The 190,287-nt window shown below is 46.5% G+C and carries 156 protein-coding genes, 1 tRNA gene and 1 rRNA gene (1 of these 158 running past the window's edge); 72 read left to right on the top strand and 86 right to left on the bottom strand.

All coding sequences use genetic code 11. From position 1 onward, the window contains the following. On the top strand, positions 1 to 2,396 hold the 3' portion of the coding sequence (gene polA, locus L1N97_RS05325) for a DNA polymerase I (protein WP_236129053.1). The gene continues 403 nt to the left of window position 1, outside the view; 2,396 of the gene's 2,799 nt are visible here — the last part of the coding sequence; the start codon falls outside the window, past its left edge; its stop codon occupies positions 2,394 to 2,396. Positions 2,397 to 2,867: 471 nt separating this feature from the next. Here polA and yihA read toward each other — a convergent pair whose 3' ends face one another. After that, positions 2,868 to 3,485 carry a ribosome biogenesis GTP-binding protein YihA/YsxC gene (yihA, locus tag L1N97_RS05330; protein WP_420778857.1) on the bottom strand — a complete coding sequence of 206 codons (618 nt, stop codon included), beginning with the start codon at positions 3,483 to 3,485 and terminating at the stop codon, positions 2,868 to 2,870. 193 nt (positions 3,486 to 3,678) lie between these two features. On the opposite strand from yihA, the gene L1N97_RS05335 reads away from it, so the two are divergent. From L1N97_RS05335 to L1N97_RS05350, 4 genes are all read left to right on the top strand, one after another. Beyond that, positions 3,679 to 4,305, top strand: a complete 627-nt coding sequence (locus tag L1N97_RS05335) for a c-type cytochrome (protein WP_236129054.1) — start codon at positions 3,679 to 3,681, stop codon at positions 4,303 to 4,305. Between the two features lie 549 nt (positions 4,306 to 4,854). Then, positions 4,855 to 5,502 (top strand): class I SAM-dependent methyltransferase, encoded by a 648-nt coding sequence (locus L1N97_RS05340; RefSeq protein WP_229586252.1) that lies wholly within the window; start codon positions 4,855 to 4,857, stop codon positions 5,500 to 5,502. Between the two features lie 33 nt (positions 5,503 to 5,535). After that, positions 5,536 to 6,120 (top strand): Der GTPase-activating protein YihI, encoded by a 585-nt coding sequence (gene yihI, locus L1N97_RS05345; protein WP_229586251.1) that lies wholly within the window; start codon positions 5,536 to 5,538, stop codon positions 6,118 to 6,120. Between the two features lie 2 nt (positions 6,121 to 6,122). Continuing rightward, complete coding sequence (locus tag L1N97_RS05350; protein WP_236129055.1) at positions 6,123 to 6,599, top strand: DUF2489 domain-containing protein; 477 nt, start codon at positions 6,123 to 6,125, stop codon at positions 6,597 to 6,599. Positions 6,600 to 6,618: 19 nt separating this feature from the next. On the opposite strand, the gene L1N97_RS05355 is transcribed toward L1N97_RS05350, so the two are convergent. From L1N97_RS05355 to L1N97_RS05365, 3 genes are all read right to left on the bottom strand, one after another. Further along, entirely contained in the window at positions 6,619 to 7,905 is a 1,287-nt protein-coding gene (locus tag L1N97_RS05355; RefSeq protein WP_236129056.1) for a metal-dependent hydrolase family protein, read from the bottom strand. A 106-nt stretch (positions 7,906 to 8,011) separates the two neighbouring features. Then, positions 8,012 to 8,572 (bottom strand): DUF1285 domain-containing protein, encoded by a 561-nt coding sequence (locus tag L1N97_RS05360; RefSeq protein ID WP_236129057.1) that lies wholly within the window; start codon positions 8,570 to 8,572, stop codon positions 8,012 to 8,014. 90 nt (positions 8,573 to 8,662) lie between these two features. After that, positions 8,663 to 8,738 (bottom strand) — tRNA-His (locus tag L1N97_RS05365). Between the two features lie 191 nt (positions 8,739 to 8,929). On the opposite strand from L1N97_RS05365, the gene L1N97_RS05370 reads away from it, so the two are divergent. The 5 genes from L1N97_RS05370 (at position 8,930) to L1N97_RS05390 (ending at position 17,932) form a co-directional block, all read left to right on the top strand. Beyond that, positions 8,930 to 9,754: a mechanosensitive ion channel domain-containing protein gene (locus tag L1N97_RS05370; RefSeq protein WP_229586247.1), complete on the top strand. Its 825-nt coding sequence runs from the start codon at positions 8,930 to 8,932 to the stop codon at positions 9,752 to 9,754. Positions 9,755 to 9,756: 2 nt separating this feature from the next. Next, positions 9,757 to 10,506, top strand: coding sequence for a DUF481 domain-containing protein (locus L1N97_RS05375; protein WP_236129058.1), 750 nt, complete (start codon positions 9,757 to 9,759; stop codon positions 10,504 to 10,506). 175 nt (positions 10,507 to 10,681) lie between these two features. Further along, positions 10,682 to 12,991 (top strand): bifunctional diguanylate cyclase/phosphodiesterase, encoded by a 2,310-nt coding sequence (locus L1N97_RS05380; RefSeq protein WP_236129059.1) that lies wholly within the window; start codon positions 10,682 to 10,684, stop codon positions 12,989 to 12,991. Positions 12,992 to 13,040: 49 nt separating this feature from the next. After that, the gene (sbcD, locus tag L1N97_RS05385) at positions 13,041 to 14,264 is read left to right on the top strand and encodes an exonuclease subunit SbcD (RefSeq protein WP_236129060.1); all 1,224 of its coding nucleotides are present in this window, start codon (positions 13,041 to 13,043) and stop codon (positions 14,262 to 14,264) included. Then, the gene (locus L1N97_RS05390) at positions 14,261 to 17,932 is read left to right on the top strand and encodes an SbcC/MukB-like Walker B domain-containing protein (RefSeq protein ID WP_236129061.1); all 3,672 of its coding nucleotides are present in this window, start codon (positions 14,261 to 14,263) and stop codon (positions 17,930 to 17,932) included. The genes sbcD and L1N97_RS05390 overlap by 4 nt, the downstream gene beginning before the upstream one ends. A 79-nt stretch (positions 17,933 to 18,011) precedes the next feature. Here L1N97_RS05390 and L1N97_RS05395 read toward each other — a convergent pair whose 3' ends face one another. From L1N97_RS05395 to L1N97_RS05405, 3 genes are read right to left on the bottom strand one after another with little or no spacing between them, the layout of a single operon-like run. Continuing rightward, complete coding sequence (locus L1N97_RS05395; RefSeq protein WP_236129062.1) at positions 18,012 to 21,089, bottom strand: efflux RND transporter permease subunit; 3,078 nt, start codon at positions 21,087 to 21,089, stop codon at positions 18,012 to 18,014. Continuing rightward, a complete protein-coding gene (locus tag L1N97_RS05400; protein WP_236129063.1) occupies positions 21,086 to 24,163 on the bottom strand; it encodes a multidrug efflux RND transporter permease subunit in 3,078 nt (1,025 codons plus the stop codon). The genes L1N97_RS05395 and L1N97_RS05400 overlap by 4 nt, the downstream gene beginning before the upstream one ends. Beyond that, positions 24,163 to 25,371: an efflux RND transporter periplasmic adaptor subunit gene (locus L1N97_RS05405; RefSeq protein ID WP_229586240.1), complete on the bottom strand. Its 1,209-nt coding sequence runs from the start codon at positions 25,369 to 25,371 to the stop codon at positions 24,163 to 24,165. Before L1N97_RS05405 ends, L1N97_RS05400 begins: the two co-directional genes overlap by 1 nt. Positions 25,372 to 25,668: 297 nt before the next feature. Between L1N97_RS05405 and L1N97_RS05410 the strand changes: the two genes are divergently transcribed. Next, positions 25,669 to 26,304 carry an NAD(P)H-dependent oxidoreductase gene (locus L1N97_RS05410; RefSeq protein ID WP_236129064.1) on the top strand — a complete coding sequence of 212 codons (636 nt, stop codon included), beginning with the start codon at positions 25,669 to 25,671 and terminating at the stop codon, positions 26,302 to 26,304. A gap of 282 nt (positions 26,305 to 26,586) precedes the next feature. Further along, on the top strand, positions 26,587 to 28,665 hold the full coding sequence (locus L1N97_RS05415) for an EAL domain-containing protein (protein WP_236129065.1): 2,079 nt from the start codon (positions 26,587 to 26,589) through the stop codon (positions 28,663 to 28,665). Between the two features lie 62 nt (positions 28,666 to 28,727). Here the strand turns inward: L1N97_RS05415 and L1N97_RS05420 are convergent, their stop codons facing one another. Both L1N97_RS05420 and L1N97_RS05425 read right to left on the bottom strand, forming a co-directional pair. Further along, positions 28,728 to 29,168 carry a hypothetical protein gene (locus tag L1N97_RS05420; RefSeq protein WP_236129066.1) on the bottom strand — a complete coding sequence of 147 codons (441 nt, stop codon included), beginning with the start codon at positions 29,166 to 29,168 and terminating at the stop codon, positions 28,728 to 28,730. Then, positions 29,168 to 30,343 (bottom strand): porin, encoded by a 1,176-nt coding sequence (locus L1N97_RS05425; RefSeq protein ID WP_236129067.1) that lies wholly within the window; start codon positions 30,341 to 30,343, stop codon positions 29,168 to 29,170. Before L1N97_RS05425 ends, L1N97_RS05420 begins: the two co-directional genes overlap by 1 nt. 307 nt (positions 30,344 to 30,650) lie before the next feature. On the opposite strand from L1N97_RS05425, the gene L1N97_RS05430 reads away from it, so the two are divergent. Then, positions 30,651 to 35,006: a PAS domain-containing hybrid sensor histidine kinase/response regulator gene (locus tag L1N97_RS05430; RefSeq protein ID WP_236129068.1), complete on the top strand. Its 4,356-nt coding sequence runs from the start codon at positions 30,651 to 30,653 to the stop codon at positions 35,004 to 35,006. Here the strand turns inward: L1N97_RS05430 and L1N97_RS05435 are convergent. Then, a complete protein-coding gene (locus tag L1N97_RS05435) occupies positions 34,988 to 35,890 on the bottom strand; it encodes a LysR family transcriptional regulator (protein ID WP_236129069.1) in 903 nt (300 codons plus the stop codon). The genes L1N97_RS05430 and L1N97_RS05435 overlap by 19 nt on opposite strands. A 56-nt stretch (positions 35,891 to 35,946) precedes the next feature. Between L1N97_RS05435 and L1N97_RS05440 the strand changes: the two genes are divergently transcribed. The 4 genes from L1N97_RS05440 to L1N97_RS05455 are packed head-to-tail and all read left to right on the top strand — an operon-like array spanning position 35,947 to position 41,541. Continuing rightward, positions 35,947 to 37,356 (top strand): NADH-quinone oxidoreductase subunit L, encoded by a 1,410-nt coding sequence (locus L1N97_RS05440; RefSeq protein ID WP_329605541.1) that lies wholly within the window; start codon positions 35,947 to 35,949, stop codon positions 37,354 to 37,356. After that, positions 37,353 to 39,776 (top strand): DUF2309 domain-containing protein, encoded by a 2,424-nt coding sequence (locus L1N97_RS05445; RefSeq protein ID WP_236129071.1) that lies wholly within the window; start codon positions 37,353 to 37,355, stop codon positions 39,774 to 39,776. The genes L1N97_RS05440 and L1N97_RS05445 overlap by 4 nt, the downstream gene beginning before the upstream one ends. Then, entirely contained in the window at positions 39,773 to 40,567 is a 795-nt protein-coding gene (locus L1N97_RS05450; RefSeq protein WP_236129072.1) for a DUF6671 family protein, read from the top strand. The genes L1N97_RS05445 and L1N97_RS05450 overlap by 4 nt, the downstream gene beginning before the upstream one ends. Beyond that, positions 40,564 to 41,541, top strand: coding sequence for an L-threonylcarbamoyladenylate synthase (locus L1N97_RS05455; RefSeq protein WP_236129073.1), 978 nt, complete (start codon positions 40,564 to 40,566; stop codon positions 41,539 to 41,541). The genes L1N97_RS05450 and L1N97_RS05455 overlap by 4 nt, the downstream gene beginning before the upstream one ends. A 4-nt stretch (positions 41,542 to 41,545) precedes the next feature. On the opposite strand, the gene L1N97_RS05460 is transcribed toward L1N97_RS05455, so the two are convergent. From L1N97_RS05460 to L1N97_RS05475, 4 genes are all read right to left on the bottom strand, one after another. After that, complete coding sequence (locus L1N97_RS05460) at positions 41,546 to 42,349, bottom strand: DNA-3-methyladenine glycosylase family protein (protein WP_236129074.1); 804 nt, start codon at positions 42,347 to 42,349, stop codon at positions 41,546 to 41,548. A gap of 207 nt (positions 42,350 to 42,556) precedes the next feature. After that, positions 42,557 to 43,285 carry an alpha/beta fold hydrolase gene (locus tag L1N97_RS05465; protein ID WP_236129075.1) on the bottom strand — a complete coding sequence of 243 codons (729 nt, stop codon included), beginning with the start codon at positions 43,283 to 43,285 and terminating at the stop codon, positions 42,557 to 42,559. Between the two features lie 3 nt (positions 43,286 to 43,288). Next, the gene (locus L1N97_RS05470) at positions 43,289 to 43,957 is read right to left on the bottom strand and encodes a fibrobacter succinogenes major paralogous domain-containing protein (RefSeq protein ID WP_236129076.1); all 669 of its coding nucleotides are present in this window, start codon (positions 43,955 to 43,957) and stop codon (positions 43,289 to 43,291) included. A 71-nt stretch (positions 43,958 to 44,028) separates the two neighbouring features. Further along, positions 44,029 to 44,979 (bottom strand): SDR family oxidoreductase, encoded by a 951-nt coding sequence (locus L1N97_RS05475; RefSeq protein ID WP_236129077.1) that lies wholly within the window; start codon positions 44,977 to 44,979, stop codon positions 44,029 to 44,031. A gap of 170 nt (positions 44,980 to 45,149) precedes the next feature. On the opposite strand from L1N97_RS05475, the gene L1N97_RS05480 reads away from it, so the two are divergent. Continuing rightward, entirely contained in the window at positions 45,150 to 46,031 is an 882-nt protein-coding gene (locus L1N97_RS05480; RefSeq protein WP_236129078.1) for an AraC family transcriptional regulator, read from the top strand. Between the two features lie 169 nt (positions 46,032 to 46,200). On the opposite strand, the gene ssb is transcribed toward L1N97_RS05480, so the two are convergent. Both ssb and L1N97_RS05490 read right to left on the bottom strand, forming a co-directional pair. After that, a complete protein-coding gene (gene ssb / locus L1N97_RS05485) occupies positions 46,201 to 46,809 on the bottom strand; it encodes a single-stranded DNA-binding protein (RefSeq protein WP_236129079.1) in 609 nt (202 codons plus the stop codon). Positions 46,810 to 46,831: 22 nt separating this feature from the next. Further along, positions 46,832 to 48,196 (bottom strand): MFS transporter, encoded by a 1,365-nt coding sequence (locus L1N97_RS05490; RefSeq protein ID WP_229586219.1) that lies wholly within the window; start codon positions 48,194 to 48,196, stop codon positions 46,832 to 46,834. 365 nt (positions 48,197 to 48,561) lie between these two features. Between L1N97_RS05490 and uvrA the strand changes: the two genes are divergently transcribed. Then, the gene (gene uvrA / locus L1N97_RS05495) at positions 48,562 to 51,387 is read left to right on the top strand and encodes an excinuclease ABC subunit UvrA (protein ID WP_236129080.1); all 2,826 of its coding nucleotides are present in this window, start codon (positions 48,562 to 48,564) and stop codon (positions 51,385 to 51,387) included. Positions 51,388 to 51,405: 18 nt separating this feature from the next. Here uvrA and L1N97_RS05500 read toward each other — a convergent pair whose 3' ends face one another. The 4 genes from L1N97_RS05500 to L1N97_RS05515 all read right to left on the bottom strand — a co-directional run bounded on the left by L1N97_RS05500 (position 51,406) and on the right by L1N97_RS05515 (position 55,801). Then, the gene (locus tag L1N97_RS05500) at positions 51,406 to 51,867 is read right to left on the bottom strand and encodes a methyltransferase family protein (protein WP_236129081.1); all 462 of its coding nucleotides are present in this window, start codon (positions 51,865 to 51,867) and stop codon (positions 51,406 to 51,408) included. Between the two features lie 13 nt (positions 51,868 to 51,880). After that, positions 51,881 to 53,209, bottom strand: coding sequence for an ATP-binding protein (locus L1N97_RS05505; protein WP_236129082.1), 1,329 nt, complete (start codon positions 53,207 to 53,209; stop codon positions 51,881 to 51,883). Positions 53,210 to 53,582: 373 nt separating this feature from the next. Further along, on the bottom strand, positions 53,583 to 55,565 hold the full coding sequence (locus tag L1N97_RS05510) for a DUF2075 domain-containing protein (RefSeq protein WP_236129083.1): 1,983 nt from the start codon (positions 55,563 to 55,565) through the stop codon (positions 53,583 to 53,585). Beyond that, entirely contained in the window at positions 55,562 to 55,801 is a 240-nt protein-coding gene (locus L1N97_RS05515; protein WP_236129084.1) for a helix-turn-helix domain-containing protein, read from the bottom strand. The genes L1N97_RS05510 and L1N97_RS05515 overlap by 4 nt, the downstream gene beginning before the upstream one ends. Before the next feature lie 74 nt (positions 55,802 to 55,875). Between L1N97_RS05515 and L1N97_RS05520 the strand changes: the two genes are divergently transcribed. Then, entirely contained in the window at positions 55,876 to 56,085 is a 210-nt protein-coding gene (locus L1N97_RS05520; RefSeq protein ID WP_236129085.1) for a hypothetical protein, read from the top strand. Positions 56,086 to 56,363: 278 nt separating this feature from the next. Beyond that, complete coding sequence (locus L1N97_RS05525; RefSeq protein ID WP_236129086.1) at positions 56,364 to 56,582, top strand: hypothetical protein; 219 nt, start codon at positions 56,364 to 56,366, stop codon at positions 56,580 to 56,582. Here the strand turns inward: L1N97_RS05525 and L1N97_RS05530 are convergent. Continuing rightward, on the bottom strand, positions 56,579 to 57,055 hold the full coding sequence (locus L1N97_RS05530) for a hypothetical protein (RefSeq protein ID WP_236129087.1): 477 nt from the start codon (positions 57,053 to 57,055) through the stop codon (positions 56,579 to 56,581). The genes L1N97_RS05525 and L1N97_RS05530 overlap by 4 nt on opposite strands. After that, on the bottom strand, positions 57,042 to 57,617 hold the full coding sequence (locus L1N97_RS05535; RefSeq protein ID WP_236129088.1) for a DUF6942 family protein: 576 nt from the start codon (positions 57,615 to 57,617) through the stop codon (positions 57,042 to 57,044). Before L1N97_RS05535 ends, L1N97_RS05530 begins: the two co-directional genes overlap by 14 nt. A gap of 249 nt (positions 57,618 to 57,866) precedes the next feature. Between L1N97_RS05535 and L1N97_RS05540 the strand changes: the two genes are divergently transcribed. The 3 genes from L1N97_RS05540 to L1N97_RS05550 all read left to right on the top strand — a co-directional run bounded on the left by L1N97_RS05540 (position 57,867) and on the right by L1N97_RS05550 (position 62,286). Then, the gene (locus tag L1N97_RS05540) at positions 57,867 to 59,891 is read left to right on the top strand and encodes a S9 family peptidase (protein ID WP_236129089.1); all 2,025 of its coding nucleotides are present in this window, start codon (positions 57,867 to 57,869) and stop codon (positions 59,889 to 59,891) included. 169 nt (positions 59,892 to 60,060) lie between these two features. Beyond that, positions 60,061 to 61,893, top strand: a complete 1,833-nt coding sequence (locus L1N97_RS05545; RefSeq protein ID WP_236129090.1) for an SLC13 family permease — start codon at positions 60,061 to 60,063, stop codon at positions 61,891 to 61,893. Between the two features lie 9 nt (positions 61,894 to 61,902). Further along, positions 61,903 to 62,286 carry a DUF4920 domain-containing protein gene (locus L1N97_RS05550; RefSeq protein WP_236129091.1) on the top strand — a complete coding sequence of 128 codons (384 nt, stop codon included), beginning with the start codon at positions 61,903 to 61,905 and terminating at the stop codon, positions 62,284 to 62,286. A 50-nt stretch (positions 62,287 to 62,336) separates the two neighbouring features. On the opposite strand, the gene L1N97_RS05555 is transcribed toward L1N97_RS05550, so the two are convergent. From L1N97_RS05555 to ccoG, 3 genes are read right to left on the bottom strand one after another with little or no spacing between them, the layout of a single operon-like run. Beyond that, a complete protein-coding gene (locus L1N97_RS05555; RefSeq protein ID WP_229586206.1) occupies positions 62,337 to 62,972 on the bottom strand; it encodes a thiol:disulfide interchange protein DsbA/DsbL in 636 nt (211 codons plus the stop codon). A 58-nt stretch (positions 62,973 to 63,030) separates the two neighbouring features. Continuing rightward, positions 63,031 to 64,029 (bottom strand): serine/threonine protein kinase, encoded by a 999-nt coding sequence (locus tag L1N97_RS05560; protein ID WP_229586205.1) that lies wholly within the window; start codon positions 64,027 to 64,029, stop codon positions 63,031 to 63,033. A 1-nt stretch (position 64,030) separates the two neighbouring features. After that, on the bottom strand, positions 64,031 to 65,458 hold the full coding sequence (gene ccoG, locus L1N97_RS05565) for a cytochrome c oxidase accessory protein CcoG (RefSeq protein WP_229586204.1): 1,428 nt from the start codon (positions 65,456 to 65,458) through the stop codon (positions 64,031 to 64,033). Positions 65,459 to 65,637: 179 nt separating this feature from the next. Here ccoG and L1N97_RS05570 point away from each other — a divergent pair, with 179 nt between their 5' ends. Beyond that, positions 65,638 to 66,000 (top strand): hypothetical protein, encoded by a 363-nt coding sequence (locus L1N97_RS05570; RefSeq protein ID WP_229586203.1) that lies wholly within the window; start codon positions 65,638 to 65,640, stop codon positions 65,998 to 66,000. Between the two features lie 12 nt (positions 66,001 to 66,012). Next, positions 66,013 to 66,435 carry a DUF3010 family protein gene (locus tag L1N97_RS05575; RefSeq protein WP_236129092.1) on the top strand — a complete coding sequence of 141 codons (423 nt, stop codon included), beginning with the start codon at positions 66,013 to 66,015 and terminating at the stop codon, positions 66,433 to 66,435. A gap of 33 nt (positions 66,436 to 66,468) precedes the next feature. Here L1N97_RS05575 and L1N97_RS05580 read toward each other — a convergent pair whose 3' ends face one another. From L1N97_RS05580 to L1N97_RS05590, 3 genes are all read right to left on the bottom strand, one after another. Further along, positions 66,469 to 66,774: a ribbon-helix-helix protein, CopG family gene (locus L1N97_RS05580; protein WP_226750609.1), complete on the bottom strand. Its 306-nt coding sequence runs from the start codon at positions 66,772 to 66,774 to the stop codon at positions 66,469 to 66,471. Beyond that, entirely contained in the window at positions 66,761 to 67,459 is a 699-nt protein-coding gene (locus tag L1N97_RS05585; RefSeq protein WP_226750610.1) for an AAA family ATPase, read from the bottom strand. Before L1N97_RS05585 ends, L1N97_RS05580 begins: the two co-directional genes overlap by 14 nt. Before the next feature lie 269 nt (positions 67,460 to 67,728). Beyond that, a complete protein-coding gene (locus L1N97_RS05590; protein WP_236129093.1) occupies positions 67,729 to 69,738 on the bottom strand; it encodes a DNA topoisomerase III in 2,010 nt (669 codons plus the stop codon). A 311-nt stretch (positions 69,739 to 70,049) separates the two neighbouring features. Here L1N97_RS05590 and L1N97_RS05595 point away from each other — a divergent pair, with 311 nt between their 5' ends. Beyond that, entirely contained in the window at positions 70,050 to 71,855 is a 1,806-nt protein-coding gene (locus L1N97_RS05595; protein WP_236129094.1) for a hypothetical protein, read from the top strand. A gap of 23 nt (positions 71,856 to 71,878) precedes the next feature. Here the strand turns inward: L1N97_RS05595 and L1N97_RS05600 are convergent, their stop codons facing one another. The 3 genes from L1N97_RS05600 to L1N97_RS05610 form a co-directional block, all read right to left on the bottom strand. Beyond that, a complete protein-coding gene (locus L1N97_RS05600) occupies positions 71,879 to 72,385 on the bottom strand; it encodes a GNAT family N-acetyltransferase (protein WP_229586199.1) in 507 nt (168 codons plus the stop codon). Beyond that, positions 72,382 to 73,212: an ATP-binding cassette domain-containing protein gene (locus tag L1N97_RS05605; protein ID WP_236129095.1), complete on the bottom strand. Its 831-nt coding sequence runs from the start codon at positions 73,210 to 73,212 to the stop codon at positions 72,382 to 72,384. The genes L1N97_RS05600 and L1N97_RS05605 overlap by 4 nt, the downstream gene beginning before the upstream one ends. A 96-nt stretch (positions 73,213 to 73,308) precedes the next feature. Next, on the bottom strand, positions 73,309 to 74,088 hold the full coding sequence (locus L1N97_RS05610) for a peptidylprolyl isomerase (protein ID WP_236129096.1): 780 nt from the start codon (positions 74,086 to 74,088) through the stop codon (positions 73,309 to 73,311). A gap of 187 nt (positions 74,089 to 74,275) precedes the next feature. Here L1N97_RS05610 and L1N97_RS05615 point away from each other — a divergent pair, with 187 nt between their 5' ends. Beyond that, the gene (locus L1N97_RS05615) at positions 74,276 to 75,583 is read left to right on the top strand and encodes a short-chain fatty acid transporter (protein ID WP_236129097.1); all 1,308 of its coding nucleotides are present in this window, start codon (positions 74,276 to 74,278) and stop codon (positions 75,581 to 75,583) included. Positions 75,584 to 75,587: 4 nt separating this feature from the next. Here the strand turns inward: L1N97_RS05615 and L1N97_RS17000 are convergent, their stop codons facing one another. From L1N97_RS17000 to L1N97_RS05630, 3 genes are read right to left on the bottom strand one after another with little or no spacing between them, the layout of a single operon-like run. Then, positions 75,588 to 76,364 (bottom strand): LytR/AlgR family response regulator transcription factor, encoded by a 777-nt coding sequence (locus L1N97_RS17000; protein WP_236129098.1) that lies wholly within the window; start codon positions 76,362 to 76,364, stop codon positions 75,588 to 75,590. Then, positions 76,357 to 77,409 carry a sensor histidine kinase gene (locus L1N97_RS05625; RefSeq protein ID WP_236129099.1) on the bottom strand — a complete coding sequence of 351 codons (1,053 nt, stop codon included), beginning with the start codon at positions 77,407 to 77,409 and terminating at the stop codon, positions 76,357 to 76,359. The genes L1N97_RS17000 and L1N97_RS05625 overlap by 8 nt, the downstream gene beginning before the upstream one ends. 57 nt (positions 77,410 to 77,466) lie before the next feature. Next, positions 77,467 to 78,213: a hypothetical protein gene (locus L1N97_RS05630; protein WP_229586194.1), complete on the bottom strand. Its 747-nt coding sequence runs from the start codon at positions 78,211 to 78,213 to the stop codon at positions 77,467 to 77,469. 219 nt (positions 78,214 to 78,432) lie between these two features. Here L1N97_RS05630 and msrA point away from each other — a divergent pair, with 219 nt between their 5' ends. Further along, the gene (gene msrA, locus L1N97_RS05635) at positions 78,433 to 79,704 is read left to right on the top strand and encodes a peptide-methionine (S)-S-oxide reductase MsrA (protein WP_236129100.1); all 1,272 of its coding nucleotides are present in this window, start codon (positions 78,433 to 78,435) and stop codon (positions 79,702 to 79,704) included. A gap of 177 nt (positions 79,705 to 79,881) precedes the next feature. After that, the gene (locus tag L1N97_RS05640) at positions 79,882 to 80,055 is read left to right on the top strand and encodes a DUF3012 domain-containing protein (protein WP_226750620.1); all 174 of its coding nucleotides are present in this window, start codon (positions 79,882 to 79,884) and stop codon (positions 80,053 to 80,055) included. Here the strand turns inward: L1N97_RS05640 and L1N97_RS05645 are convergent. From L1N97_RS05645 to L1N97_RS05660, 3 genes are all read right to left on the bottom strand, one after another. Further along, positions 80,052 to 80,519: a methylated-DNA--[protein]-cysteine S-methyltransferase gene (locus L1N97_RS05645; protein WP_268964573.1), complete on the bottom strand. Its 468-nt coding sequence runs from the start codon at positions 80,517 to 80,519 to the stop codon at positions 80,052 to 80,054. The two genes, L1N97_RS05640 and L1N97_RS05645, sit on opposite strands and share 4 nt — an antisense overlap. 379 nt (positions 80,520 to 80,898) lie before the next feature. Continuing rightward, a complete protein-coding gene (locus tag L1N97_RS05655) occupies positions 80,899 to 82,272 on the bottom strand; it encodes an amidohydrolase family protein (RefSeq protein WP_236129101.1) in 1,374 nt (457 codons plus the stop codon). A gap of 271 nt (positions 82,273 to 82,543) precedes the next feature. Beyond that, on the bottom strand, positions 82,544 to 84,115 hold the full coding sequence (locus L1N97_RS05660) for an FGGY-family carbohydrate kinase (protein ID WP_236129102.1): 1,572 nt from the start codon (positions 84,113 to 84,115) through the stop codon (positions 82,544 to 82,546). Positions 84,116 to 84,355: 240 nt separating this feature from the next. On the opposite strand from L1N97_RS05660, the gene L1N97_RS05665 reads away from it, so the two are divergent. Together L1N97_RS05665 and L1N97_RS05670 are read left to right on the top strand one after the other, a co-directional pair. Beyond that, the gene (locus tag L1N97_RS05665) at positions 84,356 to 85,630 is read left to right on the top strand and encodes a sugar MFS transporter (RefSeq protein ID WP_229586191.1); all 1,275 of its coding nucleotides are present in this window, start codon (positions 84,356 to 84,358) and stop codon (positions 85,628 to 85,630) included. Between the two features lie 2 nt (positions 85,631 to 85,632). After that, on the top strand, positions 85,633 to 88,167 hold the full coding sequence (locus tag L1N97_RS05670) for a glycoside hydrolase family 3 protein (protein WP_236129103.1): 2,535 nt from the start codon (positions 85,633 to 85,635) through the stop codon (positions 88,165 to 88,167). A 550-nt stretch (positions 88,168 to 88,717) separates the two neighbouring features. Here L1N97_RS05670 and L1N97_RS05675 read toward each other — a convergent pair. The 6 genes from L1N97_RS05675 to L1N97_RS05700 all read right to left on the bottom strand — a co-directional run bounded on the left by L1N97_RS05675 (position 88,718) and on the right by L1N97_RS05700 (position 99,687). Then, the gene (locus tag L1N97_RS05675; RefSeq protein ID WP_236129104.1) at positions 88,718 to 91,663 is read right to left on the bottom strand and encodes a TonB-dependent receptor; all 2,946 of its coding nucleotides are present in this window, start codon (positions 91,661 to 91,663) and stop codon (positions 88,718 to 88,720) included. A 25-nt stretch (positions 91,664 to 91,688) separates the two neighbouring features. Beyond that, positions 91,689 to 94,340, bottom strand: coding sequence for a glycoside hydrolase family 16 protein (locus L1N97_RS05680; protein WP_236129105.1), 2,652 nt, complete (start codon positions 94,338 to 94,340; stop codon positions 91,689 to 91,691). Between the two features lie 239 nt (positions 94,341 to 94,579). Next, entirely contained in the window at positions 94,580 to 95,875 is a 1,296-nt protein-coding gene (locus tag L1N97_RS05685; RefSeq protein WP_236129106.1) for an MFS transporter, read from the bottom strand. An 81-nt stretch (positions 95,876 to 95,956) separates the two neighbouring features. Beyond that, a complete protein-coding gene (locus tag L1N97_RS05690) occupies positions 95,957 to 96,958 on the bottom strand; it encodes a LacI family DNA-binding transcriptional regulator (protein WP_236129107.1) in 1,002 nt (333 codons plus the stop codon). A gap of 45 nt (positions 96,959 to 97,003) precedes the next feature. Continuing rightward, complete coding sequence (locus L1N97_RS05695; protein WP_229586185.1) at positions 97,004 to 98,329, bottom strand: glycoside-pentoside-hexuronide (GPH):cation symporter; 1,326 nt, start codon at positions 98,327 to 98,329, stop codon at positions 97,004 to 97,006. A gap of 26 nt (positions 98,330 to 98,355) precedes the next feature. Next, positions 98,356 to 99,687 (bottom strand): GH1 family beta-glucosidase, encoded by a 1,332-nt coding sequence (locus L1N97_RS05700; protein WP_236129108.1) that lies wholly within the window; start codon positions 99,685 to 99,687, stop codon positions 98,356 to 98,358. A gap of 264 nt (positions 99,688 to 99,951) precedes the next feature. Here L1N97_RS05700 and L1N97_RS05705 point away from each other — a divergent pair, with 264 nt between their 5' ends. Then, the gene (locus tag L1N97_RS05705; RefSeq protein WP_236129109.1) at positions 99,952 to 100,917 is read left to right on the top strand and encodes a glycoside hydrolase family 16 protein; all 966 of its coding nucleotides are present in this window, start codon (positions 99,952 to 99,954) and stop codon (positions 100,915 to 100,917) included. A gap of 56 nt (positions 100,918 to 100,973) precedes the next feature. Here L1N97_RS05705 and L1N97_RS05710 read toward each other — a convergent pair whose 3' ends face one another. The 5 genes from L1N97_RS05710 to L1N97_RS05730 all read right to left on the bottom strand — a co-directional run bounded on the left by L1N97_RS05710 (position 100,974) and on the right by L1N97_RS05730 (position 108,822). After that, positions 100,974 to 102,464, bottom strand: a complete 1,491-nt coding sequence (locus L1N97_RS05710; RefSeq protein ID WP_236129110.1) for a tryptophan halogenase family protein — start codon at positions 102,462 to 102,464, stop codon at positions 100,974 to 100,976. A 13-nt stretch (positions 102,465 to 102,477) separates the two neighbouring features. Then, entirely contained in the window at positions 102,478 to 103,476 is a 999-nt protein-coding gene (locus L1N97_RS05715; RefSeq protein WP_229586181.1) for a cupin-like domain-containing protein, read from the bottom strand. A gap of 1 nt (position 103,477) precedes the next feature. Then, positions 103,478 to 104,185: a SapC family protein gene (locus tag L1N97_RS05720; RefSeq protein WP_229586180.1), complete on the bottom strand. Its 708-nt coding sequence runs from the start codon at positions 104,183 to 104,185 to the stop codon at positions 103,478 to 103,480. A gap of 10 nt (positions 104,186 to 104,195) precedes the next feature. Continuing rightward, positions 104,196 to 105,803 carry a tryptophan halogenase family protein gene (locus L1N97_RS05725; RefSeq protein WP_236129111.1) on the bottom strand — a complete coding sequence of 536 codons (1,608 nt, stop codon included), beginning with the start codon at positions 105,801 to 105,803 and terminating at the stop codon, positions 104,196 to 104,198. A gap of 61 nt (positions 105,804 to 105,864) precedes the next feature. After that, positions 105,865 to 108,822 carry a TonB-dependent receptor gene (locus L1N97_RS05730; protein WP_236129112.1) on the bottom strand — a complete coding sequence of 986 codons (2,958 nt, stop codon included), beginning with the start codon at positions 108,820 to 108,822 and terminating at the stop codon, positions 105,865 to 105,867. 577 nt (positions 108,823 to 109,399) lie between these two features. On the opposite strand from L1N97_RS05730, the gene L1N97_RS05735 reads away from it, so the two are divergent. Genes L1N97_RS05735 through L1N97_RS05745 form a run of 3 tightly spaced genes read left to right on the top strand, consistent with a single transcriptional unit; the run spans position 109,400 to position 111,920 of the window. Next, entirely contained in the window at positions 109,400 to 110,212 is an 813-nt protein-coding gene (locus L1N97_RS05735) for a hypothetical protein (RefSeq protein WP_236129113.1), read from the top strand. Further along, positions 110,209 to 110,910, top strand: coding sequence for a phage tail protein (locus L1N97_RS05740; RefSeq protein WP_229586176.1), 702 nt, complete (start codon positions 110,209 to 110,211; stop codon positions 110,908 to 110,910). Before L1N97_RS05735 ends, L1N97_RS05740 begins: the two co-directional genes overlap by 4 nt. 5 nt (positions 110,911 to 110,915) lie before the next feature. Continuing rightward, positions 110,916 to 111,920, top strand: a complete 1,005-nt coding sequence (locus L1N97_RS05745) for a tetratricopeptide repeat protein (RefSeq protein WP_236129114.1) — start codon at positions 110,916 to 110,918, stop codon at positions 111,918 to 111,920. 492 nt (positions 111,921 to 112,412) lie between these two features. Here L1N97_RS05745 and glmS read toward each other — a convergent pair whose 3' ends face one another. The 3 genes from glmS to L1N97_RS05760 all read right to left on the bottom strand — a co-directional run bounded on the left by glmS (position 112,413) and on the right by L1N97_RS05760 (position 115,898). Then, positions 112,413 to 114,242 (bottom strand): glutamine--fructose-6-phosphate transaminase (isomerizing), encoded by a 1,830-nt coding sequence (gene glmS, locus L1N97_RS05750; RefSeq protein ID WP_226750639.1) that lies wholly within the window; start codon positions 114,240 to 114,242, stop codon positions 112,413 to 112,415. Between the two features lie 46 nt (positions 114,243 to 114,288). Next, entirely contained in the window at positions 114,289 to 115,056 is a 768-nt protein-coding gene (locus tag L1N97_RS05755; RefSeq protein ID WP_229586173.1) for a DeoR/GlpR family DNA-binding transcription regulator, read from the bottom strand. 275 nt (positions 115,057 to 115,331) lie between these two features. Then, positions 115,332 to 115,898: a DUF1439 domain-containing protein gene (locus L1N97_RS05760; RefSeq protein ID WP_226750641.1), complete on the bottom strand. Its 567-nt coding sequence runs from the start codon at positions 115,896 to 115,898 to the stop codon at positions 115,332 to 115,334. Positions 115,899 to 116,155: 257 nt separating this feature from the next. Here L1N97_RS05760 and L1N97_RS05765 point away from each other — a divergent pair, with 257 nt between their 5' ends. The 4 genes from L1N97_RS05765 to L1N97_RS05780 all read left to right on the top strand — a co-directional run bounded on the left by L1N97_RS05765 (position 116,156) and on the right by L1N97_RS05780 (position 122,063). Beyond that, positions 116,156 to 119,008 (top strand): bifunctional diguanylate cyclase/phosphodiesterase, encoded by a 2,853-nt coding sequence (locus L1N97_RS05765; protein WP_236129115.1) that lies wholly within the window; start codon positions 116,156 to 116,158, stop codon positions 119,006 to 119,008. 87 nt (positions 119,009 to 119,095) lie between these two features. Further along, entirely contained in the window at positions 119,096 to 120,235 is a 1,140-nt protein-coding gene (locus tag L1N97_RS05770) for a dicarboxylate/amino acid:cation symporter (RefSeq protein WP_236129116.1), read from the top strand. A 75-nt stretch (positions 120,236 to 120,310) separates the two neighbouring features. Beyond that, positions 120,311 to 120,553, top strand: a complete 243-nt coding sequence (locus L1N97_RS05775) for a DUF1289 domain-containing protein (RefSeq protein WP_236129117.1) — start codon at positions 120,311 to 120,313, stop codon at positions 120,551 to 120,553. Between the two features lie 142 nt (positions 120,554 to 120,695). Beyond that, entirely contained in the window at positions 120,696 to 122,063 is a 1,368-nt protein-coding gene (locus tag L1N97_RS05780; protein ID WP_236129118.1) for a M28 family metallopeptidase, read from the top strand. Positions 122,064 to 122,180: 117 nt separating this feature from the next. On the opposite strand, the gene glmU is transcribed toward L1N97_RS05780, so the two are convergent. The 16 genes from glmU to mioC all read right to left on the bottom strand — a co-directional run bounded on the left by glmU (position 122,181) and on the right by mioC (position 138,207). Then, on the bottom strand, positions 122,181 to 123,545 hold the full coding sequence (glmU, locus tag L1N97_RS05785; RefSeq protein WP_236129119.1) for a bifunctional UDP-N-acetylglucosamine diphosphorylase/glucosamine-1-phosphate N-acetyltransferase GlmU: 1,365 nt from the start codon (positions 123,543 to 123,545) through the stop codon (positions 122,181 to 122,183). Positions 123,546 to 123,844: 299 nt separating this feature from the next. Beyond that, positions 123,845 to 125,794 carry an alpha/beta hydrolase family protein gene (locus L1N97_RS05790; RefSeq protein WP_236129120.1) on the bottom strand — a complete coding sequence of 650 codons (1,950 nt, stop codon included), beginning with the start codon at positions 125,792 to 125,794 and terminating at the stop codon, positions 123,845 to 123,847. Positions 125,795 to 125,993: 199 nt separating this feature from the next. After that, positions 125,994 to 126,410 (bottom strand): F0F1 ATP synthase subunit epsilon, encoded by a 417-nt coding sequence (locus L1N97_RS05795; protein ID WP_226750649.1) that lies wholly within the window; start codon positions 126,408 to 126,410, stop codon positions 125,994 to 125,996. A gap of 22 nt (positions 126,411 to 126,432) precedes the next feature. Next, entirely contained in the window at positions 126,433 to 127,818 is a 1,386-nt protein-coding gene (gene atpD, locus L1N97_RS05800; RefSeq protein WP_226750650.1) for a F0F1 ATP synthase subunit beta, read from the bottom strand. Between the two features lie 32 nt (positions 127,819 to 127,850). Beyond that, on the bottom strand, positions 127,851 to 128,714 hold the full coding sequence (gene atpG / locus L1N97_RS05805) for a F0F1 ATP synthase subunit gamma (RefSeq protein ID WP_236129121.1): 864 nt from the start codon (positions 128,712 to 128,714) through the stop codon (positions 127,851 to 127,853). Between the two features lie 52 nt (positions 128,715 to 128,766). Next, positions 128,767 to 130,308 (bottom strand): F0F1 ATP synthase subunit alpha, encoded by a 1,542-nt coding sequence (gene atpA / locus L1N97_RS05810; RefSeq protein ID WP_229586164.1) that lies wholly within the window; start codon positions 130,306 to 130,308, stop codon positions 128,767 to 128,769. 13 nt (positions 130,309 to 130,321) lie between these two features. Then, a complete protein-coding gene (gene atpH, locus L1N97_RS05815) occupies positions 130,322 to 130,855 on the bottom strand; it encodes a F0F1 ATP synthase subunit delta (RefSeq protein WP_226750653.1) in 534 nt (177 codons plus the stop codon). 11 nt (positions 130,856 to 130,866) lie between these two features. After that, a complete protein-coding gene (atpF, locus tag L1N97_RS05820) occupies positions 130,867 to 131,337 on the bottom strand; it encodes a F0F1 ATP synthase subunit B (RefSeq protein ID WP_226750654.1) in 471 nt (156 codons plus the stop codon). Positions 131,338 to 131,381: 44 nt separating this feature from the next. Next, positions 131,382 to 131,615 carry a F0F1 ATP synthase subunit C gene (gene atpE / locus L1N97_RS05825; protein WP_062483651.1) on the bottom strand — a complete coding sequence of 78 codons (234 nt, stop codon included), beginning with the start codon at positions 131,613 to 131,615 and terminating at the stop codon, positions 131,382 to 131,384. A 44-nt stretch (positions 131,616 to 131,659) separates the two neighbouring features. Then, a complete protein-coding gene (gene atpB / locus L1N97_RS05830; protein ID WP_236129122.1) occupies positions 131,660 to 132,520 on the bottom strand; it encodes a F0F1 ATP synthase subunit A in 861 nt (286 codons plus the stop codon). Between the two features lie 14 nt (positions 132,521 to 132,534). After that, positions 132,535 to 132,915, bottom strand: a complete 381-nt coding sequence (locus L1N97_RS05835; protein WP_229586161.1) for an ATP synthase subunit I — start codon at positions 132,913 to 132,915, stop codon at positions 132,535 to 132,537. Between the two features lie 129 nt (positions 132,916 to 133,044). Further along, on the bottom strand, positions 133,045 to 133,923 hold the full coding sequence (locus L1N97_RS05840; RefSeq protein WP_229586160.1) for a ParB/RepB/Spo0J family partition protein: 879 nt from the start codon (positions 133,921 to 133,923) through the stop codon (positions 133,045 to 133,047). A gap of 26 nt (positions 133,924 to 133,949) precedes the next feature. After that, on the bottom strand, positions 133,950 to 134,747 hold the full coding sequence (locus L1N97_RS05845) for a ParA family protein (protein ID WP_236129123.1): 798 nt from the start codon (positions 134,745 to 134,747) through the stop codon (positions 133,950 to 133,952). 19 nt (positions 134,748 to 134,766) lie between these two features. Further along, complete coding sequence (gene rsmG, locus L1N97_RS05850) at positions 134,767 to 135,393, bottom strand: 16S rRNA (guanine(527)-N(7))-methyltransferase RsmG (protein WP_236129124.1); 627 nt, start codon at positions 135,391 to 135,393, stop codon at positions 134,767 to 134,769. A gap of 9 nt (positions 135,394 to 135,402) precedes the next feature. Beyond that, positions 135,403 to 137,292 (bottom strand): tRNA uridine-5-carboxymethylaminomethyl(34) synthesis enzyme MnmG, encoded by a 1,890-nt coding sequence (mnmG, locus tag L1N97_RS05855; RefSeq protein WP_236129125.1) that lies wholly within the window; start codon positions 137,290 to 137,292, stop codon positions 135,403 to 135,405. Positions 137,293 to 137,754: 462 nt separating this feature from the next. Then, positions 137,755 to 138,207: an FMN-binding protein MioC gene (mioC, locus tag L1N97_RS05860; RefSeq protein WP_236129126.1), complete on the bottom strand. Its 453-nt coding sequence runs from the start codon at positions 138,205 to 138,207 to the stop codon at positions 137,755 to 137,757. Between the two features lie 161 nt (positions 138,208 to 138,368). On the opposite strand from mioC, the gene L1N97_RS05865 reads away from it, so the two are divergent. The 12 genes from L1N97_RS05865 (at position 138,369) to L1N97_RS05920 (ending at position 150,577) form a co-directional block, all read left to right on the top strand. Beyond that, positions 138,369 to 140,144, top strand: a complete 1,776-nt coding sequence (locus L1N97_RS05865) for a DEAD/DEAH box helicase (protein WP_236129127.1) — start codon at positions 138,369 to 138,371, stop codon at positions 140,142 to 140,144. Between the two features lie 154 nt (positions 140,145 to 140,298). Beyond that, entirely contained in the window at positions 140,299 to 142,779 is a 2,481-nt protein-coding gene (locus L1N97_RS05870) for a M1 family metallopeptidase (protein ID WP_229586156.1), read from the top strand. Continuing rightward, complete coding sequence (locus tag L1N97_RS05875; RefSeq protein ID WP_236129128.1) at positions 142,779 to 143,267, top strand: DUF6702 family protein; 489 nt, start codon at positions 142,779 to 142,781, stop codon at positions 143,265 to 143,267. Before L1N97_RS05870 ends, L1N97_RS05875 begins: the two co-directional genes overlap by 1 nt. Before the next feature lie 39 nt (positions 143,268 to 143,306). After that, positions 143,307 to 143,729 (top strand): thioredoxin TrxC, encoded by a 423-nt coding sequence (gene trxC / locus L1N97_RS05880; RefSeq protein WP_236129129.1) that lies wholly within the window; start codon positions 143,307 to 143,309, stop codon positions 143,727 to 143,729. Positions 143,730 to 143,770: 41 nt separating this feature from the next. After that, a complete protein-coding gene (locus tag L1N97_RS05885) occupies positions 143,771 to 144,265 on the top strand; it encodes a YbhB/YbcL family Raf kinase inhibitor-like protein (RefSeq protein ID WP_236129130.1) in 495 nt (164 codons plus the stop codon). A 68-nt stretch (positions 144,266 to 144,333) separates the two neighbouring features. Beyond that, a complete protein-coding gene (locus L1N97_RS05890; RefSeq protein ID WP_229586152.1) occupies positions 144,334 to 145,518 on the top strand; it encodes a YbfB/YjiJ family MFS transporter in 1,185 nt (394 codons plus the stop codon). 143 nt (positions 145,519 to 145,661) lie between these two features. Further along, positions 145,662 to 146,201 carry a sigma-70 family RNA polymerase sigma factor gene (locus L1N97_RS05895; protein ID WP_229586151.1) on the top strand — a complete coding sequence of 180 codons (540 nt, stop codon included), beginning with the start codon at positions 145,662 to 145,664 and terminating at the stop codon, positions 146,199 to 146,201. After that, positions 146,198 to 146,875, top strand: a complete 678-nt coding sequence (locus L1N97_RS05900) for an anti-sigma factor (RefSeq protein ID WP_236129131.1) — start codon at positions 146,198 to 146,200, stop codon at positions 146,873 to 146,875. The genes L1N97_RS05895 and L1N97_RS05900 overlap by 4 nt, the downstream gene beginning before the upstream one ends. A gap of 99 nt (positions 146,876 to 146,974) precedes the next feature. Next, positions 146,975 to 148,552, top strand: coding sequence for a DUF4331 domain-containing protein (locus tag L1N97_RS05905; protein WP_236129132.1), 1,578 nt, complete (start codon positions 146,975 to 146,977; stop codon positions 148,550 to 148,552). A gap of 12 nt (positions 148,553 to 148,564) precedes the next feature. Beyond that, on the top strand, positions 148,565 to 149,089 hold the full coding sequence (locus L1N97_RS05910) for an Ig-like domain-containing protein (protein WP_229586148.1): 525 nt from the start codon (positions 148,565 to 148,567) through the stop codon (positions 149,087 to 149,089). Further along, positions 149,082 to 150,071, top strand: a complete 990-nt coding sequence (locus L1N97_RS05915; protein ID WP_236129133.1) for a hypothetical protein — start codon at positions 149,082 to 149,084, stop codon at positions 150,069 to 150,071. The genes L1N97_RS05910 and L1N97_RS05915 overlap by 8 nt, the downstream gene beginning before the upstream one ends. Further along, entirely contained in the window at positions 150,068 to 150,577 is a 510-nt protein-coding gene (locus L1N97_RS05920; protein WP_236129134.1) for a hypothetical protein, read from the top strand. Before L1N97_RS05915 ends, L1N97_RS05920 begins: the two co-directional genes overlap by 4 nt. A gap of 2 nt (positions 150,578 to 150,579) precedes the next feature. On the opposite strand, the gene mnmE is transcribed toward L1N97_RS05920, so the two are convergent. The 5 genes from mnmE to rpmH form a co-directional block, all read right to left on the bottom strand. Further along, on the bottom strand, positions 150,580 to 151,944 hold the full coding sequence (mnmE, locus tag L1N97_RS05925; protein ID WP_236129135.1) for a tRNA uridine-5-carboxymethylaminomethyl(34) synthesis GTPase MnmE: 1,365 nt from the start codon (positions 151,942 to 151,944) through the stop codon (positions 150,580 to 150,582). Positions 151,945 to 152,033: 89 nt separating this feature from the next. Continuing rightward, positions 152,034 to 153,686, bottom strand: coding sequence for a membrane protein insertase YidC (yidC, locus tag L1N97_RS05930; protein ID WP_229586144.1), 1,653 nt, complete (start codon positions 153,684 to 153,686; stop codon positions 152,034 to 152,036). A 3-nt stretch (positions 153,687 to 153,689) separates the two neighbouring features. Next, complete coding sequence (gene yidD, locus L1N97_RS05935) at positions 153,690 to 153,953, bottom strand: membrane protein insertion efficiency factor YidD (protein WP_226750675.1); 264 nt, start codon at positions 153,951 to 153,953, stop codon at positions 153,690 to 153,692. Continuing rightward, positions 153,908 to 154,276, bottom strand: a complete 369-nt coding sequence (gene rnpA, locus L1N97_RS05940; protein ID WP_226750676.1) for a ribonuclease P protein component — start codon at positions 154,274 to 154,276, stop codon at positions 153,908 to 153,910. The genes yidD and rnpA overlap by 46 nt, the downstream gene beginning before the upstream one ends. 19 nt (positions 154,277 to 154,295) lie before the next feature. Continuing rightward, entirely contained in the window at positions 154,296 to 154,433 is a 138-nt protein-coding gene (gene rpmH / locus L1N97_RS05945; protein WP_226750677.1) for a 50S ribosomal protein L34, read from the bottom strand. Between the two features lie 440 nt (positions 154,434 to 154,873). On the opposite strand from rpmH, the gene dnaA reads away from it, so the two are divergent. From dnaA to glyS, 6 genes are read left to right on the top strand one after another with little or no spacing between them, the layout of a single operon-like run. Beyond that, positions 154,874 to 156,241: a chromosomal replication initiator protein DnaA gene (gene dnaA, locus L1N97_RS05950; protein WP_229586143.1), complete on the top strand. Its 1,368-nt coding sequence runs from the start codon at positions 154,874 to 154,876 to the stop codon at positions 156,239 to 156,241. Positions 156,242 to 156,253: 12 nt separating this feature from the next. Further along, a complete protein-coding gene (gene dnaN / locus L1N97_RS05955) occupies positions 156,254 to 157,357 on the top strand; it encodes a DNA polymerase III subunit beta (protein WP_226750679.1) in 1,104 nt (367 codons plus the stop codon). Between the two features lie 19 nt (positions 157,358 to 157,376). Then, the gene (gene recF / locus L1N97_RS05960) at positions 157,377 to 158,477 is read left to right on the top strand and encodes a DNA replication/repair protein RecF (protein ID WP_226750680.1); all 1,101 of its coding nucleotides are present in this window, start codon (positions 157,377 to 157,379) and stop codon (positions 158,475 to 158,477) included. A gap of 2 nt (positions 158,478 to 158,479) precedes the next feature. Continuing rightward, entirely contained in the window at positions 158,480 to 160,897 is a 2,418-nt protein-coding gene (gene gyrB, locus L1N97_RS05965; RefSeq protein WP_229586141.1) for a DNA topoisomerase (ATP-hydrolyzing) subunit B, read from the top strand. A 60-nt stretch (positions 160,898 to 160,957) separates the two neighbouring features. Further along, positions 160,958 to 161,884 (top strand): glycine--tRNA ligase subunit alpha, encoded by a 927-nt coding sequence (gene glyQ / locus L1N97_RS05970; protein WP_226750682.1) that lies wholly within the window; start codon positions 160,958 to 160,960, stop codon positions 161,882 to 161,884. Further along, positions 161,884 to 163,941, top strand: coding sequence for a glycine--tRNA ligase subunit beta (glyS, locus tag L1N97_RS05975; protein WP_236129136.1), 2,058 nt, complete (start codon positions 161,884 to 161,886; stop codon positions 163,939 to 163,941). The genes glyQ and glyS overlap by 1 nt, the downstream gene beginning before the upstream one ends. Positions 163,942 to 164,025: 84 nt before the next feature. Here the strand turns inward: glyS and rlmF are convergent, their stop codons facing one another. After that, entirely contained in the window at positions 164,026 to 164,931 is a 906-nt protein-coding gene (rlmF, locus tag L1N97_RS05980) for a 23S rRNA (adenine(1618)-N(6))-methyltransferase RlmF (RefSeq protein ID WP_236129137.1), read from the bottom strand. Between the two features lie 129 nt (positions 164,932 to 165,060). Here rlmF and L1N97_RS05985 point away from each other — a divergent pair, with 129 nt between their 5' ends. Further along, positions 165,061 to 165,459, top strand: coding sequence for a VOC family protein (locus L1N97_RS05985; protein WP_236129138.1), 399 nt, complete (start codon positions 165,061 to 165,063; stop codon positions 165,457 to 165,459). 8 nt (positions 165,460 to 165,467) lie between these two features. Here L1N97_RS05985 and L1N97_RS05990 read toward each other — a convergent pair whose 3' ends face one another. After that, positions 165,468 to 165,893 (bottom strand): hypothetical protein, encoded by a 426-nt coding sequence (locus L1N97_RS05990; protein ID WP_236129139.1) that lies wholly within the window; start codon positions 165,891 to 165,893, stop codon positions 165,468 to 165,470. A gap of 85 nt (positions 165,894 to 165,978) precedes the next feature. Further along, on the bottom strand, positions 165,979 to 167,574 hold the full coding sequence (locus L1N97_RS05995; RefSeq protein WP_236129140.1) for an amidohydrolase family protein: 1,596 nt from the start codon (positions 167,572 to 167,574) through the stop codon (positions 165,979 to 165,981). 341 nt (positions 167,575 to 167,915) lie between these two features. Between L1N97_RS05995 and L1N97_RS17005 the strand changes: the two genes are divergently transcribed. Continuing rightward, on the top strand, positions 167,916 to 168,113 hold the full coding sequence (locus tag L1N97_RS17005) for an excalibur calcium-binding domain-containing protein (protein ID WP_329605542.1): 198 nt from the start codon (positions 167,916 to 167,918) through the stop codon (positions 168,111 to 168,113). A 17-nt stretch (positions 168,114 to 168,130) separates the two neighbouring features. Here the strand turns inward: L1N97_RS17005 and tusA are convergent, their stop codons facing one another. The 3 genes from tusA to fadB form a co-directional block, all read right to left on the bottom strand. Then, positions 168,131 to 168,379: a sulfurtransferase TusA gene (gene tusA / locus L1N97_RS06005; RefSeq protein ID WP_236129142.1), complete on the bottom strand. Its 249-nt coding sequence runs from the start codon at positions 168,377 to 168,379 to the stop codon at positions 168,131 to 168,133. 99 nt (positions 168,380 to 168,478) lie between these two features. Then, positions 168,479 to 169,642 carry an acetyl-CoA C-acyltransferase FadA gene (fadA, locus tag L1N97_RS06010; protein WP_226750690.1) on the bottom strand — a complete coding sequence of 388 codons (1,164 nt, stop codon included), beginning with the start codon at positions 169,640 to 169,642 and terminating at the stop codon, positions 168,479 to 168,481. A gap of 18 nt (positions 169,643 to 169,660) precedes the next feature. Next, complete coding sequence (gene fadB / locus L1N97_RS06015) at positions 169,661 to 171,814, bottom strand: fatty acid oxidation complex subunit alpha FadB (RefSeq protein WP_236129143.1); 2,154 nt, start codon at positions 171,812 to 171,814, stop codon at positions 169,661 to 169,663. Positions 171,815 to 172,007: 193 nt separating this feature from the next. Here fadB and L1N97_RS06020 point away from each other — a divergent pair, with 193 nt between their 5' ends. Genes L1N97_RS06020 through L1N97_RS06030 form a run of 3 tightly spaced genes read left to right on the top strand, consistent with a single transcriptional unit; the run spans position 172,008 to position 176,762 of the window. Then, positions 172,008 to 173,921 carry a transglycosylase SLT domain-containing protein gene (locus L1N97_RS06020; RefSeq protein ID WP_236129144.1) on the top strand — a complete coding sequence of 638 codons (1,914 nt, stop codon included), beginning with the start codon at positions 172,008 to 172,010 and terminating at the stop codon, positions 173,919 to 173,921. Positions 173,922 to 173,963: 42 nt separating this feature from the next. Then, positions 173,964 to 175,289, top strand: coding sequence for a Xaa-Pro dipeptidase (gene pepQ / locus L1N97_RS06025; RefSeq protein ID WP_236129145.1), 1,326 nt, complete (start codon positions 173,964 to 173,966; stop codon positions 175,287 to 175,289). An 18-nt stretch (positions 175,290 to 175,307) separates the two neighbouring features. Beyond that, positions 175,308 to 176,762 (top strand): TrkH family potassium uptake protein, encoded by a 1,455-nt coding sequence (locus L1N97_RS06030; protein WP_442967218.1) that lies wholly within the window; start codon positions 175,308 to 175,310, stop codon positions 176,760 to 176,762. A 10-nt stretch (positions 176,763 to 176,772) separates the two neighbouring features. On the opposite strand, the gene trkA is transcribed toward L1N97_RS06030, so the two are convergent. Genes trkA through def form a run of 4 tightly spaced genes read right to left on the bottom strand, consistent with a single transcriptional unit; the run spans position 176,773 to position 180,925 of the window. Then, positions 176,773 to 178,149, bottom strand: coding sequence for a Trk system potassium transporter TrkA (trkA, locus tag L1N97_RS06035; protein WP_226750695.1), 1,377 nt, complete (start codon positions 178,147 to 178,149; stop codon positions 176,773 to 176,775). An 8-nt stretch (positions 178,150 to 178,157) separates the two neighbouring features. Continuing rightward, positions 178,158 to 179,459 (bottom strand): 16S rRNA (cytosine(967)-C(5))-methyltransferase RsmB, encoded by a 1,302-nt coding sequence (gene rsmB / locus L1N97_RS06040; protein ID WP_236129147.1) that lies wholly within the window; start codon positions 179,457 to 179,459, stop codon positions 178,158 to 178,160. Then, positions 179,456 to 180,397 carry a methionyl-tRNA formyltransferase gene (fmt, locus tag L1N97_RS06045; RefSeq protein ID WP_236129148.1) on the bottom strand — a complete coding sequence of 314 codons (942 nt, stop codon included), beginning with the start codon at positions 180,395 to 180,397 and terminating at the stop codon, positions 179,456 to 179,458. Before fmt ends, rsmB begins: the two co-directional genes overlap by 4 nt. A gap of 12 nt (positions 180,398 to 180,409) precedes the next feature. Then, positions 180,410 to 180,925, bottom strand: coding sequence for a peptide deformylase (gene def, locus L1N97_RS06050; RefSeq protein ID WP_236129149.1), 516 nt, complete (start codon positions 180,923 to 180,925; stop codon positions 180,410 to 180,412). A 125-nt stretch (positions 180,926 to 181,050) separates the two neighbouring features. Between def and L1N97_RS06055 the strand changes: the two genes are divergently transcribed. The 4 genes from L1N97_RS06055 to L1N97_RS06070 all read left to right on the top strand — a co-directional run bounded on the left by L1N97_RS06055 (position 181,051) and on the right by L1N97_RS06070 (position 184,361). Then, positions 181,051 to 182,157, top strand: coding sequence for a LysM peptidoglycan-binding domain-containing protein (locus tag L1N97_RS06055; RefSeq protein WP_236129150.1), 1,107 nt, complete (start codon positions 181,051 to 181,053; stop codon positions 182,155 to 182,157). A 26-nt stretch (positions 182,158 to 182,183) separates the two neighbouring features. Continuing rightward, positions 182,184 to 183,269, top strand: a complete 1,086-nt coding sequence (dprA, locus tag L1N97_RS06060) for a DNA-processing protein DprA (protein ID WP_236129151.1) — start codon at positions 182,184 to 182,186, stop codon at positions 183,267 to 183,269. A 2-nt stretch (positions 183,270 to 183,271) separates the two neighbouring features. After that, the gene (locus L1N97_RS06065) at positions 183,272 to 183,745 is read left to right on the top strand and encodes a DUF494 family protein (RefSeq protein WP_229588406.1); all 474 of its coding nucleotides are present in this window, start codon (positions 183,272 to 183,274) and stop codon (positions 183,743 to 183,745) included. Between the two features lie 61 nt (positions 183,746 to 183,806). Continuing rightward, on the top strand, positions 183,807 to 184,361 hold the full coding sequence (locus tag L1N97_RS06070) for a DNA topoisomerase family protein (protein WP_236129152.1): 555 nt from the start codon (positions 183,807 to 183,809) through the stop codon (positions 184,359 to 184,361). Here the strand turns inward: L1N97_RS06070 and L1N97_RS06075 are convergent. Both L1N97_RS06075 and purE read right to left on the bottom strand, forming a co-directional pair. Continuing rightward, on the bottom strand, positions 184,358 to 185,488 hold the full coding sequence (locus L1N97_RS06075; RefSeq protein WP_236129153.1) for a 5-(carboxyamino)imidazole ribonucleotide synthase: 1,131 nt from the start codon (positions 185,486 to 185,488) through the stop codon (positions 184,358 to 184,360). The genes L1N97_RS06070 and L1N97_RS06075 overlap by 4 nt on opposite strands. Next, complete coding sequence (gene purE, locus L1N97_RS06080; RefSeq protein ID WP_226750704.1) at positions 185,485 to 185,976, bottom strand: 5-(carboxyamino)imidazole ribonucleotide mutase; 492 nt, start codon at positions 185,974 to 185,976, stop codon at positions 185,485 to 185,487. The genes L1N97_RS06075 and purE overlap by 4 nt, the downstream gene beginning before the upstream one ends. A gap of 121 nt (positions 185,977 to 186,097) precedes the next feature. Between purE and L1N97_RS06085 the strand changes: the two genes are divergently transcribed. After that, complete coding sequence (locus L1N97_RS06085; protein WP_236129154.1) at positions 186,098 to 186,652, top strand: Sua5/YciO/YrdC/YwlC family protein; 555 nt, start codon at positions 186,098 to 186,100, stop codon at positions 186,650 to 186,652. Position 186,653: 1 nt separating this feature from the next. Beyond that, on the top strand, positions 186,654 to 187,586 hold the full coding sequence (gene hemF, locus L1N97_RS06090; protein ID WP_236129155.1) for an oxygen-dependent coproporphyrinogen oxidase: 933 nt from the start codon (positions 186,654 to 186,656) through the stop codon (positions 187,584 to 187,586). On the opposite strand, the gene L1N97_RS06095 is transcribed toward hemF, so the two are convergent. Further along, complete coding sequence (locus L1N97_RS06095; RefSeq protein ID WP_236129156.1) at positions 187,583 to 188,005, bottom strand: group II truncated hemoglobin; 423 nt, start codon at positions 188,003 to 188,005, stop codon at positions 187,583 to 187,585. The genes hemF and L1N97_RS06095 overlap by 4 nt on opposite strands. Before the next feature lie 28 nt (positions 188,006 to 188,033). On the opposite strand from L1N97_RS06095, the gene aroE reads away from it, so the two are divergent. Together aroE and L1N97_RS06105 are read left to right on the top strand one after the other, a co-directional pair. Beyond that, positions 188,034 to 188,849 (top strand): shikimate dehydrogenase, encoded by an 816-nt coding sequence (aroE, locus tag L1N97_RS06100; RefSeq protein ID WP_236129157.1) that lies wholly within the window; start codon positions 188,034 to 188,036, stop codon positions 188,847 to 188,849. Further along, positions 188,846 to 189,082, top strand: coding sequence for a DUF1488 family protein (locus L1N97_RS06105; protein ID WP_236129158.1), 237 nt, complete (start codon positions 188,846 to 188,848; stop codon positions 189,080 to 189,082). Before aroE ends, L1N97_RS06105 begins: the two co-directional genes overlap by 4 nt. On the opposite strand, the gene L1N97_RS06110 is transcribed toward L1N97_RS06105, so the two are convergent. Beyond that, complete coding sequence (locus L1N97_RS06110; protein ID WP_226750710.1) at positions 189,079 to 189,612, bottom strand: gamma carbonic anhydrase family protein; 534 nt, start codon at positions 189,610 to 189,612, stop codon at positions 189,079 to 189,081. The genes L1N97_RS06105 and L1N97_RS06110 overlap by 4 nt on opposite strands. Positions 189,613 to 190,163: 551 nt before the next feature. Here L1N97_RS06110 and L1N97_RS06115 point away from each other — a divergent pair. Then, positions 190,164 to 190,287 (top strand): 16S ribosomal RNA (locus L1N97_RS06115); the annotation flags it as partial.

Consider the following 190,287-nt stretch of genomic DNA (forward strand, 5'->3'; position numbering starts at 1 on the left):
CAACCGGTGACAAAGATATGGCGCAGCTGGTAGACGAACATGTCACCCTAATTAACACGATGAACAATACGTTGCTCGACCCTATCTCGGTTAAAGAGAAATTTGGCGTCGGTCCGGAGTTGATTATCGATTATCTCGCGCTGATGGGCGACAAAGTTGATAACATTCCTGGCCTGCCTGGCGTAGGTGAAAAAACAGCCGCAGCCTTATTGCAAGGGCTGGGCTCAATTGAACACATTTATCAACAGCTTGATCAAGTTGCCACACTGACCTTTCGTGGTGCCAAAAATATGGCTGCCAAGTTGGCTGAACATAAAGCACAACTGGCGTTGTCTTACCAACTGGCCACGATTAAATGTGATGTCGAATTACCCTATCAACTCACCGATTTACAGATCCGTCCCACAGACAAGCAACAGCTAAGCGAGCTGTACCGACAATGCGAATTTAAACGCTGGTTAGCCGAGATCCTCAGTGACAGTGACACGAACACCGCGGGCACGTCGCAGCAACTCGAAAATGCCACAACTACTCACACAGCGACAGAACACACAACCGATGAACCCGTCAGGCAAGTGATTGATCGCAGTCAGTATCAAACGGTGCTGACCGAACAACAATTTACTGCATTGCTTCAAGAAATAAACCAAGCAGAATTAACCGCTTTTGATACGGAAACCACCAGCTTAGATTATATGCAGGCGGAATTGGTTGGTTTATCTTTTGCCACGGCAGCAGGAAAAGCATGGTATCTGCCTTTAGCGCATGATTATTTAGGCGCGCCAGCGCAACTCGATCGCCAGTGGGTTTTAGCACAACTGCAGCCTTGGCTGGAAGATGACAACAAAGCCAAGGTTGGCCAAAACTTAAAATACGATCAAAGCGTGTTAGCGCGTTATCAATTAACCTTACGGGGTATCCGCTTTGATACCATGTTGGAATCTTATGTGCTTAACTCGGTAGCGGGCCGTCACGATATGGATTCGCTTGCGCTGAAGTATTTAGGTCATAACACTATTAGCTTTACTGATTTAGCCGGTAAAGGGGCTAAGCAGCTGACGTTTAATCAAATTGAACTTGCCCAAGCCGCAGAATATGCCGCTGAAGATGCCGATGTGACACTGCAACTGCATCAAACGCTATGGCCACAATTGCAACAAAGTCGTGAACTGGTCAAAGTGTTTACTGAGATCGAGCTGCCTTTAGTGAACATTTTGTCGACAATAGAGCGCCACGGCGTGCTGATTGATAGCAACTTGTTGGCCAAGCAAAGTGAACAGTTAACTGCCCGTATTAAAGAGCTAGAACACTTGGCTTACGATGCAGCAGGCAAAGAATTTAATCTGGCCTCGCCAAAACAACTGCAAGAGATCCTGTTCGAGCAGATGAAGTTACCGGTATTGAAAAAGACACCGAGTGGCACCCCGTCGACTGCCGAAGAAGTGCTCGCTGAGCTTGCTTTAGAATATGACTTTCCAAAACTGATCACTGAGCATCGTGGTTTAAGTAAGTTACGCTCTACTTATACCGATAAACTGCCGAAGATGGTGAATCCCGCTACGGGGCGCGTGCACACCTCCTATCATCAGGCGGTAGCCGCCACCGGTCGCTTGAGCTCTACAGAACCGAATTTACAAAATATTCCGATCCGTACCGAAGAAGGCCGACGCATCCGCCAAGCCTTTATTGCCCCTGCTGGTAAATGCATCCTGGCCATCGATTACTCGCAAATCGAATTACGTATTATGGCGCACCTATCGCAAGATAAGGCCTTACTGGATGCCTTTGCTAATGGTCTTGATGTGCATAAAGCTACCGCTGCTGAAGTGTTTGCCATTAGCTTAGATGAAGTGACTAGCGAGCAGCGCCGCCGCGCCAAGGCCGTCAACTTTGGGCTCATTTATGGCATGTCTGCTTTTGGTTTAGCCAAACAACTGGGTATTGCTCGCCATGAAGCACAGCATTATGTTGACCGCTATTTTGAGCGTTTCCCTGGTGTACTGGATTATATGGAGCGCACACGAAAGCAAGCGCATGATCAAGGCTATGTTGAAACACTGTTTGGTCGCCGCTTATATTTGCCTGACATTAATGCCCGCAATATGGGTCGCCAAAAAGGCGCCGAACGTGCGGCCATTAATGCCCCTATGCAAGGCACCGCAGCCGACATTATCAAATTAGCCATGATCAAGGTGGCGGCGTGGTTGGAACAACACGATAACAACGCTGTGCAAATGATTATGCAGGTGCACGATGAATTGGTGTTTGAAGTGGCAGAGCAGGAGGTTGAGCGCGTTGCTGCCGAGTTAAAAACCTTGCTAGCCAGTGCCGCATCATTAGATGTGCCACTTTTAGCAGAAGCCGGTTATGGTAAAAACTGGGATGAAGCACATTAAATTTCGTTGTTAATAAAGGTAATTTAATTACATAAACCCGAAAGCAAGCGCTTACATTTATAGTTTTGTAGTTTAATTACAGTTTTTGCTTGCAATAGTGCAAAAATTAGCTAAAATTTGCGCTGTAGGGTACAGAGGTAAGATATTCTATCTTTCGCTTCAGTATGTTTTTACTATTGAAGATCAGAAAGTAGGCTTTATTAGCCGCCCCGCTGCTTGCAGCGGGGCGTTTTTTTTGCTGCAAAAGTCAGAATGATGATTACGAAAGGCTTATTCACTTGGCGTGTAGCGGTAAGATAACGCGTATCTTTGCTATCAGGCGAGTCAGGCGTTAAAATTTTAGAGTGAATACTTCAAACTGCATCAGTTGGGTGTTATGATCAACACGTCTTAACAGTAAGACATCCTGTTGATTGAATTTATATAGCTTCTCCCCTGCTTGCTATAACCGACCCCCTTGGGTCGGTTTTTTTATGCCGCGTTATCGTCGTTAAACCACTGATCTAGCGTTTGTTCTAATTCGGGTAAACCAAACTTATTTAACGAGCTAAAAGCCTGTACCTTAACATCACCCATAAAGGCCATGGCCGCATCACGTACTTCCAGCACAATTTTATTCCGAGCACCAGGCCCCAGTTTATCGGCCTTAGTCAGTAAAATCAGCACCGGCAATTGGCTTTGCACCGCCCAATGAATGAGTTGCTGATCCAAATCTTTTAACGGATGACGAATATCCATTAATACCACTAAGCCTTTAAGACTTTGCCGTTTTTCTAGATACTCAGACAGTGACTTCTGCCATTTTTCTTTTACAGCTAAAGGCACTTTGGCAAAACCATAACCGGGTAAGTCGATTAATCTTTTATGCTCGGCCAACGTAAAGGTATTAATCAGCTGAGTACGACCTGGCGTTTTACTGGTTCTGGCCAAAGCATTTTGGCGTGTTAAAGTATTTAATGCGCTGGATTTACCGGCATTCGAACGTCCGGCAAAGGCAACTTCGATGCCGTTGTCTGCGGGTAATGCCTTAATATCCGGGGCGCTGGTAAGAAAACGTGTTTGTTGATAATTTAATTTAATAGACGACACAGCCTGCTCCGGCGGTTAATTTGTGGCTATTGTAGCGGATCAAGGGAGCAGTAAGAAGCATTTGCCGTGCTTTTGACCATAGTATGGGATTTTACTTTGGGCAGTTTCGTGTAAAATAGCTAAAAATTCACCTTAATGTTATTCATTGCTGCCAGCAAGCTGGCTTTTGAATGCGGACTGAGACGGATCAAACATGAAAAAAATCATACTTCCTCTGGCGCTGTTATTCGGTTTAGTCGGTACAGCTCATGCTTTTGACGGTAACGCCGAAGCAGGCAAAGCAAAATCTGCCACTTGTGCGGCTTGCCATGGTCCTGACGGTAACAGCGTTGTGACCATTTATCCTAAATTAGCAGGTCAACACGCTGAATATTTATATAAACAGTTAACCGATTATAAGTTAGGTATGACCACTGGCGGGAAAGAAGGTCGTGCTAATGCCATCATGTACGGAATGGTTGCTGCATTATCTGATCAAGATATGCAAGATTTAGCCGCTTACTTCTCTTCTCAGCGCATTACATCTGGCACCACCCCAGAAGAAGTGATCGAAGTAGGTCAAAAGCTGTATCGTGGCGGTGATGCCGATCGCGGTATTCCAGCTTGTATCGCCTGTCATGGTCCACGTGGCGCAGGTACTAGCTTAGCGGGTTTCCCAAGAATCGGCTTCCAGAACGCAGACTATGTTAAAGCCACTTTAGAAGAATTTCGTGCTGGCACTCGTGCTAACGACATGAACGGCATGATGCGTGATGTGGCCAAAAAGCTGACTGACGATGATATTAAAATTCTGTCGCAATACTTAGGCGGCTTACACTAATACTTAGTAATTAGAAAAAACCGGCGAAAAAGCCGGTTTTTTTTATGCCGTTTTGTGAGAAATATCTTACAAAGCATGTAAGACATCACCTATAGTTGAATTTTAATTGAACTATTCCAACTTTCTACACTTAACTTAAACCACTGAAAAATAATACGATATAGACTAAAGTCTAATTTTTTTCAGGTTTTTTATACTCAAGCGCTTGTTATCTGATTAGATCGGAGTAAATTAACTCTATCGCCGTTAGCGGTAAAACAACAGGGAATTTAGGTTAAGGAAGCCGCATGCACATTATGTGCGCTGTGTTTAAAGATGCTCAGATGGTGTTACGCGTGAACCACGCGCAAGGAAGATTACGAAAGCATTAGGAAGATCATAAATAAGAAAACTTTTGCACGGACAGCAAACAATAATATAGGGATAATTCGCAACACGGTGTTGACTGCGCATCAGGATGAATTGCATCATTCCAAAGGTGTGTCCACCTCTAGGCACGAATAAACAGGGCGATAAGTTAATCTTATCGCCCTTTGTTTTGGATGTAATATGCAACAATCAATCTGCCCATTATGCGGCCATGCTGATACTCATCGCTATAACGCCCAACTGCACCCCCCATACTGGCAATGTCAGCGTTGTGCCTTGGTGTTTTTAGATCGGCAGCACCTACTCACTGCCGAACAAGAAAAACAACACTATTTGCTACACAACAATGATCTGAACGATGCGGGTTATCGGCTATTTCTGAATAAATTGGCAGCGCCCTTACTGCAAACCTTGGGCAATACCACGAAAAGTGGCTTAGACTTTGGATGCGGTCCCGGCCCGTTGCTAGCCAATATGTTACAGGAAGCCGGTCATCAGATGCAGGTTTGGGATCCCTTCTTTGCCAATGACCCCGCCCCGTTAGAGCAGCAATACGATTTTATCAGCTGCACCGAAGCGATTGAGCACTTTGTCGATCCGCTTAACGAGTGGCAATTATGGCTACAACTGTTAAAGCCGGCAGGGGTGCTCGCGATTATGACCAAATGTTATCCAACCGCAGAGGCGTTCAGCAATTGGTATTATCGACGAGATCCGACACATATTAGTTTCTTTAGTCAGGCAACATTTCGTTGGTTAGCAGCACAATATCAGCTTAAGGTGGCATTTCCAGCGAATGATGTGGTGATCTTCAGCAAAGCTGGGTAAAATGATCGGTCTTTTTACAGGTAGCAAAATACTATGACGCGTCAAAAAAAATCCCGCAATGCTGGCAACAATGGCCAACGCCATTTACCTGCCAGTGAGATCCGCAAAACCCGAGAAACCAAAGAAGAGACCAAGAAGAAAGGCTCTGGCCTGAAATCGGGTACTCGTAACAGTATGCAACAAAGTAAAGATGCACAAGCTGAAGCGAACAAAGCCAAAAAAGATCCGCGAATTGGTAGCAAAAAACCTATCGCGTTAATCGCTGAGCCTACTTTGGTTGAGCAGATGCCCAACGTGGTCAGTGCCATACCCAAAGCACAGTTAAAAGCGGTTAAAGCTGAAACACTGACACCAGAGCAAGAGTTGGCCAGTATCGAAGCCGATGAGCGTCTACAAGCCCTATTAGAGCGCGTTGAGCAAGACGAAGTATTAACCGGCAAAGATGCAAAATACTTTAATAGCAAAACGGCACGCTTAAGTGAGCTGTTACAGTTATTAGGCTTAGATGACGCCGATGACGAAGCAACGCGCAACGATAGCGCAGACGAAGAAGAAGATCCATTAGCGCGTTTTGAGCGTACCGACTGGCGTAAAACTTTGCTAGGCGATGAGGATTAAGCGTGACGTTATTATGGGCAAGTATGTTGGTGTTAGGCGTGGTCATTATTGCCGTACTGGCTTTTTATGCCGGTAAGTTATTGTGGCAGGTCAAGTTACAAACCCAGCGCCAACAACTCGAGCAACAGCAACTCGAGCTGAAGCAGCAAGAGAAAAAACGCTACCTGCATGAAAGTATCGTGTTGATTAGCCGAGCAATGCTGGAGCAACAATGCGAGTTTTCCGAGGGCGCATTACGCCTTTGGGTGCTACTCGATCATTGGCCCGAAGAAGATAAGCCGGATCCCGTTGTGCACTATCCGGCTTTGCATAAGATGTATTTGGTGGTTCGTGATATGCCGACACATCAAGCCCGAAAAGAGCAAGATAAAAAGCTTACGAAACAACAAGATAAAATTCGCCAACAAGCAGAAATCGACCTTAAAAGCGAGATTGAAGCTGACGTTAGCAAATTATTAGCAAGATTTCAGCAGGCCTAAGCCTGCTGCAATTTACTGATTACTGCTTATATACTTGCCCTGCTTTCATCACAAAACTGACGTTTTGCATCAGCTTGATATCCTGCAGCGGATCGCCTGCAACAGCAATGATATCGGCAATCTTACCAGCTTTAATCGAGCCAAGCTCTTGCTCAACGCCAAGTAATTTCGCGCCTTCAATCGTTGCACTATGTATCGCCGTTAACGCCGGCATACCGGCTTCGGTCATATAAACAAACTCCAGCCAATTATCGCCATGCGCGCCGACACCCGCATCAGTACCAAAGGCAATATTCACCCCAGCTTTATAGGCCCGAGCAAAAGTTTGCTGAATGAGTGGCCCGATGGTGGCGGCTTTAGGCCGAACAATTTCAGGGAAGAAACCGTCGATTTGCGCTTTATTTTGCACCCATTTACCGGCACTGATCGTCGGCACATAATAGGTACCGTGTTTTTTCATCAGGGCAATGGTGTCTTTATCCATGTAAGTACCATGCTCAATCGAATCCACCCCAGCAATAATCGCTCGCTCCATCCCTTCTTTACCATGAGCATGCACAGCGACTTTCATGCCGTAATCTTTCGCGGTTTGCACCACAGCAGCTAACTCTTCAACGGTAAATTGAGGGTTCATGCCACTTTTTGCCACACTTAATACCCCGCCGGTTGCGGTGATTTTAATCAGATCTGAGCCTTCTTTATAACGCTGACGAACCGCTTGCTGGGCTTGAACCGGGCCATTTAGCACCCCATCAGTAGGGCCTGGGTTGCCCAATAACGCATTGGCTAAACCGTTGGTAGGATCAGCGTGTCCACCGGTGGTGGCTAATGATTTACCTGCAGCAAAAATACGCGGCCCTTTAACGTAACCTTGAGCAATTGCTTTGCGTAGCGCGATACTCACCTGATGGCTATCGCCCAACTCACGTACTGTTGTAAACCCGGCCATTAAGGTTTTTTCAGCAAACGCCGCGCCGCGAAGGGCAAAATCGGCTTCATTTAAACGGCTCCAGTCACTGTACGAGGTGGCGCTCATCTGCGTGGAAAAATGCGTATGCATATCCATCAAACCCGGCATAACCGTGTGATTGCGTAAATCCACCACAGCCGCCTCCGCACCAGGCTGTTGGTAACCGGCAACGATGGCACTAATTTTATCGTCAACGACAATGATGGTTTGTGTTGTTAAAGGCTGTTTATCTTCGGCAGTAATCAATTTACCGGCGTGAATATAGGTTGTTGCAGCCTGTAAGGCCGATGGCATAGCACAAAGTGTCGCCAGTGCCAGTAGAGAGAGTCTTATCATGGTTATTATCCTCTTAACATTATTAGCTTGTTGCCCTGTCATTGAAACTATGGGCTGCTGGGCCAAACCAAGCAATGCGCTTGCGGTATCTAGCCAGAATATGCGATTAACCGCTCGACTCGTCGCTATTCGCCAGTTCAGCTAACACAAAATCAACACCGCCACTGTTAATCAGCCAACGGGTGTGCTTACCCTCAGTGACCATCTTGGCTTCTTGCAATAATTGATAATATAAGTTGCGATGTAATCTGGCGGATAACCCCCGCCACAACTGCAAGTAAGGTAATTGCTGCCCGGCATAATGTTGGATCTGTAAAGGATAAGCCGCACTGAGTGGCACAGCATCTTCAATATTAGTGGTTAGCCATAACTCCGGGCCTGAGACAGCTTGCTGCCAATGACTTTGCGTTACTAAAAAAGGCACGTCTGCCACTTGAATGCGGACTTTTTCAGCCGGTGTTTGTAAAAAATAGTCGTTATCCTGCTTGAGTAAAACCGACGCGAATAAACGTACTAAGGCCGGTCTTTGAATAGGGCTATCTTGATATAACCACTGGCCATCGGCAGTAATTAACAACGGCAAATCACCACAAAATGGCGGATCCCAGCTTTCAACTGGCGCTAAGTTAGGTTGGCTGAGTTGCTGTTGTAACTGAGATAAATCCATACCAAAAGGATCCATTGGCGTGCTAATTAAACTGCAGTATAGCTGGGCAACACTGAGAAAGTAAGGCAATGACAAAGGCAGGAAAAGAAGTGGGGTGACTGATGGGGCTCGAACCCACGACAACCGGAATCACAATCCGGGGCTCTACCAACTGAGCTACAATCACCGCCGAGGTGGCTATTTTAACCAAAAACCTCGCATGGCTCCAAGCTCTTTTTTGTAATTTGTCATCTAAGGGTATAAGGCTTTATGGTATGATCGTCAGCGTTTGCTGAGGTTTCCGGATTTACCGTCAGCAACACGCATAGTTTAGAAACCTCATCACACACCCTGCTAAAAAATTCAAAGGAGTGTTACATGGAACAAATCAACGAGTTATTCCAACAAAACCATGAGGTTTTACTCGGTTATTTATTACAGCTTGTCGCTGCTATCGTCATCTTTTATGTAGGCCGCATCATTGCTCGCGGTATCAAACGATTAATTGAAAAAGGCTTGTTATCACGCAGTATTGATAAGGCCGTTGTTTCTTTCTTAAGCAGCATTGTGTATGCCATTTTAATTATTGCCACAACCTTGATGGCACTGTCGCAAGTTGGCGTGCAAACGACTTCGTTTATCGCTATTTTAGGTGCTGCCGGTTTAGCGATTGGTTTAGCATTACAAGGTTCTCTGGCTAACTTTGCCTCTGGTGTGTTGATTATTCTTTTCCGCCCATTCAAATCAGGTGACTTTATTGATGCCGGTGGTATTTCCGGTACTGTAGATAAAATTGAAATCTTCCAAACCACCATGAAAACGCCCGATAACAAACGCGTTATTGTGCCCAATGCTAAAATCACCGGTAGTCATATCACTAACTTTTCTGCTGAGGCCACGCGCCGTGTCGACTTAGTGATCGGTATCAGCTATGACGCTGATTTATTAAAAGCGAAAAACCTACTGCAAGACATCATCAAAAATGATGAGCGAGTTTTGGCTGAGCCTGCGCCCAATATCCGTGTCTCTGAATTAGCCGACTCTTCAGTCAACATTATTGTGCGCCCTTGGGTGAATAGTGCTGATTACTGGGGGGTGTATTGGGATACGCTTGAAAAAGTAAAATTGACCTTTGATGAACACGGTATTGGTATTCCCTTCCCGCAAATGGACGTTCATCTTAAACAAGAAACAAAGGAGTAAGCATGAAATTATTCACTGTAGCCGCAACGTTAAGTGTCTTATTTGCGGGTGCCGCGCAAGCTCAAGCGCCAGAGAAAGAGCAAAAGATGTGGAAAACCTCAGCAGAGCTTGGCGCCATTACCACTACAGGTAATACAGCAGGTACGTCTATTACCGGTAAAATTGATGCCAGACAAGAGCTAGAAGAATGGAGCAATCAGTATATTTTCAGTGCTTTCTTTAAAGAAGATGAAAAAATCGATGCTGATGGTAACAGAGAGAAAGAGCGGTCAGCGCAGCGCTATCTGGTATCCGCGAAAGGGGCTTACAAAATCGGTGATGAACACGATAATTTGTTTGTGTTAGGTTCGTATACCGATGATAAATTTGGTGCTTACACTAAATATACCACCATCGCCGCCGGTTACGGTACCCGTTTAATGGATCTGGAAAACCAGACGCTGGATGTGGAAATCGGTCCGGGTTATTACAACGCTCGTCGCTCTACTGACGAAACAGAAAATGGCTTGCTGGCCCGTGGTGCTGCCGAATTTAAATGGACCATCAGTGAATCTGCCGCTTTCTCGCAAACACTCAGCCTCGAAATCAGTAACGACAATACGCGGACTATTGCCGAAACCGCACTCAGTGCCAGAGTGAATGGTGCTATGCAGATGAAAGCCGCCTTTTTGGTACAAAATGACTCTGATGTCACTGCCGATAAAAAGAGTACCGACACGCAAACCTCATTAACCTTGGTTTACGCGTTCTAAGTACACCTATTACACAGCGGCCTCGTGCCGCTGTGTGCTTTATTTACCTTAATTCGCAACAAAAAGCGTCTATTTGCCTCTCTCCCCGTTTCGAATACCAGCAAGTTAAACTATGCTTAGTACTTATCTTCGTCATAACACAGACGCTGTTTATCGCTGAAAATATGGAATTAACATGAATCCAACGGCATCCAAACTGAGCAAAATGCCTTACTACCCTATCTTGGGTGCCGCGATCTATCTGCTATTGGGCTTGCTTTGGATCGAGTTTAGCGATGTGTTTTTAGCGTCCATCGTTAGCGATCCGGTTTTACTCACCCGTTATCAAACTTATAAAGGGTTTGTCTATGTGCTGCTTACCGCCATCCTCGCCTGGGTATTGTTAAAGCAGCGACTGCAGTTTGAAATGGCGCTGACCGAATCACAACGCCTGAGTCATATGGCGTTTGACTATGCTGCAACCGGTATTGCCTATGTCGACGTTAATGGGCAATTCATTAAGGTTAATAAAGAGCTGTGCCGTATGCTGGAATACAGCGCTGACGAATTAAGAAGCATGACGTTTCAACACATCACGCACCCTGATGACTTATTACTTGACCAAGGTTTGCGAGAAAAGATTTTAGCCAATGACATCAAGCAATTTTCCATTGAAAAACGCTACATCACTAAAAATAACCACACTTTATGGGTACGTTTATCTGTCGCTTTATTACCGCCACAACAGCATCTATCGGCTTATTTTATCTCGGTCGTGCAGGATATTTCTGCGATAAAACACGCACAACATCAACTGCAAGAAAGCGAACAACGCTTTCGCACCTTACTCGACAGCATGCCCAATATCTCGGTACAGGGATATGACGAACATGGCGTAACGCTTTACTGGAATAAAGGCAGCGAGTTAGTGTATGGCTATAGCAAGCAAGAAGCGCTTGGCCGTAACTTACTGGATTTAATTATTCCCCAGCCAATGCATAACGATGTAAAAGCCGCTATTCAAGCAATGACACATTCTGGCCACCCCCTGCCAGCAGAGGAGTTACAGCTACAACGCAAAGATGGCAGTCTGGTCAGCGTATACTCGTCACACGCGGTGATCTTCGACCCGGATAATAAACCGCGCATTTACTGCATTGATATCGATTTAACTGAACGCAAACAACAAGAAGCGCAATTAGCCTTTTTAGCAGCATACGATCCCCTTACGCACTTACCCAATCGCCAATTTTTTACGGGGCGTTTAGAACAAGCGATTAAGGTTGCCCGGCGCGAAAAGCTGCAATTAGCCGTATTGATAATCGACTTAGACAATTTTAAAACCATCAACGATTCGTATGGCCACAATGTCGGCAATTTACTGTTAAAAAACGTCAGTGAAAAGCTTAAAATTTTCTGTCGAGACACCGATAGCTTGGCGCGTCTGGGTGGCGACGAGTTTGCGATTCTGATCGAGCACTTACCCCACACAGAAGATGCCGCCCGCTTTGCTTTAGAACTACTGCAAGCCTTACAACAACCGGCAACTTTAACTGAACGAATTGACGTGACTATTACCGCGTCTATTGGCATTAGTTTGTACCCTGAGCATCACAACAACGCTGAATCATTATTGCAAGGTGCTGACGCGGCACTGTACAAAGCCAAAGCGGAAGGTCGCAGCACATACAGCTTTTTCAGTAGCCAACTGACTTCGACAGCACGGCAACGCTTGCAGCTGGAAACTAAGTTGCGCCTAGCGATTAGTCAGCAACAATTACAATGTTACTTTCAGCCGCAAATAGCTATTCAAAGCGGTCAAATCATCGGCGCAGAATTACTGATCCGCTGGCAAGATGCCGAGCAAGGCTTTATTTCACCAGAGCTTTTTATTCCCGTGGCGGAAAACTGCGGGTTAATTCATACCATTGGCCATTTTGTGTTAGAGCAAGCCTGCCTCTTAGGCAAACAATGGTTAGAGGAAGGCTTACCTCAAGTGAGGTTAGCGGTGAATGTCTCGGCGCATCAATTTAGTAAAGGTGACTTCGAGCAACAAGTGATCTCCACCCTGCTCGCTACCGGCTTCCCTGCCCATTTACTTGAGTTAGAAGTCACAGAAACCGCGTTAATGCACAACAAAGATGCCGCTATTCGCACGATGCAACAATTACGTGCTGCTGGTATTCGCCTTGCCATTGACGACTTTGGCACAGGCTATTCGTCCTTAGCCTATTTACAACGCTTGCCGCTGGATATTCTTAAAGTCGATCGCAGCTTTATTGATAACATCACCGACAATGACGATGACCGACAAATCAGTAAAGCGATCATTGAGTTAGCGCATACGCTACATTTTGATGTATTGGCTGAAGGCGTTGAAACAGCCGAGCAGTTGGCCTTGCTAAAAGAGATGGCCTGTGATTACTATCAAGGCTATTATTTTAGTCAAGCCGTACCCGCTGAGCAATTTCGCCAGCTGCTACTGAATCAGTCGCCGCACGCTTAAACACATGCTAGCAACTCGGCGACACGTTTAACTTGCAAAGGACGCCTGGTTGAAAATCCTGCACACCTCCGATTGGCATTTAGGCCAAAACTTTTTTACTAAAACCCGTAAAGATGAGCACCACGCTTTTATTCAATGGCTACTGGCCCTAATCAGTCGCGAACAGATTGACGCGGTGATTATCGCCGGTGATGTATTTGATACCGCCACTCCGGCCAGCTATGCGCGAGAACTTTACAACGAGTTTGTTGTACAACTGCAACAACGTCAATGTACGCTGGTGGTGTTAGGCGGGAATCATGACTCCGTTGCGGTACTTAATGAATCGCGACAATTACTCGCCTGTTTAAATACCTATGTGGTGGCCAGTACCGAATTGCCTGTTGAACAACAAGTGATTCTACTTAACGATAAACAAGGTCAACCGGGCGCTTTGCTGTGTGCGGTGCCATTTATTCGAGCTAAAGATGTGCTGCAAAGCCAAGCCGGCGACACCGGCCAGCAAAAGCGCCAAGCACTAGCCAATGCCATTGCCGAGCATTACCAACACCTATTTCAACTCGCCGAACAACAACGGCAAGAGCAGCAACTAAACATTCCCATTGTTGCCACGGGCCATTTAACGGCGCTTGGCGTCAGTAAAAGCGAGAGCGTACGCGAGATTTATATCGGCACCTTAGAGGGTTTTGCCGCAGAGGGTTTCCCACCGGCCGATTACATTGCGCTGGGGCATATTCACAGGCCGCAGCGCGTGGCGAAAACCGAACATATTCGCTATAGCGGCTCGCCATTACCCTTGAGCTTTGACGAGCTGGGTACAACCAAACAAGTGGTGCTAGTGGAGTTTAACGGCCGCGAGCGCCAACACATTCGCTGTATTGATGTACCGCTGTTTCAACCCATGCAGGTGATCAAGGGGGATCTTGACACTCTGGCCGTGCAACTGGCCGCCATTGCACAACAACAGCACAGTAAGCCCGTTTGGCTCTGTTTGGAAATTGCCACCCAAGATTATTTGTCTGATTTACAGCAGCGCGTACAACAACTGTGCGAAGGCTTGCCTGTCGAGGTATTGTTGGTACGCCGACAACGCGCTGCGCCTAGCCAAGCGTTAATACAGCAGCAAAAAGAAACCTTGGCCGAGCTGACACCTGAGCAAGTATTCGCTAAGCGATTAGCAATTGAATCTATTGAAGATACTGAGCGACAAGAGCAACTGCAGCAACGCTTTTTAGCGGTACTGTCCGCAGTGCAGCAGGAGCAGAGCCGATGAAAATTCTGACTTTACGGCTGAAAAACCTCAACTCATTAAAAGGTGAATGGAAGCTCGATTTTACCCAATCGCCTTTTGCCGAAAATGGGCTATTTGCGATCACCGGGCCAACCGGCGCCGGAAAAACAACCTTATTAGATGCGATTTGTTTAGCCCTTTACCATCAAACACCCCGTTTAGGCCCGATTAGCCAAACTTCCAATGAAATTATGACGCGCGGCAGTGCCGAGTCGATTGCTGAAGTGGAATTTGAAGTAAAAGGCATTGCTTATCGCGCCTTTTGGAGTATGCGCCGTGCTCGTGGCCAAGCCGACGGCAATTTACAGCCAGCCGATGTCGAGCTGGCTGAAGTGCAAAGCGGCAAAGTGTTAGCCAATCAGGTGCGACCTAAAAACGAAGAAATTGAACGCATCACAGGTTTAGATTTTGCGCGTTTCACCAAATCTATGCTGTTATCACAAGGCGATTTTGCCGCTTTTCTGAATGCCAATGAAAGTGAGCGCGCCGAGTTGTTAGAAGAGCTTACCGGCACAGAAATCTACGGTTTAATCTCGAAGCGTGTGCATGAAGACTACACCCAAGCCAAACAAGATTTACGAGAATTACAGGCCAAATTAGCGGGATTTCAGCTGTTAAGCGCTGATGAGCTAACGGCCATTGAGCAAGAGCAGCAACAGGTCAGCACCCAGCAAGCCTTACTGAGCGAGCAACTGAGCGCTTGGCAGCAACATCAACAATGGTGGGAGCAGCAGCAGCAGGCGACACAGCAGCAGCAGCTCGAAGCCAACCGCGCCCAACAGGCGCAGCAAGCGCTGCACGATGCAGCAGCGGATCTGGCTAAGCTTAGCCAAAGTGAACCGGCTGAGCGCTTACGCACCCCCTTTAGCTTATTACAAAAAAGTCGTGATGATTTACAGGCATTAAGCAGTGAACTGGTTAAAACAGAGCAGCAGCAACAGCTTACCATCGCAGATTTAGCTCAGCAACGCAGTCAGCTTGAACACGCCGAGCAGGCTTTAGAGCACACTAAACAGCAAAATCAGCAGCAAGAAACCTTGCTCAATGAGCAGGTGGTGCCGTTAGATCATCAAATCGACGGCCTAGCGCAACAACAAAGCGCCCAGCAACAGCGTTTAGATAGCCTGCAGCAAAAATTACAACAAGCGCAAGCGGATGACAGTCAGCTTCAGCAACAGCTGCAACAGCTGCAAAAACAACTCACCACTACCGCACGTTACCTGACAGAGCATCAGACCGATGCCGAGATCAATCGCTATCTCGGCAGTTGGCAACAGGCGCTTGGCCAGCTTGAAAAAAGCCAAGTGCAGCTGAATCAATTAGCCACTGAGCAGCAGCAAATCGAGCAAGAAAGCACGGCACTGCAAAGCAGCTTACAAGCACAACAACACACCTTGCAGCAACATGATAAGGCCCTACAAGCCCAGCAACAGCAACACTTGCAACGGCAAAACGAATGGCAACACCTGTTACAACAAGCTGATGAAGCCACCTTGCAGCAACAACTGCAACAGCTTACGTTGCGCTGGCCGCAGTTGCATCAAGCAGAAAATTGCCAGCAACAGTATTGGCAGGCCACTCAAGAGCAGCAGCAGTTACAAGCCACGCAGCAACAATTACACACTCAACAGCAGCAGCTGACTACCGCGCGTGCCAAGCTCTTGGATGAATATCAACGGCATAAAGTGCAAGTCGACGATTTGCAGCAACTGATTAGTCAAGAAGAACAGTTAGCGTACTATCGCCAACAGCTTGTTGCCGGCGAAGCTTGCCCACTGTGCGGTGCCAGCGAACACCCTGCCGCGGCGATCCCATTAGATCTGCCCGATACACAAGCGCGGTTGCAACAGGCGCAGCAACAAGCAGAGCACACTTTAGCGGCGGGCCAACAAAGCCGCGAAGCCTTAGATAAATGCACGGCAGAGCTGGCCGCGCAAACGCCTCGCCTCAGTAAATTAGCCGAACTCATTAGCACAGCGCAGCAGCAATGGCAGCAGCACTGCGCGGCACTGGACGTCACATTAGAAATAAACGATTCGCAAGCACTGCCTCAGTTAAGCCAAAGCTTACAGCAACAAATAGCGCGTACCAATGCGCAATTAACGGCTTTACGCCAGGCTGAAAAAGCGGTCACTCAGGCACAGCAAAGCCTGATCGAACAGCAACAAGCGCAAGCCCAAAAAGCACACCAGCTCAATTTACTGCAACAACAACACCTTAATCTGCAACAGCGTCAAAGCCAATTAGCACAACAACAAACGGCGCAACAACACGACCAACAGCAGCAGCAACAACAGCTACAAACTCAGCTTAGCGCTCAAGGCTATCAGGGCACGCTGCAGCAGCTACCTGCTTGGCTAGAGCAAAAACAGCAAGATGCAAAGCGGTATCAACAGACACTACAACAACAGCAGCAAGGACAACAAGACTTAGCCAGCAGCACGGCGGCACAACAGGCTCTACAGCAACAAATCAGTACACTGAGCACTGAGCTACAACAAACTGAACACGTCGCCAAGCGCCAAACCACGCAGTTACAAGCACTAAAAGCGCAACGCCACAGCTTATTTGGCGAGCAAATCGTCAGCCAAGCACGGCACACGCTGCAGCAACAACTGCAGCAAGCTCAGCAGTTATGGCAACAACAGCAACAGCAATATCGCCAAGTGGAACAGCGCCATACCGAACTCAGCAGTGTGCTAAACAACTTACAGCAGCGCCAGCAACAGCTGCAACAACAGCTTAACGAGCAAAGTACCGCTTGGCAAAATAGCCTGCAGCTTAGCCCTTTTGCTGATGAAGCCGCTTTTCTTGCCGCCTTATTACCCGAAGCAGAGCGCAGCCGCTTACAAAGTAAAAAGCAGCAACTTGAAGAAACGTGGCAAAGCGCTAATACCTTATTGCAAAAAGCTAACGAGCAATTACAAGCACTGCTCGAACATGAGCAAGCCTCGGCGTGGCAAAAGGTCAGCGCGACCGAGGTGGCTGCAACGCGACAACAACTTAGCCAACAGCAAACCGAACTGTTGTCGCGATCAGGCCAGCTAAAAGAGCAGTTGAATCAGCAGCAACAATTACGAGAACGGCAGCAAAGTTTATTAGTTGACATTAACACGCAGCAACAACGCTATGATGAAATCACCCAGCTGCATACGCTGATTGGTTCTGCCAGTGGTGATAAATTCCGCCGTTTTGCACAAGGCCTGACGCTGGATAATCTGGTGTATTTGGCGAATAATCAGCTGCGACAACTGCATGGTCGTTATTTACTGAAACGAAAAGAACAAGCCGGCTTGTCGTTAACCGTGCAAGATACCTGGCAAGGCGATAGCGAACGCGATACGAAAACGCTGTCGGGCGGTGAAAGCTTTTTAGTTAGCCTAGCGTTGGCCTTAGCGCTGTCGGATCTGGTCAGCCATAAAACCAGCATCGACTCGTTATTTTTAGACGAAGGCTTTGGTACCTTAGATGCACAAACGCTGGATATCGCCTTAGATGCGCTGGATAACCTTAATGCTACCGGTAAAATGATTGGCGTGATAAGCCATATAGAAGCGATGAAAGAGCGTATTCCAACCCAACTGCGGGTGAAGAAAAACACCGGCTTTGGTTTTAGCCAATTGGACGAGTGCTATCGAGTAACAAACTAACACCCGTTATGTCATGGCCGCGCCGTATGCTACAGCGCGGCCTGGTGCTGTTGTCGTTTTAACGTTGAAACTTGCTAAGTTATTTCAGCGACACCTCTGCAGATGGCGTAGCGCTTTCAGCACGCGGTGCACGGCGAAACTTACTTAACAACAAATACACCGCTGGGGTGGTGTACAAGGTCAATAATTGACTGACTAATAAGCCGCCCACGATGGTGATACCCAATGGCTGCCGCAACTCAGACCCCTCACCTACCCCTAATAATAACGGCACCGCGCCTAATAAAGCGGCGAAATTGGTCATTAAGATTGGCCGTAACCGCTGCTGCGCCGCTAACGCAATCGCCTCGATCGGTGCCAAACCTTGATTGCGCTCGGCGGCCAATGCAAAGTCGACCAGCAAAATGGCGTTTTTCATCACAATACCGATCAGCAAAAACAGCCCTAACAGGGCAATTAAACTAAAATCGCTATTAGTTAAATACAACGCTAGCAGGGCACCTAAGCCAGCACAAGGCAAGGTAGACAAAATCGTGATCGGTTGTAGCAAACTCTCATACAGAATGCCTAACAACAGATACACCGCCACAACCACCGCAATCACCAACCAGGTTTGATCGCTACTTTTAAAAATAGCATTGCGTTGGTTTTCACCACTGACCACCACGATAGCCCCGGGCAACATCACTTCTGCCATAGCTTGCTCAATCGCTATAGAAGCTTGCTCCATAGTGGTGCCTTCTTCTAGACCATAACCAATATTTACCGAGGCGAATTGTCCTTCATGCTGCACCCGGTCATTAACTAAACCATACTGATAGCTGGCGATAGCCGCTAAAGGTACACGGCGACCATCGTTGGTAATTACCTGTAACTGCTGCAACACTTCGGGCTGAGCGGTATAACCGGGTAACAGCTCCATCACGATGCGGTACTGGTTTTGCTTATCATACAAGGTCGCAACTTGTCGTTGCGAAAAGGAGTTATTCAGCACCGTGGCCACCGTGCGCATATCCACGCCGAGCCGCTGCGCCGCTTCGCGATCAATGGTTAACTCAATTTGCTGTGCATCTTCACCGCCGGGGGTATCAACATCAACTAACCCAGGGACTTCTTGCAGTTTTTCGCCGACAACCTTGCCCCATTTTCGCAGCAAATCTAAATCATCTGATAACAACTGCACTTCATAGTCACTGCGACTGAAGGGTGAGGATAAACGAATATCTTGATCGACATTCATAAACAGAATGCCGCCAGGCACTTTTGGCGCATTGGCTCGAAGCCGATCCACCACAGCGCGAGCCGACACTTGGCGCTCGGCTAACGGCTTTAACCGCACGCGCATTTGCGAATTACTGACACCGCGATCCCCCCCGGCCGAACCGATTAAGTCGGCCACGGCAGGATCTTGCAACACATACTGGCGAAAGGCTTCGATTTTTGGCTGCATCATTTGATACGACGCACCATCATCGCCGCGAACAAACCCATTCAACTGGCCAGTATCTTGCTCTGGTAATAAACCCGATGGCACCTTGTCATATAACCAAGCGCTGGCGGCAAATAACAACACTAATAACAGCAATAACCAGCGATAATGCCGTAAGCAAACATCAATACTGTGCCGATATCCTTGCTGCAAACGCCAAAAGAAACCTGATGTGGCCTGTTGCTTAGTGGGTTTACGCAACAATAATGCTGACATACTGGGCGTTAAGGTCAGCGAAATAAGCAATGAAATCACCATCGCCGCCACTAACGTAATAGAGAACTCACGGAATAACCGCTCAACTAAGCCCCCCATAAACAAAATAGACAGGAAAATCACAATCAGTGCCAAATTCATCGCTAACAAGGTAAAGCCCACTTCAGCTACGCCTTGCCTTGCGGCTTGTAACGGCGCTAAACCGCGTTCAAGATGGCGACGAATATTCTCGACGACCACAATGGCATCATCGACCACTAAACCGGCAGCGACGATCAGCGCCATCACCGATAAGTTATTCAATGAAAACCCAAACAAATACATCGCGGTAAAAGCGCCAATTAATGACACCGGGATCGCCACACTGGGGATTAACGCGCTGCGAAAATTGCCTAAAAAAGCCCAAACAACCAACACCACTAAAATGACGGCCAGTGTTAAACTCCATTGCGCTTCGGCAAGCGTGGCACGGATCACCGGGCTGCGATCCATCACCACCGCTAAATCGGCACCGGCTGGCGTTAAGGCTTGCAGTAAAGGCAGTTCGTTGTAAATAGCATCAACGGTTTCGACTATATTGGCACCGTTGCGCCGACTGACCATTAAAATCACCGCATCTTTGTCGTTATGAAAGCCCGAACTGTAGCGGTTTTCCGTCGAGTCACTAACAATGGCTACGTCAGATAAACGGATCGGCGCGCCATCGGTATATTTAACAATTAAATCTTGATAATCCGCCGCACGGCGCAAGGTTTCACTGGTGGCCAATTGCCAGCGATGGCTATCTGTTTCTAATACGCCTAAGGGTACTGAGGCATTAACCGTATTAATGGCGCTGCGCACTTCATCTAACGCCACCCCATAATGCGCCAGCATACCGGGGTTCAGTTGCACCCGCACCGCCGGTAGCGACGAGCCCGTGACCTCGACTTCACCCACCCCAGTAATTTGCGCCAACTTTTGCGCCAACACCGTTGAAGCATTGTCATACAGCGTGCTGCCCGCCAAATGACTAGAGCTTAAAGCTAACGCCATAATCGGCGCTTGCGATGGGTTAAACTTGCGATAAACCGGATTGCCAGGCATCCCAGCGGGTAACTGGCCACGCGAAGCGTTAATGGCCGCCTGTACTTCACGAGCCGCGGCATCCACATTACGATCTAACTCAAATTCTAAACGAATTTGCGTAGCGCCCTGACTACTTGACGAACTGATGCGGCGAATACCTGAAATGCTGCCTAATGCGCGCTCTAACGGCGTCGCAACCGTAGCCGCCATGCTGTCGGGGCTGGCACCAGGTAAGTTGGCCGTGACCACGATCATCGGAAAGTCGATAGCCGGTAGCGGAGACACTGGCAACAAACGCCAGCTCAACAAGCCCATTAACAAGATCGCCGTCGCGATTAAAGCACTGGCCACCGGCCGCTGAATAAAAGGCTGCGCCAGATTCATAGCGGTGCCACCTCAGCACTTGGTTTAATTTGGCGTTGACCAAACATACGGTCAAACCATAAATACACTACCGGCGTGGTAAAGAGGGTTAATACCTGACTAACCAATAATCCCCCCACCATCACTAAACCTAACGGCTGGCGTAGCTCTGCGCCTGAACCACTGGCAAGCATCAGCGGGATGGCGCCAAACAAGGCTGCCAAGGTGGTCATTAAGATCGGCCTAAAACGCAGTAAAGCAGCCTGATAAATGGCTTCGGCAGGGGTCATGCCGCGATTACGCTGCGCATCTAACGCAAAATCGACCATCATAATGCCGTTCTTTTTCACCAAGCCTATCAACAACACGATACCGATAACGGCAATCAAATCGAGCGGCTGCCCTGTTAACAGTAACGCCAATAAGGCACCCACGGTGGCAGAAGGTAAGGTTGATAAGATGGTCACGGGATGGATTAAGCTTTCATACAAGATCCCCAGCACGATATACATGGTAATAATGGCGGCAAGAATTAACCACAGCGTGTTATCCAAAGAAGAACGGAAGGCCTCTGCTGCACCTTGGAAACTCAGCTCAACTTCAGCGGGCAGTTGCAGTTGTTGCTGCACTTGCTCGATCGCTGCTACCGCCTGCCCGAGTGAATACCCCTGAGCTAAGTTAAAGGATAAGGTCACGGCCGGGAACTGCCCTTGCTGGTTAATCAGCAAACGGGTAGGTCGCTGACTCACCTTCGCCACTGCCGCTAGGGGTACTGAGTCACCTCGGCTATTGGTTAAATACAATTTATCGAGCGCGTCCACCCCTTGCACCTGTGCAGGGTCAACTTCTAACACCACCCGATATTGATTACTTTGCGTAAACAAGGTGGCGATTTGCCGCTGACTGTAAGCACTTTGCAACACTGAGCTAATTTGTGACACCGTTAACCCCAATTGCGCAGCGGCATTGCGGTCAATATCAATATAGGCTTGTAAGCCTTGCTGCTGCAGATCGTGCGCCACCTCAGAGAGCTCAGGTTGTTGCTGTAAAGCCTCAACCAGCTCGGGAAGCCACTGGCTAAGAGTCTCGTAATCAGGTGTACTGAGCGTAAACTGATATTGCGTGCGGCTAACCCGATCTTCAATATTCAGTTCCTGCACCGGCTGAAACCAGCCTTTAATCCCGGGTACATCTAACACTTGCTGCTCCAGCTCACGGATAATTTCCACGGCAGATTGCGAGCGCTCATTATGCGACGTTAAATTCAGCAAAATACGGCCACTATTAATACTGCTATTACTACCATCGACACCAATAAACGACGATAAGCTGGCGACATCTGGGTGTTGCAGCATATTTTCGGCTAAAGCTTGCTGGCGCAGTGCCATCGCTTGAAAGGAAATATCCTGTGGCGCTTCGGTGATCACCTGAATGACACCGCTATCTTGCACCGGGAAGAACCCTTTGGGCACCGCCATATACAAGCCCACGGTTAACGCCACGGTGGCGGCTAAACTTGCCAGCGCCAGCCGTTGATGGCGCAACACCCATTGCAAACCCCGACCATAACGCTGGATCACCCGCTGCATTAAATCATTCGGGTTATCATGCGCTGGCATTTTGGTTAGCAAACGCGCACAGAGCATCGGCGTTAAAGTAAGCGACACCACTAGCGAAATCATAATAGCCACCGCTAAGGTCACGGCAAATTCAAAGAATAAGCGCCCCACTACATCGGCCATAAACAATAAAGGGATCAGCACCGCTATCAGAGAGAAGGTCAATGAAATCAGGGTAAAACCAATTTCTTTTGCGCCTTTTAGAGCCGCTTCCAGCGGCGAAGCGCCTTCTTCACGGTGGCGCGCAATATTCTCTAGCATCACGATGGCATCATCGACCACAAAGCCGGTGGCAATGGTCAGTGCCATTAACGTCAGGTTGTTCACTGAAAAATCTAACCACAACATCACCGCGAAAGTACCAATTAACGACAGCGGCACAGCTAAGCTAGGAATGATGGTTGCCGGTATGGTGCGCAGAAACACAAAGGTCACTAAAATCACCAAAAACACGGCAAAAACCAGTTCTTTTTGCACATCGCGTACCGACGCCCGAATACTTTGCGTTCGATCGGTTAACACCATCACATCAACTGCGGCAGGTAAGGTCGCGGTTAATTGCGGCAATAGCTGTCGCACACGATCGGCAACTTCAATGACGTTGGCACCCGGTTGACGCTGAATATTCAGTAACACCGCCGGTTGCTCATTGGCCCATGCGGCTAAAAAGCGATCTTCAGCGCCTTGCTCAATACTGGCTACATCACGCAAACGCACCGGCGAATTATCGCGCCAGGCAATGATCAGATTCTCGTATTCAGCCGTGTCTTTAATTTGATCATTCGCATCTAATAAGGTTGAGCGAAACGGGCCGTCAAAGCTGCCTTTTGGTTGATTGGTATTGGCAGCAGCAATGGCTTGGCGCAAATTTTCTAGGCTCAAGTTCATATTGGCTAATGCCGCCGGATTGGCTTTAACCCGGATGGCAGGGCGCTGTCCGCCGGCGAGGCTAACCATACCGACCCCCGGTAATTGCGCTAACTTTTGTGCCATACGCGTATCAACTAAATCATAAACTTGCGGTAAACGTAAGGTTGCCGAGGTAATGGCTAAGGTTAAGATCGGTGCATCAGCTGGATTCACTTTGCGGTAAATCGGCGGTGTCGGCATATCCGATGGCAATAACGAGGAAGCAGTATTAATCGCCGCCTGTACTTCTTGCTCGGCAACGCCCATATCCACCACTAAAGCAAACTGCAGGGTAATCACCGACGCGCCAGCCGAGCTGCTAGACGACATTTGTTTTAAACCAGGAATTTGCCCCAAGCGCCGCTCAAGCGGCGCGGTAATGGTCCGCGTCATAATGTCTGGGCTAGCGCCCGGGTTAAAACTAAATACTTGGATGATCGGATAATCAACCTGAGGTAATGCCGCTACCGGCAGCTGCCGCCAACTGAGCACGCCAGCAATTAAAATTGCTAACATTAACAGCGAGGTAGCAACCGGTCTAAGAATAAACGGGCTGGAAAGGTTCATTATTGCGCCCTCTGCGGACGTCTTCTTGGTTGCTCAGTTACGGGTTTTGCTTCTTTAACCGAGCCATCATTTTCTATCACTTCAACCGCACGACCTGGCCGTAAACGATCCAAGCCTTCCAGCACCACCGGCGTACCCGGCTGTAAACCTGCGGTGATCGCCACTTTGCCATTATCGACAGCCCCGAGGGTAACTTGACGAATTTGTGCGCGATTTTGTTCAATGGTGTAAATATAGGTTCCGGCCGAGCCGTATTGCACCGCATCTTGCGGAATAGTGATAGCCCCTTGTTGCACCGAAACATTTAAACGCACATTAACAAACTGATTTGGAAACAGCTCCTCTTGTTCATTTTTAAACTCGGCTTTTAAGCGTAGCGTGCCCGTTGTCGCATCAATTTGGTTATCTAAAGTGGTTAACACGCCTTGACTGAGCAGCTGCTGCTCTGCGCGATCCCAAGCTTCTACGGTTAACACCTGCCCACTGCGAAAGGCATTACGGACTTGTTGCAGCTGGCTTTCAGGAATGGCGAATACCACCGTAATTGGCGAGCTTTGGGTAATGGTAACCAGCCCTTCGGCACTATTCGCTTGCACCAGGTTACCGACATCAACCCGGCGTAAGCCTAAACGCCCGGTAATGGGAGCATGAATTTTGGTATAGGATAACTGTAACTTCGCCGCATCTAACTGCGCTTGAATACTCTTGCGGCTGCCTTCTAACTGCGCGACCAATGCCTGTTGCGTATTATATTGCTGCGCAGAAATAGAGCTTTGTTCGCGTAATTTGCTATACAGCTCTAAATCCATCTTCGCATTTTTTAATTGCGCGGTGTTTTGCTCTAACTGCCCTTGAGCTTGGGCAAATTGAATTTGATAATCGGCCGTATCAATTTCCGCTAATAGCTGACCCGCGGTCACTTTATCGCCTTCATTAAAATGCAGTTGAGTTAATGGCCCACTTACGCGGCTTTGAACAATAACCGTATTGAGCGGCGTCACCGTACCAATGGCTTTTACTTGCACACGTAAGTCAGCCAGCGCAGCTTCAACAACGCGCACCGGCACTGGCATTGCCCAAGGGCTAGTGGGTCGTTGCCCGGCCTCTGCAGCCGGCGCCTCTGCAGTTTTTGGCCAAAACCAATAAGCGCTTGCTGCTGCCACCAACACCGAGGCAACGATTAACATTGTTTTTTTCTGCCAAGCCATTTTGTATTTCCTTCACCCTGGATCTTAAATTGCTGACACTATAATGTGCCGACCGCCCGCACTCAACGCGACAACCGTCAAGATTTGGTAAAGACGCGCCTGCATTCGCCCAACTGCATTTTTCTGACGGCAGATAGCAGTAAATGCCCTCACACACCGCAGCGCACACCCCCATAAAACCGCTACAACAAGCTAACGTTCGTAAAAAAACAGTTTGGGCTAAACCTTGAAAGTCAGGCTTGCCGTACCTAACTCCTAAACCACTGCTGCTTATACATAGAAATAGGAATTATGATCATGTCCAACACGCTTGAATTACTTAACTGGCGATATGCCACCAAAAAAATGCGACCCGATGCGATAGTGCCCGCTGAAAAGCTCGATATTATTCTGGAGTCAATTCGTTTATCCGCCAGCTCAAGTGGCCTGCAGCCCTATCAGGTATTAGTGGTAACGGATGACGCCTTAAAGGCACAAATTCGTAAAGTGGCGTGGGATCAGTCACAAGTTACTGATTGCTCGCATTTATTGGTGTTTGCCGCTTGGGATAACTACACCCCTGAGCGCATTAATATGATGTTTGATCTGGTTAACGAGCAACGCGGCTTTAAAAACGAAGGTTGGGAAGCCTATCGGCAAAAACTCTTGGCTTATTATCCACAACGTCCGGCCGAGCAAAACTTTGAGCATGCCGCACGTCAAGCTTACATTGGTTTAGGCTCCGCCCTGATCGCGGCAGCGGAACAAGAGGTGGATTCTACGCCAATGGAAGGTTTCGAACCTGAGCACGTTGATCGCATTCTGGGATTAGCTGAACTGGGTTTAAAATCGGTGATATTACTGCCATTAGGCTACCGTGAAGCCGGTGCTGACTGGTTAGTCGACTTGAAAAAAGTACGCCGCGACAGTGCTGATTTCCTGATTAATCGCTAAATAGCCGCCGCTTCCACATCGTGGCAGCGGTGTTTTACCTCCCCCGCTGCCTTTACTTCAGCCTTGCTGATGCGCCATTAACCTTATTGTGTTTTTTTCAAACAAATCTTTCGCTGAAATAATTATTTAGTGTTATGTTAATTAGCATGTGAATGAACTGCAATTAAGGGCTAGATGCCAACAATCGCTTATGGATAAAGCAGCACAGATACTTCTATTCCAGCATCACAACTTCACCCCGCATACTATGCGGTATGAGCTTTTATTACCCAGGGTGCAGCCATGCGGGTAAGTCAATTCTCGGTTCGCATTATCGGCATTACCCTGTTGGCGGTATTTTTAACCGCCGTTTCTGTGAACACCCTGAGTTTAAACGAACATCGCAATTTATATGTGCAAAAATCGATGCAAAACCTCGATGCACTGTCTGAAAATTTATCAGAGTCACTCTTACCATTTTTAGTGAGCGAAGATGATATTCCTAATATCGCCACCACCTTATTACAGCTGGATCGGCATGATTCCACGGTATTCGCGCGAGTCTTTGATAAAAATGACCAGCAAGTGTTTTTCTATGTGAACCCCGCCAAGCAAACCGAATGGTCGGACACGACCTTACAAGACGCACAATTTAATACAGGCTTTGGTACCGAACTGGTAAATAAACTGCTGGTATCCAACAAAATGATTGGCGATGAAAGCTACGCAGTGGGCCGCTTGCTGATTGTGCAAGATCCGGAGTCTTCGTTAAAGCAATCGGCAAATACCTACCTAAAAAAAGTCATTCCATTATTAGTTTTTATCGCTTCGCTAGTGGGCTTTTTAGCTTTTTCGATGCAAAAACGTGTGTTGCAAAAACTGAATTTAGTGACCTCATTTGTCCGGAAAATCAAACATTCAGGCAATAAACTGGAACGTTTAACCATTGAAAATAAAGACGAGATTGGCTTATTAGCCGAGCAAATTAATGAATACCTAGATACGATAAAAAATTATGAATTTAAAATTCAAAAACAATTAAATGATTTAGAAGAAAACAAACAAAACTTAGAAAAAATAGCCAATTACGATTCATTAACAGGCTTACCGAATCGACAGATGCTGCATGCCATACTGCGTTCTGCACTGGCACGGGAACAGCGCCGCAACGCCGATCTGGCTATTTTGTATTTTGACTTAGATAATTTTAAACATGTCAATGACACCCTGGGCCATGATGTGGGGGATCAGTTGCTATTTCAGGTAGGAGAGCGCGTATCGCACCTGATCCGCGAAGGCGATATGCTGGCTCGTTTAGGCGGTGACGAGTTTATCGTGCTGCTGATTAACAACGAACAAGATTATTATCCCCCCAGTGAAGTGGCCATGATCACGGCACAACGTATCGCGGATAACCTGAAGAAAATTTTTTATATCAGTAAATGGGAAGTGAGCACCGCCGCGAGCATTGGTATTGCTTATGCTAAGCAAGCGAATTTTGATACCGAATTACTGTTACGCAATGCCGACATCGCGATGTACCAAGCCAAACTGCAACGCACAGGGGGTTTTGCCTTATTTGAACATGCCATGCATGCCAGGGTTCAACGGCGACATGAGATCGCTAGTAGCATTTTACAAGCCATTCAAACCAAAGAATTGTACTTAGCCTATCAACCTAAACTAAACCAACAGGCTGAGATCACCGGCTTTGAAGCGTTACTACGCTGGGAACATCCCACACTGGGGGCGTTATCGCCAGTCGAGTTTATTGAAATTGCAGAAAAAACCGGAAAAATCACCGCGCTGACCAGCTTTGTGTTGGATAACGTTATTTCTGATCTGTTCATATTAAAAGCCCATTTTCATAGCCAAGTTTCTGTTGCGGTGAACCTGTCGGCCATGGATCTTAAAAGTGACACCTTTAAACAGCAAACGTTAGCTTTATTAGTCAGGCATGCGAATCATGCCCCTAACTTAGAATTTGAAATTACCGAATCGGCTTACTTAGACAATTTTGACGCCGTGAACGAGTTCGTGATTAATTTGCACCTCGCGGGCTGCAAAGTGTCGCTAGATGATTTTGGTACGGGTTATTCGTCTCTGAGTTATCTAACAAAACTGGATATTGACCTACTAAAAATAGACCGATCTTTTATTCATAATATGGAAAATGGCAAGGCCGATAAGAATATTGTCGAAACCATTATTAGTTTAGCGAACAACTTAACGATGTCGGTTTGCGCAGAAGGCGTTGAACAGCTCGCTCAGTTTGATTACCTCAAGAAAATTGGCTGTGATTATTTTCAAGGGTACTACTTTTGCCGGCCTGTACCCCTTAAAACCTTACTAGAAACATACCCCAAAACCGGCACGTCGTAACATCCCCACCGTTAATGGCGAGCACTGACGAGGGGGGCCACTTTCAGTAAAAATGTCAGCGGTTATTTTTCAAAGTCGATTTTCAGCAGGACGACTAAACCGTCTGGCAATTGGGTATTATCATCAACTACCAGATAACCAATCGCATTACTATTGTTCAGCAGATAATCGGTTAAGGCTTTTGTGTTCTCAACCTCCAGCGGCGGCCGGCTTCGGCCCGTAAAGCGCATTTGTGACCAATAAGATTGCAAGCGTGATTCGGTGAGTCCCATCACTAAGGCGTTAAAGATGGTTCGTGAAAACTCACCTTTTACTAAATTAACTGGCTGCAAAGGTGTGCGCCCTTGCTCACCTTGTAAGTAAATTTGTTTAACAACCTCTTTGCTGATCTCGACTTGCTGCGAATTAGCTGAAATCAGCCACAGTTCATCAGCATCTGCGTTGCCTCCCAGTAGCAGCAAAGACAAACTCAGGGTGAGGGCGAGCCTTAAAGCAGCCGTCATTAGAAAACCCACTCAACAGAGGTGAGTAGCAGCACCGCACTGCCTTTTGTCACGAGTGGCGAATCAAATTGAAAATCATTACCTCTAATTTTTTTTACTTCGACCTTAAACGCGACATTATTATTGGAATCAAAGCGGGCTCCGATTGAGAGAGACCGATTGTTAATCGCAAAACTATCAATCAAGGCATCGACACCGATAGACAGTTCATCTAGCTGTGGAGTAACCCCCTTAGGTACGGTATTGATAATGCTGTATTCTTCTGACGTTCGCTCAGCAAAGCTCACATAAACACTAACAGGGTCAAAGACATAACCCGCAATTAAATAATAAGAAAGGTAATCGGCAATAGTATTGGTGGTTTGAGCTATATAGGTAATTTCGCTGCGAGCAAAAACGTTAAGATCGTCATAACTTAAACCTAGCTGATAATATTCTCCCGTGCCATCACTCATAAACTGGTTAGCGAGAGTATTAAAACCGACCGCGGTTAAAATAGTACGCACCTCATTCAGACGTGGCACATCATAACTAAACTCACCTTTGTGATAAGAGGCCGACAAACGATATTTGTCATAGGATAATTTGGCAATCACACCATAAATCTGACTTAAATCAATATCTACCTGATTGCCTCGAACCGAAGCGGTGTCATTCATCGAGCCATAATAGGTTTCTACATCTAAGGCGACACGCTCAAAGGCAGGGGTAAAACGAATTGAGGCACCACGATATTTCTTAAATAAAAATTCAGGGTAGGCTTCTATGGGCAATTGCACCCAATGATAGGCATAGCCAACATCTTGCACATCACTGTACGAAAAAAAGGGCGTATTTAGCTGACCGAACTTCACTTGCCAATGGTCATTTAAACGGTAATTTAAATAGAGCCACTCAATGTCTGAATCACGCTGATCAGAGGCGGTTAATACGGCTTGGCCCACTAAAGATAGCTTTGAATCAAACTGCCACTCTCCTTGCAAGCCAAGTAAGCTATTCGGCTTTAACGACAATTCATCGTCATACCCACCGTAAATCATGCCATCTTCAGCCAAATAACCCGCGACAACCCGACCAAAACCCGACCATTCAAAACCTGACTCTTGCGCTTGCGCCAAACTAGGGCAGAGCAAGAGAGCGGCGATCAGCAAAGACTTTGTATAGTGACTGAACATATTTTATCCATAAAATTGAACTTTTCTAACTTTCCTCGGAAGTGCCAACACTGTCAAGCCTAAAGTCTTGCCACACTATAATAAAAACGATAATTAGGTTTTAAATCAAAAAAGTCTCACTATTGTTATTAACCAGCACTCATGGTTTATTTAACCTTAATAGTTGTTTGATAAAAAGCCACCATAAAATACCAAAACGTAGCTTTTCCAGCTGGCGCAAGCTATCTTTAAACCTCTTGCCTTTTTAGTAAGCTACATTGATGTAACTGACGGTGATTTATCTTGAAGAATAAAAAGGGAGCTCTCTTTGTTACCCAAATTTAGCGAATCACTGTTAAATAAATGGTCTTTACTGGTCTTAATATGTGGCTTGACGCTGAGTGTTATTTTTAGCTTTCAGTTACAACAAGCCAACGAGATACGCACTCAAGCCGCTGTAAAATCCTCATTACAACAAAAAGCAACAGCCATTTTAACGCGTATTCAGCTCTATCAATATGGGTTGCGCAGTGCACGAGGAGCGCTATTAACTGCTGGAGAACACGAAATAAGCCGTGACGCCTTTTATCGTTACAGCCAAACCCGTGATATTGATAATGAGTTTCCGGGTGCTCGTGGTTTTGGTTTTATTCGCAGAGTACCGCGCCAACAAGAAGCCGCCTTTTTAGCGGCAGCCCAAGCGGATGGTTGGCCTAGTTTTAGCATTAGAGAACTCAGCCCTCACCTAGGTGAGCGTTATGTTATCCAATATATTGAACCGGTAGAGCGAAATCTCGCGGCTATCGGTTTAGACATCGCCTCAGAACATAATCGCTATCAGGCGGCTTTGTCTTCCATGCAAAGCGGCGAAGTGCGCTTAACTGGGCCCATCACCTTAGTACAAGCAACCGGTCAACCCCTACAATCCTTTTTAATTATGATGCCGATTTACCGTAGTATGGTTACGCCAACAACGGTAGACGAGCGCGAACAAGACGCTTTTGGCTGGAGCTATGCACCGCTGTTAATGTCAGAAGTGTTGGCTGATAAGGAGATATATAATCAAGAAACCATCTTACATTTAACCGATATCACGGATCCTACTAAGCCCGAATTATTTTTTAATAACACCTTAAACAGCAGTAGTGGCCTTTACCTCAGCACTGAAACACACCAAATTTATGGGCGCACCTGGCAGTTTGATTACTCAGTCACGCCACAATTTATTGCAGAACTGCGGCTGCCCTCACCTTTACAACTCGGCATTATTGGCTCAATGCTGTCCTTTTTGTTGGCCTTACTCACGGGGTTAATTAATATCAATTTAAGCCATAAGCGTTTGTTGCAAGCCGAACAAGCGAAACTCGCAGCCATTGTACACAGCTCAGCAGATGGCATTATTGGTCATACTATTGACGGCAATGTAACAAGCTGGAACCAAGGCGCAGCCGCTATTTTTGGCTTTAAAGCGCATGAAGCTATAGGCAAGGCGCTAAGCAAACTGATTGTCAGGCCAGCGGATATCGACGCCGACTTGGCTTTTTTTAAACGCGCCGCGCAGGGCGAATACATTCCTAATGTTGAGGTTGTACGTCAACATAAAAATGGCAAGTCTATCGATGTCTCCATTACCTTTTCACCCGTTCGTTCGCCAGAGGGGCGCGTGATTGGCGTGTCTAAGGTCGTGCGCGACATTTCGCAACAAAAAGCCGCCGAAGCGAAGATCCAACAACTTAACGCAAATTTAGAAACACAGGTTGAGCAGCGGACCGCGGATCTGGCCAAAATTAATTTACTCTTTAAAAATGTGCTGTCAGCCGCCTCTGAATTTGCCATTATTGCTACCGATACCTCGGGAGAAATTCAATTATTCAACCACGGCGCTGAGCGCTTATTAGGGTATCAAGCGTCTGAAGTGATCGGCCAAACCACACCTTTACTGTTTCATGATCAAACCGAAATTGCCTCACACGCTGCCCTACTGTCTAAAACCCACAATACCCGCATTAGTGGCTTTCAAACGTTAATTTACACCTCTAATCTTACGGGTGTAGATAAAGGCGAATGGCATTATATTCGTAAGGATGGCCAACGCTTTCCGATCACCATGGTTGTTACCACCATGCGTAACGATCAAGCACAAGTTGTCGGCTATCTCTGCATTTCAACGGATATTACGCAACAAAAACAACAACAAGCCGCTTTGCTATCTACTCAAAAGCAATTATTGTCGAAAACGGAACAACTGACGCTGGCCTATGAAGTTGCCAAACTCGGCATTTGGGAGTGGTCTATCAGTGATGATGTGCTGCAATGGAATGACAAGATGTATCAACTATATGAGCAACCCATCACTTTACGCGAACAAGGCTTAGAGTATGGGCATTGGGAGTCTCGGGTGCATCCAGAAGATCGCGCTTTCACTCTCTCCAAACTGCACGATGCAGTTGCCGGTAATGGTGAGTACAACCCGACCTTTCGACTCATTTTACCCAGTGGCAAAACACGCTACATTCAAGCAGGCGCCTATGTGCAGCGCGATGAAAAAGGACAGGCCATTAGAGTCATTGGCGTAAACAGTGATATCACTGCTACGCATGAGTTAGAACAATACTTACGAGAGTCTAAAACCGCTGCAGAAGATGCCAATGCAGCCAAATCATTATTTTTAGCCAATATGAGCCATGAAATTCGTACCCCGATGAACGCCATATTGGGCATGCTGCAACTGATGAAAACCACCGAGCTTTCCATGCAGCAAGATGACTATACCAATAAAGCGCAGATTGCTGCCGAGTCGCTACTGCATTTAATCAATGACATCCTCGATTACTCAAAAATTGAAGCGGGTAAATTAGAATTAGAACAGCATCCTTTTAATCTGGATGAATTGATGCGCGAGTTAGCCGTGGTTCTGGCGCACAATATGGCGAGCAAAGCGGTAGAGCTGCTATTTGATATCGATGCCGACTTACCCCCATGCTTGATTGGCGACAAACTTCGCTTGCAACAAATCCTGATTAACCTGGCGAGTAATGCCATTAAATTTACCAACCAAGGTGAAGTTATCGTTCGGCTGCAACAAGTTGATGCCCAAGCGGGAACCTGCCGGATCCGCTTTAGTGTGGTCGATACAGGTATCGGCATAAGTCCGGATCAGCAACAGCGCATCTTTGATGGTTTTACTCAGGCTGAAGCGTCTACCACACGTCAATATGGTGGTAGTGGCTTGGGCTTAGTGATCAGTAAAAACATGGTGCAGATGATGGGCGGTGAATTGCAGCTAAAAAGTGCTTTGGGCCAAGGTAGCCGCTTCTGGTTTGAGATTGACTTACCGCTAGATACCGACAGTGCCTTAGCTGAAACAACCATGCTTGGCAAAGATACCAACATTTTAATTATTGATGACAACCCTTCAGCTCTAACGCTCTTAAGCCAGGCGCTCAGTCAGCATGGTGCCAAGGTGCTGACCGCGGCATCGTTAACAGCCGCAAAGGCTGAGCTGACACGCTGCTATGCCCAGCAGCAAAGCATACAGGCGCTACTGCTGGATTACCCTCTACCCGACTTAAGCGAACTCAGCGCATTAAAACAACTAAACACATCATCTGACCATGCCTTACCGCCGATTATTATGCTAGTAACGGCAAAGGGCCGTGAAGCGCTTAGCACCCTGCCGCAAGGTCGGCAGATACCCTACGCCGCCATGCTCACGAAACCCGTTACCCCCATGCAATTAGTTGAACTGATCGCGAGCGTGCTTGCTGGTAAACAACCCGCGCTGAACGCTCGAGTGAAGCCATTAAAACGCGCAAAGCAGCTTAAAGGGCTGCGGCTCTTGCTGGTCGAAGATAATGAAATTAACCAGCTGGTGGCCAAAGAATTACTGCAAAACGAAGGCGCCATGGTGGATATTGCAACAGGTGGGCTAGCAGGCGTAAATGCCGTGCTACAAAACAGCACACCAGAACAAGGTTATGATGCGGTCTTAATGGATGTGCAAATGCCTAACGTAGATGGTCTTGAAGCCACTCGTCGCATTCGCGCCGACGGCCGTTTTTCTGATTTACCTATAATCGCGATGACCGCCAATGTGTATGCCGCTGATCAAGCCGCTTGCTTGCAAGCCGGTATGAATGCGCACCTGACCAAGCCCTTTGATATTGATGCCGTCATTAACACACTACTTCAGTATACGGGCCGAAGCCCAGTAGCGGCAGACAGCAACAACCTAAATAAACGGCCAGTTAACCGCCGCAAACGTATCGTTATGGAAAACGCCATAAGCAGCGCAGAGGCCGATCTGCCAAGCCAGCCCCGCATCATAAAAACGCGTGCCAACTTGCTACAACGTTTTGCCGATAATGAACAGTTTTTTCAGCGAGTCTTACAGAGCTTCGAATCAAACCTAGCACAGCAATTAATGGACTTGCAGCGGGCCATTACACAGCAAGACTGGGCGCAGATGTTAGTCATTGTGCATACACTAAAAGGCACTTCTGGTACTGTGGGGTTAACCGATCTGCACCAGCTGCTTTGTCAGCTGGAACACAACCTACAGCAGGCCAACGTGCATGCCGAAGACATTGCAACCTTTACTATGCTCACTGGCGAACTTGAACAGCAAATCCGGACTGCCGCGGCTAACGAGTTAAGCATTATTCATCAGCTATTAGCCGAATAAGATAATCTTTGCGCATCAAAAGCGTCTAATAACAAACTTTGCTGTGGATGCATCAATTCACGATGGGTGGTGATAAAGTAAAAGTTCTCATACACCTCTGGTAGCATCAGGTATTTCTCTAAACTGCCATTGTGTAATTCATCTTTTACTACCACCTCGGGGATCACCGACAAGGCCCCACTGTCGCGCGTTAACAGCCGCAGCATCGCCATATCATCTGCCTCTGCTACGACATCGGGTTGCAACTGGTATTGTGCGGCCAAGGCATCAAAGGCGGTGCGGATGGGGCTATGCACTGGTGGTAATACCCAGCGCTGTTGTTGATAGGCCGCCAAGTTTTCGGGTAAGGCTTTACCCGGCGGGCCAATCACTGCCACCGGTTGTCTTGCCAACAAACGACACTGCCACATTTGGTTATCGGTTCCTTGCACGGCAATATTGCTTAATACCAGGTCTAATTGATGTGCGGCCAGTGCATTCAGTAAGGCCGTTTGATTCATCGAAAACAAGCTGTAGCGCACATTAGAAGACAACAGCAAGGGCGCGATAAAGCTTTCAATAAAGTTTCGCGACATCGTGGCTAAAGTGCCAATGCGCAGAGGGTTGTGTTGCGGCTGCATACCCTTCAGCAGCAATTGCTCCAACTCCTCGCCACGGCTAAAAATATCTTCGGCATATTTTAAGGTTTGATAGCCGCTGTCGGTTAACACTAAGCGCCGCCCCTGCCGCGAAAACAGTTGCACCTGCATGCTTTGTTCAAATTGCTTGATTTGTGCCGACAAGGCCGACTGCGAAATATGCAAGCGCTGCGCGGTTTCGGTCAAGTTACCACCACGGGCCACCTGCCAAAAATAATAAAGATGATGGTAATTCAGTCGGCTCATAGTTCTTTTTTAGTGAACGATTTCTAATTTAATATGTATTTTACTTATATTAGTGTATTTCGCAAAATAGCACCACGTTTAATCAGCCTAGGTGTGGCATGCAAACATTACTCCATTTAACCTCTTTAAAGCTGGTACTGCTCTCACTGGTTATCTTACTGGGTATCGTCATTTGGCGTTACAGCGCCACCGCCTTATATGGTGAAGCTGAAAAAGCACGTTTTATGCGCGCGCTCACCGCAACGCTAGCCGCCGTTGTGGTTACGCTACTGAGTAATCATCTGGTGCTATTCTGGCTCGGTTGGGTCGCCATCAGTTTAAGCGTGCAACAATTACTGCTGTTTTATCCCGAGCGGCCACGAGCACAACTGGCTGCACATAAAAAAGCCCTTAGCGCACGCTTGGGTGAGTTGCTGTTAGCCCTCGCCATGCTGTTGCTGTATTTAGAATTTGATACCGCTAGCATCAACGAACTGCTCCTGCAGCTCAGTCAAACGACTGCAGCCTCAGCCATGCAGCACAGTGCCGCACTCTTGCTAGTAGGCGTGGCCTTACTAAAGTGCGCTCAACTGCCGTTACACGGCTGGCTGATCCAAGTGGTAGAAGCACCGACGCCAGTGTCCGCGCTACTGCATGCCGGTATCATTAATCTTGGCGGTATCTTGCTGTTATTGTTTGCACCATTACTCAGCCTGAGCCCACTCGCCAAGGCAGTATTACTGTTCGCCGCGCTGTTCAGTACCTTTTTAGCCGCGCTGATAATGTCCACCCGCGTCAGCATCAAGGTACGTTTAGCGTGGTCAACCGTGGCGCAAATGGGTTTAATGCTGGTGGAGATCGCACTGGGTTTATATACCCTAGCGCTACTGCATCTGCTGGCGCATTCCTGCTACAAAGCCTATGCCTTTTTACACAGTGGCAATGCTGTGAATCATTACCTTGCCGCGCAATTGGCCGATCAGATAGAGCCCAGCGCTAAACACTGGTTTGCCGCCATAATACTGGCAGCCTTGCTCACCGGGCTAACCCATTTCATTGTGCCACTCGCCAGCTTAGCCAGTAGCGTGCTGTTAATCCTAGCCATTACCGTGTTGTTGCTGCCCTCGCTTAGCCGTGCCGATAGCCATCGCCTACAACGTTGCTTGTTAGCCAGCAGCTATGCCCTAGGTTTACTGACACTGTATCTGCTAGGTAAAACCTGGCTCTCTGCAGTCATGCCGACACCGCAAGGGAGCACATTTTTCGCTGATGTGCTAAGCAGCTTGGTATTTATCATCTTGTTTGGGGTGGCCGTTCTATTGCGTTATCACGCCAGTCAACCGGCGCTAAATCAACTGTTTATTTGGCTGAATGCCGGTGGTTATTTGGATGAATGGGCAACTCGGTTAACCCTTAAAATTTGGCCTTACAAAGCAGCAACGCCACAAGCGAAAACCGCCTTATCGCAACTAAAGGAGCCATTATGAGCGCGCTGCAGATCAACGTGGATATCACACTGCAACAGACTGAAGGTTTACTGGCGGCGGCCGCCCGTCAGATTGCGCCACAGTGGCCATTAGATCAAATGATCGCGGTTAATCCTTGGTGGCCGAAACGCGCCACAGCCTTTACTGCCGTCTGTGCCGAACAACAGCTATTGGCGGGCACATCATGCCTGATGCCGGCTGATTGGTATCTGGCACAGTGGCAGCAGCAGATTATGCCGAACCATTTACAACAGGCATTGTTAGAAGCAGGCTTATCACTAAGCCATGAACAAGCGCTTGCTGGCCTGGCGCAGCCCACTGAATTAAGCCAGTGGCAAAGTTTGCCCACACTGTTAGCGGCCCAAAACAAAGCCACCTCAAGCTTGCCTTGGCCGCAATTAATTCAACAACAGTTAAGCCAATTTCTGGCACTCTATTACCAATATCCAGAGCGCTTTAATGCCGATGCCAGCAGCCCTGATCATGCCTATCACAGTTGGCTTAGTGTGGTGCGCCAAGACAAAGGCTTGCAGGTGCTCACCGGGCAAGATTTAACGGCTTTATTTGTAGCCTTGCCGGATTCACCCAAAGCATTATTGCAGCAATTAAGCCCCTGGTTTGCAACGTGGCTACCGACTGCACAAGCTCAACAAGCCTATTTCGAAAGTTTATTACAAAGCCTGTCTGGCTGGGCCGGCTGGCAAGCTTGGCTCGATTGGCAACAGGCTTTGCAAGGCCAGCAAGGCCAACATGCTGTTTGCCAACTGCTTTATATGTTATTGGGGTGGGATTGGGTGTTGTGGCAACACAGCAAACAGCATAATCCGCAGCATCAGTCGCTGCTGCAGGCACTGCAGCAACAAGCGCAACACTATGCCAAAACGTTAGCACAAACCGAACGCCTATTGCATCTTCGCCAAGTATGGCAACGCGCACTGGAGCTGAGTGTGCAACAACCTCTGCTGCGCCAACTGCAACAGCAACAACAGCAAACCGTGGCAACTGCGCCAGCACGGCCCTTGCTGCAAGCGGCTTTTTGTATCGATGTAAGGTCTGAGCCGATGCGCCGCGCGCTGGAGCAACAACATAAGCAAATCCAAACTCTCGGTTTTGCTGGCTTTTTCGGCCTACCTGTCGCTTTTAAAGCCACAGACAGTGCCCTTAGTCGGCCACAATTACCGGGGTTATTAGCACCCGCTTTACAGGTCACACAAATTCGTGCCAACACACCTACCCTTTCACGCCAACCTGACTTGGGCTGGAAACAAAGCTTTGATCTCGCTTCCTCAAGCTTAGGTATGGTAGAAGCGGCTGGCGCGACTAAGCTACTGAGTTTAATCAAACGGGCATTTCTGCGCACCGCAGCACCGCATGCTATTAATAAACATCTTACCGACAGCCAGTGGCAATTAAGTCAGGCCGACCAACCACTGAACATCAGCGAGCAAGCACAATTAGCCGCGGCCATTTTAACCGCCATGGGCTTACAGCATAATCTGGCGCCCACAGTATTGCTGTTTGGACATGGCAGCGACAGTTGCAATAACCCACATGCTGCTGCCTTAGATTGCGGCGCCTGTGGCGGCCAAACCGGTGAAGTCAACGTCAAAGTGTTAGCGCAAATGCTGAACGATGCGGCAGTACGTACCGCTTTAGCGTCTGAGCAGAATATTGACATCCCTGCTGACACCCAGTTTTATGCCGCGATGCACCACACTACCTCAGACGAGCTGGAAGTATACCGCGCGCCTGAGCAAGCACATTGGCTGCCATGGTTAGCCAAGGCAACTCAGCAAGCCCGGCAACAGCGCGCGCCGCAATTTGGCTTGAAAGGTCAAAGCGATCAGGCGCTAGCGCGCTTTTTCAAACTGCGCACCCGTGACTGGGCACAAGTTCGCCCTGAATGGGGCTTAGCCAATAATGCTGCTTTTATTGTGGCACCACGCAGCCTCACCAAGAACCTCGATTTACAAGGTCGCTGCTTTTTGCATGATTACGATGCGGCACAGGACAGCAATTTTAGTTTATTGCATAGCATTATGACGGCACCGATGGTGGTGACTAACTGGATTAACTTACAATATTACGCTTCGGTGGTCGCCCCGGAAAAATACGGCAGCGGTAACAAGTTATTGCATAATGTCGTGGCAGGCCATGTCGGTGTTTTTGAAGGTAACGGCGGTGACTTACGCACTGGCTTAGCCTGGCAATCCGTGCATGATGGTAAAAAATTGATGCACCAACCGGTACGCTTAAGTGTGGTGATCGCTGCGCCAAAAGACGCCATCGCCAATATTATCCACAGCGCCCCCGATGTTGCTGCGCTGGTTAATCAGCAATGGTTGTGGCTTTATCAACTGGACAAAGACGGCAGCGTGCACCAGTGGCAGCAGCAAGGCTGGCAAGAGACCCCACTATGAGTGAAACCGTTGCCATAGCCACATTGCATGGTAAAGGGGCAATTATCCGCCCCATACTGGCCGAACTGGGCTGGCAGGTGCAAGAGCTAAACAGTTTTGATACAGATAGCTTAGGCACTTTTGCCAACGAGCGGGCACGCTTTATGTCACCGGTTGAATGCACCCTACGCAAAGCCGCTATTGCTGCCGATCTCAGTGGTTGCACTATCGGTCTTGGCAGCGAAGGCAGTTTTTCCGCTGGCCCCTTTGGCCTAGGTACCTTTAACCAAGAACTGATTAGCGCAGTAAACATTGAGGCAGGCTGGGTTGTTACCGGACGATTTTACGGCCCAAGTGCCGTGCAGCAGTGGACAATATCGGATCACACCGCACTACAGCAGGCGCTAAAACAGCTGCCTGCCGATCAACGTTTGTTGATCCAACAACAGCAACAGATCAGTAAAGGCTTAACATTGGCAGAAGCAGAACAACAAGCCACACAGCTTTTAGCCAACGGCGCGCTACAACTTAGTTATGATTTGCGTGCGCATTGTTGCCCAGAGCGCCAGCAACATATTGCCCATGCAGCCCGCGACTTGCTGCAGCGCTTAAAGCAACATTGCCCTGTGTGTGCCACCCCAGGTTTTTGGCCAGATCACGCCTTACCGGGTTTGCCATGCGAAGACTGTGGTGCCCCTAGCAGCGTAACGCGGCTGCGGCGAGCCAGCTGCCAACGCTGTCAGCATACCGAAAGCTACCCGGTCGCAAAATCGTTTGCTGCCGCTCAATATTGTCAGATATGTAACCCATGAACACACTACGATTAAACGCCCAACAAGGCCAAGATATTGTCACCGCTGCTGATTTACTACAACAAGGTAAGTTAGTGGCCGTGCCAACAGAAACCGTCTATGGTTTAGCCGCCGATGCCAGTAACCCCAGCGCGGTAAGTGGCATTTTTACTGCCAAGGGCCGCCCAGCCAATCACCCGTTAATTGTGCATCTGCATGCGATAACTGCGATGACAAACTGGGCGAAGGATATTCCAGCCGCCGCCTGGCAGCTGGCTGAGGCCTTTTGGCCAGGGCCGTTAACCTTGTTATTGCCCAAAGCCGATCACGTTAGCCCAGTGATCACCGGTGGCCTAAATAGTATTGGCCTGCGTATGCCGGCACATCCTGCCTTGTTACAGGTATTGCAACTAAACCAACTGGCCGTTGCAGCGCCTTCGGCTAACCGTTATAAAAAACTGAGCCCGACCAGTGCCGAGCAAGTACTTGCCGGTTTACATGGCCGTATTGATGCGGTATTGGATGGCGGTGAATGTGAGCACGGTGTGGAGTCAACCATTGTCGATTTAACCGGCGAGCCAATCCGCATTGTGCGCGCTGGCCCCATCACGGCCTCGCAACTGCAAGCTGTACTTAAAACCACTGTACTGCAACCGCAGCAACATCAGGCGCAAGTGCCCGGCAATGTTGATGCGCATTATCAACCGAATACGCCACTGCGCTGCTTAGATAGCGCACAACTGCATGCGTTGTTGTTAGAACAGCCAAGCAATATTGCGGTGCTGCATCTCAACGCTTTACCGACAGCGCAAGCAGGAATTATCTGCAAACAGATGCCAACCGACGCCGCCGGCTACGCCAGCCAGCTCTATCGCCAGTTATACCAAGCCGATAAGCTAGGCGTAACCGCGATCTGGTGTGAACTGCCGCCGCAAGGCGAAGCCTGGCTTGCCGTGCATGACCGCCTGCGCCGGGCGCAGCATAGTGCCTACTAGCATTTTACCTATTCCATAACTGAAAAGTGGCATAGCTACGCCAGGGTGCTAGCTGTGCCAAATCAGCTTGGCTAGACTGGCCCGCTAACGCTTTTTTTATCCCCAAATCTGTACCAAGCCAAATATCCGGCTCAGATAAACCGCGCAATTTTACATATAACACCGTCCAAGGGCCTATGCCTTTTAGCTTTAACCACTGCTCCGGCGTGGCCTCGGGCTGTGCTATCAATAAATTGGCCAAGGCGCGTAAGGTGTCGCGGCGTGCTTGCGGCACTTTAATCATTGCTAAGTTACTGTTTGCCACTTGGCTTGGGGTAGGAAACACTTTACGCTGCTCGTCGATAGGTTGGCCAAGCGCATCAAGCAAGCGCTGGCATTGTGTTCTTGCTGCTTGCACGCTGACTTGCTGCCCTAAAATCGCCCGTACGCCGGCTTCCCATGCGGACCAAGCACCGGGGATACGAAGCCCAGCAATATAGTGCTTAGCAAACAGTGGGTGCGCTTGTAGCCTAGCATCAATTGCCTGGCTATCGGCATCTAAATCCAATACCCGGCGCAGCTTTGCCAAAAGCTCAGGTGCGACTGTTGCATCTGGCCAATCAAGTTCTACCCGCAATTGCTGCTCGGCCAGCGGTATTACCCTAAAGCTGCCATTGATACCATGATAAGAGAAAGTGCGGCCATAGCTGTTATCGGTAACCCACTCCATCCCCGTTAAGGCGCGAAGCTGCCAAAAACGCAACATGGCCTGCCAGTTGAAAGGCGGCTGATAGCGAAGATGCAAGATATGGCGCTGTGGCGTAGCCATGAAGTTGTCCTGTTCTTTCTTTTGGTTATTAGCCGTGGGTAAAATAAACGACGCTTGAAAGAGAATATCTAATGTTATTGCTAAGTGTTACTCCACTTCACTCGTCATTGAATTGCGAGCTCACCACCATTTTCTGACTAACACATCAGAAGTGACAAGCCATCGCTGTTAACAATCAAACATGAATAGTGGTGTTTAGCTTACTGATTAATGCTTAAAAAAACCGTTTTGCAAAAAATGAATGGTTTGTTTAGAAACCTCAAAATTATTTCGCATTTGCGAATGCCCTACATCAAAAGTAATAAAATCCGTCATATTGCCTAATTTAGTTGACTCAACCGATACTAAGCCATCATTTGGCCCCTTAAACTGATTACGTGTTAGTTTGGATGAATGTGTGCCGGCAATCACACCAATATTAACCTCTAACTCCTGTAAGTTAATACCTAAACTGTTATTACCTGTCATCAATGCACGGCTAATGTCACCCCCAATATGCATTAACCAAGAGCCATTTAAATAATCGGCTAACTCACTGCCCTTGTTTGGCGTACCGATTAATACTACATTGCCCATTTTGATATTTTCCAATTTATGTTTATTGTTTTGAAGGTATGCCCTAATAACTAAGCCGCCTAGAGAATGCCCAACAAAATGTACCTCAGATGCTTGATGTACACATGCGTCAATTTGTTTGGTTGTTTCAGCTAACACGGCGCTTACACTTTGACCAATAGTGGCATAGTCTAACAAGCAAACGTTGTATTTAGCATTTCTCAACCGTTGAGCTAATCGCCACATCGCCCAATCACTTCTGCCAAAGCCATGTGCGATAACAACCAAAGTATCATTTGATGTATTAGTTGTACTGTTTGCACAACTGACGATTGGTGTTAGCACTAGCAAGAGAACAATTGAGATAAGTGATTTTGTCATTGCTTACACTAAATTTTTTACACATCGAACTGAAAACATGAAACGTTTATCTAGCTTTTCTCGCCGGATCTCCCCCTTGTGAGTGTTCCACCAAGAATAAGCAAGTGTTCTAGCAAATGCTTGTTTTTCCGTTGCACTACTACTTGTCCAAAATTCACTATACATGCCTTTTGTGAGATACCAGTTTCCAACTTTTACGCCAGCAGGTCTGGCAAAAAAATGATGCTTATTGACCTTTGATTGGTCGAAGCGTTTAAAAAACGTATTGGGTTGCTCTGCTTTTAAGGTAATTGCAATATCATTGTTGCCTCGCCAGCCCTCACTATTTAAAGCAAACTCAGGAATACCTATTGTTTGCTCAAGTGTTTTCCAGTCATCATCTGATGCAATTCGCCATCCTGCTGGACAGAGCTTTCTTTCATCGACAACGTCATACCAGCTATACAGTCTGCCATACAGAAGTAGATTTTTTTCATCATCATCAGGTATGAACCCAGTGGTCACAGCTGAACCATCCTGAAACGTTGTCACACGCAAATTTTCTGACATCCAAATCTGATCGCCTATTTTCACCGTGTTATAGCTGTTTTCATCGTGATCTAACACAGATCCCGCTGCACTCGTAAAGTTATTCTCGTACTGACTCGCGGATAAGGTTATCGGCGTTAACATAAGACTCCCCATCAAAAAAAATGATATCTTTAAGCTTTTTCGATTCAACATGGCTTTCTTTACTTATGCTGTTAAAACTGCCAACGAAAAGAAGTTTCTTTTTCAGACAGATCCCATAATTGAGTTAATGTATCTTTGTTTAATACAAACGACTCAAGCTGGCACTCACCAACAGGCCCACCAAAATTCAACCATCCTGTTGGTCCATAATAAGCTAGCTCTTTCAGGTTATCTTCAACTGCACACATCACTTCAGGATAGGCACCTTTTTCAGCGCTCTGAGCAAGCCCAACCTTTACCATCAATACCCACGATAAACGTGTTATTAAATTTGCACTTTCTCTTATAAGAGATGTGTTTGATGCACCTGGATGACAAACGTAAACCTTCACGTTTCTTCCTGACGTTTTTATTCTTGTTTGTAACTCATAAGCGAACATCATTTGTGCTAATTTGCTTTGGCTGTAAACTTTGTTTGGATGATAGTTTTTGTCCCAATTCATATCATTAAACTGAATGGTTCTTAGCCCCATTTTATGACCTTCACTAGAAACAACGACAATACGGCCTTGTGATTCCTCAATTCGATCAAACAGTAAGCCGCATAATAGAAAATGGCCATAGTGGTTAACACCTAACTGACTTTCAAAACCATCTACCGTGAGTTGTTGCTTTGCAATTTGTGCGATAGCAGCATTGCAAATTAAAGCCGTAATTTGAGGCACATTTTTCAGTACCTCTGCTGCCGCTTCACGAACGGAAGCAAGACTAGAAAGATCCATTACGATATGACGTACTGCAGCAGTAATGCCAAATTCATTTTTTAGTTCAGTCATCGCGGCTTCGGATTTTTCAAGGTTGCGATTCAGCATTACAACCGAAGCCCCCTTTGAAAGCAAAATACGTGTAGCTTGAAATCCTGCACCCGTGTTAGCGCCTGTAATCACATAGGTTTTACCGTCAAGAGAACCTATCTGGGCTGGAGTCCAGCCAGTTGAACCAAATTGAGTTGAAGTTATCATAATGACCTTTGAGAGAAAGCTTACTTTTCAAATAATGCGCACTATAAAGTTATTGATTGCTATCTAATAGGCGATTTAATCTCTAAAACATGCCTATTTGTATCAAAGTTTTGATTTTGGGCTGCCGACTGCTACGATGAAATCTGTCGAACTGAATACAAATAATTTAGATGAGTAAAGAATTAATAGAGCATTTCATTAATACCAAAGTTAGCGCTAGTGACATGGTTGAAACTGGTATCAAAGGTGTCAAAATTTTTAAAATAACACAACCTGTTCAATGCGCACCTGCAGTATATGAGCCGTCTGTAACAGCTATAGTCAGCGGCCAAAAAGAAGCGATTTGGAATGGTGCTAAATACTTTTTCGACAGCCATAAATACATTTGTTGCACAATGTCGATGCCGATTGAGACGGGCACGCCTGAAGCCTCGCCTGAACAACCTTTAGTAGGTGTTTATATTTCAATAGATAGCCAGTTGATGACTGAACTTGTATTAGAAATACAAAGTGTTAATAACGGAATGAGGAGAAATAAGGGTGAGCTTCACCCCAAAGGGTTGTTAACCGCGAAATGGGATAATGATTTTACCGAGGCCCTTAATAGACTTTTATTGTTAGCTGGCAATCCTGCAGATTTAGCCATTCTGAGTAAGAGTAGATTACGTGAACTTTATTACACCATGTTAAAAGGTGAAGCTGGTTTTGCTTTGCGACGGTCATATGGCGTAGACAATGAAATAGCGCGCTCAATTGAATATTTATCTTCTAATCTAAGTAAGGCCATTACTATAGATGATATGGCTGACTATATCGGGATGAGCCGTGCTGTACTTCATCGAAAGTTCAAACAAGCAACCAATTTGTCACCAATACAATTTGTGAAATCAATGCGCCTTAACCATGCCGCAATGAAAATTTCAGCAGGTATAAATGTGAATATCGCGGCAATGGAAGTCGGTTATGTAAGTTCTTCTCAATTTAGCCGAGAATTCAAAAGAATGTTCGGAGCGTCGCCAAAGCATTGGATGAAAGGCAATACAGTAGGTTAAGAAGTAAAAGATGCGCAGCTAATCTTATTATCTGCATTGCGTGCAACACTATTATTCGTCAGGTGTTCAAACCCTCCCCCTTTTAAGTCTTTTTAGTTGCATTATTACCTTATCTTAATAAAGCAAAAACCCCGACAGTGCGGGGTTTTTAACGGATAAGCTACCTGAGTCAGAACGGAATATCGTCATCAAAATCGATTGGCGGTTCCATTGGTGCAGCCTGCTGATTGGGTCTGGGTGCTTGATAATTACCACCGCCCTGCTGAGGAGCTTGTGCAGGTTTTTGATAACCGCCACCGCCTTGCGCTGGTTGCTGATAGTTACTGCCACCTTGCTGTGGCGCTTGCTGGTAATTATTATTACCGCCGCCTTGTTGGCCGCGAGGCTGGTAACCGCCTTGCTGACCGCCACCCATACCGCCAGCTTGTTGCTGACCTTCACCACGGCCATCCAACATTTGCAGCTCGTTTGCCACGATCTCCGTAGTGTAACGCTCTACGCCGTCTTTGTCGGTCCATTTACGGGTTTTAAGCTTACCCTCAATGTACACTTTTGAGCCTTTACGCAGATATTCACCGGCAATTTCAGCTAAACGCTGATAAATCACAATACGGTGCCATTCGGTTTGTTCTTTGCGCTCATTGGTCGCTTTGTCGGTCCAGCTTTCTGACGTTGCGATAGTCATATTCGCAACAGCACCGCCTTGCGGCATGTAACGCACTTCAGGATCAGCACCTAAGTTACCGATTAAAATGACTTTATTAATTCCACGCGCCATGCGTATCTCTCCTGCAAAAATGTTACTGGTTGCCTGTGGCAACCAAAGACTGAGCTTGCGCTAAATCGAACTGCTGCGAGCTAACTTTCAGATAGCAACGTTGATCTGCTAACAATATCGTGACCTCTTGAACTCCCACCAACGCGGCCAGCTTGCTGGCCAACTGATTGGCTTGCTGCTCAGTCGTTACCGAAACCGGTAACGATAAGCGCTGAGAACGCGCAGGCACCTGCATGGTGCTGGCAATTGCCAGCCATACTAAACCAATCAAGGCTAAACCTGCAAACACTGCACTAAAACCAAATTGCTGTGCCAAGGTGCCGCCTAATAAGCCACCGAAAAAGGCGCCCAAAAATTGACTACTGGAATAAATGCCCATGGCGCTACCGCGTTGTCCTGCTGGCGCAACGCGCGACACCATGGCGGGCAAACTGGCTTCTAAATAGTTAAAACCAATAAAGAAGACCAACAATGCCAAAACAAAACCCCAGAGGGTAGCCGCTTGCCAGCTAATTAACATTGCTATAACCAATAATAGAACATTAATTAAAAAATAGCGTTTTTCTTGCTGCCGACGCATCGCAATAATCATCATCGGCACCATAAACACAAACGATAACAACAGCACCGGTAAATAGACCTGCCAATGCTGCTCTGCCGCTAACTGCTGCTTAAGTAATAACGGCGGCAAAGCGACAAACATAGCGGTTAACATCAGGTGCAATAGCATTACACCAACATCTAAACGCAACAACTGACCATGCGCCAACATACTGGCTAAGCTTTGTGGTAACGCTATGGTTTCAGCACCAGCCGAACGGCTCACACTGTGTGGTACTAAAAAAGCCACAATCAGCATCGCCGCACACGCTAACACGGCGGTAAACCAAAATACGCCGCTAAGCCCTGCCCAACGCGCTAAAATTGGCCCCAGCACCATCGCCAGCGCAAAGGATAAACCAATACTGCCACCAATAATCGCCATGACTTTAGGGCGCTGTTCTTCTCGGGTTAAATCCGCGGCTAAAGCCAACACGGCACCCGCAATAGCACCGGCGCCTTGCAGTACACGCCCAAGTGTTACCATATACACTGACTCAGCCATCGCGGCGACTACCGAGCCAAGCACAAATAATGACAGCCCCAACAACATCACTTTATGCCGGCCAATTCTATCCGATAACCAACCAAAAGGAATTTGTAAAATCGCCTGCGTGAGACCATAAGCGCCAATCGCTAAACCAATCCACAAGGGTGAAAAGCCAACCAGCTCTTGACCATACAGGGCGAATACCGGTAATAGCATAAAGAGCCCGAGCATGCGGGTAGAAAAAACTAAAGCCAGTGCGATGGCCGCGCGTTTTTCAAGAGAATTTAGTTGATGCATTCTGCCAGAGCGTTGCTAGATATTAGATTTCACGAAGGCCGCAGTTTAGCATAAAAAAGCTGAGCGGGCGGTATAACTAACGACCGGTTGTCTTAACCAAGCGTTGTTACCCTGCATCAACTTAACTGGCCATATCACGCGCCACACGGCATGCCAGTAAGCCAACGGAAAAATCACGGTTTACAGATAAATTTTGGCGTTTTAAGCCAAACCCCACTTCAATACGTAAGTAAGCGCTTTATGGGTGTTTTACCTTGCTAAAATAGCTTGAGCAGGGGCAATTCTAGCTCGATACTGGCTATTAACCCTGCCATTAGTGTATATTTGTACAGCAAACAGCACGCCAACCACCACTGGAAGCCTGAATGGACAAAATTGATATCCGGGGTGCCCGCACCCACAACTTAAAAAACATTTCGCTGCAAATTCCCCGAGATAAACTAGTGGTGATTACCGGCCTATCAGGTTCGGGCAAGTCGTCACTGGCATTTGATACCTTGTATGCAGAAGGCCAGCGCCGTTATGTCGAGTCGCTGTCGGCCTATGCCCGGCAATTTTTAAGCTTGATGGAAAAGCCCGATGTCGATCATATCGAAGGTTTGTCTCCAGCTATTTCGATAGAGCAAAAATCGACCTCGCATAACCCGCGTTCTACCGTGGGCACCATTACCGAAATTTACGATTACCTGCGCTTACTGTTTGCCCGAGTTGGCGAACCGCGTTGCCCCGAGCATGATTTACCGCTGGCCGCACAAACCATCAGTGAAATGGTCGATAAAGTGGCCGAGTTCCCTGAAGGCACCAAGCTAATGGTGCTAGCGCCGGTGGTACAAGAGCGCAAAGGCGAACACGTAAAAACCTTAGAAGGCTTAGCCGCCCAAGGCTATATACGCGCCCGTATTGATGGCGAAATTTGTGATTTATCCGATCCGCCAAAACTCGATTTACAGAAAAAGCACACCATTGAAGTGGTGATCGACCGCATTAAAGTACGTGACGACATTAAAGTGCGTTTAGCCGAATCCTTTGAAACTGCCTTGCAGTTATCTGGTGGCGTCGCCAAAGTGGCGTTAATGGATGATAGTACTGCCCCCGAACTGGTGTTCTCGGCCAATTATGCCTGCCCAACCTGTGGCTATTCGATGGCCGAGCTAGAGCCGCGTTTATTTTCGTTTAACAACCCGGCGGGTGCTTGCCCCAGCTGTGATGGCTTAGGCGTAAAACAGTTTTTCGATCCGAAAAAAGTCATCGTCAGTGACGAGTTAAGCCTGGCCGGTGGCGCCATTCGCGGTTGGGATAAACGCAACTTCTATTATTTCCAAATGCTCAAAGCGCTGGCCGATCATTATGGTTTTCAGCTCGATGTGCCCTTTAGTACCCTGAGTAAAAAGCATCAAGAAGCCATTTTACAAGGCAGCGGCGCGACCATTGTTGACTTTAAATACTTAAATGATCGCGGTGATATTGTGCAGCGCAGTCATCCGTTTGAAGGCATTTTGCCGAATATGGAACGGCGTTACCGCGAAACTGAGTCTAATTCAGTTCGCGAAGAACTGAGTAAATACCTCGCCACCCAACCTTGCCCGAGTTGCCACGGCACCCGCTTACGCACCGAAGCGCGGCATGTGTTTATTGGCCAAACCAATTTACCGCAAGTGGTGGAGCTGTCGATTGGTGATTGCTTAAGCTTTTTCCAACAGCTGAGCTTGCTGGGGCAAAAAGCCAAAATCGCCGAAAAAGTGTTAAAAGAAATTCAAGACCGCTTAAGCTTTTTGGTCAACGTCGGCTTAAATTATCTTAATTTGTCACGCAGTGCCGAAACCCTCTCGGGCGGTGAAGCACAGCGTATTCGCTTGGCCAGCCAAATTGGCGCGGGCTTAGTGGGGGTGATGTATGTGTTGGACGAACCATCAATTGGCTTACATCAACGCGATAACGATCGCTTATTAGGTACGCTGACCCACCTGCGCGATTTAGGCAATACGGTAATTGTGGTTGAACACGATGAAGATGCTGTGCGCATGGCCGACCATATTATTGATATTGGCCCGGGCGCAGGCGTGCATGGCGGTTACATCGTGGCGCAAGGTAGCTTGGAGCAAGTGATGGCCGAGCCGGAGTCTCTCACTGGGCAATATATGGCTGGCACGCGCAAAATTGCCGTACCAGAGAAGCGCACAGCATTAACCGATAAATGGTTAGAAGTGACCGGCGCTAGCGGTAATAACCTGAAAAACGTTGATTTAGCGATCCCGTTTGGTGTGATGACCTGTATTACCGGCGTATCGGGTTCAGGTAAGTCTACCCTGATTAACGACACGCTGTTTCGCGTTGCGCATCGTGTGCTGAATAAAGGCGAAGGCGCCGATCCGGCACCGCACAAAGACATTAAAGGCTTAGATCATTTCGATAAAGTGATCGATATCGATCAAAGCCCGATTGGTCGCACCCCGCGCTCGAATGCTGCCACCTACACCGGTATTTTTACGGCGGTACGTGAGTTATTCGCCGGCACCCAAGAAGCCCGCTCACGCGGTTATCAGGTGGGGCGCTTTAGTTTTAACGTGAAGGGCGGCCGCTGTGAAGCCTGCCAAGGCGATGGCTTAATAAAAGTGGAAATGCACTTTTTACCTGACGTGTACGTGCCGTGCGATGTCTGTAAAAGCAAACGCTATAACCGCGAAACGCTAGAGATTAAATACAAAGGCAAGAACATTCACGAAGTGCTGGATATGACGGTCGAAGACGCCCTGGCGTTTTTTGAAGCAATACCGGCAGTAAACCGTAAACTGCAAACCCTGAAAGATGTAGGGCTTACTTACATTAAACTCGGCCAATCTGCGACCACCTTATCGGGCGGCGAAGCACAGCGGGTAAAACTGGCACGCGAACTGAGCAAACGTGACACTGGCAAAACCCTGTATATTTTGGATGAACCGACTACCGGCTTACATTTTTATGATATTCAGCAACTGCTAAACGTATTGCATCGCCTGCGCGATCACGGCAATACCATAGTGGTGATTGAACACAACTTAGATGTGATTAAAACCGCCGACTGGATTGTCGATCTCGGCCCAGAGGGCGGTAACGGCGGCGGCGAAATTTTAGTTGCCGGCACACCCGAGCAAGTTGCCGCGTGCGAAAAATCCTACACTGGGCAGTATTTAAAGCCGTTGTTAAACAAGTAATAATAAGGCGCTGGCTTATTACAGCCAGCGCCGCACCTGCGTTAAATAAGCCTGATAGTCAGCGCCAAACTTCTGCTGTAAATGGCGCTCTTCCGGCATTATTTGAAACCGATTCATATACAGCACAAACACTGGCAATAACAGCAACGCCAACGCGCTTTGTAAATAACAGCCCCATGCCATTAGCAGCAGTAAAAACCCCAGATACATAGGGTTACGGCTATAACGATAGATACCCCGAATGACCAAACTAGAGCTTTGCTGCGGTACGCGCGGGTCTACCGTAGTGTTTGCCCGTCGAAATGCCAGTACGCCAGCTAGTGCTACCGCCATACCGACAATCGCGAGAATGCCGGCTAAAAAAACCCGCCAACTAAGTGGCAGCGCCACAGACGGTAAATGCTGTGCTAGCAGCCACATGGCTAAAGCAAATAGCACCACCAACAGCAGCGGCGGAATTTTAAGTTCGAGTGTCTGCAAAGAATCATCCTTTTTAAACTAACGCCAGCAGGTGCTGGCGAACGGCTTGCGCAGTGTAGTACAACGGATACACCAGATGTTGCTGCTCTAGTGGTGACGAGCCCTGCGTGCCGGTTAGTTTTATGGTTTTAGCCGGGTTACATTTTTCAATATAAGACTGTAATGATTTAGCCTTGGTGCGCTTGCCGCTTTTTACTTCGAGCGGTATCACATTGCCGCGGTTATCAGCGAGAATAAATTCTATTTCCGCTCTGGCATCACTCCAGGAAAAAGTCGGGTCAATACCCAATGCTGCGAGTTCTTGTTGCACAAAATTTTCGGCAATATAGCCTTTGTAGTCATAACTTTGCTGCTTTATTTCCAAATAACTGACACCCAGCATATGGTTTAACAAACCTACATCAAACAAAAACAACTTAACCATATTATCTTTTTTATAAGCCGCCAGCGGGCTGCGTGGAGTACCTTCGACAGGATAGTTTTTTAAGATCAACCGGCACTTTTCCAGCCAGATAATACCACTCTCCAGCTCCTGATAACGTGATTTACGCTCGTATACCTGTTTGAATTTAAAGCGCTTAACCGATTCGTCCACTACTGCAGCAAGCTGAGCTGGCACTGCAGTAAACACCGCTTCAATTAAACCGGCATCTACCTTGCCGGAGTATTTACCAAAGTCCCGCACATAGCCGGCCAGTAAATCGGCATGTATCTGCGACACCGCGTTTACCCGCTCCAACAAGCTTTTCTCCGCCAGCGCAAACCACAGGCTAACGGCCTCTGGCATACCGCCGGTAAAGTAATAGTCGGTGAGCTTATCAAACAGTTTAGTGTGGGCAGCCGCAGAGTTTTGCCCGGCATCATAAGCTTTTAACAGCAAAGTTTCGCCAGAGGCTAATAAAAACTCACGAAAGGTTAAGGGCCGTAAATTGTATTGCTCAACCTTGCCAACCGGAAAAGTATTCAGCAAACCAATATTAGAACCACTGGCAGCAATAAACGCCTGCGGGGTTTGTTCGGCAAAGTATTTTAATGCCGTGACAGCCCGCGGGCATTCGCCAATTTCATCGAGGATCAGCAGATCAGTGGCCATATTAAACGGCTGGCCAGTTAATAGCTCAATATTACCCAGCACATCAGCAGGGCTTAACGAGCCAGCAAAGGCTTCCTGCATCTGCGGCGACTCCAGAAAATCTATCCGCAGTACCTTTGCAAACTGCCGGCCAAGCAACTGCTGCAACAAATAGGTTTTACCGGTTTGCCGCGCGCCATCTATTAGCAGCGGTTTACGCTCCGGCTTTTCTTTCCAGCGCAGCAAAGCTGTTAATAAATCGCGCTTCATAGCCCCTCCATAAATAGTGTCACCTTATGCCGACACTACACTTTTCTGCGCTTAAAAACAAACTTATCAACACTTTTATGCGCATAAAAGTGTGATATTTTGCATTTTTGTGCGCGTAAAAGTGAACCCACAGGGTCAGGCCTTGAATCTTGCACAGTAATGCTCAACTACACAAAAGTCGCTTCGATTTAAAGACTAACAACGACCATGCTTGCGGCCAAACTGTTATAAAATTAGCGCACGTGTTTAAAGTCAGAACAAAAATTATCGGCCATAAACTTAGGTTTGGATTATTTGCCGTTCAACAGAAAAAATGCAACATTCAAGGCCGACTCCAACTGCTTTTAGGCGTTTGCTCACTTTGAGCTATCTCTCAGATCTCATGCAAACCACAATCTAAAAGATACTGATAAGTCCCACAGTAAAACTCTGGTAATCGAGTATTGTCTGCCTCGTTACCAAAAGGTACAAAGATCACCATGCCTTCACGAGCGCGCGTTAGTAAAACTCTATAAGCATTTTCTAAGTAACGCTGTTGCTCATTCTGCAGTCTTCTTTGCCACTTTGTGCCTGAGAAACGCCAATGTTGAAAAGCACCATTCATAAATCGAAAATCAGCATCCCATGCGATTAAAGACCAATCTAATTCTAATCCTTGCACATCAAATTCAGTTGCAGCATCTTCGAGAAAATTGCTAGACCTAATGTCATCTGCGGATGCTAAAAACCACTTTTCCGGTTCTATAATATTTTTAACAAAAATACCTTCTGCTTTTAACCGAATAGCATTTGAGGATGCCAACAAACCACAACGCCGGTTAGCTATCGTTCGCAGTTTGAGCCAAGCCTTAGCTTGATCTAAATTTCGAGTAACCACTATAGGAAACAGTGATTTAATATTTTTATAAACTTGGGCTGCAGCTTTTGCATTACCTGCAATAAGAAAATGCACAAATGAAGATAGTTTTTCAGCACGAAAAGATCTCATTGATATCGCAAGATGAAGACTTTGCTCTTGATGAAAAGATTGGAGGGTGCTCTGCTCGATTCCTTCTCGTATATACTCACCAGTAAGTAAATTGGGTGAACAATACACATGCCAATGTTTAAACATATTGTTCATTGCGTCAAACCAACCGAGAATGCCTACTTCACCAACATTAATTTCTTGCCCACCACCAACTAAAGCAATAATAACAGCCCAATCATTATGCCGATCCATTACTGAAATGAGAAACTCAGGTTCTGACATATTGAAATTAGCAAATCCTCGCTTTTGTTGCATAAATTTTGCTGCCTGCTGTTGATTCCAAGCCCGCTGTGCCTCATCAAATATTGCAACGTGTTCTGGTGGTTTCGCTTGATCAATTAAATAATTATCTCGAAATCGATGTATGTTCTGAATAAAACTTTCAACTCTTTTCCGACACTCATGTTTACTAAGTTTTTTCTCACCAACATCTACTTTTTTAACCGATTCATTTTTATATAAATCGTTAGAAAGTGCTTCTTGCAGAACGGCTACTAGAGGTCCATTGCCACTCAAAAATACTGAATATTCATCATCTTTTGGAGTGGCATGCTGATTCGCAATATTAAGGCCAACTAAAGTTTTACCAGCACCCGGTACACCAGTAACAAAACAAACGACTTTCTGCCTATTCAGTCGTGCATTGTGGATGATCTCAAAAAGTCGAGTACTCGTTTCTGCAATATTGATACTTCCAGCCTCAGAGCGGGTAATATCGACAACATTGTGATTAGAATAAAGCGCTTGCGCCGCTTCAATAATCGTAGGGGTGGGTTTATAAGAGGCCGCAAGCCAACTATCAATATCAATGCTTGATAATGGCAGTTGATTAATCGTTTGATTAATTAAGATAGCTAAATTAGCACCTGAGCAACAAAGTACATCTGCGACAAGCTCTGAGTTAAATTTTAAAGTTATATTTTGATCAGGTGCATTTGTGCAAATCAAAATTGGCACTAAATATTTGTTATGACTTCCTTCGTGAAAATGTTTTAAATCTAACGCATAACCCATTGTTTGCATACGATCGGTAAAACTATAATTATTAGCTCCTACCTTGAACTCTAAAACAAAAATCATACCTCCGGTTATGATGATTACATCCGCTCTACGTCCCATGCGCGGAATCATGAACTCAAAGAAAATATCACCGTTGACTGCTATGTCTCTGAAAACGAGATGCAGTAACCGTATCTGTTCAGCCCAAGCTATTGTCTGAGAGTGTTGTAATTCTTGACCATGCGCTTTAGTTAAATCACCAATTATTTTCGACTCTTCCGTTAACAAAAACGTCGAAATACTTGCACCATAGTAAGCCCGGTTCATTGATTAAACTCCGGGGTTGAAAATAACTCAGCAATCGATACATTCAATGCTTTAGCAATCTGCTCGACATTTTTCAAACCAACATTTCGTTTACCTCGCTCGATACCACTGATATAGGTGCGATCCAAACTGGCAAGCGCACCAAGATCTTCTTGGCTAATACCTTTAGCAAGTCGTAATTGTTTGACACGCAAACCGAATAATTGCAGTACATCCTGATGCATAACGATACTCATTAACTTTTCTTGTTAACATCGTCAGCTGATGTGACTTATAATGCTACGGACTATAAGTCACAATAAGGATGGATATGCATAGAGAAGAAACAAACCAGCTAGATTTTGTATTGCTAAGTGAAATGCTCGAACAGCAATATTGCATCACATTTAATGATACTGGTTATACAAAAGCGGAGTGGTTAGACCGTTTTGGGGATATGCCAATGAACGAAGCCATAAGTGCTTATGCAGATAAATATAATTTAACGCCAATAAAAGCATTACTTAAATTTCAAATATAACTTTTTCTTTTATTGGTGTTTAGGCCCACAGGGTCAAGCCTTGAATCTTGCGCAGTTATTTACAACTACACAAAAGTCGCTTCGATTTAAAAACTAACAACGGCCATGCTAGCAGCTAAATCGTTATAAAATTAACGCACGTGCCTATAGTTATAGAACAGTTATCCGCCATAAACTTAGGTTTGGATTATTTGCCGTTCAACAGAAACATTGCTAAATTCATGAGCTGCCACTACTGCTCGTTCTGCGCTAATAGCTATAACAAAAGACGGTATGCGATGAACAAAATCACCGAAAAACACATAGCGAATATCATCAAAAAACACCTAGGATTTACGTTGCTGTTGGCCGTCGCGCCTGTCATCTTCTTTTTGTTGATTGGCTTTTTTGAAAAGACAATTTACAGCATTATCCCGTTTATTTTGCCCATTAGCACCCTTGGTGCGGTGGCCTACTTTATCAAACAGGTACTGACTGAGTTGTTGGTCGATCGCTAAGACAAACTGCCTAAGCGCAACTTCACTAAATACTGCCGCAGTTGCGCAACCCGTTCGCTGCGACCAAACAACTGGTAAATGTGCAACCAATCGGCAGGCGGCATCCAACAAATGCCATCTTGCCAGCGGCAGCGCTCAGGATGAAAAGCAAAGCGACTGATTACATTGTCTTTTCGCACAGCAATACCGGCCATCAGATCAACACTGCGGCCCTCTATATGGCGAAAATGGTTGAACTTAGCCGTGGCATACATCGGATCAGACTTAATCGACTGTGCTTGATAGCCTGCATGGGTCAACAGCGCACTTATCGCGGCAAAATCTGCTTCCGTACACACCAGATCAATATCAGTAGGCTGCACATCTAACCCCAGTTGCCATAGCAAACAACTGCCGCCCACACCAAAAGGGTAAGCAGATAAAAGACTGCTAAGCTCGGTCAATTGTTCGGTTAACGCGTCAGGTTTTAACATGGGGTAACTCACTTATTAGGGTTGAAAGCCGCTGAATTTTTTCGTTATTCAGTTGCCGATAATCAAAATAGGGGCAGACCAATAGGCGCTGCTGGCGATCAATAGCAAACTCATTATTTAACCATTGCAATTGCGCCGCTAACCCCGCATCTAGCAGCGCTTTGGCATGGGTGCGCCCGGCAATAATATGGATCGCATGGCGGTTAACGGCGAACTGCGGCAGGCTAAATAACAACGCCGTGTTACTGCCGGTTTGTAATAACTGCTGCTCACGGAATTGCTGCCAACTGTCGGCGGTTTGTTGGAAAGTAAACTGCCGCTTATCTAGGGTAAATAGCAGCTTGGCATACACATTAAACACTTTGCGCCAGCCATTACCACAGGCCTGGTTAATCGCAGATATTTCACCATAACTTAGCGGCTGTATATGATTAAGTGCCGCATATTCCTGCATGGGTGGCCGCTTTGCCACATACACACAGATTTGTGCCTGCGGATCGCCAAAACCTATGGCGAATTCGCTCACAAGCGGCGGCGCTGTTGTCACACCAACCAGTGGCATAGATACTCCCGTTTAACGCCTTAGTTCTTGCGGCAGAACGCCTTAACCTAGCAAGGCTTTGTGCTACTATTCTAACGGTAAAGTTTCAGAAAAATAACCTAATAATACGGTAATGCCGATCAGTAAGCCTAACCGGTTTGCTTTAAATCAACCCTGACAGGCCATGCATGATTATCGCATGTGGATATGAGCAAACCGCGTTTTATAAAAAACCAAACTGATCGGCATTCAATAATACGGAGTCTTACGATGAAAAAATTCGTGTTGCTGTGTTTGTTTTGGCCACTGTTAGCCCTGGCTAACCCGGCTGAAGATAACAGCTTAAGTGTAGAGCGGTTATGGCAATTAGAGCGCATTGGCACTCCGGTTGCCTCCGCCGATGGCAGTATGATTGTCGCGCCCGTGACCCGCTATGATGTACCCGCCGATCAAGGCCATACCCGGCTTTGGCTATTTAGCGCCGATGGTAAAACTCAGCGCCCCCTTACCGCTGAAGGCATGCGTGCCAGCGAAGCCACCTTTTCGCCAGACGGTAAAACCTTGGCTTTTATCAGCCAACGGCATAAAGACGATGCCGGGCAAATTTATCTGTTACCCCTAACAACCCCCGGCGAAGCACAGCGTTTAACACAAGTACCTACCGGCGTTTATGGTATGAAATGGGTCGGGGAGCACCTGTATTTTGTCAGCCGTATTTGGCCAGGCAAAACCTGGGAAGAAATGAGCGGCGAACTTAAAGCCAATAAAGAGAAAAAAGTGTCAGCCTGGCAGTGGAATGCACTGCCTTATTCGCAGTTCGACCATTGGATAGATGAAAGTCGCCAAGCGCATGTTTTCCGTATTCCTGCTAAAGGCGGTGAAGTAGAAGCTATCACCCAAAAAATCGGCATCGAATTACCGCGCTCTAGCCAAAACGCCAGCAGCTACGACATTGATGCGCAAGAGCGCTATATCGCCTTTAATGCCAATGGTTCAAGCAACAGCGTTGATCCGAAAATTGATTTGTTTTTAGCGGCCATCGGCAGCGATAAAGCTGACAACATTACACCGGATAACCAAGCCCCCGATGCGAACCCCAGCTTTAGCCCTGATGGTAAAAGCTTGGCCTTTAGCCGCCTGCGTATTCAGGGTTTTTATGCCGACACCGCACGTTTAATGGTGTACGACCTAGCGAAGAAAACCACCCGTGAACTGACCACTGAGTGGGATCGCTCAGTCAGTGACTTTGTTTGGGCCGCCGATAGTAAAGGTTTTTACGCCAGCGTGGATGATGCGGCTACCAGCCGTTTATTTTATGTTGATGCCAAGAATGGCAAACAACGCGCCATTACCAAAAACACCAGCTTTGGTAGCCCGGTATTAGCCGGTAAAAATACCTTAGTCACCACCAATGACAGCTTTTTATATCCAGCGCGCCTGGTAAAAGTGGATGTGCGCTCGGGTAATACCACGCGCTTGGATAGCTTTAATGATGAATTACTTTCAAAAACAGACTTAGGCACCTATGAATCGGTAACCTATAAAGGGGCTGAAGGCCAAGATATCCAAATGTGGGTGCATTACCCACCGGGCTTTGATAAGAGCAAAAAGTATCCCTTCTTTATGCTGATCCACGGCGGCCCGCACAATGCCATTGGCGATAGCTTTAGCTACCGCTGGAATGCACAAACCTTTGCTTCTTGGGGCTATGTTACGGCCTGGCCTAACTTCCATGGCTCTAGCAGTTTTGGCCAAGACTTTGCCGATGCCATTAACCCCGATTGGCGCACGAAACCCTTAGCCGATATTCAAGCCGCGACCGCGTGGTTCCAGCAACAACCCTGGATTGATACCGAGCGCATGGTGGCCGGTGGCGCCAGCTACGGTGGTTACTTAAGTGCTATCTTGTTGGGTACTGAACATCCGTATAAAGCCCTGCTGATCCATGCCGCGGTTTACAACATGTATTCGCAAATGGCGGCAGACTTTGCTGTACATTCAACCCGCTTTGGCAATTTCTGGGACAAACCAGAGATATACAAAAGTATTTCGCCGCATTATTTTGCCGGTAACTTTAATACGCCAACCTTAGTTATCCATGGCCAGTTAGATTATCGGGTACCGGTTGGGCAAGGCTTTGAGTTATTCCGCACCTTGCAAAGCCGTGGCGTGGAGTCGCGAATGATTTACTTCCCCGATGAAAACCACTGGATCTTAAAACCAAACAATTCCATCTATTGGTATAACCAAGTGAAAGATTGGATGACCCAGTTCGCCGAGCCTGGCGCGCGTTAATCCCTCCCAGCACGCAGCACGCGCTGCGTGCTGCAGTTTTTCTCTCGGCATTCAAACTAAAGGCCGACTTTTCAACTCTTTAGCTGTTACTTCTACCCATTAACGCCTAGTATAGAGAAAGAGCGGTTATTCGACAGTGGCTTTGCCCCTGTCTGGTACAGGAACCTTTATGACCCTTGACCAGTTACTGATTTTTTCGATCCTTGGCATCACCACAGTACTGTTTGTTTGGGATCGTTGGCGACACGACATTGTGGCGCTGTTTAGCCTACTAGCCTGCGTGCTGGTAGGTTTGATCCCTGCAGAGTTAGCCTTTAATGGCTTTGGTCACCCCGCGGTGATTACCGTTGCCTGTGTATTGGTCTTAAGCCAAGCACTGCAAACGACTGGCGCGATTGATGTCTTAGCACACAAAGTTTTACCCTCTAATGCAGGGCCAACACTCACTATTACCGCTTTAACCGCGTTTGCGGCGGTGTTGTCCGGCTTTATGAATAACGTTGGCGTATTAGCGTTATTGATGCCGATGGCCATTCCGCTTGCCAGCCGCATTAATCTGGCACCCGGCCAAGTATTAATGCCACTGGCCTTTGGCTCGATGCTTGGCGGTATGACGACGCTTATTGGTACCCCTCCGAACTTGATCATTTCCAGCTTTAGAGCCGAAGTACATGGTCAAGGCTTTGCCATGTTTGACTTTGCGGGGCCGGGCATCGCAGTAACATTAGCGGGTGTGTTATTTATCGGTTTATTAGGTTGGCGCTTAGTGCCGGTGCGGCAACGGGCTGATCTCAGTAGCTTTGAAACCAGCAAATATTTAACGGAAGTTAGGATCAAAGCGAGTAGTAAATTCTGTGGTAGCCGCTTACGTGAACTCGAGCGCAGTTTAGATGAACTCGACTCACAAGTAGTGGGTATAGTACGAAACAAGTACCGGGAGCATGTTCCTTCTAGCTCTTATCAACTAAAAGAAAACGATATTTTAGTGATTGAAGCCGAACCAGAAACACTGGGTAAATTGTTATCGAGCTTAGAATTAGCGCTGGAAGATAGCGCAGATACGCAGCTGCAAAAAGAACAAGATAAAGCGTTAGCCAAAAGCCAAACCGATATTCCCCCCTCTAAAGAAAAAACCTTAGTGAGCCCTGACGTCAGTTTGATTGAGCTAACACTGTTACCCAACTCCGATCTTATTGGCCGCACCGCCGTGCAAATTCAAATGCGCCGGCGCTTTAATATTCACTTGTTAGCGTTATCACGCCACGGTAATCGCTCAGTTAAACGGGTACGCCGTACTCGTTTTCAAGCCGGGGATGTGATCTTAATGCAAGGCAACAGCCAAGCCTTACAAAACTTCGCCACCGATTTTGGCTGTGTGCCGTTGGCTGAGCGGCAAATTCAGGTGCCGGATAAACGCAAAACCTTACTGGCCAGTGGCTTTATGCTCGCAGCCGTACTGTCGGCTTCGGTAGGATTATTACCGGCCGCCGTGGCTTTTGCCGCCGGCATGTTGTTGATCATGGCCTTTCATGTGATTCCGTTGCGCAAGGTCTATAGTGCGATTGATTGGCCGGTGATCGTGTTATTAGGCTGTTTAATCCCCGTTGCCGGGGCCATGAGTTCGACGGGTGCAGGGGATTTATTAGCCGTGAGTATGCTCGACTTAGTCGGTAAAGCAGACCCACAGCTAACGGTAATCAGCTTATTAATCCTCACTATTGTTCTAACGTCTTTTTTAAATAATGCCGCCACAGCCGCGATGATGTGCCCCATTGCCATCAGTTTAGCCACACAACTTGACGTAAACCCCGATACGCTGCTGATGACTATTGCTATCGGTGCTTCTTGCGCCTTTTTAACCCCTATTGGCCATCAAAATAATACCTTGATTTTAGGCCCGGGTGGTTTTAGCTTTACGGATTACTGGCAGCTTGGTTTGCCGATGCAAATTGTTGTGATTGTCGTCGGTGTGCCGGCATTATTGTTCTTTTGGCCTTTGTAGGAAGAAACCATGAAAGCACTTTTCAGCTTAGCGTCACTTTGTTTTGCGGCCAGTTTATCTGCAGCCACTACCTTTGGTGAGAACCTTGATAAAACCGCATTGACCAGCGTAGCCTCGGTATTAGCATCGCCTGCCACCTATCTTGATAAAGAAATTACCATTGCAGGTACTGTCACCGCCGTTTGTACCAAAATGCATTGCTGGATGACACTCGCAAGCGATGAAGCAGAGTCTCGCTTTCGCATTAAAGTAAAAGATGGCGATATGGTGTTTCCATTAAGCGCGAAAGGCAAAACGGCTTATGCAAAAGGTATCGTTAAAGTTTGGCCACAAGCCGAAGGTAAAGCGGAGGCTTATCAGTTAGTCCCTACGGGTGTTGAGATTGCTGATTAAGCACATAGAAAAGGGCCAGCATGCTGGCCCTTTTCATTAGCAGAGTATAACTAGTCTTTCTTTAATAAAAACTCGATAAGGTTTTGCATATCTGTTTGCAGATTACGTTGATCTAAGTTTTGATTATTGATTTTATATTTACCGTTAACCACCAACATTGGCACACCCGTTAGTACACGGCTTTCACTTAATTGTTCTTGCTCACGTGCCATTTGGCCTACCGCTCCGCGCACTGGGAAGCTGCGCATGGCTTTATCGAAGGTTTCTGCATCAATGTCATTAATCAGCGCCAGGCTACGCACATCGTCTTCTGCCCGAAATGGTACGCGGCTTTTATGAATTTGATTAAAAATAGCCGTGGCCATTTCATCGCCTTTACCTAGGTTTTTCGCAGAGATATAAGCACGCGCTAAAGCATTTTGAATTTCAGGTGAGGCGGCGCGGATAAAGTCGACATGTGATTTTTTGAACTCGGTACCGGCAGGTAAGTTTTTCGCTAAACTCTGGGCAATCGGCTCAAAAGCGTAACAACCACCACAATAAAAAGAAAAGTATTCTTTCACTTCTGGCTTAGCTGTTTTTTGTTCTGATATCACTTCGTAATGCTTGCCTTCTTCATAATTGTTGGCGAATGCCGACAAGGGGAACAAGACGGCAGCGACGGCTGCTACTAACCACTTTTTCATTATTTACCTCTATTTAGTCATACTGCTGGGTCATTTTGCGCACTAGCTTAGCAAATTGTTAATAGTCTGGCACTAAGCTTAAAGGGGGTTGCTGTAATAATGACAGTTGCTCTTTTAGCGCCAGACACTGCTGTTCCCAGTATTTGTCTGTACCAAACCATGGAAAGTTCATCACAAAAGCTTGATCTTCCCAACGCCGCGCTAACCATGCCATATAATGGATCATACGCATAGCGCGTAATGGCTCGATCAGTTTTAACTCGGCCGGATCAAATTCACAATACTGTTCGTACTCTTCTAGCATTAACTCAAGGGTGAAACGCTGCTGTTGCCGATCACCGGACAGCATCATCCAGATATCCTGCATCGCCGGCCCCATGCGACAATCATCTAAATCGACAAAAAACGGGCCATTGCCAGTGTAAAAGAGATTACCCGCATGACAATCACCATGCAGCCGGATCAGCTGAGCGGGCCGATATTGTCGACTGGCTTCGGCAATCACCTGCGCTAAGGCGCTGTCAAAGGCCGGCCGCAGATAAGTGGGAATTAAACTTAAGCTGGCTAATACTTGCTGGCTTTCAATTAAATGACTTTCGACGGTTAAGGTGGGGCGTTCACGAAAAGGTTGTTGGCGACCCACCTGGTGCATCCGACCTAAAAACCGCCCCAACATAGCCAATTGCTCATCGTTGTCGATTTCTAAAGTACGGCCACCACGACTTGGAAAAACCGCAAATAAAAAGCCCTGATAATGCAATAAACTACTGCCAGCAAAACGAAGCGGTGCCACTACGGGGATGTCGGCGTCGACTAAGGCAAAAGCATATTGATGCTCTTCCTCAATCTGCGCCGCGGTCCAACGCTCTGGTCGGTAAAACTTAACCACCAGTTTTTCGGGCTGTGCGGCACCATCACGATAAGCACTAAATTGATAAACGCGATTTTCATAACTGTTTAGTGCCAGCAGCCCAGTGCTAACATCGAAACCGTAATGGTACAACGCATCTAAAATCAGGTCAGGCTGCAGCGTTGAAAAATCAAAACGCTGCGTCAACTCAACGCCCGGCAAAGAATTTATTCTCCTGAGAAATCGTTAACTCGGGTTGTGCTGCATCCGTCACGGTAAAGCTTACGTCTAACACCGGCTTCTTCGCATAATAGGGATCTAAAGCGAGGCTTATCACCACGTTTCGGCTTTCGCCTCCGGCTAATATCACTTCGGTATCACCAATCCATTTTAACTGTTCAATGCCCATAACCGACAAGTTCAGCGTTTTTGGTTGCTGCGATTTATTGATAATACTGAGGGTATAGGTATTTTCAATTAAGCCTTCTGGCGTTTCACGATATAAGGCTCCCCGATCGCGGATGATGTCGAGCTCCAACGGTTTGCGGATGGCTAAATTCACGACAAAGGCCACACACACCAAGATCAACACGAAGAAGTAACCCAGTAGTTTTGGCCGGAACACTTTCGCCGGTTTACCTTGTAAGGTGTGTTCAGTGGTGTAACTGATCAGGCCTTTGGGATAACCCATTTTTGTCATCGTATCGTCACAGGCATCGATACAAGCCCCGCAATTAATGCATTCATATTGCAAGCCGTTACGAATATCGATGCCCGTAGGGCAGACATGCACGCACAGGTTACAGTCGATACAATCGCCTAAGCCCTTTTCTTTATAATCGGTATCTTTGCGGCTTCGAGGTCCACGGTTTTCTCCACGCGCTTCATCATAGGTGACGGTAAAAGTGTCTTTATCAAACATCGCTGATTGAAAGCGCGCATAAGGGCAAATGTGCGTACACATAATTTCGCGCATCCAGCCGGCATTACCATAGGTGCAAAAAGTAAAAAACAGTACTGACACCACCGCCCAAAACCCGGCTTGCAGTGTAAAGAAATCAAGGAATAGTGGGCCAATCGGCGTAAAGTAGCCGACAAAAATTAATGAGGTAAACAATGCAAAAGCCAACCAACAAAAATGCGTTAGGGCTTTCTTCCAAAACTTATTAAAACTCATCGGCGCTTGATCAAGCTTCATGCGCTGATTACGCGTGCCTTGGATCTTCTCTTCAAACCACATAAAGGTAAAAGTCCACACCGATTGCGGGCAAAGATAACCACACCAGACCCGCCCATAAAAGGTTGTCACAAAAAACAACGCATAAGCGGCGATCACAAAGATCCAGGCTAATAAGGTAAAGTCTTGCGGCCACAGGGTTAAGGCAAAAATATTAAATTTTTGCTCACCAATATCTAGCAGGATCGCTTGCTGACCATGATATGGGATCCATGGCAAAAGAAAAAACAACGACATAAAGATAAAGCCCATATTACGACGCAGGCTTTGGTGTAATCCCTTCACCGAACGAATATAGATCCGATCGCGTGAAGCATATTTCGTTGTGGTATCAGCGGCAGGTCGATGAATTTTCACTTCAACCGGTATGTTTTTCACGTCAATTTTTTGCTTATCCACTGGTCTTCCTCAACAATAACATGGCACTGGGTGACAACTGGTGATGGCCTCAGTATATCAGGCTCTTACCGAAATTATTTGACATAAAATAAGCTACCGCCATATATCACAACACTTTAATGCGAAAGCGTTTGAATTCCGCTAGAATGAGGCATTGCTTGCAATTATAAGCCTTAACTATGAAGAAGTTTTTTTGGTTTGCCTTTATTATCTTACTTTTAATCACTTTTTCTGGCAGAGAACCACTCAAAACCTACCGAGATATGTTTTTTAACAAGGTAGAGTCTGTGGTGTACGAAAGCTGGCAGCAGGAAGATCGTGGAGTGATTGCGGTACAGCGCGAATTTACCGCCTTAACTGAAAACCTTGGGGTTGGCCAACAAAAATTGCTAAACAATGCGGCAGCCAGTCGCAGCAGTATTTTGGAATATCGGCAAACCTACTGCGTAAACCAAGAATTTAATTCTTTGCTTTTTGGTGAGGTGCAGCAAAAAAGCTGCCGCATTATCGAAAAACATTTAAACCAATTACAAGATAACTAACAGGAAATTGCCATGCGCGTCTGCGGGATCGAAATAAAAGGCAGTGAAGCCATTTTATGTTTAATGAATTTAGAAGACGGCTTATTTGATCTTCCGGAATGTCGGGTTAATCGAATCGCGCTGAGTCAAGATCAACAAGCTGAAAGCGTACAAAAATTTCAATTTGCGATAAAAAAACTGGTCGAAGATTATAAAATTGAGCATCTGATCATTAAAGAGCGGCCACAAAAGGGTAAATTTGCGGGCGGTGCGGTAGGGTTTAAAATTGAAGCGGCAATTCAATTAATTCCCACTTGTCCCACCACCATTTTGTCGGGTGCGGCCTTAAAAGATCGCATTAAACGTCATCCCTTACCTGTAGATTTTAAATCAACCGGCCTAAAAGTTTTTCAAGAAACGGCTTATGTTACTGCCTACGCGTTTTTAGTTAACTAGGCTGTTATCACTCACAAAATGTTGTTGAAATCGTTAGTCTTTTTTTGATGTTGTGGGTTTTAAGCGCGCCAAATCAATTTGCACTGACTGCGTGGCGCGTTTAATTAAGGTACGGATCAGTTTCGATTTAGATTCACCGGTTAATTCACTTAACTCGGCTAGGGCAGCAATCGCCTCTTCGCTTAACGTAAAAGTAGCATGACGCATCGGCAGTTTAGCCGTTTCATCCTCGTCTGGTAATAGTTGCCGCAAGCTGACAATTTGCGGCAGCCCCAAGGCATAATTATTTGCATCATCAATAAACTCTTCAGTGGTAAAACTGGGTTTATTTGACGGCAAAGACTTTTTCTTCAGGTCGCTTAGCGCCATCTTGTTGTATCGCCCTCATGGATAGCAATTCTTCAATAATCGATTTCATTTCCGAGGCTGCTTTACCTTCATTATCCACATCCATTACCGATAAGCCTTTTTCTTCGCTATCGTCATAAATGTTGCGACTGTAAGTAATGTTGTCGAGCACACGTAAATTAAAGCTCTTACAGACCTCTTTTGCATCTAAAATGCGTCCAGCTTGATTGGGTAATGACGGACACTGGGTTAAAACACAACCCACAATCATCTCTGGATTAACTACATTACAGGCACTGACCAAATCTTCAAGGTGTTCGAGTGTTTTTAAATCGCGGCGCTTCGGTCTTAGTGGAAATAATACATGACTGGCCACCACCATCGCTGAACGTAAAGCCACACTGTCTTGGCCACCACAATCCACCACAACCACATCGTAATGCATTTCTAAGCTTTTCAGCTCATAACGAATTTTGCCGTACATTTGCACACAATTCAGCCAAGGTAATTCTGGATTCATGTGTCGCTCTTGCACCCAATCTGACGTGGTGCGTTGCGGATCGCAATCGACCAACATCACATTAGCATTTTTCTCGCGGGAAAAGTACACAGCAATATTCTGTGCTAGACAACTTTTGCCGCTGCCACCTTTTTCACCACCAACTAACAAAATCATTTGTGCACCCTCTCTGTTGTACAACAGCGCTGGCTGTCTGATCTGCCATGACACTATTAAAGTGTAGGCAATCTTGGCAATATAGCTAGTGCCAGCCTATAAGCACTGCATTGTTACGGTTATCTTGCTCTATTTATAGCCTAGTGCATCCTTCATGTTAGCGACACCTGAATTAGCGCTATTGCGCAAAAGCCTTGTTTTACTGTGCTTTATTAGTAAACAGCCTAAGCTGCTATAACTCTTTTGGGTTAGGTTGATACTGCGATTTTTTATTGGCTGCTGCGACGAGACCGAGTGCTGCCGGCCGCTTTTTTGGTTGCGGTTGTTTTACTTGCTGCTTTACTGCTGGTTTTCTTGGCGGCAAATTTAGCCCGACCGGTTTTACTGCGGCTAAAGCGGTTTTGACCCAGCCCTTTTAATCCCGAAAACTGCCCTTGTTGCTGGCTAACTTCGCTAATGAGCTCGACTAAGCCATGCTGTAACGGTTGCATAAACTGGTCGTATCGCAAGCGTTTTTCACAAATCGCTTCAAGCTGCGCTTCCCAGTGTGCCGTCATATCGGGCACCACCATGCGCTGCGGCAAACTTTGAATTAATTGCCGGCCAATGGGTGTGGCGTGGATCTCTTTACCTTGTTTCGTTAAAAACTGTCGTTTAAACAGCAATTCAATAATGCCCGCTCGCGTAGCTTCAGTGCCTAAACCGTCAGTATCGCGTAGCACTTTTTTTATTTCTGGGTCGGTAACATAACGTGCGATGCCGGTCATGGCGGCCAGTAAGCTAGCGTCGGTAAAATGCTTCGGCGGGCTGGTTTGCTTTTCATCCAGTTGCCCTTCAACACAATTAACCTGATCGCCCTGCTGCACTGCCGGCAAGGCTGTACTGAATTCATTCGCCTCTTCGTCAGCTGTACCGGAACGTGCAAGTAAGGCTTTCCAGCCCAGATCGACGGTCGATTTTTGCTTGGCGACAAACAACCCCCCGGCGACTTCAGTATCAATTTGATGTTCGCTATAACGAAACGCCGGATAAAACTGCATTAAATATTGTCGGGCAATTAACTCATAAATGTGTCGCTCATCTAGCGAAAGACGCTGCACATCCAGCACCCGCTCGGTAGGGATAATGGCATGGTGCGCCCCTACCTTGCTGTCATTCCAGGCCTTACTTTTTAAGTTTAAATCTGCTGTTTTCACGGCCTGACTTAATTGCGAACTACTGCTGGCAATCGCTTGGCTTACCTTTTGCCGCTCAGCAAAGTGACCCGCCGGTAAATAACGACAATCAGAACGCGGATAGGTAATTAACTTATGGCGTTCATACAATTGCTGACAAATATCTAAGGTTTTTTGCGCGTTTAAATTAAAGCGTTTAGACGCATCAATTTGTAATGAGGATAAATTATAAGGCAAGGGTGCAGCCTGGCTTTTTTGTTCGCGTTTCACGGCTTTAACTTGGCCCGTTTGACCCCTAACCTTTGCTAACACGGTTTCGGCTAACTTTTTCAGTAATACCCGGCCATCTTCATCCATGTAAGGCTCACAGGCGGCACTCGGTTGCCACTTTGCCTTAAATTGCTCACCACTGCAGGTGTGCAGCGTTACCCACACCTCATAAAAGGGTTTCGTTACAAAGTGTTCAATCTCTAGATCGCGGTGCACCACTAACCCCAACACCGGCGTTTGCACACGGCCGATCGACAACACGCCCTGATAACCATGCTCTTGGCCAAGCAAGGTGCATAGCCGTGTCATATTGATACCATACAACCAATCGGCCCTTGCCCGCGCTAAGGCTGAAGTGGCTAGCGGGATAAAATCACTGTTTTGGCGCAAATCCTTTAAGGCTTTGCTGATCGCCGCCGGATTCATGTCATTCACTAAACAGCGTTTGGTGGCCGCACGCTTGGCTTGACTGATCCCCGCATAATTAATCACTTCATCCACCAAAATTTGCCCGACACGATCCGGATCGCCCATATTCACTAACACATCGGCTTCTTTGATCAGCTTTTTAACCACATTGAATTGCTGGCGGGTTTGCGACTTAACGTGTTGTTTCCATTCTATTGGAATAATTGGCAGGTGGGCTTTGCGCCAACTTTTGTAATCGGCGTTGTAGGCTTCAGGTTCTGCCTGTTCCAGTAAATGACCAATACACCAAGTCACCACATCGCCATTGGCGGCTTTAATAAAGCCATCGCCTTTTTGCTGTGGTTTGGGGAGCACATCGGCTACGGCACGGCCAACGCTGGGCTTTTCTGCAATGTATAAAATCATCAGACAAAACACTGTACAAATAATCAGTTAATTTACCTTGCCTAACATTAAATAGCAAAAACTTGTGACACTGGCTAATACCTAAGGATTATATTGATGTTTAAAACCACAATTGGAACCGCTAACTTAACTCGCCAAATAAAAATTAAAATTAATCATTTCAATTACTTATATACATTAATGTTTAAAAAACAATCGCAGCATAATTATTGAGTAGATCGACATTGCTGACAACTTGGCTATTTTCTAAGCTGTAAATATGGGTTCCTTGCCTACTCTGGTTTTGTTGCTTCGCTATGAGGGCGTAGAAAATGTCGCAATATACTGATGTAAAAAGAATTTGTGATGATCTAGAAAGTACCGGTAAAACCGTATCGCTAGATTATGTCTTATCTAAAGTGTCTGACGCACAAGCAACGGTGATCGCACACTATAAAAAGTGGCGATACGAGCAAGCTCAACAGCGACAGCTTGAGCAAGCGCCATTACTCAGTGACGATTTTATGCAAGCGTTTCTGCGTGAAACCGAGCGACAAGGCGCACAACAAACGGCGTCGCTGCAAAAACAATTAGCCGAAGCGCTGCAAGGTGAAGTGATCGCGGTTGAGCACTTACAACAGGCACAGCAGCAATGGCAGCAGTTGGCACAGCGTAAAACGGCTTTAGAGCAAACATTGTACAGCCAACAACAGAAACTGACCACACAGGCAGAACACTTTGCCAGCTTGCAGCAAGAGCGCACCGCTTTGCAACAACAACTGGGCCAGTTAGAACAACAACTGAACAAGGCAACGGAGCAACTAACCGCCAGCCAAGCGGCCGTGGCCGCCGCCAATGTTCAAGCCTCTGAGCAAGCATCCGCTCTCGCTTCACAGCAAGCACAGCTTAACGACACCGAGCAGCAATTGTCTGAGTTACAACAACAGTATCAACAACAACAGCAGTTAATTGCTCAATTAGAGGAAAAGCAGGCGGCACAGCAACAACTGGCTGAGCAATTAAGCACGGCTCAAATGCAACTCGACGCACTTGAAACAACGTTGCAGCAGACTAAAAGTGCACAGCAAGACACCGAGCAAGCGTTAAGTGCAGCGCAAAACACCGTGGCGCAGTATCAACAAGAGCAACAGCATTTTTCTGAGCTACAGGCCGAGTATGATGCCTTACAACAAAGGTTGACAGAGCAGCAACGCCAACACTTTGAAATGAAAAAACAGATCCATCAGCAACTGGCCGAATATTCCGAGCAATGCGCTGAACTCAGCTCTGAGCGCGATACGCTGTTGAGTCAGTTACGCCGTCAAAAAACCTCAGCAGAGCCCGCTGCATCAGCCGACAGCGTTCAGTTACAGCAAGAATTACAACAACTGCAGCAACAGCACCAAGACTTACTGCAACAACTGGCCACAACACAACACAGTGCCACCGAACAGGCCACGGCTACAGAAAACCTTCAGTTACAGCAAGAATTGCAACAACTGCAGCAACAACACCAAGACTTACTGCAACAACTGGCCACGCCACAGCACAGTGCCGCCGAGCAAGCCACGGCAACAGAAAACCTTCAGTTACAGCAAGAATTGCAACAACTGCAGCAACAGCACCAAGACTTACTGCAACAACTGGCCACGCCACAACACAGTGCCACCGAGCAGGTAGTGCAAAGCGAGCAACTCAGTGCGTTAACAGCAGAGCGGGATGAGGCGCTCGCCATTAATGCAGCACAAGCGGATCAACTGCATAACGTGCAACACGAATTAGCCGAATTAAAAGCCTTGTTGCAACCGAATAACCCTGAACAATGCGACAATGTGGAACAATTACGCGCTCATTTAGCATTGTTGAAACATCAAAATAGCATTACCTCGCAACATCAGGCCGAGCAACGCGAGACGATCAAACAATTACGGGAAGAATTAGCACAACAGCGCGAGGCGGTGCAGCAAATTCAACTAGAACGCTTTCAATTTAATAAACAGAAAGTGCAATTTGAAGAACAAGTGAGTTTTGTGAAGAGCAATTCAGCCGCGACCATCGAGCGTTTAACACGCTATCGTGAACAAGCACAGGAACGAATTGCGCAACTAGAACGGAAACTTCAGGAGTGTGGCTGTTAAGCGGCGGTGTTTAGCAACGTCATTTAAGCTGTTGGTAATGCTCGTTGATATAACCAACCGGTCTGTTCAGGCGTTAAACTAAAGGGGCTATGGTAAGCAAAACCCAACTTGTGCAACAGGGCCTGCGAAGCCGTATTATCTTCATTAACAATGGCATACAACGATGGTATCCGTAGCGTAACCGCCCACTGCAACACGGCCTTGGCAGCTTCATAAGCAAAACCTTGTTGCTGATAAGGTTCGAGCAAGGCATAGCCAAGATCGGGCGCATCAAGCTGTTCGCGCTGCAATAAACCACAGATACCAATTAACTGTTTGGTGGCGGTGTGCTCCATTGCCCGCAAGCCAAAACCGTATTGTTGATAACTTTTCAACGGCCCTTGTTGCAAATGCTGCTCAGCGCCAGCCAAATCGCGTACCCCACGATCGCCAATATGTTGCACAAAGCCCGGATCATTTAATAACGTCAGCATAAAAGGTGCATCAGCAAGTGTCAGTGGCCGCAGTGTCAAACGATGTGTGTAAATCACCCACAACCTCCAGGGCTGAGCAACGGTTGCTGTGCCTCATTTAGTACAATAGTGTAATTTGCTCGTGTCGGCAACTGCTGCCAACTGGCTTGCGTCAGCCGCTGAAAGGGCAACATAAAAGCAGCCAATTCAGTAGCCGACATACCTTTACCTCGTTGCAGCCATAATTGCTGCTCTTGCTGAGCTCGCCAACGACAAACACTGGACCAATCAGGCGCTTTTAACCAAATCAGTGGCTGTAGGAAAGCCCATAACTCGGCATAACTACCCGCCAGTTGCTGATTAACATAACTACGCCACACGCCCTTAGCGTCGGCAGCGGCTTCAAAATCATTTACAGGCTGCGCCAACACCTCAGCAGCTTCGGCTGCCACACCTAAACACCAGCCTTCAACAATCAGCACATCAAGCTGTTGTTTGGGTAAGTTAGCTAGCCGATCGTCCATCGCCTTATCAAATTGTGGCAATGCTACAGCCTGCCCAGCGAGCACCGCTTGCACATCCGCTAATGCTTTATGGATGTCATGTGTGCCGGGTACTCCACGTTGGGCCAACAGCGGATGCACTTGCGCGGCTAACTGTTGCCGAGCAGGTTGCGACAAATAGTAATCGTCTAGCGACACGGTGGCGGCCGAAATACCCTGCTGTTGCAGCAAGCCGCACAGCAATTTGGCTAAGGTGCTTTTACCGCTGCCTTGCGCACCGCTAATACCCAGTACTAAAGGCCGTGCCAACGGTATGATTTGCTGCAGTAACAATTGTAAAACTTGCCGATAAGCCGGTTGCGTGGCCACAGGTAGTTGTTTGAGAAGGGCAGAAACATCCATCACGTTAAGCCTGCTGTTAATAGCGCGAGGAAGAGATAAAAAGTGGTTTAAGGCCGCAACCCTTTTTAGGTAAACGGCCTGACGAGCTTAACGCACTCAGCTACGACGAGCTTGATGCAAACGTAAAATAGCTAAAGGTAATAATAACAACACGAGCCAATTAACAGAGCCCGAGCCTGAATCGCCTTCTGCAGCGCCATTACTTGCTAAAGTATTGGCTACAGGGTTTAAACCGGCAGCAGTGTTAACTCGAGCATCAATCACAAACACACTTTCAATTAGCACCAAGTTGTCAGCCGTTAGGGCTTTACCAGCGGCAAAATCGGCTGACGTATAATTACGCAGTGGAATGTTGGTTGCGGCGCCACCAAAATTATAAGTAGGTAATTGTGCCATTTGCTGCAAAATCTCTAAACCTTGCACAGAGATTTGACCAAATACGGTAAAGCCGCCATTTTGCGCATCTAAGTTGGTTTGGTTATCCACTAAATTGAAAAACCATTGGCTAGTCGCACTATTGGGTTGATCGCCAATTTTAGCCATAGCGATAGTGCCACGTCGATTAGACCATTTCGGTTCATTTTGTACTGCAGCCTTAGCCACCACATTCCCAAACGGCACCTGACCGGTGTAAACAAAACCGCCACCTTGCACAATAAAGCCCGGCACCAAACGATGCACCACGTTATTATCGTAGCTTTGGTCTTTAACGTAACTTAAAAAGTTTTCTACGGTTTTTGGCGTGGTTTCGTCGAACAAGTTGACTTCAAAGTTGCCCAACGACGTATTAAATTGCACGATGGTCGCATGTAACGGCGCCATTAAGGTGCTGCCCACTAACAACGCTGTCGTGGCTAACAAACGAGATAATTTCATTAAACTTTCCGGATAGACACAAAAACCTAAGCATACGCTAAAGCGACAAGGCGAGGCCAGTGCCTTTACGTTTAATCGCTCTTGGCATAAGACTAAAGTGTGCTGCGGCTAACGCCTTGTAACGGTTGTGTTGTTTGGCTAAGCTGTTTTAAAGTTAAGCCTATTATTATTATAAAAAGAGTTGATGATGCTTAATACCGCTGCGAAACCCTTTGTTCGCTTAGTCGAACGTTATCTACCTGATCCTTATATCTTTGTCTTACTACTCACCATAGTGGTATTTGCTGCCGCAGTGCTGTTTGAACAACAGTCGCCACAGCAAGTATTACAACAATGGGGAGATGGCTTTTGGGGCTTACTCAGCTTTGCCATGCAAATGCTGTTAGTACTGGTTACCGGCTACATGCTGGCCAGTACCCCCTTGGTAAAAGCCATTTTAGATCGCCTAGCTATGCTGGCCAAAACGCCGGGCCAAGCCATTGTGTTAGTTAGCGTGATTTCATTATTCGCCAGTTGGCTTAACTGGGGTTTTGGCCTGGTGGTCGGCGCATTATTTGCCAAAGCATTAGCCCGACAAATCAAAGTGGATTATCGCTTACTGGTGGCCAGTGCTTATTCAGGCTTTATTGTGTGGCATGGTGGTTTAGCCGGTTCGGTACCGCTGACCATTGCAACACCAAGACATTTTGCCGAAGCGCAAATTGGCTTAATCGCGACCAGTGAGACTATCTTCGCGCACTTTAACTTGATATTGCTGGCCTTGCTATTTGTCGCAGTGCCGCTGGTAAATTATCTGATGTTACCGTCAGCAAAAGACAGTATCTATGTCGACCCCGCTAAACTCGATGACACGCCTTTACCAGAAATCACCCAGCAGCGCCCGGCAGATAAACTTGAAAATAGCCTACTGTTAGCTTTGATTGTCGGCTTTGCGGGTGTTGCTTATTTAGTCCAGTATTTTGTCAAAGGCGGTAGCCTTAATTTAAACATCGTTAATTACTTATTCCTGTTTTTGGCGATCGTGCTGCATGGCACACCCCGCCGCTTACTGCATAGCTTGCAACAAGCGGTGCAAGGCGGCGCCGGTATTGTGATCCAATTCCCATTTTACGCTGGCATTATGGCCATTATGATCCAGTCGGGTTTAGCACAGAGCATGTCAGAATGGTTTGTTAGTTTTGCCAGTGCAGAAAGTTTGCCATTTTTTAGCTTTATCAGTGCCGGTATCGTTAATATTTTTGTGCCCTCTGGTGGGGGGCAGTGGGCGGTACAAGCCCCAGTAATGTTACCGGCTGCGCTGGAGTTAGGCGCGGATATTAGTCGCGTCGCCATGGCGGTGGCTTGGGGCGATGCCTGGACCAATATGATCCAGCCGTTTTGGGCCTTGCCTGTGCTGGCTATTGCCGGTTTAAAAGCCAAAGACATCATGGGGTTTTGTTTAATGCAGCTGCTGATCACCGGTGTGATTATTAGCCTGGTACTCACCTTTGTTTAAGTAACTAAATACCCAACCAGCGACTAAACTCGCTGGTGCGGCTTTGGCTGGTTTTTAACTGCACGCCGGAGCGTAAAAAGACCGTGAGCGTATTTTTACAAAAGCGCTCTAACCGCTCAATGTAATGCGTTTGCACTAATTCGCTGCGATTAATTCGAAAAAAACGTTGCGGATCTAAAATCGCCTCTACCGCTTGCAAGCTCGTGTAAGGCAAATAATGCCGCTTTCCTGCGGCATCAAACGCCATAATCAGGCCACCATCAGCTTGGATATAACTGATATCGGCTATCTGCAAAAAGTAAATCTGTTGCTGCTGCCGTATCGCTATGCGCGTGGCATAACTGGCCACGGCAGGGGTTGCGGACAACTGCGCTAACAAGGTAGTCAGCTTGGAGAGATCAGGCTGCGCAGTAACGGTTTTGGCACTTAATAAGCGAAATTTCTGCCAAGCCTGCAACAGCTTTTCACTGTTATAGGGTTTAAGTAAATAGGAAATGCCCTGACTATCAAAAGCCGACAGCATAAATTGATCATAAGCGGTAATAAAAATCAGCGGGCAGCAGGGCGGAATTTGTTGATAAGTGGTCAGCACATTGCCATCCGCCAGCTCGATATCAGAAAAAATCAGATCAACAGCCTGGCCGCTCGTTAAAAAGGCGGCCGTTTCTTTTATTGTCGCCAGTTCAGCGACGACTTCCATCGGATCGGGTAATTCAGCAATCAAACGTCGCAACTTGCTGCGCGCCAATGGCTCATCTTCCACAATGGCGACTTTAAACACTTGGCTGCTCCTCTACTAACGGCAAGCTCACACTAAAGCGTTGATTTGCCTGACTGATATCTAAATTACGGCCGGTTAAAAACAAAAACTGTTTAGCTAAATTTGTTAAACCGATGCCATTACCGCTACGTGTTTTTTTGGCGCTCGGCTGTAAGGGGTTACTGACCACCACACGTTGTTGCTGCAGTGAAATATCCACCAGCAATGGCGCTGCCAAGCTGCCATGGTTATGTAAAAACACATTCTCGAGTAATAACTGCAAACTAAAGGGTGGCAACAAGCTTTGATTGGAGCGCAAAGCCGGATCAATGGCTAACTGATAACCGGGCCCGACACGAGTTTGCATTAATTTAAAGTAATATTCCGCAAACTCTATCTCTTGTGCTAGCGGCACTAACTGCTGCGTAGCATTGTGCATAGATAGCCGATAGAGCGCGGCAAAGTCATGCAAATAGCGGCTGGCCTGTTTTTGATCGACATTGATCAACTCATCTAAAGTGTTTAACGCATTAAAGATAAAGTGCGGGTTCAGTTGCGCTTTTAATTGCTGAATAGTTAATTGCGCCAGTTGTTGATTGTAATCGGCGACTTGTTGTTGATAACGACTGGCCGCTTGCCAATGATAACGCGCCAAATAAATACCGGCGAATAACACCACATCGACAATATCGCCTAAATTTTTGCTTAACAGCAAATTCGGTGAAAAATTTCGTTCGACAGTGTTAAACATCACGGAAATCAGCAGGCTAATGCTGTTATTAAAGGCTAAATAGACCAGCAGAGAAACGCAGATAATCTGCAACATCTTCAACCAACTAAGCTGGCCGTCATCGGTATGTTGAAACCGGTTTAAGCAATAACGCACCAACAAAAAAATAAGCAAGGCTGAACAAAACGTGACGATGGGCGCTTCGGGGGTAAAGGTATACCAAGACACCATACCCGCTCGCACGCGGTTACTAATGACTAAAAAGTAACTAAAGCAGAAAATACCCAGTAAAAAAGGCCGGTCAACTTGCAAGTAGGCGTAAAACCGCTGCAACATAATCAGTACCTGTCTGTCCTTGGAAAGTGACAAAGGCGGCCATTGCCGCCTTATCCATTATTTAGCCGCAGTACTTGACCATGAACGCGTCACTTCGCCGGCTGCATCCATAAACTTTAACTGCACTTCATCGTTTTCGTCTACATAAAACATCGCACGTGGCGAACCATCTTTGGCAAAAAGAAATAAACCATTGTTTTGCTGTGCAGTTTTTCCTAACAAGATACGGGGTGCGCCGCCAATCAGTCCGGCATCTTGATATTCTTGTATCTTCTGCCGTTTTAGTGCTTGATCGGTAATTTGTGCCAGCTCGCGCATAATTTGCCGCACGCCGTCTTGGGTTTCTGCTACAGGACGATCATTAAAAGCCAACCCAGAGCGAATAATACGCTTATCACCACGCTGTTCATCAACGGTTAGCAGCTGCATGACTTGATCACCATCGTATTTATCGAAAGTCATCGACATGCCCGCGCTATGACCGTTCGCATTTTTCGCACCATCGTAAATAAAACCACCGGCTTCCATACCTTCTTCATTAAAAAACAACATGCCGGCGCGCTTTTTACGATCCTCGTTTAACACCTTGCCATTCACTTCTTCTGTAGTAGGAAAGCGAGCAGTATTGGTCAGTAGCATACGCACAGTACCGTCGGCTTCAATAATATTTAAGCGCTCAACGGTTAAGGTCTCAAAACGCCCGTCATTAGATGACTTCATGCCCATCAAACATAAACTTAAAGATAAAACTAAGCTGGTCAAAGCGGTAACCCGCAATACTTTTACTTCGTGTTCAATTTTCATCGTTATTTACCTGTTGGTTGTTTGGCTTGCAGTGAGTATTAGCAAAGACCTCAGAGGCAACAAGGCACTTCGGCTAAGCTAAGGAAAGCATCTGATAAACGCAGGAAAATAAAAGATGAAACAAACACCCTCTCGGTAACAACCCGAACTGATTGGCATTGAAATGGTCTATCCCCAGTAACGCAACGTAGATTAAAACTCGTCATTGAGGGCAGTAACATGCGTATTTTAAGCAACATCGTTAGCAGCTTTTTGTTCATTATTTTCTTTTTAACCACGCCATTAATGGCAACGACACCGCAAGCCAGTATGCAGCTTGAAACCATAGTACTGGGCGCCGGTTGCTTTTGGGGTGTAGAAAAACGCTTCGAAGCGATGTCAGGGGTCACGGATGTGCAGTCAGGTTATGCCGGTGGCAATGGTGTGGAACCGAGCTATCGGGTGATTACCCAGCAGCGCAACAAATTTAACCCGAATAACCATGCCGAAGTGGTTCGAGTGACTTTTCAACCTGAATTAGTCAGCCTCGAAACCTTGTTACAGCGCTTTTATGAAATGCATGATCCCACACAGCGCAATCGCCAAGGCAATGATGTGGGTACGCAATATCGCTCGGCCATTTTCTTTCAAAATGAACAGCAACAAAAAATCGCTAAGCAAGTGACGGCGCAATATCAGCCTCTGCTTACGGCAGCCGGTTATGGCGAGATCCAAACGCAAATACAGCCATTAAACCAATTTTTCCCCGCCGAAGATTTTCATCAAGATTACATCGCAAAAAATCCCAATGGCTATTGCCCAGATCATTCAACCGGCGTGCGCTTTGATAGCTCAAATGTTACCGCCGCGCCGGCGGTGGACAACAGCGCTTTATTAAAAGGCAAACACATTGTGATGATTGATGCCGCGGAATATTGCCCATATTGCGAAAAATTCAAAGCCAATGTCAGCAGCAAGTATCAGGGTAAGATCCCGCTACATTATCGCTTAGCCAGCCAGTTAGAGGGTTTAACCATCACCACGCCCACTTGGGCAACCCCCACCCTGTTATTTATCGAAAACGGGGTAGAGGTCTTTGGCGTGCAAGGCTATATGGAGCCAGAGGTTTTTTATAAGGCATTGGGTTTATTCAGTGTCGGTGCTGATAGCGAAAGTTATCAAGTGGCCTTTCAAAGTGATACCGACCGGCCTTTCTGTAAACAATATGAAATATTTAAAAATACTCCTGACGGCATATTTGTTGATGCGTTTAGCGGCGCACCGTTATTTGATACCCGAGATCGTTTTAACTCGGGCAGCGGTTGGTTATCCTTTAAAAAGGCGATTGATGGCGCGGTAACCACCCGCACTGATTACAGCCATGGCATGATCCGCACCGAAATTGTGGCGGCAGTATCAGGTATTCATTTAGGACATCGCTTTAATGATGGCCCAAATGGCACGACACGCTATTGCATTAATGCTACCGTGCTAGAGTTTGTAGCACGCTAACCCGTCGCATTTGGCAGGCTAAGCTGAAATGCTAAAGCCTGCTTTTATTTTGCAAAAACACCCCGCAATATTTCTCTGACAAAATGCCGTTGAAAACGCTACACTGCTAAGGCGTTTTACAGCGCTGCGCTTCTGCATATTGCAGCACCTATTAATATGAATTATCAGGAAGATATTATGAAAAAACTTTCCCTAGCATTATTGGCCAGTGTGGTGTTATTAGCAGGTTGTGCCCCTGAAGTGGGTTCAAAGAAATGGTGTGAACAGATGGATACCAAAGCTAAAGGCGATTGGACAGCCAATGAAGCCAAAGATTATGCCAAGCATTGTATTCTGCGCTCTGACGATTAACACTTTAGACCGCTAACCCCTTCATGCGCCAATAACCAAGCTTTTTTATCAACGCCACCGGCATAGCCGGTGAGTGTTTTATTAGCGCCGATAACGCGATGGCAAGGCACAATAATCGAAATCGGGTTTTTACTATTGGCTAAACCCACCGCGCGCATGCCTTTTGGATTACCAATTTGTTTGGCGATATCACCATAACTGGCGGTTTGGCCATAGGGTACGGTGAGAAGCGCCTGCCAAACATGCTGCTGAAAAGCAGTGCCCTCTGCCGCCAGCGGTAATTGAAACAGCGTTAACTCACCGGCAAAGTAAGCAGACAACTGGGCTTTCGCTTCGCGCGTCCATTGCGGCTCAGTGCTCGGCTGCTGTTGTCTTAGGCAAAACGTCACCGCAACCACACCGGCCTCGTTCGCCACAATTTCTAATAAGCCCAGCGGGCTCGCTAAGTAATCAATACCTTGCATCTTTATCTCTCTGCGCCATCTTGGCGCAACTGAATGACCTAACTGTTAGATTGGATAACCGCGAAAAAATTGGACTGCTTCTGTGTTAAAAAACCTAAGGTAAGTGCACTCATAAAAAGCCATCTCGTTTACGCTAAGCACTAAGCGCTGTTTTAAGCTGAATATTTAAACGCAACAATCGAAATCCTAACTGATCCTTGCCGATTAATATACCGAGATAACCTTTACAGCCTCACCCATTTTGTCACTAGAAGCATCAGCAATCCTCGGACCACACCCCGATACACATCTGGCCATTTACCAGAGAGTGGCCTTACCTGCCAGAAGAGGACAACTAAACATGCCAAGGTAAAGGCATTGAGCAGTATGTTAAGTGACGTTATTTGGAGAGCGTTGCGTCGGTTAATTCTTTACCGTCTTTTTTATAGATGACGCCGTTTTTCATGACTAAGTTGACATCAGATAAACGGTTGATATAACGCAGCACATCGCCTTTTACCGCAATAATGTCAGCATATTTGCCTTCACTGACTGTGCCAAGTTTATCTGATACGCCCATCATTACTGCAGGCCAGTATGTGGCTGCACGAATGGTATCCATGGCTGAAAACTCCATCACATCGACCCAAGCAGCTAACTCGTTCCAGGTACTTTGACAATGAAACTTGGTTGGAATGCCACTGTCGGTACCAACTAAAAACACGACACCGCTTTCTCGCAGTTGCGCAATTTTATTCTGTAAGGTTGGTTTTCTTAATGGCGTTAATTGCATATAGGCAAGTTTACCTGGCTGCGCTAATGACTGTTTTATATCCGTAATGGTGTCGGACTTTAAACCGCGCTGCCAGCAAGTATTGTCAAGGTGCTCAGGATTAGCCACCATGGCATCATAATTCCATAGTCCTTCGACTGTTGGGGTCCAAAACAGCGGTCCACCCGATACGCGGCCAGTGGCGGTACGTTCTTTTAACAAGGCTAAGACATCGTCCGGAAAGCCAGGAGCAGTTGTCAAACCAGTATGCTCAAAATTATCAACCCCGATGGCTAAACCACGTCGAATTTCATTGGGCCGATGCGCATGAGCAACCACTTTTAAGCCATGCTGATGAGCGCGTTCGACAATAGCCTGCGCTTCTTCTAAGGTCATTTGGTCTTGATCAATTAGCTTAATAATATCAACACCTGCTTTTGCTAGCTTATCCACTTTTTGTTGCGCGTCTTTGACACTGGTAATACTCCAACGAAAAGCTTCAGTGCCTGGATAGGCTCGGTGTTGTAAAAAGGGCCCTGAAATAAACAGCCTTGGCCCTGGGATCTCGCCTGATGCAATACGCTGTTTCACATTGACAGAGTCTTCTAAGGGGGCTCCTAAATCACGGGCGCTGGTGACACCAGCGAGTAATAATTGCAGTGCACTAGCCGGCATAATTTCATCAGACAAGCGGTTAATGTAGGTTTTATCCCAATGTACATAATCAGCATGACCATTTAGCATCAGGTGAGCATGGCTTTCCCAAAGACCAGGCAAAACATCCATACCTTCGGTAGAAACCAATTGATAATCATTGGGTATAGGAAGAGTGTCGACAGTCCCGACCTTTTGAATAACACCATCCCGTACTAAAATGACACTATTTGCTAGAGGGTGATGACCATAGCCATCTATTAACCGTCCCCCGACTAGGGCAAAGCTTTCTGCACTTACTGTACTCACCATCGCCATTAAACTTAACATGAATGCAAAAACCTTCATATGTAAAACCTTATTTTGATTATTGTTTTTTGTAGACTATAAAAATATAGTTAATTACAGCTTTGTGCCATGTGTTCTATCGGATATAAACAGTCAACTGTCTGACCCAGCCCCTATTACAGCCGCTTTTAATATTCATTGGACCAACCCCCGAAAAAACCCAGCACACCTCCGACCACACTCTGAGACACATCTGACCACACTCCGAGACAGGTTGGACCACACTCAGACACCGGTCTGACCTGTCTCGGAGTGCGGTTGGACCAGTGGGTTAGGTGGGGTAGCCGGTGATGTCGCGGATTTTGTGATATAGCGGCTGGAGTTGGCGGTACATTTTCAAATACACTTCCCGATACAGTCGTTGATATTGCGCAGCGATAACCGGATCAGGCAAATAACGCTGCGGTAGCTGGCACATGGCAGCAATAGCGCTGGGGTAATCTGGGTAGCGGCCTAAACCCACCATGGCTGAGATCGCCGCACCCAGCGCTGACGTTTCGTGGGTGTGCGGTCGTTCAACCGGCAGATTAAAGACGTTCGCAGTTAATTGCAGTATTTCAACGCTTTTAGCACCGCCACCTGATACACGCAGCGTTTGAATAGGTTGGCCATTTCGTCGTTGCAGCCGCTCGCTGCCTTCTTTTAAGGCATAGGCTAACCCTTCGATAATGGCACGATAGACATGGGCCCGCTCATGCACATCACCAAAACCAATCATCGCGCCTTTCGCTTCAGGCCCCGGAAAGGTAATGCCCGGTGACCAATATGGCTGGAGCATTAATCCCATACTGCCGGCAGGTACGGCTTTTAACAGCGCATCAAACAGTTGCTCAGGTTCTATTCCTTGTGTTGTAGCCGCTTGTCGCTCTTGCAAACCAAACTGTTCTTTAAACCAACTGACTAGCCAAAAACCGCGATGAATCATCACCTCACTGGTATAAGCATTCCCGTGCGCGGCTGGATAGGCCGGTAACCAGCGTAGCGGTTCTACATAGCGCGAGTTTACTGTGGTGATGGTAGCGGTAGTGCCATAACTGATACAACCGATGTCAGGCGTTAACCCGCCACACCCTAACACTTCACAGGCTTTATCCGAACCGGCCGCCAATAGCGCTAATCCTGCTGGTAAACCCAAATCAGCCGCGGCCTCTGCACAGAGTTTTCCTATTGGCTCACCCGCTGCGACTAAACGTGGCAACTGATGGGGTTGTATCGATAATGCTCGCCACTTCCAGCTAAAACGGCTGGCCCAACGTTGTCGTTTAAAATTAAAAGGCAAATAGCCAACTTGTGCTGCTGTGCAATCGGTAAGTTCGCCGGTTAAGCGCCAACTTAAATAACCTGACAGCAGTACATAATGCGCGGTCTGCTGCCAAATGGCTGGTTCGTTACTGGCTAGCCAGTTTGAAGGAGCGCGTGTTTGAAATCGATGTACAATGGCCGCTGCACCAACGACCTTAAATAGTACTCGACGCCACCCCAGAGGAGGCAACGGAGTCGCTTGTCGTTGATCAAGCCAAATAATGGCAGGCCGTAAGGGCTGTTTGTCTTTATCTAGACAAAACATCGTGCCTCGTTGGGTGGTTAACGTCATAGCCGCTAAAGCAGAAGCTGGAACAGCACTTACTTGCCATAGCTGCTGACACGCTTGTTGTAACGCTTGCCAATAGCTGGCCGCTGTTAATTCTGCAAAACCAGGCGAGGTAGTTTGATAGGCCGGCATCGACTGCTGGCCTTTTGCCAAGATGTTGCCATGCTGATCAATAATGATGGCTCGCACACTTTGCGTACCAAAATCAATGCTGAGTATGTAGGTCGGTTTACTAGAGGCTGGTGTGGTCATGATATAGCTTATTACTTTTACGCTTTGCCAAGCAGAGTAACGGATAGCTTCATGAGATGCCAGACACAGCACAAAGCCTTCCGAGTAAAAAGTTGTATTTTTTTTCTGCAAAAAAACCACGGCTAAATACCGAAAAACATTGCTATCAGCAGTCAATGTGCTATAAATGAAAGCGCTTACATTAAAAAGACGCCAATAGACAAGACGTCAATTAACAACCCAAAAGACAAGGGAGCCTTTATGGCAGCATCACCTCTATCAAACCCGGCCGAAACGCATATGCAAAACAACCCGGGGAATTACCGTTTTGCACTCACGGCACTGACCACATTGTTCTTTATGTGGGGCTTTATTACCTGTCTGAATGACATTTTAATTCCCTACCTAAAGCAACTATTTGACCTGAGTTATACCCAGGCCATGTTGATCCAATTTTGCTTTTTTAGTGCTTATTTTATTGTCTCTGTACCCGCAGGGATTTTGGTTGGCCGCATCGGCTATCAAGCAGGTATTGTCACTGGCCTACTGATTGCAGGCGCGGGCTGTTTGTTGTTTTATCCAGCCGCTGAAATGCATGTGTATGGGCTGTTCTTATTGGCGCTGTTTGTATTAGCGTCCGGTATTACCATTCTGCAAGTTGCAGCAAACCCCTATGTTAGCGCCCTTGGTAGAGCAGAAACCGCGTCTAGCCGTTTGACGATGACGCAAGCCTTTAACTCGCTGGGTACGACAGTGGCGCCATTCTTTGGTGCCTGGTTAATCTTTGGCGGTAAGGATGCGCCAGCTCCTACCGCTACTGAAGTGACAGAATCAACTGTGCAACTGCCTTACCTATTATTGGCGGCAAGCTTAGTAGTTTTAGCGATCATTTTTGTTTGGTTAAAACTACCCGCCATGGGCAAAAAAGAGCCCAGTGCAGCGGTACCGCTGCAAGGTAGCGCCTGGAAACAACGGCATTTAGTATTAGGCGCGCTGGGTATTTTCGTTTATGTCGGTGCCGAAGTGAGCATTGGTAGCTTTTTAGCTATTTACTTATCGTTACCTGAAATTGGCAACATGACGACGGCCGCCGCTTCACACTATATTTCCTGGTATTTCGGTGGTGCTATGGTAGGCCGCTTTATTGGTGCCGCTGTAATGCAAAAAGTAGATGCGGGTAAAGCGCTGGCATTCAATGCTATTGCTGCCGTGTTATTACTGGCCTTAACCATGCTGAGTGAAGGCAAATTAGCCATGTGGTCATTACTGTTTATTGGCTTGTGTAACTCTATTATGTTCCCAACCATTTTTAGTTTGGCGATCAATGGTTTAAAACATATGACCAGTCAAGGCTCAGGTATTTTGTGCCTAGCTATTGTCGGTGGCGCCATTTTACCTTTAGCGCAAGGCGCCTTAGCCGACCGAATTGGCGTACAACCTGCCTTTATCCTGCCACTACTTTGCTACATTTATATCGCTTATTACGGCCTGATTGGTTCAAAACCTCAGGTTGTTACAGACGCAGCTAAGGATTGATGATGAAACTTAAGACCTCCCTTAACCGCCAAACCCTGTTACTTACCTTAACGAGCACCTTAGTGCTAGCCGGGTGTAATAAGGCGGTAACACCACCAGACACTGAACAACCAGCAAACATCTGGCCAGTACTGAATTTACCCGTGGCACAAGATCCAAAAATTGAGCAAGCCATTACTGAGTTAATGGCACAGATGACCTTAGAGCAAAAAATTGCGCAGATGATCCAGCCGGAAATTCGTGATATTACCGTCGAAGATATGCGCAAATATGGTTTCGGTTCATACCTAAATGGCGGCGGCGCTTTTCCTAACGATGATAAATATGCCACGCCAGCCGATTGGACCGCCTTAGCAGAAAAAATGTACCAAGCGTCAATTGATGACAGCTTAGATGGCAGCAAAATCCCAACCATGTGGGGTACTGACGCAGTACATGGTCACAATAACGTGATTGGCGCGACGATTTTCCCACATAACATCGGTTTGGGTGCGGCCAATAACCCTGCGTTAATTGAGCAAATTGCCGAAGCTACCGCCCGCGAAGTGATGGCGACGGGCATTGATTGGGTGTTTGCACCCACCGTTGCGGTAGTGCGAGACGATCGTTGGGGCAGAACCTATGAAGGCTATGCTGAAGATCCGACCATCGTACGCAACTATGCTGCAGCCATTGTGCGCGGCTTACAAGGTGCAGCGGATGCTGACTTCCTGGGCGATCGTCGCGTGATCAGCACCGTTAAACATTTTGTTGGCGATGGCGGCACTACTGGAGGTATCGACCAAGGGAATACCGAAGTCAGCGAACAAGAACTGTTTGATATTCATGCCCAAGGCTATGTGGGCGGCTTACAAGCCGGAGCACAAAGCGTGATGGCCTCATTCAATAGCTGGAATGGTAGCAAAATTCACGGCAATGGCTATTTGTTAACAGATGTGCTGAAAAAACGTATGGGCTTTGATGGCTTTATCGTGGGTGATTGGAATGGCCATGGCCAAATTCCTGGTTGTACCAATGATAATTGCCCACAAGCAGCCAATGCCGGTTTAGATATCTACATGGTACCTACCGCAGCGTGGAAGCCGCTTTACTACAATTTGATTGAGCAAGTAAAAAGCGGTGTGATCAGTCAAGAACGTGTGGATGATGCGGTTCGCCGTATCTTACGCGTGAAAAAGCGCGCCGGTCTTTTTGATAAACCTAGCCCCGCCAATCGCCCATTAGCCGGTCGCATTGAACTGATTGGTGCGGCAGAGCACCGTGCGGTAGCACGTGATGCAGTGCGTCAGTCCTTGGTGTTATTGAAAAACCAAAATAATCTACTGCCATTAAATCCGACGCAACGCATTTTAGTGACAGGCCCAGGCGCAGATAATATTGGCCAACAATCAGGTGGCTGGACTATTAGCTGGCAAGGCACCGGTAACACTAACGCTGACTTCCCAGGTGGTACCTCAATCTATGCGGGGATCCAGCAGCAAGTTAACGCAGCAGGTGGTAGCACTGAGTTATCAGCTGATGGCAGCTTCTTGCAAAAACCCGATGTAGCCATCGTGGTGTTTGGTGAAGAGCCTTATGCAGAAGGTAACGGTGATATCGATAACCTAGAATACCAGCGTGGTAATAAAGCTGATTTAGCTTTACTGCAACAGCTTAAAGCACAAGGTATTCCAGTTGTGTCATTGTTTATCAGTGGCCGAGGCATGTGGGTCAACCCAGAGCTTAACGCCTCTGACGCCTTTGTCGCGGTATGGTTACCGGGCAGTGAAGGCGCAGGTGTGGCCGATGTTATTTTAGCTAAAGCAGACGGCACACCGCAGTATGACTTCCACGGTAAATTATCGTTTTCATGGCCTGCTAACCCGCAGCAAACGACGGTCAATGTGGGTGATGCCGATTATGCACCTCTGCTACCATTTGGTTTTGGTTTACGTTATGGCGAAGCAGATGTATTAGGTAATCAATTGTCTGAAGATGCTGGTGATGCTGCTGGAGAAACCGAAATGGCCATTTTTGAGCGCGCTCCGCGTTCACCTTGGCAATTACAATTGCGTAGCGGTACTGACACGGTGACCGTTGGCAGTAGCGTACAACAGCTAGGAAGTATCAGCAGCCGTACCTTTGATAATCTGGTACAAGAAGATGCGCGCCGCTTTGAATTTACGGGTGAAGAAGCCGCTAGCTTAATTTTTGGTAGTCCGTTTCCACGTGATTTGCGAGCCTTTGGCAGCGCAGAAAGCGTGTTAAGTTTAACCGTGCAGCGCCATGGCGCAGTACCGGATAGCGTATTATTAGGCATGCAGTGTGGTGCAGATTGTACGGCTAGCCAAAATATTGCTGCGGCACTCGCCGCCATGCCAGAAAACGAATGGCAGCAGCTCACTCTTAATATCAGTTGCTTTCAACAGCAGGGCTTAAATTTGGCTCAGGTGTTTGAAGTATTGAGCATCAGTACTTCAGGCAAGCTGCAATTAAGTTTGTCAGATGCACGCATTACCAGTAATGCCAGTACCACTGCGCTGAGTTGTGATATGTAAAGCGCCTTTGCCGTATAAAGCCCAGCTACCTCGCTGGGCTTTTTTATGCTTGCGATTTGCAGCCTCGTTTTGCTACTTGATGCACAGAACCGTTGTCGCCCTTTGCTTACTAACCCCTTCGCGCTGGGTTATGGTTATCCTTATATCGTCTCATTGCCAAAAGCTTATTCTATGTAACTCATTAGTGCCTTCGCGCCACTTAACCGTTCACTTTAATAGTGCCTCTGCTGTGCTGCGTGTTACGCCCTTTGATATACAATTGCCGCTCAGCCCGTATCCTTTTTAGCCTTACTGACCTATTGCAAGGTGGTTTCTACCTATAAAAGATAGGTTTACATGTCACCGGTAAATTCAAGTGGTATTGGCCGTAATGTAAACGAGTGCAGGGGGTTGAGCATGAAGAGTAACGGCGCGGATAGCAGCAAGAAAAAACACTCAGCAGACAGCGTAGCAGCATGATACGCCAAGCTCATTTGGTTTTAATACAAAGGTTAAGGCAAAAAAAGTGCCCGCAAGCGGGCACTAAAGAAACAACAGGGAGAAGCAACGCTTAGAACCGATAACGGGCACCTAAGATATAACGTGGACCATATTGACGAGCAAACAGGAACTGCTCTTCGTAACGGCCATAACCTTGCTCGGTTTCGTTTGTCAGGTTGATCCCTTCAAAGAACACGGTAAAGTTATCAGTGACATCTTTGTTGATGCTGATGTCCCATTGCGCATAAGCCTTAGCAAACTGCGGTGGTGCATCAGACGAACCTTGGCTCTGGCCTACCCCGATTAAATAACTGTCACGCCAAGCGTAAGTTAATTTTACTGACCAACCATAGTCTTCATAGAATAACTGTAAGTTAGCAGAGTTACTCAGGCCGACTAACGGTGTTTGTTGCGTTAAACTTTCAATATCAAATTCAACGTCACCGTTAACGATGGTACCGTTAATACCAAAACCAAAACCGGTTTCACCTAGCATATGCTGCCAAGCGGCTTCGATACCGTCTACCGTCTTAGTATCGTCGATATTTTGTGGTTGGCTAATACTCCAAACAATTAACGGATCAGCACTGGTCGGTGCAATTGCACCGTTAGCATCACCATGGCCATTGGCTAACAACTGATTATAAATAGCCGTGTCGGTAGGTTGTTCACCGCGCGCCGTAATATCAGCAACCGCTTGTTGATAACGTGGACCATTTAGAATGTCATTTAAACCTTCAATAGTAATATCTGTAATGGTATTACCGATAAAGTTTTTCACGCTCTTCCGATAGTAACCAATGGCGGCATAACTACCCGGTGCGTAATAATACTCTAGGCTTAAATCGAGGTTAGTTGACTCATACGGTTGCAGATTAGTATTACCCTGGCCACCACTACGCGAACCGGGTTTTGGACTGCCACTTAAACTACGACCGCCAGCCAAAGCACCTAAAGGTGCGCGAGTGATGCTTTTACCAATTGATAAACGACTGACTAAGTCATCGGTAATATCAACCCGTAAATCCATCATCGGCAATAAGACGTTATGCGAACCGGTCAAGGTTAAGTAGTTAGCATCACCCGGCTCATATTGCATGATCCATTCAGATGGGCTAACCCAATTCACTTGGCGCTCTACATCTTGTAGCACCGTACTAGTGACATCGGTTTGTTCATAACGTACACCAACATTCAGCTGTACCGGGAAGTCTGCCACTTCAAATTCCCATGCAGATTGTAGGTAGATACTGTCTGTTACTTCTTGTACATAACTTTCGCCATAAGGGCCATAAAACGCATCTGGCACATACGCATTGGCGCCTAACAGTGTTTCAGTTAAATAAGCCGTTTGCCGAGCCACGGCTTCATCGTAGCTATAGCTGTAATAATAATTACTGACTAAGCCATTGCCACCACCGGCAAACTGATCAAGGAAGTTACCGGTATCACGCCGAGTAAACATACCGTCTGGGAAAATAAACGTATAGCTTGGGTTAAAGCCTGGGCCACCACGTAAGCCACTCCAAGCGTTTGAACCACTTAAGTTTTGATCAGTACGAGCAACACCGCCTTTAATTGAAACCAACGGAATATTAAAGCTCGAGTTAAACCAAGTGCTATCCAACTGAAACTGTTGAATATCTGACTCACCTGGTGAATCAAAAAACTGACTAAAGTTAGAATCAATTTCACCTGGGTTTAATACATTGCTACCGTTGCGCCATAAAATGTACGCTTGTGGGATCTCGCCGGTACGGTAATCATAAAACTTGGTAATAAGTTGATCAGAACCTAAGATCACCTGGCCGCTATTACCGCTGCCTTTATCGGCACCGTTATCGGTTTTATTGTTGGAATCATGAAAGTCGAAACTGACGTTCAAATCATCGGTGATCTGCCAATCCATATTAAAACCGATAGACGCAGCTTTAACTTCTGTGGTGCCTTTACTCGCAGTAAAAGAACCATCATCCCCGCTGATATCAGCAAAAATGGCAGTACCGCGCTCATCTAACTCATAAGCATTGATGTTATCGCCAAAGTTATTCCAAATACCCCAACCAATACTTTCACTTCCAACTAAGGCACGGCTGCCAGTGTAATCAAGGGTAAAGGTAATATCATCGGTAGCCGCATATTGAAAGGTAAGCTGACCGGTCGTTCTTTCCCGTTGAAAATCAGCAATGCCGTAGTTCATATCTTTTGGAAAGAAGTAATTGCCGGTTGGTAAACCATCGGCTCCCAGTGGCCGCCGATCGATAACCTCAGTAGGGTTATTAGGTAGCGGCACGTTTGCTTGCCAGCCTTGAATATTGGCATTTTGGATTTGGAAATCCCGACGGGCCGAAGCAAAAGACACCGCCACACCAAAACGATCATCCGCAAAGGTATTGCTGTATAACGCTGAAAACTCAGGGGTGACATCTTCGCCTACTTCATTAGAGCTGTCATGCACAGCTTTCCCCATCATGGCAAATTTCTCGCCTGGGCTTGCTAGCGGTTTCGAGGTAACGATATTTACGGTAGCACCTAGACCACCGCTCGGGTTTTCTGCTCGCGCGGTTTTGTATACTTCTAGGGCGCTAACGCCCTCAGAAGACAGGTTTTCTAAGTTAAAGGAACGGGTAAAACCGGTACCGGGCATCTGACGGCCATTTAAGGTGATCAGGTTAAACTCAGGGCCGAAACCCCGTACGGTAATTTGGCTACCTTCACCATTTACTCGGCTTACCGAAACACCGGTAATGCGTTGTAACGATTCAGCTAAGTTCGTGTCTGGGAATTTCCCCATCTCTTCAGAAGAAATCGCATCAACGACGCCTGACGATTCACGCTTAACGTCCATTGAGCGAGCTAAGCTTCCCCGAATACCACGGACTTCGATTATTTCAACTTGCGGCTCAGCTTCAGCAGCAGTTGCTTCTTGTGCCTGTAGTGGCAGCATCATACCGGCAGTCAATACTACAGATACTGCTGCAGCTACTCGACTCTTAGTAAAAGTTATTGGTTTCATAATTATCCTACTCTTGTCGCACTGCTTAGTTATTGGCAATTTTTACGTTATCAATTTGATATACCGCGCCCTGGCCTGTACCCCACGCTGGGAAGACCATTAACACATTGATATCACTGATATCGAGGCCGGCATCAAATAGACTTTGCAGTGAAAAACGATAAGTGGCCCACTCACCCGTTACCGGAGCTTGGTTATTATTACCAGAGGCCAAGGGTAACTCGACCGCGGTCGCTGCACCTGTTGACTCTACTTTGAAGAACCACGTGCTGCTGGTATTGGTTGGCGCAGTTACCACCCGCATATCAAAGCTAATGCTGCCATTGGCTAACAGTGGCGTGGCATTAAAGGCGCCATCGGCTTTTGCTAAGAAACCCAATACGGTTTCTGGCCAACCCAAAATTTCAAACTGAGCCACGTTGCCATACGGCGCACCTGCATCAACCACTTTTGGCGTTGAACCGGCACAACAGTCCCATAGATCCCACTGCGCATTGACGTTATTGCTGAACACATTAAGCGAACCATCACCGGCAGCCGCAGCGTTTGGATTGAAGATTTTTACGTTATCAACACGGAATACCGCACCGTTGCCGGTATCCCAAGCAGGGAAGATCATCAAGACATCGATTGAGCTGATATCTAAACCTGCATCAAACAAACTTTGGATACTAAAGGTGTACGTTGCCCATTGACCTGTTATCGGAGCTTGTCCCGCATTACCGGCACTTAATGGCAGTTCTACGGCAGTGTCACCTCCTGCTGCTTCAATTTTAAACATCCACGTTGAATTAGCATTTGCTGGTGCATTAACCACTTTCACTTCAAACTGCACCACACCTTCAGCTAACAGGGCTGACGCATCAAAAGCCATACCTGAACCTAAAGGCGCACGGTTGAAGAAACCTAATACGGTAGGTTGAGGACCCACGGCAAATTCAGCCACAGTACCATGCGCTTCATCGTCCATCACTTCAATTGGGGTGCTACCACCACAACAATCCCACAATGGCCACGCTGGATTCGTTTGATCTGTAAAGATCACTAATTCAGGTGAACTGCTCGGTTGAGAAATTTTTACATTGTCCATCCGATATACTGCGCCATTGCCGGTATCCCAAGCAGGAAACACCATCAGCACATCAATAGCAGACAAGTCTAAACCCGCTGCATCTAGTGCTTTTAACGGGAAGGTATAGGTTTGCCATTGGCCAGTAACCGGAGCCACACCTTCAGAACTCGCAGTAATCGGTAATTCAACAAAGGTAGTGTTTTCGTTACTTTCTACTTTAAACATCCAAGTAGAAGCCGGGTTAGATGGCGCTGATACCACTTGCATATCAAAACTGATGCTGCCGTTTTCAATTAACGGTGACGCATCAAACGGCGAGGCTTGACCATTTGGATCGGTGATGAAAGCAGATCGTGAGATAAAGCCGTTTACGGTAGGTTGTGGACCCACTAAAAATTCATAAACATTACCACGGTCGGCATCAACAACCAGGGCCGGGGTAGAACCACCACAACAATCCCATGCTGGCCAGTTTGGATTAGGCGTGCCATCAAAAATAGTAAGGTTACGCGCAATACCAGATGACGGTGGCGACGGGATCGGCGCTTTACCTTCTACTAAGGTTTCAGCATCTTTGTAGCCAGCACGAATGGTTTCACAACCTTTACCAGTATTCGGGTTTTGGTCGCATTGATACACGCGCACCCATTCCACTTCCATGGTTTGGCCGTTTGCTAACGCTGTTTCGTCAATACCCAGGTTATTCACGTTTTCTGGCCAGTTGCCACCGACAGCTAAATTCATGATTAAATAGAAACGCTGATCAAAGGGCGCGTTATTCCACTGGGTTTCCAGCTTACCGGTAATGTTATTGAAGTTTTCAACAAACCAACCACGGTGGCTTAAACCGATCGTTTCGCCTTTGCTGTTGGTACGAACCTTTGAGGCCATTTGCGTTTGATACAAATAATCGTTTACATACCAACGAATTTCGCCTTCCTGCCACTCGATGGCATAGGTATTAAAGCCATCAGCAGGGTTAGCGCCAGCAGGTAAACTGTATGCTTTACCGCTGTTTACATTGTTTGGCCAATCACGACCATAGTGCAGCGTGCCATAGACTTTGTTTTCTACCACACCGTCACCGTCCACGGTTTTTAAGTTAACCGCTTCAACAATGTCGATTTCGCCTGATTTTGGCCAACCGCCATACACTTCATCCGTCGACATCATCCACACGGCTGGCCAAGTACCTTGACCTGACGGCATTTTGGCACGCACTTCAATACGGCCATAACGCCAATCACCTTGATAACGGGTGTTAAGACGAGCAGATGTGTAAGGTAAAGGTGCACCCTCTGCCGCAGGTTTAGCCACAATTTTCAAGCTACCGTTAGAGACAAAAGCATTTTCTGCGCTATCGGTATAGCATTGTTTTTCCTGGTTTCCGCCACCTTGACAGTTAATTTCAAAGTTCCATTTACGCCGATCAATACTAGTGCCATCAAATTCATCACTCCAAACCAGTTTCCAATCAGAGACTGGTTGTTCGGTGTTAACAGCGGTAAAGTCTGAGTTTGTTGTAACGTCTCCGCCACATGCACTTAAACCCGCCAGCAGCGCCAAAGCGGCTAGGGATTTAGCGTTATTCATTATTTTAGTCATACCCTGAGTTCCTGTTTTTAACCTTGTCACGCCGGCATTTGCCCACAGCAAAGCACCCAATTTCATGTAAGCGCTTACATAAGTTAGGCCAATATCATGTAACAGTCAATTAACTGTTTAAAAAAACCTCAAAAAATATTGGTTAAATGTTCCGAAAACAGCACGGCTGTGCATTGGTTAAAAATCCAGCAATGCATGCAGCACTGGCAAGAAACTTAGTTCAGGGTGAATACGCTGTGTTATGTCGCAGAAAGACGAAAGGTAAAATAAATGGCTACGAGGCTCAGCAGCGCAAAGAAGCACAGTACAGCGGTTACTGACCATGCAGCAAACAAGGCCGCTATTGCGCCTACAAGCAACAATAACACGCCCATCAGGCTATTACTTAAGGCAACATATTCGGTGCGTTGGTTACCGGTGGCGATATCAACCAAATATGTTTTACGCCCCAACCTCACCCCGGCATGGCTGATGTTTAACCACACAAAGAGTAAAGGGTAAAACCAACTATTCTCAGTAGCGGGTAAATAAACAATCGGCAACACACAACCCAACAAGGTTAAAACCGCGGCCAGCTGCAGTACTTGCTTACTGCTTCGATCAGCAGCTTTACCCCAAAGACTGGCGCTAACAGCACCCGCCACGCTGCTGGCGAGTAACAGTAACATTAAGGTTTGATGGCTATTATTTTGTTGTTGCGCCAATAACACGACAAAGGGCTGCACTAAGGCTGAACTTAATAACAAACCGCGGCAGATAATAAAATTGCGCAGCACCTTATCGGTTTTTAATTTACGCACATTTTGCCACGCCGCTTGCATTGCATTAACGCCGCCGTCGCTGGCACCAGCTTGCTCGCGGATCGCCGAAAACAGTGCGCTTGCGCCAAACCATAATAGCGCTGCTGCCAACAAAAACCCAGCATAAAACCAGCTGTGATGGCTATCTTGCTGCAACAACCATAAAGATATGACTGCGGTGATAACACCTGAAACAGACGTAGCTAAGCCAGTTAAACGGCCGCGCCGCCCTTTGGGTACGGTTTTTCCTAAGACATCTTTTTGCGCCACCGAATTCAAACCACGCGCCAAACTAAAACAAGCTAACAGTATTAAAATAGCGACACCCGCTTGGCGCCCCTCGAGCGAAAGGGCAACCAGCGCCATCCCCAGCAAACTGCTAGCTTGCAGCACACTGCCTAACACCAGAAAGGCTTTACGTTTAGCAAAGCGCCGAACCCAAGCCCCAATCATTAACTGCGGCAACATTGAACCTGACTCCCGCAGCGGCACCAACCAAGCGATAAAACTGGCGGGCGTACCCAGCGAGGTCAGTAACCACGTTAAGATGGTTTTGGGGTTAGCTAATAAGTCGGCCAAGGCAGTGCAGCATTGACTGCATAACAACAATAAATAATTGCTCGGTAAGGCAGTACAAACCTCATCAGGGATATCCTTGCAGGCACGACCATCAGTATCATCGGCCAACAACTGATAGAGCTGTTTGGTCGGTTTTGCTGCTGGCTGATCTGGCATAGACACTCCAAAATCGGACAAAGCTTGTACGAAGAACAACCGCGGCTATCGCCAATGATTGACCGCGGCAATGAGATAGAACTAAACGATAAGGTGAGTGGAGTCGCGACTGATTAAATGCGGTTCAAACACTTGCTGCACCTCGGTATCCGCTTGCTGATAAACCTGACTGAGCACCCAACGTGCCGCCATATGCCCCATTGCACTGATCGGATAATCAATGGTGGTTAATTTAGGGTAGGTGTAATAAGCAAAGTTAACGTTATCAAACCCGACAACAGAAAAATCTTCAGGAACACTATAACCTAGCTCACGCGCTGTAGTCAGTGCACCAGAGGCCATTTCATCGTTAGCACAAACCACCGCGGTAAAGGGCTGTTTGCTTGCAATGATACTCTGTAAGCCTTCGCTACCACCCGTTTCTCGAAAGTCGCCTTCAAAAAATAACCCGGTATTGAGCGCACAGTGAAACTCTTGTAATGCCCGCTGGTGTCCAGCATAACGCTCGCGCGCGTCCGTTTTCCACATGGGGCCAGCAATATAGGCAATCTGCCGATGCCCTTGCTCTAATAAATGCTGAGTGGCGAGATACCCACCCAATTCGTTATTTAAACTGATACAGCGATCGGCTAAGGCATCGATATGCCGGTTTAACAATACAAAAGGCGTATCACCCTGCGCCAACTCAATAAGATAGTCGTCAGATACCGCTTCGACATGCAAAATGAGTGCGTCGCAATTGCGGCTTTTTAAAAACTCGATACCGTCTTGCTCGGTTTCACGTTCACTGTGGCCCGCAGCAATAATCACGTGCTTACCCGCAGCACGAAACTCGGCTTCAATACCAGTTAACATCGCACCATAAAAAGGGCCATGTAACTCAGAGACTAAAATACCAATGCTGTTAGAGCGGTTAGAGGCCAATGATTGCGCAATACTATTAGGCCGATAACCTAACTCGGCCATCGCCGCCAACACTTTTGTCCGTGTGGCTTGCCGCACCGGCGTATTATTGTTCATCACGCGCGATACGGTCGCCAGCGACACACCCGCCGCTTTTGCCACTTCATAAATGGTTGCCATTTGCGTCCTATTAGCCAAAATTTAACCTCGCTAGCTTAGCATTCGCTAGTGTCGAGCAGCAAGATCAGTGGCGATTTGCTGTACACGGGCATTATACAAGGTATAGCGCGTCATCACGATGGCAACTAACACCGAACAAACAGCTGGCCAGAAGGTAAAGCTAAGTAATAAGCCGTTCAGCGTTTCGGCAGATTGTACCTGATTGGCTTGATAACCGTAAAACGCTAACAACCACCCCGCTAAAGCACCACCGACCGCCAAACCTAATTTAATAAAAAATACGATAGAGGAATACACTAAGCCGGTCACTCGAATGCCTGTTTTGTAATGACCATAATCAACCGTATCGGCCATTTTTGCCCATAATAACGGCGTAGCCATTTGCAGGAAGAAACTCCAGAAAAAGTGCAGGGCAAACGCCATTTTTACTTGCTCGGGGCTGATAAAGAAACCCAGCACACAAATCACGGCTGAAATAAGTTGCAAGCCAATATAGGCTTTTACTTTATCCACTTTAGTGGATAACCATTGCGCCATCGCCACACCGGCGATATTGCCGATCATACCCAGCGTAACAAAGGAGGTGACCAGATCGTCTCGACCTAAAAAATATTTTACGTAATAAATCGCCAGAGTATTACGCAACACCATACCGGTTAACAAAAATAGCGCAGCAACACATAAAATACGCCACTGATCGTTTTGCCATAAAGTCGACATGCCACTGCGTAATGTTATTGTTTGATTCGCTGGCGCGTGAACTCGTTCACGAGTACCGGCAAAACAGAGTAAAAACAATATCATACCTAACAGGCTCATGGCGGCGATGGTCCACTGATAGCCTCGCGCCTGATCGCCCTGACCAAAGTATTCTACCAGGGGTAAGGTACAGGCGGTTACTAACAACCCGCCTAACATACCAAAGATAAAACGATACGTTTGCACCGAAACGCGCTCATTTGGATCGGCCGTTAATACGCCACCCAGGGCTGAGTATGGAATGTTAATCGCGGTATAGGCCAGCATCAGCAGGGTATAAGTGGCAAAGGCGTACCAGACTTTACCGCTTTCAGAAAAATCTGGGGTGGTAAAAGCTAAAACACTACAGAAGGCGAAAGGCAACGCCAGCCAAAGTAAGTAAGGCCGATATTTACCATGTCGACTTTTAGTGTTATCGGCCAGTGCGCCCATTAACGGATCGGTCACGGCATCAATGATCCGCACTAACAAAAACATACTGCCGACGATAGCGGGCGAAATACCGAAAATATCGGTGTAAAAAAACGTTAGAAATAACATCACTGTTTGAAAAATGATGTTACTGGCCGTGTCACCTAGGCCGTAGGCTATTTTTTCTTTTTTACTCAGCATAACCGCTCCTGCAAACAGACCCTGAGTTAACGCCGGTTAGCGAACACGTCACGTAACGCTATGGCACTATTCTTTAAGGTACGTTGTTGCGTAACATAATCAACATAAACAATACCAAAGCGTTTCGCATAGCCTTCAGCCCATTCAAAATTGTCCATCAAGCTCCAGGCGAAATAACCCTGTATATCAACACCAGCCTTGATAGCATCTTCCGTAGCTTGTAAGTGTTGCTGAAAATAATCTACCCGATGCTGATCGGCGACTTTATCTTGCAGCAAAGTATCCGGCATGGCGGCCCCATTTTCAGTAATGTAAATGGGCGGCAACGTATAACGTTGGTGCAACGCCAGCAGAATTTCAGTTAAGCCTTTTGGATATATTTCCCAGCCCATATCCGTTAATGGCGGTGTTGTTGGTGGCACATCACTGAACCAGCCTTTTTCATTGGCCCGATAGACAGTGCGGGTGTAGTAGTTTACGCCGAGGAAATCTATTGGTTCAGCAATAATCGCCATATCACCGTCAACCATTAGTGGTTGTTCATTTGCGGCTAACTCTGCTAACAAAGGAGGGTAACAGCCTTCGAGTAGCGGTTGCAGATACCACTGATTATGGTACTGATCCGCCATCTCGGCCGCACGCACATCGGCTGCACTGTTAGAAGCCGGGTGACACGGGCTAAAATTAAGCACAATGCCATTTTTAGCATGTGGAGCATTTTTCCGCAGTACGCGCATGGCTAACCCATGCGCTAACAACAAATGATGGGCGGCTTGTCGACCTTGTTGCCGATTTTGAAACCCTGGTGCGTGGATCCCCGCTTCATAACTGAGATAGGCACTACAAAACGGCTCATTTAGCGTGGCATAAGAGTACACCTTATCTCCAAAAGCCTTTGTTACGATATCGGTATACTCGGCAAATTTATAAGCGGTATTCCGGTTTAACCAACCACCGTGATCTTCAAGATATTGCGGTAAATCCCAATGATAAAGTGTCACGAAAGCCTTAATATTTTTGGCTTGCAGCGCATCAAGTAACTGCTGATAAAAAGCTAAGCCCGCTTCGTTAATACTGCCATCACGGTTAATCACCCGCCCCCAAGCAATCGAGAACCGATAGGCATCAACGCCTAAACCGGCAATCAGCTCAATATCATCACGCCAACGAGCAACATGATCACAAGCCACTTTGCCGTCGGAATTATCTTTGATCCGACCCGGCGTATCACAGAAGGTATCCCAGATGCACGGCTCACGACTATCAGCCGCACCTTCTATCTGAAAAGAAGAGGTTGCTACGCCAAAAACAAAGTTAGGCTGCAATAAAGGAGAGGTTTTTGCTAGAGTTATCTTCATCAGTTCTGCCAAGGTTCGCTAAAGCCGAAAGTCGCTGCAACAATACAAAGTAGTTACTTGCAGCACGGTATTATGCTATATATGAAAGCGCTTACATCATACTAGACGGCCTAGACACTGTCGTCAAATATAATACACAAAAGCGCTTAACGGCATAAAGAGTCACATCACTGATTGCACCGTATATCAGTACAGCAAGCTTTTTAGTTAGACTTTTCTTTTAAAAACAACCCCAGGTGAACACTGGATACCTAGGAGGCAATAATGCGTTTTAATTTACCTTTACTGGCTATTAGTAGCACGTTGGCGTTAGTCGCTTGCAATCAGCTACCCGAACCCAGCACGCCATCGGCCAACATCGCTTTTGCCGCGCCGGCGGGTTGGCAATTAGTCTGGCATGATGAATTTGAGGGTAAACAGCTCGATCGAAGCAAATGGACCCCAGAGCAAAATTGCTGGGGCGGCGGTAATGATGAACAACAATGCTATACCGACCGACCAGAAAACATCATGGTAAAAGATGGCCTGTTACACCTCATCGCGCGAGCAGAAAACTTCTCCGGCCCAGATATTGTTGAAGATGCCGCGAACTTTGATCCTAAGCGACAACGCACCTTACCTTACACATCTGGCCGCATTCGCAGCAAAGGCCAAGGTGACTGGCGTTATGGCCGCATCGACGTCAGCGCCAAATTACCCGGCGGTCAAGGCAGTTGGCCGGCGATTTGGATGCTACCCACCGATAACGTTTATGGTGCCTGGCCGTTATCAGGCGAAATTGACATTATGGAAGCGGTCAATCTCGGCACCCAATCAGATGAAGAAAATGCGGCAATGGGTGAGCCAGAGCGACGCATCCACGGCACTTTACATTATGGCAAACGCGCGCCGAACAATACCTATTCTGGAGAAAGCTACAAACTACCGGCAGGCGCCAGCCCCACTGACGGCTTTAATACCTACAGCATTGAATGGGAAGAGGGAGAGATCCGCTGGTACATGAATGGTGTGCATTATGCCACCCGCACCAGTGCCGATTGGTTTACCGATGCCGCACAAATTATGCCCGGCATAGGTGAGCATGCACCCTTTGATCAGCGTTTTCATCTTCTGTTAAATTTAGCGGTGGGCGGCAATTGGGCTGGCAACGTTAATGAAAAAGGTATCGACGCTGGCATATTCCCACAAAGCATGCAGGTTGATTTTGTCAGGGTTTATCAAAAACTTTGATTAACAAAACAAAAAGCCGCTACAGACGACTGTAGCGGCTTTTTTTAAGATTAGCGTTATTTACTCATCGCGGGGCAATAGCTTTGTAAAAACGTCTGATGACTGGGTAATTGCGCCACTAACCGCTGATTTTGCACTTTGATTTGGTTGAGGAAATGACTCAGTTCCTCTTCACTCATTTGATCCACTATCGGATGATAGTGTTCTGGCAGCAAACCTTGGCCCAACATCACTTGCGTCCATGAGTTCTCACCAAATAACTCGTTCGGCACTTTAAATACTCGGCCCGTTTCTTTGAACAAACGAATACGATGGGCAAGGGATTCAGGAATAGGCATGCTTTGACAGTGTCGCCAAAATGCCGTGTCGCGCCGCGCCGTCACATAGTAGTGCAAAATAATAAAATCACGAATATTCAGCACTTCATGTTCAGTTTGCTGATTAAACTCATCAACATCTGCTTGGCTGACGCCATTAACTGGGAACATTTGTAACAAACGCACGATACTGCGTTGAACCAAGTGAATACTGGTCGACTCTAGCGGCTCAAGAAAACCACTGGCCAAACCCAAGGCGATACAGTTTTTATTCCAGTGCTTACGGCGCATGCCGGTTTTGAATTTGATTAGTCGAGGTTCGGTCAGTAACTCACCATTGACATTGGCCAGCAACAACGCTTTTGCCTCATCATCTGAATAATACTTACTGCAATACACTAAACCATTACCGACTCGATGTTGTAGCGGTATTTGCCACTGCCAGCCAGCACCATGCGCGATGGAGCGGGTATATGGCACCGGCTCACGCGTGGCACGGGTTTGCACCGCAATCGCCGAATCACAAGGCAACCAGTGGCTCCAATCATCAAAGCCGGTATGTAAAGTTTGCTCAATTAACAGTGCGCGAAAGCCTGTACAATCAATAAATAAATCGCCAGCAATGCGCTCACCGTTCGTCATCTGTAACGCTGTAATATTGCCACTTTGCTCACAGGTTTCAACTTTAGCAATTTTACCTTCAATCCGCGTTGCACCATGTTTCTCAGCCATAGTCCGTAAAAACTTTGCATATAAACCGGCATCGAAATGAAAAGCGTAATTTAGGGAACGATTCGGCAAATGCGCAAACTTTGCCGCTTTTGACGCCAATAACTCCGGGCAATAATCGCCGTAATCACTGGCTAAGCCGATTTGCTGACCTTTTAACCAGAAATGCTGAAAGCCCGCCGCCCAGCAATCTTGGCCAGTGGTTCCAAAGGAGTGAATGTAGTCTTGGCCTTGATCACGCCAGTTTTCAAATTGAATACCCAGTTTAAAAGTGGCTTGGGTGGCAGCCATAAATTCTGCTTCGTTGATACCCAGTAGCTTATGCAGCGTCAATAACGGGGGTATGGTCGCTTCTCCCACCCCCACAGTACCGATATCTTCACTCTCGACTAAACAAATTTCAAAATGTTTACCCATTAACTTGGCGATAGCGGCTGCCGCCATCCAACCAGCGGTTCCACCACCGGCAATCACCACGCGTTTAATTGCTTGCGACTGCATTTGGACCTCGTTGTTATCGGTTAAGTTTATTTAACAGTTCAGCACGCACTTGCCGTGCCACAGGCTCAGTTAATGAACCTTGCAAACCACGTAAATGTTCAGGAATATGCGCAATTTGTCCTTCACCAAACACATAATGCTCAAAGTGTGCACGCCATGCCGCCTTTTGCTCTGCCGGTAAAGTGTTAATACTCAGCATCGCCAGCTGCAATGCCAGTTGTGGACTGGGCAAATAACTAGGGCAGTCGCGCCACCAAAAATTCATCAGTACATTGAGCGAGCTTAGCGCTTCTACATGATGCCACCACATACTGGGAATAATGAGCGCATCACCAGGACCAAGTTCTACCACTTGCGCATGTTTCATCGCTTCGGCGAATTTGGGAAATTGTGTCAGATCGGGGTTGGTAAAATCGACCAAACTAATCGCTCGGCCTGCAGGCGAAACATCCAGCGGGCCAATGTACAAATTGGCTAATTGTTCAGGTGGAAACAAGGTGAAACGTCGACGCCCAGCCACTACCACCGCCAAATTTTGCGGAAGATCAGAGTGTGCCGCTACACGACTTTGATTGCCAATCCATAAGCTGACCAGCGGATCTTTGCCCTGTTGCGCCAACGCCGGCACGTGTTGTTGTTGCAACCACTGCGGAAACCAACGCGGTACCAAAGTAGCACCAACATACCAGTGCGCTTTATCCTGTGATGCCGCTAACAATTGCCCAAGTTTGGCATTTACCGGCTGAAAGTTAAAACCACTAAAATTAGTATTGTAAAATACTCGGCCACCACTACTCGCTTCGCTAATATAAGCAGTCAGTGGTTCACCACTATAGTGGCTGAGCAAATAATCATTAATGGCGGGCTGCCCTTGTTTAGCCGCACAAACTGCAGGCCAGTGCGCAGCAAAATCAGGCAAGTGCAGCGGTATAGCGCTATTCAGTACATCACTGCTGATGCTATCCGCGGTTACGCCGGTTAAGCTTGCTACCGGTTGCGCTGCAGGCCACATCTTAGTTGCTTGCCAACAGCTGATTCTTAAAACCAATCAACCGCGCAAACTGTGCTTGCGAAGCCAGCATCATGTAAATGGCCTCTAAGTATCCCGCCTGCTGTAACTGCAACAATTGCTCGCCGCTCAGTTGCGCTAACCGTGGCTCGTTAATCGTATAGAAACCATGCAAACTGTGCTGCTGGCCATTATTTAACGTAACATCCAGTACAAAAGACTCAATCAACTCCAGTGCCAATAGTTGCTGCGTAAAGGCCTTAGCGTCGGTAACGCCATGATGCAAAGTCTCTAATTGTGCCGCCACTTGCTGCAAATAAGACGTTTGACCACCAAACTCTAAAAACAACGGCTCACCCGAAGCGCTATTGACTCTCGGATGTGAGGTATCGATATTGATCACGCGCTCACCCTGTTGCAGGCCAATGGTAAAAGGCTCACGAAGGATATCTAGCGGCACATAACCCGCTTGCCATCCTTGCTGCTGCAAAAATAGGTTTTCACCCGATTGAAAACCGAGCAGTAACACCGGCATAAATTGGCCGCTTTGGCCGTCTTTATAAAATAAGACGGGGTAATAGGCTTGGGCAGCGCGGAATTCAGCTGGAAAACTCAAACAAAACATTTTGTTATCGCCAAGCTCTAGGCTGCGCTCAGTAAGGATTTTCACACCAAGATGGTCAACGTTATTGAGTAATTCGATAGTAGCCATCGGCTCCCCTTTAAATCTTTTGTAAGCCATGAGCTTTAATTTGGTTTAATAATTCGCGATTACTGACCAAGCCCGCTCTGAGTTGTTGTGTTTTTTGTTGTACTTCGGCAAACGCTTGGTTAGCACGTAATCCTAAGCTTGCCTTTATTGGCCGCTCACTACTAGGTAAATGTCGCATGCCATACAAAATATACTGGTAACTGGCAGCCGGAAACAATTCTTCAGCCATCGGTAAATCATAACGACTTGGCACAAATTGTTGCCACATCATCAACTTTTCTTGCAGTGACGAAGGTATCGAGTTGTCGGCACGCTGGGCCAGCCAATAATCGCTATCATCACGTGTTGACAACACATAATGCAACTTTAAAAACTCGACGATTTGTTGCCAACGATAGCTAAAGGTTTGATTAAAGCGCTCAGCGATCACGGCCTGTTGTGCCAAACTGCGTGGCAATTGCTCGCTAATAAACTTGGCTGATAACTCAACCATCACCAAGGCTGACGCTTCCAGCGGTTCAATAAAGCCTGCCGCCATGCCGACTGCCACACAATTGTGCCGCCAAAACTGTTGGCGATAGCCCGGCGTAAACCGAATAAGCCTCGGCTGGTAGCGGGCTGTAAATGCCTGCTCTGATAATTGCAGGTACTGCGCAAGCGTGCTGACCGCCTGATCCTCGCCGGTATGACCACTGTGATGCACAAAACCGACACCGCGACGGGTCGGTAAGCCGATATCCCATACCCAACCTTGTGATTGGGCAGTGGCCAAGGTTGCAGAGGCAATTGGCGTGCGTTCATCGTCGTAAGGCACTTGCACTGCCAAGGCACTGTCGTTTAACAAACAGTTTTGCACACTGACCAGGGGGGTTTGATAGTGCTGGCCGATAAGTAAACTCTGTAACCCCGAGCAGTCCACAAATAGATCACCGGTTAAAGCACCATGCTCAGCAGTTTGTAACGCCGCCACACGGCCATCTGTGTGGCTTTGCACAGCAACAACATCATCCACAATATGCTTCACCCCAAGCCGTTTGGCATGCTGGCTTAGTAAGGCAACAAACTTTGCCGCATTGAGGTGATAGCCATAATTTTGTAAGAAGGCATATTCTGGAGTCGCGATGCGTTTAGGGGCTAAACCCGCAGCAATCACGGCAGGCTGGCTAGATACGGCAGCGGCAAACTCGACTTGCTGATGATGACTAAACCAAAAGTCAGCAATATCTAGCTCATTGGCCGCTACTGGCGGCGTAAAAGGATGGTAATAACAATCTTGCGGCGATGAGCTACGCCATTGGCGAAACACACTGCCTTGTTTAAAGCTGGCATCGCAGCTGAGAATAAATTCTGTTTCAGAAATTCCAATTCGCGCTAATGTCGCGCGCATTGAAGGCCAAGTCCCCTCACCAACACCAATGGTGGGCACAGAGGCAGACTCGATCAAACTGATATTTACATGTGGGTCTGTTTGATGATCTGCAGCTAAGATAGCGGCAGTAAGCCAACCCGCACTACCACCACCGACAACCACAACATCCACCTGCCCTTTAACAAAAGGCTGTTTATTTTCAGTGGTTGCTGGTTTATCCGTTGCGAGTAACTCGTTTGCTTGCATCATAACTACTTCTTGTAAAAAGTAGCCATCTTACGATGGCTACTTATTTCAGGACAACAACATCTTAGAACGAATAACGCGCACCGATGGCAAAACGACGACCTGTTTCAGTATAATTCACTAATTGCAGTGTATTACGTTCATGAGAACGTACCGACTCGTCAGTTAAGTTAATGGCTTCAATAAAGAACGTTAAGTTCTCGGTATAATCATAGCTGGCACTCGCATCCCACTGTCCATAAGCTTCAACGTAAATAGGGTTTTGCAAACCTAAAGTATTCACTGTGGAGGCAAGGAACTTGTCACGCCAGTTATAGGCAATACGCGCTTGGAAACCGTCTTTATCGTAGAACCCCACTAAGTTATAGGTGTCGCTCATACCGAGCAACGCAAACTGCTCGCCACGGCTAAAGTTGTCATACTCAAAGTCACCATCAACTAAGGTGGCGTTAGCAATTACACCAAAGCCGGTCTCGCCAAATAGGTGCTGAACCGCTAACTCCCAACCATTTAACTTAGCGTCATCTTGGTTAACCGGAATGGTTATATCAAAGGTGGCTGGCGTATCACCTGGCACACCTAAGATAAAGCCGTTTGCATCAACCGTATTAGGGTAATTGGTTCTGATGTAGTTACGGATCGCTGAAGGATTATTGCCAACTGCAGCAACGGCTTCAGCATAACGTGGGCCTTGCGCTGGGTGCGGTAAGTTAAAGGTTTGTTCTTCTACAATCGTTCTACCGATAAAGTTCTTGGCTTTTTTGGTGAAGTAACCCACCGCCATATAACTGCCTTCACCGTAGTACCACTCTAAAGATAAGTCTAGGTTGGTAGACTCAAACGGGTCTAAGCCAGGGTTACCACGTGCTCCGGTACCACCGTCAATCCGCACTAAAGAATTAATGGTTTGACCGCCTTGAATATCGGCATAACTTGGACGCGCCAGTGTTTTACTGACCGAGGCACGGAAAATCACGTCCTCAACGACTTCGATATTAAAGTCGATATTAGGTAATACATTACTGTACTCACCAGTTAAATTTGTAAAGTCACTTTCACCGGTACTGATCAAGTTGAACTCATTGTCAGCCGCCCAAGCAATACCACTGTAAACAGGTACTAAGGCACTTGAGGTGACATCAGTTTTTTCGTAACGCACACCTGCGGTTAAACCATAAAACCGCTCGCCAATTTCACCGGAGAAATTAAGCTGTACATAGGCTGCTTTTTGCTCTTCCGTAGTGCGGCGGTCCGTGGTCATGTTAGATGATGCACAGAACGACGTACCGCAATCACCTACTGCACCTAAAGCACCGTATTTATCATTGGCAATTTGACGAATGGTATTAAAGTCCCAACGGAAGAACTCTTTTAACATATCGCTGCTGGTAGAAGCGTTGAAGTTATCGCCTAACTGGTCAAGCTTGAACACTGACGGGTCGATATCACCCGCTGCACCTAAACCACCCCAGTTATCCTGTTGCACGTTAGAGAACGCTGAACGGTTTTTGGTTTCAGAGCTTGTTACACCGAAGTCGATGCTGTTTAAGATGCCATCGTCAAACGTATAGTTACCGCGAAGTTGCAGTTGGTCGATATCACTGCGCATTTGGCTATTGCGGAATGAGCTACCGGTCACGCGCATATCTTCACCGCGAATACCGGTAAAGCCAGCAGGATAACCAATGGCTAAAGTGGGCAAGTCGGTGTCAAAACGTGCGGTAGTTAGAGTACGCACGAAAGTCGCCATACCAATAACGTTGTTGCTACCAAAGGGGCTATTGGGGCTCGAATCAGCTGACGAGTTATGATAGTCCAACTCTAGTTTCAAGTTGTCATTCACTTGCCAATTGGCATTGAAGCCTAAAGATTTATTCTCGTTTACGGTTGAGAACTGTCCGCCGCCCATGGCTAAATCGCCCGGCGCACCAAAGGCTTCAGAATAGACGATCGGTGCTGCTACTGGGCCATCGCTCCATACACCTGACGAAGGGCCGAAGTTAAACCAAGCAGACACGTCATTGTAACGATCTGATACTTCGTTTTTTGAATAAGTGAAATCTAAAGTTGTTCTAACGGCTTCAATGGGTTGATATTGTAAAACCAATTGGCCATTAGTACGGGTTCTTTCCACTTCATGGAAGGCAAAGCCTAAGCTTTGTGGCACTGAGTAAATAGAGTCTGCAGATGGATAATTTTCAATAGCATTAGGGCTAGCAGGACATAATCCACCCCAATCCGCATTACCAACATTACAATCGCCACCAGTTACAAAGCCAGGATAGGTACGCCAACCACCGCTATTAGCTTGCTTGTTACCACTATCACGCTGTTGGTATGAGCCGCTGATGGCCACACCAAATTTATCGTCATCGAAAGTGTTGCTATATAAACCTGATAACTCCGGCGTAATGCTGGCGCCTTCATCAGTAGATTGATCCATTACACCTTTAATACCAAAGCTGGCTTTCTCGCCTGGGGCATTTAATGGCTTGGTCGTTAAAATATTAATGGTTGAGCCCATACCACCAGTAGCGATACTGGCTCGGCCTGTTTTATACACTTCAACGCCAGCAATACCTTCAGAGGCAATATTGGCAAAATCGAACGAACGAGAAGATGATGCTGACGTTGCTTCCAGTGATGAAGCAGGCATTTGCCGGCCGTTTAGCATAACGAGGTTAAAGTCTGGCCCAAAACCGCGCACCGTAACACGGCTACCTTCACCGTTTGAACGGTCAATCGCCACACCGGTGATCCGTTGCAGTGATTCTGCAAGGTTAGTGTCTGGAAATTTACCAATATCTTCCGCAGAGATGGCATCAACCACGCCCACAGAGCTTCGTTTCACATCCATCGACTTAACTAAACTGCCACGAATGCCTGAAACTTGAATTATTTCTATATCACTGTTTTCGTCCGCAGCGGCTTCTTGCGCGAAACCAGGTGCCATCATGCCGGCGCCTGTGATCAGTGACAAACTCATCGCTATGCGCGACAGCTTGAAACGTGTTTGATTCATACCTTTCTCCCGTGTTTCCTGTATTTTTGCCATTTTATTATATGCTTCGCTTACATTTTAATGACATTTGCAGGCACAAAAATGTAAGCGCTTACACAAGTTAGTTGATTAACATTTCGCCGTCAAGACAGACCAGCAAAAAGATGCACAAAAGTGTGGCAACTAAAGTGCACTTAAGGTGCATTGAAAGGTGAGTATTGGCGTTGCTTTAGCGGAAAGTGGCGTACTTAGGCAGTATTGGTGCGCCATTATTGTGCAGTGTGTTGTTGGGGATCGCTTGGGCTTTAGCAGATCACGGTTAACTTTGCGGCAATGGCTGCATTGCAATAAAAAATTAGGCAATAGCTTTACGTATTTTATGTTTTCTTTGGCGAGATACGTTTTAAAGGCACGTTGAACTTGCTCGGTTTAGGCGTGTATTTAGTGTGTTTGTTGCTTTGATTGCGTCAGCTTTCTTTACAATCACTGATTATTTTTTAAGCGGAATTTTCCTATGCACCTGATAAAAATACATTTTTATTAGTGGCTTAAAATATGCAAACTTTGTAGTCCTTCCCTCCAATATAAGGCACATCTGATGAATAGGTTACTTTTTATTCTATCTCTGTTTGTTTCTGTATGTTTTATACCTAAACTCACTGCTGCTCCCATCCCGCTAGATCTCTCTGTTACTGCTTCTAATAGCTTTGCCAGTGATTCCATTCCCGGTTTCGGAGCTGTAAATCACAATAGTACTTTATCTATCCTGCTGGGTGGCGTGTTAAGCCAGTCAACGGTTATTGATACTGCAGTTACTGGGGGTAATCCGCTAACAGGCCAGTTAACGACCCTAGATGATGGTATTGCTATCAACACGAATCTTTTAGCTGGGGCAGATAGTTTAGCTGAAGGCTATTTTTTTGATTTTAATTTTGCGTTGCAAAACAATTCACTAACCAATGCTTATTTACTGTCATTCGTGTTGTTGTTCGACAACTTAACCTCAGCGTCAGGTCTTGATGCTTTTGCTGAATCGAAAATCTTATTATTCGATGACAGTAACAATGAGTTTTTCTTCTCTGATCTAGCAACAGATACCCTATTCGGCGATCAAAAAAACGGTACTTTTACCGGCACTTCTGGTGTAACTCAAAGCGACAATGGCAGCTTTGGGTTTGATATCTTGCTGGGCGCCGGGGCAGCTAGCAGTTTTAGAGGAGAGCTACAGTTAGTTGGTCAGGAATTTATTAATTCAGGTAGCTTTGCAGCTAATAGCTTCGCTAACGTTTCACTTTCTGCTGTACGCTCTTTAAATACCCCTCCACAACAAGTCCCATTGCCAGCAACAGGCTGGTTGTTTTTACTGGGTTTGTTTTTTCTTGCTCAACGTCAATTAAGGAAACTACCATGAAAATTCAATGTATCGCCTTAGCAGCAACCCTTGCTGTAAGCGCATCAGTAGTATCCACCAAGGCTAATGCTTGCGGTTATGAGCCAATGCTGGGATCAATGTGTGTATTTGCCGGCAACTTTGCCCCACGTGGCTTTGCGTTAGCTCAGGGCCAATTACTGGCTATAAGCCAAAACACAGCATTGTTCTCCCTGTTAGGCACGACATACGGCGGTGATGGACGGACGACTTTTGCTCTGCCAGATACCCGTGGCCGGGCGCTGATAGGGGCCGGCAATGGGCCAGGTTTAAGCAGTATGCAATTGGGGCAAAGAGGTGGACAAGAAACGGTTACTTTAACGCTTGGACATTTGCCGCAGCACAACCACACTGCGAGCACGACGGTGCAGTTGTTGAGTATGGATAGCTCTGCCAGCACCGCAGTATTAAAAGGCTTAGCGGCAACATCAAATTCGAACACGCCTACTGGCAAAGTGTTAGCAAATAGCCCTGGGCGCGATAATATTTATAATGATGGCGCACCCAATGTAGAGCTAAACCCTGAGTCGATTGCGCTTAACATAAACTTGGATATGCTATTTGAAAGTACCACTACAGTGGATGTTGCCGGTGGTAGTCAGCCGTTAAACGTACGCGACCCTTATCTGGCAATTAACTGGATTATCGCACTACAAGGTATATTTCCATCACGCAACTAATACCTATGCTGCTAAAAAACGCTTTACTACTTATATTTTTCACTTCAGTGAGTGTAACTGCAGCAACAGAAAAAGATTGGTCAGCGCCTTTGCATAGCGCGCAGTTATTGCTCGAAGCAGGTGACTACACTTCTGCGCGCCCGCTCTTTACAGAGCAGGCGCAGCGGGGCAATGGCCTAGCACAATTTACCCTTGGTCTATTTTATCAATTGGGTTGGGGCGTTAATGTATCACCAAAACAAAGCTGCGATTGGTTTAGACTGGCGGCCGAAAATCAGATCCCGGTGGCACAGGAGCAATTGGGTTATTGTTATTGGCATGACCATTTTGCCACAGCAGAGCAGCGCTTGGCGTTTCGCTGGTTTGAACAAGCTTATCAAGCAGGCGTTCTCTCTGCTGGCTGTGCAATGGGTAAACTGCTGGTTGAGGGAAAATACGTAGCGCCAGATCTCTATAAAGGCGTGCAGTTATGTCAACAGGCAGCAGTCGCTGGCGCAACAGCGGCTCAGTTGCAACTGGCAAAATGGCTACTTGAAGGCCAAGTGCTACAGCAAGATGCTACCCAGGCTATGTATTGGTTTGACCAAGCGGCAAATAACCACAATGCGGAAGCGGCTTATTATCTGGCACAATTTTATGATACAGGAACAGTTGCCCCGCAAGACACTCAGCAGGCATTGCAGTGGTATCATACTGCTGCCAAAGCCGGAGTAGTTGCAGCCTATCTGCCGACTGCAGCTTTATATTTTGCACAATATCAAACAGCAGCCGAGCAGCAACAAACTGAACAATTGGCCAAGCATAAAGCCACACTGTTGGCCCAAGCTTATGTATGGGCCTTTGCTGCGATACAACAGTTGCCACCTGCCCATCAAAATTATACTCAAGCGAATACCTTACTTAAGCACATCAGCTTATTTATTTCTCCTAGCGGGCAAGAGGTGCTGCAGCTAAAAACGCGAGAACAGTTAAAAAAAGTGCAGCCTATTACCTTGCATCTATCAGAGTAAACTACCTCCTAGCAGCGAGTGTAACCGCCAGACTATTGAAAGCATGCATGATAGGTTTGATAAGAAAGTACTTTGTAGTGGTACACTGAGTTTGGCCACACGATTAGAGATAATTTAATGGGTTCACGAAAAATCGAATGTCTGTAAAGAGGGCAAAGCAGAGTTTCGTTTTTTCGGGAGCCTCTGATCTGAACAGCTGCTATTCGCTAAAAGCATGCTCTGATATTTATTTATGATTTCATCATTTCAGCTTAACGCAGCTAAAAGGCTAGCCCGTTTATCTCATCGTCGTTTCATAAAATGAATACCGCTAATTTGGAGCGGGTTTATCAATAATGCTTAGCTTATGCATCACATTAACTCATTCGATAATAATTAAAAAGGGGCTCACTGAGCCCCTTCTACTTTCCAACTTTGTTTGTTACTTTCCGACTTTGTTTGTAACTTTCCAACTATGTTTGCATCTGACAAAAAACTATATAAATCAATAATTTATTCAACAGTCACAGACTTTGCGAGGTTACGTGGCTGATCTACGTCGGTGCCTTTAATGATGGCAACGTAGTAACTCAGCAGCTGCAATGGCAGGGTATACACTACCGGCGCTAACCATTCATGGGTGTGTGGTACGTTAATTACTCGCATCGTGGCGTCTGACTTAAACTGCGCATCAGCATCGGCGAACACATACAAGATACCGCCACGGGCGCGTACTTCTTCCACGTTCGACTTCAACTTTTCTAACAAGTCATTGTTTGGCGCTACCACGATAATCGGCATATCGGCATCAATTAACGCCAGTGGGCCGTGTTTTAACTCGCCCGCCGCATAAGCTTCTGCATGAATGTAAGAGATTTCTTTCAGCTTTAATGCCCCTTCCATCGCAATGGGGTACTGATCACCGCGGCCTAAGAATAACGCATGGTGCTTGTCAGCAAACTCTTCGGCTAAAGCTTCAATTTGTGGCGCCAGCGCTAAGGTTTCTTCTAACTTGGCAGGTAAACTTTTCAGGGCGTGAGTTAATTCACGCTGCTTTTCAAGGCTTAAGCCGTTGTATTTACCTACCGCCATGGTCAACATGGCTAACCCCACTAACTGCGTGGTGAATGCCTTAGTAGAGGCTACACCAATTTCTGCGCCAGCACGGGTCATAAAGGCTAAGTCAGATTCACGAACCAGTGAAGAACCCGCCACGTTACAAATGGTTAAACTGCCTAAGTAACCGGCTTCTTTCGCTAAGCGCAGCGCGGCTAGGGTATCGGCGGTTTCACCTGATTGCGAAATACTGACTAATAAGCTGTTGGGCTGCACAAAAGATTTGCGGTAACGGAATTCTGAAGCGATTTCGACATTACAAGATACGCCGCCTAACGACTCCAACCAATAACGCGCCACCATACCAGAGTGATAACTGGTACCACAGGCCACAATTTGAATATGCTTAACCTTTTTAAATAGCTCAGCTGCGCCATTACCAAAGGTTTCGTCGAGCACGCTGTCATTGCTTAAACGGCCTTCTAAGGTGTTATTGATGGCTTGTGGCTGCTCGTAAGTTTCTTTGAGCATAAAGTGGCGATACTGGCCTTTATCACCGGCATCGTAACTGACGTTGGATTCATGCACTTCACGCTCTACCGCGTTACCGTCTTTATCGAAAATACTGACACTTTGCCGAGTAATTTCTGCTACATCGCCTTCTTCTAAAAACATAAAACGACGGGTTACCGGCAATAAGGCCAGCTGATCAGAGGCAATAAAGTTCTCACCGATACCTAAACCAATCACCAAGGGGCTACCTGAACGGGCTACCACTACACGGCTAGGATCGGTTTTATCTAATAACACGGTACCGTAAGCGCCATGCAGTTGTTTTACCGTTGCTTGCACGGCTGCTAACAGTGAGCTAGCTTGCTTTAATTCTTCTTCTACTAGGTGGGCGATAACTTCGGTATCGGTGTCTGAGGTAAACACATAACCTTTCGCTTTAAGCGCTTCGCGCAGCGGGTTATGATTTTCAATAATACCGTTGTGTACCACGATGATATTGCTAGAAATATGAGGGTGCGCATTGCGTTCACTTGGCTCACCATGCGTTGCCCAGCGCGTATGCGCGATACCCGTACCGCCAAGCACCGGCGCTAATGCCACCGCATCGGCCAGCTCTTTTACTTTACCTAAACGGCGTAAACGCTGTAACTCGCCTTGCTGGTTAACAACCGCCACGCCGGCCGAGTCATAACCGCGATATTCTAAACGGCGCAAACCTTCAACTAAAATATCAACCACATCACGCTGCGCTACTGCGCCAACAATGCCACACATATTCTTACTCCGTTAAATTAACTAAAAGGGTTCGCAAAAATGCTATTTAATACGCTGCGCGGATCACGCTAACGCCTTGCTGTTCTATTTCCGCGGCCTGAGCAGCGGATAAACCGGTGTCGGTCACCAATACTTTGATCATTGACCAGGGTAATTCTAAATTGTGTATTTTTCGCCCCAGCTTGTCTGATTCCAGCATCACGATGACTTCGCGCGAGACCTCAGCCATTACTCGGCTTAAGCTGTATAACTCATTGTAAGTAGTTGTGCCGCGAGCTAAATCGATGCCGTCGGCGCCAATAAAAAGTTGGTCGAAGTCGTAATTACGTAACATTTGCTCGGCTAATTGGCCTTGGAATGCTTCAGACTGCGGATCCCAAGTACCACCGGTTAAAAGTAGCGTCGGCTCGTTTTCCAACTCACGCAAGGCATTGGCAATGGCTAATGAATTAGTCATGACCACAAGGCCACGTTTTTGCACTAGCTCTGGCAATAGTGCCGCCGTCGTACGGCCACTGTCGATAATAATTCGGTAATGATCTTTAATCAGCGTCGCAGCCGCTTTAGCAATTGCTAACTTTCGTTCTGAAACTTTCGCTAAGCTACTGTCAGAAATAAAATCTTGTGGTACTGGCACTGCACCACCGTATCGACGTAATAATAAGCCGGCCGCCTCTAGGGCAGTTAAGTCTTTGCGGATGGTCACTTCGGACGTGTTAAATTGCTCCGCCAGCTGCTCAACGGTCACTTCGCCCTGTTTTTGCAATTGGGCGACAATCAAATGCCGACGCTGTTGTGTGTTACGTTTATTCATTTCTTTCACTTAGTTTCGAAACGAAAGGTATTCTAGCGATTTCTGCTGCTTTTGCAAGCAATAGTAAAAAACCAAACATATTAATGATAATTATTTGCATTTGTGTTTAGGTTGTTTTATAGTTTGCGCTATCAACGGATGGAGGTGAGCTCTTGCTCTGATAAGGATGTTCTGGTCGTTGTTAATGTTGTCCTGCATTTATGGGGAGCTTAGGCTCCCCACTTTTTTACGACCATCTGCCACTTTGTTCTGTCTTAGCCGTGAAACGATGGCTGTTAACGACTTTTCCCCGCCGGTAAAAAGGCAATTCGCCCTTGTTGCACGGTCATATTTATCGGTAGTGCGGTTAATAATTTTACCGTTGGATCGCTGGTATCCAATTTATAAACTGGGTTAGTCGCCAAAAATTGATTCACTATCTGCAATAACTCATTGGTGACCGGCGTAAGGTTACCGCGGTAGCCTGCAGCTTCAATCGAAGAGTCGAGTAATTTTACTGAGCGCACAAATACGGCTTTTTGTTCCGCATCATAATAAGGAGCCCCCTCAACCTGCAGTTGCATACTGGCAGGATACGTTAAACCGAACAGGCTTAAGGTTGCCGAAGCAGCTGTGTTAATTTGCACCAAATCGCTATTATCTGGGCCAATTTTAACGGCCATACTGTCGACCGCCAGCTTTAATGGGATCCCGGCAACATTAGCTTGTCGCGTTAATTCAGGGATTTGCTGGCTAATCATCTGCTCTAATTGTGTTTCAGAAACAGAGTAAACCGGCATTTGGCCCAATTGACTGCAACCGACCAGCAAAATCGTTAAGATAAACAACCCTATTTTTCGCATTATTTTGTCCTGTTTATTGAGTTAAGTTGCAGCCTCGCTAATAGGCTTTGCTCTAATTAACCTTACCTTAGCTAAACTTAGTATAGGCTGAATATCAGCACCTCTTAACTTTAAAGGCCTTTTTCTTTGCGTTAGCGCGAGTGTTCAAGGGTAAACTCCATGATGTTTTAGTTTTTTTGCCTGTTTTCAGAAGTAGATCAAACGTATTTCGCCACCTTATGCTAGCCTTGAAGCAAAGCTATGAGAATTAGGTGGCTATGACTGCATTACTGCAAAAGGTGTTTAATCGCATTTCACATGCCAATATTTTCGCGATCCCCATAATAATCGCGTTGATTATTTTGGTTAGTTCACCTTTTGTCAGTCGGCTGATCCCTGGCATTAGCGACATAAATTACCTACCGCTGCACTCTATTTTAGAAATTATTTCCGTTAGTTTTGCCTTTATGATTTTTGCCGTCAGTGCTGAGCGTATTCTGATCAGCATGAATATCCGCACTGCCATCTTGGCTTGTGCTTTTTTGGCGGTAGTTTGTTTTGATTTATCGCATTTATTATCTTTTACTGGCATGCCTGACTATGTCACTCCCAGCGGCCCACAAAAAACCATCTATTTCTGGCTTGCTGCCCGCTTCACCGCCGCTGTAGCGTTATTCTTAGCGGTACTGCCACTAGCCAATCGGCCCATTAAACAAGCCGTCTTTGTAAGTATGCTGGTCGTAACCTTAGCGATAATTGCGTTAGTGCATATGGTTATTTTTTATCACACCAAAGCGTTACCCACGGTCTATGTGCCACAGCAAGGCCTAACCCTCACCAAAATTGCTGCGGAATATCTGTTTATTAGTTTGAATATTCTAACCATCTTGTGGATGCGCTTTGGCCATGCTCAAAACGCTCACTATTATGCGCCAGCTTTATATACGGCAATGTGGTGCTTAGTGTGTAGCGGGTTTTACTTCACCTTATATCTTGATATGCACGACGCCTTTAATGCTGTTGGCCATGTTTTTAAAATTGCAGCTTATTTATTTTTGTACCGTGCGCTGCTACATGAAGTGCTGAGTAAACCTTATTTAACGTTGATAGAACGCGAAGCCGATATCTCTGCCACTTTGGCGGCGATCCCCGATGTGTTATTTGAAGTGGATGATGAAGAGCGCTTTTGTCAGGTTAAAAATACCGATAAAGTTCCCATGTACCTGCCACCTGAGCATTTTTTAGGAAAAACTTTAGCGCAATGTATGCCAGAAGAGGCCTATATTGCAGGTCAAAAGGCTATTGCACAAGCGCGCCAGTTAGGCCGCTCTGAGCCTTGTAGTTATCCTTTACTGATCGAAGGCAAAGTTTTCTGGTTTCAAGTGATTGCCGCACGCCGCCAAGCCAAATCAAATAAGCCTCGCTTTGTCTTAGCGGTACGAGATATCACCCAGCAAATGTTAGCGGAAGCCGAACTGAAGGTAAACGCGTTGGCGTTTTATACGCGTGAAGGCATTATGATTACCGATGCCAATAATCATATTATTAAAGTCAACCCAGCTTTTTCTTTTATTACCGGCTATGAAGCCCATGAAGTCGTTGGCAAAACACCGTCGATATTAAGCTCTGGGCAACATGATGCCGCCTTTTACAAAAAAATGTGGCTAGCGCTAAGTGAAAACGGTTTATGGCAAGGTGAGATTTACAATAAACGCAAAAACGGTGAGATATTTCCTGAGCAAGTCGTTATCAATGCTTTAACCGATCAGCAAGGCGCTGTTACTCATTATATCGCCAGCTTTAATGACATTAGTAAAGCAAAAGCGGATCAGCAATATATTCATCAATTGGCGTTTTATGACCCGCTGACCAAATTACCCAATCGTCGCCTCTTGATCGAGCGCACTGCGCAAGCACAAATGCATAGTGATCGCAGCGGTCATTACGCTGCCTTGTTTTTTATTGATCTCGACCACTTTAAACAACTAAATGATAGCCTTGGCCATTCATATGGTGATGAACTATTGCGACAACTCAGCGAGCGTTTACAGCATGCGATTCGGGAGCAAGATACCTTAGCGAGACCAGGCGGCGATGAGTTTATTTTGTTAGCGCAATTCACTAGCAATGAACTAACCAAAGCCACGGAAGATGCCCACCAGTTAGGCCATAAGTTATTAGACATTATCAACAAACCTTTTGAGTTGAAACAGCATCACTATCAAATTTCAGCCAGTATTGGGATAGCGTTGTTTAACGATAATAAGAAAAATATTGATGATTTAATGTCTTCAGCTGATCTTGCGATGTATCACTCGAAAGAAATGGGGCGCAACCAGCTGTACTTTTTCGAACCGGGAATGCACAAAACGCTACGAAAAAAACAACTGTTAGAACAATCGTTAAAACAAGCGATCAGCAAACAACAACTAAAATTGTTTTATCAACCTAAAGTTGATAGCCAAGGTCAGATCGTCAGCTACGAAGCACTGATCCGCTGGTTTCATCCAGAATTTGGTTTGATTTCACCTAACGACTTTATCCCCTTAGCGGAAAACTCATATCTTATTAATGAAATAGGCGAATGGGTGTTAACAACGGCTTGTCAGCAAATACGCGTATTCCAACAACAAGGTACTCCTTTACCCATTGCCGTCAATGTCAGCGAGCGACAATTAGTGCAGAAAAACTTTGTTGAGATTGTCAGCAGTATTGTGCAAAACAGTGGTATTGATCCCCACCTTTTAGAGCTCGAAATTACCGAAAGCATGCTTAATGAAGATTTGGAAAACACACGTATAAAACTACTGGCGTTAAGCAAGCTGGGTATCACTTTTTCGCTTGATGATTTTGGTACTGGTTATTCCTCGCTGATTTATTTAAAAAATCTACCGATCACCGTTCTCAAAATTGACCGATCTTTTGTGCATGAGTTTTTAACGCAAGAAACCGATTTAGCCATTGTTAAAACCATTATCGCCATGGCGAAGTCGTTGTCATTGCACGTGGTTGCAGAAGGCGTTGAGCAACAAGCACAATATGAAATGTTAATGAGTTTAGGTTGCGATTTGTTTCAAGGCTACTTATTTGGTAAACCCGAGCCACTTGTACCGCCAGAGCCGATAGAATAAGTCTGGTCGGCTCGCGAGCACATATTAAGTTATGTTATGCTCAGGTCGCTACTCCAAGGGATACCTCATAACTAGAACGAGAATACTATGGCACTAATACTAAAACTGATTGCCGGCATTGTGCTGGGCATGTTGTGTGGTCTGTTTGCACCGCACTGGCTAACGCAACTGCTGCTGACCTTTAAAGGCCTATTTGGCCAACTGTTATTTTTCACCATCCCATTATTAATCTTATTTTTTATTACCAGTGGTATCGCTGCTCTACCTCGCAATTCAGGAAAGTTACTGGGCCGCACGCTGGGTATTGCCTATTTGTCGACGATTTGCGCCGGCACCTTAGCCTTTATCGTTGCGGCGATAGTTGTGCCGATGCTGGCGCCTGCAGCTGCCGATTTAGCCAGTATTGATGGCGTTAATTTAACACCTTATATCGAGATGAATATTCCACCGGTGTTTAATGTAATGACTGCTCTCGCACTCGCCTTTGTATTTGGTTTAGGTATTGCTAGTACGCAAGCCACTTCGTTAAAGCAATTATCTGATCAAGGCCGCGATATTATTCAGCTGTTATTGAGCAAAATTATCATTCCTTTTTTACCGCTTTATATCGCAGGTGTTTTTGCACAAATGGCGGCGGCAGGTACGGTGTTTGTTACCTTAAAAACCTTTGGCATTGTGTTGGTTTTAGCCTTGGTTCTCCATTGGTTATGGATTGTATTGCTATTTACTGCTGCAGGTTTAAAAGCCGGTAAATCACCACTGAGCCTAATCAAAACCATGTTGCCCGCCTACTTTACTGCATTGGGTACTATGTCGAGTGCGGCCACAATTCCGGTATCACTGCAGGCCACCAAAAATAATGGCGTGAAAGAAGACGTTGCCAATTTTGCAGTACCCTTATGTGCCACGGTGCATTTATCGGGCTCGACCATTACTATCGTCAGCTGCGCTGTGGCAGTGATCATGATGAAGAGTAATCTAGAGATCCCATCTTTATTTACCATGCTGCCGTTTATCCTTACCTTAGGTGTGGTGATGTTGGCGGCGCCAGGTGTTCCTGGTGGCGCAGTGATGTCGGCCGTGGGCTTACTTGGTTCAATGCTCGGTTTTGGCGAAGGCGCTATTGCCCTGATGATTGCCCTGTATATGGCACAAGATAGCTTTGGTACCGCCTGTAATGTCACCGGCGACGGTGCTATTGCCGTGTTAGTAGACCAAGCCGACTAACCGTAAACCGGCATATCGCCAAGCGATGTGCCGGTATCAAACACACCCTAATATTTTTCAGTAAAAGAGCTGTTCATGACCATTTCTTCGCCCTGTGTGGCATGCTGCAAATTAGATGAGCACAAAGTGTGCGTTGGCTGTTACCGACATATCAATGAAATTGTCGACTGGAATCGGCAAAGTGAAGCCGACCTAGTATTCATTATGCAAAAAGTCGCCTTACGCCGCGAACACTATCAGCAACAAGATGCCAACAGCATCGCCACCTCACCCATCACCCAAGCTGAATGGCAAGCGGCAAAAGCGCAGCGTAAATAAGCGTAAAACACCGTGTTGTGTTGCCATCCGTGCAACCGCAAAAAAACCATCACAGATATACTGCAACTGACCGCAAGCATCACAACCAAGTATTGAGCTAAGCTGTATAGTAAATCTGAGTTGACTCAAACTAGGATCGATTATGTTTACTGCCCGTACTTATCTGGCTGCCTTGATACTCGCAGCCTTACCCGCACAAGCTCAACAAAATGATAATAAACAACAAATGTTGCATGCGATTGCCGAAGCCCCTTCTGCCGACAATATTAAACGCGATATTGAGAAGCTAGTGAGTTTTGGTACTCGCCATACTTTGTCTGAAACAGAATCGGATACGCGTGGTATTGGCGCAGCACGACGCTGGATCAAAGCTGAATTTGAAAAAATCTCCGCTGAATGTGGAGGCTGTTTAGAAGTATCTTATTCTACAGGGGTGATCAGCGGTGAAGCACGCATCCCCAATGCCACGGAAGTGGTCAGTGTTATTGCCATCCAACGCGGTAAAACCGACCCTAATCGTTTCGTCATTATGTCAGGTGATATTGATTCTCGGGTATCCGATGTGATGGATTTTACCAGTGATGCGCCAGGTGCGAATGATAACGCTTCGGGTGTTGCCGGCACGTTAGAAGCCGCCCGCGTATTAAGCCAATATCAATTTAACGGTAGCATTGTTTATGCGGCTTTAGCCGGTGAAGAACAAGGCTTATTTGGCGGCAAAATCTTAGCACAACAAGCCAAAGACGCAGGCTGGCGCATTAAAGCGGTATTAAATAACGATATGATTGGCAATACCGCAGGAATTAACGGTGTGATCGACAACACCACGGCGCGCGTGTTTGCTGAAGGCACTCGGGCCAACGAAACCGAAGCCGAAGCGCGCAGTCGCCGCTTTACTGGCGGTGAAAACGACTCACCGACGCGTAACCTTGCCCGTTATATTGATTTGATCGCAGATAACTACATGACTAACTTAGATGTGATGCCAGTCTATCGGTTAGATCGTTTTGCCCGTGGTGGTCATCATCGGCCTTTTAACGATTTAGGCTACCCAGCCGTACGTATTATGGAAACCAATGAGCACTATGATCGCCAGCATCAAGATTTACGTACCGAAAATGGCATCGTTTATGGCGACACCCTTGATGGCGTTGATTTTGCGTATGCCGCAAAACTAACGGCCCTGAATGCCGTTAGCTTAGCCAGTTTATCTTGGGCACCTAATCCACCTGCCGACGTAACGATTAAAGGCGCAGTGAGCGCCAATACTACTTTGTCATGGGCCGATCCCTTGCCACAAGAAGACAAACTGGTAAAAGGTTATAAGATTTACTGGCGTTACACCGACGCTTCAGCTTGGCAATTTAGCCGTGAAGTGGGCAAGGTAACCGAATTTACCTTGGAAAACGTTGTTATTGATAACTACTTTTTTGGTTTAGCCAGTGTTAGCCAAGATGGCATTGAAAGCCCTGTGGTCTTTCCAGGTGCAGCGGGTTCCTTTGGTAATTAAACATCAATGAGCCTAAGCATTTACGGTAAGCTTTTACAGTAAGTAACCCAGGCTAAACTAAAACAAAAAAGCCGGTCTTTTCATGACCGGCTTTTTATTAGCGCTTAAGACGCGCGTTTATTTTTTAATTTTAACAGGGCGCTGCCAGTCAGTAATATGTCGCTGTTTAGCACGAGCGACGACTAACTCACCCGCCTCGGCATCACGAGTTAATACGGTTCCGGCACCCACAGTCGCATTTTTACCTACGGTTACCGGTGCAACCAGCGCACTATTTGAACCAATAAAGGCCCCATCTTCGATCGTTGTGACAAACTTATTGGCACCATCGTAGTTACAGGTAATGGTTCCGGCGCCAACATTCACTTTGTCACCAATGACCGCATCACCTAAATATGTTAAGTGATTCGCCTTAGAGCCTTGGCCTAAGGTGGTTTTTTTCATTTCAACAAAGTTACCAACATGGCTGTCATCTAGCATAACCGTGTCTGGTCGTAAACGAGCGAAAGGGCCAACCGAGCAATCACTGCCTACGCGGGCTTTTTCAATCATCGAGTTAGCTTTTATCTCGGTGTTATCGCCAATGCTGCAGTCTTTTAAAATACAGTTAGCGCCAATGGTTACACCTTTACCCAGTACCACCTTGCCTTCAAAAATAACGTTGATATCAATCATTACGTCATTGCCTACTTCAACACTGCCGCGCACATCAATACGTGCAGGATCCCGCAGGTTAGCGCCAGCCAGCATCAGTTCTTCTGCTTTACGCTGCTGATAGGCGCGCTCTAATGCCGCTAATTGCACGCGGTTATTAGCCCCTTCTACTTCCATCGGATTTTGCGGTTGTGCCGTCGTAATGGCGACACCCTCGCTGTGCGCCATGGCAATAATGTCGGTCAGGTAATATTCGCCTTGCGCATTGCTGTTCGATAAGCGGCCTAACCAGCCTTTAAGCTGTTTGCCTGGCAGCGCCATAATGCCGCTGTTCACTTCAGTGATCTTAAGCTGCTCGGCTGTGGCATCTTTTTGTTCAACAATACCAACCACGTTGCCATTTTCGCGCACGATACGACCATAACCGGTTGGGTTAACTAAGTTCACCGTTAAGATGGCTAAACCGTCAGCGGGTTTAACGGCTAACAATTGCTGCAAGGTTTCAATACGGGTTAACGGCACATCGCCGTATAACACCAGTACCGTATCGTCATCGGCGATATTGGGGATGGCTTGCGCCACCGCATGGCCAGTACCCAACTGTTCGGCTTGTAATACCCAATGCAGTGGCTGTTCACCCATGGCCGCTTTTAATGCGTCAGCACCATAGCCATAAACCAGTTGCGGTTTAGCTGCACCAAGCGCACGCGCAGTATCAATAACGTGTTGTACCATTGGCCGCTCAGCCACCTTGTGCAATACCTTAGGTAAGTCTGATTTCATACGGGTGCCTTTACCGGCAGCCAAGATCACTACATTTAATGCCATAACCAATTATCCTTAACGTTTTAATGCGGCTATTCTACCTGAAAATACCATGGCTTGTGGACGTTTGCGGTTTAGATTTTGTTCATCTGGCGCTGCTTAATAAGCAGACACAGTTAAGTACGCCTTTTGCGATGGGTAAATCGTAATAAATAGCCATGGCAGCAGCTGTGGCCTGTGCTCAGTGCTTAGCTATAGCGATGTCGACTTACAAGTCTACAGAGCAGTAACCGGGCTATTAACAAATAAAAAGGGCTAACACCAACGGTGCTAACCCTTTTAGTTGCTCATTAAAAAGCGATTTAGTTCGCAGCTTGTTTATCACCAATATATTTATCAAAGAAGGCTAACATTTTTTGCCAGCGCTCAACGTTATTCTCTGGTTTATAAAAGCCATGGCCTTCTTTTTCTTTGACTAACCACTCATAAGGGTGATTACGTTTTTTCAGTTCATCGCGTAGTACTTCAGCCTGAATTAACGGTACACGTCGATCTTGAGCACCATGAATAATAAAGATTGGCGCTTTAATTTTATCGAGATTTTTAATCGCTGATTGCGCATCTAAACGGGCTTTATCACGGCCAATATACATTTCTAGCGTGTTTAACCCCCCTTGAGACTCTGTGGTATCGCCCTCCTCAAACATTAAATTGAGATCTGACATACCCACGAAACTCACCGCACATTGGTATAAATCGGGTTCACGCACCACACTCATTAGAGATGCATACCCACCGTATGAGGCACCATAGACACAAACCCGATTTGCATCAACCATACCCTGTTTAATCAGGTGTTGTACGCCATCGGTCATATCATCAATCATGCTGCTGCCCCAGTGTAAAAACCCCTGTTGCAAGAAGGCGCGACCAAAACCACCTGAGCCTCGAAAATTCGGCTGCAATACGGCATAACCATGTTGCGCCAATACTTTGGCATCTGAATCGATCTCTAAAAAGTCCCGCACACCGTGCGGCCCACCGTGCGGCATTAAAATTAACGGTAAGTTTTTCGCTTCTTTGTCTTTGGGTAAGGTCAGCACGGCATGAATGTCTAAGCCATCACGCGAGGTATATAAAACCGAGGATGTTTGTGCTAACTGCTCAGCTTTCATCCAGGGCTGACCATTTAATAAATAACTTAGCTGCATATTGCGGGTATCGAATAAATAAAACTCACGCGGGTGGTTAGCCGAGCGTACCGTTAATATTGCCAAGCTATTATCTTGAGTGATGGAACTAAAATTTACTTTTTTGCCAGCAAAGGCATTGCGTAAGCCTTGTAAGTAACCACTAAAAGCTTTGTCTTCAATATCAGCAAAGTACACTTCTTCGTAATCTTCATATTCGTAAGATGCACCAATAACTTCGTTTACAAAACCATTTTTTATGCTGTAAATCGGTGACACATCTACTTTAGGATGGTGAGCGATGATCTCTTCTTTACCCGTCTCAGGGTTTAAAATACTGATCGCTTTGGTGTCTGTTTGGGTGTCACTTAGCCCCAACACATGTAAGTTATCTGGCATAAAAGCTAAGGGCGTAAAAGAACCATCACGCTGACCATAACGACGCAAGGTCTCCCAATCGGCTTTTTCGTTCTTGCGGTACATCATGATCATTTCATTATCGTTTTCTTGATCAATACCGATAGTGATTCTCGCGACGCCCGTGCGATCAGTCATCATGCCAGAGGAGCGCATCGGTGCCCGTGCCACTTGTCGCGCACGACCATTATCAATATTCAGCCGCTTTACTAAACTGAAAGAACCGCGACGACTGGGGGTCGCGGTAACAATCAAGACATAGTTATCGTCATCAGACAGATAATTGATCACCGAGGCGGCATCATTCTCATGTTTAGCACGATAGCCGGTTAACATACGCGGGTTAGAACCATCGGCATTCACCGCAAATAATTCACCGGTAGCCACCGGAGATTCTAAGGCACCAATGTCACGTACTAAACTGATGATAATACGCTCGGCATTGGCCCAATTGATGCTGCCAATCGAATCCCGCCCGGTAAAGTGACGCACACTGACTATTTGATTGGTTTTAATATCGATAACTTGTAGGTAGATGTTACCTTCTTCGTTCCGTGAAGTTGCAGCTAGGTATTTACCGGTAGGAGAGATCTTAATCTCAAGAAACTGCGCTGGACGCGCATAATCTTCTAAGCTTAGAGTTTGCGCTTGCACATTAAGCAGGCTCGACGCTATCAACAGTAGCATGCTGTAAAACAGACGCATAAGATTTAATCCTGTTTTTAATTATCGTTTTTAACTATTTTTTTTAACTTATAATTTAATATAAATAGCTTTCAGGATTGAAACAAGTTTTTAAACTAATTAAAGCCTATTGTTTTTTCTTTCTCTCTAACCAGGCTAGACATGTTTTTGTTTTAGGCAAAAAAAAACCACCCTAAGGTGGTTTTTTATCAATGGAAACTTATTTCTTACGCAGTTTTTGTATCACGCGCAGCTGAGCAATGGCTTCGGCCAATTGCGCGGCTGCTTCGGCGTAATTAAAGTCAGCGCTGGCATGCTGCATTGCTTCTTCTGCACGTTTCTGTGCGTCTAAAGCCGCTTGCTCATCTAAGTCTTCACCGCGTACCGCTATGTCTGCGAGCACCGTGATCATATCGGGTTGTACTTCAAGTACGCCACCGGCAACATAAATCAGGTGTTCTTCGCCAAACTGCTTTACGATACGGACCATGCCAGGTTTCAGGGTGGTCAGTAACGGGGCGTGGAAAGGTAACACACCTAACTCGCCCTCACTGCCTGTGACCTGCACGGATTCGACAAGGCCTGAGAAAATCTTTTCTTCGGCACTTACTACATCCAGTTGCACTGTCATCGCCATCTCGCTCTCCTAAAGCCTGAACTTAAAGTTTCTTCGCTTTTTCGATCGCTTCGTCGATTGAACCAACCATGTAAAACGCCTGTTCTGGCATATGGTCGTATTCACCGGCCAGGATACCTTTAAAGCCACGGATAGTTTCTTTCAGCGGAACGTATTTACCTGGCGAACCAGTGAATACTTCAGCAACGAAGAATGGCTGAGACAAGAAGCGTTGGATTTTACGCGCACGGTATACCGTTGTACGGTCTTCATCAGACAGTTCGTCCATACCTAAGATGGCAATAATATCTTTTAGCTCTTTGTAACGTTGCAATACCGTTTGTACGCCACGCGCCACTTCATAGTGCTCTTTACCGATAACCAGTGGATCTAACTGACGAGAAGTTGAATCTAATGGGTCGATAGCTGGGTAAATACCCAGTGAAGCGATGTTACGGCTTAATACTACCGTTGCATCTAAGTGCGAGAACGTTGTTGCTGGTGATGGATCCGTTAAGTCATCCGCAGGCACGTAAACGGCTTGAATAGACGTGATAGAACCCGTCTTCGTTGAGGTGATACGCTCTTGTAACACACCCATCTCTTCCGCTAGCGTTGGCTGGTAACCTACTGCTGAAGGCATACGACCTAACAACGCAGATACTTCAGTACCCGCTAGGGTATAACGATAGATGTTATCGACGAAAAACAGTACGTCACGGCCTTCATCACGGAACTTCTCAGCCATAGTTAAACCGGTTAACGCAACGCGTAAACGGTTACCTGGTGGCTCGTTCATCTGACCGTATACCAACGATACTTTATCTAGTACGTTAGAGTCTTTCATTTCGTGATAGAAGTCGTTACCTTCCCGTGTACGCTCACCTACACCGGCGAATACTGAGTAACCGCTGTGCTCGATGGCGATGTTACGGATCAGTTCCATCATGTTTACGGTTTTACCTACACCGGCACCACCGAACAGACCTACTTTACCACCTTTTGCGAACGGACAAACCAAGTCGATAACCTTGATACCGGTTTCCAACAAGGCATTTGACGCCGCTTGATCTTCATATGAAGGCGCAGCGCGGTGAATTGACCAACGCTCTTCTTCACCGATTGGGCCCGCTTCATCGATCGGCTCACCCAATACGTTCATAATACGGCCCAGAGTCGCTGTGCCGACTGGAACCTGAATTGCTTTACCGGTATTACTTACCGCTGAACCGCGACGTAAACCGTCTGTAGTACCCAGCGCGATAGTCCGTACCGTACCGCCACCCAGCTGCTGCTGAACTTCCAGCACTAAACCAGCTAGATCACCGTCGGTCACGTTTAACGCGTCATAGATACCAGGTACCGCATCTTGTGGAAAGTCGATATCCACAACGGCGCCAATGATTTGGACGACCTTACCTTGACTCATGATGTTTCCTCAAATTTGCAAAACTCTTAACCTTAGCCTACAGCTGCCGCACCTGCGACGATCTCGCTGAGCTCTTGGGTAATCGCGGCCTGACGTGCTTTGTTGTACACGAGTTTCAGGTCGTCCATCAGGTTACCGGCGTTGTCGGTTGCGGCTTTCATTGCCACCATCCGCGCTGCATGTTCACTGGCAGCGTTTTCAACAACACCTTGATAAACCTGAGATTCAATGTAACGAGACAACAACATATCCAAAATAGGTTTTGGATCTGGCTCGTATAGATAGTCCCAATTATGCTCTTTTTGTGCGATGTCTGCTTTTGGCAGAGGTAACAGTTGATCGATCACTGGCTCTTGCTTCATGGTATTAACAAACTTGTTGTATACCAGGAATATGCGGTCGATCCGGCCTTCATTAAATGCTTGCAGCATTACTTGCACCGAACCAATCACATCAGCCAAACGTGGTACGTCACCTGAACCCGATTGTGCAGCGACCACTTTACCACCGAAGCGCTTGAAGAAGGCGGCGGCTTTATTACCGATTACGGCAAATTGAGCATCAACACCTTGCTGTTTCCAGTTCTTCAGTTCGATAGCGACTCGTTTAAACTCGTTGGTATTCAGGCCACCGCAAAGACCACGGTCAGTAGCAATGACGATGTAACCCACTCGTTTCACGTCACGATCCGCTAAATACGGATGACGATATTCGAGCGAACCATTCGCCACATTACCAATCACTTTGCGCATACCTTCAGCGTATGGGCGAGTTGCAGCCACGCGGTCTTGCGCTTTGCGCATTTTGCTGACCGCAACTTTTTCCATAGCACTGGTGATCTTGCGAGTATTATTAATACTCCCAATCTTACTTTTTATCTCTTTACCACCGGCCATGACTGTATCTCCGTTTTTTCAACGAATGGGGTGGCTAAGCCACCCACATTGCTTACCAGGTCTGCGTCGCTTTGAATTTATCAATAGCGGCTTTGAACGTAGACTCGATTTGGTCGTTGTAGTTACCGGTTTTATCGATTTCAGCCATCAGCTCAGCGTGTTCAGCTTTCATAAAGGCGATTAATCCTGCTTCAAAATCAAGGATTTTGGCAACATCAACATCTTTCATAAAGCCTTTTTCGATAGCGAAAATAGACACACCCATCTCAGCAACTGACATCGGGCTGTACTGTAACTGTTTCATCAGCTCAGTCACCTTTTGACCATGCTCTAACTGAGCACGGGTTGCATCATCTAGGTCAGAAGCAAACTGCGCGAACGCGGCTAATTCTGAATACTGAGCTAAGGCTAAACGGATACCGCCACCCAGCTTTTTGATGATTTTAGTTTGCGCTGCACCACCTACCCGCGATACTGAAATACCGGCGTTAACGGCAGGGCGAATACCCGCGTTAAATAAGTCAGTTTCTAAGAAGATCTGACCATCGGTAATTGAGATTACGTTGGTTGGTACGAAAGCAGAAACGTCACCCGCTTGTGTTTCGATAATAGGCAGAGCCGTTAATGAACCGGTTTTGCCTGTTACTGCGCCTTTCGTGTATTTTTCAACATAATCGGCGTTAACACGAGATGCACGCTCAAGTAAACGTGAGTGTAAATAGAAAACGTCACCTGGGTAAGCTTCACGGCCTGGTGGACGACGTAAAAGTAATGAGATTTGACGATAAGCAACAGCTTGCTTAGACAAATCATCATATACGATTAGTGCATCTTCACCGTTGTCACGGAAGTATTCACCCATAGTACAGCCAGAGTACGGTGCAAGATATTGCAGCGCTGCGGCTTCAGAGGCAGAAGCAACCACCACGATAGTGTGAGCTAATGCACCGTGCTCTTCTAATTTACGAACTACGTTAGCGATAGTAGAGGCTTTTTGACCAATCGCCACATAGACGCATTTAACGCCAGTGGCTTTTTGGTTGATGATTGCATCGATAGCCAGGGCCGTTTTACCGGTCTGACGGTCACCGATCAGCAATTCACGCTGACCACGACCGATCGGGATCATCGCATCAACCGATTTGTAACCGGTTTGCATTGGCTGATCAACTGATTGACGCTCGATTACGCCAGGTGCAATTTTTTCTACTGGCTCAAAACCTGCAGCTTCAATTGGACCTTTACCATCAATTGGCGCACCGAGTGTATTGACTACACGACCTAATAGGCCTGGGCCTACAGGTACTTCTAAGATACGGCCAGTACTTTTAACTTTTGTGCCTTCCGTTAAGTCCGCATACGGACCCATGACTACCGCACCTACTGAATTACGTTCTAAGTTCAGTGCGATTGCATAACGGCTGCCAGGAAGCTCTATCATCTCACCTTGCATACAGTCTGCAAGGCCATTGATACGGATAATACCGTCAGTTACCTGAACGATAGTACCTTCGTTACGAGCTTCACTGACCACGTCGAACTGAGCAATACGACTCTTGATCAGTTCAGATATTTCTGTGGAATTCAGTTGCATTCTCTGTTCCCCATTAAGACTGCAGCGCAGTTGCTAAACGATCCAGCTTACCGCGGACCGAGCCATCAATTACCATGTCACCTGCTTTAATCAGCATTCCGCCGACTACGTCAGGATTGACGCTACAGTGCAATTTAACCTTGCGTGCCAAACGTTGCGATAATGCAGCTATTAGCTTGTCTTGTTGTGCAGTATTCAGCGTGGTGGCAGAAGTTACTTCAACAGTAATTTCTTTTTCATACGCTGCTTTATGCTCAATAAAAGTTGCTAATACTTCAGGCAACGCCAACAAGCGGTGATTTTCAGCCATAACTTTAATAAAGTTGCGACCTTGCTCATTGAGTTGCTCACCACATACCTGGATAAACAGGTCGGCCTGCGTTTCGGCAGTGCCGTTAGTACGCAATATGGCAGCAACCTGTTCGTGTTTTGCTACTTCCGCAGCGAACACCAGCATTTCTAACCATGCGTCCAATGCTTTTTGCTCAACAGCAAAGTCAAAGGCCGCTTTTGCGTAAGGACGAGCAATATTCGTCAAATCAGACATAGCTCACCCTCTTACAGTTCTTGTACCAGTTTTTCCAGGATGTCAGCGTGAGCCGCTTCGTCAATAGAGCGTTGCAGAATTTTCTCTGCGCCGGCTACCGCTAAGGCTGCTACCTGCTTGCGTAAATCTTCACGTAAACGATTGCGTTCAGCTTCAATTTCAGTCTTGGCTTGTGCCAGGATATTGTCGCGCTCAGCAGAAGCTTTCGCTACCGCTTCGTCCAGCATTTTCGCTTCACGCTTTTTCGCTTGCTCGATGATTTCAGCCGCTTGTGCTTTGGCATCTTTTAACTGATCTTTTGCTTTGTCCTGGGCTAAAGCCAAGTCTTTTTCAGCACGATCAGAAGCCGTCAGTCCGTCTGCGATTTTCTTCTGGCGCGCTTCAATTGCATTACTCAGCGGTGGCCAGACGAACTTCATACAAAACAGTACAAAGACGACAAAAGCGATTAATTCTCCGATAAGAGTGGCGTTTAAATTCACGTCCGCTCCTCCTTATTTAGTTGTTCGAGTTTAAAAACCTTAAATTACATTGCGAACAACATGTACATGGCGATACCTACACCGATCATAGCTACGGCGTCGATAAGACCAGCAAGGATGAACATTTTAACCTGTAGTGAAGGGGCTAGTTCTGGTTGACGAGCACAAGCTTCTAAGAACTTACCGCCCATGTTACCGAAACCTAGCGCAGTGCCGATAGCACCGAAACCGATTAACAGCGCAACTGCGATTAATTTGATAGCTACTGCAATTTCCATTTTTATCTCCGATATTTCAAGTTTAAGTTAAAGTTTAAAAAAAATTAATGATTGTCCGAACTGGCCATGCTCAGGTAAACAATGGTCAGCATCATAAACACGAACGCCTGCAATACAATTACCAGGATGTGGAATACCGCCCAAACAAAGTGCAGTGGTAACTGCAACAAGCCAATGGCACCAATCAGGATAAAGATCATTTCGCCCGCATACAGGTTACCGAATAAACGTAGTGCCAGCGAGAATGGCTTGGCTACTAAGGCAATCAGCTCGAGTAATAGGTTAAATGGGATCAGTACAATTTGCAGCGGTACGTTTTTGGTGCTGAAAGGATGCAGCGTTAACTCTTTAATAAAGCCAACAACACCTTTAATACGGATTGAATAACCGATCATCAATAAGAATACGCCCAATGCTAAAGCGGCGGTCATGTTGATATCCGTTGTGGGTACGATCTTCATGTAAACATCATGCGAGTCCATACCAAAGAAGGTGGCTCCAACCCAACCGGCAAAGGCTGGCAAGAAGTCAACAGGTACTAAGTCCATCAAGTTCATTAGGAAAATCCAAACGAAGATGGTCAGTGCCAGCGGGGCAATAAGCTTGCTTTTACCGTGGTAGGTATCTTTAACGTTGGCAGCAACGAATTCGATAACCATTTCCACAAAGCATTGAAATTTACCCGGTACGCCGGTTGTCGCTTTTTTAGCGGCGCTACGGAACAATAATATAAATAAGAGGCCTAAGCCAATAGACCAAGCGAGCGTATCAATGTGCCATGTCCAGAACCCGGCCTCGCTACACGCTTTGTTAAATGCGACACTACCGTCAACGGTACACATTTTGGCGTTAGTAAGGTGGTGCTGAATATGACTGGATAGCGTTAACTCTTCACCTGCAGCCATGTTTCATCCCAATGTTAATGTTTAAAGAAAAAAGGTGCTGTCCATTGCGTGAGCAGGGTAAGCAAAAATCCGGTAAGAAAAGGTCCCGCTACCGTTTGCTCTTGTTGAAAAACCACTGCACACAACACTACTGTTAACAATACTTTCATTGATTGGCCGCGCATCATTGAAGCCGCCACCAATTCTGCTTTATCTGCGCCGCTGTGACGAAACGCAAAAAAAGCGAATGCAAAATTCGCTATTACTGCCACTAAACCGCCTTTAAAAGCAGATTTAGCCGCTGCGGCATCTGCCGCAATCAGAAAGAATAACGCCACCAAGGTTGCAAACACTGCTTGAAACAAAACTAACAAATATGCAGCTTTACGACTTTGCTGGCTATTTGGCTCAGCCACTGTAATTCCCTCTGAAAACGCCCGAGAAGGGGTTACAAAAAACATGCGAAAGTATACTTATTTGCCCCTGATTTGCAACTAAAAGCGGCTTAGACCTTAGTCATGTAGCGATCTTGGAGAAAATTTTAGCTATTCTGATTGTTCTTGGCCTAACTTACCTAAAATGCCATCTAATTCATCTAAACTATTATAGGCAATCATTAAACTGCCTTTGCCTTTTTTGTTGTACTGAATTTGCACAGGTGCCGCAAAGCGATCGCTTAAGCGTTGTTCAAGTGCAATCACATCGGGATCTTTTACTTTTGGCTCGGGTACAGGTGCGGGTTCAAGTATTTTCCGCACTAAATTTTCAGTATCACGTACCGTCATTTGTTTAGCCGCCACCAAACGGGCAGCATCAGACTGGTCTGCATCTGATAAAGCTAATAAAGCCCGTGCATGCCCCATTTCAATATCGCCATGCTCTAACAGCAATTTCACATCATCGTTTAATTGGTTTAAGCGTAAGAGATTGGTGACAGTGGTGCGTGATTTTCCGACCGCATCAGCCACTTGTTGATGGGTTAATTCAAATTCGGATAACAAGCGTTGCAGTGCTATGGCTTCTTCCATAGCATTAAGATCTTCGCGTTGAATATTTTCAATCAGCGCGATAGCCACGGCAGCTTCGTCAGGCACATTTTTGATAAGACAAGGTACTTCGGCAAGTTGTGCCAATTGCGCCGCTCGCCAACGGCGTTCACCCGCGATAATTTCATAGCTGTTTTCGGCTAAGGTACGAACAACGATGGGTTGAATAACCCCTTGCGCCTTGATTGAACTGGCCAGATCGTCTAACGCTTCTTGTGACATGTCTTTACGCGGTTGATATTTACCAGGGCGTAGAAACTCTACTGGAATAGTTTGCAGTTCCGATTTAATCGGTGCGACATCTACTGTGTTAGTAGGTTTACTTGCTGTGAGTAATGCATCAAGCCCTCGGCCTAAACCGCGTTTTTTTAAAGACATGCGAAGTGTAATTCCTTTAGAGGCTGTTAGCTGGTTAGGTTAGCTGCTGTACTACTTTTCTTTTCAGATCGCCGTAATATTTCACCCGCTAAAGCGAGATAAGCTTTAGCGCCTGTCGAGCTTTTATCGTAATACATTACCGGTGTACCAAAACTTGGCGCTTCGGCAAGCCGAACATTACGCGGGATCACCGCACGATACACTTTATCACCAAAATGTTGTTTTAATTGCTCAGACACATCGTTGGCTAAACGATTACGGGGATCATACATGGTCCGTAATATGCCTTCGATTTTCAGATCGCCATTGATCACCGCGGCTAATTTATTAATGGTTTCAACTAAAGCGGTTAAACCTTCTAGCGCAAAATATTCACACTGCATCGGCACTAATACGCTGTCAGCTGCAGCCATTGCGTTAACCGTCAACATATTCAAAGAAGGTGGGCAATCGATAAAAATAAAATCGTAACTGCTTTTGTAAGCTTTCAATGCGTTCTTCAAACGAAGTTCACGAGCAAAAACGTCCATCAGGCGCACTTCGGCCGCGGTCACATCAGAATTGGCGCCGATCAGATGATAACCGCCGGTCGTTTCTTTTACGACCACTTCTGATAAGGGTTTTTCATCGACCAATAATTCGTAAGCACTGGCGGCTAATTCATATTTATCGACGCCGCTCCCCATAGTGGCATTACCTTGAGGATCAAGGTCAATTAGCAGAACTTTACGTTTTGTTGCGGCCATAGAGGCAGCCAAATTCACCGCTGTGGTTGTTTTACCCACGCCGCCTTTTTGGTTAGCTATTGCGATGATTTTGCCCACAAGGATCCCTCTTTGACGATTAGACTTTTTTTAGAATAACCAAATGACGCTGCGCATCCAGCTCTGGTACTTGTAAGTTTTGAATAGCTGTTACTTTAACAAAATCCGGCAAAGCTGCAATTTCTTCTTGCACTGCAGCGCCCTTCATGGCGAAAAACTGGCCGTTTAGCCTAGGTAAATGCTGACACCAGTTCAGCATATCATTAAGTGAAGCAAATGCGCGGCTTATTACACCATCATAACCGGGTTGGGGTTGATGATCTTCAACTCGGCTTTGCAGTGGGAAAATATTGTTTAAGCCTAACTGTAATTTCACCTGATTTAAAAAACGGATACGTTTTCCTAAGCTGTCTAACAAGAAAAATTGTTTCTGTGGATAGTAAATGGCCAATAACACGCCAGGTAAACCAGGACCGGTGCCAACATCAATAAAACGTTCGCCGGTTAAATAGGGTGCAACAACCAGGCTATCCAATACGTGCTTGATGAGCATTTCTTGTGGATCACGTACTGAAGTGAGGTTGTAAGCGCTGTTCCATTTATCTAATAACCGAACATAATCGACGCATTGTTGTAATTGTTGTTCAGTTAATTGCAGTTCGGTTTGTGCAACTAGCCGGCGTAAAGGGCTTAATAAATCAGTCATGCTTTTCCTTTAAGCGCTTTTACGCAGTAAACCTTGTTTTTTTAAGTACACCAACAGTAAAGAAATCGCTGCGGGCGTAATGCCTGAAATACGTGATGCTTGGCCAACCGTTTCTGGTTGGGTTTGGTTTAGTTTAACGATAACTTCGTTAGATAAACCTTTAACCGAGGCATAGTCGAAGCCAGCAGGCAATTTTGTTGCTTCGTTGCGTTGCTGCTTAGTAATTTCTTCTTGTTGACGGTTAATATAGCCTTCGTATTTGATCTGAATTTCAACTTGTTCAGCTGCTATCGGATCAGCTAAACAGGGGCCTAATTCAGCAATGCTAATTAATTGCTGATAAGTGACTTCAGGACGGCGGATCAATTCTTCTAAGCTGGCTTCGCGGGTTAACGGCGTTTTAAGCAATTGATTAACTTCGTTTAAAGCTGGGTGTTGTTGATGGATCCAGCCTTGACGTAAACGTTGCCGTTCAAGTTCAATTTGCTCCATTTTTTCATTAAATGCAGCCCAACGGATATCGTTGACTAAGCCTAGCTCACGGCCTTTACTGGTTAAGCGAGCATCGGCATTATCTTCACGTAACATCAGCCGGTATTCAGCTCGGCTGGTAAACATGCGGTAAGGTTCTTTAGTACCCAGTGTTGTGAGATCATCCACCAGTACACCTAAATACGCTTGATTACGGCTTGGTGACCAGCCGTCTTTTTCTTGGGCATACAATGCGGCATTGATCCCGGCTAGTAAGCCTTGTGCACCGGCTTCTTCATAACCGGTGGTACCGTTAATTTGGCCGGCAAAAAATAAGCCTTTGATAAATTTTGTTTCTAAAGTGGCTTTAAGATCGCGTGGATCGAAGAAGTCATATTCAATGGCATAGCCTGGCCGTGTGATATAGGCGTTTTCCATGCCTTTTATTGATCTTACAATACTGAGTTGCACATCAAACGGTAAACTGGTTGAAATACCGTTAGGGTATAGTTCATGCGTGGTTAAACCTTCTGGCTCAATAAAGATCTGATGTTGATCTTTATCAGCAAAACGCATCACTTTGTCTTCAATTGATGGGCAATAACGTGGGCCAATACCTTCGATCACGCCGGTATACATCGGTGAACGATCTAAGTTGTTACGTATTACATCGTGTGTTTTTTCATTGGTGTAAGTGATGTAACACGGGATTTGCGGTGGTTGATCGCTATGTTTGCCCAAGAATGAAAATACTGGCGTAGGATTATCGCCTGGCTGAGCTTGCATGACCGAAAAATCCACGGTGCGAGCATCAATACGCGGCGGTGTGCCGGTTTTCAAACGATCCACTCTAAAGGGTAAATTGCGTAAGCGTTTAGCCAAGGCGATAGACGGTGGATCGCCTGCTCGACCACCAGAAAATTGCTCTAGGCCAATATGGATTTGACCACCCAAAAAGGTGCCTACTGTCAGCACCACGGTTTTACTATGAAATTTTAAACCCATTTGCGTAACAATGCCTTTGACTTGATCTTGTTCAACGATCAGATCATCACAGGCTTGTTGGAAGATTTTAAGATTTGGTTGGTTTTCTAATATGCTGCGAATGGCGGCACGATAGAGCTGCCGATCAGCTTGAGCACGAGTAGCACGAACGGCTGGGCCTTTTGAACTGTTTAAAGTTCTAAATTGAATACCACCTCTGTCTGCTGCCATAGCCATGGCGCCACCCAGTGCATCGATTTCTTTAACCAGATGGCCTTTGCCAATACCACCAATAGCTGGGTTACAGGACATTTGACCGAGGGTTTCGATGTTATGCGTTAGCAATAAAGTATTTTGACCAGCACGAGCTGCAGCTAAGGCGGCTTCAGTACCTGCATGTCCACCACCTACAACGATAACGTCAAAACTTTCTTGAAACAGCATACTTGCCTCGATCACATACAGATTAAAAACAGGGTGAATATTGTAGCCTGATCTTGGGTTGAGTGAAATGGGCAAAATAGGATCAGGATCGTGCTTAATATATATAAGATCTTTTTAGATCTTTTTTATTATTACTTCTATTAAGCAAGCCATTTGCAGTGGATAAGCCTTTTTACATATGAAGGATCAATAGATTAGATAAGATCAGATCCTGTGATCAAGCTTGGATCTACATCAGGTGAAGCCGTGTGTAAGATCGTTACTTATCCACAATAGCTGCAGAAAATAATTTTGTTATTGGGATAAATACAGCTTAATAACCGCATAAAAGACTAGTTATCAACATTAGTTATATTAGAAGTGTCAATATGTGTATAAGGTGTGGGGAAGCGGATCATAAGATCGTGGCGGCCATAGCATTGTTAGCATGCACGGATCCCTTGCTGGGATCCCGCTGCAAAGTTATCCCCGATCAGATCCGGATAAGCTGTGGATAAATAAAGGTAGCCAAGCTTGGGCAATATCCTCTGGCAAGGCGTCTGTTTGTGCGTCGATATCTAAACCGTCGATAAGGCGTTCTGCACCGCGATTTTCTAATAAAGTGGCAATTTTTTGCCCTGCTAAGCAAAAAGTATCATAACTGGAGTCACCTAAAGTGATCACGGCGTAAGAAAGTGTGTTAAGATCACTGCGATCTTGTGCTAATTGATCCGCAAAGGGTTGAATATTATCAGGCAGATCTCCTGCGCCATAGGTGGATGTGATCACTAACCAGATGTGAGTCGGGTTTAGCTGATCCAAATCGGGTTGAAGATGAAGTTTAGTTTCATATCCCGCTTGTACCAGTGTTTCAGCAACTTGTTCTGCCACATATTCCGCTGCGCCCATTTGGCTGCCAACGAGGATTTCTATCATAGATTTCTTCCAGGTGGTAAATGACTGGCTATACTAATGGAATAAAATCGAGAAAAGCTACGGCTTTTGCTCGTTTTCGTGTTTTTACTGCATTGCAGGCCAAGTAAAAACAACAATAGCACTCCAACAAGCCTGCGTGTGATTTGAGGTTATAACAACGTATGTCTGAAACTTTGTCTTTTTCCCAGCTAATGCTGCCGGAACCGCTTGTTCGTGCGGTTACTGAACTTGGTTATGAAACGCCTTCGCCTATCCAGGCAGCGGCTATTCCAAAATTATTGGCTGGCGAAGACGTATTAGGTCAGGCGCAAACGGGTACTGGTAAAACCGGTGCTTTCGCTCTGCCTTTATTGGCACGGCTAGATCCTGCGCAAAATGATCCACAAATTCTGGTATTAGCACCCACTCGCGAATTAGCGATCCAGGTTGCTGAAGCCTTTCAAGCTTATGCTCGCTACATGCCGGCATTTCATGTCTTGCCTTTATACGGCGGTCAAAGCTATACCAATCAACTTAAATCACTGAAGCGTGGTTCACAAGTTATCGTCGGTACGCCGGGTCGTATCTTAGATCACTTAGATCGCGGTACGTTGAAACTCGACAAACTGCGCGCTATCGTGCTGGATGAAGCCGATGAAATGTTACGGATGGGTTTTATCGATGATGTACAAACCATCATGGATGCAACACCCGCCGGTCGTCAGGTGGCGATGTTCTCTGCTACCATGCCCGCGCAAATTCGCGCTATTGCGCAAAAGCACTTAAAAAATGCTGAAGAAATTAAAATTGCGTCGAAAACCAGTACCGTTGAGCGCATTACTCAGCGTTATGTGATGCTGGATTCTAATCAAAAGTTAGATGCGTTAACCCGTTTATTAGAAGGCGAAGAGTACGATGCCAGCATCGTGTTCGTGCGTACGAAAAGTGCTACCGAAGAAATTGCTGAGAAATTGGGTGCCCGTGGTTATGCCGTTGCCTGTTTAAATGGTGACATGAACCAAGCACACCGTGAGCAAACGATTCGTCGGATGAAAGCCAGTCAGCTGGATATCATTGTGGCAACTGACGTAGCGGCGCGTGGTCTAGACGTTGAGCGTATTAGCTTAGTAGTTAACTACGATATTCCTTACGATAGTGAAGCCTATGTGCACCGGATTGGTCGTACGGGCCGCGCTGGTCGTGAAGGTAAAGCGATTTTATTCGTATCACCCCGTGAACGCCGTTTGCTGCGCACGATTGAACATGCAACTAAGCAGCCGATTGAGCAAATGAGCTTACCAACCGGTCAAGTGATTGAGCAGCGTCGTATCGAGTCTTTCCGTGAGCAATTAGCACAAACGATTGAAACGCAAAATCTGAGCTTCTTCCAAGAGTTAGTGACAGATTGGCGTGAAAAATTAGAAACGACCGATGTTGATTTAGCGACAGCCTTGTTGTATCTAGCGCAAAAAGATCAGCCATTAAACGTAGCGAAGCAATTCCCTGAATTACGCCAGCCGCATGCTCGTGGTGAACGTGAAGAGCGGCCACGTCGTGAGCGTAGCGATCGCCCAGCGGGTGATCGTCCAGAACGCGGTCCACGTGTGCGTCGTGAAATGAAAGGCGACTACAACACCTATCGCATTGAAGTGGGTAAAGAGCACGGTGTAAGAGCCGGTGATATCGTTGGCGCTATCGCCAATGAAGCGAACATTGATAGCCAATTCATTGGTAATATCAAATTGTTTGACCATTTTAGTACGGTAGAATTACCGGCTACGATCCCAAATGAAATTTTCCAACACCTGAAAAAGGTTTATGTGCGTAAGCAGAAACTGAATATCAGTGTGGATACGGGCGCTGCGGCTTCTGGCGGCGAGCGTCGTCCAAGCACTGGCACAGGCCCTGGCCCGCGTCCTGGTGCAGCACCACGTGCACCACGTAAGCCAAGAGATTAATCTTTATTTTGACTAAATTGCCTCGCTTTTGCGGGGCTTTTTTTTGGAGACAGAACCCCGGCTTTTCGTGATAGATAGGCCTTGTTTGTTCAGGTAAATTTACCTAGAGTAGATACTTGCCATTTTACTAATAAATAACCAGAGAGACCTGCTGATGTCTGCCATTTTGTCCCGTATTTCAGTCATAAGCCTGGTCACTGTATTGCTGTGTAGCCAATTTGCTACTGCCAGTGCCGTGCGCCAGACAAAAGGTGATTTTGAAGATAAATTTCGTCAATTAGACGAAGTGCTTCCAACACCAAATATCTATCGTAATGCTGCCGGTGAACCAGGCCAGCAATATTGGCAACAACAAGTCAATTATCAGATGGATGTAACCTTAGACGAAGCCAAGCGCCGTTTAAGTGCCAAACAACAAATTCAATACAAAAACAATTCACCTTACACGTTGAAATATTTATGGCTGCATTTAGACCAAAATATTTTCAAAAACGATTCAATGGCTGAAATGAGCACCGATTTTGGTGGCGTTGGCCGTCGCGGTCCTGCTACTTCGATTGGTGAAGGTGACATTACTGCCCGTTTGAGCCTAGAAGAGTTACGTCGCCAACAATTTATGGCCGATAACGAGCTGGGTTTTCAAATTAATAATGTGAAAAACAGCAAGGGTAAAACCTTAGCCGCCACGGTAGTGGGTACGTTAATGCGCATCGATTTAGACACGCCATTAAAACCCGGCCAGTCGATGGAGTTTAGTTTAGATTTTGCCTTTAACATCGTAGAAGAAGATGCGGTGTCAGCCCGTTCAGGTTATGAGCATTTTCCGGATGATGCGAATGAAGGTGGCAATGATATTTTCTTATTAGCACAGTGGTTTCCGCGTTTAGTGGCTTACACCGATTACGAAGCGTGGACCAATAAAGAATTTTTAGGTCGCGGCGAATTCACCTTAGAGTTTGGTGATTATGATGTGAAATTAACGGTACCAGCCGATCACATAGTGTCAGCGACTGGTGAGTTACAAAACAGCAGTAAAGTGCTGACTAAACAGCAAATTGCACGGTTAGAGCAAGCGAAAACAGCGAAGCGGCCGGTGTTTGTTGTTACTGAAGAAGAAGCCTTAGAAAACGAAAAAGCCGGTACTAATGACAGCAAAACCTGGCATTTTAAAGCCAATAATGTGCGTGATTTTGCTTGGGCGTCATCACGTAAATTTATGTGGGATGCTAAAGGTTATCAACAAGGCGGCAAAGAGCAGCCGTTAGTCATGGCGATGTCGTTTTATCCTAAAGAAGGCGGCGATCTGTGGAAAAAGTATTCTACGGAATCTGTGGTGCATACCATGGAAGTGTATTCACGTTTTTCGTTTGATTATCCGTACCCAGTGGCACAGTCGGTAAACGGCCCTGTCGGCGGTATGGAATACCCGATGATCACATTTAACGGCCCTCGCACTAAGTTACAAGACGATGGCAGCCGTACTTATTCTCAAGCCGAAAAACGCTTCTTAATTGGCGTGGTGATCCATGAGATTGGTCATATTTATTTCCCGATGATTGTTAACTCGGACGAGCGTCAATGGACTTGGATGGATGAAGGCTTAAACAGCTTTTTAGACGGCGTTGCCGGTCGTGAGTGGGATCCTACTATTCCTTGGGGCGTTGAGCCTCGTGATATTGTCGATTATATGAAATCGGATGTTCAAGTGCCGATTATGACGCAATCCGACAGCGTATTACGTTTAGGCCCGAATGCTTACACCAAACCCGCTGCAGCATTAAATATTCTGCGTGAAGTGATCCTAGGCCGTGAGTTATTCGATTTTGCTTTTAAAGAATATGCCCAGCGCTGGAAATTTAAACGCCCAACGCCATCTGATTTTTTCCGTACCATGGAAGAAGCCAGCGGTGTTGATTTAGATTGGTTCTGGCGTGGCTGGTTTTACAGCACTGATCATGTGGATATTTCGTTAGACCGTGTCTATCAGTTACGCATGGATACCAAAGATCCTGATATTGATTTTGCACGTGAGCGCCAGCAAGAGTTAGACAAACCCACCTCATTGTTTGTTGAGCGCAACAAAGCGGCAGGTAAAGTACTGTGGATTGATAAAAACAAAGATATCACCGACTTTTATGATGAAAACGACCGTTTTACCGTAACCAATAAAGAACGTAATGCCTATAACAAGTTCTTAGCCGATTTAGAGCCGTGGGAGCGCACCGCGTTTGAACGTGCAGTAAAAGAAGATAAAAACTACTACGTACTGCAATTCAGTAATTTAGGTGGGTTAGTGATGCCCATCTTACTGCAACTGCATTACACCGATGGCAGCGTAGAAGATCAGATGATCCCTGCTGAGATTTGGCGTCGTAGCCCGAAAGCGGTGAATAAGATGATTGTGACGGCAAAAGACAAAGTGTTAAAAGAAGTGATTGTCGATCCGAAATGGGAAACCGCCGATGTCGACATTGAAAACAACTATTACCCACGTCGTATTATTCCGTCACGCGTAGAGGCTTACAAATCTGACAAGAGTAAAGCCAAAGTAAGCCGCGATATTATGCAAGACAGTAAAACTAAGCTAAAAGATCCGGCTGAAAAAACCGATGAAAAGCTTAAGGAAGGTAATTAATGCGTTATCTGCTTAGCCTGCTGTTACTGGCAGGCTTGGTTAGCCCAAGTTTTGCACATGAAATGAATGCGGCGGTCAGTACGGTATTGTTTAACGCACGAAGCGGTAATATTGAAGTGATGCACCGTTTTTATGTGCATGATGCTGAACATGCGGTAAAACAATTGTTTGATAAACAAGCTGATTTATTAAATAACGAACAAACCCAGCAAACATTTAGTCAGTATGTGACAAAGCAATTTGCTTTAACGCATTTAAACGGTGAACCGATAGCGTTAACCCTGATTGGCGGCCAACTAGACGGTCGCTTCTTTTGGGTATACCAAGAGGCTGTAATGCCAGATGACTTGCCAGGGTTGCGGGTACGTCACCGCTCTTTACAAGAGATTTGGCCAAAGCAGATTAACACCGTTAATATTGAAAGCATGAATGGCGTTAAAACCCTCAGTTTTGATAAAACCATGGATTGGCTAGACGTTAAATTTTGATATTAAAGCGATGTTAAAGTAGCAAAGTTGGAGTGACACATGATTATAGCTTGCCCATTTTGTCATGGTTTAAACCGTGTGCCGGCGGACAAAGCGGCCAACACTGCCCGTTGTGGTAAATGTAAGCAAGCTTTATTCACTGGCCAGCCATTAACCTTAACAAGTGCCAACTTTGCCGCCCATGCTGAAAAATCGGAATTACCTTTAGTTATTGATTTTTGGGCCAGTTGGTGTGGCCCTTGTCAAAGTTTTGCGCCAATATTCAACCAAGCGGCTGCCGAGTTAGAACCTCAATTTCGTTTTGGTAAAATTGATACAGAACAGCAGCAAACCTTAGCAGCACGCTTTGCTATTCGTTCTATTCCCACTATTTTAGTGATACGCCAAGGTCAAACATTGGCGCAGCAAGCCGGTGCTTTACCGAAAAGTGCCTTTTATCAATTGCTACAAAAACTCAGTTAACCTTAGTTTGATCATAAAATTGCCTTTGTTAGGAGTGAAGTATGAGTAAAAACACCTTTACCTTAAGCAGCCCAGATATTGCCGAAGGGCATTTTATGGCAAAGCAGCATGAATTTGATGGCTTTGGTTGTAACGGCCAAAATATTTCACCTGAATTACATTGGCGTAATGCGCCAGCAGAGACCAAAAGTTTTGCATTGACGGTGTTTGATCCTGATGCGCCGACCGGCTCAGGTTTTTGGCATTGGATTGTCACCGATATTCCTGTGGCCGCAACCTGTTTAGCCAAAGGAGCAGGGACGGGCAGTTTACCGCCGGGTTGTCGTAGTTTTACCAATGATTATGGTGTGAAAACCTTTGGTGGTGCTTGTCCACCAGAAGGCCATGGCATGCATCGTTATCAATTTACGATCTGGGCTTTACCTGAAGAAGCATTGCCTGCACCAGAGGGCGCCAGCGCCGCAGTAGTGGGGTTTATGCTAAATGCGATGGCGTTAGCAAAGGCTACGTTAACGGCAACTTACGCGCGCGATTAGGCGAGTTACTACTATAGCCGCATAGCAGCGGCGATTTATTTCTCCTAAGCCTATAGGAACGCAGCTTTATGATGTTACCCCTGCGGATTAAAGTGTTGCTAGCTGGCTTTTTTAGCCAGCTGCTTTGCTTAGGTATTGCTCGTTTTGCTTACACGCCTTTATTACCATTAATGCAGCAACATACCGCTTTAGATGATGCCAGTGGTGGATATCTAGCTGCGGTAAATTACCTAGGGTATATGACAGGTGCGTTACTCGCGGCCCGTTTATCTAATTTGACCTTAAAAGATCGCTTATACCGAGCCGGTTTATTGATAGCCGTGCTAAGTACGGTAGGCATGGCGTTCACGGAAAACCTGTATCTGTGGTCATTTTGGCGGTTTCTCGCTGGGCTCAGCAGTGCCGGTTCCATGTTAATCGCTTCAGCGCTGATTATGCATTGGTTAATTAGCCATCAGCATCGTGCCGAGCTGGGAGTGCATTTTGCTGGTTTGGGTTTAGGTATCGCCCTGGCCGCTTTTTTAGTGGAAAGCATGGCCCGGTTACAGCTGGATTGGCAGCTACAATGGCAATTATTTGCGCTATTAGGGCTATTGCTGGCGATCCCTGCATGGCGATGGCTGCCGAAACCCGTGTTTAGCCCTGTCAGCCGTACCTCAGCCAGTGCGGATCGGCCACCGACTAAACGATTTTTACACTTGTTGTTGCTGAGTTATTTTTGTGCGGGTTACGGCTATGTGATTAGTGCGACCTTTATTGTGACTATTGTTGAGCGGATGCCAGGGCTTGCCGGTAGTGGCAACATCAGTTTTATCATCTTAGGCTTGGCGGGTGCGCCCGCCGTATTACTTTGGGATCGGGTCGCCCGTAAAACGGGCTATTTAACGGCGATTATTTTCGCGTTATGGCTGCAAGCTCTCGCCATTTTACTACCATTGTGGTTTAACAACTTGGCAGTGGTATTAGCCAGTGCGGCTTTATTTGGGGCGACCTTTGTTGCGGTGGTCAGTTTGGTATTAACCATGGCAGGGCGCTTATACCCGAGTAAACCGGCAAAATTGATGGGGAAAATGACTTTAGCTTATGGCAGTGCGCAAGTGATTGCACCGGCGCTAACCGGTTATTTAGCCCAGTTGACCGGCCACTTTTCGATCGGTTTATATTTAGCCGCGGGTTTTGTCGCTTTTGGTGCTTTGCTGATTACGCTACTCAAGTTTACGGATCGTACGGCACAACAACTTGATAATACTTAAATAAGTGCTATACCCACTACAGTGAATTAGCGTTGCCCTGAATGTTCAGTTTGCCTGCTGGCGATAATAATTAAAATAATTGCATCCAAAAACTCGGCTTATTCGGATTTTAGTATGCTAATAGGCCATAAGGAGTTTTTGTTATGTCTACCCCCCAACTGCTCGAACGCGATTTGCAACAAATTGCTTTGGGCGATACCGCGGCATTTCGTCGTTTATACGAAGCCACCTCTGCTAAGCTGTTTTCGGTCAGTTACACCATGCTGCGCCGTTCAGATTGGGCAGAAGAAGCACTGCAAGATACCTTTATTAAAGTATGGCATCGTGCCGCAGATTATTCGGTTTCAAAAGGCTCAGTAATGAGTTGGTTGATCAGTATTGTGCGTTATCGCTCCATTGATTTACTGCGTAATCGCGCTAATCAAGAATTATCTGCCGATGATTTTGATGAGTTACCTGCTGCCGATATGCTTGAGTCGACTATCGAGTCGTTAGGTCAGGCGAAGAACCTGCGGATGTGCATGGACGAATTACAACCTACTACGCGCCAGTGTATTCAATTAGCGTTTGTGTGTGGGTTAAGTCATCAAGAAGTCAGTGAGCATATTAGTGAGGCATTAGGTTCGGTGAAAAGCTGGATCCGCCGCGGCCTAGATAGCTTAAAAAGGTGCTTACAACGATGAAATATCAGTCGACAGAACTACAACATCAATTGGCCGCCCGATACGTGCTTGGCAGTATGCGTGGTTTAGCACGGCGACGTTTTCAGCGGCTACTGATGGATATTCCGGCTTTACGTGACGAAGTGGCGTTTTGGGAAGAGCATCTGCACGAGTTAACAGATGTGATCCCTTTGCGGCAACCCCCAGCTCAGGTATGGCAACGCATTCAAGAACGTTTAGGCTGGGTGCAAGCGCGCCCGGTGAGTCGTTTTAATTGGTCTTGGCTGCTAGGCGCAATGGCCAGTATCGTTTTATTGGTGAATGTGTTCATGCTAGTAAGCCCCGATCCGAGCATCACGCCTAGCCCACAACGTATAGCCGTGATTCAAAACGCAGATGCTCGAACGCTCTGGTTAATTGAGCAGCGCGATCAGCAACTTAAAGTTGCGGCTGTCGGCGCGATTGCACCATTGGCTAATGAAGATTATCAGTTATGGATGTTACCGGCTGATGGTACGGCGCCGGTGTCATTAGGGTTATTGCCGCAACAGGGTGAAGTGTTATTAACATTAACCGATAAAATTGATTTGGCTTTAGTGGGCGCATTGGCGGTCAGTCGTGAACCTTTAGGCGGTTCACCTGAGCCATTCCCAACCGGTCCGGTATTATTTACGACGGATTTATTAATTATTTAAAAATAGTTGCATCTAATACGTCCACTCAATCGTTGCTTGAGCAGACCTGACAAAAATTGTTGGGTGTCATAATCAAAAAACGATTGAGAGGACAACAAGATGAATAGGAAAACCGTTATTGCTACTGCACTATTAGCTGCCTTGGCAACCACCACCACTGCTTTTGCTTCTAGCCACCGTGAAGCGCCCAACGTGACGCGCTTACCCACGATTGATTCCACTGATTTTTATATTTTTAATAGTTATGAATCGGGTCGTAGTGATTATGTCACCATTATTGCCAATTATATTCCGTTGCAAGATAGCTACGGTGGCCCGAATTATTTCGCGATGGATCCGGCAGCAGTGTATGCATTGCATATCGATGCTAATGGCGATGCGATGGAAGATTTTACTTTTGAATTTCGCTTTAATAATAAACTACCCAATGGCGGGATTAAGCTACCGGTTGGCCCAAATGGTGTGATGGTCAGTGTACCGTTGAAACATGTTGGCCCAATCAGCGCCGGTAATAACGGTGCGTTAAATTACAGTGAAACCTACAGCATGAGCTTAGTGACGGGCTCGCAAAGAACCGGCGCTCGTAGTGCGATTGCAGGCGCTAATGGTCAAACTGAATTTGTGAAACCTTATGCTTATGTGGGTGAAAAAACTTTTGGTAACACAGCGGAATACTCTGCGTATGCCGATCAGTATATTTATGATGTCTCTATTCCAAATTGTAATGCAATGGGCCGGGTGTTTGTTGGTCAGCGTAAAGATCCCTTCACTGTTAACTTAGGCGAAACCTTTGATTTAGTAAATTATGTTCCCGTGGAAGGTGACAGTGCGCCCGGTGCGGGTGATGGCAATGGTTTCCCTGGCGGTATTACCCAATCAACCGCTAATGATGATTTAAACGATAAAAACGTTAATACCATTGCTTTAGAAGTGCCTAAGTCGTGTATTACGGGTTCGGGTAACGGTGTGATCGGGGCATGGACGACGGCCAGCTTACCGCAAGCACGTATTTTAAACCCGAATGCCACCTTGGAAAAACCGGAAGTAAACGGTGGTGCTTTAGTACAAGTGTCACGTTTAGGCTCACCACTGGTGAATGAATTAGTCATTGGTATTGACGATAAAGATCGTTTTTCAAGCGCACATCCGTCTGCTGATGGCCAATTTGCGACCTATGTAACCAATCCAACCTTACCGATTATTCTGGATTTATTGTTTAAAGATGCCGTTAACGCCACTTTAGGTACGTCATTTGACACTATCGCGCCAACACATTACCCACGCACTGACTTGGTTGCTGCCTTCTTAACGGGTTTTGCGGGTGTTAATCAGCAATCGATGGTGACAGCGTCAGAAATGTTGCGCTTAAACACGATGATCCCAGCTACCCCTGCTGAACAGCAATCTAATTTTGGCGTGGCGGGTAATGATTTAGCCGGTTTCCCAAATGGCCGTCGTCCTGGTGATGATGTGGTAGATATTGCACTGCGCGTGGTGATGGGGGCGTTATGTCATGATATTCCGGTAGCCGGTACACCGACCAATCTGGGCTTATGTCAGCCAGAAGATGCCAATGTGGGTACTGCGCCCTTTACTGATGGTGCACCAATAGATGCCAGCTTTATGAACACGAGTTTTCCGTATTTGATCGCGCCATTAGCCGGTTCACCACAATAAGGAGTCCGTAGCATGTTAAGCAAAAAATCTAAGCTGTGTCTGGCCTTAAGCACAGTATTGTTGGTGAGCGCCTGTAATGACTCCGCTGATAAAGCGGTGACACCCCAGGTTAATACGGCGCCACAAGCGGCCGCATCGTCGATAACCACTCGAACAGATACCGCGGTTACAGCGCGGTTAACTGCGGTGGATGCCGAAGGGGATAATCTTCGTTATAGCAGTAATACTGAACCAGCAAATGGTCAGGTGTTGATTGCCATCGATGGTGTCTTTACTTACACACCCAATGCTGAGTTTGTCGGTAGCGACAGTTTCAAATTTACGGTGTCGGATGGCAAGTTGAGCACAACGGCAACCGTTAGTGTGCAAGTCACGACCTTGCAAGTGTCGTTAAGAAGCGCAGTGCGTGATGCGTATGCGCAAGATGCGCAAAGTAAGCCGTTGTCAGTCAATGGCCGCGCTTTTAACCAAGACGTGTTAGATACCGCAGAGTTTGCCGATCTGGTGGCTGCGGGCGTGGTGGCGAACAATGAGTAAAAGCACCTACTGGCGTTTTGCCATAGGCGTGATGTTTAGCGTGGTGTGCGGCTCTGCCGCCGCCACGGCTGTTAAAGCTGAGCATTATGCTGAGTTAGTAATTCAGGGCAAGCAAGCTGCGCAGCATCAGTTGCATGAAGATGCCGAAATACTATGGCAGTTGGTGGCGCCGCGGTTAGCTTCATTGCCGGCAATAGAGCAAGCACAGTGGTGGTTGGCACAAGCCGATTTATTACAGTTCGAACATCGTTTTGCTGAAGCGTTAACGGCTTTAGAGCAGGTATTGGCGTTGCAGCAGTTACACGAGCCAGTGTATTTGATGCAAGCGCGTATTGCGTTAACGCGTGATGATTTAGCGCGAGCAACACAGGCTTGTCGTGCTTTAACCGGCTATAGCCAAATTGATGTAGTGGCAACCTGTTTACTCGAAGTAAAGGGTAGAGCCGGGCAATTAGAAAGCAGTTATACCCGTTTACAACAGCTGCATTGGCGTAATAGCAATTCAACTGAGGCATTACAGCAATGGCGACTACAAATCTTAGCTGAGCAAGCGCATTTGTTAGGGCGTTATAGCGAAGCGTTAGAGTGGCTGGATTACCCAAACTATTTTCAGCAACCGGAAGTGATGCAGCGGCAAATGCTGGATATTTTGCTACAAACCGGTCGAGCTGCAGAAGTGTTAGCGCTCTCTGGCGTTTGCCCAAAAGTGGATGCCTTACCCTCTGATAGCCTGTTAGTGCGGGTAGCCTATGCCGAAGCTCAACTTGGTGAGCAGCAATGCTGGCGCGAGGTGACTGCGCAGCGTATGCATTTGCGAGAGTTACGCGCCGATGCCTTACATACCGCAGATATTGCCTATTACTTTAGTTATGTTGCGCCAGATGGCGAAAAGGCTCGGTATTGGGCTAAACAAAATATGGCTGTGGCACAAGAGCCATTCGATAAACAATTACTTGCAGCAGCACAGGAGCTTGCACTATGAAACAGGCCTTTCTTTATTCTGGTTTAATCATTAGCCTTTTGTTTGCTTGGCCCTCGCAGGCACACAAATTTAGCACCAGTTGGGTGCAAATGAGCAGTGGTGCCGATCACCCCGCAGAATTTGATTGGAGTTGGTTGCTGGCCGAACATGACTTGGCCGTATTAGCGCCTTTTATGATGGATAATACTGGGCGCTTACTCGATGCGGATGCGTTGTTAGCCCAGCAAGTTCCCTTTAACAATGTGATTAATGACATGCTGCAATTTAATGTTGATTGCCCATTAGAAGTGTTACCGGTAGTGCATGTAGTACGCGAGGTGTATGCCGGCCAGCAGTCGGTGCGTATTTATGGTCATGCAGGTTGTCCCTTAGCATCATTACAGCAGGTTAGGGTAGCGCAGTTGTTTGATAAGTTAAAAGATCACAAAGTGATTGTCGAGCTAACTGACACGGCAGAGCGTAGCGTATTAAGCCAGAGCAAAACACAGTGGCAGTTAGCGGAATAAGCTTATTTACCGATACAAAATGAGCTAAAAATGCGTCCGAGTAAGTCATCACTACTAAATTCACCCGTGATTTCATTCAGATGTTGTTGAGTTAGCCTTAATTCTTCGGCCAGGATTTCACCTGCAATATAACTGTGCAGTTGTTCTTGGCCAGTACTCAAATGCTCCGCCGCGCGATCCAGTGCATCTAAATGGCGACGTCGAGCCAGAAAGCTGCCCTCAGTGCTGGCATCAAAGCCAATGCATTGTTTTAAATGTTCGCGCAGTGCATCAATACCATCACCGGTTTTAGCCGATAAACGATAAACCGGAGCTGCTGCTTGTTGGTCCGGTGTCATGGGCTCACCAGTAAGATCGGCTTTGTTGCGGATCACCGTTACGCCTAAATTAGCAGGTAAGCGGTCAATAAAGTCTGGCCAAATTTCGCGGGGGTCGGTGGCAGCCGTGGTTGTGCCATCTACCATAAACAGTACTCTGTCGGCTTGGGCGATTTCATTCCATGCTCGCTCAATACCAATTTGTTCCACTTGGTCGTTGGCTTCGCGCAGGCCGGCAGTATCGATAATATGCAGCGGCATGCCGTCGATATGAATATGTTCGCGTAAAACATCTCGGGTCGTACCGGCAATGTCGGTGACAATTGCCGCTTCACGCCCGGCTAAGGCATTTAATAAGCTGGATTTTCCGGCATTTGGGCGGCCAGCAATCACCACTTTCATGCCTTCACGAAGAATACTGCCTTGTGCCGCTTGTTTCTTCACGGTGGCTAAAAAGTCGATAATGTCGGCTAAGTCTGTGGCGACTTTGCCGTCTGATAAAAAATCAATTTCTTCATCTGGAAAGTCGATAGCCGCTTCAACATACATCCGCAGATAAATCACTTTTTCAACTAATTCATGAATACGCCGTGAAAACTCACCCTGTAAGGATTGCATGGCGCAGCGAGCGGCTTGTTCACTACTGGCATCAATTAAATCAGCAATGGCTTCGGCTTGAGCCAAGTCGAGTTTATCGTTTAAAAACGCGCGCTCTGAAAATTCGCCAGGGCGAGCAATGCGTACATTGGGTAATTGCAGCACTTGTTTAAGTAACATGTCCAGTAGTACTGGCCCGCCATGCCCTTGTAATTCAAGCACATCTTCGCCGGTAAACGAGTTTGGGCCTGGGAAGAACAACGCTATACCTTGATCCAGTAATTGCTGGTCTTTAGCATAAAAGCCTAAATATTCGGCGGCACGGGGTTTAGGGATTTTATGCAGTATGGCTTGGGCCACCGCTTTGCTGTCGGGGCCAGAAATACGAATAATGCCTACTCCGGCTCGACCTGGGGCAGTGGCTAAAGCGGCAATAGTATCAGTGCTAAACATAACATCCTCTGGGATAAAAAAAGCCTGCTGCATAATGCTAACAGGCTTAGTGTAGAACATCTTATCCGCAAGGGATAAGTTGCGCGGTATTAGGTTTTGCGGGTATGCAGACCTTTTTTCTCCATGCCGCGATAAATATACAGCATCTGGCCAAGTGAGATTAAGTTACTGACTAACCAGTATAATACTAAGCCACTTGGGAACCAGAAGAAGAATACGGAGAACGCGACAGGCATCCACATCATCAGCTTCTGTTGTAAAGGATCGGTGACCTGCATTGGCGTGAGTTTCTGCATCATAAACATACTCAAACCAAACAACACCGGTAACACATAGTATGGGTCTTTAGTTGATAAGTCGGTGATCCACAGCATAAATGGCGCATGGCGTAGTTCAATACTTTCAACAAATACCCAGTACAGTGCTAAGAAAATAGGCATTTGGATGAGCATGGGTAAACAGCCACCCATCGGGTTTACTTTCTCTTTGCGATATAATTCCATCATCGCTGGGCCCATTTTCTGCTTATCGTCTTTATAACGTGCTTGAAGTTCTTCAATTTTCGGCTTCAAGTTACGCATTTTCGCCATCGACTCATATTGGATCTTCGTCAGCGGGAACATTGCGCCTTTCACAATTAACGTAATACAGATAATCGCTAAACCCCAGTTGCTAACAAATAACTGAATTTTAGTCAGTAGCCAGAACAGTAATTGTGAGATAAACCACAGGAAACCGTAATCAACGGTAAGGTCTAGGCCATTGGCTAATTTGGCTAATTCGTCTTGGACTTTAGGGCCAGCATAAAACGTGGCTGTGATGCTGGCGCTTTGGCCCGGATCAATATCAATGGCAGTACCCAGCGCGCCAATAACGCCTTTGTTCGTGCCGTGGATGCGGCTGTATAACTGGTTAGTGCCTGCTGAGTCTGGGATCCAGGCAGCAACAAAGTAATGCTCTAACATGGCAACCCAACCTGCTTGAGTGCTGACGCTCAGGTTAGTTTTCTGCATGTCTTCAAAGTCATACTTTTTATAGCGTTCTTCGCCGCTACCAAAAGCGGCGCCACGGTATATCGGCATAAACATGCTGGCGCTTTCGCCACTATCAATGTTTTGTAATAAATGCTGATAAGGCTGAACCGTTTTGATTTCATCGCTGTTGTTGACGATAAAATATTCTACCCGGACATCATATTGTCCTGGCGTAAAGGTAAAGCGTTTTTCGATTTGCATGCCATTGTGCGTTAAGCGCAGTGGCACCACTAAGGGTTCAGTACCCTGAGCTTGATATTGGGCTTTTTCAACTTGATACAATGGCCGTTCAGTGCGGTCTGGGCCGTCACGGGCAATCAAACCAGATTGCGCAACATATTCAAAACCAGGAAGCTGACGCATCAATACATAAGGGGTGTTGCTGTCTTTGGTTAAGTTATGTTCAGGCAATTTAACACTAACAATATCACCACCGCGGCTATCAATCTCAAGTTCAAACACATCAGTGCTAACTTTAATGCGACGGTTTTGATCAATGTTGGGCGTGCTGTTGGCTACCGCCGGCGTGTCAGGGCTATCCATTAACATTGATGCCGAGCTGCCATTGTTAGCACTGCCACTTACCGTGCTGCTGACCTGTTGAGGGGCCACCGCCGGTTGCGGACCATAATCTTTTTGCCATTCCTGCCAGAGGAAAAAACTGACGATTGCCAGGGCAATTACTAGAAAACTGCGTTGTGAATCCATGGGTTAGCTTTTCTCATTATGCTTATCAGGAACGGGATCTTCACCACCTTGGTGAAACGGATGACATTTTAATATGCGTTTGCTGGCTAACCAAGCCCCTTTTGCTGCACCAAAGCGACCAATGGCCTCAATAGCATAATTTGAGCAAGTTGGGTGGAATCGGCAGCGAGGCCCCAATAGCGGGCTTATCAATAATTGATAACCTCGGACTAGGCCGAGCATCAACCAAACGATAAAGCGGTGTATTGGCGAGCGATCTTCTGCCATAGCCGTTCCAGTTGTTTCAGTAATTCATCATTAGGGGTGTTGCTAATATCCCCTTTTACCATGAGTACCAGATCCACACCGGGAAGCTGATGCTGATGCAAACGAAAGCTGTCGCGCACACATCGTTTAATACGATTGCGGTGCACGGCTAATTTAACACGTTTTTTGGCGATAGTAAGGCCAATTCGTGGATGAGCTAACTGATTGGGCTTTGCTAGAATGGTAAATAGGGGAGATGCGACCCGAAACGGGTTTTGAAAAACATTGTCAAACTGACTGGGAGTTAACAGACGTAACTCCCGGCCGAATCTGAAGCTGGGCACGCAGCGTTTAACGACCAGTTTAGGCTGTTAAACGTTTACGGCCTTTAGCACGACGACGTGCTAACACCTCACGACCATTTTTAGTGGCCATGCGGGCGCGGAAACCGTGGTTACGCTTGCGCTTTAATACGCTTGGTTGAAAGGTTCTTTTACTCATAATTTCATCCGTCCGGTCGAAATATTTACTAAGGTTACCTGTGTTTTAGCAAATACACCAAAACGCAGCTGACAAAAATGAGCGCGAATTTTAAGTACTCTGCGCCCTAAAGTCAATGCGATCCTTGCTTTAATTACGATCCTAGCTAGTCGCGATCCCTGTTTTACTAAAGTTTTCCACAGCCTAGGCGATCTTTTGCGAATAAAGTGTGAGTTATTTATTGTTTAAGCCAGATTTAACCCAGTTTTAGCTTGAGTATTCTTAAATAGAATAACGGTATAATAATCAATTAATACAAAAGCATAGCGTGTTATTGAGGGTGTTGTTAGGCTTTTTTAAAAAGTCAATCTTGAAGTTGTGGATAAGATCATACGATAATGCCGTTTGGCATTTCTACACCAGCCTTATCGATCATTATAATTCAGGCTTCAGGAGATCAGGTGTATCAGTCCGTTTGGCAAAATTGTCTGCAAGCTTTGCAAGCAGAACTCCCCGCGCAACACTTTAGTATGTGGATCCGTCCTTTACAGGCTGACAGCTCGGCTGACGCGTTGACGTTGTATGCTCCCAATCGTTTTGTATTGGATTGGGTGCGTGAAAAATACCTAAACCGGATCCTTGAACTGATCCGCGATTACTGTGGTGACAACGCACCGCGTTTACGCTTTGATGTGGGTACTAGCCAAAATAACGTCAAAGCTGCGCCCGCGCCACAACCGCATCTGATGCCGTCTGAAGTGGCTGTCGCTTCGCGAGAAATTGCAGAACCGGTTCCTAAAACCATAGTGCGCTCCAATATGCGCGCGAATTACACCTTTACTAACTTTGTTGAGGGTAAGTCGAACCAATTGGCTCGTGCGGCAGCCTCACAGGTGGCTGACAACCCTGGCACGGCTTATAACCCATTATTTATCTATGGCGGCACAGGTTTAGGTAAGACGCATTTATTACATGCGGTTGGTAATGGCATTTTAGCGAAGAAACCGGATGCAAAAGTGATCTACATGCATTCAGAGCGCTTTGTGCAGGATATGGTAAAAGCCCTACAAAACAATGCTATAGAAGAGTTTAAGCGCTATTACCGTTCGGTTGATGCGTTACTTATTGATGATATTCAATTCTTTGCCAACAAAGAACGTTCCCAAGAAGAATTCTTTCATACCTTTAATGCCTTGTTAGAAGGCAATCAACAGATCATTTTAACCAGCGATCGTTACCCCAAAGAAATTGATGGTGTCGAAGATCGCTTAAAATCACGCTTTGGTTGGGGTTTGACTATCGCGATCGAGCCACCTGAGCTTGAAACACGGGTGGCGATCTTAATGCGTAAAGCGCAAGAAAATCAGATCCGCCTACCGGAAGAAGTGGCTTTTTTCGTGGCCAAGCGTTTGCGCTCAAATGTTCGCGAACTCGAAGGCGCCTTGAATCGGGTGATTGCTAATGCTAATTTCACCGGTCGGCCCATTACCATTGATTTTGTGCGGGAAGCCTTACGCGATTTATTAGCCCTACAAGATAAGCTGGTGACGATCGAAAATATTCAAAAGACCGTAGCCGAATACTACAAAATCCGTATCGCGGATTTACTGTCGAAACGGCGTTCCCGTTCGGTCGCACGGCCGCGGCAAATGGCGATGGCGTTAGCGAAAGAGCTCACCAATCATAGTTTGCCAGAAATTGGGGATGCTTTTGGGGGTCGCGATCATACAACTGTGCTTCATGCCTGTCGTAAGATTGAATCGCTAAAAGAAGAAACACATGAAATTAAAGAAGATTTCCAAAATCTTATTCGAACATTATCGTCTTAACAGGGTTTTGTTATGCAATTTGTGATTAACCGTGACGCCTTACTGAAGCCTCTACAAATGGTCTCGGGTGCTATTGAGCGCCGCCATAATTTGCCAATTTTATCGAATGTGTTATTGGATGTTAGCGCCGATACACTGTCACTGACCGGTACCGATTTAGAAGTGGAGTTGGTTGCTAGCACGGTACAATTGCAAGTACACAGTGCGGGGCGGATTACTGTGCCGGCAAAAAAGCTGTTAGATATTTGCCGCAGCTTACCGGAAAACAGCGATATCGCAGTGCAGGTGCAAGGTGAAAATTGTATTTTAAGCAGTGGCAAAACCAAATTTACGTTATCCACGCTCAATGCTGCTGAATACCCCAATTTAGAAACCTGGCAAGGCGAGGTTGAGTTATCACTGACTCGCCAACAGTTGCGCAAGTTATTAGATGATACGGCCTTTTCGATGGCCAATCAGGACGTACGCTATTATTTAAATGGTTTGTTGTTTGAAGTAGATAACGGCAACTTATCTGCAGTGGCCACTGATGGCCATCGTTTAGCCATGAGTACCTTAGCGTTGCCGTCTTATGCTGGCCAACAAAAGCAGATTATTATTCCACGCAAAGGTGTTTTAGAAATTATGCGCTTGCTGGCGAATGATGAGCAGTTGGTCACCTTGAGCCTTGGCCAAAATCATATTCGTTTAAGTGACAGCAGTTTTAGTTTTAGCAGTAAATTAATTGATGGCCGTTTCCCCGATTACCGTCGTGTGTTGCCGCGCAACAGTACCAAGCAAGTAACCGCGCATCGTACCGTATTAAAAGATGCCTGTACTCGCGCCTCTATTTTATCGAATGAAAAATACCGCGGTGTGCGTTTTACCCTAAGTTCTTCTGAACTGCAGATTGTGGCGAACAACCCTGAACACGAGCAAGCAGAAGAAGTGATCGAAGTGGAGTACGAAGGGGATAACCTCGAAATTGGTTTTAATGTCGGTTATTTACTGGATGTATTAAATAGCTTGAATACCGATCTGGTGATCCTGAATTTAAATGATTCCAATTCTAGTGCCTTAATAGAAGGTGTGGGTAACGTTGGTGCTGCCTACGTTGTCATGCCGATGCGCTTATAATTCTGTTGTTGTCTAAAGCATGTCGTTAATCTCGCTGCAGCTTAAGCAGTTCCGTAATTTTTCGGAACTGCAGTTTAACGCGCATGCGCAGTGCAATCTGATTTGCGGTGAGAATGGCAGCGGCAAAACCAGCTTATTAGAAGCAATTTACTATCTGGCGCATGGGCGTTCCTTCAGAAGTAGTCGGCATCAACGTTTAATTCAATACGAGCAAGAGCACTTTGTACTGCATGCCAAGGTTGCTGATGCTGAGCAAACCTTTAGCTTAGGCTTGCAACGCGACAAGCAAGCCGAATTGCTATTGCGGTTAAATGCGGCCAGTAACTGTAAGTTAGCCGATTTTGCGGCCTTGTTGCCGGTGCAATTAATTACGCCTGACAGTTTTAAATTATTTTTTGGTGGCCCGAAAGAGCGTCGTCAATATTTTGATATGGGTGTGTTCCACGTGGAACCTACCTTCTATACCGTGTGGTTGCAGTTTAGTCGGGTTCTGAAACAACGTAATGCCTTGTTAAAGCAAAGCCGTGCTTATGATCAACAATTTGATTATTGGGACCAGCAATTAGTTAGTTTGGCTTGGCAGTTACAATCGTTGCGAGAGCATTATATCGGACTGCTGCAACATGAATATTTGAAGCTAGTAGAGGGTAATTCACTGTTAGCTGAAGTGAGTTTGCAATTACAAGCGGGTTGGCCAGAGCGGGTGCAAAGCCCAGCCGATTTGAAACAACTGTTAGAACAAAATTTTCAGCAAGATATGCGGCAGGGTTTTACTCAATATGGCCCACAAAAAGCGGATTTAAAACTTCGAAGAAAGCAGCTGGTGGTTGAAGAAGTATTATCCCGTGGGCAGCTAAAAGTGTTATTATTTGCGCTTAAAATCGCACAAAACAATGTGATAGGTAGCAGCGGCAAGAAACAGCCCTTGTTATTGATTGATGATTTAGCATCCGAGTTGGATGCCAGTTCCACCCAAACGGTTTTTAATTATTTAAACAATATTAATTCGCAGGTTTTTATAACAGCAATTAATGCTGATCAGGTTTCACCTTTTATACCGGCTTCGCGCCGGCAAATGTTTCACGTGGAACACGGTCAGATAACAAGCACGGACAGATAGAGATGGCCGAAGAGCATAATTACGATTCCTCAAGTATTAAAGTATTAAAAGGTCTGGATGCAGTACGTAAAAGACCCGGTATGTATATCGGTGATACCGATGACGGTACGGGTTTACACCATATGGTATTCGAGGTGGTCGACAATTCCATCGATGAAACCTTAGCAGGCTACTGTACTGACATCTGGGTCACCATTCACAGTGATGGTTCGGTCTCTGTTCGTGATAACGGTCGTGGCGTACCTACTGATATGCACGAAGAAGGCGTTTCAGCCGCTGAAGTTATCATGACCGTGCTGCATGCCGGCGGTAAATTTGACGATAACTCTTATAAAGTGTCGGGTGGTTTGCACGGTGTGGGCGTATCCGTTGTTAATGCCTTATCTGACAAATTAGAACTGACCATTCGCCGTAAAGGCAAAGTGCATAACCAAATTTATCATCTGGGTGTACCACAAGCACCTTTAGCGGTAATCGGTGAAACAGAAGGTTCAGGTACGGCCATTCGTTTTTGGCCAAGCCCAACTATTTTCTCTGACATCAATTATCACTACGATATTTTAGCGAAACGTTTACGCGAACTGTCGTTCTTAAACTCGGGCGTAAGTATTATCTTAACCGACGAGCGTAACGATAAAAGCGACCATTTTAAGTATGAAGGTGGCATCGAAGCCTTTGTACAGTATTTGAATCGTAGTAAAACCAGCGTGCATCCAAAAGCGTTCTATTTTTCTGATCAGCGCGAAGACGGTATTTCAGTTGAAGTGGCGATGCAGTGGAACGACAGCTATCAAGAAAACGTATTTTGTTTTACTAACAACATTCCGCAACGCGATGGTGGTACTCACTTAGCGGGCTTCCGTGGTGCCTTAACCCGCGTGCTAAATACCTACATTGAGCATGAAGGTTATGCGAAAAAAATGAAGGTACAAGCTTCTGGTGATGATGCTCGTGAAGGTTTGACGGCGGTGATCAGTGTTAAAGTGCCTGATCCAAAATTCAGTTCGCAAACTAAAGACAAATTGGTTTCTTCAGAAGTACGCTCTGCTGTTGAAAGCGTCATGGGCGAAAAGCTCAACGAGTATTTGTTAGAAAACCCAGGTGATGCCAAAATCATCGTCGGTAAGATTGTTGATGCAGCACGTGCGCGTGATGCCGCGCGTAAAGCGCGTGAAATGACACGTCGTAAAGGGGCGCTGGATATTGCCGGTTTACCGGGTAAATTAGCCGACTGCCAAGAAAAAGATCCTGCGTTATCTGAACTGTACATTGTAGAGGGTGACTCTGCGGGTGGTTCAGCCAAGCAAGGCCGTAACCGTAAAAACCAAGCTATTCTGCCGTTAAAAGGGAAAATCTTAAACGTTGAAAAAGCGCGTTTTGATAAGATGTTATCTTCACAAGAAGTGGGCACCTTAATCACGGCTTTAGGTTGTGGTATTGGTCGCGAAGAATATAATCCCGACAAAACGCGTTATCACAGCATCGTATTAATGACGGATGCTGACGTCGACGGTTCGCATATTCGTACCTTATTACTGACGTTCTTCTATCGGCAAATGCCTGAGTTGATCGAACGTGGTTACATCTATATTGCTCAGCCACCGCTGTTTAAAGTGAAAAAAGGCAAGCAAGAGCAGTATATTAAAGATGAGCCCTCATTAGTTGAGTACTTAACGACGCTGGCTTTAGATGAAGCCTATTTGCATGTTAATGAAAATGCCCCTGGCATTGGTGGTGAAGTACTGGAAAAACTGGTGCGTCAATATCATAAAGCTACCAGCATTATTCAACGTTTAAGCCGTAAGATCCCACAGAACTTACTAACCGAACTGATTTACATTGCCGGTTTAACCACTGAGACCATGAAAAATCAAACGGCGGTAGAAGAATGGGTAAAAACCTTAGCGAAGCGTTTAGATGAGAAAGAAGGTGACGGCTCAATTTATAAATACGATGTGGTAGAAGATCGCGAGCGGCAGTTATTCCAGCCAAAAGTGATTATTCGTCAGCATGGCATCGATAACGAATACTTGTTACATCACGATTTTATTACCTCTCGTGACTATTTAAGCCTAGCAGCCTTAGGTGATGAGATCCGTGACTTAATCGAAGAAGGCGGTTATATCCGTCGTGGCGAGAAAGTGAAACCAGTAGCCACATTCCGTGAAGCCTTAGACTGGTTAATGTCTGAGTCGAAGCGCGGTTTGTATATTCAGCGTTATAAAGGGCTAGGGGAAATGAACCCCGATCAGCTTTGGGAAACCACCATGGACCCACAAAATCGCCGGATGCTGCAGGTAAGGATCGAGGACGCTATCGGTGCTGATCAACTGTTTTCAACCCTGATGGGGGATCACGTTGAACCACGGCGAGCCTTTATAGAAGAGAATGCTTTATACGTCGCAAACTTAGACGTGTAACCGCACAATACCAAGTAGGGGCTTTTCAGCCCCTCAGTTATTTTAGTGAGTTAGTAGCGCATGCATAAATACGATACGAAAACCTTTCAGGGGCTAATCTTAGCCTTGCAGGATTACTGGGCGCGTCAAGGCTGCGTTATTGTTCAGCCGTTAGACTTAGAAGTGGGCGCAGGTACTTTTCATCCTATGACCTTCCTGCGTTCGTTAGGCCCCGAGCCAACCAACGTTGCTTATGTGCAACCTTGTCGTCGGCCTACGGATGGTCGTTATGGCGAAAATCCAAACCGTTTACAACATTACTATCAGTTCCAAGTTATCCTGAAACCCTCACCTGATAATATTCAGGAGTTGTACTTAGGCTCTTTAGAAGAGTTAGGTTTAGATACCTTGGTACATGATATTCGCTTTGTCGAAGACAACTGGGAATCGCCTACGTTAGGTGCTTGGGGTTTAGGATGGGAAGTGTGGTTAAACGGCATGGAAGTCACACAGTTCACTTATTTCCAGCAAGTCGGTGGCTTAGAGTGTCGTCCGGTGACCGGTGAGATTACCTACGGCCTAGAGCGTCTGGCCATGTATATCCAAGGTGTTGATTCCATCTATGATCTCGTTTGGGCTGATGGCCCCTTAGGCCGTGTGACTTATGGAGACGTATTCCATCAGAATGAAGTTGAACAATCAACTTACAACTTTGAACATGCCGATGTACCTGCCTTGTTTAGCTACTTTGACCAGTGTGAAAAAGAAAGCCAATATCTGATTGAAAAAGGCTTGGCATTACCAGCCTACGAAAAAGTCATGAAAGCGTCGCATGCTTTTAACTTATTAGATGCCCGACACGCCATTTCGGTAACTGAGCGTCAGCGTTATATCTTACGAGTACGGGCGCTCGCTAAAGCCTGTGCCGAAGCTTATTTTGCCGCACGTGAAAAGTTAGGCTTTCCGCTTTGTAAAACGCAGCCTGCAGTTCAAAAGGAGGCCAAATAATGAGCGCTCAGGATTTTCTGGTTGAGATTGGTACTGAAGAGTTACCACCAAAAGCACTGACAACCTTAGCCACGGCTTTTGCAGACAACATTACGGCGGAATTAGCCAAATTAGAATTACAACATGGCACGGTGCAATGGTACGCTGCACCGCGTCGCTTAGCTGTGCGCGTTAATCAATTAGCGGCACAACAAGCTGACAAAGTAGTAGAAAAGCGTGGCCCTGCTATAGCAGCCGCCTTTGATAAAGCGGGTGAGCCCACCAAGGCTGCTCAAGGCTGGGCCGCAGGTTGTGGCATTAGCGTGGCAGAAGCCGAGCGCTTAGAGACCGATAAAGGCGCTTGGTTGTTGTGTAAACAATTACAAAAAGGCCAAAGTACCACCGCGTTATTAGCCGAGGTGATTACTAGCGCTTTAGCCAAACTGCCCATCGCCAAACCGATGCGCTGGGGCAATTCCGATGCTGAATTTATTCGGCCTGTGCATACCATTATTATGCTGTACGGTGCTGCTGTTGTTCCTGCAACCATTTTAGGTCGACAAAGCGGTAATCAAACGCACGGCCATCGTTTCCATGCGCCGGCTAAAGTTACCGTAAAAGATGCTGATGCTTACTTAGCCGTGTTAGAACAAGCTTATGTCATTGCTGACTTTAGTCGTCGTAAAGCCTTTATTGCTGAGCACGTTACTGCTGCAGCTAAACAGCTCGATGCACAAGTGCAATGGGATGATGCCCTGCTCGAAGAAGTGACCGCCTTAGTAGAATGGCCGGTTGTTTTAGTGGGAAGCTTTGAAGAAAGTTTCTTGCAAGTGCCAGCTGAGCCACTTATTTCAACCATGAAAGACAACCAAAAATACTTCCCGTTGCGTGATCAGCAAGGCAAGTTATTAAACAAATTTGTGTTTGTCGCGAACATCGCCAGTAAAGATCCGCAGCAAATTATCTCGGGTAACGAGAAAGTGGTGCGGCCGCGTTTATCAGATGCACAGTTCTTCTTTAATACCGATCGCAAAACTAAGTTAGTGGATCGCTTAGAAAGCTTAAGCACCGTGTTATTCCAACAGCAATTAGGTACCTTAGCGGAAAAATCGGAGCGGATCAGTCAGGTTGCTGCCTATATTGCTAAGCAAATTGGTGCTGATGAAACGGCGGCAGCACGCGCCGGTTTATTATCTAAAACCGATTTAATGACCAATATGGTCGGTGAGTTCCCAGAGGTACAAGGTATTATGGGAATGCACTATGCACGCTTAGATGGTGAAGCGGATACCGTAGCATTAGCGCTCAATGAGCAATATATGCCGCGTTTTGCCGGTGATCAATTACCGAGTCGTTTAGAAGGTGCCGCAGTAGCTATTGCCGATAAATTAGATACTTTAGTCGGTATTTTCGGCATTGGCCAAGTGCCGAAAGGGGATAAAGATCCTTTTGCACTGCGTCGTGCAGCCATTGGTGCTTTGCGTATTATGGTCGAAAAGCAACTGCCATTAGACTTAGTCGACTTAATTCGCTTTAGCCAGCAGACTTTTGGCTGTAAATTGACGCATTCAGAGGTGGCTAATGACGTCGTCGACTTTATGCTAGGCCGCTTCCGTGCTTGGTATCAAGACGAAGGTTACAGCATTGATGTGATCCAAGCCGTACTTGCGCGCCGTCCAACCAACCCTGCAGACTTTGACCGTCGGGTGAAGGCGGTAGCCGCGTTCCGTAAGCTTGAGGCCGCCTTAGCGCTGGCAGCAGCGAATAAACGCGTTGCAAATATTCTTGCTAAGGTAGACACCGCCATAGCGGATACTGTGCAAGAAAACTTACTGCAGGAAAGCGCGGAGCAAGCGTTGTTTAGTGCGATAAAGGCAGAGCAAGTGTATCAGGCGAGTGTTAGTGATTACACCAGCGCGTTAAGCCATCTTGCCGCCTTACGTGAGGTAATTGATCATTTCTTTGATCAAGTGATGGTCAATGCAGATGATGCCGCCGTAAGGGCGAATCGTTTAGCGTTATTAAAACAGTTACGCGAATTATTTTTGCAGGTTGCTGATATCTCAGTATTGCAATAAGCCATAAATCGTTAAAAAAGCCAGCATGTTGCTGGCTTTTTTGTTGCTGTGCCATCTAAATAAAGGCTCTGCCTTGTCAGGCTATTAACCTGGCTGAAAGCGCCAAGCTAATAGTAAACTGCTCTTTTGGCCTTGCTGCATCTTCAATTGTTTCACTTCAACCGTGTGATATTGTTTTAATAAAGCGAGTAATGGCTTGTGGTGTTTTTGCTGTGAGACCAGAGTGGTAAACCAGCCAACTTGTTTAGCAAATAATGCGCTCTCTTTAATCATATTGCTAATAAAAACAAGTTCGCCGCCATCACACCATAGCTCATGGTTATTCCCCGAAAAATTGCGACCTTGCTTGGCTTTACCGAGCTTTTGCCATTTTTGTTGGTTAACCGCTTGTGCTTCAGCCGCGGAACGATAGAAGGGCGGATTACACACCACTAAATCAACATACTCCTGCGCGTGGATAATACTTTGAAAAATCTGTGAAGGTTTGGCTTGTAAGCGCAAACTAATCATCCCTTTTAAGCGAGCGTTGGCGCTAATAATGGTGTTGGCGATGTTCAGAGCTTGCTGATCAATATCGCTGCCGACAACCTGCCAGCCGAAACTGCGTGTCGCTAAAATAGGGTAAATGCAATTCGCGCCACAACCAATATCCAGCATCCGTACTTGTTTACCCTGTGGTACTTGCCCCTGATGTTGCGGCAGTTGACTAAGCAAGTCGGCCGCATAATGTAAATAATCAGCACGGCCTGGGATCGGTGGGCAGAGGTAGCCTGAGGGTAATTGCCAAAAATCAATTTGGTAATAGCTTGCTAAGATGGCCGCATTGAGATGTTGTACCGCCTGACTGTCACTGAAATCTATGGTGGCAGCACCGGTTGGTGTGCGGGTTAAAAATGGCGTTAATGCAGGATATTTAGCACAGAGTGTTGGCAAATCATAACGGCCATGATGCGGATTTCTGGGGTGAAGTTTTGAAGGTTCGCTGGTCATAATCTTTAGTAGTAAGCACTTTGCACTAAGTGTAATAGAATGCCGCTTGGGCTGCGAGTTAAACTCGCCACAATAAAGCACAAGCTTCGGCTAGCGGATAAAATATTACTCATTTAAAAGGAGCTTGCCATGGCGCAAAAATATATCAGTTGTATCAGTTTATTAGTAACGGATTATGATGCGGCGATTCAATTTTACACGCAGTGTTTAGGTTTTAACTTATTAGAAGATACCCTGCTATCCGCCGATAAACGCTGGGTAAAAGTCGCCCCACCAGGCGCACAAACTGCGATCTTGCTGGCTAAAGCAAGTAATGCACAGCAACTTGCCTTGGTCGGCTGTCAAACCGCAGATCGGGTAGGCCTGTTTTTACAAACAGACCATTTTTGGCAAGACTACGAGAAAATGTGCGAGCAAGGCGTCGTGTTTTTGGAAGCGCCTCGTGAGGAAACGTATGCCACCGTAGTGGTGTTTCAAGATTTGTATGGTAATAAATGGGATTTACTGCAGCCTAAACAACCCGCCTAGCAACAGTATTAACTTTTAAAACCGTTCACAAACTCAGCATCTGGCAAGGCTTGTTGCAGCCATTGCTGCAACGGATGCATTTGTTCCAGCCGAAATTTGTATTGCACGCGAAGCTGGCCATTTAAGTCAAAATCGATAAAACCGAGTTTATCTTCTTGCCACAGTGTGATGTGTTTAATGCTGCGAAGCGGGGCGCTGTCCATGCCGACACGCAGTTTTTGTTCCTGAACAGCAAAAAGCCTCAGGATGTCTTTGCTATAAATATACTCGTCATCACTCAGCGGCTTAGTTTTGCTGAAAAAAAACAGCTCTAAGCTAAATAGTAAAGCCGTGAAAAACAAACTTTGATAACCAAATAACCAAAATAAAAGCGCAATACCCAGCAGTATTAGCGCTTTTGCAGCAATAGAGTCTTTAATCAGTGGCCAAAGCATAGATAACAGCTGAATAAGTTAACATATAGTTACCTTAAATAACCTCGCTAGGCTCGTCAAGCGAGACCGTCTGTTAGCGACACGATTAATTGCTTGCTGCTAATTCTGCTGTCTTAGCTTGTTGTACTAAGTTACGAACATCCTGCAGCAGTTGCTGTGCGTCATAGACAATGCCATCTTTAATGGTATAGCGCACACCTTTAGTGCTTTCTGCTTCATTACTGTTGTTTAAGCGATAATGCCCGGTGCCATACAGCACTTTAAAATTGGCTAATGGGTTTTCAGCTACAATGAACATATCGGCTTTTTTGCCCGGTACGATACTGCCGATTTCTTCGTCTAAACCCAGTGCAATAGCGCCATTAAGGGTTGCCGCTTGAATAACTTCCAGTGCATTAAAGCCGGCTTCACGTAACAGTTCTAACTCTTGAATAAAGCCAAAACCGTAGATCTTATAGATATAACCGGCATCTGAACCGGTGGTAATACGACCACCATGGTTTTTAAAGTCTTGTAGAAATTGCATCCACAACCGGTAATTTTCGCGCCAACGTACTTCATGCTCTGTAGTCCAATCAAACCAATACGAGCCATGCGCATAACGGTTAGGGGTAAAAAAGCGGGTTAAGGTTGGTAAGGTATACTCATTATGCCATTCAGCATTCCGCTGCGCGGAGGCATCACGGCTAGCTTCATAGATGGTTAGGGTGGGGTTAATAGTAAAATCGAGTTTAATAAGCTCATCTCGTACCGCAATCCATTTATCTGAGCCGGGTTTAGCTGCTTGTGCCCATAATTCACCGGCAGCCGCGAAGCGATCTTGTTCATTTTGATAGTTATAGTTTGTCGGATAGTTTTGAACGGTTTGTCCATCAAACAATGCTTCAGGCAAACCATACCAATGTTCCATCGAGCCCAGCCCCATGCGGGCACTGTCGACGACATTGGTGCGCATCACATTAAGTTGCGCATGATGCATCATGCTGCCAAGATTTTGTTTTTCAGCTTCATCTAAGGCTGCAGCCATAATGCTGGGCGTAGCACCAAAAAATTTAATACCTGCTGCTCCGGCTTTTTTGATGTCTTTAACCCATTTACGTGCCTGATCCGGATTAAATACCGGCTGCGCTAAGCCTTGACCAAAGCCAACATAAGGCACGATCCTCGGCGCGACTATAGTATTCGCGGCGGCAGCTTTTACGTGCTTTAACGTCCATGCTAGGCCGTTAAAACTGCCAGGTTCTCTTACGGTGGTAATGCCATGCGCGAGCCAAAGCTTAAATACATATTCTGCAGGGATACCATTGGCTGAGCCGCCAATATGACCGTGCATATCAATAAAGCCAGGCAGGATATACATACCGCTGATATCCATTTCTTGATCGCCAGGCGCCGCTTGTGGTCGACTGGCAGGCAATACGGGCACATCAGGATAACCGACAATACTCACTTGTTTAATCCGGTCTTGCTCGATAACGATATCGACAGGCCCTACCGGTGGCGCGCCTTCACCACTAATTAAAATCCCACCTCGAAGAATTAACCGCTTATAAGGGCCATCACCTTGGTTGCCGCGCTCAGGCGCTGAGGGCGTGCGCTCAGTGGTTTGGCCAAAAACGGCAGCAGGTAATACTGTTAAGGTTAAGGCAAGGGTTGTAAAAAGTAAGCGGCGCAGCAGCATAATTATTTCCACAAATATTTAGTGATGGCTAAGCAGTGTGGATAAATATCATTCAAGTCGCAACTTATTCCGTTAGTTAACGGCTTTGCTGCGGCAAAGTGCTTAAGATAAATGATGTTTTATTGCTTGAGAGATTGTTGTTTATTTATTCATAACCAGACGATTGCGCATGTGCATTCAATAAACTAAATTAAAGTTGCTGTTAACGCAGCAAATGGATTAGCAAACAAGGACGAAACTAGATGAAAAAAATACTATTGCTAGCATGAGTTGTTTATGGGGCTTGGCAGTTTTATGAAAAAAAACAGCCAGCGCAATCAGTAAGCCCGCTAGTACCGCATATATTACCTGACTATACTGAGCCGCTAAATAGAGCTCGTGCCGTTGCTGCAACTTCGTCTTTCCGTTGTGATGGTCGTCAGCATTGCAGTCAGATGACTTCCCGTGAGGAAGCAGAGTTTTTTATTCGTAATTGTCCTGATACCAAAATGGATGGTGATAGAGATGGCATACCTTGCGAAAACGATACGCGTTGGTAAATAAATAGGGAATTGATTTAGTTAAGGTTTTTTTTTATCACATAGCGATAAGGTAAAACGGAAGTATCACTAATGACTAGCTCATGTTCCATAAAGCGACAAAAAGCGGGAATATCACGTGTAGTGGCTGGATCATCGGCGATAATCAACAAGGTTTCACCATTTTGCATTTTACGGATCTGTAGTCTTACCATCATCACTGGCTCTGGGCAGCGTAGGCCTAGGGCATCTAAGGTGTGATCGGCATGCTGAAATTCATCTGCCATTGATAACTCCAATAATATAAGACGCAAATTAACGACAAGCCATTAAAAAAGGCCGTATCAACGGCCATATTCTAAGCGATTGTGTTACAAGCTGCCAGCTTAAGGCCGCTCAAACACCGTGGCAATGCCTTGGCCTAAACCAATACACATAGTCGCTAAACCAAATTTACCGCCTTTATCTTCCATCACATTCAGTAAGGTGGTGGCGATACGTGAACCCGAACAACCTAATGGGTGACCTAGCGCAATGGCGCCCCCATTAAGATTCACTTTTTGGTCGGCCACTTCAAGTAAGCCAAGATCTTTCATGACGGGCAAGGCTTGTGCAGCAAAGGCTTCGTTCAGTTCTGCATAGTCAATGTCGTTAATGGTTAAGCCCGCCATTTTTAACGCTTTCTTACTGGCCGGTACCGGGCCATAACCCATGATGGACGGATCACAACCTGCGACACCCATACCGCGTACATAAGCTCGAATGGGTAAGCCTAAGGCTTTAGCTTTCTCTTCGCTCATCACTAACATACCCGATGCACCGTCAGATAAGGCTGAAGACGTACCGGCTGTTACTGTGCCGTTCGCTGGGTCAAACACCGGGCGTAAAGCTGATAACGCTTCAACCGTGGTTTCAGGACGGATGACTTCATCATAATCCATTAGTTTTAACACGCCGTCGGCATCGTGGCCTTCAGTAGGAACAATTTCGTTTTTAAACCGGCCCTGCTCTGACGCTTCTTGCGCTAAGCGGTGTGAGCGAGCACCAAATTCATCTTGTTGCTGACGACTGATACCGTGCATTTTACCAAGCAGTTCTGCGGTTAAACCCATCATGCCTGCTGCTTTGGCAACAGATGTTGCTAAGCCTGGATGAAAATCAACACCGTGATTCATTGGCACATGACCCATGTGCTCCACACCACCAATGAGATAGACATCGCCCATACCCGTTTGAATAGCACGTACGGCATCATGCAAGGCTTGCATGGATGAACCACAAAGACGGTTAATGGTCACCGCGGGTACAGAATGCGGGATACCGGCTAATAACGAGGCGTTTCGAGCAATGTTAAAGCCTTGTTCTAGCGTTTGTTGCACACAACCCCAGATCACATCATCAATATCGGCAGCATCTAATGCGGGATTACGAGATAACAACGATGCCATAACATGCGCTGAAAGTTGTTCGGCACGCACATTACGATACATGCCACCTTTAGAGCGACCCATCGGGGTGCGAATACAATCTACTATTACTGCGTTTTTCATTATGCTGTGCTCCTGCGCTTAAACCGGGAAGAAACGCTGGCCGTTAGCAGCCATGGCGCGCGTATGATCTGTAACCTGATAAATTTCACCTAAATGGGCATATTTATCGGCTAGGGCAACAAAGTTAGCTAAACCTAAGGTGTCGGCGTAACGCAGTGGACCACCGCGGAACGGAGGGAAACCTAAGCCGTAAACAAGGCCCATATCGGCTTCAGCGGCACTGGCAACGATACCTTCTTCTAAGCAGCGAATGGTTTCGTTAATCATCGGTACCATAACGCGAGCAATAATCTCGTCAGCACTAAACTCGTGTTTCTCAGTCGTGAGTTCAGACAGTAAACCTAGGCTTGTTGCATCGATATCTTTCTTCGGTTTGCCTTTGGCGTCTTTACTGTAAGTATAGAAACCTACGCCATTTTTCTGGCCGTAACGTTTCGCGTTATACATCGCGGCTACCGGGTCTTTTGCCAGTTTCGCCATCCGAGTTGGGAAGCCATCCGCCATCACATCGGTACAGTGATAAGCGGTGTCTAAACCTACTACGTCCAGTAAATAGGCGGGGCCCATTGGCCAACCGAATTTTTTCTCCATCACTTTATCCACTTGCGCAAAATCTGCGCCATCTAGCACTAACTTACTGAAGCCAGCAAAGTAGGGGAACAGTACACGGTTAACGAAGAAACCAGGACAGTCGTTTACAACAATGGGGGATTTCCCCATTTTGGCAGCATAAGCCACGACCGCAGCAACGGTTTCATCACTGGTATCTTTACCGCGGATGACTTCAACTAACGGCATTCTGTGTACGGGGTTAAAGAAATGCATACCGCAGAAGTTTTGCGGCCGACTTAGGTTTGCCGCTAATTGATTAATAGAAATAGTAGAGGTGTTCGAGGTTAAAATGGCATCGTCGCTTAATAAGGCTTCAGTTTCTTTTAACACCGCGCCTTTAATTTTTGGATTCTCGACAACCGCTTCGACAACGATATCCACGCCGGCCACTAAATCATTGCTTAACGTGGGAGTAATAGCAGAAATCACTTTAGCCATGCCGACGGCATCTAATTTTTTACGATCGACTTGTTTTGAGAGCAACTTGGTTGCTTCTGACATGCCTAAAGCGAGTGCGTTGTCGGCAATGTCTTTCATGACCACCGGTACACCTTTCAGTGCAGACTGATAAGCAATACCTCCGCCCATAATACCCGCACCTAATACAGCGGCTTTATTCACGGCTTTAGTAGCGGTCTTAGCGGCTTTTTTCGCTTTACTTTTAATGACTTGGTCATTTAAAAATAGCCCTATTTGCGCCGTCGCCGCGTCGGTCTTGGCTAATTTGGCAAAACCGGCGTTTTCTAAAGCAACGGCTCCTGCCCGATCTAGCGTGCTAGCGGCTTCTATCGTTTGTACCGCCATCATCGGCGCCGGATAATGTTTACCCGCAGTGGCGAACACCATACCTTTGGCTGTATTAAAGCTCATGGTGGCTTCAATTTTATTCAGTTTTAGCGGCTGTAATTTTACAGCGCGTTTCTTCTGCCAGTTTAACTGACCCGCGATAGCGTCTTGCAGCATGCTTAAACCGGCTGCCGCTAATTTTTCAGGGGCAACAACGGCATCAATTAAGCCTTCTTTTTGGGCTTGCTCTGCACTGCGATCTTTACCGGTGGTGATCCACTCCATGGCATTGTCAGCGCCGATAATCCGCGGTAAACGAACGGTACCCCCAAAGCCAGGCATTAAACCGAGTTTAACTTCAGGTAAACCGATGCGTGTGGTCGTGTCAGCTACACGGTAGTCACAAGCGAGCGTCCATTCACAGCCGCCACCTAAGGCGAAACCTTTAATGGCCACTACGGTAGGAACAGGCAGGTCTTCACAAGCGTCAAACACATCAGAAGCTTGTTTAATCCACGGAACTAAATCGGCTTCAGGCCGTTCAAAAATAGGTAAAAACTCGGTAATGTCAGCACCGACCACAAAGTTATCTTTGCCACTAACAAAAAGAACACCTTTTAAAGCGGGATCCGCGTGCAGCTTACTTAGGGCTGCCTTACAATCAGTCAGCGTCTGTTGATCAAATTTGTTGACCGAACCTTGTGCGTTAAAGGTAAACTGGGCAATACCAGGTTGCACATACTCAACCTGAATGCTGTTACTCTGGTAAATCATAAAAATGCTCCTTGGTCGCGTTAGCTATATATCATTATTCGCAACTGGTACGATGAGGTTATCTGATCCAGTGTCTCGTGCTTTTAGAAAAATATCAATAGTTATTTAAACGGGTGTTTTAAATCGTGCTAAGCACAAACATACTAAACTATAGACAGTATTGACTGACTAAGTTTTCATCTGGAGTTGTACAGTGAAACGCCTGATCTTTATATTAAGTTGTACTTTTTTTTCTACAATGGCTGTCAGTAATGCTGAACAGATTGAACAGCAACGTGAGTTATTTGTGCAAGCCGAGCGCCAAATGGGTTCCGCATCTCTTAGGCAAGTTGAAGCGTGGCTAGAAGAATTAAAAGATTATCCGTTACAACCCTATCTGCAACAACGCTACTTACAGCGGCGTTTGAATGCTCACACTGATATTGAAAGCTTTTTGCAGCAACATAAAGGCTCTCCGCTAGATTGGCCGTTGCGCCGGCCCTTTTTACAAAGCTTAGCGAAAGCAAAGCAATCTGAACGGTTTTTAACGAACTTTCCGGGTAGTTCAGACGCTGAGCTAAATTGCACGGCGTTGGAGCAGCGTTTGCGGATCAAGCCGGTTGATAAGCAGCAAGTCTGGCAGGAAGTACAAGCGTTATGGACCGTAGGGAAATCACAACCTAAAGACTGCGATGGCCTATTTAAACAATGGCGCCAGGTTAATCCGCTGCAAGCCGATACGGTGTTGCGACGTATTCAATTGTCTGCAGAAGGCGGCGATGCGAGCTTAATTCGTTATTTAAAAACCTTGTTACCGGCTAATCAGCAATATTTAGCGGACATGTGGCTACAAGTGAGAAAGGACCCTAGTGTCATGACGAAAGGTCGTTTCTTTCCTGGTAAACATGTGGTTGAACGCGACATTTTGGCTTACGGTTTAAAACGCCTAATTTGGCGCTCACCCGATCAGGCCTTAAAAATGTGGCAGCGTTTTGTTAATGACCCTTATTTTACCGCTGCTCAGCGCGTTGATGTGCAGCGTCAATTTGCTATTGCCTTAGCCAGTAAAGGGGATAGTCGCGCCGATGAGTGGATGGGGCAGTTACCCCCCGAGTTATTGGATAGCAGCTTAGCGCAATGGCAAGTGGGCCATGCGTTACGAGAGCTAAACTGGCCGAAAGTGCAAAAAGTCATTGAGCAGTTCCCTGCAGAGCTCGCGGCAGATATCAATTGGCGCTATTGGTTAGCTCGTGCTTTTGAAGAGCAAGGGCAGCAAGCAAAGGCCGATCCCATTTTCCGTGAGCTGGCTTTGCGTCGACACTTTTATGGCTTTATGTCGGCAGCTAAGTTGGGGCTGCCGCCGAGTTTAGCGCACACTCCGGTGCCGGTATCTGCTGAAGAGTTGTTATTAGTGCAGCAACACCCTGCGGTGCAACGCGCCATTGAATGGCTGGCACTTGGCCGAATGACCGAAGCGCGACGGGAATGGAATTTCTTACAGCGCTCAGTGACTGAATCGCAAAAGTTAGCCGCGGCTAAGCTAGCCGGTCAAATGGAGTGGCATGAACGCGCCATTTTTACGCTGGCGGATGCCGGTTATTGGGACGATGTAGAATTACGTTTTCCACTGGCTTATAAAGATGAAATTCAACGCTCGGCGAAAGGCGCAAAAGTAGATTCTGGTTGGGCTATGGCAATAGCCCGGCGCGAAAGCTCATTTATGGCTGATGCTAATTCTCCGGTGGGTGCGCGAGGTTTAATGCAAATTATGCCCGCTACCGCTAATGATATTGCAAAAAAACGCGTGCAAATAGCGCAACTCTATAACCCCACCACCAATATCGATTATGGTACCGATTACCTTAACTATTTGATGAAGCGTAACGATGGCAATTTAATTATGGCCACCGCGGCTTACAATGCGGGTTACAGTCGTGTTCGGCAATGGATCCCGAAAGACCACGCTTTGCCCGTTGATGTATGGGTAGAAACGATCCCTTATCGCGAAACGCGAGAGTATGTAAAAGCAGTGATGGCGTATTATCAGATTTACAATATTCGCTTAAATGAACCCATTGATGTGTTTCAACCGCTGGTTGCGATGCAGATTGGGGCGAAGAGTAAATGATGTTATTATCCAAAGCCCTTAACAGCAACCAGTAAGGTGTTTATGAACTCAACATATCAGCAACTTTACCCAGAGCATCTTGCAGAACTGCAGTTGCGTACCCGCAATGTGCTGGCTCGTGAGAATCTCGACGCGCTCGTGATTCATTCAGGTCAAGCAAAGCGCAAGTTCTTAGATGATATGGATTATCCGTTTAAAGCCAATCCACATTTTAAAGCGTGGTTACCGGTAGTCGATAATCCGCATTGCTGGTTAATAGTTGATGGTGTAAATAAACCCAAACTGATTTTTTATCGGCCAAAAGATTTTTGGCACAAAGTGCCTGACGCACCAAGTGATTTTTGGGCTGAACACTTTGATATTCAGTTGCTTGAAAAAGCTAATATGGTTGAAAAGCTGTTGCCTTATGATAAAGCACGCGTGGCGTATTTAGGTGAGTATCTTGAAGTCGCTAAAGCCTTAGGCTTTACCCACATCAACCCTGAGCCAGTGATGAACTACCTGCATTTTTACCGGGCGTATAAAACCGCTTATGAGCATGCCTGTATGCGCAATGCCAACCGTATGGCCGTGACCGGGCATCGAGCGGCAGCCGCGGCCTTTTATGCCGGTGGCAGTGAGTTTGATATTCAGCTCGCTTACTTAGCGGCTGTTGGCCAAACTGAAAATGAAGTGCCTTATGGCAATATCATTGGTTTAAATGAACATGCCGCTATCTTGCACTACACTGCTTTAGAGCGGAAAAAACCTGCGCAGCATCATTCCTTTTTAATTGATGCGGGTGCCGAGTTTCATGGTTATGCGGCTGACATTACCCGTACCTACAGCTTCGATCCGAAAGATGAATTCTCTACACTGATCCAAGCGGTGCAAAACGTGCATTTGCAGGTAGTGGATGCGATTAAACCGGGTAACAAATACACGGATTTACAGTTTTTAACTCATCGCTTGTTAGCACAAGTGCTGATCGATTTTGATTTTGTCCGCAGCAGTGTCGATACTATTGTGGATACCGGTATCAGTAGCACCTTTTTCCCGCACGGCGTGGGCCATCACCTCGGTTTGCAAGTGCATGATGTCGGTGGTTTTATGGCCGATGAACGTGGCACTCATGTGGCTTCACCAGAACAACATCCGTTCTTACGTTGTACACGGCTGATTGAACCGTCAATGGTATTTACTATTGAACCAGGCTTATACTTTATCGATAGTCTGTTAGCCGACTGGCAAGACAAAGCCGAGAATAAGCTGTTTAATTGGCAAAAAATTGATGCTTTCCGCCAGTTTGGTGGTATTCGTATCGAAGATAACATTATTGTGCACCGTGAGCGCAATGAGAATATGACTCGCGAGTTGCAACTGCCATAAGCGGTCGCTGAAAAGGACATTATGCAATATCGTTCGATTATCCGTATCTTGGGGATGCTGATTGCTATCTTCAGTATCACCATGGTGCCGCCGGCGATGGTGGCGTTCTGGTATAAAGATGGTGCGGGTTTACCCTTCATTTTGTCCTTTTTAATGTGTGTTGCCATCGGTTTTATGACCTGGTATCCGAATCGCAAATACCGTCGCGAACTTAAAGTACGTGACGGTTTTTTAATTGTGGTATTGTTTTGGATTGTGCTCGGTGCGGTGGGCGGTATTCCGTTAGTTCTGGCTGAATATCCGAATTTGAATCTCGCTTCCGCGATGTTTGAAGCCTTTTCTGGCTTAACCACGACCGGCGCCACAGTGCTAACCGGCATTGAGTTGTTACCCAAGGCCATTCTTTATTATCGCCAGCAATTGCAATGGCTAGGCGGTATGGGGATTATCGTTTTAGCAGTAGCCATTTTGCCACTGCTCGGTGTGGGCGGGATGCAGTTGTTTCGTGCTGAAACCCCCGGGCCGGTTAAAGATAACAAAATGACACCGCGTATTGCTGATACCGCAAAGCACCTCTGGTATATCTATTTAGCCTTAACCATTACTTGTGCCTTAGCTTTTTATTTAGCCGGTATGTCGGCGTTCGACGCCATCTGTCATGCGTTTTCAACGGTCGCTATTGGTGGCTTTTCTACTTATGACGCCAGTATGGGCCATTTTAACAGTCCGTTGATCAATCTGATCTGTGTGTTCTTTTTGTTTATTAGTGCGGTAAATTTCACCCTACATTTTGCTGTCGTGCGCGGCAAAAATTTAAAAACCTATTTTGGCGATCCAGAATTTAATACCTTTTTTGGGATTCAAGTGGCCTTAATTGTCATTTGTTTCTTAGTGTTGCTGCACACCAGTGTCTATCCCGATAAGCTCACCGCACTAAATCATGCCGTATTTCAAGCTGTGTCTATCTCCACTACCGCCGGTTTTGCTACGGATGGCTTTTCAACCTGGCCATTGTTTTTGCCTATTTTGCTAATATTTTCAAGTTTTATTGGCGGCTGTGCTGGCTCGACCGGTGGCGGCATGAAAGTTGTGCGAGTGCTGTTGTTGTTTAAACAGGGCGCGCGTGAGCTCAATCGCTTGGTGCATCCACGCGCGGTATATGCCATTAAGTTAGGTCGTCGCGCTGTAGAAGACCGTATTGTGCAAGCGGTATGGGGCTTCTTTGCGGCTTATGCATTAGTGTTTGTGGTGATTATGCTGGCGTTGATTTTTACTGGCTTAGATAATATTACGGCGTTTTCAGCAACCGCGGCTTGTTTAAATAATCTGGGGCCGGGTCTGGGCGAAGTGGCCGCTCACTTCGGTAATATCCCCGATGCCAGTAAATGGATTTTGATTGTGGCTATGGTGTTCGGTCGCTTGGAGATTTTCACCTTGCTGGTGCTATTTACCCCTGCCTTTTGGAAAGACTAAGCTTAGAATGCTAGATAAAAATCGCACTGACTTGGAACAGCTTTTCGACTTCCACAATGTGTTTTTTATCGACCATAAATAAGATAACGTGATCATCAGTATTGATGCGCGTATTATCATGGGCAATCATGACTTCATCGCCTCGGACGATGGCGCCGATAGTGGTGCCTGGCGGCAGTTTTATTTCGCCAATGGTTTTACCTACCACCTTGCTGGTGCTACTGTCACCATGCGCGATGGCTTCAATGGCTTCAGCCGCGCCACGGCGCAGTGAATACACATTGACAATGTCACCGCGGCGAATATGCGTCAATAATGCTGAGATAGTGGCTTGTTGCGGCGACACCGCAATATCCACTTCGCCACCTTGCAATAAATCAACATAGGCACTGCGCTTAATTAGCACCATGGTCTTTTGTGCGCCCATGCGCTTTGCCAACATGGCCGACATGATGTTGGCTTCGTCATCGTTCGTTACTGCAATAAAAACATCGATTTGCTCAATGTTTTCTTCTTCTAACAATTCAGGATCGGAAGCATCGCCGACATAGACAACAGTGTTATCTAAGCCACTGGATAAGAATTCAGCCCGCTCTTTACTGCGCTCAATTAATTTTACACTATGGGTTTTTTCTAATGCGCGGGCTAAACCAAATCCGACGTTACCACCACCGGCAATCATGATCCGTCGATAGCTACGTTCTAACTTTTGCAGTTCGCTCATTACCGCGCGAATGTGTTTAGTGGCTGCGACAAAGAACACTTCATCGTCGGCTTCAATAATGGTGGTGCCCAGCGGCTTTATCGCATTACCACGGCGATAAATGGCGGCCACACGGGTTTCGATATGTGGCATGTGTTCTTTCAGCGCCGATAACGCATGGCCCACTAATAAGCCACCGTAATAGGCTTTCACCGCAACTAAACTGACTTTACCTTCAGCAAATTCAACGACCTGTAGTGCACCGGGGTAATCAATTAGCCGGCGAATATAATTGGTCACCAAGGCTTCCGGCGCAATAAAGTGGTCAACAGGCATATCGTCTTTGTGGAACAGCTCATCGCGGTACTTTAAATACTGATTGGTGCGAATACGGGCAATTTTCAGCGGCGTATTAAACATGCTGTAGGCCACCTGACAGGCCACAATGTTAACTTCATCCGAGTTGGTCACGGCAACAACCATGTCGGCATCTTCGGCGCCGGCTTTGCGCAAAATATCAGGATGTGAGCCATGACCAAACACCACCTGCAGGTCAAAACGATCTTGCAATGAGCGCAGTTTATCCAGATTGGTATCAACAATCGTAATATCATTCTGTTCACCGACCAGATTTTCTGCCAGTGTTGCGCCAACTTGTCCTGCCCCTAGGATGATGATTTTCATAGTCTGTCTCAGTTCGGCGTTGCTTTGTGCAACAAGGCAAAGAAGAAGCCATCCATGTCGGCTGCACCCGGTAAGATTTGCCAACAAGCTTCGGTACCTGCTTGAGTGATAGGCACTAGGCTTGCATCGGCTTGGTGTGCCAAAAATTGCGTGATTTGTTGCAGGTTCTCGGCCGGTAACACACTACAGGTTGCATAAAGTAAGGTGCCGCCAGGTTTTAATAGCTGCCAAGCTTGTTGCAAAATGTCGGTTTGTAAGCTGGCTAAATTAGCGATATCAGCTTTTTTACGTAACCAGCGAATATCAGGATGGCGCCGGATCACACCGGTGGCTGAACAGGGTACATCTAATAAAATGCGATCAAACAGGTCACCTTGCCACCAGCGTGCAGTATCAAGCACATCGGCAGCAACGACGCGAGCCTCTAATTGTAGCCGTGCTAAGTTTGCATGCACGCGCTCTAGTCGCTTTTCATCACGATCCAGTGCGGTTAAATGCAGGTCAGTGGTCTGTTCCAAAATATGGCACGTTTTGCCACCGGGCGCGCAGCATGCATCTAGCACTTGCTCGCCGGGTTGTGCATTCAGTAATAAAGCGGCATGTTGCGCTGCGGCATCTTGCACAGAGAACCAGCCTTGCTGATAGCCCGGTAAGCTGGTGATATCGCAAGCCTGTTGTAGTTTGATCGCAACCGGTAAATAGCTAAAGGGTTGGGTATAAGCAATATCTTCAGCCGTTAGCGCAGCACAAAATTGCGTTGGGCTAATTTGTTGCTGATTAACGCGCAGCCATAACGGCGCTTTTTGTTGGTTGGCTACCAGGATATCAGACCAATCTGCGGGGTATGCTTGTTGCAAAGCGCTGATTAGCCAGCCGGGGTGGTTAAATTTCACGGCATCAGGCGCATGACTAAAATCAAATAGTGCCGGTTGACGTTGCACACTGCGTAACACCGCGTTAATCAGTTTTGTTAGGCTTTGGCCTTTTAAACTTCGTGCGGCTTCAACCGTTTCGCTGATGGCGGCATGATCAGGAATGCGCATAAACTTTAACTGATAAATGCCTACATACAACAAGAACTGCAACGGCCGCAGTTGTTTCACCAACGGTTTGCTCATCAGTTGTTGGCAAACGGTTTCCAGTTGCGGTAAGTAACGCATGACCCCAAAGCAAATTTCTTGTAGCAAAGCTTTGTCTGCAGGCAAATCTAATTTAAGTTGTGCCCGAGGTAAGGCGTCCGATAAAGACTTACCTTGGTCAATCACTTGATAACAAGTATCGGCGGCGAGTGCGCGAAGTTGGGCGCTCATAATTGCTGACCCACAGGTAACCAGTCACTGCGGCCATTTAAAAAATCAGCCGCTGACATAGGTTTTTTACCGGGGGGCTGCAGTTGCGTAATCACTAAAGACCCTTGCTGGCAGCTGATATAAATACCGGTTTTATCTGCCCTAATAACGGTGCCAATAGTTTGTTCGTCACTCGGTACAACATGTGCTTGCCAAACTTTGACCGCACCTTGGGGTAGCTCAAGATAGCTGACTGGCCACGGGTTAAAAGCTCGCACTTCACGCTCTAGCGCATCGGCATTCTTATTAAAATCAAGACGGGCTTCTTCTTTGGATAGTTTTTGTGCATAACTGGCTGCAGCGTCTTGTTGGGCTTCGGCTTGTTGTTGCAACTGTGGTAGTTGTGTCAGTGCAGTGAGCAACGCTTGTGGCCCCAACTCTGCCAATTTGCCATACAAAGTGGCACTGGTGTCGGTTGAAGTAATTGAGATCGCGGCTTTACTGAGCATCGCCCCGGTGTCTAACCCTTCGTCCATTTGCATAATGGTGACGCCCGTTTGCTGATCGCCAGCCCAGAGCGCGCGTTGAATAGGTGCTGCGCCACGCCAGCGCGGTAACAACGAACCGTGCACATTGATACAACCCAAGCGCGGCGTGTCTAGCACTACCTTGGGTAAAATTAAGCCATAGGCAACGACAATCATCAAATCGGCGTCTAAGGCGGCTAATTCTTGCTGCGCAGCCGCTTTTTTGAGTGATTTAGGTTGATATACCGGGATCTGCTGGCGCTCAGCTAATTGTTTCACTGGGCTCGGTTGTAGTTTTTGACCACGGCCAGCCGGTCGGTCTGGCTGGGTGTAAACCGCCACAATCTGATGTTCGCTTGCTAACAACGCCTGTAAGTGGCAGGCGGCGAAATCCGGTGTACCGGCAAAAATAATTCGAAGAGGTTGGGTCACAGTTTTTCCTGTTTACAGCGCGTGGCGTTCAGCCAGTTTGGCTTCTTTTTCTAGCTTTTTGCGGATACGCTCGCGTTTTAAAGGCGACAGATAATCAATAAACAGCTTGCCAATTAAATGGTCTAGTTCATGCTGTAAACAAATGGCGAGTAGGCCATCGGCTTGCAGTTCGAAACTATTGCCATCAATATCCTGAGCTTTTAAGGTAATATTTTTGGCTCGCTTCACTGACGCGTAGTTTTGCGGCACAGATAAGCAGCCTTCTTCATAGCTGGTTTCGCCATCGTGTGCGATAATCTCAGGGTTAATAAACACCATGGGTTCACTGCGATCTTCCGAGTGATCTAACACGACGATGCGTAAATGCTGATTAACTTGGGTCGCCGCTAAGCCGATACCATTTTCATCATACATGGTGTCGAGCATATCGGTAACTAACTGCCGAATTTCCGGCGTAATAGTGGTGACCGGTTTGGCAATAGTGCGCAAACGATCGTCTGGGTAATGTAATACTTTTAAAACAGCCATAACACCTACAAAAATATGCTTTAATTAAATCACTGTGGTATGTTTTAATTTTAGCCATTATTGCGCTGCAATAACAGCTTAGTATGTAATAATTACAAAACAGTATAGTTTTAAAGGAAGCTGGCATGCTGAAAAAAATAACACTGATAATAGCGGCCTCAATATGTTGGTTTTCAGCTAGTGTGTTAGCAGATGTATTAAAGTTGCGCGACAACGCACCGATGACCTACGTGGTTAAAGCGGGGGACACGTTATGGGATATTTCTGGTTTATATCTCAATGAGCCTTGGTTGTGGCCGCAATTATGGCAAATGAACCCACAAGTTGATAACCCACACTTAATTTATCCTGGTGATATTTTAACGTTAACCTTTGATAGTGAAGGTCGCCCGGTATTGGCCGTGAATAAGCGGGCGGTGCGTTTAACACCACAAACCCGTACTACGCATAAAAATCCGGATGCGATAGCCACCTTACCCTTGGGTATCATACGTCCTTTTTTAACCTATGATCAGGCCTTATCACAAGCTGAGATCGATGCTTTACCTTACATCTTAGGGAGCAATCGCGCCTCTAAAAGTGCCGCTGAAACACAGACGTTATATGTGAATAATGAGCTACTGCAAGGTGCAGCTTATGCAGTATATCGTCAAGGCCGGGCTTATGTTGATCCGGATACCGGTGAAACACTGGGTCATGAAACACGCTTAATTGCCACCACCCGAGTTATTCGGGGCGGCAGTGCCGCGACAGAAAGTAGCGCTTTCGAGCCCGCCGCTATGCAGGTACTGAATATTACCCGTGAAATTCGCCAAGGCGACAAGGTGATCCCGGCCTACGAATCGCAATCATTGCCGGTACACTTTTTGATGACGCAGCCAAGTACACCGATCGAAGGTCGCATTATTGCCGCGTCGTCCGATTTACGTGAAATGGCTAAAATGGATGTGGTTATTCTTAACCGCGGTGAGCAGGAATTAAAAGCCGGTCACATGCTGGGTATTTATCGGCAATCACCGACCGTGGTTGACGGTCGCAATGGCCCTGTTTACCTTGAAGATGCGACCAAGCTGCAAAAACTGATGCGTGATGTTGGTGGTGAAGCCATTGAAATGCCGAAAGAGAAAGTCGGTGAAATGATGGTCTTTAAAACCGCAGAAAAAGTCAGCTTTGCAATTGTCACGCAAACCATTGCTCCGGTTCGCGTTGGAGATAGTATCGGCAACCTATAAGGTAAACTGTCGGGAGCTATGATGTTATGGAAGCATTACATACATGGCTTGCGTTAGCGAGTGTGCATGGTTTAGACGGCCAGCGCTGTCGCCAGCTAAACGAGCATATTGGTTTGGCAGAGTTATTGGCTTTGCCGGCCAGCACCTTACAACAGCTGGGCCTGACTAAAAAGCAGGCCCAATTGCTTTGTTATGAGAGCGCGTCTTGGGTTGAGCAAGCGCTGAGCTGGCAGGCCGAAACGGCTGATCAGCATATTATTCCTTTTGACCATCCGTTTTATCCTCCGTTATTAAAAGAAATTCCACATCCACCTGCCGTATTATTTGTTAAAGGCCAAGTAGAGTTATTATCGTCGGCACAAATTGCCATGGTAGGCAGTCGTGCGCCTACCCCTACCGGCAGAGCGGTTGCTCGACAACTGGCGGCTGAGTTAACTGAACAAGGTATGGTCATCACTTCAGGTATGGCGAAAGGGATCGACAGTGAAAGTCATTTAGGTGCTTTAAACGCTGGTGGGAAAACAGTAGCCGTATTAGGGCATGGGCTGCGACAAGTTTATCCTAGTTGTAATCGTCATTTAGCTACACGTATTGTGCAAGCGGGTGCTCTTGTTTCTGAATATTTTCCAGATGTGCGTGCCCGAGCTGAGTTTTTCCCGCAACGAAATCGCATTGTTGTTGGTCTAAGTACGGGTACTGTTGTTGTTGAAGCCGCATTAAAGAGTGGTTCGTTAATTAGTGCGAATCTTGCTGCGGATTATAATCGTGAAGTGTTTGCTGTACCGGGCAGTTTTCATAATGCGCAAGCAGCAGGCTGTCATTACCTGATCCAACAAGGCGCTAAACTTGTCAGTTGTGTGGCCGATATACTAGAAGAGCGAACGGTTTTTGCTGATAACGGTTTAGCTGCTGTTCCAGAAATAAATGTCACGCTAGACTTGTGCAGTCAGCAGTTGTTCGATAACGTAGGAGATAGTCCCATACCAGCCGATGTGCTGGCAGAGCGGGCCAACATGTCAGTGGCAGACGTATCCATTACCTTACTTGAGCTTGAATTAGCCGGTAAGGTTGCAGTAGTTCCCGGTGGTTACATTAGATTGAGGAGTACCTGATTATGTTTGATATCCTCGTTTATCTGTTTGAAAATTATATACATAACGAAGCTGATATTTATGTAAATCATGCCGATCTGACCAAAGAGCTCAGTAAAGCCGGGTTTCATGATGATGATATATTTCGTGCCTTAAAATGGTTAGATCGATTATCTGCCTTGCAAGAGAATCAAACTAAACCTTATCTTTCCAAAGTAGCGAGCAACTCGACGCGGATTTTTACTGCAGACGAGTATCGGAAAATTGATACCCCAGGCCAAGGTTTTTTGATGTTTCTTGAGCAAGTTAACGTGCTGGATGCCACAACCCGCGAAATGGTTATTGATCGGGTTATGGACTTAGACAGTGCTAGTATCAGTTTGGATGATCTTAAGTGGGTTGTCTTAATGGTGCTGTTTAATGTGCCTGGTCGAGAAAGTGCGTATGCCCAAATGGAAGATTTAATTTTTGACGAAGTTGATGGGCCGCTACACTAGCGCGTAGAATGCACATTAATGCTGGCGAGTGGTTCGTCAGCATTATTCAACTTAGGCTGTTATGACCGATCCTTCACCGTTATTTTCTTTACCGCAACAAACCGAACACTGCCCACTGTGCCAACAGCCCTTACAGATCCGCTCAGGTAAAAATGGGGCTTTTTTAGGTTGCACGGGTTACCCAAGCTGCCATTATATTAAAGCATTACATCAGCATGAAACCAGCGTAGTTAAGGTACTAGAGCAAGAACATTGTCCAGAATGTTCAAGTGCTTTGGCGGTGAAAAATGGTCGTTATGGTATGTTTATAGGCTGCACTAATTATCCTGCGTGTCATTTTATTGTCCATGAAGAACCGGTGACTACTGAGCAGCCAAATGTCAGTTGTCCTAAATGTCAGCAGGGGAGTTTAACCGAGCGGTTAAGTAAGTTTGGTAAAACGTTTTGGGGTTGTGATCGATATCCACAATGCAAGTTTATTGTTAACGACCAGCCAGTGGTTGGGATCTGTCAATACTGTGCCTTTCCATTATTATTGCAGAAGAAATCGGGGCAGGTCTGTGCCAGCAAAGCTTGCCAACAGAAACAAACTGCCCCGGATCCTAGCTTGGACTAAAGTTGATGTAACATCTGCTCTAGTTCAGGAAAAGCACTTGCCGGTAATTGATCAATCAATTTAGCAAATTGGGCTTTAAGTTCGGCGGTACTGTTGGCCGATAAATTGATATGACCCATCTTCCGACCCGCACGTTTAGTTTTGCCATACCAATGCAAACCCAGCGCAGGAATATTCAAAATTGCGCTGGGCACTTCATCTTCACCCAAGATATTGACCATCAGCGTTGGCCGCACCAAGGCGGTACTGCCTAACGGCAAACCACAGACTGCACGTAAATGATTGGCAAACTGACAGCAATCAGCACCTTGCTGTGTCCAGTGCCCCGAGTTGTGCACGCGTGGGGCGATTTCGTTCACCAGCAATTGGCCAGCCACATCAAAGAACTCAATTGCTAATACACCAACGTAATCGAGTTGTTCGGCAACGGCAGCAAACATCTGTTCGGCTTGGTGTTGCAGTGCGTGATCCACTGGACGTGCTAACGACACACTGAGTACACCGTTAACATGATGGTTTTCAGTCAGTGGATAAACTTTCACTTCACCTGTTATACTGCGAGCACCGACCAGCGATACTTCACGTTGAAAGCCAATGAATTGCTCCGCAACGATAGCTTGGCTGCTATCTGCCGCTAAAAAATCGGCCATTTGCTGCCATACGGTGGCAGTTTGCGCGGCCTCTTTTAAACGCCATTGGCCTTTGCCATCATAGCCTGCCAAGGCGCTTTTAAAGATAAGCGGTAAGCCTAAGCGACTCACCGCCTGTTCAAAATCGGCCTGGTTGTTGATCACCTGATAAGCGGCATTGGCAACACCAGCGCTGGCCAGTAAGGCTTTCTCTACCCGACGATCCCCTCCTGCACGAATAGCGCTGGCGCCCGGTAAAAATTTACCACTAGCTTGGCATTGCTCTAAGATAGCCAAGGGAATATGTTCAAACTCAGCAGTCACCACATCAGCAGTTTCAAGTGCTTGCGCTAAGCCGCTGCCTAATTGTTGCTGGGTTAACGGGTGCACTAGGGTGTCTGTATTGACATCATAGGCACTGATGGTGATGTTTAACGGTGCTCCAGCAAGCGCCATCATCCGAGCCAATTGGCCGGCACCTAACACTAATACTTTCATAGTGCGACCTGTGATGGATCCGGTTGGCTTAATACCGACTCGGTTTGAGCCGCGCGGAAAGTATCAATTTGGGCCAATAAACTGGCATCGCTGGTGGCTAAAATTTGCGCGGCTAACAAACCTGCATTGGCGGCACCCGCATCACCAATCGCCAGTGTGCCTACAGCAACACCTTTTGGCATTTGTACAATAGACAATAAAGAGTCGATACCCTTTAAAGCTTTTGACTGCACAGGAACACCTAAAACCGGCAAACTCGTAAAAGCGGCGGCCATACCCGGTAAGTGCGCAGCACCACCAGCACCGGCAATGATCACTTTCAAACCCCGTGCAGCCGCGCCAGTGGCGTAATCAGCCAGTAATTGTGGGGTGCGATGAGCCGAAACCACCTTGGTCTCATAGGCAATGCCAAAACGGTCAAGCATATCTGCCGCATGTTTCATGGTAGGCCAATCTGACGTTGAACCCATGATAATACCAACCTGCATAGTGGTTTCCTTGTGAACTTGATGAAGTCGAAGTTTGAAACGGTTATTATACCGCCCATCGTGTTACGAATAAAATGTTTAGTGGCTAGGTCGTCTGTCTGCGGCATGAATTAGGTGAAAAATGGCAACAATTGATACTGCAGTAGAACAATTAATGGCAGGCGAGGTGATAGCATATCCTACCGAAGCGGTTTATGGCCTTGGATGTGATCCGGATAATGAAGAGGCGGTGTTAAAACTGCTCGCGATTAAGCAGCGTCCCGTTGCAAAGGGCTTGATCTTGATTGCCGCGAACTACTCCCAGTTAGTGCCTTACATCCACGACAACGCTATTCCTATAGAGCGGCGTTTTCAAATATTTTCATGTTGGCCAGGTCATGTGAGTTGGGTTCTTCCCGCCAGTGCTAAGGCGCCGCGTTGGATAACAGGCAATTTTAATAGTATTGCGGTGCGTGTCAGTGCACATCCGGTAGTACAACAGTTATGTCAGGCGTATGGTAAACCTATTGTTTCCACCAGCGCTAATCTTGCAGGTGAAGCAGCCATTAATGATTATCAGCAATTATTAGCCAGTATTGGCTTACAAGTCGCTGCGGTGGTTGATGGCCCTTTAGGGGGGGCGACGCAACCTAGCCAAATACGTGATGCCATGACCGGCGAAATCATCAGGAGTTAATATGCCTCATCATTCTGAGCAACTTGCTCAAGTACAAGCCTTTTTAATGGCGTTACAAGATCAACTGTGCCAGCAACTTGCTGAGGCCGATGGTGGCGCGCAGTTTGTTGAAGATGCTTGGCAGCGACCAGAAGGCGGTGGTGGTCGCAGTCGAGTATTAACGGGTGGTCAAGTCTTTGAGCAAGCAGGTGTAAATTATTCACATGTGTTTGGTGCACAGATGCCTGCCTCTGCGACTGCGCATCGTCCTGAGTTAGCAGGGCGCAACTTTAATGCTTGCGGTGTATCTTTGGTGTTGCATCCTAACAATCCTTATGTGCCGACTACGCATGCCAATGTCCGGTTTTTTATTGCAGAAAAAGAAGGCGAGGAACCGGTATGGTGGTTTGGCGGCGGGTTTGATTTAACGCCTTACTATCCATTTGAAGAAGATGTTGTTCATTGGCATCAAACAGCTAAGGATGCTGTCGATCCTTTTGGTGCTGATTATTACCCTGCTTATAAGAAGTGGTGTGATGATTACTTCTATTTAAAACATCGTGGCGAAACCCGCGGCGTGGGTGGCTTATTTTTTGATGATTTAAATGTTTTAGGTTTTGAGCAAAGCTTTGCATTAATGCGTGCGGTAGGAGAAGCCTTTATCCCGGCTTATCTGCCCATTGTGGCTAAACGTAAAGCCTTGCCATATGCCGAGCGTGAGCGCCAATTTCAACTCTATCGGCGTGGCCGCTATGTAGAGTTTAATTTGGTTTATGATCGCGGCACTTTATTTGGTTTGCAAAGTGGCGGGCGTACCGAGTCAATCTTAATGTCGATGCCGCCTTTAGTTCGTTGGCAGTATGCTTATCAACCTGAAGCGGCTAGCCCAGAAGCGTTGTTGTATGAGCGTTATTTAAAGCCGCAAGATTGGTTGGGTTTGTTAGCTGCTAACTAGCAGTTGATCATATGTGACGCCAGTTGACCAATCGACTGGCGGATCCCTTCGCGTAACACTTTATCGCTGACCACTTCATTTAATGCCTGATTCATACAAAACATCCATTCTTCACGCATTTGCTCATTGACTTCAAAGGGTAAATGCCTGGCACGCAGCCGAGGGTGCCCATATTTTTGTTCAAATAAAGCTGGGCCGCCTAACCAACCAGACAAAAACTCAAAAAACTTCTGCCGAATACCATCTAAAGGTAAAGGATGCATGGCATAGAGGGCTTTCGCTTCAGGTGCCGTTTCCATAATGTCGTAAAAACGGTTGGCCAAGTGACGCACTGCCGTTTCGCCGCCCATTAATTGATAAGGTGTTTGCGTAGGAGTGGGATGCGTATTGCTATTTGTGTTACTTTTATTAAAAATCATCTGTATTAACTTCTTAAAAGGCATCATTGTGGACCGTTACGCAGTATTTGGTAATCCAATAGGGCACTCTAAATCCCCTTTTATTCACCAGCAATTTGCATTGCAAACGGCTGAACCCATCAGTTATGAGGCTATTCTAGCACCGGTAGAGGGTTTTGCCGACAGCTGGCAGCACTTCATTAATGCCGGTGGCAAGGGCGCAAATGTCACTATGCCGTTTAAAGAGCAAGCCTTTGCCTTAGCGCAAGTGCGTTCAGAGGGGGCGTTACAAGCGGGGGCGGTAAACACCTTATATTTTAACGATGCTGGCCAAATTGTTGGGGATAATACGGATGGTGTGGGCCTACTGCATGACTTGCAGCGATTAGGCGTGGCATTAGCGGAAGCTAAAGTGTTAATCATCGGCGCGGGCGGCGCAACTCGCGGCATAGTGGGGCCTTTATTAAAAGCAGGCGTAGGGCAAATTGTTATTGCTAATCGTACCCACGCCAAAGCTGAAGCAATTGCGGCAAATTTTAATGCCAAGGTAAGTGCAGCAGCGTTAACCGATATACCGATGTTACCTTATCAATTAATTATAAATGCAACTTCATCAGGTTTAACTGGGCAGCGACCTGAATTTAACAGCGTGCATTTAGCGAATTGCCAATGGGCTTATGACATGTTGTACGGTGCTTCACCCACTGCTTTTCTGGTATGGTGCCAGCAACAAGGTGTGCAAAATACTGCAGATGGTTTAGGCATGTTAGTGGGGCAAGCGGCCGCCGCGTTCGCTTTATTCCGTGGCAAGCAACCGGATATGGCGCCGGTACTGGCGCAGTTAAAGGCACAATTAGCGTTATGAACCAGCAATTAATTTTTAATAACGACTTTCACTATGCAGCGCCCAAACAAGCCATAGCCTTTAGTTGCTTAGTAAGTGGTTTAAAAGTGCAGTGTTATATCGCAATACCGGCAAAGCAAGATGCACAAGTCTTCCTCTCCCAAGTAATCGCTGATGCGTTTACTTGGGAAGATCTGACTGAAACCGCTATTGCCGAAGATACCTATATAGAGAGTGGTGAAATTTGGCTTTAACCTTCCGCCAAATACTCATTCTTTAATTGGACATAATTTAAAGCCGACTCGGTTAGAAAGCTTTTCTCATGATCATTTAATGGCCGAGCCGCTTTAGCGGGGCTACCCACATATAAATAGCCGCTTTGTAGTGTTTTACCTGGCGGCACTAAACTTCCCGCCCCGATAATCACATCATCTTCTACCATCACATCATCCATAACAATGGCACCCATGCCAACAAGTATGCGGTTGCCTAGGGTGCAACCATGTAGCATGACTTTATGTCCCACCGTGACATCTTCACCAATAATTAAGGGTGAGCCAGCGGGCTTGCCTTTGCTTGGGCGTGATAAATGTAAAACGGAACCATCTTGAATATTGCTTCTAGCACCAATCTTAATGAAGTTAACATCGCCCCTTGCCGCAACTAATGGCCAGATACTGACATCCTTAGCTAATTCAATATCGCCGACTAAAACACTCGATGCGTCTACATAAACGCCTTCAGCTAGTTTCGGTGCAATACCTTTATATGTTCTTAAAGTCATAAAACCCTCCTGTGAAGACTTATTATGCAGTAAATGTTGTAAAAATCTGCATTTCGTTGAAATTTTCTGCTAACGATCGAAAATGACAAAGTTTTTTAATTATAACGCTTGCAGGATATTTAAAAGGTCCTATAATGCGCGCCATGCCACGGGGGATGCGGCGAACGAGAGTTCAGCGAAACCTGAGGAGATAAAGCGAAGTTGCAAAAATCTTTAAAAAAGACGCTTGACAGCAGAGTTTAAATCACTAAAATGGCCGCCTCGCTTCAGGGTGCTGATGAAAGCCTCGAAAAGCGAAGTAAAGTAACAAGAGTCTAGTGTGATGATAACTTTTAAAAAAGAATTATCCTCACGCTTGACTTAAAATCTGGTAGGTGTAAAATTCGCCTCCCGCTTTGAAGTTCAAAGCACGCTCTTTAACAATTCGCAATCAATTATCTGTGTGGGCACTTATGATGATGTTCGTTAAAACGAAATAATCAGTATGAGTGACCAAGTTATAAAGATTTAGTCAGTAATGCTGAGCTGAGACTTTTGTCTCGAAAAAACTTTAATTGAAGAGTTTGATCATGGCTCAGATTGAACGCTGGCGGCAGGCCTAACACATGCAAGTCGAGCGGATGAGGGTAGCTTGCTACCTGATTTAGCGGCGGACGGGTGAGTAATGTATAGGGA

The organism is Rheinheimera sp. UJ63 (assembly GCF_021568285.1).
GTDB classification, from domain to species: domain Bacteria; phylum Pseudomonadota; class Gammaproteobacteria; order Enterobacterales; family Alteromonadaceae; genus Alishewanella; species Alishewanella maricola.

Bases quoted from the DNA above. Each gene is read 5' to 3' on its own strand.
- L1N97_RS05335 (WP_236129054.1), top strand. From the start codon at position 3,679: ATGAAAAAAATCATACTTCCTCTGGCGCTGTTATTCGGTTTAGTCGGT.
- L1N97_RS05340 (WP_229586252.1), top strand. From the start codon at position 4,855: ATGCAACAATCAATCTGCCCATTATGCGGCCATGCTGATACTCATCGC.
- yihI (WP_229586251.1), top strand. From the start codon at position 5,536: ATGACGCGTCAAAAAAAATCCCGCAATGCTGGCAACAATGGCCAACGC.
- L1N97_RS05355 (WP_236129056.1), bottom strand. From the start codon at position 7,905: ATGATAAGACTCTCTCTACTGGCACTGGCGACACTTTGTGCTATGCCA.
- L1N97_RS05360 (WP_236129057.1), bottom strand. From the start codon at position 8,572: ATGGATTTATCTCAGTTACAACAGCAACTCAGCCAACCTAACTTAGCG.
- L1N97_RS05370 (WP_229586247.1), top strand. From the start codon at position 8,930: ATGGAACAAATCAACGAGTTATTCCAACAAAACCATGAGGTTTTACTC.
- L1N97_RS05375 (WP_236129058.1), top strand. From the start codon at position 9,757: ATGAAATTATTCACTGTAGCCGCAACGTTAAGTGTCTTATTTGCGGGT.
- L1N97_RS05380 (WP_236129059.1), top strand. From the start codon at position 10,682: ATGAATCCAACGGCATCCAAACTGAGCAAAATGCCTTACTACCCTATC.
- L1N97_RS05390 (WP_236129061.1), top strand. From the start codon at position 14,261: ATGAAAATTCTGACTTTACGGCTGAAAAACCTCAACTCATTAAAAGGT.
- L1N97_RS05395 (WP_236129062.1), bottom strand. From the start codon at position 21,089: ATGAATCTGGCGCAGCCTTTTATTCAGCGGCCGGTGGCCAGTGCTTTA.
- L1N97_RS05400 (WP_236129063.1), bottom strand. From the start codon at position 24,163: ATGAACCTTTCCAGCCCGTTTATTCTTAGACCGGTTGCTACCTCGCTG.
- L1N97_RS05405 (WP_229586240.1), bottom strand. From the start codon at position 25,371: ATGGCTTGGCAGAAAAAAACAATGTTAATCGTTGCCTCGGTGTTGGTG.
- L1N97_RS05410 (WP_236129064.1), top strand. From the start codon at position 25,669: ATGTCCAACACGCTTGAATTACTTAACTGGCGATATGCCACCAAAAAA.
- L1N97_RS05415 (WP_236129065.1), top strand. From the start codon at position 26,587: ATGCGGGTAAGTCAATTCTCGGTTCGCATTATCGGCATTACCCTGTTG.
- L1N97_RS05420 (WP_236129066.1), bottom strand. From the start codon at position 29,168: ATGACGGCTGCTTTAAGGCTCGCCCTCACCCTGAGTTTGTCTTTGCTG.
- L1N97_RS05425 (WP_236129067.1), bottom strand. From the start codon at position 30,343: ATGTTCAGTCACTATACAAAGTCTTTGCTGATCGCCGCTCTCTTGCTC.
- L1N97_RS05435 (WP_236129069.1), bottom strand. From the start codon at position 35,890: ATGAGCCGACTGAATTACCATCATCTTTATTATTTTTGGCAGGTGGCC.
- L1N97_RS05445 (WP_236129071.1), top strand. From the start codon at position 37,353: ATGAGCGCGCTGCAGATCAACGTGGATATCACACTGCAACAGACTGAA.
- L1N97_RS05450 (WP_236129072.1), top strand. From the start codon at position 39,773: ATGAGTGAAACCGTTGCCATAGCCACATTGCATGGTAAAGGGGCAATT.
- L1N97_RS05455 (WP_236129073.1), top strand. From the start codon at position 40,564: ATGAACACACTACGATTAAACGCCCAACAAGGCCAAGATATTGTCACC.
- L1N97_RS05460 (WP_236129074.1), bottom strand. From the start codon at position 42,349: ATGGCTACGCCACAGCGCCATATCTTGCATCTTCGCTATCAGCCGCCT.
- L1N97_RS05465 (WP_236129075.1), bottom strand. From the start codon at position 43,285: ATGACAAAATCACTTATCTCAATTGTTCTCTTGCTAGTGCTAACACCA.
- L1N97_RS05470 (WP_236129076.1), bottom strand. From the start codon at position 43,957: ATGTTAACGCCGATAACCTTATCCGCGAGTCAGTACGAGAATAACTTT.
- L1N97_RS05475 (WP_236129077.1), bottom strand. From the start codon at position 44,979: ATGATAACTTCAACTCAATTTGGTTCAACTGGCTGGACTCCAGCCCAG.
- L1N97_RS05480 (WP_236129078.1), top strand. From the start codon at position 45,150: ATGAGTAAAGAATTAATAGAGCATTTCATTAATACCAAAGTTAGCGCT.
- ssb (WP_236129079.1), bottom strand. From the start codon at position 46,809: ATGGCGCGTGGAATTAATAAAGTCATTTTAATCGGTAACTTAGGTGCT.
- L1N97_RS05490 (WP_229586219.1), bottom strand. From the start codon at position 48,196: ATGCATCAACTAAATTCTCTTGAAAAACGCGCGGCCATCGCACTGGCT.
- uvrA (WP_236129080.1), top strand. From the start codon at position 48,562: ATGGACAAAATTGATATCCGGGGTGCCCGCACCCACAACTTAAAAAAC.
- L1N97_RS05505 (WP_236129082.1), bottom strand. From the start codon at position 53,209: ATGAAGCGCGATTTATTAACAGCTTTGCTGCGCTGGAAAGAAAAGCCG.
- L1N97_RS05510 (WP_236129083.1), bottom strand. From the start codon at position 55,565: ATGAACCGGGCTTACTATGGTGCAAGTATTTCGACGTTTTTGTTAACG.
- L1N97_RS05515 (WP_236129084.1), bottom strand. From the start codon at position 55,801: ATGAGTATCGTTATGCATCAGGATGTACTGCAATTATTCGGTTTGCGT.
- L1N97_RS05520 (WP_236129085.1), top strand. From the start codon at position 55,876: ATGCATAGAGAAGAAACAAACCAGCTAGATTTTGTATTGCTAAGTGAA.
- L1N97_RS05525 (WP_236129086.1), top strand. From the start codon at position 56,364: ATGAACAAAATCACCGAAAAACACATAGCGAATATCATCAAAAAACAC.
- L1N97_RS05530 (WP_236129087.1), bottom strand. From the start codon at position 57,055: ATGTTAAAACCTGACGCGTTAACCGAACAATTGACCGAGCTTAGCAGT.
- L1N97_RS05535 (WP_236129088.1), bottom strand. From the start codon at position 57,617: ATGCCACTGGTTGGTGTGACAACAGCGCCGCCGCTTGTGAGCGAATTC.
- L1N97_RS05540 (WP_236129089.1), top strand. From the start codon at position 57,867: ATGAAAAAATTCGTGTTGCTGTGTTTGTTTTGGCCACTGTTAGCCCTG.
- L1N97_RS05545 (WP_236129090.1), top strand. From the start codon at position 60,061: ATGACCCTTGACCAGTTACTGATTTTTTCGATCCTTGGCATCACCACA.
- L1N97_RS05550 (WP_236129091.1), top strand. From the start codon at position 61,903: ATGAAAGCACTTTTCAGCTTAGCGTCACTTTGTTTTGCGGCCAGTTTA.
- L1N97_RS05555 (WP_229586206.1), bottom strand. From the start codon at position 62,972: ATGAAAAAGTGGTTAGTAGCAGCCGTCGCTGCCGTCTTGTTCCCCTTG.
- L1N97_RS05570 (WP_229586203.1), top strand. From the start codon at position 65,638: ATGAAGAAGTTTTTTTGGTTTGCCTTTATTATCTTACTTTTAATCACT.
- L1N97_RS05575 (WP_236129092.1), top strand. From the start codon at position 66,013: ATGCGCGTCTGCGGGATCGAAATAAAAGGCAGTGAAGCCATTTTATGT.
- L1N97_RS05585 (WP_226750610.1), bottom strand. From the start codon at position 67,459: ATGATTTTGTTAGTTGGTGGTGAAAAAGGTGGCAGCGGCAAAAGTTGT.
- L1N97_RS05590 (WP_236129093.1), bottom strand. From the start codon at position 69,738: ATGATTTTATACATTGCAGAAAAGCCCAGCGTTGGCCGTGCCGTAGCC.
- L1N97_RS05595 (WP_236129094.1), top strand. From the start codon at position 70,050: ATGTCGCAATATACTGATGTAAAAAGAATTTGTGATGATCTAGAAAGT.
- L1N97_RS05605 (WP_236129095.1), bottom strand. From the start codon at position 73,212: ATGGATGTTTCTGCCCTTCTCAAACAACTACCTGTGGCCACGCAACCG.
- L1N97_RS05610 (WP_236129096.1), bottom strand. From the start codon at position 74,088: ATGAAATTATCTCGTTTGTTAGCCACGACAGCGTTGTTAGTGGGCAGC.
- L1N97_RS05615 (WP_236129097.1), top strand. From the start codon at position 74,276: ATGCTTAATACCGCTGCGAAACCCTTTGTTCGCTTAGTCGAACGTTAT.
- L1N97_RS05625 (WP_236129099.1), bottom strand. From the start codon at position 77,409: ATGTTGCAGCGGTTTTACGCCTACTTGCAAGTTGACCGGCCTTTTTTA.
- L1N97_RS05630 (WP_229586194.1), bottom strand. From the start codon at position 78,213: ATGAAAATTGAACACGAAGTAAAAGTATTGCGGGTTACCGCTTTGACC.
- msrA (WP_236129100.1), top strand. From the start codon at position 78,433: ATGCGTATTTTAAGCAACATCGTTAGCAGCTTTTTGTTCATTATTTTC.
- L1N97_RS05640 (WP_226750620.1), top strand. From the start codon at position 79,882: ATGAAAAAACTTTCCCTAGCATTATTGGCCAGTGTGGTGTTATTAGCA.
- L1N97_RS05645 (WP_268964573.1), bottom strand. From the start codon at position 80,519: ATGCAAGGTATTGATTACTTAGCGAGCCCGCTGGGCTTATTAGAAATT.
- L1N97_RS05655 (WP_236129101.1), bottom strand. From the start codon at position 82,272: ATGAAGGTTTTTGCATTCATGTTAAGTTTAATGGCGATGGTGAGTACA.
- L1N97_RS05660 (WP_236129102.1), bottom strand. From the start codon at position 84,115: ATGACCACACCAGCCTCTAGTAAACCGACCTACATACTCAGCATTGAT.
- L1N97_RS05665 (WP_229586191.1), top strand. From the start codon at position 84,356: ATGGCAGCATCACCTCTATCAAACCCGGCCGAAACGCATATGCAAAAC.
- L1N97_RS05670 (WP_236129103.1), top strand. From the start codon at position 85,633: ATGAAACTTAAGACCTCCCTTAACCGCCAAACCCTGTTACTTACCTTA.
- L1N97_RS05675 (WP_236129104.1), bottom strand. From the start codon at position 91,663: ATGAAACCAATAACTTTTACTAAGAGTCGAGTAGCTGCAGCAGTATCT.
- L1N97_RS05680 (WP_236129105.1), bottom strand. From the start codon at position 94,340: ATGACTAAAATAATGAATAACGCTAAATCCCTAGCCGCTTTGGCGCTG.
- L1N97_RS05685 (WP_236129106.1), bottom strand. From the start codon at position 95,875: ATGCCAGATCAGCCAGCAGCAAAACCGACCAAACAGCTCTATCAGTTG.
- L1N97_RS05690 (WP_236129107.1), bottom strand. From the start codon at position 96,958: ATGGCAACCATTTATGAAGTGGCAAAAGCGGCGGGTGTGTCGCTGGCG.
- L1N97_RS05695 (WP_229586185.1), bottom strand. From the start codon at position 98,329: ATGCTGAGTAAAAAAGAAAAAATAGCCTACGGCCTAGGTGACACGGCC.
- L1N97_RS05700 (WP_236129108.1), bottom strand. From the start codon at position 99,687: ATGAAGATAACTCTAGCAAAAACCTCTCCTTTATTGCAGCCTAACTTT.
- L1N97_RS05705 (WP_236129109.1), top strand. From the start codon at position 99,952: ATGCGTTTTAATTTACCTTTACTGGCTATTAGTAGCACGTTGGCGTTA.
- L1N97_RS05710 (WP_236129110.1), bottom strand. From the start codon at position 102,464: ATGCAGTCGCAAGCAATTAAACGCGTGGTGATTGCCGGTGGTGGAACC.
- L1N97_RS05715 (WP_229586181.1), bottom strand. From the start codon at position 103,476: ATGTGGCCTGCAGCGCAACCGGTAGCAAGCTTAACCGGCGTAACCGCG.
- L1N97_RS05720 (WP_229586180.1), bottom strand. From the start codon at position 104,185: ATGGCTACTATCGAATTACTCAATAACGTTGACCATCTTGGTGTGAAA.
- L1N97_RS05725 (WP_236129111.1), bottom strand. From the start codon at position 105,803: ATGATGCAAGCAAACGAGTTACTCGCAACGGATAAACCAGCAACCACT.
- L1N97_RS05730 (WP_236129112.1), bottom strand. From the start codon at position 108,822: ATGAATCAAACACGTTTCAAGCTGTCGCGCATAGCGATGAGTTTGTCA.
- L1N97_RS05735 (WP_236129113.1), top strand. From the start codon at position 109,400: ATGAATAGGTTACTTTTTATTCTATCTCTGTTTGTTTCTGTATGTTTT.
- L1N97_RS05740 (WP_229586176.1), top strand. From the start codon at position 110,209: ATGAAAATTCAATGTATCGCCTTAGCAGCAACCCTTGCTGTAAGCGCA.
- L1N97_RS05745 (WP_236129114.1), top strand. From the start codon at position 110,916: ATGCTGCTAAAAAACGCTTTACTACTTATATTTTTCACTTCAGTGAGT.
- glmS (WP_226750639.1), bottom strand. From the start codon at position 114,242: ATGTGTGGCATTGTTGGCGCAGTAGCGCAGCGTGATGTGGTTGATATT.
- L1N97_RS05755 (WP_229586173.1), bottom strand. From the start codon at position 115,056: ATGAATAAACGTAACACACAACAGCGTCGGCATTTGATTGTCGCCCAA.
- L1N97_RS05760 (WP_226750641.1), bottom strand. From the start codon at position 115,898: ATGCGAAAAATAGGGTTGTTTATCTTAACGATTTTGCTGGTCGGTTGC.
- L1N97_RS05765 (WP_236129115.1), top strand. From the start codon at position 116,156: ATGACTGCATTACTGCAAAAGGTGTTTAATCGCATTTCACATGCCAAT.
- L1N97_RS05770 (WP_236129116.1), top strand. From the start codon at position 119,096: ATGGCACTAATACTAAAACTGATTGCCGGCATTGTGCTGGGCATGTTG.
- L1N97_RS05775 (WP_236129117.1), top strand. From the start codon at position 120,311: ATGACCATTTCTTCGCCCTGTGTGGCATGCTGCAAATTAGATGAGCAC.
- L1N97_RS05780 (WP_236129118.1), top strand. From the start codon at position 120,696: ATGTTTACTGCCCGTACTTATCTGGCTGCCTTGATACTCGCAGCCTTA.
- glmU (WP_236129119.1), bottom strand. From the start codon at position 123,545: ATGGCATTAAATGTAGTGATCTTGGCTGCCGGTAAAGGCACCCGTATG.
- L1N97_RS05790 (WP_236129120.1), bottom strand. From the start codon at position 125,794: ATGCGTCTGTTTTACAGCATGCTACTGTTGATAGCGTCGAGCCTGCTT.
- L1N97_RS05795 (WP_226750649.1), bottom strand. From the start codon at position 126,410: ATGGCGATGACAGTGCAACTGGATGTAGTAAGTGCCGAAGAAAAGATT.
- atpD (WP_226750650.1), bottom strand. From the start codon at position 127,818: ATGAGTCAAGGTAAGGTCGTCCAAATCATTGGCGCCGTTGTGGATATC.
- atpG (WP_236129121.1), bottom strand. From the start codon at position 128,714: ATGGCCGGTGGTAAAGAGATAAAAAGTAAGATTGGGAGTATTAATAAT.
- atpA (WP_229586164.1), bottom strand. From the start codon at position 130,308: ATGCAACTGAATTCCACAGAAATATCTGAACTGATCAAGAGTCGTATT.
- atpH (WP_226750653.1), bottom strand. From the start codon at position 130,855: ATGTCTGATTTGACGAATATTGCTCGTCCTTACGCAAAAGCGGCCTTT.
- atpE (WP_062483651.1), bottom strand. From the start codon at position 131,615: ATGGAAATTGCAGTAGCTATCAAATTAATCGCAGTTGCGCTGTTAATC.
- atpB (WP_236129122.1), bottom strand. From the start codon at position 132,520: ATGGCTGCAGGTGAAGAGTTAACGCTATCCAGTCATATTCAGCACCAC.
- L1N97_RS05840 (WP_229586160.1), bottom strand. From the start codon at position 133,923: ATGTCTTTAAAAAAACGCGGTTTAGGCCGAGGGCTTGATGCATTACTC.
- rsmG (WP_236129124.1), bottom strand. From the start codon at position 135,393: ATGACTGATTTATTAAGCCCTTTACGCCGGCTAGTTGCACAAACCGAA.
- mnmG (WP_236129125.1), bottom strand. From the start codon at position 137,292: ATGCTGTTTCAAGAAAGTTTTGACGTTATCGTTGTAGGTGGTGGACAT.
- mioC (WP_236129126.1), bottom strand. From the start codon at position 138,207: ATGATAGAAATCCTCGTTGGCAGCCAAATGGGCGCAGCGGAATATGTG.
- L1N97_RS05865 (WP_236129127.1), top strand. From the start codon at position 138,369: ATGTCTGAAACTTTGTCTTTTTCCCAGCTAATGCTGCCGGAACCGCTT.
- L1N97_RS05870 (WP_229586156.1), top strand. From the start codon at position 140,299: ATGTCTGCCATTTTGTCCCGTATTTCAGTCATAAGCCTGGTCACTGTA.
- L1N97_RS05875 (WP_236129128.1), top strand. From the start codon at position 142,779: ATGCGTTATCTGCTTAGCCTGCTGTTACTGGCAGGCTTGGTTAGCCCA.
- trxC (WP_236129129.1), top strand. From the start codon at position 143,307: ATGATTATAGCTTGCCCATTTTGTCATGGTTTAAACCGTGTGCCGGCG.
- L1N97_RS05885 (WP_236129130.1), top strand. From the start codon at position 143,771: ATGAGTAAAAACACCTTTACCTTAAGCAGCCCAGATATTGCCGAAGGG.
- L1N97_RS05890 (WP_229586152.1), top strand. From the start codon at position 144,334: ATGATGTTACCCCTGCGGATTAAAGTGTTGCTAGCTGGCTTTTTTAGC.
- L1N97_RS05895 (WP_229586151.1), top strand. From the start codon at position 145,662: ATGTCTACCCCCCAACTGCTCGAACGCGATTTGCAACAAATTGCTTTG.
- L1N97_RS05900 (WP_236129131.1), top strand. From the start codon at position 146,198: ATGAAATATCAGTCGACAGAACTACAACATCAATTGGCCGCCCGATAC.
- L1N97_RS05905 (WP_236129132.1), top strand. From the start codon at position 146,975: ATGAATAGGAAAACCGTTATTGCTACTGCACTATTAGCTGCCTTGGCA.
- L1N97_RS05910 (WP_229586148.1), top strand. From the start codon at position 148,565: ATGTTAAGCAAAAAATCTAAGCTGTGTCTGGCCTTAAGCACAGTATTG.
- L1N97_RS05915 (WP_236129133.1), top strand. From the start codon at position 149,082: ATGAGTAAAAGCACCTACTGGCGTTTTGCCATAGGCGTGATGTTTAGC.
- L1N97_RS05920 (WP_236129134.1), top strand. From the start codon at position 150,068: ATGAAACAGGCCTTTCTTTATTCTGGTTTAATCATTAGCCTTTTGTTT.
- mnmE (WP_236129135.1), bottom strand. From the start codon at position 151,944: ATGTTTAGCACTGATACTATTGCCGCTTTAGCCACTGCCCCAGGTCGA.
- yidC (WP_229586144.1), bottom strand. From the start codon at position 153,686: ATGGATTCACAACGCAGTTTTCTAGTAATTGCCCTGGCAATCGTCAGT.
- yidD (WP_226750675.1), bottom strand. From the start codon at position 153,953: ATGGCAGAAGATCGCTCGCCAATACACCGCTTTATCGTTTGGTTGATG.
- rpmH (WP_226750677.1), bottom strand. From the start codon at position 154,433: ATGAGTAAAAGAACCTTTCAACCAAGCGTATTAAAGCGCAAGCGTAAC.
- dnaN (WP_226750679.1), top strand. From the start codon at position 156,254: ATGCAATTTGTGATTAACCGTGACGCCTTACTGAAGCCTCTACAAATG.
- recF (WP_226750680.1), top strand. From the start codon at position 157,377: ATGTCGTTAATCTCGCTGCAGCTTAAGCAGTTCCGTAATTTTTCGGAA.
- gyrB (WP_229586141.1), top strand. From the start codon at position 158,480: ATGGCCGAAGAGCATAATTACGATTCCTCAAGTATTAAAGTATTAAAA.
- glyQ (WP_226750682.1), top strand. From the start codon at position 160,958: ATGCATAAATACGATACGAAAACCTTTCAGGGGCTAATCTTAGCCTTG.
- glyS (WP_236129136.1), top strand. From the start codon at position 161,884: ATGAGCGCTCAGGATTTTCTGGTTGAGATTGGTACTGAAGAGTTACCA.
- rlmF (WP_236129137.1), bottom strand. From the start codon at position 164,931: ATGACCAGCGAACCTTCAAAACTTCACCCCAGAAATCCGCATCATGGC.
- L1N97_RS05985 (WP_236129138.1), top strand. From the start codon at position 165,061: ATGGCGCAAAAATATATCAGTTGTATCAGTTTATTAGTAACGGATTAT.
- L1N97_RS05990 (WP_236129139.1), bottom strand. From the start codon at position 165,893: ATGCTTTGGCCACTGATTAAAGACTCTATTGCTGCAAAAGCGCTAATA.
- L1N97_RS05995 (WP_236129140.1), bottom strand. From the start codon at position 167,574: ATGCTGCTGCGCCGCTTACTTTTTACAACCCTTGCCTTAACCTTAACA.
- tusA (WP_236129142.1), bottom strand. From the start codon at position 168,379: ATGGCAGATGAATTTCAGCATGCCGATCACACCTTAGATGCCCTAGGC.
- fadA (WP_226750690.1), bottom strand. From the start codon at position 169,642: ATGAAAAACGCAGTAATAGTAGATTGTATTCGCACCCCGATGGGTCGC.
- fadB (WP_236129143.1), bottom strand. From the start codon at position 171,814: ATGATTTACCAGAGTAACAGCATTCAGGTTGAGTATGTGCAACCTGGT.
- pepQ (WP_236129145.1), top strand. From the start codon at position 173,964: ATGAACTCAACATATCAGCAACTTTACCCAGAGCATCTTGCAGAACTG.
- trkA (WP_226750695.1), bottom strand. From the start codon at position 178,149: ATGAAAATCATCATCCTAGGGGCAGGACAAGTTGGCGCAACACTGGCA.
- rsmB (WP_236129147.1), bottom strand. From the start codon at position 179,459: ATGAGCGCCCAACTTCGCGCACTCGCCGCCGATACTTGTTATCAAGTG.
- def (WP_236129149.1), bottom strand. From the start codon at position 180,925: ATGGCTGTTTTAAAAGTATTACATTACCCAGACGATCGTTTGCGCACT.
- L1N97_RS06055 (WP_236129150.1), top strand. From the start codon at position 181,051: ATGCTGAAAAAAATAACACTGATAATAGCGGCCTCAATATGTTGGTTT.
- dprA (WP_236129151.1), top strand. From the start codon at position 182,184: ATGGAAGCATTACATACATGGCTTGCGTTAGCGAGTGTGCATGGTTTA.
- L1N97_RS06065 (WP_229588406.1), top strand. From the start codon at position 183,272: ATGTTTGATATCCTCGTTTATCTGTTTGAAAATTATATACATAACGAA.
- L1N97_RS06070 (WP_236129152.1), top strand. From the start codon at position 183,807: ATGACCGATCCTTCACCGTTATTTTCTTTACCGCAACAAACCGAACAC.
- L1N97_RS06075 (WP_236129153.1), bottom strand. From the start codon at position 185,488: ATGAAAGTATTAGTGTTAGGTGCCGGCCAATTGGCTCGGATGATGGCG.
- purE (WP_226750704.1), bottom strand. From the start codon at position 185,976: ATGCAGGTTGGTATTATCATGGGTTCAACGTCAGATTGGCCTACCATG.
- L1N97_RS06085 (WP_236129154.1), top strand. From the start codon at position 186,098: ATGGCAACAATTGATACTGCAGTAGAACAATTAATGGCAGGCGAGGTG.
- hemF (WP_236129155.1), top strand. From the start codon at position 186,654: ATGCCTCATCATTCTGAGCAACTTGCTCAAGTACAAGCCTTTTTAATG.
- L1N97_RS06095 (WP_236129156.1), bottom strand. From the start codon at position 188,005: ATGATTTTTAATAAAAGTAACACAAATAGCAATACGCATCCCACTCCT.
- L1N97_RS06105 (WP_236129158.1), top strand. From the start codon at position 188,846: ATGAACCAGCAATTAATTTTTAATAACGACTTTCACTATGCAGCGCCC.
- L1N97_RS06110 (WP_226750710.1), bottom strand. From the start codon at position 189,612: ATGACTTTAAGAACATATAAAGGTATTGCACCGAAACTAGCTGAAGGC.